Origin of the sequence: Streptomyces triculaminicus (genome assembly GCF_017349075.1) — a bacterium.
Classification (GTDB): domain Bacteria; phylum Actinomycetota; class Actinomycetes; order Streptomycetales; family Streptomycetaceae; genus Streptomyces; species Streptomyces triculaminicus.
Genome location: NZ_JAFMOF010000003.1, coordinates 570998 through 801683 on the forward strand (window position 1 = coordinate 570998; position 230686 = coordinate 801683).

182 protein-coding genes, 6 tRNA genes, 3 rRNA genes, 10 pseudogenes and 1 riboswitch (1 of these 202 only partly in view) are annotated in these 230686 nt (G+C 71.9%); of the genes and pseudogenes, 144 read left to right on the plus strand and 57 right to left on the minus strand.

All coding sequences use genetic code 11. The annotated features are described in order from the left end of the window. Together J1792_RS21190 and J1792_RS21195 are read left to right on the plus strand one after the other, a co-directional pair. Nucleotides 1–1073, plus strand: a pseudogene (locus J1792_RS21190) (cytochrome P450) (it extends 165 nt beyond the left edge of the window). 20 nt (nucleotides 1074–1093) lie between these two features. Further along, nucleotides 1094–1288, plus strand: a complete 195-nt coding sequence (locus tag J1792_RS21195; RefSeq protein ID WP_086573759.1) for a ferredoxin — start codon at nucleotides 1094–1096, stop codon at nucleotides 1286–1288. Nucleotides 1289–1316: 28 nt separating this feature from the next. On the opposite strand, the gene J1792_RS21200 is transcribed toward J1792_RS21195, so the two are convergent. Continuing rightward, nucleotides 1317–2564: a PucR family transcriptional regulator gene (locus J1792_RS21200; protein ID WP_207247991.1), complete on the minus strand. Its 1248-nt coding sequence runs from the start codon at nucleotides 2562–2564 to the stop codon at nucleotides 1317–1319. A 180-nt stretch (nucleotides 2565–2744) separates the two neighbouring features. Here J1792_RS21200 and J1792_RS21205 point away from each other — a divergent pair, with 180 nt between their 5' ends. The 3 genes from J1792_RS21205 to J1792_RS21215 all read left to right on the plus strand — a co-directional run bounded on the left by J1792_RS21205 (nucleotide 2745) and on the right by J1792_RS21215 (nucleotide 5914). Beyond that, a complete protein-coding gene (locus tag J1792_RS21205; protein WP_086573755.1) occupies nucleotides 2745–3671 on the plus strand; it encodes a proline dehydrogenase family protein in 927 nt (308 codons plus the stop codon). A 51-nt stretch (nucleotides 3672–3722) separates the two neighbouring features. Next, nucleotides 3723–5354: an L-glutamate gamma-semialdehyde dehydrogenase gene (gene pruA / locus J1792_RS21210; protein ID WP_207247992.1), complete on the plus strand. Its 1632-nt coding sequence runs from the start codon at nucleotides 3723–3725 to the stop codon at nucleotides 5352–5354. A 416-nt stretch (nucleotides 5355–5770) separates the two neighbouring features. After that, on the plus strand, nucleotides 5771–5914 hold the full coding sequence (locus J1792_RS21215) for a hypothetical protein (protein WP_086573763.1): 144 nt from the start codon (nucleotides 5771–5773) through the stop codon (nucleotides 5912–5914). On the opposite strand, the gene J1792_RS21220 is transcribed toward J1792_RS21215, so the two are convergent. After that, entirely contained in the window at nucleotides 5908–7611 is a 1704-nt protein-coding gene (locus tag J1792_RS21220; RefSeq protein WP_207247993.1) for a purple acid phosphatase family protein, read from the minus strand. The two genes, J1792_RS21215 and J1792_RS21220, sit on opposite strands and share 7 nt — an antisense overlap. 129 nt (nucleotides 7612–7740) lie before the next feature. Here J1792_RS21220 and J1792_RS21225 point away from each other — a divergent pair, with 129 nt between their 5' ends. The 4 genes from J1792_RS21225 to cimA all read left to right on the plus strand — a co-directional run bounded on the left by J1792_RS21225 (nucleotide 7741) and on the right by cimA (nucleotide 13695). Next, the gene (locus tag J1792_RS21225; protein ID WP_086573749.1) at nucleotides 7741–8796 is read left to right on the plus strand and encodes a 3-isopropylmalate dehydrogenase; all 1056 of its coding nucleotides are present in this window, start codon (nucleotides 7741–7743) and stop codon (nucleotides 8794–8796) included. A 248-nt stretch (nucleotides 8797–9044) separates the two neighbouring features. After that, nucleotides 9045–10133 (plus strand): branched-chain amino acid aminotransferase, encoded by a 1089-nt coding sequence (locus J1792_RS21230; protein ID WP_086573747.1) that lies wholly within the window; start codon nucleotides 9045–9047, stop codon nucleotides 10131–10133. 249 nt (nucleotides 10134–10382) lie between these two features. Next, nucleotides 10383–11735, plus strand: coding sequence for an MFS transporter (locus tag J1792_RS21235; protein ID WP_086573744.1), 1353 nt, complete (start codon nucleotides 10383–10385; stop codon nucleotides 11733–11735). Nucleotides 11736–12015: 280 nt separating this feature from the next. Further along, nucleotides 12016–13695 carry a citramalate synthase gene (gene cimA / locus J1792_RS21240; protein ID WP_242646327.1) on the plus strand — a complete coding sequence of 560 codons (1680 nt, stop codon included), beginning with the start codon at nucleotides 12016–12018 and terminating at the stop codon, nucleotides 13693–13695. 140 nt (nucleotides 13696–13835) lie between these two features. Here cimA and J1792_RS21245 read toward each other — a convergent pair whose 3' ends face one another. Next, nucleotides 13836–14474: a TetR/AcrR family transcriptional regulator gene (locus tag J1792_RS21245; RefSeq protein ID WP_086574667.1), complete on the minus strand. Its 639-nt coding sequence runs from the start codon at nucleotides 14472–14474 to the stop codon at nucleotides 13836–13838. A gap of 82 nt (nucleotides 14475–14556) precedes the next feature. Here J1792_RS21245 and J1792_RS21250 point away from each other — a divergent pair, with 82 nt between their 5' ends. Continuing rightward, nucleotides 14557–16131: an FAD-dependent monooxygenase gene (locus J1792_RS21250; RefSeq protein ID WP_242646328.1), complete on the plus strand. Its 1575-nt coding sequence runs from the start codon at nucleotides 14557–14559 to the stop codon at nucleotides 16129–16131. An 11-nt stretch (nucleotides 16132–16142) separates the two neighbouring features. Here J1792_RS21250 and J1792_RS21255 read toward each other — a convergent pair whose 3' ends face one another. After that, on the minus strand, nucleotides 16143–16766 hold the full coding sequence (locus J1792_RS21255; protein WP_086574665.1) for a YceI family protein: 624 nt from the start codon (nucleotides 16764–16766) through the stop codon (nucleotides 16143–16145). Nucleotides 16767–16938: 172 nt separating this feature from the next. Between J1792_RS21255 and J1792_RS21260 the strand changes: the two genes are divergently transcribed. The 3 genes from J1792_RS21260 (at nucleotide 16939) to J1792_RS21270 (ending at nucleotide 21367) form a co-directional block, all read left to right on the plus strand. After that, a complete protein-coding gene (locus J1792_RS21260) occupies nucleotides 16939–19323 on the plus strand; it encodes a polysaccharide lyase family 8 super-sandwich domain-containing protein (RefSeq protein ID WP_307843056.1) in 2385 nt (794 codons plus the stop codon). Nucleotides 19324–19551: 228 nt separating this feature from the next. Continuing rightward, nucleotides 19552–21135: an acyl-CoA carboxylase subunit beta gene (locus J1792_RS21265; protein ID WP_207247994.1), complete on the plus strand. Its 1584-nt coding sequence runs from the start codon at nucleotides 19552–19554 to the stop codon at nucleotides 21133–21135. Nucleotides 21136–21169: 34 nt separating this feature from the next. Further along, complete coding sequence (locus J1792_RS21270; protein WP_207247995.1) at nucleotides 21170–21367, plus strand: acyl-CoA carboxylase subunit epsilon; 198 nt, start codon at nucleotides 21170–21172, stop codon at nucleotides 21365–21367. 161 nt (nucleotides 21368–21528) lie between these two features. Here J1792_RS21270 and J1792_RS21275 read toward each other — a convergent pair whose 3' ends face one another. The 8 genes from J1792_RS21275 to J1792_RS21310 all read right to left on the minus strand — a co-directional run bounded on the left by J1792_RS21275 (nucleotide 21529) and on the right by J1792_RS21310 (nucleotide 31704). Beyond that, nucleotides 21529–22110 (minus strand): GTP-binding protein, encoded by a 582-nt coding sequence (locus J1792_RS21275; RefSeq protein WP_130880090.1) that lies wholly within the window; start codon nucleotides 22108–22110, stop codon nucleotides 21529–21531. Beyond that, nucleotides 22091–22624, minus strand: coding sequence for a DUF742 domain-containing protein (locus tag J1792_RS21280; protein WP_207247996.1), 534 nt, complete (start codon nucleotides 22622–22624; stop codon nucleotides 22091–22093). Before J1792_RS21280 ends, J1792_RS21275 begins: the two co-directional genes overlap by 20 nt. Before the next feature lie 84 nt (nucleotides 22625–22708). Further along, complete coding sequence (locus tag J1792_RS21285; RefSeq protein WP_181143878.1) at nucleotides 22709–23122, minus strand: roadblock/LC7 domain-containing protein; 414 nt, start codon at nucleotides 23120–23122, stop codon at nucleotides 22709–22711. Between the two features lie 9 nt (nucleotides 23123–23131). Further along, a complete protein-coding gene (locus J1792_RS21290; RefSeq protein ID WP_207247997.1) occupies nucleotides 23132–26278 on the minus strand; it encodes a sensor histidine kinase in 3147 nt (1048 codons plus the stop codon). A 327-nt stretch (nucleotides 26279–26605) separates the two neighbouring features. Next, nucleotides 26606–27196 (minus strand): GTP-binding protein, encoded by a 591-nt coding sequence (locus J1792_RS21295; protein WP_207247998.1) that lies wholly within the window; start codon nucleotides 27194–27196, stop codon nucleotides 26606–26608. Beyond that, nucleotides 27177–27584 carry a DUF742 domain-containing protein gene (locus tag J1792_RS21300; protein ID WP_207247999.1) on the minus strand — a complete coding sequence of 136 codons (408 nt, stop codon included), beginning with the start codon at nucleotides 27582–27584 and terminating at the stop codon, nucleotides 27177–27179. Before J1792_RS21300 ends, J1792_RS21295 begins: the two co-directional genes overlap by 20 nt. A gap of 103 nt (nucleotides 27585–27687) precedes the next feature. Continuing rightward, a complete protein-coding gene (locus J1792_RS21305) occupies nucleotides 27688–28101 on the minus strand; it encodes a roadblock/LC7 domain-containing protein (protein ID WP_207248166.1) in 414 nt (137 codons plus the stop codon). A gap of 9 nt (nucleotides 28102–28110) precedes the next feature. Next, nucleotides 28111–31704 carry a sensor histidine kinase gene (locus J1792_RS21310; RefSeq protein ID WP_207248000.1) on the minus strand — a complete coding sequence of 1198 codons (3594 nt, stop codon included), beginning with the start codon at nucleotides 31702–31704 and terminating at the stop codon, nucleotides 28111–28113. A 508-nt stretch (nucleotides 31705–32212) separates the two neighbouring features. Here J1792_RS21310 and J1792_RS21315 point away from each other — a divergent pair. From J1792_RS21315 to J1792_RS21360, 10 genes are all read left to right on the plus strand, one after another. Then, on the plus strand, nucleotides 32213–32407 hold the full coding sequence (locus J1792_RS21315; RefSeq protein WP_086571984.1) for a hypothetical protein: 195 nt from the start codon (nucleotides 32213–32215) through the stop codon (nucleotides 32405–32407). Between the two features lie 88 nt (nucleotides 32408–32495). Next, nucleotides 32496–33278, plus strand: coding sequence for a fumarylacetoacetate hydrolase family protein (locus tag J1792_RS21320; protein ID WP_086571982.1), 783 nt, complete (start codon nucleotides 32496–32498; stop codon nucleotides 33276–33278). Further along, nucleotides 33271–34746, plus strand: a complete 1476-nt coding sequence (gene gltX, locus J1792_RS21325) for a glutamate--tRNA ligase (RefSeq protein ID WP_086571980.1) — start codon at nucleotides 33271–33273, stop codon at nucleotides 34744–34746. Before J1792_RS21320 ends, gltX begins: the two co-directional genes overlap by 8 nt. A gap of 213 nt (nucleotides 34747–34959) precedes the next feature. Next, nucleotides 34960–35031: transfer RNA gene (locus J1792_RS21330), tRNA-Gln, on the plus strand. Between the two features lie 81 nt (nucleotides 35032–35112). Beyond that, nucleotides 35113–35185, plus strand: a tRNA-Glu gene (locus J1792_RS21335). 39 nt (nucleotides 35186–35224) lie between these two features. Further along, nucleotides 35225–35297 (plus strand) — tRNA-Glu (locus J1792_RS21340). A gap of 17 nt (nucleotides 35298–35314) precedes the next feature. Continuing rightward, nucleotides 35315–35386: transfer RNA gene (locus tag J1792_RS21345), tRNA-Gln, on the plus strand. A gap of 42 nt (nucleotides 35387–35428) precedes the next feature. Continuing rightward, a tRNA-Glu gene (locus J1792_RS21350) sits at nucleotides 35429–35501 on the plus strand. Between the two features lie 88 nt (nucleotides 35502–35589). Next, nucleotides 35590–36492, plus strand: coding sequence for an MEDS domain-containing protein (locus J1792_RS21355; RefSeq protein ID WP_179198976.1), 903 nt, complete (start codon nucleotides 35590–35592; stop codon nucleotides 36490–36492). Further along, on the plus strand, nucleotides 36482–37456 hold the full coding sequence (locus tag J1792_RS21360) for an anti-sigma factor RsbA family regulatory protein (RefSeq protein ID WP_086571977.1): 975 nt from the start codon (nucleotides 36482–36484) through the stop codon (nucleotides 37454–37456). The genes J1792_RS21355 and J1792_RS21360 overlap by 11 nt, the downstream gene beginning before the upstream one ends. A gap of 9 nt (nucleotides 37457–37465) precedes the next feature. Here the strand turns inward: J1792_RS21360 and ndgR are convergent, their stop codons facing one another. Then, on the minus strand, nucleotides 37466–38194 hold the full coding sequence (ndgR, locus tag J1792_RS21365) for an IclR family transcriptional regulator NdgR (RefSeq protein ID WP_086571975.1): 729 nt from the start codon (nucleotides 38192–38194) through the stop codon (nucleotides 37466–37468). Between the two features lie 125 nt (nucleotides 38195–38319). On the opposite strand from ndgR, the gene leuC reads away from it, so the two are divergent. From leuC to J1792_RS21385, 4 genes are all read left to right on the plus strand, one after another. Continuing rightward, on the plus strand, nucleotides 38320–39753 hold the full coding sequence (leuC, locus tag J1792_RS21370) for a 3-isopropylmalate dehydratase large subunit (RefSeq protein ID WP_086571973.1): 1434 nt from the start codon (nucleotides 38320–38322) through the stop codon (nucleotides 39751–39753). 3 nt (nucleotides 39754–39756) lie between these two features. Beyond that, nucleotides 39757–40350, plus strand: a complete 594-nt coding sequence (leuD, locus tag J1792_RS21375; protein ID WP_086571971.1) for a 3-isopropylmalate dehydratase small subunit — start codon at nucleotides 39757–39759, stop codon at nucleotides 40348–40350. A 180-nt stretch (nucleotides 40351–40530) separates the two neighbouring features. Next, nucleotides 40531–40776, plus strand: coding sequence for an SCO5555 family protein (locus J1792_RS21380; protein WP_086571969.1), 246 nt, complete (start codon nucleotides 40531–40533; stop codon nucleotides 40774–40776). Between the two features lie 124 nt (nucleotides 40777–40900). Further along, the gene (locus J1792_RS21385; protein ID WP_086571967.1) at nucleotides 40901–41605 is read left to right on the plus strand and encodes an HU family DNA-binding protein; all 705 of its coding nucleotides are present in this window, start codon (nucleotides 40901–40903) and stop codon (nucleotides 41603–41605) included. A gap of 87 nt (nucleotides 41606–41692) precedes the next feature. Here J1792_RS21385 and J1792_RS21390 read toward each other — a convergent pair whose 3' ends face one another. After that, a complete protein-coding gene (locus J1792_RS21390) occupies nucleotides 41693–41908 on the minus strand; it encodes a hypothetical protein (RefSeq protein WP_086571965.1) in 216 nt (71 codons plus the stop codon). Between the two features lie 10 nt (nucleotides 41909–41918). Continuing rightward, nucleotides 41919–42569, minus strand: a complete 651-nt coding sequence (gene cofC / locus J1792_RS21395) for a 2-phospho-L-lactate guanylyltransferase (RefSeq protein ID WP_307843057.1) — start codon at nucleotides 42567–42569, stop codon at nucleotides 41919–41921. Between the two features lie 173 nt (nucleotides 42570–42742). Here cofC and J1792_RS21400 point away from each other — a divergent pair, with 173 nt between their 5' ends. The 3 genes from J1792_RS21400 to J1792_RS21410 are packed head-to-tail and all read left to right on the plus strand — an operon-like array spanning nucleotide 42743 to nucleotide 45700. Further along, nucleotides 42743–43519 (plus strand): lysophospholipid acyltransferase family protein, encoded by a 777-nt coding sequence (locus tag J1792_RS21400; protein WP_086571961.1) that lies wholly within the window; start codon nucleotides 42743–42745, stop codon nucleotides 43517–43519. Next, nucleotides 43516–44517, plus strand: coding sequence for an NAD(P)H-dependent glycerol-3-phosphate dehydrogenase (locus tag J1792_RS21405; protein WP_086571959.1), 1002 nt, complete (start codon nucleotides 43516–43518; stop codon nucleotides 44515–44517). The genes J1792_RS21400 and J1792_RS21405 overlap by 4 nt, the downstream gene beginning before the upstream one ends. 34 nt (nucleotides 44518–44551) lie before the next feature. Next, the gene (locus tag J1792_RS21410) at nucleotides 44552–45700 is read left to right on the plus strand and encodes a D-alanine--D-alanine ligase family protein (protein WP_086571957.1); all 1149 of its coding nucleotides are present in this window, start codon (nucleotides 44552–44554) and stop codon (nucleotides 45698–45700) included. Between the two features lie 67 nt (nucleotides 45701–45767). Here the strand turns inward: J1792_RS21410 and J1792_RS21415 are convergent, their stop codons facing one another. Then, on the minus strand, nucleotides 45768–46274 hold the full coding sequence (locus tag J1792_RS21415) for a DUF3515 domain-containing protein (protein ID WP_086571955.1): 507 nt from the start codon (nucleotides 46272–46274) through the stop codon (nucleotides 45768–45770). A gap of 20 nt (nucleotides 46275–46294) precedes the next feature. Further along, nucleotides 46295–46528 carry an Lrp/AsnC family transcriptional regulator gene (locus J1792_RS21420; protein WP_086571953.1) on the minus strand — a complete coding sequence of 78 codons (234 nt, stop codon included), beginning with the start codon at nucleotides 46526–46528 and terminating at the stop codon, nucleotides 46295–46297. A 146-nt stretch (nucleotides 46529–46674) separates the two neighbouring features. On the opposite strand from J1792_RS21420, the gene J1792_RS21425 reads away from it, so the two are divergent. Further along, nucleotides 46675–47646, plus strand: a complete 972-nt coding sequence (locus J1792_RS21425) for a thiamine-phosphate kinase (protein WP_207248002.1) — start codon at nucleotides 46675–46677, stop codon at nucleotides 47644–47646. A gap of 53 nt (nucleotides 47647–47699) precedes the next feature. After that, nucleotides 47700–48491 carry a bifunctional hydroxymethylpyrimidine kinase/phosphomethylpyrimidine kinase gene (thiD, locus tag J1792_RS21430; protein ID WP_086571948.1) on the plus strand — a complete coding sequence of 264 codons (792 nt, stop codon included), beginning with the start codon at nucleotides 47700–47702 and terminating at the stop codon, nucleotides 48489–48491. Nucleotides 48492–48611: 120 nt separating this feature from the next. Here thiD and rpmB read toward each other — a convergent pair whose 3' ends face one another. After that, nucleotides 48612–48797, minus strand: coding sequence for a 50S ribosomal protein L28 (gene rpmB, locus J1792_RS21435; RefSeq protein WP_003957616.1), 186 nt, complete (start codon nucleotides 48795–48797; stop codon nucleotides 48612–48614). A 238-nt stretch (nucleotides 48798–49035) separates the two neighbouring features. Here rpmB and J1792_RS21440 point away from each other — a divergent pair, with 238 nt between their 5' ends. From J1792_RS21440 to mutM, 9 genes are all read left to right on the plus strand, one after another. Further along, nucleotides 49036–50700 carry a DAK2 domain-containing protein gene (locus J1792_RS21440; RefSeq protein ID WP_086571946.1) on the plus strand — a complete coding sequence of 555 codons (1665 nt, stop codon included), beginning with the start codon at nucleotides 49036–49038 and terminating at the stop codon, nucleotides 50698–50700. Nucleotides 50701–50735: 35 nt separating this feature from the next. Continuing rightward, nucleotides 50736–52943 (plus strand): ATP-dependent DNA helicase RecG, encoded by a 2208-nt coding sequence (gene recG, locus J1792_RS21445; RefSeq protein WP_207248003.1) that lies wholly within the window; start codon nucleotides 50736–50738, stop codon nucleotides 52941–52943. Between the two features lie 100 nt (nucleotides 52944–53043). Next, a complete protein-coding gene (gene rsmD, locus J1792_RS21450) occupies nucleotides 53044–53622 on the plus strand; it encodes a 16S rRNA (guanine(966)-N(2))-methyltransferase RsmD (protein WP_086571942.1) in 579 nt (192 codons plus the stop codon). A 47-nt stretch (nucleotides 53623–53669) separates the two neighbouring features. Next, complete coding sequence (gene coaD / locus J1792_RS21455; protein WP_179198977.1) at nucleotides 53670–54149, plus strand: pantetheine-phosphate adenylyltransferase; 480 nt, start codon at nucleotides 53670–53672, stop codon at nucleotides 54147–54149. 97 nt (nucleotides 54150–54246) lie between these two features. After that, entirely contained in the window at nucleotides 54247–55296 is a 1050-nt protein-coding gene (locus tag J1792_RS21460) for an ATP synthase subunit B family protein (RefSeq protein ID WP_207248167.1), read from the plus strand. A 215-nt stretch (nucleotides 55297–55511) separates the two neighbouring features. Then, the gene (locus J1792_RS21465) at nucleotides 55512–56108 is read left to right on the plus strand and encodes a YceD family protein (RefSeq protein WP_179199158.1); all 597 of its coding nucleotides are present in this window, start codon (nucleotides 55512–55514) and stop codon (nucleotides 56106–56108) included. 2 nt (nucleotides 56109–56110) lie between these two features. Then, a complete protein-coding gene (rpmF, locus tag J1792_RS21470) occupies nucleotides 56111–56284 on the plus strand; it encodes a 50S ribosomal protein L32 (RefSeq protein WP_086575354.1) in 174 nt (57 codons plus the stop codon). A 19-nt stretch (nucleotides 56285–56303) separates the two neighbouring features. Beyond that, a complete protein-coding gene (gene rnc, locus J1792_RS21475) occupies nucleotides 56304–57113 on the plus strand; it encodes a ribonuclease III (RefSeq protein ID WP_207248004.1) in 810 nt (269 codons plus the stop codon). Nucleotides 57114–57193: 80 nt separating this feature from the next. After that, nucleotides 57194–58081, plus strand: a complete 888-nt coding sequence (mutM, locus tag J1792_RS21480; RefSeq protein WP_207248005.1) for a bifunctional DNA-formamidopyrimidine glycosylase/DNA-(apurinic or apyrimidinic site) lyase — start codon at nucleotides 57194–57196, stop codon at nucleotides 58079–58081. Between the two features lie 39 nt (nucleotides 58082–58120). Here mutM and J1792_RS21485 read toward each other — a convergent pair whose 3' ends face one another. Next, entirely contained in the window at nucleotides 58121–58513 is a 393-nt protein-coding gene (locus J1792_RS21485) for a winged helix-turn-helix transcriptional regulator (RefSeq protein WP_207248006.1), read from the minus strand. A 109-nt stretch (nucleotides 58514–58622) separates the two neighbouring features. On the opposite strand from J1792_RS21485, the gene J1792_RS21490 reads away from it, so the two are divergent. Beyond that, a complete protein-coding gene (locus tag J1792_RS21490; RefSeq protein WP_207248007.1) occupies nucleotides 58623–59207 on the plus strand; it encodes a flavodoxin family protein in 585 nt (194 codons plus the stop codon). Between the two features lie 67 nt (nucleotides 59208–59274). On the opposite strand, the gene J1792_RS21495 is transcribed toward J1792_RS21490, so the two are convergent. Beyond that, the gene (locus J1792_RS21495) at nucleotides 59275–60507 is read right to left on the minus strand and encodes a CAP domain-containing protein (protein ID WP_242646332.1); all 1233 of its coding nucleotides are present in this window, start codon (nucleotides 60505–60507) and stop codon (nucleotides 59275–59277) included. A gap of 133 nt (nucleotides 60508–60640) precedes the next feature. Between J1792_RS21495 and J1792_RS21500 the strand changes: the two genes are divergently transcribed. The 4 genes and pseudogenes from J1792_RS21500 (at nucleotide 60641) to J1792_RS21515 (ending at nucleotide 66951) form a co-directional block, all read left to right on the plus strand. Then, complete coding sequence (locus J1792_RS21500) at nucleotides 60641–60922, plus strand: acylphosphatase (RefSeq protein WP_086574566.1); 282 nt, start codon at nucleotides 60641–60643, stop codon at nucleotides 60920–60922. Nucleotides 60923–61326: 404 nt separating this feature from the next. After that, nucleotides 61327–61530: a hypothetical protein gene (locus J1792_RS21505; protein WP_086574568.1), complete on the plus strand. Its 204-nt coding sequence runs from the start codon at nucleotides 61327–61329 to the stop codon at nucleotides 61528–61530. Between the two features lie 244 nt (nucleotides 61531–61774). After that, nucleotides 61775–65342, plus strand: a pseudogene (gene smc, locus J1792_RS21510) (chromosome segregation protein SMC). Between the two features lie 190 nt (nucleotides 65343–65532). Then, nucleotides 65533–66951, plus strand: a complete 1419-nt coding sequence (locus J1792_RS21515) for a sugar porter family MFS transporter (RefSeq protein ID WP_086568613.1) — start codon at nucleotides 65533–65535, stop codon at nucleotides 66949–66951. 459 nt (nucleotides 66952–67410) lie between these two features. Here J1792_RS21515 and J1792_RS21520 read toward each other — a convergent pair whose 3' ends face one another. Then, a complete protein-coding gene (locus J1792_RS21520) occupies nucleotides 67411–68886 on the minus strand; it encodes a purine-cytosine permease family protein (protein ID WP_242646333.1) in 1476 nt (491 codons plus the stop codon). A gap of 220 nt (nucleotides 68887–69106) precedes the next feature. On the opposite strand from J1792_RS21520, the gene ftsY reads away from it, so the two are divergent. After that, complete coding sequence (ftsY, locus tag J1792_RS21525; protein ID WP_207248008.1) at nucleotides 69107–70354, plus strand: signal recognition particle-docking protein FtsY; 1248 nt, start codon at nucleotides 69107–69109, stop codon at nucleotides 70352–70354. 90 nt (nucleotides 70355–70444) lie between these two features. Here the strand turns inward: ftsY and J1792_RS21530 are convergent. Then, nucleotides 70445–71112, minus strand: a pseudogene (locus tag J1792_RS21530) (bifunctional DNA primase/polymerase). A 427-nt stretch (nucleotides 71113–71539) separates the two neighbouring features. On the opposite strand from J1792_RS21530, the gene nsdA reads away from it, so the two are divergent. From nsdA to ffh, 5 genes are all read left to right on the plus strand, one after another. Then, entirely contained in the window at nucleotides 71540–73066 is a 1527-nt protein-coding gene (gene nsdA, locus J1792_RS21535) for a transcriptional repressor NsdA (protein WP_086566036.1), read from the plus strand. A 283-nt stretch (nucleotides 73067–73349) separates the two neighbouring features. Beyond that, entirely contained in the window at nucleotides 73350–74624 is a 1275-nt protein-coding gene (locus tag J1792_RS21540) for an ammonium transporter (RefSeq protein WP_086566035.1), read from the plus strand. After that, entirely contained in the window at nucleotides 74621–74959 is a 339-nt protein-coding gene (locus tag J1792_RS21545; protein WP_086566034.1) for a P-II family nitrogen regulator, read from the plus strand. Before J1792_RS21540 ends, J1792_RS21545 begins: the two co-directional genes overlap by 4 nt. 17 nt (nucleotides 74960–74976) lie before the next feature. Further along, a complete protein-coding gene (locus J1792_RS21550; RefSeq protein WP_086566033.1) occupies nucleotides 74977–77370 on the plus strand; it encodes a [protein-PII] uridylyltransferase in 2394 nt (797 codons plus the stop codon). Nucleotides 77371–77601: 231 nt separating this feature from the next. Continuing rightward, a complete protein-coding gene (gene ffh / locus J1792_RS21555) occupies nucleotides 77602–79149 on the plus strand; it encodes a signal recognition particle protein (protein ID WP_086566032.1) in 1548 nt (515 codons plus the stop codon). Nucleotides 79150–79252: 103 nt separating this feature from the next. On the opposite strand, the gene J1792_RS21560 is transcribed toward ffh, so the two are convergent. Then, the gene (locus J1792_RS21560) at nucleotides 79253–80080 is read right to left on the minus strand and encodes a methyltransferase domain-containing protein (protein ID WP_086566031.1); all 828 of its coding nucleotides are present in this window, start codon (nucleotides 80078–80080) and stop codon (nucleotides 79253–79255) included. Between the two features lie 336 nt (nucleotides 80081–80416). Between J1792_RS21560 and proS the strand changes: the two genes are divergently transcribed. From proS to J1792_RS21650, 18 genes and pseudogenes are all read left to right on the plus strand, one after another. After that, the gene (proS, locus tag J1792_RS21565; protein ID WP_086566030.1) at nucleotides 80417–81832 is read left to right on the plus strand and encodes a proline--tRNA ligase; all 1416 of its coding nucleotides are present in this window, start codon (nucleotides 80417–80419) and stop codon (nucleotides 81830–81832) included. A gap of 245 nt (nucleotides 81833–82077) precedes the next feature. Further along, a complete protein-coding gene (locus J1792_RS21570) occupies nucleotides 82078–82668 on the plus strand; it encodes a hypothetical protein (RefSeq protein ID WP_086566029.1) in 591 nt (196 codons plus the stop codon). Between the two features lie 302 nt (nucleotides 82669–82970). Next, a complete protein-coding gene (gene rpsP / locus J1792_RS21575; RefSeq protein WP_086566028.1) occupies nucleotides 82971–83402 on the plus strand; it encodes a 30S ribosomal protein S16 in 432 nt (143 codons plus the stop codon). A gap of 2 nt (nucleotides 83403–83404) precedes the next feature. Next, on the plus strand, nucleotides 83405–83644 hold the full coding sequence (locus tag J1792_RS21580) for an RNA-binding protein (protein ID WP_086566027.1): 240 nt from the start codon (nucleotides 83405–83407) through the stop codon (nucleotides 83642–83644). 106 nt (nucleotides 83645–83750) lie between these two features. Next, nucleotides 83751–84347: a ribosome maturation factor RimM gene (gene rimM / locus J1792_RS21585; protein WP_086566026.1), complete on the plus strand. Its 597-nt coding sequence runs from the start codon at nucleotides 83751–83753 to the stop codon at nucleotides 84345–84347. After that, complete coding sequence (gene trmD / locus J1792_RS21590; protein ID WP_086566025.1) at nucleotides 84347–85156, plus strand: tRNA (guanosine(37)-N1)-methyltransferase TrmD; 810 nt, start codon at nucleotides 84347–84349, stop codon at nucleotides 85154–85156. The genes rimM and trmD overlap by 1 nt, the downstream gene beginning before the upstream one ends. Nucleotides 85157–85286: 130 nt before the next feature. Then, nucleotides 85287–85637: a 50S ribosomal protein L19 gene (gene rplS / locus J1792_RS21595; RefSeq protein WP_086566024.1), complete on the plus strand. Its 351-nt coding sequence runs from the start codon at nucleotides 85287–85289 to the stop codon at nucleotides 85635–85637. Nucleotides 85638–85681: 44 nt separating this feature from the next. After that, complete coding sequence (gene lepB / locus J1792_RS21600) at nucleotides 85682–86518, plus strand: signal peptidase I (RefSeq protein ID WP_086566023.1); 837 nt, start codon at nucleotides 85682–85684, stop codon at nucleotides 86516–86518. Continuing rightward, nucleotides 86511–87736, plus strand: a pseudogene (lepB, locus tag J1792_RS21605) (signal peptidase I). Before lepB (J1792_RS21600) ends, lepB (J1792_RS21605) begins: the two are co-directional and overlap by 8 nt. Further along, nucleotides 87627–88754, plus strand: a complete 1128-nt coding sequence (lepB, locus tag J1792_RS21610) for a signal peptidase I (protein WP_207248009.1) — start codon at nucleotides 87627–87629, stop codon at nucleotides 88752–88754. The pseudogene lepB (J1792_RS21605) and the gene lepB (J1792_RS21610) overlap by 110 nt, the downstream one beginning before the upstream one ends. A 108-nt stretch (nucleotides 88755–88862) precedes the next feature. Then, on the plus strand, nucleotides 88863–89606 hold the full coding sequence (gene lepB / locus J1792_RS21615; RefSeq protein WP_207248010.1) for a signal peptidase I: 744 nt from the start codon (nucleotides 88863–88865) through the stop codon (nucleotides 89604–89606). Then, the gene (locus J1792_RS21620) at nucleotides 89599–90111 is read left to right on the plus strand and encodes an NUDIX hydrolase (protein WP_086566021.1); all 513 of its coding nucleotides are present in this window, start codon (nucleotides 89599–89601) and stop codon (nucleotides 90109–90111) included. Before lepB (J1792_RS21615) ends, J1792_RS21620 begins: the two co-directional genes overlap by 8 nt. Nucleotides 90112–90150: 39 nt before the next feature. Then, on the plus strand, nucleotides 90151–90459 hold the full coding sequence (locus J1792_RS21625; RefSeq protein WP_071965846.1) for a DUF2469 domain-containing protein: 309 nt from the start codon (nucleotides 90151–90153) through the stop codon (nucleotides 90457–90459). A gap of 132 nt (nucleotides 90460–90591) precedes the next feature. Further along, nucleotides 90592–90954 carry a YraN family protein gene (locus J1792_RS21630; RefSeq protein WP_086566020.1) on the plus strand — a complete coding sequence of 121 codons (363 nt, stop codon included), beginning with the start codon at nucleotides 90592–90594 and terminating at the stop codon, nucleotides 90952–90954. Then, a complete protein-coding gene (locus tag J1792_RS21635; protein WP_086566019.1) occupies nucleotides 90954–92567 on the plus strand; it encodes a YifB family Mg chelatase-like AAA ATPase in 1614 nt (537 codons plus the stop codon). The genes J1792_RS21630 and J1792_RS21635 overlap by 1 nt, the downstream gene beginning before the upstream one ends. Next, complete coding sequence (gene dprA, locus J1792_RS21640) at nucleotides 92564–93745, plus strand: DNA-processing protein DprA (protein WP_086566018.1); 1182 nt, start codon at nucleotides 92564–92566, stop codon at nucleotides 93743–93745. Before J1792_RS21635 ends, dprA begins: the two co-directional genes overlap by 4 nt. Before the next feature lie 233 nt (nucleotides 93746–93978). Continuing rightward, the gene (gene whiG / locus J1792_RS21645; RefSeq protein WP_086566017.1) at nucleotides 93979–94815 is read left to right on the plus strand and encodes an RNA polymerase sigma factor WhiG; all 837 of its coding nucleotides are present in this window, start codon (nucleotides 93979–93981) and stop codon (nucleotides 94813–94815) included. A gap of 98 nt (nucleotides 94816–94913) precedes the next feature. After that, on the plus strand, nucleotides 94914–95471 hold the full coding sequence (locus J1792_RS21650; protein ID WP_086566016.1) for a TetR/AcrR family transcriptional regulator: 558 nt from the start codon (nucleotides 94914–94916) through the stop codon (nucleotides 95469–95471). Between the two features lie 231 nt (nucleotides 95472–95702). On the opposite strand, the pseudogene J1792_RS21655 reads toward J1792_RS21650, so the two are convergent. Further along, a pseudogene (locus tag J1792_RS21655) lies at nucleotides 95703–96218 on the minus strand (peptidoglycan DD-metalloendopeptidase family protein); the annotation flags it as partial. Between the two features lie 238 nt (nucleotides 96219–96456). On the opposite strand from J1792_RS21655, the gene rpsB reads away from it, so the two are divergent. The 9 genes and pseudogenes from rpsB to J1792_RS21700 all read left to right on the plus strand — a co-directional run bounded on the left by rpsB (nucleotide 96457) and on the right by J1792_RS21700 (nucleotide 106432). Beyond that, on the plus strand, nucleotides 96457–97338 hold the full coding sequence (gene rpsB, locus J1792_RS21660; protein ID WP_086566015.1) for a 30S ribosomal protein S2: 882 nt from the start codon (nucleotides 96457–96459) through the stop codon (nucleotides 97336–97338). A gap of 174 nt (nucleotides 97339–97512) precedes the next feature. Continuing rightward, nucleotides 97513–98349 (plus strand): translation elongation factor Ts, encoded by an 837-nt coding sequence (tsf, locus tag J1792_RS21665; RefSeq protein ID WP_086566014.1) that lies wholly within the window; start codon nucleotides 97513–97515, stop codon nucleotides 98347–98349. Between the two features lie 159 nt (nucleotides 98350–98508). Then, complete coding sequence (gene pyrH, locus J1792_RS21670) at nucleotides 98509–99288, plus strand: UMP kinase (RefSeq protein WP_086566013.1); 780 nt, start codon at nucleotides 98509–98511, stop codon at nucleotides 99286–99288. 166 nt (nucleotides 99289–99454) lie between these two features. Further along, the gene (gene frr, locus J1792_RS21675) at nucleotides 99455–100012 is read left to right on the plus strand and encodes a ribosome recycling factor (protein WP_086566041.1); all 558 of its coding nucleotides are present in this window, start codon (nucleotides 99455–99457) and stop codon (nucleotides 100010–100012) included. Then, nucleotides 100012–101124, plus strand: coding sequence for a phosphatidate cytidylyltransferase (locus tag J1792_RS21680; protein WP_086566012.1), 1113 nt, complete (start codon nucleotides 100012–100014; stop codon nucleotides 101122–101124). The genes frr and J1792_RS21680 overlap by 1 nt, the downstream gene beginning before the upstream one ends. A 244-nt stretch (nucleotides 101125–101368) precedes the next feature. Beyond that, on the plus strand, nucleotides 101369–102478 hold the full coding sequence (gene rlmN, locus J1792_RS21685) for a dual-specificity RNA methyltransferase RlmN (protein ID WP_086566011.1): 1110 nt from the start codon (nucleotides 101369–101371) through the stop codon (nucleotides 102476–102478). Nucleotides 102479–102524: 46 nt separating this feature from the next. Beyond that, a riboswitch (TPP riboswitch) is annotated at nucleotides 102525–102630 on the plus strand. Beyond that, nucleotides 102626–103714 (plus strand): thiamine ABC transporter substrate-binding protein, encoded by a 1089-nt coding sequence (locus J1792_RS21690; RefSeq protein WP_207248011.1) that lies wholly within the window; start codon nucleotides 102626–102628, stop codon nucleotides 103712–103714. (Overlaps the previous riboswitch by 5 nt.) After that, complete coding sequence (locus J1792_RS21695; RefSeq protein WP_372446147.1) at nucleotides 103690–105393, plus strand: ABC transporter permease; 1704 nt, start codon at nucleotides 103690–103692, stop codon at nucleotides 105391–105393. Before J1792_RS21690 ends, J1792_RS21695 begins: the two co-directional genes overlap by 25 nt. Next, nucleotides 105394–106432, plus strand: a pseudogene (locus tag J1792_RS21700) (ABC transporter ATP-binding protein). A gap of 88 nt (nucleotides 106433–106520) precedes the next feature. On the opposite strand, the gene J1792_RS21705 reads toward J1792_RS21700, so the two are convergent. From J1792_RS21705 to J1792_RS21725, 5 genes are all read right to left on the minus strand, one after another. Then, nucleotides 106521–107444 (minus strand): DMT family transporter, encoded by a 924-nt coding sequence (locus J1792_RS21705; RefSeq protein ID WP_207248012.1) that lies wholly within the window; start codon nucleotides 107442–107444, stop codon nucleotides 106521–106523. 127 nt (nucleotides 107445–107571) lie between these two features. After that, nucleotides 107572–108783, minus strand: a complete 1212-nt coding sequence (locus J1792_RS21710) for a hypothetical protein (RefSeq protein WP_086568445.1) — start codon at nucleotides 108781–108783, stop codon at nucleotides 107572–107574. Further along, the gene (locus tag J1792_RS21715; protein ID WP_086568443.1) at nucleotides 108765–109502 is read right to left on the minus strand and encodes an ABC transporter ATP-binding protein; all 738 of its coding nucleotides are present in this window, start codon (nucleotides 109500–109502) and stop codon (nucleotides 108765–108767) included. Before J1792_RS21715 ends, J1792_RS21710 begins: the two co-directional genes overlap by 19 nt. 301 nt (nucleotides 109503–109803) lie before the next feature. Next, nucleotides 109804–111183, minus strand: coding sequence for an aspartate aminotransferase family protein (locus tag J1792_RS21720; RefSeq protein WP_086568441.1), 1380 nt, complete (start codon nucleotides 111181–111183; stop codon nucleotides 109804–109806). After that, complete coding sequence (locus tag J1792_RS21725) at nucleotides 111168–111671, minus strand: Lrp/AsnC family transcriptional regulator (protein WP_086568439.1); 504 nt, start codon at nucleotides 111669–111671, stop codon at nucleotides 111168–111170. Before J1792_RS21725 ends, J1792_RS21720 begins: the two co-directional genes overlap by 16 nt. A 167-nt stretch (nucleotides 111672–111838) precedes the next feature. Here J1792_RS21725 and J1792_RS21730 point away from each other — a divergent pair, with 167 nt between their 5' ends. Then, nucleotides 111839–113290 carry a gamma-aminobutyraldehyde dehydrogenase gene (locus tag J1792_RS21730; protein ID WP_086568438.1) on the plus strand — a complete coding sequence of 484 codons (1452 nt, stop codon included), beginning with the start codon at nucleotides 111839–111841 and terminating at the stop codon, nucleotides 113288–113290. Nucleotides 113291–113445: 155 nt separating this feature from the next. Beyond that, nucleotides 113446–114633: a polyamine ABC transporter substrate-binding protein gene (locus J1792_RS21735; RefSeq protein WP_086568453.1), complete on the plus strand. Its 1188-nt coding sequence runs from the start codon at nucleotides 113446–113448 to the stop codon at nucleotides 114631–114633. 45 nt (nucleotides 114634–114678) lie between these two features. Here J1792_RS21735 and J1792_RS21740 read toward each other — a convergent pair whose 3' ends face one another. After that, a complete protein-coding gene (locus J1792_RS21740) occupies nucleotides 114679–115398 on the minus strand; it encodes a glycerophosphodiester phosphodiesterase (protein WP_086568452.1) in 720 nt (239 codons plus the stop codon). A 27-nt stretch (nucleotides 115399–115425) separates the two neighbouring features. After that, nucleotides 115426–116448, minus strand: a complete 1023-nt coding sequence (locus tag J1792_RS21745; RefSeq protein WP_086568450.1) for an adenosine deaminase — start codon at nucleotides 116446–116448, stop codon at nucleotides 115426–115428. A gap of 109 nt (nucleotides 116449–116557) precedes the next feature. Between J1792_RS21745 and J1792_RS21750 the strand changes: the two genes are divergently transcribed. Further along, nucleotides 116558–117364, plus strand: coding sequence for a DUF4190 domain-containing protein (locus J1792_RS21750; RefSeq protein WP_207248013.1), 807 nt, complete (start codon nucleotides 116558–116560; stop codon nucleotides 117362–117364). Here the strand turns inward: J1792_RS21750 and ybiA are convergent. Next, nucleotides 117310–117969 carry a riboflavin biosynthesis intermediates N-glycosidase gene (ybiA, locus tag J1792_RS21755; RefSeq protein WP_207248014.1) on the minus strand — a complete coding sequence of 220 codons (660 nt, stop codon included), beginning with the start codon at nucleotides 117967–117969 and terminating at the stop codon, nucleotides 117310–117312. The two genes, J1792_RS21750 and ybiA, sit on opposite strands and share 55 nt — an antisense overlap. Before the next feature lie 347 nt (nucleotides 117970–118316). Here ybiA and J1792_RS21760 point away from each other — a divergent pair, with 347 nt between their 5' ends. Genes J1792_RS21760 through J1792_RS21775 form a run of 4 tightly spaced genes read left to right on the plus strand, consistent with a single transcriptional unit; the run spans nucleotide 118317 to nucleotide 122650 of the window. Then, on the plus strand, nucleotides 118317–119483 hold the full coding sequence (locus J1792_RS21760) for an ABC transporter ATP-binding protein (protein WP_207248015.1): 1167 nt from the start codon (nucleotides 118317–118319) through the stop codon (nucleotides 119481–119483). Continuing rightward, the gene (locus J1792_RS21765; protein ID WP_207248016.1) at nucleotides 119480–120397 is read left to right on the plus strand and encodes an ABC transporter permease; all 918 of its coding nucleotides are present in this window, start codon (nucleotides 119480–119482) and stop codon (nucleotides 120395–120397) included. The genes J1792_RS21760 and J1792_RS21765 overlap by 4 nt, the downstream gene beginning before the upstream one ends. After that, on the plus strand, nucleotides 120397–121203 hold the full coding sequence (locus tag J1792_RS21770; RefSeq protein ID WP_086568432.1) for an ABC transporter permease: 807 nt from the start codon (nucleotides 120397–120399) through the stop codon (nucleotides 121201–121203). Before J1792_RS21765 ends, J1792_RS21770 begins: the two co-directional genes overlap by 1 nt. Next, on the plus strand, nucleotides 121118–122650 hold the full coding sequence (locus tag J1792_RS21775) for an NAD(P)/FAD-dependent oxidoreductase (RefSeq protein ID WP_207248017.1): 1533 nt from the start codon (nucleotides 121118–121120) through the stop codon (nucleotides 122648–122650). The genes J1792_RS21770 and J1792_RS21775 overlap by 86 nt, the downstream gene beginning before the upstream one ends. Here J1792_RS21775 and J1792_RS21780 read toward each other — a convergent pair. Together J1792_RS21780 and gabT are read right to left on the minus strand one after the other, a co-directional pair. Further along, complete coding sequence (locus J1792_RS21780) at nucleotides 122616–123455, minus strand: phosphatase PAP2 family protein (RefSeq protein WP_207248018.1); 840 nt, start codon at nucleotides 123453–123455, stop codon at nucleotides 122616–122618. The two genes, J1792_RS21775 and J1792_RS21780, sit on opposite strands and share 35 nt — an antisense overlap. Before the next feature lie 84 nt (nucleotides 123456–123539). Beyond that, nucleotides 123540–124892, minus strand: a complete 1353-nt coding sequence (gene gabT / locus J1792_RS21785) for a 4-aminobutyrate--2-oxoglutarate transaminase (protein ID WP_207248019.1) — start codon at nucleotides 124890–124892, stop codon at nucleotides 123540–123542. Nucleotides 124893–125335: 443 nt separating this feature from the next. Between gabT and J1792_RS21790 the strand changes: the two genes are divergently transcribed. The 10 genes from J1792_RS21790 (at nucleotide 125336) to J1792_RS21835 (ending at nucleotide 140453) form a co-directional block, all read left to right on the plus strand. Then, nucleotides 125336–127660 carry an ATP/GTP-binding protein gene (locus J1792_RS21790; protein ID WP_207248020.1) on the plus strand — a complete coding sequence of 775 codons (2325 nt, stop codon included), beginning with the start codon at nucleotides 125336–125338 and terminating at the stop codon, nucleotides 127658–127660. A 100-nt stretch (nucleotides 127661–127760) separates the two neighbouring features. After that, on the plus strand, nucleotides 127761–129353 hold the full coding sequence (locus J1792_RS21795; RefSeq protein WP_207248021.1) for a PucR family transcriptional regulator: 1593 nt from the start codon (nucleotides 127761–127763) through the stop codon (nucleotides 129351–129353). A gap of 148 nt (nucleotides 129354–129501) precedes the next feature. Next, nucleotides 129502–130947 carry an aldehyde dehydrogenase family protein gene (locus J1792_RS21800; protein ID WP_086572922.1) on the plus strand — a complete coding sequence of 482 codons (1446 nt, stop codon included), beginning with the start codon at nucleotides 129502–129504 and terminating at the stop codon, nucleotides 130945–130947. A 215-nt stretch (nucleotides 130948–131162) separates the two neighbouring features. Beyond that, the gene (locus tag J1792_RS21805; RefSeq protein ID WP_086572920.1) at nucleotides 131163–133097 is read left to right on the plus strand and encodes an acyl-CoA dehydrogenase family protein; all 1935 of its coding nucleotides are present in this window, start codon (nucleotides 131163–131165) and stop codon (nucleotides 133095–133097) included. A 64-nt stretch (nucleotides 133098–133161) separates the two neighbouring features. After that, the gene (gene dxr / locus J1792_RS21810; RefSeq protein ID WP_207248022.1) at nucleotides 133162–134436 is read left to right on the plus strand and encodes a 1-deoxy-D-xylulose-5-phosphate reductoisomerase; all 1275 of its coding nucleotides are present in this window, start codon (nucleotides 133162–133164) and stop codon (nucleotides 134434–134436) included. Further along, complete coding sequence (locus tag J1792_RS21815; protein ID WP_086570272.1) at nucleotides 134433–135734, plus strand: M50 family metallopeptidase; 1302 nt, start codon at nucleotides 134433–134435, stop codon at nucleotides 135732–135734. Before dxr ends, J1792_RS21815 begins: the two co-directional genes overlap by 4 nt. 164 nt (nucleotides 135735–135898) lie before the next feature. After that, nucleotides 135899–137056 carry a flavodoxin-dependent (E)-4-hydroxy-3-methylbut-2-enyl-diphosphate synthase gene (ispG, locus tag J1792_RS21820; protein ID WP_086570274.1) on the plus strand — a complete coding sequence of 386 codons (1158 nt, stop codon included), beginning with the start codon at nucleotides 135899–135901 and terminating at the stop codon, nucleotides 137054–137056. A gap of 147 nt (nucleotides 137057–137203) precedes the next feature. Next, nucleotides 137204–138049, plus strand: a complete 846-nt coding sequence (locus J1792_RS21825) for a GNAT family N-acetyltransferase (protein WP_086570275.1) — start codon at nucleotides 137204–137206, stop codon at nucleotides 138047–138049. A gap of 38 nt (nucleotides 138050–138087) precedes the next feature. Next, nucleotides 138088–138621, plus strand: a complete 534-nt coding sequence (locus J1792_RS21830; RefSeq protein WP_086570277.1) for a GNAT family N-acetyltransferase — start codon at nucleotides 138088–138090, stop codon at nucleotides 138619–138621. Nucleotides 138622–138758: 137 nt separating this feature from the next. Then, nucleotides 138759–140453, plus strand: a complete 1695-nt coding sequence (locus tag J1792_RS21835) for a proline--tRNA ligase (protein WP_086570279.1) — start codon at nucleotides 138759–138761, stop codon at nucleotides 140451–140453. Between the two features lie 30 nt (nucleotides 140454–140483). Here J1792_RS21835 and J1792_RS21840 read toward each other — a convergent pair whose 3' ends face one another. From J1792_RS21840 to J1792_RS21850, 3 genes and pseudogenes are all read right to left on the minus strand, one after another. Then, nucleotides 140484–141422, minus strand: coding sequence for an aminoglycoside phosphotransferase family protein (locus J1792_RS21840; protein WP_086570281.1), 939 nt, complete (start codon nucleotides 141420–141422; stop codon nucleotides 140484–140486). 47 nt (nucleotides 141423–141469) lie between these two features. Further along, complete coding sequence (locus J1792_RS21845; protein ID WP_086570283.1) at nucleotides 141470–141916, minus strand: ferritin-like domain-containing protein; 447 nt, start codon at nucleotides 141914–141916, stop codon at nucleotides 141470–141472. After that, nucleotides 141913–142474 (minus strand): annotated as a pseudogene (locus tag J1792_RS21850) (hypothetical protein). Before J1792_RS21850 ends, J1792_RS21845 begins: the two are co-directional and overlap by 4 nt. A 170-nt stretch (nucleotides 142475–142644) precedes the next feature. Here J1792_RS21850 and rimP point away from each other — a divergent pair. From rimP to J1792_RS21900, 10 genes and pseudogenes are all read left to right on the plus strand, one after another. Further along, entirely contained in the window at nucleotides 142645–143172 is a 528-nt protein-coding gene (rimP, locus tag J1792_RS21855) for a ribosome maturation factor RimP (RefSeq protein ID WP_207248023.1), read from the plus strand. Between the two features lie 2 nt (nucleotides 143173–143174). Further along, a complete protein-coding gene (nusA, locus tag J1792_RS21860; RefSeq protein ID WP_086570288.1) occupies nucleotides 143175–144161 on the plus strand; it encodes a transcription termination factor NusA in 987 nt (328 codons plus the stop codon). Nucleotides 144162–144363: 202 nt separating this feature from the next. Next, entirely contained in the window at nucleotides 144364–144645 is a 282-nt protein-coding gene (locus J1792_RS21865; RefSeq protein ID WP_086570290.1) for a YlxR family protein, read from the plus strand. 152 nt (nucleotides 144646–144797) lie between these two features. After that, a pseudogene (gene infB, locus J1792_RS21870) lies at nucleotides 144798–147846 on the plus strand (translation initiation factor IF-2). 153 nt (nucleotides 147847–147999) lie between these two features. Beyond that, nucleotides 148000–148296, plus strand: coding sequence for a DUF503 domain-containing protein (locus tag J1792_RS21875; RefSeq protein WP_086568734.1), 297 nt, complete (start codon nucleotides 148000–148002; stop codon nucleotides 148294–148296). A 54-nt stretch (nucleotides 148297–148350) separates the two neighbouring features. Then, a complete protein-coding gene (gene rbfA, locus J1792_RS21880; protein ID WP_086568736.1) occupies nucleotides 148351–148806 on the plus strand; it encodes a 30S ribosome-binding factor RbfA in 456 nt (151 codons plus the stop codon). Continuing rightward, nucleotides 148803–149705 (plus strand): tRNA pseudouridine(55) synthase TruB, encoded by a 903-nt coding sequence (gene truB, locus J1792_RS21885; RefSeq protein WP_086568738.1) that lies wholly within the window; start codon nucleotides 148803–148805, stop codon nucleotides 149703–149705. Before rbfA ends, truB begins: the two co-directional genes overlap by 4 nt. 251 nt (nucleotides 149706–149956) lie before the next feature. Beyond that, nucleotides 149957–153247, plus strand: coding sequence for a trypsin-like peptidase domain-containing protein (locus tag J1792_RS21890; protein WP_207248024.1), 3291 nt, complete (start codon nucleotides 149957–149959; stop codon nucleotides 153245–153247). Beyond that, nucleotides 153220–154437, plus strand: a pseudogene (locus tag J1792_RS21895) (serine protease); the annotation flags it as partial. The gene J1792_RS21890 and the pseudogene J1792_RS21895, both read left to right, overlap by 28 nt. A gap of 185 nt (nucleotides 154438–154622) precedes the next feature. Beyond that, nucleotides 154623–155588 carry a bifunctional riboflavin kinase/FAD synthetase gene (locus J1792_RS21900; protein WP_086574273.1) on the plus strand — a complete coding sequence of 322 codons (966 nt, stop codon included), beginning with the start codon at nucleotides 154623–154625 and terminating at the stop codon, nucleotides 155586–155588. 76 nt (nucleotides 155589–155664) lie between these two features. Here the strand turns inward: J1792_RS21900 and J1792_RS35115 are convergent, their stop codons facing one another. From J1792_RS35115 to eccE, 3 genes are all read right to left on the minus strand, one after another. After that, nucleotides 155665–158661 carry an SCO5717 family growth-regulating ATPase gene (locus tag J1792_RS35115; protein WP_307843058.1) on the minus strand — a complete coding sequence of 999 codons (2997 nt, stop codon included), beginning with the start codon at nucleotides 158659–158661 and terminating at the stop codon, nucleotides 155665–155667. A 195-nt stretch (nucleotides 158662–158856) separates the two neighbouring features. Further along, on the minus strand, nucleotides 158857–159591 hold the full coding sequence (locus tag J1792_RS21910; protein WP_086573713.1) for a hypothetical protein: 735 nt from the start codon (nucleotides 159589–159591) through the stop codon (nucleotides 158857–158859). Then, nucleotides 159591–160877, minus strand: coding sequence for a type VII secretion protein EccE (gene eccE / locus J1792_RS21915; protein ID WP_207248026.1), 1287 nt, complete (start codon nucleotides 160875–160877; stop codon nucleotides 159591–159593). Before eccE ends, J1792_RS21910 begins: the two co-directional genes overlap by 1 nt. Nucleotides 160878–161091: 214 nt before the next feature. On the opposite strand from eccE, the gene eccB reads away from it, so the two are divergent. The 4 genes from eccB to J1792_RS21935 all read left to right on the plus strand — a co-directional run bounded on the left by eccB (nucleotide 161092) and on the right by J1792_RS21935 (nucleotide 167053). Beyond that, nucleotides 161092–162660, plus strand: coding sequence for a type VII secretion protein EccB (gene eccB, locus J1792_RS21920; protein WP_086573717.1), 1569 nt, complete (start codon nucleotides 161092–161094; stop codon nucleotides 162658–162660). A gap of 12 nt (nucleotides 162661–162672) precedes the next feature. Further along, on the plus strand, nucleotides 162673–163920 hold the full coding sequence (mycP, locus tag J1792_RS21925) for a type VII secretion-associated serine protease mycosin (RefSeq protein ID WP_086573719.1): 1248 nt from the start codon (nucleotides 162673–162675) through the stop codon (nucleotides 163918–163920). Nucleotides 163921–164186: 266 nt separating this feature from the next. Next, nucleotides 164187–165527: an outer membrane protein assembly factor BamB family protein gene (locus J1792_RS21930; RefSeq protein ID WP_207248027.1), complete on the plus strand. Its 1341-nt coding sequence runs from the start codon at nucleotides 164187–164189 to the stop codon at nucleotides 165525–165527. A 56-nt stretch (nucleotides 165528–165583) separates the two neighbouring features. Then, nucleotides 165584–167053 (plus strand): outer membrane protein assembly factor BamB family protein, encoded by a 1470-nt coding sequence (locus J1792_RS21935; protein ID WP_207248028.1) that lies wholly within the window; start codon nucleotides 165584–165586, stop codon nucleotides 167051–167053. Nucleotides 167054–167113: 60 nt separating this feature from the next. On the opposite strand, the gene J1792_RS21940 is transcribed toward J1792_RS21935, so the two are convergent. Continuing rightward, nucleotides 167114–167314: a DUF397 domain-containing protein gene (locus J1792_RS21940; RefSeq protein WP_086573610.1), complete on the minus strand. Its 201-nt coding sequence runs from the start codon at nucleotides 167312–167314 to the stop codon at nucleotides 167114–167116. 228 nt (nucleotides 167315–167542) lie between these two features. Between J1792_RS21940 and J1792_RS21945 the strand changes: the two genes are divergently transcribed. Both J1792_RS21945 and J1792_RS21950 read left to right on the plus strand, forming a co-directional pair. Next, entirely contained in the window at nucleotides 167543–167947 is a 405-nt protein-coding gene (locus J1792_RS21945; protein ID WP_086573588.1) for a WXG100 family type VII secretion target, read from the plus strand. Nucleotides 167948–168004: 57 nt separating this feature from the next. Further along, nucleotides 168005–168313 carry a WXG100 family type VII secretion target gene (locus J1792_RS21950; protein ID WP_086573590.1) on the plus strand — a complete coding sequence of 103 codons (309 nt, stop codon included), beginning with the start codon at nucleotides 168005–168007 and terminating at the stop codon, nucleotides 168311–168313. 104 nt (nucleotides 168314–168417) lie between these two features. Here the strand turns inward: J1792_RS21950 and eccCa are convergent, their stop codons facing one another. Next, nucleotides 168418–172371 (minus strand): type VII secretion protein EccCa, encoded by a 3954-nt coding sequence (eccCa, locus tag J1792_RS21955; protein ID WP_207248029.1) that lies wholly within the window; start codon nucleotides 172369–172371, stop codon nucleotides 168418–168420. Between the two features lie 196 nt (nucleotides 172372–172567). Between eccCa and eccD the strand changes: the two genes are divergently transcribed. From eccD to J1792_RS21985, 6 genes are all read left to right on the plus strand, one after another. After that, a complete protein-coding gene (gene eccD, locus J1792_RS21960) occupies nucleotides 172568–174004 on the plus strand; it encodes a type VII secretion integral membrane protein EccD (protein ID WP_086573593.1) in 1437 nt (478 codons plus the stop codon). A gap of 230 nt (nucleotides 174005–174234) precedes the next feature. Further along, entirely contained in the window at nucleotides 174235–174522 is a 288-nt protein-coding gene (gene rpsO / locus J1792_RS21965) for a 30S ribosomal protein S15 (protein ID WP_086573595.1), read from the plus strand. Nucleotides 174523–174834: 312 nt separating this feature from the next. Further along, nucleotides 174835–177054 (plus strand): polyribonucleotide nucleotidyltransferase, encoded by a 2220-nt coding sequence (locus tag J1792_RS21970; protein WP_086573597.1) that lies wholly within the window; start codon nucleotides 174835–174837, stop codon nucleotides 177052–177054. Next, nucleotides 177051–178430 carry a M16 family metallopeptidase gene (locus J1792_RS21975; protein ID WP_086573598.1) on the plus strand — a complete coding sequence of 460 codons (1380 nt, stop codon included), beginning with the start codon at nucleotides 177051–177053 and terminating at the stop codon, nucleotides 178428–178430. The genes J1792_RS21970 and J1792_RS21975 overlap by 4 nt, the downstream gene beginning before the upstream one ends. A gap of 36 nt (nucleotides 178431–178466) precedes the next feature. Further along, on the plus strand, nucleotides 178467–179219 hold the full coding sequence (dapB, locus tag J1792_RS21980) for a 4-hydroxy-tetrahydrodipicolinate reductase (protein ID WP_086573600.1): 753 nt from the start codon (nucleotides 178467–178469) through the stop codon (nucleotides 179217–179219). Nucleotides 179220–179224: 5 nt separating this feature from the next. Beyond that, nucleotides 179225–179686 carry a hypothetical protein gene (locus J1792_RS21985; RefSeq protein ID WP_086573601.1) on the plus strand — a complete coding sequence of 154 codons (462 nt, stop codon included), beginning with the start codon at nucleotides 179225–179227 and terminating at the stop codon, nucleotides 179684–179686. Between the two features lie 4 nt (nucleotides 179687–179690). On the opposite strand, the gene J1792_RS21990 is transcribed toward J1792_RS21985, so the two are convergent. Next, entirely contained in the window at nucleotides 179691–180278 is a 588-nt protein-coding gene (locus tag J1792_RS21990; RefSeq protein WP_086573602.1) for an SCO5741 family PH domain-containing membrane protein, read from the minus strand. An 81-nt stretch (nucleotides 180279–180359) separates the two neighbouring features. After that, nucleotides 180360–180602 carry a hypothetical protein gene (locus J1792_RS21995; RefSeq protein ID WP_086573603.1) on the minus strand — a complete coding sequence of 81 codons (243 nt, stop codon included), beginning with the start codon at nucleotides 180600–180602 and terminating at the stop codon, nucleotides 180360–180362. A gap of 228 nt (nucleotides 180603–180830) precedes the next feature. On the opposite strand from J1792_RS21995, the gene thyX reads away from it, so the two are divergent. The 8 genes from thyX to J1792_RS22035 all read left to right on the plus strand — a co-directional run bounded on the left by thyX (nucleotide 180831) and on the right by J1792_RS22035 (nucleotide 191085). Then, a complete protein-coding gene (gene thyX, locus J1792_RS22000) occupies nucleotides 180831–181580 on the plus strand; it encodes an FAD-dependent thymidylate synthase (protein WP_086573605.1) in 750 nt (249 codons plus the stop codon). Nucleotides 181581–181778: 198 nt separating this feature from the next. Continuing rightward, nucleotides 181779–182678, plus strand: coding sequence for a 4-hydroxy-tetrahydrodipicolinate synthase (gene dapA / locus J1792_RS22005; protein WP_086573607.1), 900 nt, complete (start codon nucleotides 181779–181781; stop codon nucleotides 182676–182678). Between the two features lie 135 nt (nucleotides 182679–182813). Continuing rightward, nucleotides 182814–184499, plus strand: a complete 1686-nt coding sequence (locus tag J1792_RS22010; protein ID WP_086573608.1) for a ribonuclease J — start codon at nucleotides 182814–182816, stop codon at nucleotides 184497–184499. A gap of 526 nt (nucleotides 184500–185025) precedes the next feature. Next, nucleotides 185026–186549, plus strand: a 16S ribosomal RNA gene (locus J1792_RS22015). A gap of 276 nt (nucleotides 186550–186825) precedes the next feature. Next, nucleotides 186826–189948 (plus strand): 23S ribosomal RNA (locus tag J1792_RS22020). Nucleotides 189949–190023: 75 nt separating this feature from the next. Beyond that, nucleotides 190024–190140: ribosomal RNA gene (rrf, locus tag J1792_RS22025) — 5S ribosomal RNA — on the plus strand. Together the 16S, 23S and 5S rRNA genes form the textbook arrangement of a ribosomal RNA operon. Before the next feature lie 117 nt (nucleotides 190141–190257). Next, complete coding sequence (locus J1792_RS22030) at nucleotides 190258–190962, plus strand: DegT/DnrJ/EryC1/StrS family aminotransferase (protein WP_086568137.1); 705 nt, start codon at nucleotides 190258–190260, stop codon at nucleotides 190960–190962. A 47-nt stretch (nucleotides 190963–191009) separates the two neighbouring features. Further along, nucleotides 191010–191085 (plus strand) — tRNA-Thr (locus J1792_RS22035). A gap of 45 nt (nucleotides 191086–191130) precedes the next feature. Here J1792_RS22035 and J1792_RS22040 read toward each other — a convergent pair. Next, nucleotides 191131–193788, minus strand: a complete 2658-nt coding sequence (locus J1792_RS22040; protein ID WP_086568135.1) for a SpoIIE family protein phosphatase — start codon at nucleotides 193786–193788, stop codon at nucleotides 191131–191133. 213 nt (nucleotides 193789–194001) lie between these two features. On the opposite strand from J1792_RS22040, the gene J1792_RS22045 reads away from it, so the two are divergent. The 11 genes and pseudogenes from J1792_RS22045 to J1792_RS22095 all read left to right on the plus strand — a co-directional run bounded on the left by J1792_RS22045 (nucleotide 194002) and on the right by J1792_RS22095 (nucleotide 208813). Further along, nucleotides 194002–199485: a HAMP domain-containing protein gene (locus J1792_RS22045; RefSeq protein WP_086568134.1), complete on the plus strand. Its 5484-nt coding sequence runs from the start codon at nucleotides 194002–194004 to the stop codon at nucleotides 199483–199485. Nucleotides 199486–199759: 274 nt separating this feature from the next. Next, nucleotides 199760–200446: a response regulator gene (locus tag J1792_RS22050; protein WP_086568132.1), complete on the plus strand. Its 687-nt coding sequence runs from the start codon at nucleotides 199760–199762 to the stop codon at nucleotides 200444–200446. 122 nt (nucleotides 200447–200568) lie between these two features. Further along, a pseudogene (locus J1792_RS22055) lies at nucleotides 200569–203294 on the plus strand (DNA translocase FtsK). Nucleotides 203295–203492: 198 nt separating this feature from the next. Next, the gene (locus J1792_RS22060) at nucleotides 203493–204356 is read left to right on the plus strand and encodes a helix-turn-helix domain-containing protein (RefSeq protein WP_372446148.1); all 864 of its coding nucleotides are present in this window, start codon (nucleotides 203493–203495) and stop codon (nucleotides 204354–204356) included. 114 nt (nucleotides 204357–204470) lie between these two features. Beyond that, on the plus strand, nucleotides 204471–205982 hold the full coding sequence (rimO, locus tag J1792_RS22065) for a 30S ribosomal protein S12 methylthiotransferase RimO (protein ID WP_086566434.1): 1512 nt from the start codon (nucleotides 204471–204473) through the stop codon (nucleotides 205980–205982). Then, the gene (gene pgsA / locus J1792_RS22070; protein WP_086566432.1) at nucleotides 205979–206605 is read left to right on the plus strand and encodes a CDP-diacylglycerol--glycerol-3-phosphate 3-phosphatidyltransferase; all 627 of its coding nucleotides are present in this window, start codon (nucleotides 205979–205981) and stop codon (nucleotides 206603–206605) included. Before rimO ends, pgsA begins: the two co-directional genes overlap by 4 nt. Then, complete coding sequence (locus J1792_RS22075; protein WP_372446150.1) at nucleotides 206602–207126, plus strand: CinA family protein; 525 nt, start codon at nucleotides 206602–206604, stop codon at nucleotides 207124–207126. Before pgsA ends, J1792_RS22075 begins: the two co-directional genes overlap by 4 nt. Before the next feature lie 109 nt (nucleotides 207127–207235). Continuing rightward, nucleotides 207236–207619, plus strand: a complete 384-nt coding sequence (locus J1792_RS22080; protein ID WP_086566431.1) for a helix-turn-helix domain-containing protein — start codon at nucleotides 207236–207238, stop codon at nucleotides 207617–207619. Nucleotides 207620–207860: 241 nt separating this feature from the next. Beyond that, entirely contained in the window at nucleotides 207861–208331 is a 471-nt protein-coding gene (locus J1792_RS22085; RefSeq protein WP_086566429.1) for a Dps family protein, read from the plus strand. 11 nt (nucleotides 208332–208342) lie between these two features. Then, complete coding sequence (locus J1792_RS22090) at nucleotides 208343–208555, plus strand: hypothetical protein (RefSeq protein ID WP_086566427.1); 213 nt, start codon at nucleotides 208343–208345, stop codon at nucleotides 208553–208555. A 21-nt stretch (nucleotides 208556–208576) separates the two neighbouring features. Then, nucleotides 208577–208813 carry a hypothetical protein gene (locus J1792_RS22095; protein WP_242646338.1) on the plus strand — a complete coding sequence of 79 codons (237 nt, stop codon included), beginning with the start codon at nucleotides 208577–208579 and terminating at the stop codon, nucleotides 208811–208813. A gap of 78 nt (nucleotides 208814–208891) precedes the next feature. On the opposite strand, the gene J1792_RS22100 is transcribed toward J1792_RS22095, so the two are convergent. The 3 genes from J1792_RS22100 to J1792_RS22110 are packed head-to-tail and all read right to left on the minus strand — an operon-like array spanning nucleotide 208892 to nucleotide 215471. After that, entirely contained in the window at nucleotides 208892–209695 is an 804-nt protein-coding gene (locus J1792_RS22100) for a DNA-formamidopyrimidine glycosylase family protein (protein ID WP_086566426.1), read from the minus strand. 42 nt (nucleotides 209696–209737) lie between these two features. Continuing rightward, nucleotides 209738–214495: an ATP-dependent helicase gene (locus J1792_RS22105; protein ID WP_207248030.1), complete on the minus strand. Its 4758-nt coding sequence runs from the start codon at nucleotides 214493–214495 to the stop codon at nucleotides 209738–209740. A gap of 55 nt (nucleotides 214496–214550) precedes the next feature. After that, the gene (locus tag J1792_RS22110) at nucleotides 214551–215471 is read right to left on the minus strand and encodes a hypothetical protein (protein ID WP_086566423.1); all 921 of its coding nucleotides are present in this window, start codon (nucleotides 215469–215471) and stop codon (nucleotides 214551–214553) included. 81 nt (nucleotides 215472–215552) lie between these two features. Here J1792_RS22110 and J1792_RS22115 point away from each other — a divergent pair, with 81 nt between their 5' ends. The 4 genes from J1792_RS22115 (at nucleotide 215553) to recX (ending at nucleotide 218958) form a co-directional block, all read left to right on the plus strand. Further along, complete coding sequence (locus J1792_RS22115; protein ID WP_086566421.1) at nucleotides 215553–215747, plus strand: DUF3046 domain-containing protein; 195 nt, start codon at nucleotides 215553–215555, stop codon at nucleotides 215745–215747. An 88-nt stretch (nucleotides 215748–215835) separates the two neighbouring features. Then, complete coding sequence (locus J1792_RS22120; RefSeq protein WP_307843059.1) at nucleotides 215836–217029, plus strand: AI-2E family transporter; 1194 nt, start codon at nucleotides 215836–215838, stop codon at nucleotides 217027–217029. A 196-nt stretch (nucleotides 217030–217225) separates the two neighbouring features. After that, nucleotides 217226–218347: a recombinase RecA gene (gene recA, locus J1792_RS22125; RefSeq protein WP_086566418.1), complete on the plus strand. Its 1122-nt coding sequence runs from the start codon at nucleotides 217226–217228 to the stop codon at nucleotides 218345–218347. Between the two features lie 2 nt (nucleotides 218348–218349). After that, nucleotides 218350–218958: a recombination regulator RecX gene (recX, locus tag J1792_RS22130; protein WP_086566417.1), complete on the plus strand. Its 609-nt coding sequence runs from the start codon at nucleotides 218350–218352 to the stop codon at nucleotides 218956–218958. 64 nt (nucleotides 218959–219022) lie between these two features. Here the strand turns inward: recX and J1792_RS22135 are convergent, their stop codons facing one another. From J1792_RS22135 to J1792_RS22165, 8 genes are all read right to left on the minus strand, one after another. Then, on the minus strand, nucleotides 219023–219409 hold the full coding sequence (locus tag J1792_RS22135) for a rhodanese-like domain-containing protein (RefSeq protein ID WP_086566415.1): 387 nt from the start codon (nucleotides 219407–219409) through the stop codon (nucleotides 219023–219025). Beyond that, the gene (locus tag J1792_RS22140; protein WP_086566413.1) at nucleotides 219406–219945 is read right to left on the minus strand and encodes a cupin domain-containing protein; all 540 of its coding nucleotides are present in this window, start codon (nucleotides 219943–219945) and stop codon (nucleotides 219406–219408) included. The genes J1792_RS22135 and J1792_RS22140 overlap by 4 nt, the downstream gene beginning before the upstream one ends. Before the next feature lie 84 nt (nucleotides 219946–220029). After that, nucleotides 220030–220116: a putative leader peptide gene (locus tag J1792_RS35855; protein ID WP_362259970.1), complete on the minus strand. Its 87-nt coding sequence runs from the start codon at nucleotides 220114–220116 to the stop codon at nucleotides 220030–220032. Between the two features lie 32 nt (nucleotides 220117–220148). Beyond that, nucleotides 220149–221933 (minus strand): FAD-dependent oxidoreductase, encoded by a 1785-nt coding sequence (locus tag J1792_RS22145; protein ID WP_207248031.1) that lies wholly within the window; start codon nucleotides 221931–221933, stop codon nucleotides 220149–220151. A gap of 262 nt (nucleotides 221934–222195) precedes the next feature. After that, nucleotides 222196–223065 carry an amino acid ABC transporter permease gene (locus J1792_RS22150; RefSeq protein ID WP_086566410.1) on the minus strand — a complete coding sequence of 290 codons (870 nt, stop codon included), beginning with the start codon at nucleotides 223063–223065 and terminating at the stop codon, nucleotides 222196–222198. Beyond that, on the minus strand, nucleotides 223062–223712 hold the full coding sequence (locus tag J1792_RS22155) for an amino acid ABC transporter permease (RefSeq protein ID WP_086566408.1): 651 nt from the start codon (nucleotides 223710–223712) through the stop codon (nucleotides 223062–223064). Before J1792_RS22155 ends, J1792_RS22150 begins: the two co-directional genes overlap by 4 nt. A 49-nt stretch (nucleotides 223713–223761) precedes the next feature. Next, on the minus strand, nucleotides 223762–224682 hold the full coding sequence (locus tag J1792_RS22160) for a glutamate ABC transporter substrate-binding protein (RefSeq protein ID WP_086566407.1): 921 nt from the start codon (nucleotides 224680–224682) through the stop codon (nucleotides 223762–223764). A 152-nt stretch (nucleotides 224683–224834) separates the two neighbouring features. Further along, the gene (locus J1792_RS22165) at nucleotides 224835–225611 is read right to left on the minus strand and encodes an amino acid ABC transporter ATP-binding protein (protein WP_086566405.1); all 777 of its coding nucleotides are present in this window, start codon (nucleotides 225609–225611) and stop codon (nucleotides 224835–224837) included. A 257-nt stretch (nucleotides 225612–225868) separates the two neighbouring features. Between J1792_RS22165 and J1792_RS22170 the strand changes: the two genes are divergently transcribed. Both J1792_RS22170 and J1792_RS22175 read left to right on the plus strand, forming a co-directional pair. Beyond that, nucleotides 225869–226567 carry a response regulator transcription factor gene (locus J1792_RS22170; RefSeq protein ID WP_086566403.1) on the plus strand — a complete coding sequence of 233 codons (699 nt, stop codon included), beginning with the start codon at nucleotides 225869–225871 and terminating at the stop codon, nucleotides 226565–226567. A gap of 13 nt (nucleotides 226568–226580) precedes the next feature. Then, nucleotides 226581–227990, plus strand: a complete 1410-nt coding sequence (locus J1792_RS22175; RefSeq protein WP_086566401.1) for a sensor histidine kinase — start codon at nucleotides 226581–226583, stop codon at nucleotides 227988–227990. A 30-nt stretch (nucleotides 227991–228020) separates the two neighbouring features. On the opposite strand, the gene J1792_RS22180 is transcribed toward J1792_RS22175, so the two are convergent. Further along, nucleotides 228021–229022: a TAXI family TRAP transporter solute-binding subunit gene (locus J1792_RS22180; RefSeq protein WP_086566399.1), complete on the minus strand. Its 1002-nt coding sequence runs from the start codon at nucleotides 229020–229022 to the stop codon at nucleotides 228021–228023. A 78-nt stretch (nucleotides 229023–229100) separates the two neighbouring features. Between J1792_RS22180 and miaB the strand changes: the two genes are divergently transcribed. After that, a complete protein-coding gene (gene miaB / locus J1792_RS22185; protein ID WP_086566398.1) occupies nucleotides 229101–230627 on the plus strand; it encodes a tRNA (N6-isopentenyl adenosine(37)-C2)-methylthiotransferase MiaB in 1527 nt (508 codons plus the stop codon). Nucleotides 230628–230686 lie beyond the last annotated feature (59 nt).

Consider the following 230686-nt stretch of genomic DNA (forward strand, 5'->3'; position numbering starts at 1 on the left):
CCGAGGCCCGCGCGCTGCTGGCCGACCCCCGGCTGTCGTCCGACCGGAAGAATCCTTCCTTCCCCGTCCTTCTGCCGCGCGCCGAGGCCCAGGCCGAGCTCGAGTTCCCCCTCATCGGCGTCGACGACCCCGAGCACGCCCGGCAGCGCCGCATGCTCATCCCACAGTTCGGCCTCAAGCGCATCACCGCCATGCGCCCGGCGATCCAGGCCGTCGTCGACGGCCTCATCGACGCCATGCTCGAACAAGGGTCCGGCGCCGACCTCGTCGCCGCCTTCGCCCTCCCCGTGCCGTCGATGGTCATCTGCCGGCTGCTGGGGGTCCCCTACGCGGACCACGACTTCTTCGAAGGCCGCTCCCGCGCGCTGCTCACCGCCCCGACCGCCGAAGAGCTCCGGGCGCCGAGGGAAGAGCTGACCGACTACCTCCACCGGCTCGTCGACGCCAAGGAGCACGGCAGGGCCGCCGCCGACGGCGGACTGCTCGACGAGCTCATCACCGAACGACTCGCCGAAGGCCGGCTCGACCGCGACGAACTCGTCCAGATGGCCCTCATACTTCTTGTCGCCGGCCACGAGACCACCGCCAACATGATCTCCCTCGGTACCTACACCCTTCTCGAACACCCCGACCAGCTCGCCGCCTTGCGCGCCGACCCCGCCCTGATGGCGGGCGCCGTCGAGGAACTGTTGCGCTTCCTGTCCATCGCCGACGGCATGGTGCGCGTCGCCCTCGAGGACATCGAGCTCGCCGGCCACACCATCCGCGCGGGCGACGGCGTCCTCCTGCCCACCTCCGTCATCAACCGCGACGCCGCCGTCTACGACCACCCCGACGCCCTCGACGTCCGGCGCGTCGCCCGCCACCACGTGGCCTTCGGCTACGGAGTCCACCAGTGTCTGGGCCAGAACCTGGCCCGCGCGGAAATGGAGATCGCCCTCACCACCCTCATCACCCGCATCCCGACGCTCCGCCCGGCCCTGGCACCCGACGAGCTGGTCGTGGGCCCCGGCGGCGTCGTCAAACCCGGCAGCACCCTGCAAGGTCTCTACGCCCTCCCGGTCACCTGGTGACCGAAGAACGGAGCACGATCATGCGCGTCACCATCGATTCCGACATCTGCATCGGATCCGGCATGTGCGCCCTCACCGCACCCTCGGTCTTCGACCAGGACGACGACGGCTACGGCAGCGTCCGTCCCGGCAGGGAGGACGGCGCGGGCGATCCGCTGACGAAGGAGGCGGCGCGCGGCTGTCCCGTCCAGGCGATCACGATCGCCGAGGACTGACCGGCACCGCCCCACCGGCGGCGGCGCCCTACGGCCGGGAGCGCAGGCGCGCTGCCTTGAGCGTCATGTGGAGCAGCAGACGGTCCTCGCCGTCGTCCAGGTCGAGCCCGGTGAGCTGCTCCACCCGGCCCAGCCGGTAGTAGAGCGTCTGCCGGTGGACGCCGAGCGCCGCCGCCGTGCGGCTCGCCTGGCCCGCGCAGTCGAGGTAGACCTCCGCCGTCCGGGCCAGCTCGGTGTGGGCCGGCTCCAGGAGCGGCAGCACGGCCTCGTCGGCCGCGTGCTCGGCCGGCAGGCCGGTCAGCACCCGGTACGGGCCGATCGCGGCCCACTGGGCCACCGGCCCCAGTTTCCGGTCCGCGACCGCCGCCCGAGCGGCGGCCAGGCCCTCCGCCCAGGCGTCCGGCAGCTCGGCCAGCCCCCGCCGGGGCGTGCCGATCCCGGCCGCGGCGGTCCCGGCCGCGGCGTCGGCCCGCCCCGCGCGGGGCGAGCGCAGCAGCCGGTCGGCGGCCGCCTGCGCCGGGGCGGGCGAGCTGGTGGCCCGCAGCCGGACGAGGGCGGCCAGCGCCGCCGACCCGCCGGGGAGCACGCCGGGCACCGCGCACATCGCGGCGACCCCCGACTGGGCGGCCAGCGCCGAGCCCGTAGCGTCCGGGCCCGCCTGGTCGTCCCCGTCGCCGTCCGCGGCCGCGCGCCACGGCGCGACGGCGACCACGGCCAGCGGCCCGTCGGCCGCGCTCCCCAGGGCCTCCCGCAGGGCGCCGCGCGCCGTCTCGCGCCCGGCCGGCCGGGCCGTCAGCAGGTCCCGCAGCAGCTCGCCCAGCTCCGCCCCGGCCCGGGCCTCGGCCGCCAGCAGGGCGCCGATGCGCGCGGCGCTCTCCATGGCCTGGGCGAGCCGGGGATCGGCGAACGGCATCTTCAGGTCCAGCCCCGCCAGGTGCCCGTCGTCCAGCAGCCACACATAGCCGTGCACCACGCCCCGGTGCCGTACGGGCAGGCAGATGCGGCCCTTGAACACCCCCGCCGCCGGGTCCGGCGGGATCCGCAGCGGCGCCTGCGCCCGCGCGATGCCGAACGCCTCGAACCACGCCCGTACCGCCGCCGTCGACCGGCGCTGCAGGATCGAGCGCGTCCGGACGGGGTCCATCATCATCTCGAGGTCGTCGTCGCCGCCGTGGGCGCCGAACGCGATCAGCCCGAAGTCCCGGTCCTCCAGGGTCGCGGGAGCGCCGAGGGCCGCCGAGATCTCGTCCACCAGCTGTTGGTACTCGCCACGCATGCCGCTCCGCACTCCCTTCGGTATTCACCGGCCTTCATTGTCATACATTTGTCTGAGATCCCGGCCACCGATGCGTGACAGCTGTCGATGGCCCGCGAGGTGGCGTGAACTCTACGTTTCACGATGAGTTACTTATGCCGTCTCCCCAGGTGGGAGCGGCCGTCATCGTGGAGGTGCCCCGTGCTGGGTCCCGTGATCCTCGCTGCGTCGCGCAGTGACCGGATGCGTCGTTTCGTGTCGGCCGCCCCGGGCACCAAACAGGTCGTCGACCGCTTCATCGCGGGCGAGACCGTCGATGAGGTCGTCCCGATCGTCGAGGACGCCACGGCCAAGGGCCTCGAGGTGACCCTGGACGTCGTGGGCGAGGACATCACGACGGTCGAGCAGTCCCACGCCGCCCGCGACGCCTACCTCGAGCTGATCGGTCGGCTCAAGGAGCTGGGCCTGGGCGAGCGGGCCGAGATGTCGGTCAAGCTCTCCATGTTCGGCCAGGCGCTGGAGGGCGGCCACGAGCTGGCGCTCGCCAACGTCCGTCCCGTCGTCGAGGCCGCCGCCGCCATCGGCACCACGGTCACCCTGGACGCCGAGGACCACACCACCCTCGACTCGATGTTCGCCATCCACGAGGAGCTGCGGAAGGACTTCCCGCAGACCGGCTGCGTCATCCAGGCCTACCTCTTCCGCACCGAGGACGACGCCCGCCGCCTCGCCGCCGCCGGCAGCCGGGTGCGTATCGTGAAGGGTGCGTACAAGGAGCCCGCCTCCGTCGCGTACCAGGACAAGGCCGAGATCGACAAGGCGTTCGTCCGGATCGTCAAGATCCTCATGGGCGGCCTGGGCTATCCGATGATCGGATCGCACGACCCGCGTCTGATCGCGATCACCCAGGACCTGGCCCGGCAGGCAGGGCGCAAACTGGACGAGTACGAGTTCCAGATGCTGTACGGCATCCGCAGCGACGAGCACGTCCGTTTGTCGGCCGAGGGCCACCGGATGCGCGTCTACACGGCGTACGGCACCGACTGGTACGGCTACTTCATGCGCCGCCTGGCCGAGAAGCCCGCGAACCTGCTGTTCTTCGCCCGCTCCATCCTCACCAAGGGCTGAGCCCCCCTCTCCCGACCACCCTCGAAAAGCCCCGAAGGAGACACGGAACCCATGGACGCCGTGACCCAGGTCCCCGCGCCGGTCAACGAGCCGGTGCACAGCTACGCCCCCGGCTCCCCCGAGCGCGCCCGTCTCGAGGCCAAGCTCAAGGAGCTGGCGGCGAACCCGATCGACCTGCCGATGACGATCAACGGCGAGAAGCGGATGGGCGGTGGCGAGCCGTTCAAGGTCGTCCAGCCGCACAACCACGCCGCCGTCCTCGGCACGTTCAACAACGCCACGCAGCAGGACGCCCAGGACGCGATCGACGCGGCCCTCGCCGCCGCCCCGGCGTGGCGCGCGATGTCCTTCGACGACCGCGCCGCGATCATCCTGCGCGCCGCCGAGCTGCTGGCCGGCCCCTGGCGCGAGACGCTGGCCGCCTCCACCATGCTGGGCCAGTCCAAGACCGCCCAGCAGGCCGAGATCGACACGCCCTGCGAGCTCGTCGACTTCTGGCGCTTCAACGTGCACTTCGCGCGCCAGATCCTGGCCGAGCAGCCGGTCGCCAACTCCGCCGGTGTGTGGAACCGCAGCGACCACCGCCCGCTCGAGGGCTTCGTCTACGCGATCACGCCCTTCAACTTCACCGCCATCGCCGGCAACCTGCCGACCGCCCCCGCCCTCATGGGCAACGTGGTCGTCTGGAAGCCGTCCCCCACCCAGACCCACTCCGCCGTGCTGCTCATGCAGCTGCTGGAGGAGGCGGGCCTGCCCAAGGGCGTCATCAACCTGGTGACCGGCGACGGCATCGCCGTCTCGGACGCGGCCCTGAACCACCCCGAGCTGGCCGGCATCCACTTCACCGGCTCGACCAAGACCTTCCAGTACCTGTGGAAGACGGTCGGCAACAACATCGAGAAGTACAGGTCCTACCCGCGCCTGGTCGGCGAGACCGGCGGCAAGGACTTCGTGGTGGCCCACCCGAGCGCCGACCCGGCGATCCTGAAGACCGCGCTGACCCGCGGTTCCTTCGAGTTCCAGGGCCAGAAGTGCTCGGCCTCCTCCCGCGCCTACGTCCCCCGCTCCATCTGGGAGAACGGCTTCAAGGAGGAGTTCGCGGCCGAGGTCGACGGCATCACCATGGGTGACGTCACCGACCTGTCGCACTTCATCGGCGCCGTCATCGACGACCGCTCGTTCGCCAAGAACAAGGCGGCCATCGACCGCGCCAAGGCCGACCCGACCTGCACCATCGTCGCGGGCGGCAGCTACGACGACTCGGTCGGCTACTTCGTGCGCCCGACCGTCATCGAGTGCACCGACCCGGAGAACGAGGTCTTCACGACCGAGTACTTCGGCCCGATCCTGGCCGTCCACGTCTACGAGGACGCCGACTTCGACGCGATGCTGGCCCAGATGGAGTCCGTCTCGGCGTACGCCCTGACCGGCTCGATCATCGCCCAGGACCGCTACGCGGCGGCCGACGCGATGGAGAAGCTCCGCTTCGCCGCGGGCAACTTCTACATCAACGACAAGTCGACCGGCGCCGTCGTCGGCCAGCAGCCCTTCGGTGGCGGCCGCGCCTCGGGCACCAACGACAAGGCGGGTGCCGCGAGCAACCTGCAGCGCTGGGTGTCGACCCGGTCGATCAAGGAGACCCTGGTCCCGCCGACCGAGTACACCTACCCCCACATGGGCTGATCAGCCCTCAGGTGAACCCCGCCCCCGACCGGCCCCTCAGCCGGCCGGGGGCGGCGTCGTTCCTGCGGGCCGCCCCCGGTCCGGCGGGACGATGCCGGCGTGGGCCCGGAGGCGGCCCGATGGCAGGTTTGTCGCGTTCCTGCCATGAGCGGATTCACCCGGTCGTCTCAGATAGTAGGAAGTCCGAGTAATCCTGCAGACATTCACGGCGCCCCTGTCCTAGCGTGGACGTCAGCCGAACCCTCCGCTCCATCGAGCGACGCGGTCGCGGCCCGTGCGACGAGCGCAGGTGACCCCTGCGGCACCGGCCCCCGCCCCTTTCCTCCGGCTGTTCGACCGACCCTCCCGGGACACCACAGGACCTCCATCGCACCCGCGCGCCCGCGCGCACTTCACCACGAGGAGACGTGACCGCCATGGCCGACACCGCCGTCCGCAGGATCCGCCGCGCCGCCCGTACGTCCGCCGGCGCCGAGGGCAAGGCCGACCGGGCGAACGCCGCCGCCGCGCTCCAGCGTGCCCTCGACCGTCGCGACAACGGCGGCGTGACCGGTCACTGACCCGCGGTCCCGCCGGTCCGCGGCCCGGCGGCACCATGCTCCGGCCCGGCCTCCCCGCCGGTGGTCGTTCCGGCCCCCCTGCCGGTGGGCGTTCCGGGCTCCGGCCCGGGATCCGCGCGCCGCCCGGAGCGGACGACCGTGAAGTGGTCGATGCGCGCCCCGCTCTCCGCCAGCGCCGTCACCCGCAGCCGGGGGCGGCGCCCCGGCTCGGCCTCGACGGCCAGGAACGAGTAGCCGGTGTAGCGCACCCGCGACCACTCCACCCGCTCCGGGCTCTTGACGCGCCCCTTGGCCCAGAAATAGCTGGGCACGCTCTCGACGCTCCTGACGTGCCCCTCGTAGCTGTCGGCGGCGGGGAAGTCGTACAGCGTCTTCCCCGCGCCGCCCGCGGTGACGTACACGATGCCGTCGCGGGCGGGGTCCACGCTCTCGCCGATGGGCACCTCCTTGCCCACGCGCGTTCCCTTTATCGCGTCGGTGCGCTCGTAGACGTGGTTGTGGCCGTTGATGACGAGGTCCACCTGGTGCTTCTCGAACAGCGGCAGCCACGCGGCGCGCACCCCGCCGTCCGAGGCGTGGCCGCGCGTGGTGGAGAAGGCGCAGTGGTGGAAGAAGACCACCAGGAAGTCGATGTCCGGCAGCTCGCGCAGCTCCCGCAGCCGGCGGTCGAGCCAGGCGGTCTGCCGGCCACGGCTGTAGCCGGCGTTGGCGGCGATCTCGTACGAGACGTCATTGGCGTCCAGCGCGACGACGCCGACGTTGCCGTAGGCGAAGGAGTAGACGCCCGGCGCGTGCCGCGGGTCGAAGCCGTTGTCCGGCAGCGCCCAGCGGGCGCTCTGCCCGCCGTAGCCGTTGGGGGAGTACCACGCCTCCATGTCGTGGTTGCCGGTGGTCACCATCCAGGGCACCCGGGCCGCCACCGACTCGGTCTGGGCCAGAAACTGGTCCCACACCCGGGCGTCGTAGACGTCCGTGGGCTTGCCCGCGCCGCTGTCGTCGGCGTAGCAGATGTCGCCGGCGTGGAGGTGGAAGGCCGGGTTCTGGCCCAGGATCAGCTGGTCGTTGGCGAGGGCGTGGTAGCTCACGCCCTGGTCGCCGAAGGCGGTGAACACGAACGGCTCGGGGCGCGAGGGGGCCGTGGTGAAGGTGCCGAGGGCGGCGAAGTGCCGGGGGTCGGCGGGGTCGTGGCCGTCGTGGCCGACGCCGTAGTAGTAGGTCTGGCCGGGCCGGAGGTCGTCCAGGGCCACGTGCAGATAGACCTGGTCGACGGCCGGCAGCTTCTTCGTCAGGGCCGGGGTGTGCAGGTCGCGCACCTCGGCGGGGATCCGTTCGCCGAGCTCCCAGGGCCGCACCCCCACGCGCACATGCGGGCGCCGGACCGCGAACGGCACCTGCCAGGAGATCCGCATCTGGGTGCGCGGGTCGGCGCCGAAGGCCAGATGGCGGCCGAAGGGCGCGACGAGCGAGCCGTCGACCCTCGCCGTGGCGGGGGCGGTGACCAGGGTGGGGGACGGCGTCCGGGCGTACGCGGCCGTACCGGCGCCCAGCAGGCCGGTGCCCGTGACGGCGCCCGCCGTGGCCGCGCCGGCGCGCAGCATTCCGCGCCGGGTGAGCCTGGTGCGCAGATACTCGTGCTGTTCCGCCATCGACATCCGGCTCGCCAGCCGGTCGGGGATTCCTACCCGTGGTGTGTCCATGCCGGGAAGGTCCCAGGAAACCCCGCCGGGGACACCCGCTTCGGCCGAACGTGGCCTGTCCGGATGGCATCGTGTCCGCGATATGGACGGTACGTGTCATCCATCGGGACGAGGGAGTACGGTCCCGGTATGTCTCGCAGCATTCGCCTCGCAGTGATCCCCGGTGACGGCATCGGCCCCGAAGTCGTGGCCCAGGGCCTCAAGGTCCTCGGCTCCGTGCTCCCTTCGGACGTCAAGCTCGAGACCAGGGAGTACGACCTCGGAGCCCGCCGCTGGCACGCCACCGGCGAGACCCTCACGGGCGTCGAGCTCGACTCCCTCAAGCAGCACGACGCGATCCTCCTCGGCGCGGTCGGCGACCCCTCCGTGCCGTCCGGCGTGCTCGAGCGCGGGCTGCTGCTCAAGCTGCGGTTCGCCTTCGACCACTACGTCAACCTGCGCCCCGCGAAGCTGTTCCCCAATACGGCTACCCCGCTCGCCGGCCGGCCCGACATCGACTTCGTCGTCATCCGCGAGGGCACCGAGGGCCCCTACGTCGGCAACGGCGGCACGATGCGCACCGGCACCCCCCACGAGGTCGCCACCGAGGTCAGCGTCAACACCGCCCTCGGCGTGGAGCGCGTGGTCCGCGACGCCTACGAGCGCGCCCGTTCCCGCCCCCGCCGCAAGCTGACGCTCGTTCACAAGAACAACGTCCTCGTCCACGCCGGCCACCTGTGGAAGAACATCTTCGACCGGGTGGGCCAGGAGTACCCCGAGGTCACCACCGACTACCTGCACGTCGACGCCGCGACGATCTTCTTCGTCACCGACCCCGGCCGCTTCGACGTGATCGTCACCGACAACCTCTTCGGCGACATCCTCACCGACCTCGCCGCGGCCGTCACCGGCGGCATCGGTCTCGCCGCCTCGGGCAACATCAACCCCGACGGCACCTTCCCCTCGATGTTCGAGCCGGTCCACGGCTCCGCGCCCGACATCGCCGGCACCGGGAAGGCCGACCCGACGGCCACCGTGCTGTCCGTGGCGCTCCTGCTGCGCCACCTCGGCTTCGAGGCCGAGGCGGCCCGCGTCGAGACGGCCGTGGCCGAGGACGTCACCGCGCGGGACGGCTCGTTCCGCACGACGGACCAGATCGGCGACGCGCTCGTATCGCGCGTACTCGCCGGCTCCGTAACCGGCTGATCCGTCCGCCCGCACGTCTCCCGACGCCACCCGTGGAAGAGCGGCACCCGCCGCCCTCCACGGGTGTGCCGTCGCGCGGACCGGATGCCACCATCGATTCCCGGCCGCGCATACACATTTTCCGTCGGGCCCCTCACGAGCGATAATCGAACGTGGGGCCGCGATATGAGGCGAAGCTCGGACGTCCTCGTACATACGGGACGGAGTGAGCGCGGTCCGCCACACACCAAGGTGAAGGACACGCATTCATGACGACGCCCACGATCGAGCTCAAGCCCTCCTCGCACCCGCTGTCCGCCGCGGAGCGGGAGAAGATCCTGGCCAGCCCCGGCTTCGGCCGCCACTTCACCGATCACATGGTGACCATCAAGTGGACCGAGGGCCGCGGCTGGCACGACGCCCAGCTCGTTCCGTACGCGCCGCTGTCGATCGACCCGGCGAACATGACGCTCCACTACGCCCAGGAGATCTTCGAGGGGCTCAAGGCCTACCGCCGCCCCGACGGCTCCGTCGCCACCTTTCGGCCCGAGGCCAACGCCCGGCGCTTCCAGTCGTCCGCGCGTCGGCTGGCCATGCCGGAGCTGCCGGAGGAGCTGTTCATCGAGGCCTGTGACGTCCTCGTCCGCCAGGACGAGGCCTGGGTGCCCGCGCACGGCGGCGAGGAGTCCCTCTACCTGCGCCCCTTCATGATCGCGACCGAGGTCGGCCTGGGCGTGCGGCCCGCCAACGAGTACCTCTTCATCGTGATCGCCTCCCCGGCGGGCGCCTACTTCCCCGGTGGCGTCAAGCCCGTCTCCGTCTGGCTCTCCGAGAACTACGTCCGCGCCGTCCCCGGCGGCATGGGCTTCGCCAAGACCGGCGGCAACTACGCGGCCTCGCTGCTCGCCCAGGCCGAGGCGGCCGAGAAGGGCTGCGACCAGGTGGTCTGGCTCGACGCGCTCGAGCGCAAGTGGGTCGAGGAGATGGGCGGCATGAACCTGTACTTCGTGTACGGGGACAAGATCGTCACGCCCGAGCTGACCGGCTCGCTGCTGGCCGGCGTCACCCGTGACTCGCTGCTCACGATCGCCAAGGACCTCGGCTACACCTCCGAGGAGGGCCGGATCTCCACCGAGCAGTGGAAGCGCGACACCGAGAACGGCACCCTCACCGAGGTCTTCGCCTGCGGCACGGCCGCGGTGATCACCCCGGTCGGCTCGGTGAAGTCCGCGGGCGCCGAGTGGACCCAGGCCGACGGGCAGCCCGGCGAGGTGACCCTGAAGCTCCGCAAGGCGCTGCTGGACGTCCAGACCGGTGCGGCCGAGGACGCCCACGGCTGGATGCACCCGCTGGGCTAGCGGACGGACGCCATGACAGCCGCTCATGAACGGCCGCGGTGAGCGGCCGTCATGAGCGGCTCTCATGTGGGGTGGGCCACGACGGGCGGCGTGCTGGTCGCGTGCTGGTCGTGCGCTTGCCGCGTGCTCGCCGCGTGCTGTCGTGCGCATGGGGTGCGTTTGTCGTGAACACAACGCACGCAAGTACGCGGGATCGTTGCCGCCCGCACCCTTGTCCGAAACCCGGCCGTTCCGCCACCGTGATCGACCATGGGACAGGGACAGGCACAGGGGCAGCAGTCACAGCATTGGAAGAAGATCTGGGTCGGCTCGGCCGGCAACATGGTCGAGTGGTTCGACTGGTTCGTCTACGCCAGCTTCGCCACGTACTTCGCGGGATCCTTCTTCCCCGAGGGCAATGACACCGCCAAGCTCATGAACACCGCCGGCATCTTCGCCGTCGGCTTCTTCATGCGGCCCGTCGGCGGCTGGCTGCTGGGCCGCGTCGGCGACCGGCGCGGCCGCAAGGCGGCGCTGACGCTGACCGTCAGCCTGATGTCCGCCTCCGCGGTGCTGATCGCCGTCGCCCCCACATACGCGGTCGCGGGCTACGGCGGCGTCGCCGTCCTGCTCGTCGCCCGGCTGCTGCAGGGGCTGTCGGTGGGCGGCGAGTACGCGGCCAGCGCCACGTACCTCACCGAGGCCTCCGCGCCGGGCCGCCGCGGCTTCGCCTCCAGCTTCCAGTACGTGTCGATGACCGCGGGCCAGATCCTGGGCCTGGGCATCCAGATCATCCTGCAGCGCACCCTCACCAGCGGTGAGCTGCACAGCTGGGGCTGGCGCATCCCGTTCGTCGTGGGCGCCCTGGGCGCGGCCGTCATCTTCTACCTGCGGCGCAACATGCTCGAGACCGATGCCTACGAGGAGGAGGCGGGCGAGGAGAGCGACGCCCAGGCCTCGGAGCGCGGGACGATCCGGGCGCTGCTGCGGCACAAGCGCGAGGCGTTCCTGGTGATCGCGCTGACCATGGGCGGCACGGTGGCGTACTACACGTACACCACCTACCTGACGAAGTACCTGTCGAACTCCGCGGGCCTGCCCAAGCAGACGGCGACGCTCGTCAGCTTCTGCGCGCTGATCGTCTTCGCCTGCCTGCAGCCGCTGGCCGGCGCGCTGTCGGACCGGATCGGACGCCGCCCGCTGCTGATCACCTTCGCCGTCGGCTCGACCTTCCTCACCGTGCCGATCATGACGATGCTCCGGCAGGCGGGGTCGTTCTGGCCCGCCCTGGGGCTGTCGCTGCTGGCGCTGGTGGTGGTCACCGGCTACACGTCGATCAACGCCTGTGTGAAGGCGGAGCTGTTCCCGACGGGCGTACGGTCCCTCGGCGTGGCCCTGCCGTACGCGATCGCCAACGCGCTGTTCGGCGGGACGGCGGAGTACGTGGCCCTGTGGTTCAAGAAGTCCGGTCTCGAGTCGGGCTTCTACTGGTACGTGGCCGGCTGCGCGGCGGTGTCGCTGGTCGTCTACCTCACCATGCGCGAGACGCGTGACATCGACCTGAAGCGGGTGGGAGGCACGCCCGACGGGCGTCTGGACGCGGACAAAGTGCCCGCATCCTGAGACTCGCCCTCATCGGGGGCCGGACCTGTGCCAGCATGCCGTCATGCTCCCGTTCGCCACGATTATTGGCAGCAGGCGCGCCGGTCCGCAGTGACCGCTTCGCACCACCCCGTACGAAGCGGACACCGTCGTCCCAGACCCGCGCGCAGACCTCTCGCACCCGCGAGAGGTTTTTGCGTTTCCGGACCACCCGCACCGGAGGCGCAGGGCGAGGGATCATAGGGGGACGGTGGAACCGGTCATTCCGGTAGACCGACATCCTCACAGGAGTCAGAGCAGCATGACGGACGCAACCGACGGACGCGACGAGCGCCTCGATCACGGACGCGACAACGGCCGCGACAACGGTCTCGACGCCGGTCTCGATGCCGACCTCGACGACGCTTTCCATGTCTTCGACACCACGCTGCGCGACGGAGCCCAGCGCGAGGGCATCAACCTCACCGTCGCGGACAAGCTGACCATCGCCCGCCACCTGGACGACTTCGGCGTCGGCTTCATCGAGGGCGGCTGGCCCGGCGCCAACCCCCGGGACACCGAGTTCTTCCGGCGCGCCCGCGAAGAGATCGACTTCCGGCACGCGCGGCTCGTGGCGTTCGGCGCCACCCGCAAGGCGGGCGTGCGCGTCGAGGACGACGCGCAGGTGGCCGGGCTGCTCGACTCGCAGGCCCCCGTCGTCACCCTGGTGGCCAAGTCCCACGACCGGCACGTCGAACTCGCCCTGCGCACCACGCTCGAGGAGAACCTCGCGATGGTGCGCGACACGGTCGCCTACCTGCGTGGGAAGGGCCGCCGCGTCTTCGTCGACTGCGAGCACTTCTTCGACGGCTACCGCGCCAACCCCGGCTACGCCACCGAGGTCGTCCGCACCGCCCACGAGGCCGGCGCCGACGTCGTCGTGCTGTGCGACACCAACGGCGGCATGCTGCCCGCCCAGGTCGAGGCGGTCGTCCGCACGGTGCTCGACAACACCGGCGCCCGCCTCGGCATCCACGCCCAGGACGACACCGGCTGCGCCGTGGCCAACACCCTCGCCGCCGTGGACGCGGGCGCCACGCACGTGCAGTGCACCGCCAACGGCTACGGCGAGCGGGTCGGCAACTCCAACCTCTTCCCGGTCGTGGCCGCCCTGGAGATCAAGTACGGACGCCGGGTGCTGCCCGCGGGCAAGCTCGCCGAGATGACCCGGATCTCGCACGCCATCGCCGAGGTCGTCAACCTCACGCCCGCCACCCATCAGCCGTACGTGGGGGTTTCCGCCTTCGCCCACAAGGCGGGGCTGCACGCCTCCGCCATCAAGGTGGACCCGGACCTCTACCAGCACATCGACCCGGAGCGGGTCGGCAACACCATGCGGATGCTCGTCTCCGACATGGCCGGCCGGGCCTCCGTCGAGCTCAAGGGCAAGGAACTCGGCATCGACCTGGGCGGCGACCGCGAGCTGATCGGCCGCGTCGTCGAGCGGGTCAAGGAACGCGAGCTGGCCGGCTACACCTACGAGGCCGCCGACGCCTCCTTCGAGCTGCTGCTCCGCGCCGAGGTCGAGGGCAGGGCGCGCCGCTACTACCGCGTGGAGTCCTGGCGCGCCATCGTCGAGGACCGCCCCGACGGCACCCACGCCAACGAGGCGACGGTAAAACTGTGGGCCAAGGGCGAGCGCATCGTCGCCACCGCGGAAGGCAACGGCCCCGTCAACGCACTCGACCGCGCCCTGCGCGTCGCCCTGGAGCGCATCTACCCCCAGCTCGCCCCCCTGAAGCTGACGGACTACAAGGTCCGCATCCTCGAAGGCAGCCTGGGCACCGGCTCCACCACCCGGGTCCTGGTCTCCACCAGCGACGAAAACGGCGAATGGTCGACGGTGGGCGTAGCCGAGAACGTCATCGCGGCATCGTGGCAGGCACTGGACGACGCGTACGCGTACGGCTTGCGGCGCGCGGGGGTCGAGCCGCAGGAGTGACCGACGGGTTGTGGGCAGTTGTTCCGCAAGGGCGGAACGGGGTGGGCACAACACGACCCACCGGCCCGCACCACGAGGGGTCCGGGGCGAAGCCCCGGTTACGGGAAAGGGGCGGGGTGGGAAACAAACCCCGCCCCCACCTACCGGTCGAACTCCGCCCCCAGCCCAGCTCCCAACAGGTCATACGCCCGATCCGCATCCGCATGCGCCTCGGGCAACGCCTCGCCGACCCCCCGCCCATCCGCCAGCTTCCGCCAGTTCTCCCGCGCCAGCCGCTGATGCACGGTGATGATCTGCGCCGCCGCCAGCCCGGCCGTCAGCGCGTCGCTTCCGCTCGCCTCGACCAGCGCCCCGGCCAGCAGCTCCTCGTCGCGGCCGGAGTAGCGGACGAGGCGCGCGAGGAGGCTGGGGGTCGTGTAGACCATGTCGTTGAAGGCGCGCACCGTGGGGTTGTCGTTGAGGCCCGTGATCGGGTCGTGGGCCTCGAGGCGCTCGTGGAAGTGCGCGCGGAGCGCGCCCAGCGGGGACTGGCCGGCCGTCCTGCCGCTCACGACGCGTGCGGCCTCGCCCTGGTGGTCCGCGATGCGGTGCAGGACCAGGTCCTCCTTGGCCGGGAAGTAGCGGAACAGCGTCGGCTTGGACACCTCGACGGCCGCCGCGACGTCCGCGACGGAGACCTGGTCGAAGCCGCGCTTGAGGAACAGCTCGACGGCGGTGTCCGACAGCGCCTGGCGCGTGCGCTGCTTCTTGCGTTCCCGTAGCCCTGGCTCGTCACTCACACCTTCACTCTAGCAGGTGACGTTACTCGGAATCTTTTGTTACTCGGTTGCATTTTCGGGCGGGCGGGTCTTTCATGGGTGCATGACTTCCATCGACGCAATGACCGACATGTCGCCCCATGAGCCGATCGACGAACTGACCGGCGTACGCGCCGACGCATCCGCCGACGCACGGACCGACGTGCTGGTCGTGGGCGCGGGGCCCACCGGACTCACCCTCGCCTGCACGCTCGCCCGGGCCGGAGCGGCCGTGCGGATCATCGACAAGTCTCCGGCTTTCCACCGCACTTCGCGGGGCAAGGGGCTCAACCAGCGCAGCCGCGAGCTCTTCCACGACCTCGGGGTGGAGGAGCGGGCGGCGGCCTTCGGCGTCGAGCGCATCGCCCTGCGCAAGTACCGCGGCGGCGTCGCGGTCGCGGACTCCGTCCCGTTCGCGGACCGGGTGGCCACGCCCGACGTCCCCTACGCCGGCGGGCTGCTCATTCCCCAGTGGCGCACCGAGCAGGTCCTGCGCGACCGGCTCGCCGAATACGGCGTCGAGGTCGAACTGGGCTGTGAGCTCCCGGGATTCACCCAGGACGGGGACGGGGTCGTCGCGACGCTCGCCGACGGGCGGCGCGTCACGGCCGCGTATCTGGCGGGCTGTGACGGCGGCCGCAGCCCGGTGCGCAAGGCGCTGGGCGTGGGCTTCGAGGGGGAGACCGATGCCGAGGAGTGCATGGTGATCGGCGACGTCCGGGCCGACGGGCTCGACCCCGCCTACTGGCACCAGTGGTTCGACGAGAACGCGGCGATCATGCTCTGCCCGTTCAAGGGCACCTCGCACTGGCAGTTGCAGGGCGCGCCCGAGCGCGACGCCGAGGGGCGGCCCCTGCCGCCGTCGCTGGAGAGCTTCCAGCGGCTCTTCGACCAGTGCGCGCGGATGCCCGGAGTGCGGCTGTCCGACCCCACGTGGTTCTCCACCTACCGCATCAACGTCCGCATGGCCGACCGCTTTCGCGTCGGGCGGGTCTTCCTCGCCGGCGACGCCGCGCACGTCCACTCGATAGCCGGCGGCCTGGGCATGAACACCGGCATCCAGGACGCCTTCAACCTGGGCTGGAAGCTGGCGCTCGTGGTGCGCGGGCTGGCCGGGGCCGGGCTGCTGGACACCTACGAGGAGGAGCGGCTGCCGGTCGCCGCGTGGACGCTCGACGTCACGAACGAGCGGCTGCGCGCGGTGCTCGAGGGGGTGCGGGAGGCCGGTGTGGGAACGGAGGTCGGGCTCACGGACGACGTCACCACGCTGGGGGTCGGCTACGGCTGGGGCGGCCTGGCGTGGGGCGGTCCGAAGGCGGGGGAGAGGGCGCCCGACGCGCCCTGCCGGGACGCCGCGACAGGCGAGGACATACGGCTCTTCGACGTCTTCGCCGGCCCGGAGTTCACTCTGCTCGGCGTCGGCCCGGACAGCGCCGAGGCCCTGGCGGAGGCGGAGGAGAAGTGCGCGGGCCTGCTGACCACGCGCCTCGTCGACGACCACGAGGGCCATGTGCGACGCGGGTACGACATGGACGGTGACGGGCTCGTGCTCGTACGGCCCGACAACCATGTCGCGCTGAGCGCGGGTGTGGACCGAGGCGCGGAGGTCGTCGACCGTCTGCTGCGCCTCGGCCGCTGACACCGCATGGATCAGGCCTGGGGGGCGGTCTTGACGGCGGAGATGTCGAAGGTGAGCTTCACCTTGTCGCTGACCATCACGCCACCGGCCTCCAGGGCCGCGTTCCAGGTGAGTCCCCAGTCGGAGCGCAGGATCTCCGTGCCGCCCTCGAAGCCGACGCGCTCGTTGCCGTAGACGTCGGTGGCCGAGCCGTTGAACTCGAGGTCGATGCTCAGCGGCCGGGTGACGTCCTTGATGGTGAGATCGCCGGTCAGGCGGTAGCGGTCGCCGCCCAGCTGCTCGGCGGAGGTGGAGCGGAACGACATCAGGGGGAAGGCTGCGGCGTCGAAGAAGTCGTCGCCCCGCAGGTGGGCGTCGCGGTCCTTGATGCCGGTGTCGACGCTGTCGATCGTGACGTCGATGGTGGCGGTGGAGCGGTGGGGGGCGGAGCCGTCGAGGCGGAGCGCGCCCTTGTAGTCGGTGAAGGAGCCCTTGACGTTGGTGACCATCGCGTGGCGCACGGTGAAGCCGATGCTGCTGTGAGCCGGGTCGATGGCGTAGTCGCCGGTCAGGGCGGCCAGTGCGGGGTCCACGTCGAGGACGGCGGCGGGGGCGGAGGTCTCGACGGTGTTCTGCTTGCGGGAGAAGAAGCCCATGACATGCTCCAGGTCGGGTTGTAGTTCAACTTTCAACGAGATTGAGCATAGGGCCATCTCGTTCAACTTTCAACATGTTCGGTGGCGGGACTTCCCGGCGCCGGGATTTTCGGCCGGATCTCCCCGTCGGAGGTCATTGCCACCCCCGGGGCCGCGTGCCAGCGTGTGCGCCGTGCCGTCGCCCTTCCCCTCCGGTACCACCCGCCGCGGCTTCCTCGCCGCCTCCGTCGTGAGCGCGCTCGGCCTCACCCCCTCGCCCGCCCGGGCGGACGGCGGGGACGACGAGTTCGCGGTGCTCCGCCGCCGCTGGCGCGACCTCGTGCTCGGCAGTGGCTTCGACCCGGCCGCCGAGCCCTACGCCACCGCCCTGCGCCGCACCGGCGAGCTCGCCCGTGCCCACCGCGCGGGCATGCGCCCCGCCCCCGCCTCGCTCTGGCCCGACGCCCCCTTCGACCCACCAGCCGGCATCACCCAGAGCTACGCCCGCCTGTTCACCATGGCCCAGGCCCACGCCCAGCCCGGCACCGGCCTCACCGGCGACCCGGGCCTCGCCGCCGACGTCCTCGCCGGGCTCGACCACCTCCACGAGCGCGTCTACCACCCCGGCACCACCCGCTACGGCAACTGGTGGGAGTGGCAGATCGGCAGCCCCCGCCTGCTCCTGGACACCCTCGCCCTCCTCCACGACGCCGCCGGCCCGGAGCGGCGCGCCCGCTGCCTCGCCGCCGTCGACCACTTCGTTCCCGACTCCCTGCTCGGCGCCTACACGGGCACGAGCACCGGCGCCAACCGCGTCGACCTGTGCCGGGTCGTCGCCCTGCGCGGCGTGCTCGGCGCGGCCCCCGCCAAGATCGCCCTCGCCCGGGACGCCCTCTCACCCGTCTTCCCCCACGTCACCCGGGGCGACGGCCTCTACGCCGACGGCTCCTTCGTCCAGCACACGACGGTCGCCTACACCGGTACGTACGGCTGTGTGCTGCTCGACGGCCTCGGCCGGCTCTTCGCGCTGCTGCGGGGGTCGAGCTGGGAGGTCACCGACCCGCTCCGGCGGATCGTCCACGACAGCGTCGAGCGGGCCTACGCACCGCTGATCCACAACGGCCTGGTCATGGACAGCGTCTCCGGCCGTGCCGTCAGCCGGGGCGTGCAGGGCGACGACCCGCAGTCGCTCCCGCAGAGCGACCACCAGCGCGGCCACGCCCTGATCGCCGCCATCGCCCTGCTAGCGGCCGGCGCGACCCCGGCCGAGCGGGACCGCTGGCACGCGATGATCAAAGGGTGGGCCGCCCGGGACGCCGGCGGCCCGGCGCACACCGATCCCCGGTTCCCGGTCGCCGACCTGGCCCGCCTCGCCGCGGTCCAGGCCGCCCCCGTCCCCCCGGCGCCCGAGCCCGTGGGCCACCGCCTGTTCCCGGCCATGGACCGGGCCGTCCACCGGCGCCCCGGGTGGGCCGCGAACATCGCCATGGCCTCCGACCGCATCACCTACTACGAGAACGGCAACGGCGAGAACCCGCGCGGCTGGCACACCGGCGCCGGAATGCTCTACTGGTGGCCCGCCCACGGCGACGGCCAGTACAGCGACGCCTTCTGGCCCACCGTCGACCCCCACCGCCTGCCCGGCACCACCGTCTCGGCGCTCCCGCTCGCCGACAACGAGGGCGGCGGCTGGGGCGCCCCCCGGCCGGCGGTGCGCTGGGTGGGCGGAGCGACGGACGGCGCGTACGCGGCCGTCGGGCAGCACCTCAAGGGGCTCGGCTCCACGCTCGAGGCGCGCAAGTCGTGGTTCTGTGCGGCCGACGCGATCGTCTGCCTCGGCGCGGGCATCACGGCGCGGGACGGGCAGGAGGTGGAGACGATCGTCGACAACCGCGCCCTCGGCGCCGACGCCACGGCCCCGCTCACGGTCGACGGAGAGCCGCAGCCGGCCGATGACGGCCGGCAGCGGTCCTGGGAGAGCGCCCGCTGGGCGCACCTGGCCGGGCACGGCGGCTATGTCTTCCCCGGAGGCGCCGCACTGGAAGCCCTGCGCGAGGCCCGCACCGGATCCTGGCGGGACATCAACGCCGGCGGCTCGCCCACCCCCCTCACCCGCCACTACCTCACCCTCTGGCACCCCCACGGCACCGACCCCGACGACGCCTCCTACGCCTACGTCCTGATGCCCGGCGCCACCCGGCGGGCCGTCGCCGCCCGCGCCGCCGAGACGGACTGGCTCGCCGTCCTGGCCAACACCCGCGACCGCCAGGCCGTCCACATCCCCTCGCTCGGCCTGACCGCCGCCAACTTCTGGCAGCCCGGCACCGCCGGCCCCCTCACCGTCACCGCGCCCGCCTCCGTGCTCGTACGCCGCCACGGCCGCACGGCCACCCTCCACCTCGCCGAACCCCCGCGCACCGGCGCCCCCCTCGAGCTCACCTGGCACCACCCCGTGCGGCGCGTCACCGCCCACGATGCCTCGGTGCAGGTGCTCGCCACCGGCCCCCGGCTGCGGCTGGGCGTCGCACCGGGCACCGCCTGCGCCACACACGCCTGCGCCGTGGAGCTGGGGGAGTAGGCCGCGAGAGCCGCCCGATCACCCGGACGGCGGTACCTGGTCAAGCCATATATAAGCCGCCTTGGACGGTCCGGATTTGTGGAGTGCCCACAGCGTGGGACGGCCGGTCGAACGCGGGGAACTGATAAGGGTGCAGTGCGCTTCTGTCTCGCCTGCCCACGAAATCGCGCAGTACGTTGTGTGGAACCGACATGATGTTCCGGGACTCCCGCCGCGTACCGTCTTTCCATGAGCAATCTCGAAGGTGCGCCCGTAGAGGCGAGTGACGTCCGTGGGCGCGTCGCCGAGCTGCATGCCATTCGCGAGCAGGTTCGGCGTGGTCCGAGTGAGCGGGCTACCGAGGCCCAGAAGGCCAAGGGGAAGCTGACCGCCCGCGAGCGCATAGATCTGCTGCTGGATGAGGGCTCCTTCAACGAGGTGGAGCCCCTCCGCCGGCACCGGGCGAGCGGGTTCGGCCTGGAGGCCAAGCGCCCCTACACGGACGGTGTGATCACCGGCTGGGGCACGGTGCACGGACGGACGGTGTTCGTCTACGCCCACGACTTCCGTATCTTCGGCGGCGCGCTGGGCGAGGCCCACGCCACGAAGATCCACAAGATCATGGACATGGCCATCGCGGCCGGCGCACCCCTGGTGTCGCTGAACGACGGCGCCGGCGCCCGTATCCAGGAAGGCGTCTCGGCGCTCGCCGGGTACGGCGGGATCTTCCAGCGCAACACCAAGGCCTCGGGCGTCATCCCGCAGATCAGCGTGATGCTCGGCCCCTGCGCCGGCGGTGCCGCGTACAGCCCGGCCCTGACGGACTTCGTGTTCATGGTCCGTGAGACGTCGCAGATGTTCATCACCGGCCCGGACGTGGTGCGCGCCGTCACCGGCGAGGAGATCACCCAGAACGGCCTCGGCGGCGCGGATGTGCACGCCGAGACCTCCGGTGTGGCCCACTTCGCCTACGACGACGAGGAGACGTGCCTGGAGGAGGTCCGCTACCTCCTGTCGCTGCTGCCGCAGAACAACCGGGAGAACCCTCCGCGCGTGGCGTCGGAGGACCCGGCCGACCGCGTCGGCGAGGCCCTGCTCGACCTGGTCCCGGCCGACGGCAACCGCCCGTACGACATGCGCAAGGTCATCGAGGAGCTCGTCGACGACGGCGACTACCTCGAGATCCACGAGCGCTGGGCCACCAACATCATCTGTGCCCTGTCCCGCCTCGACGGGCAGGTCGTCGGCATCGTGGCGAACCAGCCGCAGTCCCTCGCCGGCGTCCTGGACATCGAGGCCTCGGAGAAGGCCGCGCGCTTCATCCAGATGTGCGACGCCTTCAATATTCCGATCATCACTCTTCTGGACGTGCCCGGCTTCCTGCCGGGCGTCGATCAGGAGCACGGCGGAATCATCCGCCACGGCGCGAAACTGCTCTACGCCTACTGCAACGCGACCGTGCCGCGGATCTCGGTGATCCTGCGCAAGGCCTACGGCGGCGCCTACATCGTCATGGACTCCCAGTCCATCGGCGCCGACCTGACCTACGCCTGGCCCACCAACGAGATCGCGGTCATGGGCGCCGAGGGCGCCGCCAACGTGATCTTCCGCAAGCAGATCGCCGAGGCGGACGACCCCGACGCCATGCGCGCCCGCATGGTCAAGGAGTACAAGTCCGAGCTCATGCACCCGTACTACGCGGCCGAGCGCGGCCTGGTCGACGACGTGATCGACCCCGTCGAGACCCGGTCGGTGCTGATCCGGTCGCTGGCGATGCTCGCCACCAAGCACGCCGACCTGCCGTCCCGCAAGCACGGCAACCCGCCTCAGTAACGCACGCCCAGTACTTCACCCATCGGAGATACGCATGAACGACACGCTCGTACGCGTCGAGAAGGGCCTCGCGGACGCCGAGGAACTGGCAGCCGTGACCGCCGTACTCCTCGCCCGTGCCGCCGGCCGCGAGAACGCCGCCGAGGCCCCCCGCCCGCGTCGCACCACGGCCGGCTGGCGCCGACTGGAGCGCAGCTCCGGCTTCCGCGCACCGCACAGCTGGCAGGGCTGATCACCTCCCGGCCGACCGGGTCCACCGGGTCCACGTAAAGCCGTACATGAGGAAGGGCCCCGAGCGAAACGCTCGGGGCCCTTCCTCGTGCGCGCCACCGCGCGGGAACGCGAAGAGGTCCCCGCACTCCCGAGGAGTGCGGGGACCTCTTCGCATCCGTGCTAGCGCAGGCGCGCCATGAGGGCGTGCTCGACGAGCGTGATGAGGGCGCTCTTCGCCTCGTTGCGGTGGCGGGCGTCCGTCGTGATGATCGGCGCGTCGGGGCCGATCTGGAGGGCCTCGCGGACCTCCTCCGGGTTGTAGGGCTGGTGCCCGTCGAAGCCGTTGAGGGCGATGACGAAGGGCAGACCGCTGTTCTCGAAGTAGTCGACCGCGGGGAAGCAGTCGGCGAGACGGCGGGTGTCGACGAGGACGACGGCGCCGATGGCGCCGCGGACCAGGTCGTCCCACATGAACCAGAAACGGTCCTGACCCGGCGTACCGAAGAGGTACAGGATCAGGTCCTGGTCCAGGGTGATACGGCCGAAGTCCATGGCCACGGTCGTCGTGGTCTTGTCCGGCGCGTGGGTGAGGTCGTCGATGCCCGCCGAGGCGGAGGTCATGACGGCTTCGGTGCGCAGCGGGTTGATCTCCGAGACCGCGCCGACGAACGTGGTCTTGCCCACGCCGAAGCCACCCGCGACGACGATCTTCGCGGAGGTGGTGGAGCGGGCTGCCTCGCCGCTAGAGGTTCCGAAGTCCACTGAGCACCCTTTCGAGCAGTGTCACGTCAGGCTGGCCGCCGGCGGACGCATCGCCGCCGGGCTGATGAATGGCGACGAGTCCGGCCTCCGCCAGGTCGGCTACGAGGATCCGGGCGACGCCGAGCGGAATGGAAAGGAGCGCCGAGATCTCGGCGACCGATTTGATCTCGGTGCACAGGTGGCAGATGCGCTGGTGTTCCGGCAACTGCCCTTGAAGCTGGGACGGCTGGGCCGTGGTGTGCACCAGTGCCTCGATGGCGAGCTGGTACCGCGGCCTGGTCCGGCCGCCGGTCATCGCGTAAGGGCGGACCAGCGGGTTGTTCCTGGCGCCGCCGCCGGAAGGGGCGGCCGCACGCCGGTGTTGCTGAGGCTGGGCGGGCACATGCGGAGGTCGCTGCTCCGGCATGGACCCGTAGCCCGGTGAGGATGGTGAGGAGGGGAAGTTGTAGCGGTTCAACGGCTGTTGAGCCTGCTGATCATTGCCATACGGGTAACCGCCTGGGGGCGTTGCCACGTCTCCTCCTCCAACTTGCCTGTCTACTGCTGGCCGCGCCACCGCACCCTATGGCGCGGTGGCGCGAAACGCACTGTCTCTTTGCTAGTTGAGAAGGCTCCCCTGCAGTTCCGCCCGCAGGTCGGGCGTCAGGACATTGCCGGCGCGGTCCACGAGAAGGGCCATCTCGTAGCCCACGAGGCCGATGTCGCACTCGGGGTGCGCCAGTACGGCCAGCGAGGAACCGTCCGAGATGGACATGATGAAGAGGAAGCCGCGCTCCATCTCCACCACGGTCTGGTTGACCGTGCCGCCCTCGAAGATGCGGGAGGCACCGGCGGTCAGTGAGGTCAGGCCGGAGGCGACCGCCGCCAGCTGGTCGGCGCGGTCCCGCGGAAAGCCTTCGGACATCGCCAGAAGGAGTCCGTCGGCGGAGACCACGACGGTGTGGGACACCCCTGGGGTGTTGTCCACGAAACTGGTGATCAACCAGTTCAGGTTTTGCGCCGCCTGGCTCATCGGGCTCAACTAACGCTCCTGATCGTAGGTGCCGCCGGGGCCGAAGCCCTGGTCGTGTTGCTCATGCTGGTCGTGCGCGGAAGACTCCGGGAAGTCGCCCCCCGCGTTGCGCCCCTGCTGGATGCCGCGGCGCAGGTTGGCGAGCCTGCCACGGACGTCCTCCGGTGCGCGGGAGATCTGCGGGCCCCCCTGGGGGGTCTGCTCCGCCTTGCCCTCGACCAGATTGGCCTTGGGAACCCGGCGGGGGAGACCGGAGGAGGTCACGCCGCCGGCCTTCGGCTCCCGGAGCTGTCCGGCACGCTGCCAGCGCTCGTCGTTCGCCGACCGCCATCCGGAGTCGTCACCCTCCTGAGGCTGCTGTGGGACCTCCTGCTGGGACTGCTCCCGTTCTCCGCCGTCCCTCGTGGCCTCCTCGCCCGTCTCGGGTTGCTGCCACCGCGTGTTGTCGCGGCGCGGCAGACCGGACCCGGTCAGCGAGGGGGATCCGCTCGAGGCGGGGCCCGGACGGTCGAACTCTACGCGCTCGGGCTGGGCTGTGTCAGCGGACGGCTGGGATTCCGATTCCGCTCCGTAACCCTGTCCGTACGCTTGCTGGTACGGACCTGGTTCGGGCCACTCACCTTGGTGGGCGGGCGCGTTGTAGTCGCCGTAGGTCTGCGAGTCGTCAACGGCCGGGTCCGCGTAGGCGGGTTCCGCGTAGCCGTTCTCCGCTTCCGCGTAGCCGTTCTCCGCGTAGCCGCTCTCCGCGTACTGTCCCTCACCGTACGCGTAGCCGCCGTCGGCCGGAGCCGCGCCGGTCTGCGCCTGCGGGGGTATGTGCTCCTGCGGCTGTGCGTGCGGCTGCTCGAACTGCTGCGGGGCCACCTCGTCGCGGAACAGCGGGCGGTTGTCGGAGGACAGCGACGCCCGGCGCTCCTCGCGCATCAGCGACCGGCCGACCGGGTCCATCGTGGCGCCGGAGCCGGGGGCGTCGGGGCGCGCGTCGTAGCGGGAGTCGTCGAAGCCGAGCTCGGCCGCGGTACGGGCCTGGGCCACCGGCTGCTGCTGGACCTGCTGCTGGCCGTGCTGGCCCGGGACCATCTGGGAGACCGTGAAGTCGTCCTGGGCGAGGTCCTCGGCGCCACCGCCGTGCGTGATCACGTCCGGGAGCATCACCAGCGAGGTGGTGCCCGCCTGCTCGCCCGAGGGGCGCAGCTGGACGCGGATGCCGTGCCGGGTCGCCAGCCGGCCGACCACGAACAGACCCATGCGCTGGGAGATCGCGGCGTCCACGGTCGGCGGGTTGGCCAGCTTGTGGTTGATGTCCGCGAAGTCCTCGGCGGTCAGGCCGATGCCCTTGTCGTGGATCTCGACCATGACGCGGCCGTCGGGCAGTCGCGTCGCGGTGACGCGCACCTTGGTGTGCGGGGAGGAGAACGAGGTGGCGTTCTCCAGCAGCTCGGCGAGCAGGTGCACGAGGTCGGTCACGGCCAGGCCGTGGATCTCGGCCTCCGGGAGCCCGCTCAGCTCGATGCGCTCGTACGCCTCCACCTCGGAGGTGGCGGCACGGAGCACGTCCACCAGCGGGATCGGCTGGTCCCAGCGGCGGCCCGGCTCCTCGCCCGCGAGGATGAGGAGGTTCTCACCGTTGCGGCGCATGCGGGTGGCCAGGTGGTCCAGGCGGAAGAGGTTCTCCAGCTGGTCCGGGTCGGCCTCGTTGTTCTCGAGGTCCGTGATCAGGTTCAGCTGGCCCTCGATCAGCGCCTGGTTGCGCCGGGAGAGGTTGGTGAAGATCGCGTTGACGTTGCCCCGGAGCAGTGCCTGCTCGGAGGCGAGTCGCACGGCCTCGCGGTGCACCTGGTCGAAGGCGCGGGCGACCTCGCCGATCTCGTCCTTGGTGTCGATCGGGATGGGCTGGACACGGGTGTCCACACGGCCCGGGTCGGTCCGCGACAGCTGGGCGACCAGCGTCGGCAGGCGCTGCTCGGCCACGTCGAAGGCGGCGGTGCGCAGGCGGCTCATGTTGCGGCTCATCGAGGTGGCCATCTTGCCCGCCACGAGGAACGCGATCAGGAGCGCCAGGATCATGATCGAGGAGTTGACGATCGCCTCGCGCTGGGCGTCCGAGGCGATGGAGTCGGCCTCGTCCACCGCCTGGTCGGCCAGGCGCTCCTCGATGGTCCGGTAGGCACCGAACTTCGCCGTGGAGGCGGCCAGCCAGGAGTCGGCGGTGATGCCCTTGGCCTTGAGCTGGGGGGCGGTGGCGCCGGACATGATGGCGAGGGCCATCTTGTCCGTGTCCTCGATCTGCGCGTCGGCGGCGAAGGCGTTGTTGAGGCGCTTGATGTCGTCCTCGGTACCACCGGCCTCGTACTCGCCGCGGGCGACGTACTCGAGGAAGTTGTACGAGGAGAAGGCCGTCAGCAGCGTCTCGCGGTTCTTGGCCGTGCCCGGGTCGATGAGCAGGTGGGTACCGATGGAACGCTGCAGCGACTCGGCGGCCTTCGCCAGGGAGGCGGCGTAGACCATGCGGCCGTAGGCGGTGACGTTGCCGGTGCCCAGGCCCAGCTCGTTGGTGAAGGCCATGAGGGGACGCTGGATGGCGCCGTAGCCGTCCTCCGTCTTGGCCCCGTCCAGGACGGGCGTGTACGCGGCCTGGCGCAGCTTGGTCAGCGCGGGCTCGGCGTCGCGCACCAGCTTCAGGCGGCGCTTGAGGCCTGGGGTGTCGGGCATCTCCTTGACGCGCTTGTCGAACTCGGCGCGGGCGGCGTCGGTGGCCTCCCGGGCCTTCTTCACGTTCGCGTCGTCGCGGTTGCCCTCGAGCAACGGCTTGGCCGACAGGTCGCGCTCGTCGATGACGGCGTGCGCGTAGCCGGTCGCGGCCTGCACCAGACGCGCGGTGTCGGCCGCGTCCTGGGCCTCGAGCCAGGTGTCGACGGACTGCTTGACGTTCAGGCCGCCGAACACGAGGGCGATGATCACGGGGATCATCAGGATCGCGTTCAGTCGCAGGCGCACACGCCAGTTGCGGGGCGAGAATCTGCCGCCACGGCCCGTCTCGGGGGCCGCGGGGGGCTCGGGCATGTCGGAAGGCGGCACCGCTGTGCGCGACGGCGGGGTGAAGTTGCCCCGCGCGTCTCGCGCCTGCTGCGCGGCGCCCGTCTTTCTTCGCCTCACTCGACCAACAACCTCTCGGCGTCTGCACCTGTGCTGTGCCGTTTATCCGTGTGAGCCATGACGACTCAGTCCGGGAATTCCAGCACGCCGGGCAGGTGCATTCCAAACAACGGACAGAGCCCCTGAAGGCCGCGATTTGCCTGACATAAAACGGGCATTAAGGCCGAGCCACGCCAAATGGCAGGGTGGTTGATCGCAGAACGAAGTCGGCCGGACGCGCCCAGTGGTCGCGTCCGGCCAATTCTCTGTCGAAACGTTATGAACGTCGAAGGACGTCGTGGTCAATGCCACAACTTACACACCGTCACGACATTCGGTCGAACAACACTATTTCAGCCGCGCCATGAGCGCGTGTTCGACGAGCGTGATGAGGGCGCTCTTCGTTTCGTTGCGGTGACGCGCGTCGGTCGTGATGATCGGCGCGTCGGGGCCGATCTGGAGGGCCTCGCGGACCTCTTCGGGGGTGTAGGGCTGGTGCCCGTCGAAGCCGTTGAGGGCGATGACGAAGGGCAGACCGCTGTTCTCGAAGTAGTCGACCGCGGGGAAGCAGTCGGCGAGACGGCGGGTGTCGACGAGGACGACGGCGCCGATGGCGCCGCGGACCAGGTCGTCCCACATGAACCAGAAACGGTCCTGACCCGGCGTACCGAACAGGTAGAGGATCAGGTCGTCATCAAGGGTGATACGGCCGAAATCCATCGCCACGGTCGTCGTGGTCTTGCCCTGAACATGGCTCAGGTCGTCGATGCCCGCCGAGGCGGACGTCATCACGGCCTCGGTGCGCAGCGGACTGATCTCCGAGACCGCACCGACGAACGTGGTCTTGCCGACGCCGAAGCCGCCGGCCACCACGATCTTCGCGGAAGTGGTCGAGCGGCCAGAACCGGCCGCGCTCCCGCTAGAGCTTCCGAAGTCCACTGAGCACCCTTTCGAGCAGTGTCACATCCGGCGTGCCACCGGCCTCGGTGCCGCCGCCCGGCTGGTGGATCGCCACCATGCCGGCCTCCGCCAGGTCCGCCACCAGGATCCGTGCCACACCCAGCGGCATGTTCAGCAGCGCGGAGACCTCCGCGACCGACTTGACCTCGGTGCACAGGTGGCAGATCCGCTGGTGCTCCGGAAGCAGCCCCCCGAGGTGGGCCGGGTCGGCCGTCGAGCTGACCAGCGCCTCGATGGCGAGCTGGTAGCGCGGCCGGGTGCGACCCCCCGTCATGGCATAGGGGCGGACCAGCGGCTGGTCGCCTTCATCCCCGTACGGCGCGTGATGAGAAGCGCCGTACGGGCCGGGCGAGGCGGGCGGGGTCATGAATCCTCCGGACGGGACAGCAGGAAGGCAATAATGCCGTCGAGCGGGGGCCGGTGGGGGGGTTTCGGCCGTACGGTCGGACGGGATATGCGGTGTGTGTCGGTCAGTTCAGCAGGCTGCCCTGGAGCTCGGCGCGCAGGTCGGGCGTCAGGACGTTGCCGGCGCGGTCCACGAGAAGGGCCATCTCGTAGCCCACGAGGCCGATGTCGCACTCGGGGTGCGCCAGTACGGCCAGGGACGAGCCGTCCGAGACGGACATGATGAAGAGGAACCCCCGCTCCATCTCCACCACGGTCTGGGTGACCGTGCCGCCCTCGAAGATGCGGGACGCGCCGGCCGTCAGCGACGTCAGGCCGGAGGCCACCGCCGCCAGCTGGTCGGCACGGTCCCGCGGGAACCCTTCGGACATCGCCAGAAGAAGTCCGTCGGCGGACACCACCACCGTGTGCGACACCCCCGGGGTGTTGTCCACGAAGTTGGTGATCAACCAGTTCAGATTTTGCGCCGCCTGGCTCATCGGACTCAACTAACGCTCCTGCTGGTGAGTGGGGCCAACGTTGTGACTGCCGGTGGCCGGGCCGCTGCCGGCCTGACGTCCCTGCTGGATGCCCCGGCGGAGATTGGTCAGTCGGCCGCGTACGTCGTCGGGCGCACGCGAGACCGCCGGACCGGTCGGAAGGGACTGGGTCTGCGTCGTCTCGGCGGTTCCCTCGACGAGGTTGGCGCGCGGCACGCGCTTCGGCAGCCCGGACGAGGTGGTTCCACCCGCGGCCGGCTCACGGACCTGCTCGGCCCGGCGCCAGCGCTCGTCATTGGGGGAGCCCGGCCACGCGTCCTGCGACGGGCTCCGGTCGGTACCGGAGGGCTGCGGGCCGCCGGTCAGCGGACCACCGCCCTGCGGGCCGGCCTGCGGGCCGTTCTGCGGCGCCGGCGCGGGCGTACGGCCCGTGGCGCGGCGCGGCATCGGGCGCGCGGAGTCGGCGGGCTGCTGCGGCACGCCGGCCTGCGGCTCGTCGCGGAACCAGTGCGACTCCAGCTCCGAGAACAGCGGCGTGCCGGCGCCCTCGCCACCGGGGGCGGGGCGGTCCGTGCGGCCGCCGGCGGCGGGGCCGCCGGGCAGCTCGAACCGGTTGTTCGCGGGAGCGTTGTCCCGCGCGCCGCCGGCGTCGGGCTGCGCGAAGCGGCCCGTGGCCTCGTTCTGCGGACCGCCGTGGGTGGCGGGCCGGTCGTACTGGCCGGTCGTGTTCTGGCGCTGCTCGTTCTGCGCGGGGCGGGCGAACTGGCCGGTGGCCGAGGGGCCGCCGGGCAGCTCGAAGGAGCCGGTCCGCGCGTTCGGCGCCTCGCCCGCGGCGGGCACCGGCGGGAACTGCGCGGTGTCACCGGCGCCGGGCCGCGGGAAGCTGCCCGTGGCCGCCGACGGCTGCTCGGTCGCGGGGACCGGCGGGAACTGCGCCGTGTCGCCGGGGCCGCCGCTGAGCTGCGCGCCGCCGGCGGGCTGGCCGCCCTTCTTCCGCTTGTGCTTGTTCCCCGGGGCCGCGGGGCGGCCGCCGGACGTGTCCGTCTCGTCGTGGCCGCGCGGGGCGTCCTGACCGGAGCGGGCGGAGCCGCCGTCGGGCATCGGCCAGTCGTCGGCCGGGGCGCCCGGGCCCTTGCGGCCGGCGTTGCCGGCCGGGGCCTGCGCGTTGCCCCAGGCCGGAGCCTGGCGGCCGGCGTCACCGGCGGCGGGGGCGGAGCCGCCCCCGTTACGGGCCGGCAGCTGCGGGCGCCCGCCGGCACCGGCCGGCGGCGGCACCGCGGCGGGGCCGGAGTTGCCGCGCACGGGAAGGCCGGGGCCGCCCTTGTCGCGCGGGGAGGTGTCGAAGAGGCTGCCCGCGGCGGCACCGCCGCTGGGGCCGGGACCCTGGGCGGGCCGGCCGGGCAGGCCGCCGCCCGGGGCGCTGCCGCGCGGCACGATCGCCGGGCGACGCTGCTGCTGACCGGGGCCGGCCGCGGGGGCTCCCTGACCGCCGGGGGCGCCGGCACCGGCACCCGCGCCCGCGGCACCACCCGGGGCCGGCTTCTTGTGGCCCTGGGCGACGTCGACGGGAAGCATGACGAGCGCGGTCGTGCCGCCCGAGTCGGACGGACGGAGCTGGATGCGGATGCCGTGTCGCAGGGACAGACGGCCGACCACGAACAGACCCATGCGTCGGGAGACCGACACGTCCACGGTGGGCGGGCTGGCGAGCCGCTCGTTGATCGCCGCGAGGTCCTCGGGCGAGAGGCCGATGCCGGTGTCGTGGATCTCGACCAGCACGCGCCCGTCGGGCAGCGCGTGACCGGTGACCTTGACCTTGGTCTGCGGCGAGGAGAAGGAAGTCGCGTTCTCGAGCAGCTCGGCGAGGAGGTGCACGAGGTCGTTGACGACGCGGCCGGCGACCTCGGTCGGCGGCACGCCGCTGAGCTCGATGCGCTCGTACTGCTCCACCTCGGACGCGGCGGCACGCAGGACGTCGACGAGCGGCACGGGACGGGTCCACCGTCGGCCGGGCTCCTCACCCGCGAGGACGAGGAGGTTCTCACCGTTACGGCGCATACGGGTCGCGAGGTGGTCCAGGCGGAACAGCGAGGACAGCTGGTCCGGGTCGGCCTCGCGGCTCTCGAGCTCGGAGATGAGCGAGAGCTGACGCTGGATGAGGCCCTGGCTGCGGCGCGAGAGGTTGGTGAACATCGCGTTGACGTTGCCTCGCAGAAGGGCCTGCTCGGCGGCGAGACGGACCGCTTCCTGGTGCACCTCGTCGAACGCCGCGGCCACCTTTCCGATCTCGTCCCGGCTGTGCACACCGACGGACTCCACGGACGTGTCCACGTCCTGCGGGTCGGTCTCGGACAGCTGCTTGACGAGCTCGGGCAGACGTTCCTGGGCGACCTTCTGGGCGGTGTCCTGCAGTCGCCGCAGCGACCGCACCATGGACCGGGCCACGACGAAGGCGCCGGCGAGCGAGATGCCGAGGACGAGGATGATCAGGACACCGTTGAGGATCGCGTCCTGGTTGGCCTCGTCGCGCAGCTCCGCGGCCTTCTGCTCCATCTGGTTGAGCAGGGTCGTCTCGATCTTCACCATCTCGGTGATCTTGACGGTGTCCTGGTCGTACCAGTCCTTGTAGCTGGTCTTCTCGTCCTTGAACGAGTTGGTGTTGCCGAAGGCGCGGGTGGCGAAGGTGTTCGCGGCCGTGATGTCCGTGATGCCGCCGTTGAGCGACTTCAGGAGCTCGGCGGAGTCGCCGGAGCGGATGGCCGTGAAGCGGATGAGGGCCTGTTCCTCGCTGGACAGCGCGCTCTGGCCGTACTGCAGGTCGTTCGCGCTCAGGTGCGCGCCCTTGACCGGGGCGAGGCCGGCGCTGAGGACGGCTCGCTGGATGGAGGCGTACTCCTTGGCGGCGGAGAACGTCGCCAGGGCGCGCGTCGCGGTGATCATGTCGCTGTTGCTGGTGGCCTGGGCCATGTCCTGGGACAGGGACAGCAGCGAGGTGATCAGGGTGTTGTAGTTGCCTACGGTCTTCGCGATGTACTCGGAGTCCTTGTAGGCGCTCTCGCGGACCTTCTGGATCTTCTTGAGTTCGCGCGAGATGTCGACAAGGGTGGACTGCACACCGACCATCGTCGGGTCGTCCGGGCGTGCCTTCTTCGTGGTCTCGGTGAAGGCCTCGATGTTGCGGTCGGTGCGCTGGCGCGAGGAGACGACCGCGTCGTCCTTGGAGTTGCGGTCGCGGATCAGCGGGCCGGCGGACTTGTCGCGCTCCTCCTGAAGGGCGTTGGCCAGCGCGGTGGCCTTGCCCGTCATGTCGGTGAGGAGCTTCATGTGGTCGAGCTGGTCGACATTCTCGAGCGAGGTCTCGATACGCAGGGCACCCAGCGTCGTCGCCGCGACGACGGGCAGGGCGAGCAGGGAGACCAGGCGGGTACTAATGCGCCAGTTGCGCAGGGCTATTCGTGAGCCCGTGCTGTTGGCACTCTTTCCCTTCGGTCGTTCGGTGGGCTCGCCACCGTTCGGTGCGTCGACGGGCGTGCCGCGGTCGGTTGCACCGCGCGGCTCCGGCTCCGCCGCAGCGCTGCCATCCCTCTTGAAACGTCCCTGCACTAGCGTCGCAACCTCTGGACCAGGCGTCCCGCCGGATGAGCGGAGGGACGGTGTCGAGTCGTGGGGGGACCGCGGTGCCCCCCAGGCGGTCCCCGGAATTCCAGCACAGTGCCGGATCTCCCAACAAGGCCGGTGCCTGCGGTGAGAAAAAGGGTGACGCTGGGTAAGGGGGACTGTGACGGACCGTAGAAGAACCCGCCCTTTATGCCGGATTTAACGCCATGAGTCGCATGGCTCACCAGGGGACTTCTAGGGTGTCCCAGTCGCCATGATCAGGAGCGGAACGTGTGATTCAGCCCTGCAATGTCCCGTTTCGTGGACCCCCGAGCACTGCCCGTTATATCGCATTTTTCTGTTCAGTCGTGAGGAAACTCACAGGAGGCCCAGGACTTGTGCGGCGCGCGTCTGGGGATAGGGGCGCCTTAGCCTGGTCCTTTGCACCGGCCCGGAACAGGCCCCGAAAAGCGCCCGAGAACAGCGCCACCACCGACTACGCGAGGCACCTCCAGTGAAGACGACCATGCCGTCCCGCAAGACCGCCAACCCGCGCCGCACCACGCTCGCGCACCTGAAGGACGCCACCGCCCTCCTCGGCGCGTCCGTCGAGCGCCCGGAGCACGCGGTCGAGCTGCCGGGGGCCACCGCCAACCCGCGCCGCACGGTTCTGATGGTCGCGCCGCAGACCCAGCTGCCCCAGGACTAAACGCGGGAGCGCACGGGCCGCGCACGCCCCCCGCGATAGCCTGAGGTGGTCAGACTCCGGCCAATCAGACAAGGGGCGCGAGCTACCCGTGCGCATCGCAAGGTTCTCCATCGACGGAAACGTCGCCTTCGGCGTCGTAGAGGGGGACGCCTCGACCGAGGGCGGTCCCGTCCTCGACATCATCAAGGGGCACCCCTTCGCGGAATTCGAGCGCTCGGGGCAGAAGATCCCACTGAGCAAGGTGCGGCTGCTGCCGCCCGTCCTGCCCAACAAGGTCGTCGCCGTCGCCCGCAACTACGCCGAGCACGCCGCGGAACTGGGCAACGAGCTCCCCGAGGGGCCCGTCACCTTCTTCAAGCCCTCCACCGCCGTCATCGGCCCGGGCGACCCCATCGCCTACCCCTCCTTCTCCGAAGAGGTCCACCACGAGGCGGAGCTCGCCGTCGTCATCGGCCGCATGTGCCGCGAGGTCCCGCGCGAGCGCGTCAAGGACGTCATCCTCGGCTACACCTGCGCCAACGACGTCACCGCGCGCGACGTCCAGCGCCGCGAGAAGCAGTGGGCCCGCGCCAAGGGCTTCGACACCTCCTGCCCCCTCGGCCCCTGGGTCGAGACCGAGCTCGACCCCTCCGACCTCGGCATCATGTGCACCGTGAACGGCGAGCAGCGCCAGCTGGGCCGCACGGCCGAGATGGTGCACTCCATCGAGGACCTGATCGTCAACATCACCGAGGCGATGACGCTGCTCCCCGGCGACGTCGTCCTCACCGGCACCCCGGCCGGAGTCGGACCGCTCAACGTCGGCGACGAGGTCGCCGTCACCATCGAAGGTATCGGCACTCTCACCAACAAGGTGATCAAGCGTGGCTAACGCGAACGTCCGCGTACGTTTCTGTCCCTCGCCGACCGGCAACCCCCATGTGGGCCTGGTCCGCACCGCCCTGTTCAACTGGGCGTTCGCCCGCCATCACGGCGGCACCCTGGTCTTCCGCATCGAGGACACCGACGCGGCGCGCGACTCGGAGGAGTCGTACCAGCAGCTGCTGGACGCCATGCGCTGGCTGGGCCTGGACTGGGACGAGGGCCCCGAGGTGGGCGGCCCCCACGCGCCGTACCGGCAGTCGCAGCGCATGGACCTCTACAAGGACGTCGCGAAGAAGCTGCTCGAGGCCGGGCACGCCTACTACTGCTACTGCACCACCGAGGAGCTCGACGAGCGCCGCGACGCCGCCCGCGCGGCCGGCCGGCCCTCCGGCTACGACGGCACGTGCCGCGAGGTCGGCGAGGAGCAGAAGGCGGAGTACGAGCGACAGGGCCGCGAGCCCATCGTCCGCTTCCGGATGCCCGACGAGCCGATCACCTTCACCGACCTGGTGCGCGGCGAGATGACCTTCACCCCGGAGAACGTTCCGGACTACGGCATCGTGCGGGCCAACGGCGCCCCCCTCTACACGCTCGTCAACCCCGTCGACGACGCGCTGATGGAGATCACGCACGTGCTGCGCGGCGAGGACCTGCTCTCCTCCACCCCGCGCCAGATCGCCCTCTACCGCGCTCTCGCGGAGATCGGCGTCGGCAACGGCACCACCCCGGACTTCGGCCACCTGCCGTATGTGATGGGCGAGGGCAACAAGAAGCTCTCCAAGCGCGACCCGCAGTCCTCCCTGAACCTCTACCGGGAGCGCGGCTTCCTGCGCGAGGGCCTGCTGAACTACCTCTCGCTGCTCGGCTGGTCCCTCTCGGCCGACCAGGACCTCTTCACGATGGAGGAGATGGTCGCCGCGTTCGACGTCAAGGACGTCAACGCCAACCCGGCCCGCTTCGACCTCAAGAAGTGCGAGGCGATCAACGCCGACCACATCCGCCGGCTCGACCCGAAGGCGTTCATCGAGGCCTGCACCCCCTGGCTGCGCGCGCCGCACGCCAACTGGGCGGAGGAGAAGTTCGACCAGGCCGCGTGGGAGGCGATCGCCCCGCACGCCCAGACCCGGCTCACGGTGCTCTCCGACATCACCGCGAACGTCGACTTCCTCTTCCTGGACGAGCCCGTCGAGGACGAGGCGTCCTGGGCCAAGGCCATGAAGGAGGGCTCGGACGCCCTGCTGCGCACGGCCCGCGCCAAGCTGGCGGAGGCCGACTGGAACGCCGACGCGCTCAAGGCCGCCGTCGTCGCCGCGGGCGAGGAGCACGGCCTGAAGCTGGGCAAGGCCCAGGCGCCCGTCCGCGTGGCCGTCACCGGCCGTACGGTCGGCCTGCCGCTCTTCGAGTCCCTGGAGATCCTCGGCCGCGAGCGCACCCTGGCGCGCGTCGACGCCGCCCTGGCGAAGCTCGGCGCCTGACGCCCGCGCACGTCCCGCCGTACGGGGCCCGGCAGCCTTCCCAAGGCCGCCGGGCCCCGGTGCGCACGGCCGCCCGGAGACCAGGCGGGTTATCGATTTTGGACCCCAGTCCACCTTCGGGTAATGTTCTTCCTGCGCCGCCCGAGAGGGCCGAGAGGCCGGAGCGGAAGGCGCAAGCCGAGACAAGACCCCTTCCGGGGGGTCGAGTTACGGTGGGGTATGGTGTAATTGGCAGCACGAGGGTTTCTGGTTCCCTTAGTCTAGGTTCGAGTCCTGGTACCCCAGCAAGAGAAATTCTTAGCGGAAATTCTCTCGCAAAACTACTGATAAAGTAGACACCGCGCGAAAGCGCAAAGCGAAGTGCAAGCCCCCGTTGTGTAGCGGCCTAGCACGCCGCCCTCTCAAGGCGGTAGCGCCGGTTCGAATCCGGTCGGGGGTACTGATTCCTCAGAGGGTGACCTCGAAGGGGATCGCTAGGGCCCCCGTTGTGTAGCGGCCTAGCACGCCGCCCTCTCAAGGCGGTAGCGCCGGTTCGAATCCGGTCGGGGGTACTGGTTAATAACCACCATGGGGTATGGTGTAATTGGCAGCACGAGGGTTTCTGGTTCCCTTAGTCTAGGTTCGAGTCCTGGTACCCCAGCGCAGATTGCTTTTTGAGTCTGCTGAGCAAAACCAAAAGCAGGCCCCCGTTGTGTAGCGGCCTAGCACGCCGCCCTCTCAAGGCGGTAGCGCCGGTTCGAATCCGGTCGGGGGTACAAAAAAGAAAGAATGCCTTTCGCTTCGGCGGAGGGCATTTTTTCATGCGTCCTTCCCCCTTCTCCCGGGCGGCGGGATAATCCCCGCATGGTCCAACCCCACGGCGTGCGCCGCCGGGTCCACGTCGGAGAGCTGCAACCCGGCGACCACGCGTGCCTGCTCTTCGAGTCGGACGAGGAGCGGGCCTCGATCCTGCGGGACTTCGTGCTCGGGGGACTGGATGCGCAGGACAAGATCCTCTACCTCAGCGGCGAGGACGACCCGCCCGGCCCCGGCGCCTTACTGGACGAATGCCGGCTCGACGGCACCCTCACCGCGCTGGACGGCCGCGTCGAGGTCGTACGCCTGGCCGAATTCCGCTCCGGTCACGGCCAGTTGGAGGCCGCCGCCCTGCTGCGCCGGCTGCGCGGCGCCGCCCGCCGCTCGCGCGAGGAGGGCTATCGCGCGCTGCGCGTCGCGGGAGAGCCGTGCGCCGCCCTGCACGGCGGGCACGGCCTGCCCGACGTTCCCCGGCTGCTGCGCTACGAGGCACTCCTCGCCGAGGAGTTCAGCTCCGGCGAGACGCTCGCCGTCTGCCAGTACGACATCCGCCGCTGCGACCCGGCCGCGCTGGACGCGTTCGAATCGGCGCACGCCCGCAGCGTGGTGGCCGACCCGCTGGTGCGGACGGCGGACCTGGTCGTCGCCCGCACGTACCGCCCGCAGGGGCTGCGCATCGAGGGAGTGGTCGACGCGGGCTCCCACCGCCGGCTGCGGGACGCGCTGGGATCGGTCGCGGCGGTGCGCGGCGAGGTGTGCCTGGAGATGTCCGGGGTGGAGTTCCTCGACCTCGGCGGGCTCCGGCTGCTGATGACCTTCGCCCGCGCCCGCGCCGCCCGCCACCGCACCGTGGAGCTGAGCGGGCTGCCACGGCATCTGCTGCAGGTCATCACCGTCGTCGGCTGGGACCGGACACCCGGGCTCCGGCTGGGGGCCGTGCATGCCTGCTGAGCACGGGGCGGAGGGCGGCTTCGTCCACCACGCCTGCCTGTACGGGAGCGACGCGGAGTTCCTGGCGATGGCGGTGCCCTTCGTGCGCGAGGGCCTGGCGGCCGGCGAGCCCGTCCTGGCCGCGACGACGCCCGCCAACATCGAGCTGCTGCGGGACGCGCTGGGGGAGCGGGCCCACGCGCTGGACACCGCCGAGACCGCCTACTTCGGCCGCCGGCCCGTCGAGCGCGTCTCCGCGTTCCTGCGCTACCACGACCGCCGCGCCCGCCCCGGGCTGCGGATGCGGATGATCGCCGAGCCGGTGTGGTGCGGCAAGAGCGCCCGCCAGGTCGCGGAGTGGAAGCGCATGGAGTCCGGGCTCAACGTGCTGCTGGCCGGGCTGCCGCTGTGGATGATCTGCCCGTACGACACCAGGACGGCGCCCCGGGACGTGGCCGGGGCGGCCTGCGCCACGCATCCCGCCCGACTGGACGGGCAGCGGCTGATCCCCTGCGCGACCTACGCCGATCCCGGGGCGTACGCGGCGGCGATGCCGCCGCCCCGCTCCCCGGCGCCCCCCGGGGCGGCCCGCACGGGCCCCACGGACCGGCTCCGCGCGGTGCGCGGCTTCGCCCGGGAGCGGGCCGCGGCGGCCGGCCTGAGCGGCGAGCGGCTGGCCCTGGCCGTCCTGGCCGTGACCGAGGCGGCGGGCTATCTGCTGGCGGGGGAGGGCGCCCGGCTCGCCCTGCGGGCCTGGCCGGAGCCGGGGGAGGTGGCGTACGAGCTGCTGCGCACCCAGCCGGCGGCCGCGGCCGAGGCCGTTCCCGCCTTCGCGGGCTTCCGCCCGCCGGGCCGGGCCGCGGCCCCCGAGGACGGCCTGTGGCTGGCCCGCACCCTCAGCGAGGCCCTGGACGTCCGCACACAGGGCCCGCTGACGCGCCTGACGCTGCGCGTCGCGGGCCCCGGTGACGCCGAGCGGTGGTGAGGAGGTCCCTCAGCCGTTGCGCCGCAGCGCCTCCGTGAGGCGGAGGGCGGCGTCCAGCACCGCCTGGGCGTGCATGCGCCCGGGGTGGCGGGTGAGGCGCTCGATGGGGCCGGAGACCGAGACGGCGGCCACCACACGGTTGGAGGGACCGCGCACGGGCGCCGAGACCGAGGCCACGCCCGGCTCCCGCTCGCCGATCGACTGGGCCCAGCCCCGCCGCCGCACGCCCGAGAGCGCCGTCGCCGTGAAGCGCGCCCCCTGCAGGCCGCGGTGCAGCCGCTCCGGCTCCTCCCAGGCCATGAGCACCTGGGCCGCCGAGCCGGCCTTCATCGGCAGCGTGGAGCCCACCGGCACGGTGTCCCGCAGGCCCGACAGCCGCTCCGCGGCCGCCACGCAGATCCGCATGTCGCCCTGCCGGCGGTAGAGCTGCGCGCTCTCGCCCGTCACGTCCCGTAGGTGGGTGAGCACGGGGCCCGCCGTGGCCAGCAGCCGGTCCTCCCCGGCCGCGGCCGCGAGCTCGCTCAGCCGGGGCCCGAGTATGAACCGGCCCTGCATGTCGCGCGCCACCATCCGGTGGTGCTCCAGCGCCACCGCGAGCCGGTGCGCCGTGGGGCGCGCCAGGCCCGTCGCCGCGACCAGCCCGGCGAGGGTCGCCGGGCCGGACTCCAGAGCGCTCAGTACCAGAGCCGCCTTGTCGAGAACGCCCACACCGCTTGAGGCGCCACCAGAGTTGTCCATGCAACGATACTCCCGTCTCAAAGTATGAAACGCAAGTTCAAATTTTCCCGAGACGCTGCAACCTGGAACGCACAGCACCATCCGGCACGAGTTGCCCGGCAGAGCCGCCGGCGAAAGGGACAGCGATGGGACGGACACTCGCGGAGAAGGTCTGGGACGACCACGTCGTCACGCGCGCCGAAGGCGAGCCCGACCTCCTCTTCATCGACCTGCACCTGCTCCACGAGGTCACCAGCCCGCAGGCCTTCGACGGCCTGCGCAAGGCCGGCCGTACGGTCCGCCGCACGGACCTGACCATCGCCACCGAGGACCACAACACCCCCACCCTCGACATCGACAAGCCCATCGCGGACCCGGTCTCCCGCACCCAGCTGGAGACCCTGCGCCGCAACTGCGCCGAGTTCGACGTCCGCCTGCACCCGCTGGGCGACGTCGAGCAGGGCGTCGTCCACGTGGTGGGACCGCAGCTGGGCCTCACCCAGCCCGGCACGACCGTCGTCTGCGGCGACAGCCACACCTCCACCCACGGCGCGTTCGGCGCGCTGGCGTTCGGCATCGGCACCAGCCAGGTCGAGCACGTCCTGGCCACCCAGACGCTGCCGCTGTCGCCGTTCAAGACGATGGCGATCACCGTCGAGGGCGAGCTGCCGGAGGGCGTCACCGCCAAGGACCTGATCCTCGCGATCATCGCCAGGATCGGCACCGGCGGCGGCCAGGGCTACGTCATCGAGTACCGCGGCTCCGCCATCGAGAACCTGTCGATGGAAGCCCGGATGACCGTGTGCAACATGTCCATCGAGGCGGGCGCCCGGGCCGGCATGATCGCCCCCGACGAGACCACCTTCGCCTACCTCAAGGACCGCCCCCACGCGCCCGCCGGCGCCGACTGGGACGCGGCCGTGGAGTACTGGCGCACCCTGCGCACCGACGACGACGCCGTCTTCGACCGCGAGGTGGTCATCGACGCCACCGAGCTCTCCCCGTTCGTCACCTGGGGCACCAACCCGGGCCAGGGCGCGCCCCTGTCCTCGGCCGTGCCCGACCCGGCCTCCTACGAGGACGCCTCCGAGCGCCTCGCCGCCGAAAAGGCCCTGGAATACATGGGGTTGACGGCGGGTCAGGCGCTGCGGGACATCCGCGTGGACACCGTCTTCGTGGGCTCGTGCACCAATGGCCGGATCGAGGACCTGCGGGCCGCCGCGTCCGTCATCGAGGGCCGCGGCGTCGCCGACGGCGTCCGGATGCTGGTCGTCCCCGGCTCCGTACGGGTGGCGCTGCAGGCCGTCGAGGAGGGGCTGGACAAGGTGTTCACCGCGGCCGGCGCCGAGTGGCGGCACGCCGGCTGCTCGATGTGTCTGGGCATGAACCCCGACCAACTCGCGCCCGGCGAGCGGTCCGCGTCGACCTCCAACCGCAACTTCGAGGGCAGGCAGGGCAAGGGCGGCCGTACCCACCTGGTCTCCCCGCAGGTCGCCGCCGCCACCGCCGTCCTGGGACACCTGGCCTCCCCGGCCGACCTGACCGACGCCACCGCGCACCGCACCCCCCTGGAGGTCTGAGCCATGGAAGCCTTCACCACGCACACCGGCCGGGCCGTCCCGCTGCGCCGGAGCAACGTCGACACCGACCAGATCATCCCGGCGCACTGGCTGAAGAAGGTGACCCGCGACGGCTTCGAGGACGGGCTCTTCGAGGCCTGGCGCAAGGACCCGGAGTTCGTGCTGAACCGTCCCGAGCGCGCCGGCGCCTCGGTCCTGGTGGCCGGCCCCGACTTCGGCACCGGCTCCTCCCGGGAGCACGCGGTCTGGGCGCTGCAGAACTACGGCTTCAAGGCCGTCGTCTCGTCCCGGTTCGCCGACATCTTCCGTGGCAACTCGCTCAAGAACGGGCTGCTGACGGTCGTCCTGCCGCAGGAGACCGTGGAGGCGCTGTGGGAGCTGACCGAGAACGACCCCTCGGTCGAGGTGACGGTCGATCTCGTGGCCCGGGAGGTACGGGCCGAGGGGGTAACGGCCGGATTCGACCTTGACGAGAACGCCCGCTGGCGTCTGCTGGAGGGGCTGGACGACATCGGTCTGACCCTCCGGCACGAGGCGGACATCGCCGCCTACGAGTCCCGCAGGCCCTCTTTCAAGCCCTCCACGGCCCTGATCTGAGGGTCGATTCCGGCTCGTTTGGCCCAGTGTCACACGGGTCGTAACGGCTTACCGAGGCCCCGGATTTTCGCTGCTCACCCAGGGTTTGGCATGATGCGCCCCCTGTCTTCGGACAGGGGGCGCGTTGCTTTGTTGAGGGCCCGTGAAGCGACAACTCGCCTCAGATGGCACAATCGGTGCATGGAACGCGACAGCCAACTCGAGCTTTACCGGCTCGTCGCCGACCAACTGAAGGAAGCGCACACGAAAGTGCGCACACTGCAAGTCCCGGAGGGCGTACGGATGGCGCTGTCCCGGCAGCTGCTGGCCATCACGGCCTCGGCGAAGCACGATCTCTCAGGTGCGGCAAGGCGCCTGGACCGGCTGATGAACGACCTCGACGAGGGCCGTTTCCCCCAAGAGCCCGACACCGACGGAACTCCGTGATGGGTCGAGTTCGTTGCGGCACAAGGGTGATTAGACCGTTTCGTGTTTGATTTGCGGTATATATCTGCCTAACGTGCGAAAAAGCTGGAGCACATTCCAGCCAATGTCATCCGAAGGGGAAGACGTGAACAAGGCGCAGCTCGTTGAAGCGATTGCCGACAAGCTCGGCGGCCGTCAGCAGGCCGCGGACGCCGTCGATGCTGTTCTCGACGCGATGGTCCGTGCGGTTGTCGCCGGTGACCGGGTCTCCGTGACCGGTTTCGGCTCGTTCGAGAAGGTCGACCGTCCTGCCCGTTACGCCCGTAACCCGCAGACGGGTGAGCGGGTCCGGGTCAAGAAGACCTCGGTGCCGCGCTTCCGTGCGGGTCAGGGCTTCAAGGACCTGGTGGCCGGTACGAAGAAGCTGCCGAAGGGCGGCGAGGTCTCCGTCAAGAAGGCGCCCAAGGGCAGCCTTTCGGGCGGCAAGGTGACCGCCAAGGCCGCGGCCAAGAAGGCCACCGCCAAGAAGGCCACCGCCGCGAAGAAGACCACCGCCGCCAAGAAGGCGACCGCGGTCAAGGCGACGCCGGCGAAGAAGACCGCCGCCGTCGCGAAGAAGGCGACCACGGCCAAGAAGGCCACCACCGCCAAGAAGGCGGCTCCCGCCACCAAGGCGGCCGCGGCCAAGAAGACCACCGCCGCGAAGAAGACGACCGCCGTCGCGAAGAAGGCGGCCCCGGCCAAGAAGGCGGCCGCCGCGAAGAAGACCGCGCCCGCCAAGAAGGCCACCACGCGCACCACCACCGCGCGCAAGACCACCGCCAAGAAGACCACCGCCAAGAAGAAGTAAGGCGGCAACCACGGCGTCACGCGCCGGGCCGGGCTCCCTCCGGGGAGCCCGGCCCGCGGTGCGTCAGGGCCCGTACGGGCCGGGCGCTCAGAACGTCTGCAGCGTCACCAGGGTCACACGGCGGTCCGCCACCGGGCCCGCGTCGCCCTCCGCGAACTCGATCCGCACCCGCTGCCCCGGCCGCAGCAGCCGCAGGCCCCCGGCGTCGAACGCCGCCGTGTCGAAGGGCACGGGCGTGCCGTCGTCCAGGAGAACGCTCCCGGAGCGGGTCGAAGGGTCGAAGGTGTACGCGGTGGCCTGCATGGTCAGCAGCCTAGTCCGCCGCCCGGGCGGCCAGCGGCACGCCGCCGGTGACGGCCGCGGTGCGGGGCCCCACGCCCAGCGCCAGGGCCGCCCGTAAATCCTCTGCCGTGTCCACGTCCCGGCGCACGGAATCCACGCCCGTCAGGGTTATCTCATGCGCTCCCGAGGCATGATGACGGGCACGCGAACGCCCCTCGAACGCCGGAGCCAATTCCATTCCGGGCGCCGCCGAGAGCAGCGTCGTACCGATTCCCGCGGCATCCGCGAGAAATGCGCGCGGGAATTCCGTGGCGAAATCGAGCACCCGCCCGAGTTCCGGTGTGCGCAGCGCCGGGAGATCCGCGTTCAGCGTCGCCACCGCCGCGTCCGGACGGTGGGCGCGCACCGCCCGCGCCCCGTGCTCCAGCGCCGCGTTGAGCCCCCCGCCCCCCGGCGGCTCGGGCAGTACCCGGGCGCCCAGCGCGGCCAGCTCCGCCCCGGCCAGCGGGTCGCGGGTGACGACCGCCACATCCCGCACCGACCGGCACTCCAGCGCCGCAGCCACCGTGTCCAGGGCGAAGGCCAGCGCGAGCGCCGGGCCGGGCAGCCGCCCGGGGTCCGCCCGCAGCCGGCTCTTGGCCATGGCCAGCGGCTTCAGCGGCACCACCAGCGTCCAGACCACATCCGCCCCCTCTCTTCGCTTCGGCCCCATTGTCACCCGCTGCCGCCGCCATGACCGGAACGCGGGGTTACGGTGTTCTCGACAGACCGGGTACCTGGGGCGACACTTGTCCGGCCCCCGGGTGAGCAGCACGACCCGCAGCAGCTTCCAGGTCCCAACAGAAGGGTGTCCGAGTGTCCCGCCGCAGAATCGGCTTCTGGTACCGCTTTACGGCGGTGTTGGCGAAACCGCCGCTCGTGGTTCTGTTCAAGCGGGACTGGCAGGGAATGGAGCACATTCCGGCCGACGGCGGATTCATCACCGCGGTCAACCACAACTCCTATCTGGACCCCTTGTCGTACGCCCACTTCCAGTACAACACCGGGCGCGTCCCCCGCTTCCTGGCCAAGGCCGGCCTCTTCAAGGGCAGCTTCGTCGGCACCATCCTGCGCGGCACCGGGCAGATTCCCGTCTACCGCGAATCCGCCGACGCCGCCGCGGCCTTCCGGGCCGCCGTGGACGCCATCAACAAGGGCGAGTGCGTGGCCTTCTACCCCGAGGGCACCCTCACCCGCGATCCGGACATGTGGCCCATGGAGGGCAAGACCGGCGCCGCCCGCGTCGCGCTGCTCACCAAGGCGCCCGTCATCCCGGTCGCCCAGTGGGGCGCCAACGAGGCGATGCCGCCGTACGCCAAGGAGAACAAGCTCCGGCTGTTCCCCCGCAAGACCCTCAAGGTGCTCGCGGGCCCGCCCGTCGACCTCTCCGCCTACTACGGCAAGGAACCCACCGCCGAGGTCCTGCGCGAGGTCACCGACGTCATCATGCGGGCGATCACCGAGCTCCTCGCCGAACTCCGCGGCGAGCCCGCCCCCGCCGAGCCGTACAACCACAAGAAGGCCCGCACCGCCGCCCGCCGGCAGCAGACGGCCACCGGCACAGCGGCTTCGGCCGAGGAGGACAGCAAGTGACGCGCGTCGCCGTCTACGGCACCGGATCCTGGGGCACCGCCTTCGCGATGGTCCTCGCCGACGCCGGCTGCGAGGTGACCATGTGGGGCCGCCGCGCCGCCCTCGTGGACGCCGTCAACACCGGCCGCACCAACCCCGACTACCTCCCCGGCGTCGAGCTCCCCGCGGCCGTACGGGCCACCACCGACCCCGCCGAGGCGGCCGACGGCGCGGCGTTCACCGTCCTCGCCGTCCCCTCGCAGACCGTGCGCGGCAACCTCACCGAGTGGGCGCCCCTGCTGCCGGCCGACACCGTCCTCGTGTCCCTGATGAAGGGCATCGAACTGGGCACCGCCAAGCGGATGAGCGAGGTGATCGAGGAGGTCGCCAAGGTCTCCCCGGACCGTGTCGCCGTCCTCACCGGCCCCAACCTGGCCAAGGAGATCGCGGCCCGGCAGCCCGCCGCCGCCGTCGTGGCCTGCCGCGACGAGTCCGTCGCCAAGCGCCTGCAGGCCGCCTGCCACACCCCCTACTTCCGCCCCTACACCAACACCGACGTCGTCGGCTGCGAACTGGGCGGCGCCGTCAAGAACGTCATCGCCCTGGCCGTGGGCATCGCCGACGGCATGGGGCTCGGCGACAACGCCAAGGCCTCCCTCATCACCCGCGGCCTGGCCGAGACGACGCGCCTGGGCCTGGCCATGGGGGCCGACGCCCACACCTTCGCCGGCCTCGCGGGCATGGGCGACCTCGTCGCCACCTGCTCCTCGCCGCTGTCCCGCAACCACACCTTCGGCGCCAACCTCGGCCGGGGCATGACCCTCGCCGAGACCATCGCGGTCACCAAGCAGACCGCCGAGGGCGTCAAGTCCTGTGAGTCCGTGCTCGATCTGGCCGGTCGTCATGATGTCGACATGCCGATCACGGAGACGGTCGTGGACATCGTGCACGAGGGCAAGCCGCCCCTGGTGGCCCTCAAGGAGCTCATGGCGCGCAGCGCCAAGCCCGAGCGGCACTGACGCACCCGCCGTCAGCAGGTACTCTCGACGCGATATGAGCAGCGAGACCTCCACCCAGAGCCCTGACCGGAAGCCGCGTGTCGCGGTCGTCTTCGGCGGCCGCAGTTCCGAACACGCCATCTCCGTGGTCACCGCGGGCGCCGTCCTGCGCGCCATCGACCGCACCAAGTACGAGGTGCTGCCGATCGGTATCACCACCGACGGCCGTTGGGTCCTGACCGCCGACGACCCCGATCGGATGGCCATCGCCGGGCGCGAGCTGCCCGCCGTCGAGGACCTCACCGAGTCGGCCGACGGCGGCGTCCTGCTGCCCGTCACCCCCGCCAGCCGCGAGGTCGTCTACACCGAGCCGGGCGCCGTGCCCAAGGCGCTGGGCGAGGTCGACGTCGTCTTCCCCGTGCTGCACGGCCCCTACGGCGAGGACGGCACCCTCCAGGGCCTGCTGGAGCTGGCCGGCATTCCCTACGTCGGCGCGGGCGTCCTCGCCTCCGCCGTCGGCCAGGACAAGGAGTACATGAAGCGGGTCTTCCTCTCCTTCGGGCTGCCCGTCGGCCCGTACGAGGTGATCCGCCCGCGCGAGTGGCAGGCCGACCCGGCCGCCGCCCGCAAGAAGATCGTGGACTTCGCCGGCGAGCACGGCTGGCCGCTCTTCGTGAAGCCCGCCCGGGCCGGCTCCTCCATGGGCATCACCAAGGTCGACGACATCTCGGGCCTGGACGAGGCCATCGCCGAGGCGCAGCGCCACGACCCGAAGATCCTGGTCGAATCGTTGCTGCGCGGCCGTGAGATCGAGTGCGGCGTGCTCGAGTTCGAGGACGGCCCGCGCGCCAGCGTGCCCGCCGAGATCCCGCCGGTCAGCGCGCACGACTTCTACGACTTCGAGGCCAAGTACATCGACTCGGCCTCCGGCATCGTGCCCGCCCCGCTGAGCGAGGACGAGACCCGCCGGGTCCAGGAGCTGGCCGTGGCGGCCTTCGAGGCCGCCTCCTGCGAGGGCCTGGTCCGCGCGGACTTCTTCCTCACCGAGGACGGCGAGTTCGTGATCAACGAGATCAACACCATGCCCGGTTTCACGCCCATCTCCATGTACCCGCGCATGTGGCAGGAGACCGGTGTGGAGTACCCCGAGCTGGTCGACCGCCTCGTGCAGGCCGCCCTGCGCCGCCCCACGGGCCTGCGCTAGCACCGCGACCCGGACCGGGCCCGCGAACACGGGCCCGGGTCCGGACCCTGCGACCAGGGGCCGGGGGTCAGGGCAGGACGCCCACCGGGATCGTCTTGCGGACGGCGTCGGCGAGATCGGTCAGCGCGCTGATGTCGCCGGCCTCGCCCACCACCTGCTTCGGCAGCGTCACCTCGACCCACGCCTGCCGCAGCGTCGTGGTGCAGCGGACGCTTCCGTCCGGCTGCCGCTCGGGCAGCCAGCCGACGCCGTCGATCTCCACCGAATCGGCCGTGGGGTTGTAGTGTTCGGTGCCAGGCGTAAGGATCTTGGGACGCCCCACCCCGCAGCGCAGCGAGATCGCCGGGTCACCCCACACGGCGGTGAGGTCGGAGACCGGATCGGCGGCACGCCGCTTTCGCCCGTCCACGGTTTCGGGCAACTCCTTGTGCAGCGCCCGGCAGAGTTCGGCCTGCCGCGCCGGCGGCGTGGGCACCGCCGGGCTCGCCTTGCCGTCCGGGGCCGAGCAGGCCACGGACGCGCACAGCAGGGCGAGAGCGGGCAGGCCGAGGGGCCGGCGAAGCGAAGTCTTCACCGGCCGAGCATACGGGGGAGCTAGATATGGACGACCGGGCAGGTCAGGGTGCGGGTGATGCCATCGACCTTCTGGACCTTGGCGACCACCATCCGGCCGAGTTCGTCCACGGTGTCCGCCTGGGCGCGCACGATCACGTCGTACGGCCCGGTGACGTCCTCGGCCTGAATCACTCCCTCGATCTTTCCGATGACTTCGGCCACGGTCGACGCCTTGCCGACCTCGGTCTGGATCAGGATGTACGCCTGTACCACGGAACCTCCAGGGCGGCTACGAGGATCATGTGGGGAGAAGAGACGCCACGGTACCGCGTCGTCGCACGGTGCGGGGAGACCCGCGCGGCCTGCGCGGCGCGGAACACGTCACGAACAGGGCAACCGACACTCCGAGGAGGAGCTCAGTGAAAGGCACCGTGGGCGAGTTGGGGGAGTTCGGGCTCATCAGAGAGCTGACCTCCCGTCTCACCACCACCCCGGCGGTCCGTCTCGGGCCGGGTGACGACGCCGCGGTGGTCGCCGCGCCCGACCGGCGGGTCGTGGCCAGTACGGACGTGCTCCTGGAGGGCCGGCACTTCCGCCGCGACTGGTCCACCGCCTACGACGTGGGCCGCAAGGCCGCGGCCCAGAACCTCGCCGACATCGCCGCCATGGGCGCCGTCCCCACGGCCGTCCTGCTCGCCCTCGTCGTCCCCGCCGAGCTCCCCGCCACCTGGCCGACCGAGCTGATGGACGGCATCCGCGACGAGTGCCAGGTCGCCGGCGCGGCCGTGGTCGGCGGGGACGTGGTCCGCGGCGAGACGATCACCGTGGCCATCACGGCCCTCGGCGACCTGCGCAACCACGAACCGGTCACCCGCTCCGGGGCCCGGGCCGGCGACGTCGTCGCCGTCACCGGCTGGCTGGGCTGGTCCGCGGCCGGCCTCGCCGTGCTCTCCCGGGGCTTCCGCTCGCCGCGCGCCTTCGTCGAGGCCCACCGCCGGCCCGAACCGCCGTACCACGCGGGTCCGGCCGCCGCCGCGCTCGGCGCCACCGCCATGACCGACGTCAGCGACGGCCTCATCGCCGACCTCGGGCACATCGCCGAGGCCAGCAAGGTCCGTATCGACCTGCGCACGGCCGCCATCGACGTGCCCACGCAGATGTACGACATCGGCCAGGCCGTCGGCGTCGACCCCCTGCAGTGGGTGCTCACCGGGGGAGAGGACCACGCCATCGTCGCCACGTTCCCGTCGGACGTGAAGCTGCCCGCCCGCTGGAAGATCATCGGCGAGGTGGTCAACCCCTCCGCGCTGCCCCAGGTCACCGTCGACGGCGCACCCTGGGACAAGGCGGGCGGCTGGGACCACTTCGGGGACCTCGACCCCGATGAGTAGCGCCCGGGCCCCTCGCCCACGGCGGGAGGATCACGGCGGGTAGATTCGGCGCCATGCCGATACCCCCACGCGTGCTGACCGTCGCCGGCTCCGACTCCGGCGGCGGTGCGGGCGTCCAGGCCGACCTGAAGACGATGCTCGCCCTCGGCACCCACGGCATGAGCGTGATCACCGCCGTCACCGCCCAGAACTCCCTGGGCGTCCAAGGCGCCTGGGAACTGCCCGCGGAGGCGGTCCGGGCGCAGTTCCGCAGCGTCGTCGACGACATCGGCGTCCAGGCCGTCAAGACCGGCATGCTGGCCTCGGCCGAGCTGGTGGAGACCGTGGCCGGCCTCCTCGCCGGCGTACGGGCCCCGGTGGTCGTCGACCCGGTCGGCGTCTCCAAGCACGGCGACGCCCTGCTGGCCGCCTCCGCCCTCGAGGCGGTCCGTACGCGCCTGCTGCCCGCCGCCACGGTCGCCACCCCCAACCTGGACGAGGTCGCCTGGCTGACGGGGGTGAGGGTGACCCGCGAGGCCGATCTACGGGCGGCCGCCGAGGCGGTCCTCTCCTACGGCCCCCGCTGGGCGCTCATCAAGGGCGGCCACCTCGACGGGGACGCGGTCGACCTGCTCACCGACGGCACCGACGAGCACTGGCTGCGCGCGCCGCGCCACGACAACCGCCACACCCACGGCACGGGCTGCACCCTGGCCTCCGCCATCGCCGCGGGCCTGGCCAAGGGGGCGTCGGTGCCGGACGCCGTCGCGGCCGCCAAGGAGTACGTGACCGGCGCGATCGCGGCGGGCTTCGCGCTCGGGGGCGGCATCGGGCCGGTGGACCACGGATGGGCCTTCCGCCGCTGACCCGTGACCGGACCGTGGCCGAGCCGTAAGGGCCGGAACCCTTTTCGGGCATGCAAAAAGCCGGCCACCTGAAGGTGACCGGCTTTCAAGGTACGGCGAGGCTGCCGCGCTACTAGCTAGTTAGCGCGAGACCTTGCCGGCCTTGATGCACGAGGTGCAGACATTGAGGCGCTTCGGCGTCCGACCGACCACGGCACGCACACGCTGGATGTTCGGGTTCCAGCGACGGGACGTACGGCGGTGCGAGTGCGAAATGTTGTTGCCGAAGCCCGGCCCCTTGCCGCAGACGTCGCAGTTGGCAGCCACGGGTCACTCCAAAGACTTCAGATGCACTTACGGGAAATCCCGGCGTGCCGGGTCGTAGGTGACTGGCTTGCCAGGGGGATGGCCTGATTCGCATCAGGCAACCGGAGCAGCATACAACGACCGCTCCTGGACAACGAAACTACCATGACCGGCCCGGACCCCGCCCCGGGACGCCCTCCGGAACCCGGCGCGGGACTACTCTGCTCCAGCATCGCCCACAGCCCCGAGGAGGACCCACGTGCCGCAACCGCTGGACGCCGATGCGGTACGGACCTGGTGCGCGCTGGCGCTCGACGCGCTGGGCCGGGCCCGCGAGGAGATCGACGCGATCAACGTCTATCCCGTGGCGGACGGCGACACCGGCACCAACCTCTACCTGACCGTCGAGTCCGCCGCCCGCGCCGTCGACGCGGTCTTCGACGGCCACGCCACCACCGGCCCGGGCTCCCGCCCCGGCCTCGCCGAGGCCGTCCGGGCCATGGCCCACGGCGCGCTCATAGGCGCCCGCGGCAACTCCGGCACCATCCTCGCCCAGCTGCTGCGCGGCATGGCCGAGGTCCTCGCGGCGGCGGGTGACGAAGAGCACCGCGAAGCCGGCGCCGCGCTCCTGGGACGGGCTCTCCGCCGCGCCGTGGAGTCCGCGTACGAGGGCGTGGCCCGGCCCGTCGAGGGCACCGTCCTGACCGTCGCCGCGGCTGCCGCCGACGCCGCCTCGGCCGTCGCCGGTGACGCCGCCGCCGTCGCCCGCGCCGCCCACGAGCGGGCCCGCACGGCCCTGCAGGACACCCCCGGGCAGCTGGAGGTCCTGGGCAGGGCCGGCGTGGTCGACGCGGGGGGCAAGGGCCTGGTGGAGGTCCTGGGGGCGCTCGTCGCCGCCCTGTCCGGCGCGACCACCGGCCGCGAGGCGGCCGCCGCCGGGCCGCCTGCCACGCGCGCGTGGCAGGCCGAAGGCTGCCCCGCCGACCTCGGCGACACCCCGTCGGCCGGCGGCGGGCCCGCCTTCGAGGTGATCTACCTGCTGGACGCCGACGACGACGCCGTCGCCCGCCTGCGCACCCGGCTCGACGCGCTGGGCGAGTCGCTCGTGGTGGTCGGCGGCGACGGCCTGTGGAACGTCCACGTGCACGTCGACGACGCCGGAGCCGCCGTCGAGGCGGGCATCGACGCCGGACGCCCGCACCGCGTCCGCATCACCCACTTCGGCGGCGCCCGCGAGGAGCGCACCCGCGTGCCCGAGCCGGCGCAGCGGGCCGTCGTCGCGGTCGTCCCCGGCGAGGGACTGGCCACCCTGTGCGCCGAGGCCGGGGCGACGGTCGTCGCCGTACGACCGGGAGAGCAGCCGGCCTGCGGGGAGCTCGTCGAGGCGATCCGGCGGGCGCACGCGCGCGAGGTCGTCCTGCTGCCCAACGACGCCGACCTGCGGCACACCGCCGCCGCGGCCGCCGAGCAGGCCCGCGCCGAGGGCGTGCGTGTCGCCCTGATCCCCACCCGGTCCCCGGTCCAGGGCATCGCCGCCCTCGCCGTCCACGAGAACGCCCGGCGCTTCGACGAGGACGTCGTCGCCATGACCTCCGCCGCCGGCGCCACCCGCTACGCCGAGCTGACCGTCGCCGAACGGCAGTCCTGGACCATGGCGGGCGTCTGCCAGGCCGGGGACGTGCTCGGCCTCATCGACGGCGACGTGGCCGTCATCGGGACCGACCTGGCCGCCACCGCCCGGACCGTGCTGGACCGCATGCTGGCCGCGGGCGGCGAGATGGTCACCCTGGTCCTCGGCGAGGGCGTCCCCGACGCCGTCGCCGACGGCCTGCGCCGGCACGTGCGCCGCGGTCACCTCGCCGTGGACACGGTGGTCTACCACGGCGGACAGCGGTCCGCGCCGCTGCTCATCGGCATCGAATAGGCCGCGTTGTCAGCGGCGTGGTGTGCAATGGACCCGTGCCCGCGCTCCAGGAACCTCTGAAGAAGACGCTCGGCGGCAACACCGCGAAGGTGCTGGCCGAGCACCTCGACCTGCACACGGTCGGCGACCTGCTGCACCACTACCCGCGCCGCTACGCCGAGCGCGGCGAGCTGACCCGCCTCGCGGACCTGCCGCTGGACGAACACGTCACCGTCGTCGCCCAGGTCTCCGACGCCCGTGTGCACAAGTTCAACAACGGCAGGGGCCAGCGCCTGGAGGTGACGCTCACCGACGGCAGCGGCCGGCTCCAGCTGGTCTTCTTCGGCCGGTCGATCTACCACCACCAGAAGGAGCTCGTGCCCGGCCGCCGCGGCATGTTCGCGGGCAAGGTCGGCACCTTCCGCACCACCCGGCAGCTGTCCCACCCCGCGTACGAGATGCTGGGCAAGGACAGCGGCGCGGACGCCGTCGAGGCCTGGGCCAACCAGCTGATCCCGCTCTACCCCGCCTGCTCCCAGATGGAGTCCTGGAAGATCTCCAACTGCCTCGACGTCGTGCTGGCCTCCATGGAGGCCGCCGGCTGGGCCGAGGTGGTGGACCCGCTGCCGGGCGCGCTGCGCGAGGGCCGCGGCCTGCTGCCGCTGCCCGAGGCGTTCCGCAAGGTCCACCGGCCGCGCACCAAGGCGGACATCGAGGACGCCCGGCAGCGGCTGAAGTGGGACGAGGCGTTCGTCCTGCAGGTCGCCCTCGCCCGCCGCCGGCACGCCGACTCCCAGCTGCCGGCCGTGCCGCGCAAGCCCGCCGCCGACGGCCTGCTGGACGCCTTCGACGCCCGGCTGCCCTTCACCCTCACCGACGGCCAGCGGAAGGTCTCCGCCGAGATCTTCGACGACCTGGCCACCGAACACCCCATGCACCGCCTGCTGCAGGGCGAGGTGGGCTCCGGCAAGACCATGGTCGCCCTGCGCGCCATGCTCGGCGTCGTGGACGCCGGCGGCCAGGCCGCGATGCTCGCCCCCACCGAGGTGCTCGCCCAGCAGCACCACCGGTCGATCACCGAGATGATGGGCGACCTCGCCGAGGGCGGCATGCTCGGCGGCGCCGACCTGGGCACCAAGGTGGTGCTGCTCACCGGCTCCATGGGCGCGGCGGCCCGCCGGCAGGCGCTGCTGGACCTCGTCACGGGCGAGGCGGGCATCGTCGTCGGCACCCACGCGCTCATCGAGGACAAGGTGCGGTTCCACGATCTGGGCCTGGTCGTCGTCGACGAACAGCACCGCTTCGGCGTCGAGCAGCGCGGCGCCCTGCGCTCGAAGGGCAAGCAGCCGCCCCACCTGCTGGTGATGACGGCGACGCCGATCCCGCGCACGGTCGCGATGACCGTCTTCGGCGACCTCGAGACGTCCGTGCTGGACCAGCTGCCCGCCGGCCGCTCGCCCATCGCCACCCATGTGGTGCCCGCCAGGGACAAGCCGCACTTCCTCGCCCGCACCTGGGAGCGGGTCCGCGAGGAGGTCGAGGGCGGCCACCAGGCGTACGTGGTCTGCCCGCGCATCGGCGACGAGGAGGACGCCCCCAAGGCCCGGAAGAAGTCCGCCGCGCAGGAGGCGGAGGGCGAGGGCGAGCGGCGGCCGCCGCTGGCCGTCGTGGACGTCGCCGGGCAGCTCGCCGCCGGCCCGCTGGCCGGGCTGCGGGTCGAGGTGCTGCACGGGCGGATGCAGCCCGAGGCCAAGGACGACGTCATGCGCCGCTTCGCGGCCGGCGAGGTGGACGTTCTCGTCGCCACGACCGTCATCGAGGTGGGCGTGAACGTGCCCAACTCCACCGTGATGGTGATCATGGACGCCGACCGGTTCGGCGTCTCCCAGCTGCACCAGCTGCGCGGCCGGGTGGGCCGTGGCTCGGCCCCGGGGCTGTGTCTGCTGGTCACCGAGGCGTTCGAGGCGTCGCCCGCGCGGGCCCGCCTGGGCGCGGTCGCCGCGACCCTCGACGGCTTCGAGCTCTCCCGCATCGACCTCGAGCAGCGCCGCGAGGGCGACGTGCTGGGCCAGGCGCAGTCCGGCGTGCGCTCCAGCCTGCGCATGCTCGCCGTCATCGACGACGAGGACGTCATCGTGGCGGCCCGCGAGGAGGCCACGGCGGTCGTCGCCGCCGACCCCGAGCTGGAGCGGCTGCCCGACCTGCGCACCGCGCTGGACGCGCTGCTGGACAAGGAGCGGGAGGAGTTCCTGGACAAGGGCTGAAGGCCCGCCCGCGGGGACGGCGCGCCGCCGACGTCATACGCTTTCCGGGGGGCGGCCCCGCCGCTCCCGTCCCACCACACCGCGAAGGACTCCGAGACCCATGACCCGCGTGATCGCCGGCACCGCCGGCGGACGCCGCCTGGCCGTTCCGCCCGGCACCGGCACCCGCCCCACCTCCGACCGGGCGCGCGAGGGCCTGTTCTCCACCTGGGAGTCCTTCCTGGGCACGCTGCAGGGCGCCCGCGTCCTGGACCTCTACGGCGGCTCGGGCGCGGTCGGCCTGGAGGCGCTCTCCCGCGGCGCCGGGCATGTGCTGCTGGTGGAGGCCGACGCCCGCGCGGTGCGGGTCATCCGCGACAACGTGCGCGCGGTGGGCCTCCCGGGCGCGGAGGTGCGTACGGGCAAGGCGGAGCAGGTCATCACCGGGGCGCCGCCGGCCGGCCCCTACGACGTGGTCTTCCTCGACCCGCCCTACGTCGTCGGGGACGACGCTCTCCGCGAGATCCTGCTCACACTGCGCACCCGGGGCTGGCTCGCCGACGAGGCGTTGGTCACCGTGGAGCGGAGCACCCGCGGCGGCGAATTCGGCTGGCCGGAGGGCTTCGACGCACTGAGGGCCCGTCGTTACGGCGAGGGCACGCTTTGGTACGGTCGCGCCGCCTCGGCGTGCACCGCCTGATCGGGATGGGGCACGTCATGAATGGACCGGAGAGCGAGGAACCACCGTTGCGCCGCGCCGTCTGTCCGGGGTCGTTCGACCCCGTCACCAATGGACACCTCGACATCATCGCCCGCGCGTCCCGGCTGTACGACGTCGTGCACGTCGCGGTGATGATCAATCAGTCGAAGCAGGGCCTGTTCACCGTCGAGGAGCGGATAGAGCTGCTGCGGCAGGTCACCGCCGAGTACGGCAACGTGGAGGTCGAGTCCTTCCACGGCCTGCTCGTCGACTTCTGCAAGCAGCGCGACATCCCGGCGATCGTCAAGGGCCTGCGGGCGGTCAGCGACTTCGACTACGAGCTGCAGATGGCCCAGATGAACAACGGCCTCTCGGGCGTGGAGACGCTGTTCGTGCCCACCAACCCCACCTACAGCTTCCTGTCCTCGAGCCTGGTCAAGGAGGTCGCGGCCTGGGGCGGCGACGTCTCCCACCTGGTGCCGCCGCTGGTGCTCGAGGCGCTCGACGAGAGGCTCGAGAAGCGGTAGTCGACTGACGGATCGTCAGTTGCTGCCGGGCGCGGCCCGCCGGCCCTACAGTCGTCCCGTTCGTGCCGTCGGCCCCGAGAGAGTGGCGAGCGTCACTGTGGACGTCCAGAAGAAGCTCGACGAGATCGTCACGACCGTCGCCGCTGCCCGCGCCCTGCCCATGTCGGCCTCCTGCGTCCTCAACCGCGCCGAGCTGCTCGCCCGGCTGGAGGAGCTGAGGGCCGCCCTGCCCGGCTCCCTGGCCCAGGCGGAGGAGGTCATCGGCGGCCGGGAGCGGATGGTCGCCGACGCCCGGGCCGAGGCCGAGCGGATCCTGGGGGCCGCCCGGGCCCAGCGCGGCTCGCTGATCTCCGACACGGAGGTCGCCCGCGAGGCCCGGGAGGAGGCCGGGCGCATCCTCGAGGCCGCCCGCCGCGAGGCCGCCGCGATCCGCGCGGGGGCCGACGACTACGTCGACGGCAAGCTCGCCAACTTCGAGGTCGTCCTCACCAAGACCATCGCCTCCGTCGACCGCGGCCGCGAGAAACTGCTCGGCCTGACGCCCGCCGACCCGGCATCCGGCCGCCACGCGGACCACGCGGACGACGCCCCCGAACGCGCCGCCGACCCCGCACGCCGCCGGCGCGACGCCGACGCGTACGTGGACGCCAAGCTCGGGGCCGTCTCGGCCGTCCTGGCGAGCACGCTGGAGGCGGCCGGCCGCGGCCGGGAGAAGCTGCTCGCCGGCCGTCCCGTGGACGAGCTGGCGGCGCACATGGCCGCCCAGGAACGTCTGCCCGGCGGGCGCCCCGCCGACGACGCCGACTTCCTCGCGGGCCTCGCCGCCCCCCAGGAGCCCGCCGGGCCCCCTCAGGAGGACCGGGCCGCCGGCTGGGGCGACCACGCGGCGCCGGCCGGGGAGTACGACGGGCAGGACGGGCAGGACCCCTACGGCGCGCCCCAGCCGTACCCGCCGCAGCTGGACCCCTATGCGGTGCCCGGCGGCTATCCCCAGCAGCCCGACCCGTACGCCTGGCCCGCCCAGGACCCCGCGCAGCACCGGCGGTACCCGGAGCGGCCGCAGGCGGCCGCGCTCGACGAGACGAGCCTCTTCGACACCGGCGTGATCGACCTCGACCGGCTCCGGCAGTACGACCAGGGGCGCTGAACGTCGGCGTTTTCCGTCGTCGTCTCGTCGTTCCGCCCGGCCACGGGGGGTGCGGATTGGGACCACGGCGGCCCGTCCAGTATCCTGGCTCTTCGGTCGCGTGTACGTCCGCGATCCAGGCTGCCCGCCGTGCTCCTCGAGCACGCCGGGTGCCGTCACCGCAGCGTAGAAAGCAGGAAGCCCTGAACGCCCGCCTTGATCCCCGTAACCCTCTCGTGTTCGACACACGCGAGCTGGGCCGGCGACCCGGCGCGCTGAAGCGGGTCTCCCGTTCCGTCCCGGCCCCTGCGGACCTCGGTATCGAGGTCATCGGCGTGCCCGAGAACGCCGCGGTGGAGCTTGACCTCCGCCTCGAGTCGGTCATGGAAGGGGTGCTTGTCACAGGCACCGCCCGTGCGCCGCTCACCGGGGAGTGCGTAAGGTGTCTGGAGCCGCTGGAGCATGAGCTCGACGCGGACTTCCAGGAGATGTACTCCTACCCCGACGCCGACGCCCGGGGCCGCATCGCGGCCGCGGACGACGACGCCGAGGACGACGAGGAGGAGCTGCTCTTCCTCGAGGACGACATGTTCGACCTCGAACCCGTGCTGCGGGACGCGGTGGTGCTCTCACTGCCGCTGCAGCCGGTGTGCCAGGAAGACTGCCCGGGCCTGTGCTCCGACTGCGGAGCGCGGCTGGCGGACGACCCGGACCACCACCACGACGCCGTCGACATCCGTTGGGCGGCACTGCAGGGACTCGCCGGTTCCGACCAGGACGGCGAGAAGGACAACGCACCCCGTTCCGACGGGGATGACTCACAGGAGAAGTAGCCGTGGCTGTTCCGAAGCGGAAGATGTCGCGCAGCAACACGCGCCACCGCCGGTCGCAGTGGAAGGCTGCGGTCACCCCCCTGGTGGCGTGCGAGCGCTGCCACGAGCCGAAGCAGCAGCACATCGCGTGCCCGAGCTGCGGCACCTACAACAAGCGCCAGGTCCTCGCGGTCTGATCGGCGGGTGACAGGCTTCATGTCAGACGCCAGTACGCCGTCCCGCAACCGCGGGCAAGAACCGGCGGCGACGGACACGGCCTCGTCTCACACGCTTCTGGAAGGGCGGCTCGGGTACAAACTCGAGACCGCCCTTCTGGTGCGTGCACTGACGCACCGGTCCTTCGCGTACGAGAACGGCGGCCTGCCCACCAACGAGCGGCTGGAGTTCCTCGGGGACTCCGTGCTCGGCCTGGTGGTCACCGACACGCTCTACCGCATCCACCCCGACCTGCCCGAGGGCCAGCTCGCCAAGCTGCGCGCCGCGGTGGTCAACTCCCGTGCGCTGGCCGAGGTCGGCCGGGGCCTGGACCTGGGTGCCTTCATCCGGCTCGGCCGGGGCGAAGAGGGGACGGGCGGCCGCGACAAGGCGTCCATCCTCGCGGACACCCTGGAAGCCGTCATCGGCGCGGTCTACCTCGACCAGGGCCTGGAGGCGGCGGGGGAGCTGGTGCACCGGCTCTTCGACCCGCTGATCGAGAAGTCCTCCAACCTCGGCGCGGGCCTGGACTGGAAGACCAGCCTCCAGGAGCTGACCGCCACCGAGGGCCTCGGCGTTCCGGAATACCTGGTCTCCGAGACCGGTCCGGACCACGAGAAGACCTTCACGGCTGCTGCCCGCGTCGGTGGTGTCGCGTACGGCACCGGCACCGGCCGCAGCAAGAAGGAAGCGGAGCAGCAGGCGGCCGAGTCCGCCTGGCGCTCCATCAACAGCGCCGCGGAGGCGCGCGCGGCGGCCGCGAAGGCGGACGCCGAGGGCGCCGGCAACGCGCAGGGCGCGTCCCACTGACGCTCCCGTTCATCCACGTCTTCCGGGCGGTCCCGCACAGCGGGCCCGCCCGGACGTCGTAGCCAACCCGGAGGAGTGCGGTGCCCGAGCTGCCCGAGGTCGAGGTCGTCCGCAGCGGCCTGGAGCGCTGGATCCGCGACCGCACGGTCGCCGAGGTCGAGGTGCTGCACCCCAGGGCCGTCCGGCGACACCTCGCCGGCCCCGGCGACTTCGCCGCACAGCTCGTCGGCCACCGGCTGGGCGCGGCCCGGCGCCGCGGCAAGTACCTGTGGCTGCCCGTCGAGCCCCTCGGCGCCGGCACCGCCCCGGACCGCGCGGTCCTCGCCCACCTGGGCATGAGCGGCCAGCTGCTCGTCCAGCCCCAGGGTTCCCCCGACGAGAAGCACCTGCGCGTCCGTGTGCGCTTCGCCGACGCCCAGGCCACCGAGCTGCGCTTCGTGGACCAGCGCACCTTCGGCGGCCTCTCGCTGCACGAGACGGTGCCCGGCGACCCCGACGGACTCCCGGACGTCATCGCCCACATCGCCCGCGACCCGCTCGACGCGGCCTTCGACGACGACGCCTTCCACACCGCGCTGCGCCGCCGCCGCACGACGATCAAGCGCGCCCTGCTCGACCAGTCGCTGATCAGCGGCGTCGGCAACATCTACGCCGACGAGGCGCTGTGGCGCACGCGGCTGCACTACGACCGCCCGACCGCGGGCCTGACCCGGCCGCGCACCGCCGAGTTGCTCACCCACATCCGCGAGGTCATGAACGAGGCGCTCGCGGCCGGCGGCACGAGCTTCGACAGTCTCTACGTCAACGTGAACGGCGAGTCGGGCTACTTCGACCGTTCCCTGGACGCCTACGGGCGCGAGGACGAGCCGTGCCGCCGCTGCGGCACGCCCATCCGGCGACGTCCCTGGATGAACCGCTCCAGCTATTTCTGCCCGCGCTGCCAGCGCGTTCCGCGCACCGGCGCGTAGTTGCGGCGCGGTTCGGCGCGGTTCCGTGCAGGGGAGGGCTTACGCGCGCTCCGCGTCGTACCGCTCCCGCGCCTCCAGCACCTGTGGCATCCGGCCCTCCACGAGGTGGATCAGGTCCATCAGCCGCTCGGTGATCTCCTGGCCCAGGGGGGTCAGCCGGTAGTCGACGCGCGGGGGGTTGGTCGGCTGGGCCTCGCGGTGCACGAGCCCGTCGCGCTCCAGCGCGTGGAGGGTCTGGGACAGCATCTTCTCGCTGACGCCTTCGACGCGACGGCGCAGCGCGTTGAAGCGCAGCGTGTCCTCGGCCAGGGCGCCGAGGGTCAGGCTTCCCCACCGGCCGGTGATGTGCCCGAGCGTTTCGCGGGACGGACAGCTCCGCGCGAAGACGTCGAAGGGCAGTTGGTCCTGCGGGGTACCTTCGGTCGTCGTCATGCGAACACCATACTCCCGCACAGCGCTAACCGAAGGCTTGCGGTTTCCAAAAGTTAGTGCTTTCCTTTCGTCACCCAGCCAGCGCAACGCCTTTCCAGGGAGCCCCACCGTGACCACGCCCGTCGTGTCCATCGCCTACCACTCCGGCTTCGGCCACACCGCCGTCCTCGCCGAGGCCGTCCGTGCCGGTGCCGCCGACACCGGCGCCACCGTCCACCTGATCAACGTCGCCGAGATCACCGACGAGCAGTGGGAGCTGCTCGACGCCTCCGACGCGATCGTCTTCGGCTCGCCGACCTACATGGGCACGGCCTCCGGCGCCTTCCACGTCTTCGCCGAGGCGACGTCCAAGCGCTGGTTCACCCGCGCCTGGCAGGACAAGCTGGCGGCCGGCTTCACCAACTCCGGCTCCAAGAGCGGCGACAAGCTGCACACCCTGCAGTTCTTCTCGGTCCTCGCCGCCCAGCACGGCATGCACTGGGTCGGCCTCGGTCTGGTCCCCGGCTGGCACAGCTCCACCGGCTCCGAGAACGACCTCAACCGCCTCGGCTTCTACCTGGGCGCCGGCGCCCAGACCAACAGCGACGAGGGCCCCGAGGGTGTGCACAAGGCCGACATAGCCACCGCCGAGCAGCTCGGCCGTCGCGTCGCCGAGCAGACCCGTGTCTACGTCGCCGGTCGCGCCGCGCTCTGACCTCACGCCACCGCGCGCCGCGTGCCCGGCCCGGGGGTCACACCCCGGGCCGGGCACGCGTGCGTGGTCAGTAGCCGAAGTCCTGGGTCCAGTAGGGACCGCTGCCGCCATGGTGCACGCCGACGCCCAGGCTCCGATAGTCGCAGTTGAGGATGTTGGCGCGGTGACCGCTGCTGCGCATCCACGCGTCCATCACCGTGCGCGCGTCCGGGTGGCCGCGCGCGATGTTCTCTCCGCCCAGGTTCTTGATGCCGCGCCGGGCGGCCCGGTCCCAGGGGGTGCGGCCGTCCGGGTCGGTGTGGTCGAAGAAGCCCCGCCGGGCCATGTCGTCGCTGAAGGACTGGGCGAGCCGGTTCAGCTGGGAGCTGGCCCGCAGCGGACGGCAGCCCGCCTTCGCCCGTTCCGCGTTGACCAGGGCCAGCACCAGATGCGCGGTGGAGGAGCGGGTGTCGGCGAGCGTGCCGACGGTGGACGCCGTGTGCTCGCCGTCCACGACCGCCGTACGCCGCCGCTCGGCGGTCGTACGGGCCGCGGTGACCCGCTCGCGGACCGTGGTGACGGCGGCCGGGGCGGGCCGCTGCTCGGGGGACGCCGCGGACGGCGGTGCGGACAGCGCCGAGGCCGGTGGGCGCTCGGCACCCCGGGATGCGCGGAGGTCCGCCTCCTGGGCGCCCGTGGCGCCCGTGGTGCCCATGGTGCCTGCGGCGCCTGCAGGGTCCTGCCGCTCGTCCGCTTGCCGCTCGTCCGCCCGCGTCCGGCTCACCGCCTGCTCCGCCCGGCCGGCGCCGGCCCGTTGCCGGCCCCGATCGTCACCGCGCGCCCGGTCGGTCCGGGGCGCGGCCGGGGGCCGGGAGTCCTGCGCGGGGGCCTCGACCGGGCCGTCGGCCCGGACCTGTCCGCTGGTGCCGGCGCCGGGGGAGGAGGCGTCGCCGCCCGTGAGCCCACCGCCGGGCAGCAGTCCGGAGACCATGGCGACCGCGCCCATCGCCACGGCGGCCGAGGCGCCGAGCAGTCCCGCCCGCCGCGCGGGCGGAGCCGCCTTGATCACCTTGCCGGGCGCGCCCGCCGTCCGGCCCGCTCCGGCCGTACCGCCGCGCCGTCTGCCGCGGCGTGGACCGCGGTGCCGTCCGGGGCCGGCGGGGCCGGTGCGGACGATGGGGATGGGCTGGGTGACCGCCTCGGCCGGATCCTCGGGCTCGTACGCGTCGGCCGACTCGCCCGTCAGGGGAGCCCGGGCTTTCCGGGCGTTCGCCACCTCCTCATCGGCGGTCGCGCGGGCAGAGCGTCGATGGCGACCCATCCGCTGCCTTCCTCACGTGTTCGGCGTCAAAGTGCGTCACTCGTCCGGGGGAGTCCTTATTCGGCGGCGACTGTACGGCACCGGGAACCGGGTCGAAGTGCTGCTTATGTAATTGGCCGGTTAACGTGCAGACATGAACGAGAATGTCCGTCTCACGGCGTGGGTCCGTGGGCATGTGCAGGGTGTCGGCTTTCGTTGGTTCACCCGGGCCAACGCACTGCGGATCGGCGACCTGATCGGCTTCGCCTCCAACCTCTCCGACGGCCGGGTGCAGGTGGTCGCCGAGGGGCCCCGCTCGAACTGCGAACAGTTGCTCGAGTGGCTGCGTGACGGCGACACGCCCGGCCGCGTGGACGGCGTCACCGAGATCTGGGACGTGCCCAGAGGTGGTTACGACGGCTTCGAGACCCGTTGACAGGATGACGCGAAAATCGGATTCGCGCTCGGTTTCGCAGGGGCGTGAGGGGGGCGATCATCGGATTCATATGACATTGGCATATGCGGACCACGGAAATTGCCTGATGGTTGCCAACTCGGCCGCAGCGTGCAAGGCTGCCTCTCAACGGATGATCTCTACGCCCCTCGGGCTCCGGGTGCGGAATGCGGCGCGGATATCCCTCGCGCACACCCCCGGGACGCCCGCCGATACGGGGTGTGATCGTGTTGACCGTCAATCCATTTGGTGAGACGCTGGAAGCCCCGCGCACCTTAGCTGTTTGGCATTGAAAGACCGCAGTAGTGATGGCAGACACCGCGGGTGCGAATCCCTCACGACCCACACCGCTTCGGTCGGTCACTCAGTGTGGAGGACCATCCATCATGGCAAAGGCGCTTCTCGGTTACGTCGGCGGCTCCGACCCCCGAGTCCTCTCCGAGATGCGACGGCTTCAGCAGCGTGTCCAGGACCTCGAATCCGAGCTCATTCGGATGCAGGCCGAGAACGACGCGCTGACTGCCGCCGCTCATGGCGACTCGCTGCTCGACAGCATCGACGTATCCCACGCGGAGCCTGCGCTTGCCTGACCCGTGCCCTGCCCCGGGGGCCGGTCGGGCTGCACTGTCAGCCGCTTGAGAGTTGCAAGGGACGCTTCGGCGTCCCTTCGTCGTTTCCCGGCTGGTCACGACGTCTTCTCCCCGTCCTCTCCCAAGTGATCTGCCCGGCCTCTTCACAGGTGAAACCAGCGGGTGAAGCCCGGGAAAAGAGGCGGCGCGCCCACGGCTCCCGCACGCCGGGAGGGTGCACCGGCGCGCGGTAAAGTCCTTCCGCGTGCACCTCAAGAGCCTGACCCTGCGCGGGTTCAAATCCTTCGCTTCCGCCACCACCCTGCGCTTCGAGCCCGGCATCACCTGTGTCGTGGGCCCCAACGGCTCCGGAAAGTCCAATGTCGTCGACGCGCTTTCCTGGGTCATGGGAGAGCAGGGCGCCAAGTCCCTGCGCGGCGGCAAGATGGAGGACGTCATCTTCGCCGGGACGACCGGCCGCCCCCCGCTGGGCCGCGCCGAGGTCTCCCTCACCATCGACAACTCCGACGGTGCCCTGCCCATCGACTACGCCGAGGTCACCATCACGCGGATCATGTTCCGCAACGGCGGCAGCGAATACCAGCTCAACGGCGACACCTGCCGCCTCCTCGACATCCAGGAACTCCTCTCCGACTCCGGCATCGGCCGCGAGATGCACGTCATCGTCGGACAGGGCCAGCTCGACTCCGTCCTGCACGCCGACCCCATGGGCCGCCGCGCCTTCATCGAGGAGGCCGCCGGCGTCCTCAAGCACCGCAAGCGCAAGGAGAAGGCGCTGCGGAAGCTCGACGCGATGAAGGCCAACCTCGCCCGCGTCCAGGACCTCACCGACGAACTGCGCCGCCAGCTCAAGCCGCTCGGCCGCCAGGCCGCCGTCGCCCGCCGGGCCGCCGTCATCCAGGCCGACCTGCGCGACGCCCGGCTGCGCCTGCTCGCCGACGACCTGGTCACCCTGCGCGAGGCCCTGCGCGCGGAGATCGCCGACGAGGCCGCCCTCAAGACCCGCAAGGAGGCCGCCGAGACGGAGCTGCACGCGGCCGCCCAGCGGGAGGCGGCCCTCGAGGAGCAGGTGCGCGAACTGACGCCGCGCCTGGCCGCGGCCCAGCAGACCTGGTACGAACTCTCCCGCCTCGCCGAACGCGTGCGCGGCACCATCTCCCTCGCCGACGCCCGCGTCACCAGCGCCACCGCCGCCCCCGCCGAGGAGCGCCGCGGCCGCGACCCCGAGGACCTCGAACGCGAGGCCGCCCGCGTCCGCGAGCAGGAGGCCGAACTCGACGCCGCCCTCGAGGCCGCGAGCCGCGCCCTGGAGGACACCGCCGAACACCGCGCCGGCCTCGAACGCCGCCTGGCCGAGGAGGAACGCCGCCTGCGCGACGCCGCCCGCGCCATCGCCGACCGCCGCGAACAGCTCGCCCGCCTGCACGGTCAGGTCACCGCCGCCCGCGGCCGCGCCGCCTCGGCCGAGGCCGAGATCGGCCGCCTGGCCGCCGCCCGCGACGAGGCCCGCGAACGGGCCGCCGCCGCACAGGAGGAGTACGAACGGCACCAGGCCGAGGCCGACGGCGCCGATGCGGACGACGCCGAACTCGCCGCCCGCCACGACCGCGCCAAGGCGGACCTCGCCGCCGCCGACAGCGCCCTCAACGCCGCCCGCGAGGCGGCCACCGAGGCCGAACGCCGCCGCGCCGCGATCACCGCCCGCCGCGACGCCCTCGCCCTGGGCCTGCGGCGCAAGGACGGCACGGGCGCGCTGCTGGCGGCGAAGGAACGATTGGGCGGGCTGCTCGGCCCGGCCGCCGGACTCCTGTCGGTCACCCCCGGCCACGAACTCCCCGTCGCCACCGCCCTCGGCGCCGCGGCCGACGCCGTCGCCGTGACCGGACCCGCCGCCGCGGCCGAGGCCCTGCGCCTGCTGAAGAAGGAGGACGCCGGCCGAGCCGTGCTCCTGCTGAGCGGAGCCCCCTGCGACGCCGCCGCCCCGGCCGCGCCCGCCCCCACCTCGCCGCGGCCGACCTCGTCCGCGCCCCCTGGACCTGCTGCCCGCCGTGCGCAGACTCCTGCGCGACATCGTCGTCGTCGACACCCTCGAGGACGCCGAACACCTCGTCACCACCCACCCCGGCCTGATCGCCGTCACCGCCGAGGGCGACCTGCTCGGCGCTCACATCGCCCAGGGCGGCTCCGGCGGCGCACCCAGCCTCATCGAGACCCAGGCCGCCGTCGACGAGGCCACCGCGGAGCTCACCGAGCTCGACGCCCGCTGCGCCGAGCTGACCGCGGCACGCGAGGAGGCCCAGGAACAGCGCGCCCGCCACGCCGCGCTCGTGGAGGAGCTGGCCGCCCGGCGCAGCGCCGCCGACCGGGAGAAGTCACAGGCCGCACAGGCCCTGGGACGCCTCGCCGGGCAGGCCCGCGCCGCCGCCGGCGAGGCCGAGCGGACGACGGCCGCCGCCGAGCGGGCGCAGGAGGCGCTCCGGCGCGCCACCGAGGAGGCCGAGGAACTCGCCGAGCGCCTGGCCGCGGCCCAGGAGCGGGCCCTGGGCGACGAGGACGGCACCGACGAACCCGACACCTCCGTACGGGACCGCCTCGCCGCCGACGGCGCGAACGCCCGGCAGACCGAGATGGAGGCGCGCCTGCAGGTCCGTACCCACGAGGAGCGCATGAAGGCCCTCGCCGGGCGGGCCGACGGCCTCGACCGCGCGGCCCGCGCCGAGCGCGAGGCACGGGCCCGCGCGGAGCAGCGGCAGGCGCGGCTGCGCCACGAGGCCCAGGTCGCCTCGGCGGTGGCGGCCGGCGCCCGGCAGCTGCTGGCGCACGTCGAGCTCTCGCTCGTACGGGCCGACGAGGAGCGCCGGGCGGCGGAGGCCGCGAAGGCCGAGCGCGAACGCGAGCTGACCGTGGGCCGCGACCGGGCGCGCGAGCTGAAGTCGGAGCTGGACAAGCTCACCGACTCGGTCCACCGGGGCGAGGTGCTGGGCGCGGAGAAGCGGCTGCGCATCGAGCAGCTGGAGGCGAAGGCACTGGAGGAGCTGGGCGTGGAGCCCACGGCCCTGGCCGCGGAGTACGGCCCCGACCAGCCCGTACCCCCCTCGCCGCCGGCCGAGGGCGAGGAGCTCCCCGACGACCCGGACCACCCCCGCAACCAGCCCGTCCCCTACGTCCGCGGCGAGCAGGAGAAGCGCCTGAGGGCGGCCGAACGGGCCTATCAGCAGCTGGGCAAGGTCAATCCCCTCGCCCTCGAGGAGTTCGCGGCGCTGGAGGAGCGCCACCAGTTCCTCTCCGAGCAGCTCGAGGACCTCAAGAAGACCCGCGCGGACCTCCTGCAGGTGGTGAAGGACGTCGACCGGCGGGTGGAGGAGGTCTTCACGGCGGCGTACCACGACACGGCCCGGGAGTTCGAGGGCGTCTTCTCCCGGCTCTTCCCCGGCGGCGAGGGCCGTCTGGTCCTCACCGACCCGGACGACATGCTGGCCACCGGCGTGGACGTGGAGGCCAGGCCCCCCGGCAAGAAGGTCAAGCGGCTGTCCCTGCTGTCGGGCGGCGAGCGCTCCCTGACCGCGGTCGCCCTGCTCGTGGCGATCTTCAAGGCCCGCCCGAGCCCGTTCTACGTCATGGACGAGGTCGAGGCGGCGCTGGACGACACCAACCTCCAGCGCCTGATCAGGATCATGAAGGAGCTCCAGGAGAGCTCCCAGCTGATCGTGATCACGCACCAGAAACGCACGATGGAGGTGGCCGACGCGCTCTACGGAGTGTCGATGCAGGGCGACGGAGTGTCGAAGGTGATCAGCCAACGCCTCCGTTAGCTTCAACTATTGAACTCAACACCTGGAAAACTCTGGGGAAACATCTTGGTCACAACCTATTGACTTAGAAAATTGAAGACATAGGGTCTCCCACGTTGCTTACGCCTTCAAGTGGTGGTCACTTCGATCTTGTGCGCCACTGGAAAGGCCCCCCCACCCCGGCAACGTGGCCGGGTTCCAGGAGTACACGTTGACCAGCACCGCGCCGGCGCAGGCGTCCGAGGGCCGCAAGGCCCAACCGGACCACCTCGGCCACGTCATCTTCATCACCGCGGCCGCGGCCATGGGTGGTTTCCTCTTCGGCTACGACAGCTCCGTGATCAACGGCGCTGTCGAGGGCATCCGGGGGAAGTACGACATCGGTTCGGCCGCCCTCGCCCAGGTCATCGCCATCGCCCTGATCGGCTGCGCCATCGGTGCCGCCACCGCGGGCCGGGTCGCCGACCGCATCGGCCGCATCCGCGTCATGCAGATCTCGGCGACGCTGTTCACCATCAGCGCCGTCGGCTCGGCCCTGCCCTTCGCCCTGTGGGACCTCGCCTTCTGGCGCGTCCTCGGCGGCATCGCCATCGGCATGGCCTCCGTCATCGGCCCGGCCTACATCGCCGAGGTCTCCCCGCCGGCCTACCGCGGCCGCCTCGGCGCGTTCCAGCAGGCCGCGATCGTCATCGGCATCGCCGTCTCGCAGCTGGTCAACTGGGGCATCCTCAACGTCGCCGACGGCGACCAGCGCGGCAAGCTCATGGGCATCGAGGCCTGGCAGCTCATGCTCGGCGTCATGGTCGTCCCGGCCGTCCTCTACGGCCTGCTCTCCTTCGCCATCCCCGAGTCCCCCCGCTTCCTGATCTCGGTCGGCAAGACCGACAAGGCCAAGAAGGTCCTGGCCGACGTCGAGGGTCACACCGTCGACCTCGACAAGCGCGTCGCCGAGATCGAGCACGCCATGAAGAGCGAGCAGAAGTCCACCTTCAAGGACCTGCTCGGCGGCCGCTTCGGCTTCCTGCCGATCGTCTGGGTCGGCATCGGCCTCTCGGTCTTCCAGCAGTTCGTCGGCATCAACGTCGCGTTCTACTACTCCTCGACGCTGTGGCAGTCGGTGGGCGTGAACCCGGAGAGCTCGTTCTTCTACAGCTTCACGACGTCGATCATCAACATCGTCGGCACCGTGATCGCGATGGTCCTCGTCGACCGCATCGGCCGCAAGCCGCTCGCCCTCATCGGCTCCGTCGGCATGGCGCTCTCCCTCGCCCTCGAGGCCTGGGCCTTCGCCTCCAAGACGGCGGACGGCACCCTGCCCACCACCCAGGGAACCGTGGCCCTGATCGCGGCCCACGCCTTCGTCCTCTTCTTCGCCCTCTCCTGGGGCGTCGTGGTCTGGGTCTTCCTGGGCGAGATGTTCCCCAACCGCATCCGCGCCGCCGCGCTCGGCGTGGCCGCGTCCGCCCAGTGGCTCGCGAACTGGGCCATCACGGCCAGCTTCCCGAGCCTGGCGGACTGGAACCTCTCCGGTGCGTACGTGATCTACGCGATCTTCGCCGTGCTCTCGATTCCCTTCGTACTCAAGTACGTCAAGGAGACGAAGGGCAAGGCGTTGGAGGAGATGGGCTAACCCCCCCCCCGCCGCCCCTCTCCTCGAAAGGGCGTTGCCCCGGCAAGATGCCGGGGCAACGCCCTTTTCTTGTACCCCGGCCCGGAACCGGGGCACCGGAAGGGGGTGGGTGCGGCCCGGTGGGCCCGTTTGTGCCCACCCGTTCCGCCCAGCGGAACGATTGCCCACAAACGGGCGGGGCGATTGCCCACAAACAGGCAGGCGGGGCGACCGCCCCCACCGCCCGCAGCCAAAGGTCCGGCCGGAGGGGCCGGGGTGGGGGGCCGGGCCCTGAGAGGGACGTAGGGGTTATTTGCGGCCCAAGTGCGGGGTGACCAACTCCGTAGACGGCTCCGGGCCGTAAATAATCCAGCCCCGTAAGGGCCCGGCCCCTCCCGCCCCGGCCCCGCCCCCCACGCACAACGCAAAGAGGGCCCCCATCCAGGGGGCCCTCAAGCAACCAGCGTCAGCGGTCAGCGCCTACGCGGCAACCTTCTCGCGCTCCGCACCAGCGGCCTCCGCCACCGCCACATCCTCCCGCGGCACCGGCAGCACCGCCATCAGCACCGCCGAGATCACGATCGTCGCCGCCCATCCCAGCCCGTACCTGCCGACGAACGTCGAGGCGAACGGCCCGGTGAACCAGTCGCACTTCGTGAAGCAGACGCCCGCAATCAGCGCCACGGCCCAGGCCGTCATCGCCTGCCAGCAGAAGCCGCCCACGTACCAGTACCGGCTCGTACGACCCGTGTCCATCAGCGCCTCCGCGTCATAGCGCACGGCGCGCACCCGGCGCCGCGCCATGTCGACCGCGTACACGCCGATCCAGGCCGAGAAGGAGACGGCCAGCAGGATCAGGAAGGTGATGAAGGAGCTGAGGAAGCTCTTGGCGACCAGCATCAGCATCAGACCGCCGATGAGCGAGATCGCCGCGTTGATGCTGACGGCCATCGCGCGCGGCAGCTTCACGCCCATGGTCTGGGCGGTGAAGCCGGCCGAGTACATCGAGAGGCTGTTGATCAGCAGCATGCCGACGATCGCGGTGGCCAGGTACGGCACGGCCAGCCACGTCGGGAGGATGTCACCGAGGAAGGACACGGGGTCCGGGGCGTCGGCGAGCTTGGGCGTGGAGACGGCCATCACGGCGCCCATGAGCACCATCGGCACCATGACCAGACCCGCACCGGACACCGTGACGCCGACGATCTTCTTGCCCGACGCGGCGTGCGGCAGGTACCGCGTGAAGTCCGGCCCGGTGGGCACCCAGCTGATGCCGCCGGCGGCGATGGTCCCGATGCCGGCGATCACCATGGCGGTCGTGCCCGCGGGCTTGGAGAAGACGTCGTCCCACGAGATGTTCATGATCAGGTAGCCGAGGACCAGCACGCTGAAGAGGCCGAACAGGTACGTCGACCAGGTGTTGCAGACGTTGAGCGCCTTGCGCCCCATGCCGCTGACCAGGAACGTGCAGGCCACGAAGACGAACAGGGTGACGACGATCAGCACCGTGTTGCTCTTCACGCCGAAGAGCAGGTCGAGAACGGTGAGCACGGCGTACGCGCCGGTGACCGCGTTGATCGTCTCCCAGCCGAAGCGGGCGACCCACAGGATCGCGCCCGGGAAGAGGTTTCCGCGCACGCCGAACGTGGCCCGCGAGAGCATCGCGCCGGGCGCGCCGCCCCACTTGCCGGACACGGACAGCACGCCGACCAGGCCGAACGAGACGAGCGCGGCGCACGCCGCGACGATCAGGACCTGCCAGAAGTTCAGGGCGTTGAAGACGACCAGCGCCGCACCCATCGTGAGCAGCAGCACACTGATGTTGGCGGCGACCCAGGTCGGGAAGAGCTCCCGGACCCGGCCGTGCCGCTCGTGGTCGGGTACGGGCTCGATGCCGCGGGTCTCGATGGCGCTCTCGGCGCTGGACACGTTGGCGCCGTCGGCAGCGTTGTCCATGGTGGGGGCCATAGCGGGGGCTCCGTGCGGGGTGTGACAGGGCGGGGCCTGGGCAGAAAGGGACGTTGGGACTCTACGCGCGTCACGCGAGCCCACGCCATCGTACTTTGATCTAACTTTGTGCAGTTAGGGTCATTCGTCCTTGTGGAAAACCACAAGGACGCCACACGCCGAGGCGCCGCAGCGCCCGCACCCGCCGGTGTCCGATACTGGGTGCGTTATGGACATCGTCATCCTTGCTGTACTCATCGCTGTGGTCGCGCTCGGCGCGATCAGCGGGCTCGTGGTCAGCAGCCGCAAGAAGAAGCAGCTGCCGCCCGCTCCTCCGAGCAGCCCGTCCGTCACCGCGCCGCCCGCCGAGCCGCACGTCGGCGAGGAGGCCGAACCCTCCACCGCGCAGCCGCGCCGCACCATCGAAGAGGTCGAGCTCCCCACGGCCCCCGCCCCGGCGGAGGAGAGCGCACCGGTCGTCGAGCCGGAGACCGCGGTCGAGGCCGCGGTACCGGCCGCACCCGAGATCGAGATTCCCGAGCCCACGGCCGGCCGCCTCGTGCGCCTGCGCGCCCGGCTGTCCCGCTCGCAGAACTCCCTCGGCAAGGGTCTGCTGACCCTGCTCTCCCGTGAGCACCTCGACGAGGACACCTGGGAGGAGATCGAGGACACCCTGCTCGTCGCCGACGTCGGCGTCACCCCCACCCAGGAGCTGGTGGAGCGGCTGCGCGAGCGCGTGAAGGTGCTCGGCACCCGCACCCCCGAGGAACTGCGCACCCTGCTCCGCGAGGAGCTGCTCACCCTCATCGGCACCGAGGCCGACCGCTCCGTCCACACCGAGCCCGGTGTGGGCGTGAACGGCGAGGAGAAGCCCGGCGTCGTGATGGTCGTCGGCGTCAACGGCGTCGGCAAGACCACCACCACCGGCAAGCTCGCACGCGTGCTCGTCGCCGACGGCAAGTCCGTCGTGCTCGGCGCGGCGGACACCTTCCGTGCCGCCGCCGCCGACCAGCTGCAGACGTGGGGCGAGCGCGTCGGCGCCCGCACCGTCCGCGGCCCGGAGGCCGGCGACCCGGCGTCGATCGCCTTCGACGCGGTCAAGGAGGGCATCGCCGAGAACGCGGACGTCGTCCTCGTCGACACCGCCGGCCGGCTGCACACCAAGACCGGGCTCATGGACGAGCTCGGCAAGGTCAAGCGCGTCCTGGAGAAGCACGGCTCGGTCGACGAGGTGCTGCTCGTCCTCGACGCCACCACCGGTCAGAACGGCCTGGTGCAGGCGCGCGTCTTCGCCGAGGTCGTGGACATCACCGGCATCGTGCTGACCAAGCTGGACGGCACCGCCAAGGGCGGCATCGTCGTCGCCGTCCAGCGCGAGCTGGGCGTACCGGTGAAGCTGGTCGGCCTGGGCGAGGGCGCGGACGACCTGGCGCCGTTCGAGCCGGAGGCGTTCGTGGACGCCCTGATCGGCGACTAGACCCGCGAGCCACGCGACAGACGGAACGGAAGGGGCCCCGAGACGCGAGAGCGTCTCGGGGCCCCTTCCGTTCCGTCACATCCCGTTCCGTCACACCCCGCCCGACCGATGGCAGACGTACGCCAGCGTCCCCAGCAGCAGGCGGGCCTCCGGCGGCCGTCCCGCCGTGTCGAGCGTGGGCGGCAGCAGCCATCGCATCGGCCCCAGCCCGGCGTGGTCGGACGGCGGGGCGGTGATGTGATCGCCGAGCCCCAGCCCCCGCAGGTCCAGGCGGGCGTCGTCCCACCCCATGCGGTAGAGGAGCTGGGGGAGTTCGGCGGCGGCGCCCGGGGCGACGAAGAACAGCGCGCGGCCGTGCGGCGCGAGGGCGACCGGGCCCAGCGGCACTCCCATGCGCTCCAGCCGCGCCAGCGCGTGCCGGCCCGCCGCCTCGGCGACCTCCAGGACGTCGAAGGACCGCCCCACGGGCAGCAGCACGGCCGCGCCCGGCATGTCGGCCCAGGCGGTCGCGGCCTCGTCCAGCGTGGCGCCGGCCGGGACCGAGGGGGCGAAGGAGAGGGGATGGGCGCCGGGGAGGGGCAGTCGGCGGCGTCGCACGAGCAGGTCACGTGACCGCCGCGGGTGGCCCGGGCCCCGGGGACGACGTCCCACCCCCACAGACCCGTGTACTCCGCGACCGTCATCACGGATTCCGACGCGCGGCCTCGGCGCCGAGAGCTCGAGCGCCGGTCCCGGATGCCGCCGATTGTGAAGCCCATGCCCCCTCCAACGGGTCGTGCTCGCGGATGGTTACGTGTCGGAGTGTCTCGGACACGCACGGTCGCGGACCTCTGCTCTGTGACGGCGTGACGGTGTGCGGGGGGTGGTGCGGAGTGGGCCGCACGCCGTGGCGCACAACAGTCCACCTCTTTACGGGTTTTGCTGCCGATGTCCGGTGTCAAGTCAATCGCGATGCGGGAGGAAGGGGTTCATACGTTGGGGTGGCGAATGGTGGCGTTTACTGGACTGCCCTCGCGTGAGCGGTGATCGTAGGATTACTTTCGGTACATGAAACCCGCCGGACAAGCGGCCCCGACGAGCGGCAGGCTGTTGGGGGTTCACGCGCGGCCGCCCCGGGCGGCGCGGCGGACGCGATGGATTGCGGACGCGGTGGATGCGGCAGTGGATGCAGCGGTAGATGCAGATATGCAGAATTTCTCGGATGGGGGCGTTCCCGTGGGCGGCAATGTCAGCGGTACCGGCGGTGCCGACAAGGCCGACAAGGCCGAGAAGCGCCCCAACGAGCAGCTGAATTCGTGGTTCCTGCGCAGCGGCTGGTCGAAGGGCGAGCTGGCCCGGCAAGTGAACCGAAGGGCGCGCCAGTTGGGCGCTCACCACATCAGCACGGACACCTCGAGGGTGCGCCGCTGGCTGGACGGCGAGCAGCCGCGCGAGCCCATTCCGAAGATCCTCTCCGAGCTGTTCTCCGAACGCTTCGGCTGCGTCGTCGGCGTCGAGGACATCGGGCTGCGGGCCGCGCACCAGTCGCCGTCCGTGTCGGGCGTGGACCTGCCCTGGGCGGGCCCCCAGACCGTCGAGCTGCTCAGCGAGTTCTCCCGCAGCGACCTGATGCTGGCGCGGCGGGGCTTCCTCGGGACCTCGCTGGCGCTCTCCGCGGGGCCCGCCCTCATCGAGCCCATGCAGCGCTGGCTGGTGCCCGGCAGCGCCGGCCGGGAGGGCGGCGGCGCCGACCGCGACCGGGCGCGCAGGTCCCGGCTCTCGGCCCCGGAGCTGGAGCTCCTGGAGTCCACGACGGTGATGTTCCGTCAGTGGGACGCCCAGTGCGGCGGCGGGCTGCGCCGCAAGGCCGTCGTCGGCCAGCTCCACGAGGTCACCGACCTGCTCCAGGAGCCCCAGCCCGCCGAGACCGCCCAGCGTCTGTTCACCGTCGCCGCCGAGCTGGCCCAGCTGGCCGGGTGGATGAGCTACGACATCGGGCTCCACCCCACGGCCCAGAAGTACTTCGTGCTCGCCCTGCACGCCGCGAAGGAGGCCGGGGACCGCCCCCTGGGTTCGTACATCCTCTCCAGCATGAGCCGCCAGATGATCCACCTCGGGCGGCCCGACGACGCCCTCGAGCTGATCCACCTCGGGCAGTACGGCTCCCGGGAGACGGCCACCCCCCGGACGCAGGCCATGTTGTATGCGATGGAGGGCCGCGCCTACGCCAACATGGGCCAGCCCGCCAAGGTCAAGCGCGCCGTGAGCATGGCCGAGGACTGCTTCTCCGACTGCGGGGGCGGCGACGGCGACCCCGACTGGATCCGGTTCTTCTCGGAGGCCGAGCTCAACGCCGAGAACGCCCACTCCTACCGCGACCTCGCCTACGTCGCCGGGCGCAGCCCGACCTACGCCTCGCTGGCACGGCCCAAGATGGAGCGGGCCGTCGAGCTGTTCGCGCAGGACAGCGAGCACCAGCGCTCGTACGCCCTCAACCTCATCGGCATGGCCACCGTGCACCTCATGGAACGCGAGCCCGAGGAGTCGACGGTCCTCGCCGGCAAGGCGCTCAGGATCGCCAAGCAGGTCCGCTCGGAGCGGGTGAACAACCGCCTGCGCAAGACCGTCGACAACGCCGCGCGCGAATTCGGCGACGTCGCCGAGGTGGTCGACCTGACCGACCAGCTAGCCGTCCATCTGCCGGAACCGGCCGAGGCCGCCCAGGCGGTCTGAGCCCGCCCGGCCCCCTTTACCCGGCCGCGGCGACCTCCCGTACACCCGACTCGGCTCCCCCATCGCCAGGTCACCCCGGGCAGGTCGTCGCGGCCGGCCCACACTCCGGGCCGGATGTCCGCCCGTTCACCCCGGCGTAACACCCCCACACCCATCGTCACGCACGCGAAACAACCGGTGGCGCCCACCGAAACGGCGCTGCGCGAGCCTCGAGGCGACACCGGCCCATGGGAAGCACCAGCCCATACGGGGGCAGGGCCGCCGCCGCGAGGAGACATCGACATTGAATGGCGCAGATACCGCGTTCGTATTGATCAGTGCCGCGCTCGTGATGCTGATGACACCGGCCCTGGCCTTCTTCTACGGGGGCATGGTGCGGGTCAAGAGCGCGCTCAACATGCTGATGATGTCGTTCATCTCGCTCGGCATCGTCACCGTCCTATGGGTGCTGTTCGGCTACTCCCTCGCGTTCGGCGATGACATCGGGGCCGGACTGCTGGGCGACCTCGGCCACATCGGCCTCAAGGGCATCGCCCCCGACACCCTCACCGGCGGCAAGGAAGGCATCCCGGTCCTCGCCTTCGCCCTCTTCCAGCTGATGTTCGCCGTGATCACCCCGGCCCTGATGAGCGGCGCCCTCGCGGACCGTGTGAAGTTCAGCGCCTGGGCCCTGTTCATCACCCTGTGGGTGACGGCCGTCTACTTCCCCGTCGCGCACTGGGTCTGGCACGCCGACGGCTGGCTCTTCAAGCTCAAGGTGATCGACTTCGCCGGCGGCACCGCCGTGCACATCAACGCGGGCATCGGCGCCCTGGCCGCCGTCCTCGTCGTCGGCAAGCGCGTCGGCTTCGCCAAGGACCCCATGCGCCCCCACAGCCTCCCCCTGGTGATGCTCGGCGCGGGACTGCTGTGGTTCGGCTGGTTCGGCTTCAACGCCGGCTCGGCCCTCTCCGCCAACGGCACCGCCGCCAACATGGCCATGAACACCCAGGTCGCCACCGGCGCCGCCATGCTCGGCTGGCTCGCCTACGAGCGCATCCGGCACGGCGCGTTCACCACCCTCGGCGCCGCCTCCGGCGCCGTCGCCGGACTGGTCGCCATCACCCCCTCCGGCGCCGCCGTCAACGCCTTCGGCGCGATCCTCATCGGCCTCGTCGCCGGAGCCGTCTGCTCCTGGGCCGTCGGCCTCAAGTTCAAGCTCGGCTTCGACGACTCCCTCGACGTCGTCGGCGTCCACCTCGTCGGCGGCGTCATCGGCACCCTGCTGGTCGGCCTCCTCGCCACCGACGGCGTCGGCGGCCTCACCCAGCTCGGCCGGCAGGCCGCCGGAGCCTTCTCCGTGATGGCCTACTCCTTCGTCGTCTCCTGGCTCCTGGCCAAACTCGTCGACAAGCTGATGGGCTTCCGGGCCGACGAGGAGGACGAGATCAGCGGCGTCGACCAGGCCTACCACGCCGAATCCGCCTACGACCTCAGCGCGGTGGGCGGCGCCCCCGCCTCCCGGGCCGGCTCGCCCGCGCCCGCAGCGCAGCACCCGACCAGGAAAGTGGACGCATGAAGCTCATCACCGCCGTCATCAAGACCCACCAGCTCGACGCGGTCAAGGACGCGCTGCAGACCTTCGGCGTCCACGGCCTGACCGTCACCGAGGCCAGGGGCTACGGACGCCAGCGCGGCCACACCGAGGTCTACCGGGGCGCCGAGTACACCGTCGACTTCGTGCCCAAGGCCCGCATAGAGGTCCTCGCCGAGGACGTCGACGCCGAGGACATCGTCGACGTGATCGTGAAGGCCGCCCGCACCGGAAAGATCGGCGACGGCAAGGTCTGGGTCGTCGACGCCGGCACCGTCGTCCGCGTCCGCACCGGCGAGCGCGGCCCGGACGCGCTCTGAACGACAGGGAGCCCCACGTGACGCCCCACCGTCAGGCCGCCGAGGAACCCACCGGCTACGCGGCGGCCCGGCTGCGGCTCCTGCACGAGGAGCCGCCGCCCGGCCCGGCCCTGCGGGCCGGGCTCGCCCGCCTCACCGACCGCTGGCTGGCCTCGCTCCTGGGCGGCGGCACCCAGGGCGTCGCGCTCGTCGCCGTCGGCGGCTACGGGCGCGGCGAGCTCTCCCCGCGCAGCGACCTCGACGTGCTCCTCCTGCACGACGGCACCGCCGGAGCCACCGGCATCGCCGCCGTAGCCGACCGCGTCTGGTACCCCGTATGGGACATGGGCCTGGCCCTCGACCACTCCGTACGCACCCCCGCCGAGGCCCGCAGGACCGCGGCTGGCGACCTCAAGGTCCACCTCGGCCTCCTCGACGCCCGCCACCTCGCCGGCGACCCCGAGCTCACCGCCCGGCTGCGCACCACCGCCTACGAGGACTGGCGCGCCCAGGCCCCCGCCCGCCTGCCCGAACTGCGCGAGCTGTGCGAGGAACGCGCCAGACGCCAGGGCGAACTGCGCTTCCTCCTCGAACCCGACCTCAAGGAGGCCCGCGGCGGGCTCCGCGACGCCACCGCCCTGCGGGCCGTCGCCGCCTCCTGGCTCGCCGACGCGCCCCGCGAAGGACTCGAGGCGGCCCGCACCCTGCTCCTCGACACCCGCGACGCCCTCCACCTGGCCACCGGCCGCGCCACCGACCGGCTCGCCCTCCAGGAACAGGACCAGGTCGCGGCCGGCCTCGGCCTCCCCGACGCCGACGCCCTCCTGCGCGGCGTCTACGAAGCCGCCCACACCGTCGCCTACGCCGGCGAGGTCACCTGGCGCGAGGTGGGCCGGGTGCTGAAGTCCCGCTCCGGCCGGCCCCGGCTGCGCCGCATCCTCGGCGGGCGGGGCGGCCGCGGCGGCTTCGTCGAACCCGAGCGCGTCCCGCTCGCCGAGGGCGTCGTCGAGCAGGACGGCGAGGTCGTGCTCGCCCGCACCGCGCGCCCCGACCGCGACCCCGTGCTCCCCCTGCGCGCCGCGGCCGCCGCCGCGCAGGCCGGACTGCCGCTGTCCCGGCACGCCGTGCGGCGCATGACGGTCGCGGGGCCCCTGCCCGTGCCGTGGCCGGCCGAGGCCCGTGAGCAGCTCGTCACCCTCCTCGGCGCCGGCGAGCCCACCGTGGCCGTCTGGGAGGCCCTCGAGGCGGAGGGGATCGTCTCCCGGCTCCTGCCCGAGTGGGAGCACGTGCGCTGCCGCCCCCAGCGCAACCCCGTCCACCGCTGGACCGTCGACCGCCACCTCGTCGAGACGGCCGTCCAGGCCTCCGCCCTCACCCGGCGCGTCGGCCGCCCCGACCTGCTGCTCGTCGCCGCCCTCCTGCACGACATGGGCAAGGGGTACCCCGGCGACCACTCCGAGGCCGGCGCGGCCCTCGTCCCCGACATCGCCGCCCGCCTCGGCTTCGACGCCGAGGACACCGCCGTCCTCACCACGCTCGTACGCCACCACCTGCTGCTCGCCGAGACCGCCACCCGCCGCGACCTCGACGACCCCGCCACGGTCCGTACGGTCACGGACGCCGTCTCGCGTACCGGCACGCTGGAACTGCTGCACGCCCTGACCGAGGCCGACGCCCGTGCCACCGGCCCGGCGGCCTGGAGCGACTGGCGGGCCACGCTGGTCGCCGACCTGGTCCGGCGCGCCGCCGCCGCGCTCGCCGGCGAACCGGTCGCCGACCGCCCGGAGCCGGCGCCGACGGACGAGGAGGAACGGCTGGCGAAGGAGGCCCTGCGCACGGCCGGACCGGTGGTGGTCCTCGGTGCGCCGAGCGACGGTCTCGTCGCGGACACCGTGCGGCTGACCGTCGCCGTCCCCGACCGGCCCGGCATCCTGCCCGCCACGGCCGGCGTCCTGGCCCTGCACCGCCTCACGGTCCGCGCGGCGGACCTGCGGGCCGTCTCCGGCGCCCTCCTGCTGAACTGGCGCGTGGCCGCCGAGTACGGCTCCCTCCCGGACGCCGCCCGCCTGCGCGGCGACCTCGTACGGGCCCTGGACGGCTCCCTGCGCGTGGAGGACCGCCTCGCGGAGCGGGAGGCCGCCTACGGCAAGCGCCGCCGGGGCGTGCCCCACGCCCCGCCCCGCGTCACCGTCGCGACCGGCGGCTCGCACGCCGCCACGGTCCTGGAGGTCCGCGCCCAGGACGCCCCCGGCCTGCTCCACCGCATCGGGCGGGCGCTGGAGGACGCCGGGGTGTGGGTGCGGAGTGCCCACGTGAGCACGCTGGGGGCAAGCGTGGTGGACGCGTTCTATGTGACGGGAGTGGAGGGGGCGCCGCTGGCGGAGGGGGAGGCGGCGGTGTTGGCGACGGCGTTGGAGAAAGCTCTGCGGTGAGGGGTGACCCTGTCGGGTAGTGGAGCGTTGAACGGGAGTGTGCTCTCCGCTGGTGCGGAGGTGAGCCGCAGGTCAAGGCCAGGGCGCTCGGCGCCGAGGTCCGCTCCCCGCGCAGGCGGAGGTTCCGCCCGTGCCGGTCGAATCCGACCGGCACGGGCCGTTCGGTCTCTGGGCCGGATACTCTTGAGGGCGATTGACCCTGCCCCCTGATGTTGAGGACCGACGAGCGCCGTGTTCGACACTCTCTCCGACCGCTTGGCGAATACCTTCAAGTCCCTCCGGGGCAAAGGAAGGCTCACCGAGGCGGACATCGACGCCACGGCGCGTGAGATCCGGATCGCCCTGCTTGAGGCCGACGTGGCCCTGCCGGTCGTGCGGTCTTTCATCCGGCAGGTCAAGGAGAGGGCCCTCGGCTCCGAGGTCTCCCAGGCGCTGAACCCCGCCCAGCAGGTCATCAAGATCGTCAACGACGAGCTGGTCACGATCCTCGGCGGCGAGACCCGCCGGCTGCGGTTCGCCAAGACCGGCCCGACCGTGATCATGCTCGCCGGTCTGCAGGGTGCCGGTAAGACCACGCTCGCCGGAAAGCTCGGCAGCTGGCTGCAGAAGCAGGGCCACGCGCCCCTGCTCGTCGCCTGTGACCTGCAGCGTCCCAACGCCGTCAACCAGCTCGGCGTCGTCGCCGAGCGCGCCGGTGTGGCGATCTTCGCGCCGGAGCCGGGCAACGGCGTCGGCGACCCGGTGCAGGTGGCGAAGGACTCCGTCGAGTTCGCCCGGTCCAAGCAGCACGACGTCGTCATCGTCGACACCGCCGGCCGCCTCGGCATCGACGCCGAGCTGATGCAGCAGGCCGCGGACATCCGTGACGCGGTGCAGCCGCAGGAGATCCTCTTCGTCCTCGACGCCATGATCGGCCAGGACGCGGTCAACACCGCCGAGGCCTTCCGCGACGGCGTCGGCTTCGACGGCGTGGTGCTCTCCAAGCTCGACGGCGACGCCCGCGGTGGTGCCGCGCTGTCGGTCGCGCATGTGACCGGCAAGCAGATCATGTTCGCCTCGAACGGCGAGAAGCTGGACGACTTCGACGCCTTCCACCCGGACCGCATGGCGTCCCGCATCCTCGGTATGGGCGACATGCTCAGCCTCATCGAGAAGGCCGAGCAGACGTTCAGCCAGGACGAGGCCGAGAAGATGGCGGCCAAGCTGGCGAAGGGCCCCAAGGAGTTCACGCTCGACGACTTCCTGTCCCAGATGGAACAGGTTCGCAAGATGGGCTCGATCAGCAAGCTGCTCGGCATGCTCCCGGGCATGGGCCAGATCAAGGAGCAGATCAACAACCTCGACGAGCGCGACGTCGACCGCACCGCCGCGATCATCAAGTCGATGACCCCGGCCGAGCGCCAGGACCCGACGATCATCAACGGTTCGCGCCGGGCCCGTATCGCCAAGGGTTCGGGCGTGGACGTCAGCGCCGTCAAGAACCTGGTCGAGCGTTTCTTCGACGCCCGCAAGATGATGTCGCGCATGGCGCAGGGCGGCGGCATGCCGGGAATGCCGGGCCTGCCGGGCATGGGCGGCGGTGCGGCCCGTAAGAAGAAGCAGCAGAAGCAGTCCAAGGGCAAGCGTCAGTCCGGTAACCCGATGAAGCGCAAGGCCGAGGAGCAGGCCGCCGCCGCGCGGCGCGAGGCGGCGCAGGCGGACAATCCGCTGGGCCTGCCGGCCGGCGAGAGCGCGCAGAACTTCGAACTCCCCGACGAGTTCAAGAAGTTCATGGGCTGATCCGCGACAGCGGTCGACAAGCGGTCACGGCCGCGGTCATGGCCGTAGGAAAGCCCCCTGGCGGATGCCGGGGGGCTTTTCGCGTATCGCGGCGGCCGCCCGGCTAGACCCTGGCTATCAGGTAGCGGAACACGTTGGGCATCCACACCGTGCCGTCGCGCCGCAGATGCGGATGGAGCGCCTCGATGAGTTCCTTGGTGACCTGTTCCTCGTCCGTGGCCCGTACCGCCGCGTCGAAGGCGCCGGTGGACAGCAGGCCGCGGACGGCGCTGGCCATGTCGGCGTAGCCGTACGGGCAGGAGACGCGGCCCGAGCCGTCGGGGGTGAGGCCGGCCCGGAGGGCGAGGTTCTCCAGGTCGTCGCGCCCGCTGGGGCGCCAGCGGGCGGGTGCGCACATGGGGTCGGCCAGGCGGGCGGCGACGCGCAGCGCGCCGGAGGCGGCGCAGCGTTCCTGCGGGCCCCAGCCGGCCAGGACGACGGGGGCGCCCTGGACGGCCTTGTCGGCGGCGAGGGAGAGGGCGTCGGCGAGGGCCTGGGCGTCGCCGGCGGCGGTCAGGAGCGGCTCGAAGGCGGTGATGAGGGTGAACGGGCCGTCCGTGGGGTCCTGGACGGCTTCGGGGCCGCCGAGGTGGAGCCGGGCGCCGTCCTCGGGGGCGCCGTCGGGCAGGAGTCGTTCGCGGGCGAGCTCGAGCCGGCGGCCGTCGTGGTCGACGCCGCAGACGGTGGCGCCGCGGGCGGCGGCCATGAGCAGGGAGAGTCCGGAGCCGCAGCCCAGGCCCAGGAGCCGGGTCTCGGGGCCGACCTCGAGGCGTTCGTAGACCGCTTCGTAGAGCGGTACCAGCATCCGTTCCTGGATTTCCGCCCAGTCGCGGGCCCGTGACGCGGGCGAGGTCGGGGACGGCCGGTGCCGCCGTACGAGCGTAGGTGTCATCGAATGCGCCCCAATCCGCCGGGTGACGTGTCCTTGTGCCCTGGTCCGTCGTTCCGCCCCCATGAGTGCCGCTGTCCGTGCGAGTGCCGCTGTCCGTGCGTTGTGGTGAAGAACCCCCCGATGCCAGAGAACTCCGCTTCCGCCGTCGAGTCCAGGGGGTGGCGCGAGAACGTTCCCGTATGCCCACGATGGCATGTGCCGGGGCTCGTCGCACGAAATGGCGGGGTGGCCGGATACGGAAACGGAAGGCGAACACGGGCACGGTGCGGCCGGGAAGGAGGGGTGGCCGGCGGACGGATTCACACTCGGCGTGGTGAGCCCCGTACCATTCGCAGCATGGCAAAGGCTCCCATTCTCACCCCCCAGGCGGAAGACTTCCCGCGCTGGTACCAGGACTTGATCAACAAGGCCGAGCTGGCCGACAACGGCCCGGTGCGCGGCACCATGGTCATCCGCCCGTACGGGTACGGGCTCTGGGAGCGCATGCAGCAGGAGATGGACGCCCGGATCAAGGACGCGGGCGCCTCCAACGCGTACTTCCCGATGTTCATCCCGCAGTCGTACCTGACGCGTGAGGCCGAGCACGTCGAGGGCTTCGCGCCCGAGCTCGCGGTCGTCACGCACGGCGGCGGCAAGGAGCTCGAGGAGCCGGTCGTGGTCCGGCCCACGTCCGAGACGATCATCAACGAGTACTTCTCCAAGTGGGTGCAGAGCTACCGCGACCTGCCCCTGCTGATCAACCAGTGGGCGAACGTGGTGCGTTGGGAGATGCGTCCGCGCGTCTTCCTGCGGACGAGCGAGTTCCTGTGGCAGGAGGGGCACACCGCCCACGCCACGTACGAGGACGCCCGCGACTACGCGGCCCGGATCCACCGTGACGTCTACTACGACTTCATGGTCAACGTCCTGGGCATCGACGTCGTCCTCGGCCGCAAGACGCCCAAGGAGCGTTTCGCGGGCGCGATCAACACCCTCACCCTCGAGGGCATGATGGGCGACGGCAAGGCGCTGCAGCTGGGCACCAGCCATGAGCTGGGCCAGAACTTCGCCAAGGCGTTCAACACCTCCTACCTGTCCAAGGGCGGGCAGCAGGAGCTGGTCTGGCAGACCTCGTGGGGCGTGTCGACCCGCATGGTCGGCGGTCTGATCATGTCGCACGGCGACGACAGCGGTCTGCGCGTGCCGCCGCGGCTGGCGTCGGTCCAGGCCGTGGTCCTGGCGATCAAGGGTGACGAGGCCGTGCTGGCCAAGGTCCGCGAGATCGGCGACGTGCTCAAGGCCGCGGGCGTGCGGGTGCAGGTCGACGACCGCACCGACACCCCCTTCGGCCGCCGGGCCGTGGACTGGGAGCTCAAGGGCGTTCCGGTCCGCATCGAGATCGGCCCGCGCGACCTGGAGAACGGCACGGCCATGCTGGCCCGCCGCATTCCGGGCGGCAAGGAGCCGGTGCGCATCGAGGAGCTGGCCGCGCTGCTGCCGAAGGTCCTGGAGGAGGACCAGGAGCTGCTGCTGCGCCAGTCGCGCGAGCGCCGTGAGTCCCGCACGACGGACGTGAAGACCATCGAGGAGGCGGCCGAGGTCGCTGTCGCCGGTGGCTGGGCCCGCATTCCGTGGGCGACGCTGGGCGCGGAGGGCGAGGCCAAGCTGGCCGAGCAGGCCGTGACGGTGCGCTGCCTGGTGGCGGAGGACGGCTCGGTGCCGGACTCCGACGACGCCCCGGGCGCCGTGGCGATCGTCGCCCGCGCCTACTGATCCACCTCGTCCTCGGGCGCGCGCTTCCCAGCGCGCGCCCGAGGCGTTTGCGCCGGGTCGTGTTCCTTACTGATGAGTCAGTACGTCCCACCTTGCGAACTGGTGCACGGCTCATCCGCCTTCTCCGTAGTTCTGCGCACCCGCCCTCCTCAGGGCGTATGAGGCGGGAAACTGACTGGTACGTGCAAATTATTTGGGATGGCCCGGTATCGGAACACCGGGCCGTCCCGGCTCGTTGTCACGACGTGAGCACGACACCACCTGTTCTCGCCGCAGAGCTGGCGCAGGCGTGGGCCGACATTCAGCGGTTCCACCCCGAGCTGCCGGATCTAGCCGCGCCCGAATCGTTGATCGGGGAGTCGTCGTCCGCCTGTGGCGCCGAGCTCTCCTTCGAAAGGCTGCTGCACGAGGCAGTGCACGGCATCGCGGCCGCCCGCGGTGTCCGCGACACCTCTCGTGCCGGCCGCTACCACAACCGCCGGTTCCTGGCGATCGCCGAGGAGCTGGGGCTCGATCACAGCGATGAGCCGCATCCCAGCAGCGGCTTCTCCCTGGTCGTGCTCAACCCCGAGGCGCGCAAGCGCTACCGCTCCACCATCGACAGACTCCAGCGCGCGCTCAAGGCGCACACGGTCGCCACGGCCGCCGACACCTCGCGCACCTTCCGGGGCCCGGCCGCGCGCCACGGCTCCTCCGGCGGCGGGGTGCGGGTGAAGGCGGTCTGCCAGTGCGGGCGCAACGTCCGGGTCGTCCCGTCCGTGCTCGCCCAGGCGCCGATCATGTGCGGCGGCTGCGGCCAGCCGTTCCGCATTCCCGAGGCGGTCTCGGTCGGCTGACGCCGGTGGTTCGCGTCGGCCGGCCGAGTCGGTGACGTCCCGGGGTGCGGCCCGGGCCTGTCCGCGCCGGCAGGTGTCGCGGCCGGCGGGTTCGTGGTCGGCGGATTCGTGGTCGGTTCGGGGTCGCAGGTTCCCGGTCGGCAGGTACGCGAGGGTGTGGCACAATGGGTCGCTGTACTCGACAGTCGCATAGGACCCCTCTCTCCTCCGGCTGACGCGTCCATCGGGCACCCCGAGTACCGCAAACCCCACGTGGCATCTCGTTGTGCCCAACCACGTCAAGACCAGGAGACACCACTCCAGTGGCAGTCAAGATCAAGCTGAAGCGTCTGGGCAAGATCCGTTCGCCTCACTACCGCATCGTCGTCGCCGACTCCCGTACCCGCCGTGACGGCCGGGCCATCGAGGAGATCGGTCTGTACCACCCGGTGCAGAACCCCTCGCGCATCGAGGTCAACAGCGAGCGCGCCCAGTACTGGCTGAGCGTCGGCGCCCAGCCGACCGAGCCCGTCATGGCCATCCTCAAGGTCACCGGCGACTGGCAGAAGTTCAAGGGCCTGCCGGCCCCGGCCCCGATGCTCGTGGCCGAGCCGAAGAAGGACGTCAGCGGCCTCTTCGAGTCCGCCGTGAGCGCCGCCGACGCGTCGAAGGGTGAGGCCATCACCCCCAAGGCGAAGAAGTCGGAGAAGAAGGACGAGGCCGAGGCCGAGTCCGCTGAGTCGACCGAGGCCTGAGCGTGCTCGAGGAGGCCCTCGAGCACCTCGTAAAGGGCATCGTCGACAACCCCGACGAAGTGCAGGTCGCCTCGCGCAACCTGCGTCGCGGGCGCGTGCTGGAGGTCCGGGTTCACCCCGATGACCTCGGCAAGGTGATCGGCCGCAACGGCCGCACCGCGCGCGCACTGCGCACCGTCGTGGGCGCCATCGGCGGCCGTGGCATCCGCGTCGACCTGGTCGACGTGGATGACATCCGCTGAGCAGCGATAGAGCACTGGCACGGGCCGGGAAGGAATCTCCTTCCCGGCCCGTTGTCGCGTTCGCACGACCGCGTGCATCGAAGAACATGCGAGAAGGATTGAGACTGTGCAGCTCGTAGTTGGCAGGATCGGCCGCGCCCACGGCATCAAGGGCGAGGTCACCGTTGAGGTGCGTACGGACGAGCCCGAGCTGCGGCTCGGTCCGGGCGCCGTGCTGGCCACGGACCCCGCGGGCGTGGGGCCGCTGACCATCGAGACCGGCCGGGTGCACAGCGGCCGGCTGCTGCTGCGCTTCGCGGGCGTCGGCGACCGCACCGCCGCCGAGGCGCTGCGCAACACCCTGCTGATCGCCGAGGTGGACCCGGAGGAGACTCCCGAGGACCCCGAGGAGTTCTACGACCACCAGCTGATGGACCTCGACGTCGTCACCGTCGACGGAACGGCCGTCGGCCGGATCACGGAGATCTCCCACCTGCCGTCGCAGGACCTGTTCATCGTCGAGCGGCCCGACGGCAGCGAGGTGATGATCCCCTTCGTCTCCGAGATCGTCACGAAGATCGACCTCGACGGCCAGGTGGCCGTCATCGACCCGCCGCGCGGGCTGATCGACGCCGACGAGGCCGAGGTCGCGAGCTCCCGCGACGCCCAGCAGGGCGAGGCTCAGCAGGGCGAGGGCGACAAGAGCGCGGAGGGCGACGCCTGATGCGCCTCGACGTCGTCACGATCTTCCCCGAGTACCTCGAGCCGCTGAACGTCTCCCTGGTCGGCAAGGCCCGGGCCCGCGGACAGCTGGACGTCCGCATCCACGACCTGCGCGACTGGACGCACGACAAGCACAACACCGTCGACGACACCCCGTACGGCGGCGGACCTGGCATGGTCATGAAGCCGGAGCCGTGGGGCGAGGCCCTCGACGCGGTCGTCGAGTCGGGCGAGGGGCTGCCCACGATCGTGGTGCCCACCCCGAGCGGGCGCCCCTTCACCCAGGAGCTCGCCGTCGAGCTCTCCGAGAAGCCGTGGCTGGTCTTCACCCCCGCCCGCTACGAGGGCATCGACCGGCGCGTCATCGAGGAGTACGCCGAGCGGTGCGACGTCCGCGAGGTGTCCATCGGCGACTACGTGCTCGCCGGCGGCGAGGCCCCGGTGCTGGTCATGGTCGAGGCCATCGCCCGGCTGCTGCCCGGAGTCCTCGGCAACGCCGAGTCGCACCGCGACGACTCGTTCGCCCCCGGAGCCATGGCCGACCTGCTCGAGGGCCCCGTCTACACCAAGCCGCCGGAGTGGCGCGGCCGGGGCATTCCGGACGTCCTGCTCAGCGGCCACCACGGCAAGATCGCCCGCTGGCGCCGGGACGAGGCGTTCCGGCGGACGACCGGCAACCGGCCGGACCTGATCGAGCGCGCCGACCCGGCGGCGTTCGACAAGAAGGACCGCGAGATGCTCTCGATCCTGGGCTGGGCCCCGGGCGAACACGGCCGATTTGGGCGAGTGGCCGAGGACGTGGAAGAATAAGCCGTTGCCTTGCGTCCGGCGCACGCCCCTGCCACAGGGGGAACGACGTCCGCCCGGTGTTTCGGCAGCACCCCATCCTTCAGCACGATTCCGCTGATGACCTGTGGCATCAGCGAGGAAGCAGACATTTATGTCCACCCTGCTTTCCGGCGTCGACGCCGCTTCCCTGCGCACCGACCTCCCGGCCTTCCGCCCCGGCGACACCGTGAACGTCCACGTTCGCGTCATCGAGGGCAACCGCTCCCGCATCCAGCAGTTCAAGGGTGTCGTCATCCGCCGCCAGGGCGCGGGCGTCAGCGAGACCTTCACGGTCCGCAAGGTCTCCTTCTCCGTCGGCGTCGAGCGCACCTTCCCGGTGCACAGCCCGATCTTCGAGAAGGTCGAGCTCATCACCCGCGGTGACGTCCGTCGCGCCAAGCTGTACTACCTCCGTGAGCTCCGCGGCAAGGCCGCGAAGATCAAGGAGAAGCGCGACAAGTAAGCTTTCCGCCGGCGTCCCGGCCGGGCCGGATAGGCTCTCGGCCGATGGACACCGACGAACAGCTCGCACAGCTTCCGGAGCGCGACCGCTCTTCCGGCCCCGTACAGGGCCGGGGGCAGGGGTCGCGCTCCGCGCGTTTTCCGGCCGTCGCGCGCTCCTGGGACCGCGCCCGGCGGTGGCTGACCGACGGCGGGCCGCTGCGCCGGGCCGGGCTGCTGCTGTTCACCTGCATGATCTTCCTGCTTCTGGTCAGCAGCTATGTCGTGCAGCCCTTCGTGATTCCCAGCGGATCGATGAGGAACACCCTCGCGGTCGGCGACCGGGTTCTGGTCAACAAGCTCGCCTACCGCTTCGGGGACGAGCCCCGGCGCGGCGACGTGATCGTCTTCGACGGCACCGACTCCTTCACCCAGGGCGCGCCCGAGGAGAACGCGGTGCGCGCGCTGGTGCGCGAGGGCGCGTCGTCCGTGGGGCTCATGAGGTCCGCGCGGAGCGACTACATCAAGCGGGTGGTGGGCGTCGGCGGCGACCGGGTCCGGTGCTGCGACCGCGCCGGCCGGCTCGAGGTCAACGGCCATCCGGTGCTCGAGGAATACCTCTACCCGGGCGACTCGCCTTCGCAGGTGCCGTTCGACATCGTGGTGCCGGAGGGCAAGCTATGGGTCATGGGTGACCATCGCAGTGACTCCCGTGATTCACGTGACCATTTGGGCGAGCCCGGTGGCGGCACCGTTCCGGTGGGCCGCGTCCTGGGGCGGGCCGACTGGATCGGCTGGCCGATGGGCCGTATGACCTCGCTGAAACGGGCCGGTGCCTTCGCGGACGTACCCGATCCGGGTGCGGGCGGCGCGGCGGGCCACGGCGGCGGCCCGCATGGGTAGCCGCGGGCGCCCCAGCGGGCGTACGGCCCTGGCCGGGCGGGCGGCCCCGGACGGGCGCATGCGTACGGGTGAGCGTACGACGGGCGCGGGCGGCTACGCGGGGCCGGTGGAAGCGGAGGCGGAAGCTGGTGCTCCGGCGGGGTCCGGCGCCGCGCCGCCGGTGACCGGCGGCCGCGCCGAGCGGCGGAAGGCCGCCCAGCGGCTGAAGCGCCGGCGGCGCAGGTCCGTGATCAAGGAGGTGCCCGTCCTCATAGGTGTGGCGCTGCTGATCGCCCTGGTCCTCAAGACGTTTCTCGTACAGGCGTTCGTGATTCCGTCCGGCTCGATGGAGCAGACCATCCGGATCGGCGACCGGGTGCTCGTCGACAAGCTGACGCCGTGGTTCGGCACCCGGCCGGAGCGCGGGGACGTGGTGGTCTTCAAGGACCCGGGCGGCTGGCTGGACGGGGACCAGACGTACTCCGGCGGGCCGGACCCGGTGGGGATCAAGCAGGCGAAGCAGGCCCTGACGTTCATCGGGCTGCTGCCGTCCGCCGACGAGCGGGATCTGATCAAGCGCGTGATCGGGGTCGGCGGCGACACGGTCAAGTGCTGCGACAAGGACGGCAAGGTCACGGTCAACGGAAAGCCGCTCGAGGAGCCGTACGTCCATCCCGGCGACGCGCCCTCGAAGCTGACGTTCGAGGTGAAGGTGCCGCCGGGCCGGCTTTTCGTCATGGGCGACCACCGCTCCGATTCGGCCGATTCCCGCTACCACCTGAGCGAGCCGGGACGCGGCACGGTCGGCGAGGACCTGGTGGTGGGCCGTGCGGCGGTCATCGCCTGGCCGTTCGGGCACTGGCGACGGCTGTAGCCGACGGTCGCTTGCACCTCCCGTATCTCCCGCACCTCCCGCAGCGCCTCGCGCGGCACCTCACGAAGGGGCGAATCGGGTGAATTCGACGCGCCGGGCAGGGGTGCGTACGGGGACGAACCGGTGCATAGCGTGTCCTCACGGATCGCGATGGATTGACCCGACTCCCGACCCCTGTGGAACTTCCGCTCGTTAGGGGAGTGGTGGGCCTGCGTCACAAATGCGGCAGGCGGCGGTGTGGAGTGAGGAGTGGATGTGGGGGACTTGGCGGTCGGCGCGCGGTCCGGTCACGGCGAGCCCGAGAGGCGGCCCGGGGACGAGGGACACCCGGGGGAGACGCCCCGGAACCCCGGCGGCCGGCCTGAGCCGCGGGCCGAGGCCGGCCCCCCGGCCGGCGACGACCCGGGAGTCCGCCCCCCGGCGGACCCCGGAAACCCGGACGAGGCGCCGCGCACGGACGCCGGCCGGAGTGACGGCCGGCAGCCGCCCGGCCCCGGAGCGGATCCGGAGCCGGCCCGGCGCGAGCCCTCGAGGTCGCGCTCCTTCTGGAAGGAGCTGCCGCTCCTCATCGGCATCGCCCTGCTGCTCGCGCTGGTGATCAAGACGTTCCTGGTGCAGGCCTTCTCGATCCCCTCCGATTCGATGCAGAACACCCTCCAGCGCGGCGACCGGGTGCTGGTGGACAAGCTGACGCCGTGGTTCGGGTCGAAACCCGAGCGGGGCGAGGTCGTGGTCTTCCACGATCCCGGCGGCTGGCTCGGCGAGACCCCCGCCGCGAACAACGGACCGATCGGCGGCGGCATCCAGAAGGTGCTCAGCTTCGTCGGTCTGATGCCCTCGGCCGAGGAGAAGGACCTGATCAAGCGGGTCATCGCCACCGGCGGGGACACCGTGGAGTGCAAGGGCGACAACCAGCCGGTGGTCGTCAACGGCAAGCCGCTGGACGAGCCGTACATCTACCCCGGCAACACTCCCTGCAGCGACAAGCCGTTCGGCCCGGTCAAGGTGCCCGAGGGCCGGATCTGGGTGATGGGCGACCACCGCCAGGACTCCCTCGACTCGCGCTGGCACATGGAGGGCGACAAGTTCCAGGGCACGGTCCCGGAGGACGACGTCGTCGGCCGCGCGGTCGCCGTCGCCTGGCCGCTGAACCGGCTCGACTTCCTGTCGGTGCCCAAGACCTTCGACCAGCCGGGGCTGAACGCGGCGGGTGCCGCCGTGCCGCCGGCGCTCGGGCTGGTGGGTGCGCTGCCGGTGGTGCTGTGGCGCCGGCGCCGGATCGCGCGCGCCGCCGAGGCCGGTGAGACCGTGCGCGCGGCCGCGGCCGGTGAGCGGGTCGTTCGGGCCGGTACGCGGGGCATTCGGGCCGGCCGGAGGGGCTGACTGGCGGCCGTACCCCCGGGTAGTGTGCGATTCCGTGCCCCAGGGCATGCGGAATCCGATCTTCCACGAGGCGTCGGCCCCGTGGTCCTGACGCGGGGGCGCGACGCGATGAGCACAGCGGGATGTGACGGGGACGGCCAGAGCCGCACGGGCAGAGCGCTGTCCGGGCTGGCCGTGGCCCTCGGACTGGCCCTCTTCATAGGCGGCTTCGCCTGGGCCGCCGTGCAGTACCGGCCGTACACCGTCCCCACCGACTCGATGGCCCCCACGATCTCCGTCGGCGACCGGGTCCTCGCCCAGCGCGTGCACGGCGACGCCGTGCGCCGCGGGGACGTCGTCGTCTTCCAGGACAAGGTCTGGGGCAACATGCCCATGATCAAGCGGGTCGTGGGCACCGGCGGGGACCGGATCGAGTGCTGCGACCGGCAGGGCCGCCTGATGATCAACGGCAAGCCGCTGGAGGAGCCCTATCTGGCCCCGGCGGACGGCCCGGCCTCGCCCACCCCCTTCACCGCCACCGTGCCGGAGGGCCGGCTCTTCCTCCTCGGCGACCACCGCACCGACTCGGTGGACTCCCGCACCCACCTGGCCGACGGCGGCCAAAGCGCGGTCCCGCGCGACGCCGTCCGGGCGCGGGTGGACGCCACGGCCTGGCCGATGGCCGGCTGGGGCATGATCGACCGGCCCGGCGCCTTCGGCGACCTGCCCGGCGGCACCTCCCGTCCCGGGCCGCTGCCCCTGATGGTCACGTGCGTGATCGCGGGCGCCGTGCTCATCCTGGGAGGTGCGGCGTACGGACCGCTGGCCCGGCGGTCGGCGGGCCGCGGGAAGGTGGCGGTGCCCCATGGCTGAACCGGCCGGGGAGGGCACGGCCCCGCGCCGGGCGGCGCGGGTGATCCTGCTCGACCCCGACGACCGGGTGCTGCTCATCCATGGCTTCGAGCCCGACGACCCCTCGGTGACCTGGTGGTTCACCCCGGGCGGCGGCCTCGAGGGCGACGAGAGCTGGGAGGAGGCGGCCCATCGGGAGGTGGCCGAGGAGACCGGGATCACAGAGATCGAACTGGGCCCGGTGCTGTGGCTGCGGACGTGCTCCTTCCCCTTCGCCGGACGGCGCTGGGACCAGGACGAGCGCTACTTCCTGGCCCGCACCCGGCAGCGGGAACCCGCCCTGCGCACCGGCGGGCACACGGAGCTGGAACGCCGCAGTACCAGCGGGCTGCGGTGGTGGACCTGCGAGGAACTCCTCGCGGCCCATGAGACGGTGTATCCGAACAGGCTCGCCGAGCTGCTGCGTACGCTGCTCGACGAGGGGCCCCCTAGTACGCCCGTGCTCCTGGAGACTGAGCGCGCCTGACGCACAATGGGGGGACGCACGGCTGAAGGGGAACATGCCATGAGCGCCGAGGACCTCGAGAAGTACGAGACCGAGATGGAGCTGAAGCTCTACCGGGAGTACCGCGACGTCGTCGGTCTGTTCAAATACGTGATCGAAACCGAGCGGCGCTTCTACCTCACCAACGACTACGAGATGCAGGTGCACTCCGTCCAGGGCGAGGTCTTCTTCGAGGTCTCGATGGCGGACGCGTGGGTGTGGGACATGTACCGCCCGGCCCGCTTCGTGAAGCAGGTGCGGGTGCTCACGTTCAAGGACGTGAACATCGAGGAGCTCAACAAGAGCGATCTCGACCTTCCGGGGACGTGAGGCGGGGGCCGGGCCTCGTGGGTGCCTGAACTGCTCGTTCGGGTGGCGGGGTTTTCCACAACCGGTCGGTTATCCACCAAGATCCAACAGGGGGCGGCGGGGGCTTCATAGTCGGCACCGGAGGTGGTGCCGATGAACGCCCGAGGGGGACTCGGAAGGTACGGGGAGGACCTGGCCGCGCGTCGGCTGGCCGAGGCCGGGATGACGCTGCTGGCCCGCAACTGGCGGTGCCGGGACGGCGAGATCGACATCGTGGCCGCGGACGGCGACACCCTGGTCATCTGCGAGGTGAAGGCCCGGCGCGAGGGCCTTTTCGAACATCCCATGGCCGCGGTCCGGGCGGGCAAGGCCGGCCGGCTGCGCCTGCTCGCCGGCCGCTGGCTGGAGCGGCACGGCGGCGCGCCGCCGGCGGGCGGGGTGCGCATCGACCTGGTGGGCGTGGTCGTCCCCGGGCGGGGCGCCCCCGTGGTGGAGCACGTCAGGGGGGTGGCGTGATGGGCTTCGCCCGTACGTGCTCGGTGGCGCTGGTGGGTGTCGAGGGCGTGGTCGTCGAGGTCCAGGCGGACCTTGAGCCGGGAGTCGCGGCGTTCACCCTGGTGGGGCTGCCGGACAAGAGCCTGAGCGAGAGCCGTGACCGGGTCCGGGCGGCGCTGGTGAACTCGGGCGCCGAGTGGCCGCAGAAGAAGCTGACCGTGGGCCTGAGCCCGGCCTCCGTGCCCAAGGGCGGCAGCGGCTTCGACCTGGCCGTGGCCTGCGCGGTGCTGGGCGCGGCGGAGCGCCTCGACCCCCGCGCGATCGCCGATCTGGTGATGATCGGCGAGCTGGGCCTGGACGGCCGGGTCCGCCCGGTGCGCGGGGTGCTCCCCGCGGTCCTCGCCGCCGCCGACGCCGGGTACCGCCAGGTCGTGGTGCCCGAGCGCACGGCGGCGGAGGCGGCGCTGGTGCCGGGGGTCTCGGTCCTGGGGGTGCGCAGCCTGCGGCAGCTGATCGCGGTGCTGACGGACGAGCCGGTGCCCGAGGAGGACGAGGTCCCGCCGGTGGAGGGCCGGCCCGATCCGATGCTGGCGGGGCTGGCCCTGCCGGGCACGGCCCCACCGGCCGGGGACCGGTACGGCGAGCGGCTTCCCGACCTGGCCGAGGTCGCCGGGCAGGCCAGGGCCCGCCGCGCGCTGGAGGTGGCGGCCGCCGGGCGGCACCACCTCTACTTCCTGGGCCCGCCGGGGGCCGGCAAGACGCTCCTGGCCGAGCGGCTGCCGGGGCTGCTGCCGCCTCTCACGCCCCAGGAGTCCCTGGAGGTAACGGCGGTTCATTCGGTGGCCGGAGTCCTGCCCGCCGGGCAACCCCTGATCGACCGCGCGCCCTACTGCGCGCCCCACCACTCGGCGTCCATGCCTTCGCTCGTCGGTGGCGGATCGGGGCTGCCCCGGCCGGGAGCGGTCTCGCTGGCGCATCGAGGGGTGCTGTTCATGGACGAGGCTCCCGAGTTCTCCGGACGGGTGCTGGACGCTCTGCGCCAGCCGCTGGAGTCGGGGCATGTGGTGGTGGCCCGCTCGGGCGGGATGATGCGGCTGCCCGCCGCCTTCCTGCTGGTGCTCGCCGCGAACCCCTGCCCCTGTGGCCGGCACGGCATGACCGGCGAGGGCTGCCAGTGCCCGCCGCAGGCGGTCAGGCGCTACCTGAGCCGGCTGTCCGGGCCGCTGATGGACCGGGTGGACCTGAGAGTGCGCGTCGAGCCGGTCTCCCGTTCGGAACTGACCGGCGCCGGCGCGGCGGCCGAGAACAGCGCCGTCGTCGCGGCCCGGGTGCGCGAGGCCCGGGAGCGGGCCGCCGCCCGGTACGCGGGCACGCCCTGGCACACCAACAGCGAGGTCCCCGGGCACGAGCTGCGCACCCGCTGGAGAGCCGAGCCCGAGGCGCTGGCGGAGGCCGAAGGGGACATGGAGCGGGGGCTGCTGACGGCCCGGGGGCTGGACCGGGTGCTGCGCGTGGCGTGGACGGTGGCGGACCTCGCCGGGCGCGACCGGCCCGGTGCCGAGGACGTCGTCCACGCGCTGGAGCTGCGCACGGGCGTGCTGCGCGGCGTGGTCGGCGCCGGAGGCCGGCCGTGAGCGCGCCCGGCCCGGAGGAGAGGCTCGCGCGGGCCGCGCTGACCGGGCTGACCGAGCCCGGGGACGAGCGCGTGGGGCGGTGGCTGCGGCAGATGGGGCCGGTGGCGCTGGTGCGGGGGCTGACCGGGGCCGGGCCGCCGCCGGCCGGGGCCCGGGCGGACCGGATCGCCGGGTGCCGGGCGCGGGCCGCGACGCTCGACCCGGGCGCCGACCTGGCGGCCGTGGAGCGGATAGGCGGCCGCTTCCTGTGCCCGGGCGACGCCGAGTGGCCGGGGCAGCTTGACGACCTGGGGGACGCCCGGCCCATCGGGCTGTGGGTGCGCGGCAGCCCCAGCCTCCGGCTGTGGGCGCTGCGGTCCGTCGCCGTGGTGGGCGCCCGCGCCTGCACCGACTACGGCTCCTACGTGGCCGCCCTGCTCGGCTCGGGGCTGGCGGAGCGCGGCTGGGTGGTGGTCTCGGGTGCCGCGTACGGGGTCGACGGGGCGGCGCACCGCGGGGCGCTCGCCGTGGGCGGGGCGACGGTGGCGGTGCTGGCCTCCGGGGTGGACGTGCCCTATCCGCGCGGGCACACCGAGTTGATCGACCGGATCACGGAACAGGGGCTGGTGCTGGCGGAATTGCCGCCGGGCGGGCATCCCACGCGCAGCCGCTTCGTGCTCCGCAACCGCGTCATCGCGGCATTGACGCGGGGGACGGTGGTCGTGGAGGCCGAGTACCGCAGCGGGTCGCTGGTCACGGCGCGCCGGGCGCGGCAGCTGGGGCGGCAGACGATGGGGGTGCCCGGCCCGGTCACGTCCGGCCTCTCGGCGGGGGTGCACGAACTGCTGCGCGAGGGGGCCTGTGTGGTGACCGACGCCGACGAGATCGCCGAGCTCGTGGGCGGCATCGGCGAGCTGGCTCCCGAGCGGCGCGGCCCGGTGGTGCCCCGGGATCTGCTGGAGCCGGTGGCGCTGCGGGCGCTGGAGGCCGTCCCCGGACGTGACGGCGGGGACGCCGCGATCGTCGCACGAAACGCCGGGATGGGCCGCGAGCGGACGCTCGCCAGCCTGTACGAACTTCAGGCGCTGGGATTCGTGGAACGGCGGGGCGATCTCTGGCGGCTGGCTGACGCGGCGTCAACATCCGGCACCACCAAGCCCCCCGGACGGCGCCCCCCTGTGCGGCGAGGCGGTGCTTGACCTGGGGTGATCGGGTGAAAGGGTTAAGGCGGTGACCGCGGCGGCCGATACGGCGGGCTCCGCGGGGCCGCCGGGCGCCCCGGCGGCCGTCACTCGGAGCACGGCGGGACACGGCCGCGTCCATCAAAGGAGTCTCCTCGCTCACCGCAGTGCTCCGGTCACGCTACGCTCACGGGATTCCATCCATTCGTACCAACCGGTCCACGTCACAGCAGAACGGCTCAGAACGACGAATGCCCCAGCACACCTCCGGGTCCGACCATGCGGCGGCACCACCCGCAGCGCGCGGCGCCGTGCGCCCTCCCGCACCCACGACGCTCGACGAGCTGTGGCGGTCGTACAAGGCCTCGGGCGACGACCGGCTGCGGGAACAACTGATCCTTCATTACTCACCCCTGGTGAAGTACGTGGCCGGGCGGGTCAGCGTCGGCCTGCCGCCCAATGTCGAGCAGGCCGACTTCGTCTCCTCCGGGATCTTCGGCCTCATCGACGCCATCGAGAAGTTCGACCCGTCCCGCTCCATCAAGTTCGAGACCTACGCCATCACCCGCATCCGGGGCGCCATGATCGACGAGCTGCGGGCCCTGGACTGGATCCCCCGCTCGGTCCGGCAGAAGGCGCGCGCCGTCGAGCGTGCGTACGCCACCCTGGAGGCCGCGCTGCGCCGCACCCCCTCCGAGGCCGAGGTGGCCGCGGAGATGGAGATCTCGCTCGAGGAACTGCACGCGGTCTTCAGCCAGTTGTCGCTGGCCAACGTGGTGGCGCTGGAGGAGCTGCTGTACTCCGGCGGCGAGGGCGGCGACCGGCTGAGCCTGATGGACACCCTCGAGGACACCGCGGCCGACGACCCCGTCGAGGTCGCCGAGGACCACGAGCTGCGCCGGCTTCTCGCCCGCGCGATCAACACCCTGCCCGACCGGGAGAAGACCGTCGTCACCCTCTACTACTACGAGGGCCTCACCCTCGCCGAGATCGGTCACGTCCTCGGCGTCACGGAAAGCAGGGTGAGCCAGATCCACACCAAGTCGGTCCTCCAGCTGAGGGCCAAACTGGCGGACGTCGGCCGCTGAGCCGCGCGCGGTTCCCTTCGTCGAATCGTCCCTCCACCGTCGTCCCCGGCGGGCCCGGTCCGTAAAGTGGGTCCGTGCCCAGGATTCGAGCGGCCTCAGTGGCCGAGCACCGGACGATGCAGCGCGACGCCCTCTTGGACGCCGCCCGCTCATTGCTGTCCGAAGGCGGTACGGAGGCGCTGACCTTCCCCGCCCTCGCCGAGCGCACGGGACTCGCGCGGTCCTCGGTCTACGAGTACTTCCGCTCGCGCGCGGCCGTCGTCGAAGAACTGTGCGCCGTGGACTTCCCCGTCTGGGCGGCGGAGGTCGAGGCCGCGATGGAGGGGTCGGACACCCCCGAGGGCAAGATCGAGGCGTATGTACGGCAGCAGCTGGCGCTCGTCGGCGACCGCCGGCACCGCGCCGTCGTCGCCATCTCCGCCGGAGAGCTCGACCCGGGCGCCCGCGAGAAGATCCGCGCCGCCCACGGCGGGCTGATCGCCATGGTCGTCGAGGCTCTGATGACCCTCGGCCACGAGCAGCCCCGGCTGACCGCCATGCTGCTGCAGGGCGTGGTCGACGCCGCCGTCCGCCGCATCGAGCTCGGCGCCGCCGAGGAGCCGGACCGGATCACCGAGGCCGCCGTCGCCATGGCCCTGCGCGGCGTCCAGGGCTGACCCCGGCGGGCCGGGCGGCCCGGACCCGAGCGGACCGGACACCGGCGGACCAGCCCCGAGCGGCCCAGGCCCCGGTGGCCCCGACCCCGGCGGGCCGGCCCCCAGCGGGCCGGTGAGCGGCAGGAGCCGGGACGGCCCGCCTCGCAGCATCCACCGCGGCAGCAGGCTGAGCGGGTCCAGGTAGGCCTCCCCGCGCCGCAGTCCCCAGTGGAGGCAGCCGCCCGGGCAGTGGAACGGGCCCGTCTCCAGTGCCCCCACCACCTCGCCGGCCGCCACCCGCGCCCCCTCGCGCACCGAGGCCCGCACCGGCTCGTACGTCGTGCGCAGCGGCGGGCTGCCCGTCCCGGCCAGCTCGACCACCAGCACCCCGCGCCCGGCCACCGTGCCCGCGAAGGAGACGGTCCCCGCCGCCGCGGCCCGTACCGGCCGGTACGCCGCCGCCCGTAGGTCCACGCCCCGGTGGCCGGCCGCCCAGGGTGCCGGGGGCGGCTCCCAGGCGCGCAGGACCGGCGGCCGCCGCGCGCCCGCCGCCCCGGCCACCGGCCACGCACGGTCACCGTCCGGACCCCTCGGGCCGGGGCCGGCAACCGCGGGGGCGGACGTACACCAATGGATGAGGACCGCGAGGGCGCAGAGCGCGAGCGCCCGCACGGCCGAGCCCAGTCGTCGCATGGCGCAACGGTGACGGAGTTCGCCGGGCCGTGGGGATCTTGGCGGTGATCTGTGGACTACTCGCCGGTTGTGCATAACGCCGTCACCCGGCGGTTCTCCGGTCCCGTACACTTCTCTTGGCGATCCGGGTCACCGGGTCGACTTCGCACGCCCCGCCACTGGCGCGTCAGACCCACTCGGGCAGCCCGGTGGCCGTGTCTCTCGGTCCGTGTACGGCTTCTCGCAAGGGATCCGTCCACGGCAGGCGCGTCGGGGCGTCAGGAGCGGCGGCCGCCCGGCCGTCGTGGAACCGAGTATTTCAAGGAGCGCGGCCATGGCCGTCGTCACGATGCGGGAGCTGCTGGAGAGCGGCGTCCACTTCGGTCACCAGACCCGTCGTTGGAACCCGAAGATGAAGCGTTTCATCTTCACGGAGCGCAACGGCATCTACATCATCGACCTGCTCCAGTCGCTGTCGTACATCGACCGCGCCTACGAGTTCGTCAAGGAGACCGTCGCGCACGGCGGCTCCATCATGTTCGTCGGTACGAAGAAGCAGGCCCAGGAGGCCATCGCCGAGCAGGCGACGCGCGTCGGCATGCCCTACGTCAACCAGCGCTGGCTGGGCGGCATGCTCACCAACTTCTCGACCGTCTACAAGCGCCTGCAGCGCCTGAAGGAGCTCGAGCTCATCGACTTCGAGGATGTGGCCGCCTCCGGCCTCACCAAGAAGGAGCTCCTGGTCCTCTCCCGCGAGAAGGCCAAGCTCGAGAAGACCCTCGGCGGTATCCGCGAGATGCAGAAGGTGCCCAGCGCCGTCTGGATCGTGGACACCAAGAAGGAGCACATCGCCGTCGGTGAGGCGCGCAAGCTGCGCATCCCGGTCGTCGCGATCCTCGACACCAACTGCGACCCCGACGAGGTCGACTACAAGATCCCGGGCAACGACGACGCCATCCGCTCCGTCACCCTGCTCACCCGCGTGATCGCCGACGCCGTCGCCGAGGGCCTCATCGCCCGCTCCGGTGCCGCCACCGGTGACGCGAAGGCCGACAAGGCCGCCGGCGAGCCGCTGGCCGAGTGGGAGCGCGACCTGCTCGAGGGCGAGAAGAAGGCCGACGAGAAGCCGGCCGAGGCCGCTGCCGAGGCTGCTGTCGAGGCTCCGGCCGAGGCCGAGGCCGAGGCCGAGAAGCCGGCGGACGCCGAGCAGGCCTGACGCCCTGCCGTACCGGACGGCGGGGGCCCTCGCTCCCGCCGTCGCCTGGTGGATCCACTGTCGGACCCCGTCAGCGGGACGGGGACCGGCAGCTGTGGTGACCTCAAGACGGACCAGCCTTGCCGATGACGCCGAAAGCCGCGGCAAGGCGTAGTGCAGAAGAAGGATTGAAGGATGGCGAACTTCACCGCCGCTGACGTCAAGAAGCTCCGCGAGCTCACCGGCGCCGGCATGATGGACTGCAAGAAGGCGCTCGACGAGGCCGAGGGCAACCTCGAGAAGGCCGTCGAGATCGTCCGCGTCAAGGGCCTGAAGGGCGTGGCCAAGCGCGAGAGCCGCACCACCGAGAACGGCGCCGTCGTCTCCGTCATCGCCGACGACAACACCTCCGGTGTCATCGTCGAGCTGAAGTGCGAGACCGACTTCGTCGCCAAGGGTGAGAAGTTCATCGCCGTCGCCGAGGCCCTGGCCGCCCACATCGCCAAGAGCGCTCCGGCCGACGTCGAGGCCCTGATGGCCTCCGAGATCGAGGCCGGCAAGACCGTCCAGGCGTTCGTGGACGAGGCCAACGCCACCCTCGGTGAGAAGATCGTCGTGGACCGCTTCGCGCAGTTCGCCGACGGCCAGGTCTTCGCCTACATGCACCGCACCGCCGCGGACCTGCCCCCGCAGGTCGGCGTGCTGGTCGAGCTGGACAAGGCCAACGCCGAGGTCGCCAAGGACGTCGCGCAGCACATCGCCGCCTTCGCGCCGAAGTTCCTCAACCGTGACGCCATCCCGGCCGACGTCGTGGAGAACGAGCGTCGCGTGGCCGAGGCCACCGCTCGCGAGGAGGGCAAGCCCGAGGCCGCCCTGCCGAAGATCGTCGAGGGTCGCGTCACCGGCTTCTTCAAGGAGCAGGTCCTGCTGGACCAGCCCTTCGCCAAGGACAACAAGAAGACCGTCCAGAAGGTTCTGGACGAGGCCGGTGTCACGCTGAAGCGCTTCGCCCGCATCCGCGTCGGCGCCTGAGCCGTCGGCAGCAGCGAATGACCCGCGACCCGCTAGGGTCGTACGCAGCCGACCGTCCACCGGCCGGCCGCTGATGTGACGAGGAGGCCATTGCCGCAGAGGGAACCGAAAGGATCCATCCGGCAATGGCCTTCTTCGTATGTGCACGAGGAGAACGCAATGAACCAGGGCGCGGACGCCAAGCAGGCCACCCACGACACCAGCGCCGAGTCCGGCAAGCGGCGTCGGTTCCTGCTGAAACTGTCAGGTGAGGCCTTCGCCGGCGGCGGCGGGCTCGGTGTCGACCCCGATGTCGTGCACGCCATCGCCCGTGAGATCGCGGCCGTGGTCCGCGAGGGCTACGAGATCGCCGTCGTCATCGGCGGCGGCAACTTCTTCCGCGGCGCCGAGCTGCAGCAGCGCGGCATGGACCGCGCGCGCTCGGACTACATGGGCATGCTCGGCACCGTGATGAACAGCCTCGCCCTCCAGGACTTCCTGTCCAAGGAAGGCGTCGAGACGCGGGTGCAGACCGGCATCACCATGGGCCAGGTCGCCGAGCCGTTCATTCCGCTGCGCGCCGTGCGCCACCTGGAGAAGGGCCGCGTCGTGATCTTCGGCGCGGGCATGGGCATGCCCTACTTCTCCACCGACACCACCGCCGCCCAGCGCGCCCTGGAGATCCACGCCGAGGCGATCCTCATGGGCAAGAACGGCGTCGACGGGGTCTACGACTCCGACCCGAAGAAGAACCCCGACGCGGTGAAGTTCGACGCCCTGGAGTACGGCGAGGTGCTCGCCCGCGGCCTGAAGGTCGCCGACGCCACCGCCATCAGCCTGTGCATGGACAACAAGGTGCCGATCCTGGTCTTCGAGCTGCTCGCCGAGGGCAACATTGCTCGCGCCGTCAAGGGTGAGAAGATCGGCACGCTCGTGAGCGACCAGGGCACGCGGGACTGAGAGCCCGTACGCCGTCCGCGTCTCACCGAAAGACGACGGACGGCAACTCCGTGCCATGGGAAGACCTCGGCACGGGGATGGACAACTGCCTGCCGGTCGGACACCGTGCAGGAGAAGACGCGCGCAGGGGCGAGGCTCTGCTTACTGATAACACCAGGAGCAAGTGGTGATCGAAGAGATCCTCCTCGAGGCCGAGGAGAAGATGGAGAAGGCCGTTGTGGTCGCCAAGGAGGACTTCGCGGCGATCCGCACCGGGCGTGCGCACCCGGCGATGTTCAACAAGATCGTTGCGGACTACTACGGCGCGCTGACGCCCATCAACCAGCTGGCGTCGTTCTCGGTGCCCGAGCCGCGCATGGCCGTGGTGACCCCGTTCGACAAGAGCGCGCTGCGCAACATCGAGCAGGCCATCCGCGACTCCGACCTCGGCGTCAACCCGAGCAACGACGGCAACATCATCCGGGTGACGTTCCCGGAGCTGACCGAGCAGCGTCGCAGGGACTACGTCAAGGTCGCCAAGACCAAGGCCGAGGACGCCAAGGTCTCGATCCGCTCCGTCCGCCGCAAGGCCAAGGACCTCCTCGACAAGCTCGTCAAGGACAAGGAGTCCGGCGAGGACGAGGTGCGCCGCGCGGAGAAGGAGCTCGACGACACCACCGCGAAGTACGTCGCGCAGGTGGACGAGCTGCTCAAGCACAAGGAAGCCGAGCTGCTCGAGGTCTGATGAACGACGCATCCTGGGGAGCCCCGCCACGCGCCGGACACTGGGGGTCCACCGATCAGGTACCCGCCCCCGGCTACCGCCGGGAGGCGCCCCCATCGGCGGGTCCTGTGCACGAGGCGGGTGCCGCGGCGCAGACTCGGCCCATGCCCATTGTGCCCGGAGCAGGCGGACACCAGGACGACGGAGCCGACCGTGAGCAGGGGGCCGCCCACATCGGCGGCCCTCTCTTCCGCGATGAACAGGAGCCCGACATCCGGCCGCAGGAGCCTTCCAGCCCCCAGGGGCCCAAGGCGAAGAAGAGCGCGGGCCGGGATCTGCGTGCCGCGATAGGGGTCGGTGTCGGCCTCGGCGCGGTGATCCTCGCCTCCCTGTTCATCTACAAGCCCGTCTTCCTCGGCGTGATCGTCGTCGCCGTGGTGGTCGGGCTGTGGGAGCTGACCTCCCGGCTGGCCGAGCGCAAGGCCATCAGGGCTCCCCTGGTGCCGCTGGCGATCGGTGGCGCCGCGATGATCGTCGCGGGCTATGTGGGCGGCGCCGAGGGCGCGTGGGTGGCCATGGCCTTCACCGCGCTCGCCGTGCTCGTATGGCGCATGACGGAGCCGCCGGACGACTACCTCAAGGACGTCACGGCGGGCATCTTCGCGGCGTTCTACGTGCCGTTCCTGGCCACGTTCGTGGCCCTGATGCTGGCGGCGGGCGACGGCGCCTGGCGGGTGCTGACGTTCCTGATCCTGACGGTCGTCAGCGACACGGGTGCGTACGCGGTGGGCTGGCGCTTCGGCAGGCACAAGCTCGCCCCGCGCATCAGCCCCGGCAAGACCCGCGAGGGCCTGGTCGGCGCGGTGGCGTTCGCGATGGTGGCGGGCGCGCTGTGCATGCAGTTCCTGATCGACGACGGAGTGTGGTGGCAGGGCCTGCTGCTGGGCTTCGCGGTCGCGATCAGCGCCACGCTGGGCGACCTCGGCGAGTCGATGATCAAGCGGGACCTGGGCATCAAGGACATGGGCGCCCTGCTGCCCGGCCATGGCGGGATCATGGACCGGCTGGACTCCCTGCTGCCGACCGCTCCGGTGGTGTGGCTGCTGATGGTGGCGTTCGTCGGCTCCGCCTAGACCGATCCGCCTAGACCGATCCGCCTGGATCGATCCGCCTGGGTCGATCCGGATTCGATCTTGATCGAATCGACCTGGATTCGTGCCAGGTACCCTGGAAGGGCTCGTCGTGCGCGGCGGGCCCTTTTCCGGCCCCGCGTCCGCGGGGGTGCCCCTGTGAGATCTCCGGGTTCCGGCATGTCATGCCGCTGGCTCCGCGACAGCGGAGATCATCCGCCATCGTCGCAATGAGGAGTTCCTGCTCATGGCCCCCGCGCCTGGAGAACTGACGTTCGTCGCCCCCCGCGGGGCCAAGCTGCCCCCGCGCCACCTCGCCGACCTCAGCCCGGCCGAGCGCCGCGAGGCCGTCGCCGCGATCGGCGAGAAGCCGTTCCGCGCCAAGCAGCTGTCCCAGCACTACTTCGCCCGCTACGCCCATGATCCGGCCCAGTGGACGGACATCCCGGCCGCCGCCCGGGAGAAGCTCGCGGGCGAGCTGCTGCCGGACCTGATGAGCGTGGTGCGGCACATCTCGTGCGACGACGACACCACCCGCAAGACCCTGTGGCGCCTGCACGACGGCAAGCTCGTCGAGTCCGTGCTCATGCGCTACCCCGACCGGGTCACCATGTGCATCAGCTCCCAGGCCGGCTGCGGCATGAACTGCCCGTTCTGCGCCACCGGCCAGGCGGGCCTGGACCGCAACCTGTCCACCGCCGAGATCGTCCACCAGATCGTGGACGGCATGCGCGCCCTGCGTGACGGCGAGGTGCCGGGCGGCCCCGCCCGCCTGTCCAACATCGTCTTCATGGGCATGGGCGAGCCGCTGGCGAACTACAAGCGCGTCGTCGGCGCCATCCGCCGGCTCACCGACCCCGAGCCGGACGGCCTGGGGCTCTCCCAGCGCGGCATCACCGTCTCCACCGTCGGCCTGGTCCCGGCGATGCACCGCTTCGCCGACGAGGGCTTCAAGTGCCGCCTGGCGGTCTCGCTGCACGCCCCCGACGACGAGCTGCGCGACACCCTCGTGCCCGTCAACACCCGCTGGAAGGTCCGCGAGGTCCTCGACGCCGCGTGGGAGTACGCCGAGAAGTCCGGCCGCCGGATCTCCATCGAGTACGCCCTGATCCGGGACATCAACGACCAGGCGTGGCGCGGTGACCTGCTCGGCCGGCTCCTCAAGGGCAAGCGGGTGCACGTCAACCTCATCCCGCTCAACCCCACCCCGGGCTCCAAGTGGACAGCCTCCCGTCCGGAGGACGAGCGCGCCTTCGTCGAGGCGATCGCCGCGCACGGCGTGCCCGTGACCGTGCGGGACACCCGTGGCCAGGAGATCGACGGGGCGTGCGGACAGCTGGCCGCGACCGAGCGCTGATACTGTCCCCCTGCACCACTCGCACAAGCGACCATTCGCACAAATGAACATCCGACAGGGGAGCGCAACGAGCGCTGAGAGTGCGGCACGGCCCGCAGACCCTCGGACCTGATCCGGTTAGTACCGGCGTAGGGAGTCAGCACCACCATGAACACCCATCTCCGGCGTGCCGTCGGCGCGGCCGCCGCGGCCGCGCTCGGCCTGCCCGTCCTCGCGGCCTGCGGGGGCTCCGACGAGGGCTCGGGGGAGTCGAAGAGCAAGACCGTCACCCTGGTCTCGCACGACTCCTTCGCGGCCTCCGACGCCGTGCTCGAGGAGTTCACCAAGCAAACCGGCTACAAGGTCAAGGTCCTCAAGAGCGGGGACGCCGGCCGGGCCGTCAACCAGGCGATCCTCTCCAAGAGCCACCCGCAGGGCGACGTCTTCTTCGGCGTCGACAACACCCTGCTCTCGCGCGCCCTCGACAAGGGCATCTTCGCCCCCTACGAGGCCAAGGGCCTGGACCGCGTCCCCAAGAGCCTGCAGGCCGACGCGGCCGAGCACCGCGTCACGCCCGTCGACACCGGCGACATCTGCGTCAACTACGACCGCGCCTACTTCGCGGACCACAAGCTGGACCCGCCGCAGTCCTTCGACGACCTGGTCAAGCCGGAGTACAAGGACCTCCTGGTCACCGAGAACTCCGCGACCTCCTCTCCCGGCCTCGCCTTCCAGCTCGCCACCGTCGCCAAGTACGGCGACGACGGCTGGAAGGACTACTGGAAGAAGCTCAAGGACAACGGCGTCGAGGTCGTCGACGGCTGGGAGCAGGCCTACAACGACCGCTTCTCCGGATCCGCCGCCGGAAAGAAGGCCAAGGGCGACAAGCCCCTCGTCGTCTCCTACGCCTCCAGCCCGCCCGCCGAGGTGCTCGGCGTGAAGCCGGCGCCCAAGGAGGGCCCGACCGGCGTGTCCACCGGCACCTGCTTCCGGCAGATCGAGTTCGCCGGCCTGCTCAAGGGCGCGAAGAACACCGACGGTGGCAAGGCCCTCCTGGACTTCCTGCTGAGCAAGAGGTTCCAGGAGGACATGCCGCTGCAGATGTTCGTCAAGCCCGCCACCGACGACGCCAAGCTGCCCGAGGTCTTCACCACGTACGGCGCGCGGATCGACAAGCCCGAGACGCTCGCCCCGGAGAAGATCGCCCAGAACCGCGACCAGTGGGTCAAGGAATGGTCCTCGCTCGTCCTGAGGTAGCCCCCCGCGACGCCGCCGCCCCCCAGGGCGGCGGCCCCCGGCGCACGGCGACGCGGCTCGGCCTGATGGCCCTGCCGCTCGCCTTCTTCGGCGTCTTCTTCGCCTACCCCGTCGCCTCGATCGTCGGCCGTGGCCTCAAGGACGACGGGCAGTGGCAGTTCGCCCGCGTCGGCGAGGTGATCACCGACCCGCGCATCGGCCACGTCCTGTGGTTCACCACCTGGCAGGCCGCCGCCTCCACCGGGCTGACGCTTCTCCTCGCGCTGCCCGGCGCGTACGTCCTCGCCCGCTTCGACTTCCCCGGCAAGCGCCTGCTGCGGGCCGTGGTCACCGTGCCCTTCGTCCTGCCCACCGTGGTGGTGGGCTCGGCCTTCCTGGCCCTGCTGGGCCACGGCGGACTGCTGGACGAGCTGTGGGGCGTACGCCTGGACACCACGGTCTGGGCGATCCTCCTCGCGCACGTCTTCTTCAACTACGCCGTGGTCGTCCGCACCGTCGGCGGCCTGTGGGCGCAGCTCGACCCGCGCCAGGAGGAGGCGGCACGCGTCCTGGGCGCCGGACGGTTCGCGGCCTGGCGGCGGGTGACCCTGCCCGCGCTGGTCCCGGCGATCGCGGCCGCCGCCCTGATGGTCTTCCTGTTCACCTTCACCTCCTTCGGCGTCATCCAGATCCTCGGCGGCCCCCGCTACGCCACCCTCGAGGTGGAGATCTACCAGCAGACCGCGCAGCTGCTCGACCTGCCCACGGCCGCCGTCCTGACCCTGGTGCAGTTCGCGGCGGTGGCCGCGCTGCTGGGCGTGCACGCCCGGACCGTGCGCCGGCGCGAGGCGACGCTGCACCTGGTCGACGCCGCCGGCACCGCCCGCCGGCCGCGCGGCGCCGCCGAGTGGACGCTGCTGGGCTCGGTCCTGGCCGTCGTCGCGCTGCTCGTGGTCGTCCCCCTGCTGGTGCTGGTCCTGCGCTCCTTCGACGGACCGGACGGCTACGGCCTGACCTACTACCGCGCCCTGGCCTCCGCCGGGGAGAACGGCGGGACGTTCGTCGTCGCCCCGCTCGAGGCGATCGGCAACTCCCTGGCCTACGGGCTGGCCGCCACCACCATCGCCGTCGTCGTGGGCGGCCTCGCCGCGGCGGCCCTCACCCGGCGCGAGGGACGGCTCGTACGCGGCTTCGACGCGCTGCTGATGCTGCCGCTGGGCACCTCGGCGGTGACCGTCGGCTTCGGCTTCCTGATCAGCCTGGACGAGCCCCCGCTGGACCTGCGCACCTCCTGGATCCTGGTGCCGCTGGCGCAGGCGCTGGTCGGCGTGCCCTTCGTCGTCCGCACCATGCTGCCGGTGCTGCGCGCCGTGGACGCCCGGCTGCGCGAGGCGGCGGCGGTGCTCGGCGCCTCCCCGCTGCGGGCCTGGCGCGAGGTGGACCTGCCCCTGGTGGGGCGGGCGCTGGCGGTGGCCGCGGGCTTCGCCTTCGCGGTCTCGCTGGGCGAGTTCGGGGCGACCGTCTTCATCGCCCGCCCCGACAGCCCCACCCTCCCGGTCGCCGTGGCCCGGCTGCTGGGCCGCCCCGGCGAGATGAACTACGGGCAGGCGATGGCCCTCAGCACCATCCTGATGCTGGTGTGCGCCGTGGCGCTGCTGGTGCTGGAGCGGGTGCGCACCGACCGCACGGGAGAGTTCTAGATGCTTCGGCTCGAAGAGGTGACCGTCCGCTTCGGCGAGCGCGCGGCGCTGGACGCGGTGGACCTCGAGGTCGCCGAACACGAGATCGTGTGCGTGCTCGGGCCCAGCGGCAGCGGCAAGTCCACCCTGCTGCGGGTGGTCGCCGGGCTGCTGCGGGCCGACGCCGGCCGCGTGCTCCTCGCCGGGCGGGACCAGGCCCAGGTGCCCACGCACCGGCGCGGAGTCGGCCTGATGTTCCAGGACCACCAGCTCTTCCCGCAGCGGGACGTCGGCGGCAACGTCGCCTTCGGCCTGCGCATGCGCGGCACCGCGCGCGCCGAGACCGAGCGCCGGGTCGGCGAGCTGCTGGACCTGGTGGGCCTGCCGGGGGCGGAGAAGAGGCTCGTGGGCGCGCTGTCGGGCGGCGAGCAGCAGCGCGTGGCCCTGGCCCGGGCCCTGGCGCCCGAGCCGCGACTGCTCATGCTCGACGAGCCGCTGGGCCAGCTCGACCGGAGCCTGCGCGAGCGCCTGGTCGTCGAGCTGCGGGCGCTGTTCGGCCGGCTGGGGACGACGGTCCTGGCGGTCACCCACGACCAGGGCGAGGCCTTCGCGCTCGCCGACCGGGTGGTCGTGATGCGCGACGGGCGCGTCGCCCAGGCGGGCACCCCGCTGGAGGTGTGGCAGCGGCCGGCGTCGGAGTTCGTGGCGCGCTTCCTGGGGTTCGAGAACGTGGTCCCCGCGACGGTGCGGGGCACGTCCGCGGAGACGGTGTGGGGGCGGCTGCCGGTGCCGGCGGGGGCGCGGCAGGGAGAGGGCTGCCTGCTCGTCCGGCCCGCCGGGGTGCGGTTGGTGCCGGCGGGGGAGGGGCTGCCTTGTACGGTCGCGGGCCGGACGTTCCGGGGGATCACGTCGTGGTGCGGTTGCGGCCGGAGGGCGGCGCCGCGCCGGAGCTGGAGGCTGCGTGTGCGCTGCGGGGGCTCCTGAGGTGGGTGATCGGGTGGGTGCCGGGTTCTCGGTGGACGAGGTCGTGGTTCTTCCCCCACCCCGCCCCTTCCCGTAACCGGGACTCCGCCCCGGACCCCGTGTCCTCAGACAAACGCCGGACGGGCTGACTTTCGTCAGCCCGTCCGGCGTTTGAAGTGAAAGCGTCAGCTGATGGCTGTGGGTTCCGGTTCCGGCGTCTGGGCCGGGGTGGCCGCGTGGGCGTCCGGTTCGCCGAACCATGCCACCGCTACCGCGCCCGCCACGGCCAGCAGGAAGCCGAGGACGGCCATCCACGCGAAGCCCTCGCGGGAGGTGTCGCCGAGCCAGAGGACGCCGATGATGCCGGGCAGGACGGTCTCGCCGACCACCAGGGCGGCCGTGGCGCCGTTGACCGAGCCGATCTGCAGCGCGACGGTGTGGAGGTACATGCCGACGCCGCCGGCTATCAGGATGGCGTAGAGGGCGGGGTCCGCGATCAGGGCGCCCAGGTCGAACGGGTCGATGCCGTCGAGGATGCGCACGCCCACGCCGATGGCACCGAAGCCGAGGCCGGAGAGCAGGCCGGCGAGGATCGCGGCGCGCGAGCCGAGGAAGTGGACGGCGATCCAGCCGCCGCCCATCAGCACCACGGAGATGATCAGCAGCCACCAGTGGGTGGACCGGGCGGCGTCGCCGTTGCCCTCGTGGCCGGCGGCGGTCGCCAGCAGCACCAGGGCCGAGCAGACCACGCCGATCGACAGCCACTCCTTACGGTTCAGCCGTATGCCCAGCAGTTTGATGCTCAGCAGGGCGGTGACGATGAGGTTGGCGCTGATGACGGTCTGGGAGAGGAAGAGCGGCAGCATCCGGGCGGCGAGCGCACCGAGCGCGAAGCCCACGAAGTCCAGGACCGTGCCGACCATGAACTCCCAGGTCACCGCCGCCTTCGCGGTGGACGACAGGCTCGGGCCGCCGTGCTGGGTGGTGCCCGTGCCGGGGGCCGCCGCGGCCTCCCTGCGGGCCGATTTGCGCGACCCGACGGCTTGCAGGACCGAACCTGTGCCGTAACACGCCGAGGCCGCGACAGCCGTGACAAGGCCGATGATCACCGATAGCTCCGTTCGCCTGAATGCCCGTCGTGCTTTTGAAGCAGACGTATGAAGCAGACGTACTTTTCGGCGTCGAAGTTGCCTTGAGTCAAGAATTGGTCAAGAGCCGCTGCTCCCGCTCGTTACGTCAGCGCATCAAAGGTAGCGCGGTCAGCTCGGCGATCACCCAGGTCAGCGGAGCGAGCACGGCCAGCAGCACCAGGCTGCGCACGGCCGCGGCGCCGCGCAGCAGCGAGGCGGGAACGCCGAGGCGGTGCAGGGCCGAGGCGGTGTCGGAGCGCAGCTGCCGGGCGTCCAGGGCGGCCGTGATCGCCGTCGCCGTCACGCAGGCCATCACCACCGCCGCGCCCAGCCCGGTCAGCGGCCCGAACGGCCGCGGCCCCGAGCGCTCCCAGGCCGCGCCGTACAGCTCGACGGCGGCCAGCGCTCCGGAGGCGACCGCGCACAGCACCCCGAGCGGGCGGCCGATCCGCGTCGCCGCGTCCTGCAGCATCCGCCCGGCCAGCAGGCGCGTCGCCCCGGGCCGCCCGGAGGACAGCAGCACCCCGCACCAGTGGGTGAGCCCGGGGCCGGCCAGGACGAGGCCCAGGGAGGCGAGGAGCCAGCCGCCGAGGAGGCCGGGGGAGGCGCCGCCCTCCTGGCCGGGCAGGGCCAGCAGCGAGTTCGGGGCGGGGGCCGGGCCGTGCCCGACGTAGGCCTCGAGCGCGAGGCCGCAGGCGATGATCGCCACACCCCAGGGCAGCCCCGCGTAGGAGGGCCGAGGAGCCCGCGCCGTGGTGGGCGCCGCCTCGCCGTCGGCGGTGGCCTCCGGCGCGCCTCCGGCGCGCTCCTTGCGCGGGCGCAGTGCGATGGCGCACGCGCCCGCCGACAGCGCCGGGAGCAGCCCCAGCAGCGTCAGCGCGGCTCCCCAGGGCAGGGCCGCCCGCCCGTCCAGGAGCCCGGACGCGGCGCCGCTCAGCGGGGTGAGGCCGAGGTTTCCGCGCAGCTCGAGGTAGACCAGCAGGGCGGCGGCGCTGCCCAGCGTGCAGGCGATGGCCGTGGACGTGGCGGCGAGGACCGACAGGCGCACCGGGCCGAGGCCGATGGCGTCGAGGCCGTCGCGGGGCCGGGTGGCGGGGTCGTTGCGGGCGACGGCGAGCGCGAACTGCACGACGGCGGCGAGCGGCGCGGCGCACCACAGCAGGCGCACGAGCGACTCCTGCGTGGCCTTCGGGTGCGCCACCGCGTATCCGAGGCTGCACAGCAACAGGAAGCCGACCCCGGCCGCGGCGAGGGCCACCAGCAGCCGCCGCAGCAGGACGAGCGGGTGCGCGCCGCGCGCTAGGCGGAGACTGAGCACGCGGCCCTGCCCTCCCCCTCGGACGCGTCGGGAGCCGGGATGGCGCCGCCCCGGCGGCCGTCGACGAGCGTGACCGTACGGTCGGCGAGGGCGGTGCTCTCCTCGTCGAGGGTGGCCAGGACGACGGTGATCTGGTGCGAGCGGGCGGCCGTGGTGAGGGTGCGCAGCACCTGGGCGCGGTCGGCCTGGTGCAGCGGCGCGGTCGGCTCGTCGGCGAAGACGACGGTGGGGTCGGCGGCCAGGGCGCGGGCGATGGCGACGCGTTGGCGCTGGGCCTGGGTCAGCGCGCCGGGCCGTTTGCGGGCGCAGTCGCCGACGTCCAGGCGTTCGAGCCATTCGGTGGCGGTCCGCTTGGCCTCGCGGTGGATGGTGCCGCGGACCAGCAGCGGCAGGGCGGCGTTCTCCCAGCCCGTCAGCTCCGGGACCAGGTGAGGCCGGGAGTCGATCCAGCCGAACCGTTCCCGCCGCAGGCGCTCGCGCGCGCCGCGGGAGAGGGTGTGCACGGGGGCGCTGTTGAACCACACCTCGCCGGGGTCCGCCAGGAGCTGGCCCGAGAGGCATTTGAGGAGAGTGGTCTTCCCGGACCCGCGGGGCCCGGTCACGGCGAGGATCTCGCCCTCGCGGACACCGATGGACACACCGGTCAGGGCCGGTGAACCGCTGTAGGAGTAGTGCAGGCCGCGTGCCCAGAGCACGTCGTTGTCCGGCGGGGCCACCATATCGAGCACCTCGGGTCGCTGAGAGGGTTCGTTCCCCTGTCCGGGTGAACGAACCGGAGGCCATTGGGTCACTGGCACCGTACGGAACCGGGATCCTAGCCCCCGTCCAGGCTCGGCGCTGGAGCGCCCCACTTTCCTCCCATCGGGCTCATATTCCGAGGTTTCGAGCCCGCATTTCCGGGATTCGGGGAACGTGCCGTGGCCCACGGCGCGCGGGGGAGCGGTGCGCGCACGTGGGCCACGGCGTGAGGACGGGCCGCGAGATGGCTGGGGGGTGCCCGTCGGGTGGTGGTGAGAGGGGTCAGATCCTGGTCCAGGCCTCCGTGAGGACCCCGCGCACGATCTGCTCGATCTCGTCGAACGTCGACTGGTCGGAGATCAGCGGCGGCGACAGCTGGATGACCGGGTCGCCGCGGTCGTCGGCCCGGCAGTACAGCCCGTTCTCGAACAGCTTCTTGGACACGAAGCCGTAGAGCAGCCGCTCGCACTCCTCCGGCGTGAACGACTCCTTGGTTGCCTTGTCCTTCACCAGCTCGATGCCGTAGAAGAAGCCGTTGCCGCGCACGTCGCCGACGATCGGCAGGTCGTGCAGCTTCGCCAGGGTGGCGTGGAAGGCGGACTCGTTGTCCAGCACGTGCTGGTTGAGGCCCTCGCGCTCGAAGATGTCGAGGTTGGCGAGCGCGACGGCGGCCGAGACGGGGTGCCCGCCGAAGGTGTAGCCGTGCAGGAAGGTGTTGTTCCCCTTGAAGAACGGCTCGGCGATGCGGTCGGAGATCACGGCCGCGCCGATGGGGGAGTAGCCCGAGGTCATGCCCTTGGCGCAGGTGATGATGTCCGGGACGTAGCCGAACTTGTCGCAGGCGAACATCGTGCCGAGGCGGCCGAAGGCGCAGATGACCTCGTCCGAGACGAGCAGCACGTCGTACGTGTCGCAGATCTCGCGCACCCGCTGGAAGTAGCCGGGCGGCGGCGGGAAGCAGCCGCCGGCGTTCTGGACGGGCTCGAGGAAGACGGCGGCGACGGTGTCGGGGCCCTCGAAGAGGATCTGCTGCTCGATCTGGTCGGCGGCCCAGCGGCCGAAGGCCTCCGGGTCGTCGCCGTGGACGGGCGCGCGGTAGATGTTGGTGTTGGGCACCTTGTGCGCGCCGGGGACCAGCGGCTCGAAGGGGGCCTTGAGGGCCGGCAGACCGGTGATGGCCAGGGCGCCCTGGGGGGTGCCGTGGTAGGCGACGGCCCGCGATATGACCTTGTACTTGCCGTGGTTGCCGGTGAGCTTGTGGTACTGCTTCGCCAGCTTCCAGGCGGTCTCGACGGCCTCGCCGCCGCCGGTGGTGAAGAAGACCTTGTTCAGGTCGCCCGGGGCGTAGTGGGCCAGCCGCTCGGCGAGCTCGACGGCCTTGGGGTGGGCGTAGCTCCACACCGGGAAGAAGGCCAGCTCCTGCGCCTGCTTGTTGGCCGCCTCGGCGAGCTCCGCACGGCCGTGGCCGGCCTGGACCACGAACAGCCCGGCGAGGCCGTCGAGGTAGCGCTTGCCCCGGTCGTCGAAGATGTAGGTGCCCTCGCCGCGCACGATGGTGGGCACGGGGGCGTTCTCGTACGAGGACATGCGGGTGAAGTGCATCCACAGGTGGTCGTACGCGGTTCGGGAGAGGTCCTTGCTCACGGCTATCGGGTTCCCCAGGTGTAGGTCTGCTTGCGGAGCTTGAGGTAGACGAAGCTCTCCGTCGAGCGCACGCCCGGCAGGGTGCGGATGCGCTTGTTGATCGTTTCGAGGAGATGGTCGTCGTCCTCGCAGACGATCTCGATCAGGAGATCGAAGGAGCCCGCGGTGACGACCACGTACTCCACCTCGTCCATCGCGGTCAGGGCGTCGGCGACGGGGTCGAGGTCGCCCTCGACGTTGACGCCGACCATCGCCTGCCGCCGGAAGCCCACGGTGAGCGGGTCGGTGACGGCGACGATCTGCATGACGCCCTGGTCGAGCAGCTTCTGCACGCGCTGCCGGACCGCCGCCTCGGACAGTCCGACGGCCTTGCCGATCGCCGCATAGGGGCGGCGTCCGTCCTCCTGGAGCTGCTCGATGATCGCCAGGGAGACGGCATCGATCGGCTGCGCGCTGTTCACGCTCTTGGGATCTGCGCTACGAGTGGCCACGAGGCCACTGTGCATGAGGACTCGGCGGTGTGGCAAGCATTGAGCGATGAAATTCGTTGTGGATCAGCTGCGAAATAACTGATTCCGTTGTTCATGGGGATCGGGTATGTCGAAAGCGCGGCCTCAAAGATTAGGCTGGGCGTCTCAGACAATGGACGTCCGAACAGAAGGGGTGGCACAACGTGACCACCGAGCTGCGCCGCCTGCGTAACTACATCGCCGGGGAGTTCCGGGACGCCGCCGACGGGCGGACCACCGAGGTCGTCAATCCGGCCACTGGCGAGGCGTACGCGACCGCCCCGCTGTCCGGAGCCGCCGACGTCGACGCGGCCATGGCCGCCGCCGAGGCCGCCTTCCCGGCCTGGCGCGACCTGGTGCCCGCCGAGCGCCAGAAGGTGCTCCTCAAGATCGCCGACGCCTTCGAGGCGCGCGCCGAGGAGCTGGTCGCCGCCGAGTCGGAGAACACCGGCAAGCCGCTGGCCCTCACCAGCAGCGAAGAGGTCCCGCCGATGGTGGACCAGATCCGCTTCTTCGCGGGTGCCGCCCGGATGCTCGAGGGCCGCTCCGCCGGCGAGTACATGGAGGGCATGACCTCCATCATCCGGCGCGAGCCCGTCGGCGTCTGCGCCCAGGTCGCCCCCTGGAACTACCCGATGATGATGGCCGTGTGGAAGTTCGCCCCGGCGCTCGCCGCGGGCAACACCGTCGTCCTCAAGCCCTCCGACACCACCCCCGCCTCCACGGTCCTCATCGCCGAGATCGTCGGCGGCGTGCTCGAGGAGCTGGGCCACCCCAAGGGCGTCTTCAACGTCGTCTGCGGCGACCGCGACACCGGCCGCCTGATGGTCGAGCACTCCGTGCCCGCGATGGCCTCCATCACCGGCTCCGTACGGGCCGGCATGTCGGTCGCCGAGTCCGCCTCCAAGGACCTCAAGCGCGTCCACCTGGAGCTCGGCGGCAAGGCGCCCGTCGTCGTCTTCGAGGACGCCGACATCGCCAAGGCCGTCGAGGAGATCGCGGTCGCCGGCTACTTCAACGCCGGCCAGGACTGTACGGCCGCCACCCGCGTCCTGGTCCACGAGTCCGTCCACGACGACTTCGTCACCGCCCTCGCCAAGGCCGCGGCCGACACCAAGACCGGACAGCCGGACGACGAGGACGTGCTCTACGGCCCGCTGAACAACGCCAACCAGCTCCAGCAGGTGACCGGCTTCATCGAGCGGCTCCCCGCCCACGCCAAGGTCGAGGCCGGCGGCCACCGCGTCGGCGAGAAGGGCTACTTCTACGCCCCGACCGTCGTCTCCGGGCTGAAGCAGGACGACGAGATCGTCCAGCACGAGGTCTTCGGCCCCGTCATCACCGTCCAGTCCTTCACGGACGAGGAGCAGGCCGTCGCCTACGCCAACGGCGTCGAGTACGCCCTGGCCTCCTCGGTGTGGACCAAGGACCACGGCCGCGCCATGCGGATGTCCAAGGCGCTCGACTTCGGCTGCGTGTGGATCAACACCCACATCCCGCTCGTCGCCGAGATGCCCCACGGCGGCTTCAAGAAGTCCGGCTACGGCAAGGACCTCTCGGCCTACGGCTTCGAGGACTACACCCGCATCAAGCACGTGATGACCTCGCTGGGCTGAGCACGTGATGACCTCGCCGGGCTGATCCCGGCGCCCTCGCGCACGCGTGTACGTTCCGTACGCGCGTGCGCGTATCATCGACGCCCGGCCGAACGGCCGGTACCGCCGTGGCCCGTACCGCCGTGCCCGTACCGCCCTGCCCCGCCGTCGCCGGAATGCGAGTAAAGCCCGTGAAGCCCCTCTCCCGCCGAACCGTGCTGCGCGCGCTGGGCGCCGGCGCCGGGGCCTCGGCCCTCGCCGGCTGCGGGGTGCCGGCCGCCTACGTCGCGCCGGGCGACCGGGCCGCGTCCGACCTCTCCGAGCGCGACAAGCGGCTCGTCTTCGCCAACTGGCCGCTCTACATCGACGCGGACGAGGACGACCCGGAGAAGCGGCCGACGCTCGACGAGTTCGAGAAGACCAGCGGCGTCTCGGTGAAGTACACCGAGGAGATCAACGACAACGACGAGTTCTTCGGCAAGATCAGCCCGGCGCTGATGAACCACAAGGAGACCGGCCGGGACATCGTCGTGGTCAGCGACTGGATGGCCTCGCGCTACGTCCGGCTCGGCTGGGTCCAGGAGATGGACCGCGCCGCCCAGCCCCATGTGGCCCGCAACCTCGACCCGCTGCTGCGCAAGCCGCACTTCGACCCCGGCCGGCTGCACACCGTCCCCTGGCAGTCCGGCATCACCGGCATCGCCTACAACCGCAGGAAGCTCGGCCGCGAGATCCGGCGCACCTCCGAGCTGTGGCACGACGACCTGCGCGGCCGCGTCACCCTGCTGTCCGGCATGGACGAGGCGTTCTCCCTGCTCATGCAGGGCAACGGCGCCGACGTCACCCGCTGGACCGCCGACGACTTCCACCGCATGACCGACCAGCTGCGCCGCCTCGTCGCCAAGCGGCACATCCGCCGCTTCACCGGCAACGACTACCTCAAGGACCTCTCCTCCGGCGACGTCCTGGCCTGCCAGGCCTACTCCGGCGACATCATCCAGCTGCAGGCCGACAACCCGGACATCGAGTTCGTCGTCCCCGAGGAGGGCGCCGAGCTGTGGGCGGAGAGCCTGATGATCCCCAACCTCGCCCGCCACAAGCGCAGCGCCGAGCGGCTGATCGACTACTACTACCGGCCCGACGTCGCCGCGCGCCTGGCGGCGGCGGTCAACTACGTCTGCCCGGTGCCGGCCGCCCGTGACGTCCTGGCCTCGTCCAAGGACAAGGAGCTCGCCGAGCTGGCCGCGAACCCGCTGGTCTTCCCCAGCGAGGACATGCGCCGGCGGCTGGCCACCGCCCGCGACATGACCGCCAAGGAGCGCCCCGGCTTCGCCAAGGAGTGGAACGAGATCGTCGGTCTGTGAGCCGGGCCGTGAGCCGGGCTGCGACCCGGCTGTGACCCGTCCGGCTCAGGCCGGCGCGTGCAGCAGGGACCGCAGCGTGCCGATGCGGTTGGTGGTGATCGAGTCGACGCCCGCGCCCAGCAGCCGCCGCATGGTGCGGCGGGTGTCGGCGGTCCAGGCGGAGACCAGCAGCCCGGCGGCGTGGTCGCGGGCGACCAGCTCCGGGGTGACGAGCCCGAAGCGGTAGTTGAGCCAGCGCGGGCGCACCTCGGCGAGCAGCGCCGGGCGGGGCGGCGCGAGCGTCGTCCAGGTCAGCGCGATCTCCGCGTCCCGGTCGGCGCGGCGCACGGCGAGCATGGACGCCGGGCCGCCACAGTAGTACACGTGCCCGGCCGCCCCGCCCGCGTGCACCTCGGCGACGGTGGCCGCCGCGGCGGACGGGTCGGGCAGGTCGACGAACAGCCGTCCCGAGGAGGCCGACAGGGCCCCGGCGACCCCGGAGAGGGTCTCCGCGAGCGTCGGCACCCGGCCGCCCGTCAGGTCCCGCAGCTGCGGGACCGTCAGCGCGGCCAGGGCCCGTTCGTGACGCCACAGCCGCTCGAGCGTCGCGTCGTGCAGCAGCACGGGCACGCCGTCGCGGGTCAGCCGGACGTCGATCTCCACCGCCCCGGCACCCGCCTGGAGCGCCGAGTGGATCGAGGGCAGGGTGTTCTCGCGGTGCACATAGGGGTCGCCGCGGTGGGCGACGGCGGTGACGGCGGCGAACGCGGTGTCCGTGGGGGCCATGGGCACCATTGTGGCGGGGGAGTCCGGTCAGCCGCGCCAGGCGGCGGTGTACGCGTCGATCTCGGCGGTCAGCGCGGCCTTGCCCGCCGCGTCCATGAACGACGCCTCCACCGCGTTCCTGGCGAGCGCGGCCACGCCGTGCGCGTCCAGCTCCAGCAGGCGGGCGGCCACCGCGTACTCGGTGTTGAGGTCCGTACCGAACATGGGCGGGTCGTCGCTGTTGATCGTCACCAGCACGCCCGCCGCGACCATCTCCTTGATGGGGTGCCGCTCCAGATCGGTGACGGCCCGGGTGGCGAGGTTGGAGGTGGGGCAGACCTCGAGCGGGATGCGGTGCTCGGCCAGGTGGGCCAGCAGCTTGGGGTCCTGCGTGGCGCTGGTGCCGTGACCGATGCGCTCGGCGCGCAGATGGGTCAGGGCGTCCCAGATCGTCTGCGGGCCGGTGGTCTCGCCCGCGTGCGGGACGCTGCGCAGCCCGGCGGCGATCGCCCGGTCGAAGTAGGGCTTGAACTGCGGCCGGGGCACCCCGATCTCGGGGCCGCCGAGGCCGAAGGAGACCAGGCCCTCCGGCTTCAGGTCGCAGGCGATGCGGGTGGTCTCCTCGGCGGCCTCGAGACCGGCCTCGCCCGGGATGTCGAAGCACCAGCGCAGCGTTACGCCCAGCTCCGACTCCGCCGCCTTGCGGGCGTCCTCGATGGCCTCGACGAAGGCGGCGTCCGGGATGCCGCGCTTGGTGGAGCTGAAGGGGGTGACGGTCAGCTCGGCGTAGCGGATGTTCTGGCGGGCCATGTCACGGGCGACCTCGTAGGTCAGCAGCCGGACGTCCTCGGCGTCGCGGATCAGGTCGACGACGGAGAGGTAGACCTCGATGAAGTGGGCGAAGTCGCGGAAGGTGAAGAAGTCGGCGAGCGCCTCGGGGTCGGTGGGCACCGGCGAGTCCGGGTGCCGGGCGGCCAGTTCGGCGACGATGCGCGGGGAGGCGGAGCCCACGTGGTGCACATGCAGCTCCGCCTTGGGGAGCCCTGCGATGAACGAGTCGAGTACGGACATGCGGGCCTCCATGGCTGCTGGGTGGCTGGTGCACCGATCATCGTATGCGCGGGGGGTATCGGCTCCGTGCTCAGGCCTTAGCATGACGGAGTACCGACTGGGGAGGGCCATGTCCGAGAAGGACAACGCGCAGCCGGAGCCGCAGCACATCGATCCCTGGGCGCCGCCGGAGCGACGGGCACCACACGAGGTGCCCGCGCACCCCGCCATGGCCGTGCCGCCGGGGCCGGGCGTCCCGGGATACTCCGGCCCCGCCGGACCGCCGTTCCCGCCCGCGGGCGCCGCGGGCCCCGGGGTGCCGCAGCAGGGTGGAGTGCCGCCGGTGCCCCCGGCCCCGACGGGCCCGGGCACCCCGAGCGACTACCGCGCACCGTACGCCCCGGCCGCCGCCTACCCGCAGCCCTTTCCGCAGCAGCCGCAGTACCCCTACCCGCCGCCCGGCCCCTACGGCCAGGCCCCCTACGGTCAGCCGCTCCACGGGCAGACCGGCTACGCCGTGGGCGCCCCCGGCTATCCGGGCGGCCCCGTACCGGGCTACGGGCAGGACTGGCCGGGCCCCGCGGCGGCGCCCAACAACGGGCTCGGACTCGCCGCGATGGTCCTCGGCATCCTCGGCGTGGTCTTCGCGGTCAGCATGGTGCTCGGAGTCGTCTTCGGCGTGCTCGCGGTCGTCTTCGGCGTGATCGGGCGGGGCAAGGCCAAGCGCGGGGAGGCGAACAACGCCGGCCAGGCCCTGGCGGGCATCATCCTGGGTGGAGTGGCGCTCGTGCTGTCCGCGCTGATGATCGCGCTCGTCATCGTCACCCCGGTCGACACCGGCGGGCGCGACGACGAGCCCGACGCCAACTCCACCTACGACGTCTACCTCGCCGAGCCGGCCGCGCCCGCTCCCTGGCCGGTTTCCGCCAGGCGCTGACGGGCCTCCATCAGCGCGAAGCCCAGCAGGTTCAGCCCGCGCCAGCGGGCCGGGTCCTGGGCGGCTTCGTCGTCGGCGGCCAGCCCGATGCCCCATATCCGGTCCAGGGGGCTGGCCTCCACCAGCACCCTGTCGCCCGTGCCGAGCAGGTAGGCGCACAGCTCGGGGTCCTGGGCGAACTTGTGCACGCTGCCCTCGACCACCAGGTCGAAGCGGTGCCGGCGCCAGAGCTCGTCGTCGAAGCCGCGCACGGAACGCCCGGCGTCCTTGGCCTGCTTGGGGTGCGTGGCGGCGATCGCGCGGGCCTCCGCCTCGGCGTCGCCGAAGAGCCGCGCCTTGCCCGCCATCATCCAGTGCTCGGCCGTGGCGTAGACGGTCCCGTCGACCGAGAACGGCGACGGCCACCACTGGCTGAAGCAGCTCGCTCCGACGCCGCCGCCGCCGCGGGGCGGTTGGTGGCCCCAGAAGTACACGTACTTCAGCCGCTCGCCGCGGGCCGCGGCGGCCGTCAGCTCCGCCACCGAGCGCGGCCCGTCCGCCGGGCCGGCGGACCGCGCCTGCGCCGTCGCCGCGGCCTTCGTCTCCGTCGTCTCCGTGGTGTCCATGAGATCTCCTCCCCCGGGATGCAACTGACCGCCATTGTGCGCCAGGCCACTGACAGCACCCCCGGCGCCCCCGCACCGCCGGCCCTCGGCCCTGGCGCCCCCGAGCACCGATTCCGTCGCCCAGTCAAAAAGTGGCGACGGAATCCCTTGTTGCGAGCCGACGGCTCTGCCAGGATCGGCAACCATTCCGGTTGGAGCAACACCCGGCCTGGCCCCGCGCGCGCACGCGCGCGGTGGGCGAAGGAGTGTGCGCGATGGGACGACGGCACGGCCCGTACCGCAGCACGCGTGGCCGTATGTCACTGTTATCTGCTCTCATCTCCCCCGAGCCCCCTGGATCCAGACCCATGACGGCAACCGCCACGACCCGCGGCAGCGGCACCGACGTCCGCCTGACCGGCATCAGCAAGACCTACGGCGCCTTCACCGCCGTGCACCCGCTCGACCTCTCCGTGCCCGCGGGGTCCTTCTTCGCCCTGCTCGGCGCCTCCGGCTGCGGCAAGACCACCACCCTGCGCATGATCGCCGGTCTCGAGGAACCCACCACCGGCACCGTCGAGCTCGCCGGCAAGAACGTCACCGCCCTGCCCCCGTACAAGCGGCCCGTCAACACCGTCTTCCAGAGCTACGCGCTCTTCCCGCACCTCGACATCTACGAGAACGTCGCCTTCGGCCTGCGCCGCCGGGGCGTGAAGTCCGTCAAGAAGCAGGTCGAGGAGATGCTCGAGCTCGTCCAGCTCGGCGACCTCGCCCGCCGCCGGCCCCAGCAGCTCTCCGGCGGCCAGCAGCAGCGCGTCGCCGTCGCCCGCGCGCTCATCAACCACCCCGACGTGCTGCTCCTCGACGAGCCGCTCGGCGCCCTCGACCTCAAGCTGCGCCGCCAGATGCAGCTCGAGCTCAAGCGCATCCAGACCGAGGTCGGCATCACCTTCATCCACGTCACCCACGACCAGGAGGAGGCCATGACCATGGCCGACACGGTCGCGGTCATGAACGCCGGCCGGGTCGAGCAGCTCGGCGCCCCCGCCGACCTCTACGAGACCCCCCGCACCACCTTCGTCGCCAACTTCCTCGGCACCTCCAACCTCATCACCGCCGACGTCCTGGGCACCGCGGGTGACGCCATCCTTCTGCGCGCCGGTGATACCAAACTCGGCCTTCCGGCGACACGATGTACAGCCCCCGCCCGGACGGGCGAGAAACTCCTGATCGGCATACGCCCGGAGAAGATCACCCTCACCCACGCCGACGACGCCGGCACCATCGCCGACGGCCGCAACCGCGTGACCGGCCGCATCGCCCAGTCCAGCTTCACCGGCGTCTCCACCCAGTACCTCGTCGACAGCTCCGTGGCCACCGGTCTGTCCGTCTACGAGCAGAACATCGAGCGCGACACCCGCCTGGTCCCCGGTGCCGAGGTCGTCCTGCACTGGAACCCGGGCCACAGCTTCGGCCTGGACGCCGCGCAGAACGTCGAGGCGGGCACGGACGTGGAAGCCGAGGGCGCCGGATGAGCACCTTCACCGCCACCGACCAGCCTCCCGCACCCACGGCCCCGGCCGCCCGCCGCAAGCGGCGCGTCCCCTACTGGCTCCTGCTCCCCGGCATCCTCTGGCTGCTGGTCTTCTTCGCCGCTCCGCTCGTCTACCAGGCGTCCACGTCCGTACAGACCGGCTCGCTCGAGGACGGCTTCCGCGTCACCTGGCACTTCGCCACCTACTGGGACGCGCTGAGCGAGTACTACCCGCAGTTCCTGCGCTCGGTCGCCTACGGCGCGACCGCCACCGCCCTGTGCCTCGTCCTGGGCTATCCGCTCGCCTATCTCATCGCGTTCCGGGCCGGCCGCTGGTGCAACCTCCTGATGGTCCTGGTCATCGCGCCGTTCTTCACCAGCTTCCTCATCCGCACCCTCGCGTGGAAGACGATCCTGTCCGACGGCGGACCCGTCGTCTCCACCCTCGGCTCGCTGCACATCCTCGGCCTCACCGACGCCCTGGGCGTCACCGAGGGCCACCGGGTGCTCGCCACCCCGCTCTCCGTCGTCTGCGGACTGACCTACAACTTCCTGCCGTTCATGATCCTGCCGCTCTACACGTCGCTCGAACGCATCGACGGGCGGCTGCACGAAGCCGCCCGCGACCTCTACGCGCGGCCGCTGACCGTCTTCCGCAAGGTGACCTTCCCGCTGTCCATGCCGGGCGTCGTGGCCGGCACGCTGCTGACCTTCATCCCCGCCACCGGCGACTACATCAACGCCGAGCTGCTCGGATCCACCGACCAGAAGATGATCGGCAACGTCATCCAGTCCCAGTTCCTGCGCGTCCTGGACTACCCGACCGCCGCCGCCCTGTCCTTCATCCTGATGGCCGCCATCCTCGTCATGGTCACCGTCTACATCCGCAAGTCCGGGACGGAGGACGTGGTCTGATGAACCCCCTGACCCGCGCCGCGCGCGTGCTGCGCCGCAACCTCGTGGTGATCGCCGGGCTGGGCACCCTCGGCTTTCTGCTGCTGCCCAACGTCATCGTGACGGTCTTCTCGTTCAACAAGCCCAACGGCCGCTTCAACTACGAGTGGCAGCGCTTCTCCACCGACGCCTGGACCGACCCGTGCGGCGTCGCCGACCTGTGCGGCTCCCTCTCGCTCAGCCTGCGCATCGCCCTGTGGGCCACCGTCGGCTCGACCGTCCTGGGCACGATGATCGCCTTCGCGCTCGCCCGCTACCGCTTCCGGGCCCGCTCCTCGGTCAGCACGCTGATCTTCCTGCCGATGGCCATGCCCGAGGTCGTCATGGCCGCCTCGCTGGCCACGCTCTTCCTCAACACGGGCGTCTCCTTCGGCTTCTGGACCATCCTCATCGCCCACATCACGTTCTGCCTCAGCTTCGTGGTGACCGCCGTCAAGGCGCGCGTGATGAGCATGGACCCCCGCCTCGAACAGGCCGCCCAGGACCTCTACGCCACCCCGCTGCAGACCTTCCGCAAGGTGACCCTGCCCATCGCGGCCCCCGGCATCGCCGCCGGCGCGCTGCTGTCCTTCGCGCTGTCCTTCGACGACTTCATCATCACCAACTTCAACTCGGGATCGACCGTGACCTTCCCCATGTACGTCTGGGGATCCGCGCAGCGGGGCACGCCCGTGCAGATCAATGTCATCGGAACGGCGATGTTCGCCATCGCCGTGCTGTGCGTCCTCGTCGCCCAACTGGCCGGGAGACGCCGAAAAAGGAGCTGAGAACCATGGCCGCCAGTGGCTTACAGCGCTCTTCGGCGGGACACGCCGCACCCCCGCCGTCCAAGCACTCTCCGACGCCGTCCCCCGCCCCTTCTGGCTCGACGACCCCGCCCGGCCCGAGGCGCTCCCGGCCCTCGTCGGCGACGAGTACTGCGACCTGCTCGTCGTCGGCGGCGGCTACTCCGGCCTCTGGACGGCCCTGCGCGCCAAGGAGCGCGACCCCGGCCGGGACGTGGTCCTCATCGAGGGCCAGGAGACTGGCTGGGCCGCCTCCGGCCGCAACGGCGGCTTCTGCGCCGCCTCCCTGACCCACGGCTGGGCCAACGGCCACACCCGCTGGCCCGCCGAGCTCACCGCCCTCGAGGAGCTCGGCCACCGCAACCTCGACGGCATCGAGGCCACCCTCGCCCGGTACGGCATCGACTGCGACTTCGAGCGCACCGGCGAGATCGACGTCGCCACCGCCCCCCACCAGGTCAACGAGCTCAAGGAGGCCGCCGAGGAGGCCCAGGCCCTCGGCGTCGGCGGCCACGTGTTCCTCGACCGCGACGCCGTGCGCGCCGAGGTCGACTCCCCGACCTTCCTCGCGGGCCTGTGGAACCGCACCGGCGTGGCCATGCTGCACCCCGCCAAGCTCGCCTGGGGCCTCAGGCGCGCCTGCCTCGAGGCGGGCGTCCGCGTCTACGAGCACACGCCCGGCACCGAACTCTCCTCGCGCCGCGCCGGGGTGGCCGTCCGCACCCCCTACGGCCGGGTCTTCGCCCGGCACGTCGCGCTCGGCACCAACGCCTTCCCCTCGCTGGTCAAGCGGCTGCGCCCGTACGTCGCGCCCGTCTACGACTACGCCCTGATGACCGAGCCGCTCACCGAGGAGCAGCGGGCCGCCGTCGGCTGGCGGCGCCGGCAGGGGCTGAGCGACAGCGCCAACCACTTCCACTACTTCCGGCTGACCGCCGACCACCGCGTCCTGTGGGGCGGCTACGACATCGTCTACCGCTACGGCGGCGGTGTGCGGGCCGAGTACGACCACCACCCGGCCACCTACCGGCGGCTCGCCGGGCACTTCTTCCGTTGCTTCCCCCAGCTCGAGGGCGTGCGGTTCACCCATACGTGGGGCGGCGCCATCGACACCTGCTCGCGCTTCTCGGCCTTCTTCGGCACCGCGCACGGCGGCCGCGTGGCCTACGCGCTGGGCTTCACCGGGCTCGGCGTGGGGGCGACCCGCTTCGGCGCGGACGTCATGCTCGACCTGCTCGACGGCGAGCGCACCGAGCGCACGGAGCTGGAGATGGTCCGCAGCAGGCCGCTGCCGTTCCCGCCCGAGCCGGTGCGGTCGGTGGGCATCGGCATCACCCAGTGGGCCATGACCCGCGCGGACGCCAACGGCGGCCGCCGGAACCTGTGGCTGAGGGTCATGGACAAGGCCGGCCTGGGCTTCGACAGCTGACCCGGAAGCGGGCCGCCGCGCACAGCAGCGGGACCGACAGGCACCAGGCCCCGGCCACGTCCAGCGGCCAGTGGTAGCCGCGCAGCACCAGCCCGGCGCCGACGGCGGCGTTGAGCAGCGCGCAGGCGCCCAGCCACCACCGGGAACGGGTGAGCAGCAGCACCGCGGCTCCGTAGGCGACGGCCGCCGTGGCCGCGTGGCCCGAGGGGAAGAACCCGTCATGCGCCCCCGGCGTCATGGCGGGTGGCCCCGGCCGGGCGATCCACGTCTTGAGCGGGACGACGAGCGCGGGTACGGCCGCCATCGCGAGGGCGGCGGCCAGCGGCGGCGCCCACCGCCGGTGGCGTACCGCCGCGACGGCGATCGCCGCGCCGAGGACCGGCAGGGCCACGGTCGTGTTCCCGAGGTCGGCGAGGAGTTCGGCGAGGGCCCGGGGAGCGGTGCCCACGGCCGCGCGGCCCAGGCGTTCGTCGAGGCCGCGCAGCGGCCCGTGGGCGGCGACCTGCCAGGCGACGAGGGCGAACAGCGCGGTGCACAGCGCCGGAAGGGCGATCGCCGCGCGAAACCCGGGAAATCCGGTGGACGGGGTCGGCGGCCCCGGAACAGGGGGGGAGGTTCCGAGGCCGCCGTGCCGGCCGGTGTGCCGCGCGCCCCGGGGGGTCTGGGGCGGGCGGCCGTCCGATCGGTGAGGATTTCCGGAGCCAGTGGCTCCGGTGGTGTGCGCGAAGGCACGGCCGGTCCGGCACTGGGGAAGTACCGGCGCGGCGTCACCCGCAGTCCCCTGCGGGCGGGGTGTTGCGTTCATTCGAGGAAACCGTACGGCAGGTAAGACGACTCCGATAGTCGGATCACCCGTCCGCCACCCGCCCCGCACAGGTTCTTCACTCTGTTACAGCTTCGCGAAGCCCGCCTCGATGATGTCCAGGCCCTCGTTCAGCAGGTCCTCGCCGATGACCAGCGGCGGCAGGAAGCGCAGCACGTTGCCGTAGGTGCCGCAGGTGAGCACCAGCACGCCCTCGGCGTGGCAGGCCTTGGCGAGCTTGCCGGCGGCCTCCGGGTTCGGCTCCTTGCCGGCCAGGTCCTTCACCAGCTCGATGGCGATCATGGCGCCGCGGCCGCGGATGTCGCCGATGATGTCGAACTTCTCCTGCATGGCGGCGAGGCGGCCCTTCATGACCTCCTCGATGCGCTTGGCCTTGGCGTTGAGGTCCAGCTCGCGCATGGTCTCGATGGCGCCCAGGGCACCGGCGCAGGCCACCGGGTTACCGCCGTAGGTGCCGCCCAGGCCACCCGGGTGGGCGGCGTCCATGATCTCCGCGCGACCGGTGACGGCGGCGAGCGGCAGACCGCCGGCGATGCCCTTGGCGGTGGTGATCAGGTCCGGGACGATGCCCTCGTCCTCGCAGGCGAACCACTGGCCGGTGCGGCAGAAGCCGGACTGGATCTCGTCGGCGACGAAGACGATGCCGTTGTCGTTGGCGAACTTCACGATCGCCGGGAGGAAGCCCTTGGCCGGCTCGATGAAGCCGCCCTCGCCGAGGACCGGCTCGATGATGATCGCGGCGACGTTCTCGGCGCCGACCTGCTTGGTGATCTGGTCGATGGCCTGGGCGGCGGCCTCGGGGCCGCAGTTCTCCGGGCCGGTCGGCCAGCGGTAGCCGTACGCCACCGGCACGCGGTAGACCTCGGGCGCGAACGGGCCGAAGCCGTGCTTGTACGGCATGTTCTTGGCCGTCAGCGCCATCGTCAGGTTGGTGCGGCCGTGGTAGCCGTGGTCGAAGACGACGACGGCCTGGCGCTTGGTGTACGCACGGGCGATCTTGACGGCGTTCTCGACGGCCTCGGCGCCCGAGTTGAACAGCGCGGACTTCTTGGCGTGGTCGCCCGGGGTCAGCTCGGCGAGCTGCTCACAGACCTCCACGTAGCCCTCGTAGGGGGTCACCATGAAACAGGTGTGGGTGAAGTCGGCGAGCTGCGCGGACGCGCGGCGCACCACGGCCTCGGCGCTGGCGCCGACCGAGGTCACCGCGATGCCCGAGCCGAAGTCGATCAGGGAGTTGCCGTCGACGTCCTCGATGACACCGCCGCCCGCGCGCGTGGTGAACACCGGCAGCACGGAGCCCACGCCGCCGGCGACCACGTTGAGGCGGCGGGCCTGGAGCTCGAGCGACTTGGGGCCGGGGATCGCAGTGACGACGCGGCGCTCCTGGGGGAGGGCGGCGCCTCCGGACAGTTCGGTCATGAGGGGCTCCAGGGGGAAGGACTCGGTCTTTACTCGGGCTTTTAGTCGCAGGCTAGGGGCGGGGAGGGGGCTCGGGCATGCTCCGTTAGGGAGCAGTGCGGCGGGCGCGTTGTCCGCGGCGGACATGGCGGGGCCCCGCCCGCCCCACGAGGTGATCATGCTCATGGTCCGGGCGTGGCGGCGCCGAGGACGCTGAACTCCCCGCGCGTCGCCACTAGATTGGGCCGCGACGTCACACGTGTGCGCGCAGGACCGGCCGGTGGGGGCAAGAGGGCAGCGATGGCAACCGAGGACACGTACGGAGCATCCGACACGCGCGGACACGCCGGGCCGCCCCGGCCGGGCCCGCACGGCGCCCCGCCCATGCCGGCGCGCCCGCCGGGGCCCGTCCCGGCGCCCCCGCCCCGCGAGGCCGCCCCGACGGGCCCCGGGACTCGCCGTTCGTGACCTGGCTGCGGGCCCCGCGCCCGGTCGTCGAGCCGGGCGTCTGGGCCTACGAGCACCGGCCCAGGCCCCCCGAGGAGCCGGGCCGGGTCCCCGGCCGGCAGCTGATCAGCGGGGCGCTGATCGCCTTCCTGTGCGGATGGCTGTTCTGGTCGCTGCTGTGGAACGGCTACCTCGGGCCGTACTGGACCTGGCCGCTGCGGGCCGTGATCCCCGAGTCCTGGGACGCGAACACCAAGGAGTGGTACGAGGCGTCCTACGTCTACTACGCCCTGGTCTTCGGCGCGCTGGCCGCCCTCTTCGGCCGGATCGGCCGCTGGCCCGAGCTCGGGCGCCGGTACGCCGTCCCCGCCGGCCGCCGGGCCGCCGCGCTCGTCCGGCAGGGGCTCGGGCGCCGCTTCCCCGCGCTCCTCGAGCCGCCGCGGCCCGAGCGCATCCCCGAAGGCACCCTGCGCGCCCGCGCCGCCCTGTCCCTCGCCGCCGCGGTCCTGTTGTGGGCCCTGTGCTGGAACGGCGCCCTCGGCACGGCGTGGCTGTGGCCGCTGGAGCGGTTCGGCGAGCCGTCGTGGACGGTCGCCGACTGGTCGTACGCCGCGTACACCTACTACGTCCTCTTCACGGGCGCGCTGCTCCTCCTCGCGGCCCGCGCCGGCCACTGGTCTGAACTCCGGCGCCGCCGAAACCTCGCGCGGGAGGGCGGCCCGGTGCGCGAGACGGCGGTCGCGCAACCCACCGCCACCGCGCCGCGCGACCTCGCCGAGTGGCCCGCGCTGCGCGCGGCCGGCGCGCACGCCGCCGCCGAGCGCCTGGCGGCCGACGCCCAGGCCGGGCTGATGAACGACGTCGACCACGCCCGCATCGAGCGCGCCTGGGAGTCCGTACAGGCCCGGCACGACCGGCTGACCGCCTTCACCGACACCGTGCTGCGCCATGGCGCGGCCGCGTGCGCCCACCCCTCGGGGGCGCGCGACCTGCCCGTACGCGCCGCCCGGCACGACCTCGTCACCCGCCAGGTCCGCATCGGCACCGCCGCCGACGACGAACGCAACCCCTACGCGCACCGGGGCGCCGGCTCCGCCCTCGAACCCGCGCTGCTGGGCACCTCCCTGCTGGCCGTCGGCCCCTCCGGATGCGGCAAGACGAGCCGGCTGGTGCGGCCCGTCCTGGAGTCGCTGTGCCTGCAGGCGCTCGCCGGGCGGGCGGCGGTCGTGGCCGTGGGCGCGGCCGGCGCCGGGCTCGCGCCGGACGAGGCGTTCGACGTCGTGGTCGGCATCGGCCGCCCCGACTCCGCCTACGACCTGGACCTCTACGGCGGCACCGACGACCCCGACGAGGCGGCCGCCATCCTCGCCGAGGGGCTCGTCGGCGACCTCACCGCCGCCCTTCCCGGCGGCGACAGCCGGCGCGCCGCCACCACCCTGGCCCAGCTCCTCGGCCCGTTCCGCGCGGCCAACGACCGCTTCCCCTCCGTCCCCGAGCTGCGCGAACTCCTCGACGGCTCCTCCGCCGCGCTCGGCGCGCTGCGCGCCGCGCTGGCCGAGGGCGGCCACGACGGGCTGGTCCGCGAGATCGACGCCCGCGAGCGGCAGGCGCTGCGCCCCGGCGACGCCGGGCCCGTGCTCGCCGACCGGCTCGCGCTCCTCGACCGCCCCGCGTTCGCGCGCTTCTTCAGCACCACCGACCCCGGGCGCACCTTCTCGCTCCGGGCCCTCGAGCACCCGCTGCGGGTGCGCATCGACCTGCCCGAGCGCGGGCACGCCGAGGCGTCGAGGCTGCTGGCCCGGCTGGTGCTGGCCCAGTTCACGGAGTGCGCCGCGGGCCGCGCGGACCGGTCGCTGTTCGCCTGCCTGGTGCTGGACGACGCCACCCACACCGTCACGGCGGAGGCCGTCCGCGGGCTCGGCAGGCTGCGCTCGGCCAACGCCGGCGCGGTGCTGACGCTGCGCACGCTCGACGACGTCCCCGAGGCGCTGCGCAGCACACTGCTGGGCTCCGTCGGCTGCCGGATGGCGTTCTCCGGGGTGACGACGTGGGACGGCGCGCGGTTCGCGGAGGTGTGGGGCAAGGAGTGGGTGCAGACCCGCGACGTCACCGACCGGCAGGTGATCGCCCACGAGCCGCTGACGCGCGCCCTGCACGTGCTGCGCCACGTGGTGACGGGCCGCGCGGTCACCGCGCAGTCGGTCACGGTCCGCACGGTGGAGCGCGAGCGCTGGTCCGCCTCCGAGCTGGCCCACAAGGTGCCCGCCGGGCACGCGGTGCTGTCGGTGAGCTCGGTGCGGGGCGGGAGCGCGCCGCCGGTGCTGGTGGACCTGGAGGGGTGAGGCGCTCGCGTTCCCGCGCAATGCTCCACTGAGGCAGAATCGGTCACAGCCGTTCATACGGGACGGCACCGTCACCGCACATGCCCCGTCCGAAGGTGCCATGCCCCTCACGCTCGCCTCGCTGGTCAACCACTCCGCGCTCAAGCTCACCGTGCTCGCGGGAGAGGACCGGCTGGACACCCCCGTCCGCTGGGCGCACGTCAGCGAGCTCGCCGACCCCGTGCCGTGGATGGACGGCGGGGAGCTGCTGCTGATCACGGCCATGAAGATCGACGCCGCCGACGGCGAGGCGATGCGCCGCTACGTACGGCGGCTGGTGCGCGCCGGAGTGGTCGGGCTCGGCTTCGCGGTGGGCGTGAACTACGAGCAGGTGCCGGACGCCCTGATCGGGGCCGCCGCGGACGAGGGGCTGCCGCTGCTGGAGGTGCCGCGCCGCACGCCGTTCCTCGCCATCACCAAGGCCGTCTCGGCGGCGATCGCCGCCGACCAGTACCGCGCGGTGACGGCCGGCTTCGAGGCCCAGCGCGAGCTCACGCGGGCGGCCCTCGCCCCCGAGGGCCCCGCCGCGCTGCTCGCCCGGCTCGCCGCGCACCTCGGTGGATGGGCGGCGCTCTATGACGCCTCCGGCGCGGTCGTGGCGGCGGCGCCCGATTGGGCCGCACGGCGCGCGGGCCGCCTGAGCGCCGACGTCGAGCGCCTGCGCTCCCGGCCCGCGCCCGCCAGCGCCGTCGTCGGCGCCGAGGACGACGAGGAGGGCGGCGACCGCGTGGAGCTGCAGTCCCTCGGCTCCGGCCGGCGCACCCGCGGCGTCCTCGCCGTCGGCACCGACGAGCCGCTGGGCACCGCCGAGCGCTACGCCGTGCACTCCGCGATCGCCCTGCTCACGCTCACCACCGAGCGCTCCCGCGCGCTGCAGGACGCCGAACAGCGGCTGGGCGCGGCGGTGCTGGGGATGCTGCTGGCGGGCGAGCCGGAGCACGCCCGGGCGGTGGCGGGCGAGCTGTACGGAGGCCTGCTGGAGGGCCCCTTCCGGATACTCGTCGCGGTGGCGGCCGAGACCGACCCCCACGGCGAGCTGAGCGCCCTCGCCGACGCGGCCGAGACCGCGGCGAGCCGGGCGGCGGAGCCGGTGCTGGTCGTCCCCGAGAGCGGGCGGGTCGTCGTCCTCGCCGTGGACGGCGGCGCGGCCGTCACGGCCTGCACCGACCGGGCCCGTGAGGCGGAGGCCCGGCGCGCCTCCGGCGGGGAGCGCGGCGGACCCGCGCCGATGTCCGTCGGCCTCTCCGCCCCCACCACGGCCGAGGCCGCCGGCGCCGCCTTCCACCAGGCCGAACAGGCCCTGTCCGTGGCCCGCCGGCGCGGCCGCGTCCTGGTCGGCCACGAGGAGGTCGCCGCCGGGTCCGTTCTTCCGCTGCTGGCCGACGACGCCGTACGGGCCTTCGCCGACGGCATGCTGCGGGCGCTGTACGAGCACGACGCGACCGGCCGGGGCGACCTCGTCGCCTCCCTGCGGGCGTGGCTCGCCCGCCACGGCCAGTGGGACGCGGCCGCCGCCGACCTGGGCGTGCACCGGCACACCCTGCGCTACCGCATGCGGCGCGTCGAGGAGATCCTGGGCCGCTCGCTCGACGATCCCGACGCCCGGATGGAGCTGTGGCTGGCTCTGAAGGCCACCTCCGGCCCCTCCGCGTAGGAATCGGCCACGGAGGAACCGGCGGCGAAGACCTGCCAATGCGGCGCGCCCCCGCCACCGCGTGCTCCATTGCGGACAAGCGACCGCGGAGCGCGGCCGACCTACGGTGGGGGAGCCGAAATCGTCTGCACCCCCCGGAGGGAATCTCGTGACTGCTCCCCACGCGTTCTGGCTGGCCGGCCGCGAGGCCACCGGCGAGGAGACCTTCGACGTCACGAACTCCTGGGACGGTCGTCTCGTGGGCACCGTGAGCGTGCCCACCGAGGCGCAGGTCGAGGAGGCCGTCGCGGCCGCCCACGCCGTGCGCGAGGAGTTCGCGGCGACGCCCGCCCACGTGCGCACCGCCGCCCTCGACCACGTCGCCAAGCGGCTCGCCGAGCGCACCGAGGAGATCGCCCAGCTGATCTCCGCCGAGAACGGCAAGCCCATCAAGTGGGCCCGCGGCGAGGTCGGCCGTGCCGTCTCCGTCTTCCGCTGGGCCGCCGAGGAGGCCCGCCGCTTCAACGCCGGCGACGCCCAGCGCCTGGACACCGACCCCGGTTCCACCGGCCGCCTCGCGCTGACCCGCCGCGTCCCGCGCGGCACGGTCCTGGGCATCGCCCCCTTCAACTTCCCGCTCAACCTGAGCGCCCACAAGGTCGCTCCGGCCATCGCGGTCGGCGCGCCGATCATCCTCAAGCCCGCCCCGGCGACCCCGATCTCCTCCCTGATCCTGGGTGAGATCCTCGCCGAGACCGACCTGCCGGCCGGTTCCTGGAGCGTGCTGCCGGTGCCCAACGACCGGATGCCCGCCCTCGTCCAGGACGAGCGGCTGCCGGTCATCTCCTTCACCGGCTCCGGCCCGGTCGGCTGGTCGATCCTCGACTCCGCGCCGCGCAAGCACGTCACCCTCGAGCTCGGTGGCAACGGCGCGGCCGTCGTCCTCGCCGACTGGTCCTCCGAGGCCGACCTGGACTGGGCGGCGCAGCGCATCGCCACCTTCTCCAACTACCAGGGCGGCCAGTCCTGCATCTCGGTGCAGCGCGTCATCGCCGACGCGTCGGTCTACGACCGCCTGCTGCCGAAGGTCGTCGCGGCCGTCGAGGCCCAGGTCACGGGCGACCCGTCCGACGCCTCCACCGACGTCGGCCCGCTGGTCAGCGAGGACGCCGCGAAGCGCGTCGAGACCTGGGTCGACGAGGCCGTCGCGGCCGGCGCGAAGCTGCTCGCCGGCGGCAAGCGCGAGGGCGCGACCTACGCCCCGACCGTGCTGGCCGAGGTCCCGGCCGGCGTGACGATCGCCTGCGAGGAGGTCTTCGGCCCGGTCCTGACGATCACCAAGGCCGAGGACGAGGACGCCGCTTTCGCGGCCGTCAACGACTCCCCGTACGGCCTGCAGGCCGGCGTCTTCACCCACGACCTGCAGACCGCCTTCCGTGCCCACCGCGCCCTCGAGGTCGGCGGCGTGGTCATCGGCGACGTCCCCTCCTACCGCGCGGACCAGATGCCCTACGGCGGCGCCAAGCAGTCCGGTGTGGGCCGCGAGGGCGTGCGCTACGCGATGGACGACTACACCTACGAGCGCGTGCTGGTCCTGACCGGCCTGGCCCTGTAGGCAACGCCCCGCGACCTGCCGTGTGCGCCCCGGGACACCCGTCCCGGGGCGCACACGTCTTTCAGCGCCGTCGCCCGCCCGGCCGTCCGCCGGGGGCCGGAAGCTTGCCGGGGGTCTGGTAGAGCACGTACGGATCGGGTAGGTACATACGGATGAGTAGCACCGGTCGGTAGTCGACCGGGACAACTGCCCCGACTCAGACGGTGAGGTGCCCGATGACCGCACCATCCGTACGACCGGTCTCCGAGCGCGAAGCCCGCCAGGTCGCCGAGGCGGCCCGCGAGCAGGACTGGAAGAAGCCCAGCTTCGCCAAGGAGCTCTTCCTCGGCCGGTTCCGCCTGGACCTGATCCATCCGCACCCGAGCCCCGCCGCCGAGGACGTCCGGCGCGGGGAGGAGTTCCTCTCCAAGCTCCGCGACTTCTGCGAGACGCGGATCGACAGCGCCCGCATCGAGCGCGAGGCGAGGATCCCGGACGAGACGGTCGAGGGGCTCAAGGAGCTCGGCGCCCTCGGCATGAAGATCGACGTCAAGTACGGCGGCCTCGGCCTCACGCAGGTCTACTACAACAGGGCGCTCGCGCTCGTGGGCTCCGCCAGCCCCGTCGTCGGCGCGCTGCTGTCCGCCCACCAGTCCATCGGCGTGCCCCAGCCGCTGAAGCTCTTCGGCACTCAGGAGCAGAAGGAGAAGTTCCTGCCGCGCTGCGCGCGCACGGACATCACCGCCTTCCTGCTCACCGAGCCCGACGTCGGCTCCGACCCGGCCCGGCTGGCCACCGTCGCCGTGCCCGACGGCGACGACTACGTCCTGGACGGCGTGAAGCTCTGGACCACCAACGGCGTCGTCGCCGACCTGCTCGTGGTCATGGCACGGGTGCCCAGGAGCGAGGGACACAAGGGCGGCATCACCGCCTTCGTCGTCGAGGCCGCCGCCGAGGGCGTCACCGTGGAGAACCGCAACGCCTTCATGGGCCTGCGCGGCATCGAGAACGGCGTCACCCGCTTCCACCAGGTCCGCGTCCCCGCCGCCCACCGCATCGGGCCCGAGGGCGCCGGCCTGAAGATCGCGCTGACCACCCTCAACACCGGCCGGCTCTCCATCCCCGCCATGTGCGTCTCCGGCGGCAAGTGGGCGCTGAAGATCGCCCGCGAGTGGTCCACCGCGCGCGAGCAGTGGGGCAAGCCCATCGCCCGGCACGAGGCCGTCGGCGCGAAGATCTCCTTCATCGCCGCGACCACCTTCGCCCTGGAGGCCGTCCTCGAGCTCTCCGGCCAGATGGCCGACGAGGACCGCAACGACATCCGCATCGAGGCCGCGCTCGCCAAGCTCTACGCCAGCGAGATGGCCTGGCTGATGACGGACGAGCTGGTCCAGATCCGCGGCGGCCGGGGCTACGAGACCGCGGCCTCGCTGGCCGCCCGGGGCGAGCGCGCGGTCCCCGCCGAGCAGATGCTGCGCGACACGCGCATCAACCGCATCTTCGAGGGCTCCACCGAGATCATGCACCTGCTCATCGCCCGCGAGGCCGTCGACGCCCACCTCTCGGTGGCCGGCGACCTCATCGACCCGGACAAGTCCCTGGGCGACAAGGCCCGCGCCGGCGCCCGCGCGGGCGGCTTCTACGCCCGCTGGCTGCCCAAGCTCATGACGGGCCCCGGGCAGCTGCCGCGGACGTACGCGGAGTTCCACCCGGCCGGTCATCCCGACCTCTCCGGGCACCTGCGCTACGTCGAGCGCTCCTCCCGCAAGCTCGCCCGTTCCACCTTCTACGCCATGTCCCGGTGGCAGGGCCGCATGGAGACCAAGCAGGGCTTCCTCGGCCGCATCGTCGACATCGGCGCCGAGCTCTTCGCCATGAGCGCGGCCTGTGTGCGCGCCGAGCACCTGCGGAGCCTCGGCGACCACGGCGGCGAGGCCTACCGGCTCGCCGACGCCTTCTGCCGGCAGTCCCGCATCCGGGTGGAGGAGCTCTTCGGGCGGCTGTGGACGAACACCGACGAGATCGACCGCAAGGTCGTCTCCGGCGTGATGTCGGGTGCGTACACATGGCTGGAGAGCGGGATCGTCGACCCCAGCGGCGACGGCCCCTGGATCGCGGACGCCACCCCCGGCCCCTCCAAGGCCGAGAACGTCCACCGGCCCGTGCGCTGACTCCGTCGCGGCACCGCCGGGACGCCCTGTCGGGCCGGACCGGCGGTGCCGCCACAATAGGAGGATGACGGACCTCCTCGCTGACCCCCACCTGCGCTACTCCGCCGACACCCATGCCGGCGGCGGCCCGCGCGAGATCGTGATCCTCGGCTCGACCGGCTCGATCGGCACCCAGGCCATCGATCTGGTGCTGCGCAACCCCGAGCGCTTCACGGTGACCGCCCTGTCCGCCGCCGGCGGCCGGGTGGACCTCCTCGCCGAGCAGGCGCACAGACTCCGGGTCCGCACCGTCGCCGTGGCCCGCGAGGACAAGGCGGCCGAGCTGCGCGAGGCGCTGGCCGCGCGGTACGGCGCCGAGCCGCTGCCGGAGATCCTCGCGGGGCCCGACGCGGCCACCGAGGTGGCCCGCAGCGAGTGCCACACGGTCCTCAACGGCATCACGGGCTCCATCGGCCTCGCGCCCACCCTCGCCGCGCTCGAGGCAGGCCGGACCCTGGCCCTGGCCAACAAGGAGTCGCTGATCGTCGGCGGCCCGCTGGTCAAGGCGGTCGCCAAGCCGGGCCAGATCATCCCGGTGGACTCCGAGCACGCGGCGCTCTTCCAGGCACTGCTGGGCGGCACCCGCGCCGAGGTCCGCAAGCTGGTCGTCACGGCCTCCGGCGGCCCCTTCCGCGGCCGTACGAAGGCCGAGCTGGCCTCGGTCACCCCCCAGGACGCCCTGGCCCACCCCACCTGGTCCATGGGCCCGGTCATCACGATCAACTCGGCGACGCTGGTCAACAAGGGGCTCGAGGTCATCGAGGCCCACCTGCTCTACGACATCCCCTTCGAGCGCATCGAGGTCGTCGTCCACCCCCAGTCGTACGTCCACTCGATGGTGGAGTTCACCGACGGCTCCACGCTCGCCCAGGCCACCCCGCCGGACATGCGCGGCCCCATCGCCATCGGCCTCGGCTGGCCCGAGCGGGTGCCCGACGCCGCCCCCGCCTTCGACTGGTCCCAGGCCTCCACGTGGGAGTTCTTCCCGCTCGACGAGGAGGCCTTCCCCTCGGTCGCGCTGGCCCGTCACGTCGGCTCCCTCGGCGGCACGGCGCCCGCCGTCTTCAACGCCGCCAATGAGGAGTGCGTCGACGCGTTCCTGAGCGGAAAGCTGCCGTTCAATGGGATCGTGGACACCGTCGCCGAGGTGGTCGCGGAACACGGCACCCCCGCCGCGGGAACCCTCCTGACCGTCTCGGACGTCCTGCAAGCGGAGACCTGGGCCCGCGCCCGGGCCCGCGAACTGGCGGCCCGTACGGGCGCCCGTACGGCGAAAGCGACCACGGAGGCCCGCGCATGACGACACTGATGACCATCCTCGGGATAGTCGTCTTCGTGGTGGGCCTGCTCTTCTCGATCGCCTGGCACGAGCTGGGCCACCTCTCGACCGCGAAGCTCTTCGGCATCCGGGTGCCGCAGTACATGGTCGGCTTCGGGCCGACGATCTTCTCGCGGCACAGGGGCGAGACCGAGTACGGCATCAAGGCCGTCCCGCTCGGCGGCTACATCCGCATGATCGGCATGTTCCCGCCCGGCGAGGACGGCCGCGTCAGCGCCCGTTCCACCTCCCCGTGGCGCGGCATGATCGAGGACGCCCGCTCGGCGGCCTACGAGGAGCTGCAGCCCGGCGACGAGACCCGGATGTTCTACACGCGCAAGCCCTGGAAGCGCGTGATCGTGATGTTCGCCGGACCGTTCATGAACCTGGTCCTGGCCGTCGCGGTGTTCCTCGGCGTGATGATGTCGTTCGGGATCAACACGCAGACCACGACGGTCTCGGCCGTCTCCGACTGCGTGGTGTCCGCCAGCGCCCCCACGGACAAGTGCCCCTCCGGCGCCAAGGACTCGCCGGCCAAGGCGGCCGGCCTGCAGCCCAAGGACCGGATCGTGGCGTTCAACGGCCACCGGGCCACCGACTGGAGCACGCTCCAGAAGGAGATCCGGAAGACCACCGGCCCGGCCACGATCACCGTGGTCCGCGACGGGCGGGAGAAGACGCTCGGCGCGAACCTCATCTCCAACCAGGTCCAGAAGTACGACGGCAAGGGCGCCCCCCTCAAGGGCCAGTACGTCACCGCGGGCTTCCTCGGCTTCACGCCCGCCACCGGCGTCGTCCAGCAGTCCTTCGGACAGTCCGTCGACCGTATGGGCGACATGGTGCAGTCCGGTGTGGAGTCGCTGATCGCCCTGCCCGGCAAGATCCCCGACCTGTGGAACGCGGCCTTCGACGGCGCCGAGCGCAAGGCCGACTCGCCCATGGGCGTCGTCGGCGCGGCCCGCGTGGGCGGCGAGGTCTTCAACCTCGACATCCCGCCGTCGCAGCAGATCGCGACCATGCTCTTCCTGGTCGCGGGCTTCAACCTCTCGCTGTTCCTGTTCAACATGCTGCCGCTGCTGCCGCTGGACGGCGGGCACATCGCCGGGGCGCTGTGGGAGTCGGTCCGCCGGGCCTTCGCCAAGGTCTTCCGGCGCCCCGACCCGGGCCCCTTCGACGTCGCCAAGCTCATGCCGGTGGCGTACGTGGTGGCGGGCATCTTCGTCTGCTTCACGCTGCTGGTGCTGATCGCGGACGTGGTGAACCCGGTCCGGCTGACCTGACGGGCATCCGATTGTGACGGCCGGGCGCGCTATGTGCCCGGCCGTCCGTGTTTGGGTGGTGTTCGGGTCGTGATGTGCCCCGGGGGGACGGCTTGCCGTAACCTCGGATGCCGGAGCCCGCCGATCTCGGGACCATGATTTAAGACCTTGGGGTTGCTCGCCTGATGACTGCGATTTCGCTGGGAATGCCTTCCGTCCCGACCAAGCTCGCCGACCGCAGGGTCAGCCGCAAGATCCAGGTCGGATCCGTGGCCGTCGGCGGCGACGCCCCGGTGTCGGTGCAGTCCATGACCACGACACGCACCTCGGACATCGGCGCCACGCTGCAGCAGATCGCCGAGCTCACGGCCTCCGGCTGCCAGATCGTGCGCGTCGCCTGCCCGACCCAGGACGACGCCGACGCGCTGCCGGTCATCGCCCGCAAGTCCCAGATCCCCGTCATCGCGGACATCCACTTCCAGCCGAAGTACGTCTTCGCCGCCATCGACGCCGGCTGCGCCGCCGTCCGGGTCAACCCGGGCAACATCAAGCAGTTCGACGACAAGGTCAAGGAGATCGCCAAGGCGGCCTCCGACGCCGGCACCCCGATCCGTATCGGCGTGAACGCCGGCTCGCTGGACCGCCGCCTGCTGCAGAAGTACGGCAAGGCCACCCCCGAGGCGCTGGTGGAGTCGGCGCTGTGGGAGGCATCCCTCTTCGAGGAGCACGGCTTCCGTGACATCAAGATCTCGGTCAAGCACAACGACCCGGTCGTGATGGTCAACGCCTACCGTCAGCTGGCCGCCCAGTGCGACTACCCGCTGCACCTGGGCGTCACCGAGGCGGGCCCGGCCTTCCAGGGCACCATCAAGTCCGCCGTCGCCTTCGGCGCGCTGCTCTCCGAGGGCATCGGCGACACCATCCGCGTCTCCCTGTCGGCCCCGCCGGCCGAGGAGATCAAGGTCGGCATCCAGATCCTGGAGTCCCTCAACCTCCGCCAGCGCCGCCTGGAGATCGTCTCCTGCCCGTCCTGCGGCCGCGCCCAGGTCGACGTCTACAAGCTGGCCGAGGAGGTCACGGCCGGCCTGGAGGGCATGGAGGTTCCGCTGCGCGTCGCCGTCATGGGCTGTGTCGTCAACGGCCCCGGCGAGGCCCGCGAGGCCGACCTGGGCGTCGCCTCCGGCAACGGCAAGGGCCAGATCTTCGTCAAGGGCGAGGTCATCAAGACCGTCCCCGAGTCGAAGATCGTCGAGACCCTCATCGAAGAGGCCATGAAGATCGCCGAGCAGATGGAGAAGGACGGCGTCGCCTCCGGCGAGCCCACCATCAGCGTTGCCGGCTGACACCCCCCGCACCACCGCTGCCCCGCCCCCAGACGGCGGGGCAGCGTCGTTTCCGCCCACCGGGAGGTGCCCGCGCGGGGCGGGAGGTACAGTGCCAGGACCTGCCCCCCATGGCCTTCCACCCGCGACCGTGAGGCATGCGCACACGTGCTGACGACGACCACCACCAAGGTCCTGGAGCCCGGCGACCTCGACGTCGCCCTCGCCGTCCTCGACCGCGACCCCGTGGCCAACGCCTTCGTCGCCGCACGCGTCCAGGTCGCGGGCCTCGACCCGTGGCGGCTCGGCGGGGAGATGTGGGGCTGGTACGCGGGCGGTCGCCTGGAGTCGCTCTGCTACGCGGGCGCCAACCTCGTCCCCATCTGCGCCGGCCCCGAGGCCGTACGGGCCTTCGCCGACCGCGCCCGCCGCTCCGGCCGCCGCTGCTCCTCCATCGTGGGGCCCTCCGAGGCCACCGCCGAGCTGTGGTCCCTCCTCGAGCCCCACTGGGGCCCGGCCCGCGAGGTGCGCCCCCACCAGCCCCTGATGGTCACCCGCGGCATGCCCGCCGACGTCGCCCCCGACCCGTTCGTGCGCCGCGTCCGCAAGGACGAGATGGACCTGATCATGCCCGCGTGCGTGGCCATGTTCACCGAGGAGGTCGGCGTCTCGCCGCTCGCCGGCGACGGCGGGCTGCTCTACCAGGCCCGCGTCGCCGAGCTCGTCGGCTCCGGGCGCTCGTTCGCCCGTCTCGAGAACGGCCGCGTCGTCTTCAAGGCCGAGATCGGCGCCGCCACGGCCCGCGCCTGCCAGATCCAGGGCGTGTGGGTCGCCCCCGAGCACCGGGGGCGCGGCCTGTCCGTGACCGGCATGGCGGCCGTGCTGCGGCACGCCCTGGAGGAGGTCTCCCCGGTCGTGAGCCTCTACGTCAACGACTACAACACCGCCGCCCGGGCCGCCTACCGCCGGGTGGGTTTCGAGGAGGTCGGCGCGTTCATGAGCGTGCTGTTCTGAGGCGACCACCGGTGGTACGGGCGGGTAGCCTCCCCGGCATGAATGACATCGCGGTCGGACCGCTCGACCTCGCCGCACGGGTGGACGAGGCACTGGCCGTCCAGGCGGTCGCCTTCGGCCTCACCCCGGAGGAGGTCGGCGTGCGGCGCCACATCGTCCTGAGGCACCTGCAGTGCCCCGGTGCGCGTTCCCTGGGCGCCACCACCCCCGAGGGGCGGCTGGTGGGCTTCGTCTACGGGATGCCGAACGACCGCACGCACTGGTGGTCCACGGTCGTCGAACCGTATCTGCGCGCCAACGGCAACGACGCCTGGCTGGACGACTCCTTCGTCATCACCGAGCTGCACGTCCACCCCGCCTTCCAGAACCGGCGGATCGGGCGGACCCTCATCACCGACATCACGGCCACGGCGAGCGAACCCCGCTCCATCCTGTCCGCCATCGACAAGGAGAGCCCCGCCCGGGCGCTCTACCGCAAGCTGGGCTACCGCGACCTCGCCCGCAACGTGGTCTTCCCGAGCGCCGCACGGCCGTACGCGGTGATGGGCGCGCCGCTGCCGCTGCAGACCTGACAAATGACTTGGGGGCGCCGCCGGGCGCCGCATACGCTCCTCGCGACCGCGCGCACGCGCGCGCCGGCCCCCCGACGCGCCCCCGTGTCCACGCGCCCGTTGCTCGTCCGTACGTCCGCACGCCCGCAGGAGAGACCATGGCCCACGTCCAGCGCATGTCCACGAGCATGATCAAGACACTGCGCGACGATCCGGCCGACGCGGAGACCGCCAGCCACAAGCTGCTGGTCCGCGCCGGCTACGTCCGCCGCTCCTCGGCGGGTGTCTGGACCTGGCTGCCGCTGGGCAAGAAGGTGCTCGACAACGTCTCGCGGGTGGTGCGCGAGGAGATGGACGCCATCGGCGGCCAGGAGGTCCTGCTGCCCGCGCTGCTGCCCAAGGAGCCGTACGAGACGAGCGGGCGCTGGGAGGAGTACGGCGAGCTGCTGTTCCGGCTGCGCGACCGCAAGGGCGCGGACTATCTGCTCGGCCCCACCCACGAGGAGATCTTCACGCTGACGGTGAAGGACCAGTGCACGTCCTACAAGGACCTGCCGGTGATCCTCTATCAGATCCAGACCAAGTACCGGGACGAGGCGCGGCCGCGCTCGGGCGTGCTGCGCGGGCGCGAGTTCCAGATGAAGGACTCGTACTCCTTCGACACCACCGACGAGGGCCTCGCCGAGTCCTACCGACTGCACCGCGCCGCCTACACCCGCGTCTTCGAGCGCCTGGGCCTGGACTACCGGATCGTCTCCGCCGTCTCGGGCGCGATGGGCGGCTCGGCGTCCGAGGAGTTCCTCGCCCCGGCCGCGGCCGGCGAGGACACCTTCGTCGACTGCCCGAAGTGCGACTACGCCGCCAACACCGAGGCGGTGACGACGGTGGTGGCCCCCGCCGACCCGTCGGGGCACGGCCCGGTGGAGGAGCTGGACACCCCGGACACCCCCACCATCGAGAGCCTCGCCGCGTACCTGGACGTGCCGGCCTCGGCGACGCTGAAGAACCTGCTCGTCAAGGTCGACGGCGAGGTCTGGGCCGTCGGCGTCCCCGGCGACCGCGAGGTCGACCTGGCCAAGCTGGGGGAGCATCTGGCGCCCGCCGTGGTGGAGTTGGTGACGGCCGAGGACTTCGTGGGACGGCCGGAGCTCGTACGGGGCTACGTCGGCCCGCAGGGCCTCGGCCTGCCCTACCTCGCCGACCCGCGCGTGGCAGCGGGCACGTCCTGGATCACCGGCGCCAACAAGCCCGGCACGCACGCCCGCAACGTGGTCTGCGGGCGGGACTTCACGGTCGACCGCTACCTCGACGTCGTCGTGGTCGAGCCGGGCGACCCGTGCCCCCGCTGCGGAGCCGGACTGGAGATCGGCCGGGCGATCGAGATCGGCCACATCTTCCAGCTCGGCCGCAAGTACGCCGACGCCTTCGGCCTCGACGTCCTCGGCCCCCAGGGCAAGCCGGTCCGCGTCACGATGGGCTCCTACGGCATCGGCGTCTCGCGCGCCGTCGCCGCGCTGGCCGAGCAGACCCACGACGGCGCCGGGCTGTGCTGGCCGCGCGAGGTCGCGCCGGCGGACGTCCACGTCGTGGCGGCGGGGAAGGCCGTCCAGACGCAGCTCGCCGCCGAGCTGTCCGAGCGGCTGGCCGAGGCGGGGGTGCGGGTGCTGCTGGACGACCGGGCGGGGGTGTCGCCCGGGGTGAAGTTCACCGACGCGGAGCTGATCGGCGTGCCGACGATCCTGGTCGTGGGCCGCGGGGCGGCGGACGGCGTGGTCGAGGTGAAGGACCGGCGCACGGGGGAGAAGGAAGAGGTCCCCGTGGCCGAGGTCGTCGCCCGCCTGGCGGCCCGCTGACCGGGGGTACGGCCGGGTCGCCGTGAGCCGTCACAGCAACCCGGCGAACTCCAGCAGCAGTTCGCCCTGACCCCGCGCCCCCAGCGAGAGCTGGTGCGCCCCCTCCCGCGCCGTGCGGAAGAGCGTCCAGTCGCGCAGGCGGCCGGGGTCGACGTCCAGCGACTCGGCGAGCTTGGCCACCCGCCGCCGCGCCGCGGCCGCGGCGCCCGGGGAGGCGAGCAGGGTGTCGAGGCGGTCGCGGACCAGCCACGCCAGGTCGTAGGCCCGCTCGCCCACCAGCGGGCGCGGGGCGACGGCCAGCCACGGCGAGCGGTCAGCGGCCAGCACGTTGCCCTGGTGGTACTCCCCGTGCAGCAGCATCGCCCCTTCGCCGGCGGGCGGTTCGGCCACCAGGGCGTCGCGCACCTCGAGCGCCTCGTCGAGCACGGCCCGTACGTCCGCCGCCCACGGCTGCTCGCGCTGCGCGCGCAACGTCTCGGCCAGGGCGGCCGTGTGGCCGGCCACGTCCGGGAAGGCGTGCTCCTCGGGCGGGGCCACCCACAGGCGCTGCAGGGTGGCGGCCGCCTCCAGCTGGGCCTTGGCCTCGGCCAGCGAGCGCAGGCTGACGTCGGCGTGCAGCCGCTCCAGCAGCAGCGCGCCCGCCTCCGGGGCGACGTCCAGGGCCCGTACGGCCGACCGGCCGTCCCAGTGGGCGAGCGCGGCGTGTTCGAGGGCGGCCGAGCCGTCGGGCAGGCAGAGCTTGAGGGCGACGGGCGTGCCGTCGGAGCGCCGGGCGAGCACGACCATGCTGGTGCGGCCGCCGGGCGCCTGCACCCGTTCGGGCGTCAGATCCCAGCGCGCCAGGCACTCCCGGGCGAGGTCCGGCAGCGCGGCGAGCCAAAGGTGCGCGGCGTCGCCGTGGACGGGGTCCTCGCTCAGGGTCCGAACCAGCCGCTGGGGCGGTTCGAGGCTGTCGTGCGCTGTGGCCATCCCTGAGCAGTCCCTTTCCTCGGTCACCGGTGCGGCGCTCCCGCCGGTCAGGCCCGCTCGGCGAGCCCAGGGAAGGCTACGCTGCCGCCACGCCAGCGTGCCGCCCGCACCGCCGCCTCGCGCAGCCCCGCCGCCGCCTCGCCGCGCAGCGAGCCGGTGGAGGCCCGGACGAGATCGGCGTAGACGGCCGTGAGCCGGCTCTCCAGCTCCGCCGCCAGCCGCACCGCCGACGCCCCGTCGGTCACGGGGAAGGGCAGCGCGTACGCGGCCGCGGCCGCCTCCGGCTCGGCGCCGAGCGCGCGCACCGCGCGGTTCATCACGTCCCGGCGCGCCCGGTGGACGTCGTACGCCTCGCGCGCCTGCGCCGCGTGTTCCTCCTCGACGCGCCCGCCGACGACGCCGTAGCCGTACACGGCGGCGTGCTCCGCCGCGAGCGCGGCCTGGGCGGCCGGCACCGCCGCCCTGTCGGCGTCGGAGCGCTGGGACGTCGTCATGAGCCGCCTCCGGTGAGCAGATAGGCGTGGGCCGCGCCGGCCGCGGCCACGGAGGCCAGCAGCCGGGCGAGTTCGGGCGGGGCGGAGCCGAGGTCGGCGGTGCGGGCGTCGGCGGCGCGGCGCTCGGCGTCGGCGAGCTCGCCCAGCGCGGCCCGCTCGTCGCCGGGCACCTCCGGCCGTTCGGCCGGGGAGAGGCGGAGGGCGAGGCGGACGGGGTGGTGGACGGCGTGGCGGACCGGGCGGCGGCGGGGGAGCGAACGCCTTGGCGTGGCGCGCGACTTCGGCCCGCAGCGGGCGCAGCCGTTCCTCGAGCGGGGCGTGCGCGGCGATCGTCGCGTCGTACCGTTCCAGCAGTCCCGCCGCGTCCCGCCCGGCGCGGGACCGCAGTCGCTCGGCGGCCGAGGAGCGCTCGTCGGCCGCCGCGTCGCCGCTGCCGCCGTCCGAACATCCGGCGAGCAGTGCGGCGGCGCCCCCGGCCATGAGGGCCGCAGCGCCTCCGGTCAGTACCCTGCGTCTGCGCGGGCCGCCGGCGCCTCGCGTCGTCGTTGTGAGCGGCACGTTCCTCTTTCCCCGTCGTCCGGGCATGATCACCACGCGCGAGCGTACCGGCGTGTGACCGCCTCGGCGCGGACCGGGCACCGAATCGTCAGTCGGCTGCCGGAACAGATAGGCTTTGACCTGACACGCGACCTTCCCACAACAGCACACGCGGCCGAGGAGTCACCCGGATGAGCACCACCCAGAGCGAGCGGCTGCGCGAGCTGCTGGCCCCTCTCGTGAGCGCGCGGGAGCTGGACCTGGAAGAGGTCGAGGTGACGCCGGCCGGCAAGCGGCGTGTGCTGCGCATCGTGGTCGACTCCGACGAGGGCGTGCAGCTGGACACCTGTGCGGACCTGAGCCGCGACATCTCCGCCGCGCTCGACGAGACGGACGTCATGGGCGGCGCGCCCTACGTCCTCGAGGTCACCTCTCCGGGCGCGGACCGCCCCCTGACCCAGCACCGGCACTACGTCCGGGCCACCGGCCGCCTGATCAAGGCGCAGCTGGCCGAGGGCGGGGAGCTCGTCGCGCGGATCGTCTCCGTGGACGACGAGGGTCTCGACCTGGAGGTGCCGGGCGTCAAGGGCCGTAAGCCAACCGCCCGCAGGCTGACCTTCGGCGAGATCGCCAAGGCGCGCGTGGAAATCGAGTTCAATCGCAAGGCGGCGGAAAAGTCCGCCGACGACATTCAAGACGAGTTTCAAGAGGAGGCGTAGCCGTGGACATCGACATGAGCGCCCTGCGGGGTCTGGTGCGGGAAAAGGAGATCTCCTTCGACCTGCTGGTCGAGGCGATCGAGTCGGCCCTCCTCATCGCGTACCACCGCACCGAGGGAAGCCGCCGCCGGGCCCGCGTGGAGCTGGACCGGTCGACCGGGCATGTGACGGTCTGGGCCAAGGAGGACCCGCAGGACCTCGCCGAGGGCGAGGAGGCCCGCGAGTTCGACGACACCCCGTCCGGTTTCGGCCGGATCGCCGCGACCACCGCGAAGCAGGTCATCCTCCAGCGTCTGCGCGACGCCGAGGACGAGATCACTTTCGGTGAGTTCGCCGGGCGCGAGGGCGACGTCGTCGCGGGCATCGTGCAGCAGGGCAAGGACCCCAAGAACGTCCTGGTCGACATCGGCAAGATGGAAGCCATCCTGCCGGTCCAGGAGCAGGTGCCCGGCGAGGAGTACAAGCACGGCACGCGTCTGCGCACGTACGTCGTACGGGTGGCGAAGGGTGTGCGCGGCCCGTCCGTGACGCTCTCGCGCACCCACCCCAACCTGGTGAAGAAGCTCTTCGCCATGGAGGTCCCGGAGATCGCGGACGGCTCGGTGGAGATCGCCGCCATCGCCCGTGAGGCCGGTCACCGCACCAAGATCGCGGTGCGTTCGACCCGCTCCGGCCTGAACGCCAAGGGCGCCTGCATCGGCCCGATGGGCGGCCGGGTCCGCGCGGTCATGGCCGAGCTGCACGGCGAGAAGATCGACATCGTCGACTGGTCGGACGACCCGGCGGAGCTCGTGGCGCACGCGCTGTCCCCCGCACGGGTGAGCAGGGTGGAGGTCGTGGACCTCGCCGCCCGCTCGGCCCGGGTGACCGTGCCGGACTACCAGCTCTCCCTCGCCATCGGCAAGGAGGGGCAGAACGCCCGGCTCGCGGCGCGGCTGACCGGATGGCGGATCGACATCCGTCCGGACACCGAGCAGCAGGGCGAGTAAAGGCGCACGGAAGCGGCAGGGGGCGCGCGACAAGCGGCCTCGAGCGGCCTCGATTGGTCCGTAAAACGACCCTCGAAGACCGTGCCGCCCCGGGTGGGACCTGTTCGGGGCCCTTGTTCCTGGCCGATCTTGGCCGAAATGCATACGCGCACGATCAGTGCCCCGAAGGGGTGAGGTCGGCGCGGGGAGGTAGACTTAACCAGTGTCTGGCCGGACGCATGCCCGCGCATGCCCTGAGCGCACCTGTGTGGGGTGCCGGGAGCGAGCGGCCAAGGGCGAACTGCTGCGGACCGTGGTGATCGAGGGCGAGTGCGTCCCCGATCCTCGCGGTACGCTGCCCGGCCGGGGTGCTTCCGTGCATCCCACACTGGTCTGCCTCGATCTGGCGGTGCGCCGCCGGGCGTTTCCCCGGGCCTTCAAGGTCCCGGGACCGCTCGACACGGCGCGACTGCGCCAGTACGTCGAACAGACCGAGCAGCAGTAGATCGGCCCCGCGATCATGCGGGGATGACCCACGTCAGGTACCTCGCGAGTTGGAAGTAGGTCGAGATTGCGATGAGCACTCGATGAGTACGCGATGAGTACGCCCATGAAGTAGCGACGGTCCGGCGGACACCCGGACCTAGAAGGAGCGAAGTGGCTAAGGTCCGGGTATACGAACTCGCCAAGGAGTTCGGAGTGGAGAGCAAGGTCGTCATGGCCAAGCTCCAAGAACTTGGTGAATTCGTCCGTTCGGCGTCCTCGACCATCGAGGCGCCGGTCGTCCGTAAGTTGACTGACGCATTGCAGGGACCCGGCGGCAACGCCGGCAAGTCCGCTGCGAAGCCCGCGGCGCCGCGTAAGGCAGCGCCGAAGCCGGGTGCCCCCACTCCGGGTGCCCCCGTCCCGCTGCCCCGGCCCCCAAGCCGGCTGCGGAGACCCCACCACCCCCAAGCCGGCCGGCGCCGCGCCGACCCCTGGTCCGCGCCCCGGCCCGAAGCCCGCTCCGGCGGCTCCGGCCAAGCCGGCCCCCGTCACCCCGGTGCCCGCCGCGGAGTTCTCCGCGCCGGCCCCGGCCGCCCCCTCCCAGGACCGCCCCGCGCCGCGTCCCGGTGGTGCCCCCGGTCCGCGCCCCGGCGCGCGTCCCGGCCCCGCCGGTCAGCGTGACGGCGGCCGTCCCGAGCGCGCCCCGCGCCCGGGTGGTCAGGGTGAGCGTGCCCCGCGTCCCGGTGGCGCCCGTCCGGCCGGTCCCCGTCCGGGCAACAACCCCTTCACGTCCGGTGGCTCCACCGGCATGGCCCGTCCGCAGGCCCCCCGTCCGGGTGGCGCCCCGCGTCCGGGTGCCGGCGGTCCCGGTGCTCCCCGTCCGCAGGGCGGTCCCGGCGGCGCCCCGCGTCCGCAGGGTCAGGGCGGTGCCCGTCCGACGCCCGGCGGCATGCCCCGTCCGCAGGCTCCCGGTGGCGCTCCGCGTCCCGGCGGTGCCCCGGCCGGTAACCGTCCGAACCCCGGCATGATGCCGCAGCGTCCCGCTGCCGGCCCGCGTCCGGGCCCCGGCGGCGGCGGTCGCGGTCCCGGCGGCGGCGCAGGTCGTCCCGGCGGCGGTGCCGGTCGTCCCGGCTTCGCCGGTCGTCCGGCCGGTCCCGGTGGCGGCGGTCGTCCCGGTGGCGGCGGCGGCTTCGCCGGTCGTCCCGGTGGCGGTGGCGCTCCCGGTGGCGGCGGCGGCTTCGGCGGTCGTCCCGGATTCGGCGGTCGCCCCGGCGGCCCCGGTGCCCGTGGTGGCACGCAGGGTGCCTTCGGCCGTCCCGGCGGTCCGGCCCGTCGTGGCCGTAAGTCGAAGCGGCAGAGGCGCCAGGAGTACGAGGCCATGCAGGCCCCGTCCGTCGGCGGCGTGATGCTGCCCCGTGGTGGCGGCGAGAGCATTCGTCTGTCCCGCGGTGCCTCCCTCACCGACTTCGCGGAGAAGATCGGCGCCAACCCGGCGTCGCTCGTCGCCGTGATGATGAACCTCGGCGAGATGGTCACGGCCACCCAGTCGGTGTCCGACGAGACGCTGACGCTCCTCGGCGACGAGATGAACTACCGGGTTCAGATCGTCAGCCCCGAGGAGGAGGACCGCGAGCTCCTCGAGTCGTTCTCCATCGAGTTCGGTGAGGACGAGGGCGGCGAGGAGATGCTCGTCTCCCGTCCGCCGGTCGTGACCGTCATGGGTCACGTCGACCACGGTAAGACCCGACTGCTGGACGCGATCCGCAAGACGAACGTCGTTGCGGGCGAGGCCGGCGGTATCACGCAGCACATCGGTGCGTACCAGGTCGCCACCGAGGTCAACGGCGAAGAGCGCGCGATCACCTTCATCGACACCCCGGGTCACGAGGCGTTCACCGCCATGCGTGCCCGTGGTGCGAAGTCCACCGACATCGCGATCCTCGTGGTGGCGGCGAACGACGGTGTGATGCCGCAGACGATCGAGGCGCTGAACCACGCCAAGGCGGCCGACGTGCCGATCGTGGTCGCGGTCAACAAGATCGACGTCGAGGGTGCCGACCCGACCAAGGTGCGCGGTCAGCTCACCGAGTTCGGTCTGGTGGCCGAGGAGTACGGCGGCGACACCATGTTCGTCGACATCTCCGCCAAGCAGGGCCTGCACATCGACAGCCTGCTGGAGGCCGTGGTCCTCACCGCGGACGCCTCGCTCGACCTGCGCGCCAACGCGGAGCAGGACGCGCAGGGTATTGCGATCGAGGCCCACCTCGACCGTGGCCGCGGCGCCGTGGCCACCGTGCTCGTCCAGCGCGGTACCCTCCGCGTCGGCGACACGATGGTCGCCGGTGACGCCTACGGCCGTGTCCGCGCGATGCTCGACGACAAGGGCCAGAACGTGGAAGAGGCGGGTCCGTCGACCCCGGTCCTCGTCCTCGGTCTGACCAACGTCCCGGGCGCCGGCGACAACTTCCTCGTCGTCGACGAGGACCGTACGGCTCGCCAGATCGCCGAGAAGCGCGCTGCGCGTGAGCGCAACGCCGCCTTCGCCAAGCGCACCCGCCGGGTGTCCCTCGAGGACCTCGACAAGGTGCTCAAGGCCGGCCTGGTGCAGGACCTCAACATCATCATCAAGGGCGACGCGTCCGGTTCGGTGGAGGCTCTCGAGTCCTCGCTGCTCCAGCTCGACGTCGGTGAAGAGGTCGACATCCGCATCCTGCACCGCGGTGTGGGTGCGGTCACCGAGTCGGACATCAACCTGGCGACCGGCTCCGACGCCATCGTCATCGGCTTCAACGTCCGCGCCGAGGGCCGTGCCACGCAGATGGCCGAGCGCGAGGGCGTCGACGTCCGGTACTACTCGGTCATCTACCAGGCGATCGAGGAGATCGAGGCGGCCCTCAAGGGCATGCTGAAGCCGGAGTACGAAGAGGTCGAGCTCGGTACGGCGGAGATCCGCGAGATCTTCCGCTCGTCCAAGCTGGGCAACATCGCGGGTGTTCTCATCCGCTCCGGCGAGGTCAAGCGCAACACCAAGGCGCGCCTCATCCGCGACGGCAAGGTCATCGCGGAGGAGCTCAACATCGTCGGTCTGCGTCGTTTCAAGGACGACGTCACCGAGATCCGCGAAGGCTTCGAGGGCGGTATCAACCTCGGAAACTTCAACGACATCAAGATCGACGACGTCATCGCGACGTACGAGATGCGCGAGAAGCCGCGCGGCTGAATCGCGTAGCTCCACTCCGGGGCCGGTCGGCGGATCATATTTCCGTCGATCGGCCCCGGCCGTTGCGTGTACGGTTCGAAGAGGTCGTACATCAGGTACCGCCAGGTACCGGCACATCACTCACGCCTCCCGGGTGGGCCTCACCCGTAACGCATGTATGCAGGGACACTGTCCTTCGACCTTCTTCTCGGCGACGTACGGTCGCTGAAGGAGAAGCGCTCCATCGTCCGCCCGATCGTCGCCGAGCTGCACCGCAAGTACGCGGTGAGCGTGGCGGAGGTCGGCGACCAGGACCTCTACCGCCGGGCCGTCATCGGCGTGGCGGCGGTCTCCGGGGACGCGGGGCACCTCACAGACCTACTGGACCGCTGCGAGCGCTGGGTCGCCGCACGTCCTGAAGTGGAGCTGCTGTCGGTACGACGGCGGTTCCACGGCGACCATGACGACTGAGCGGTCGGCTGGCGCCGAGAGCACAATGCTGGAAGACGAGAAGGAGACGGACCAGTGGCCGACAACGCGCGGGCGAAGAGGCTGGCGGACCTCATCCGCGAGGTGATCGCTCAGAAGCTGCAGCGCGGAATCAAGGACCCGCGGCTCGGCTCGCATGTAACCATCACGGACACCCGGGTCACCGGCGACCTGCGGGAGGCCACGGTCTTCTACACGGTCTACGGCGACGACGAGGAGCGCGCCAGCGCGGCCGCCGGGCTGGAGAGCGCCAAGGGCATCCTGCGCTCCGAGGTCGGCCGTGCCGCGGGCACCAAGTTCACGCCGACACTGACGTTCGTGGCGGACGCCCTGCCGGACAACGCCCGGGCCATCGAGGACCTCCTCGACCGGGCGCGCGCCTCGGACGCCCAGGTGCGCCAGGCCTCCTCGGGCGCCCGGTACGCCGGCGAGGCCGACCCGTACCGCAAGCCCGGCGAGGACGGGGACGACAAGGACGCTGCCGCCGAATGAAGCAGAAGTACAGCGGTCCGGACGGCCTGATCATCGTCGACAAGCCGGCCGGCTTCACCTCGCACGACGTCGTCGCCAAGATGCGGGGCATCGCCCGCACCCGGCGCGTCGGCCACGCGGGGACGCTCGACCCGATGGCGACCGGCGTGCTCGTCCTCGGCGTCGAGCGCGCCACCAAGCTCCTCGGTCACCTCGCGCTGACCGAGAAGGAGTACGTGGCGACCATCCGCCTCGGGCAGAACACGGTCACGGACGACGCGGAGGGGGAGATCACCTCCTCCGCCGACGCCTCCGGCGTCACGCGCGAGGCCATCGACGCCGGCGTCGCCAAGCTGACCGGCGCCATCATGCAGGTGCCGTCCAAGGTCAGCGCGATCAAGATCGACGGTGTGCGCTCGTACAAGCGGGCGCGCGAGGGCGAGGACTTCGAGATCCCCGCCCGGCCGGTGACGATCTCGTCCTTCACCGTGCACGCCGTGCACCCCGCCGAGGCGGCGGACGGCACCCCGGTGCAGGACCTGCTGGTCTCCGTCGTCTGCACCTCCGGCACCTACGTCCGGGCCATCGCCCGCGACCTGGGCGCCGACACGGGCGTCGGCGGCCACCTGACCGCGCTGCGGCGCACCCGGGTCGGTCCGTACGGCATCGGTGACGCCCGCACGCTCGACCAGCTCCAGGAGGAGCTGACCGTGATGCCCGTCGCCGAGGCGGCCTCCGCCGCCTTCCAGCGCTGGGACGTGAACGCCGAGCAGGCCCGCCTGCTGGCCAACGGCGTCCGGATCAAGGTGCCGATGTTCGGCACCACCGGGCCCCTCGCGGTCTTCGGCCCCGACGGCCGCTTCCTCGTGCTGGTGGAGAACCAGGGCGGCAAGGCCAAGAGCCTGGCCGTCTTCGTCTAGCGACGCCGCGGCGGCCGCCCTCGGGCGGCCCCGCACACCGTGGGGCGGGGATCGCGCGACGCGCGCTCCCCGCCCCACGGTCCCCCTCCCACTGGTCTCTATCCATCCGGGACGGATGATTCACCCCAACGGGCAGGCGCTCGGAGTGAACCAGGGGGGTGGAAGGGGGCGCGTTCAGGATGTGATCTGGTTTCGCCGATCATCCGCTGCCTACCGTCGTGTGGACGAACACGGCGGGAGGTTCGACTCGGATGAACGGTCGGCGGACCGATGCCGAAGAGTCGCTGGTACGCATCCGCGACCTCGCCGGTCGCGCGCGAGGTACGGGATTCCTCGCCGACGACCGCGGCACTTTGATCACCAGCCATGAGGCGGTCGACGGCCTCGCCCGCCTGGTGCTGCACGCCCACGGCGAGCTGACCTGCGTCGTCTCCGCGGAGGACGTCACGCCCCTGCCCGAGTTCGACCTCGCCCTGGTGCGTACGGAGGGCCTGTGCGTGCCCCCGCTGCCGGTCGCGGCGGCCGAGCGGGTCGAGGGCGGCAAGGACGTACGGCTGCGCGCCGGGCGCTGGCACAACGCCCGGATCATCGGCGACGTCCCCGTCACCTACACCGCCACCGACCGCTTCCACCTGCTCGGGGCGGCGCTGGAGCTGTCGCTGTCCGAGCGCGCCGGGCTGCGCCTCGGCGAGGAGGCCACCGGCGGACCCGTTTTCGACGCCGTCGGCGGGGCCGTCATCGCCGTCCTCGGTACCGCGCTGCAGGCCGACCGCCGGGCCGCCGGCTTCGCCATCCCGCTGCGCGCGGCCGCCGCGGCCGACCCGGACGGGCCGCTGGCCCAGCTGCTGCACCGCAACGACGCCAGCGTCCCGGCCTTCGGAGCCGACCTCAACCTCGCCGGGGCGCTGCAGCTGACCGCCACCGCCCTGGGCTCGGTCGTCACCCCGCGCGTCTGGCGCGACCCCGTGGAGCGCCCGGAGACCGAGCGCGAGTTCGGTCGCTTCCTCGACTTCGTCGACCTCCTCGACCTCGCGGAGGCCGGCCCGGGCAGCCGGGGCTACGTCCTCGGGCTGGTCGGCGACCCCGGCACCGGCCGCACCACGGAGCTCGGCGCGCTGGCCGGGCGCCGGGCGCGCGGCGCCGAGCCCGCCCCCACGCTCTGGCTGCGCGGCGCCGACCTGCGCGTGGGCGACGAGAGCGTGCGGGACGCCCTCGCGCGCGCCCTCACCGCCGCCGGGCGGATCGTCACCGCCTCGGCGGGCGCCACGGGCACCGTCGGCGACACCTCGGCCGCCACCCCGGAGGCCGTCGCCGAGCTGGCCCGCCGCATGGGCCGCCCCTTGCTCGTCCTCCTCGACGGGCCCGAGGAGATGCCGCCCGTCCTCGCCCACGCCCTGCCCGCCTGGACGGCCGCCACCGCCAAGTGGCTCGAGGCCAACGCCGTCCGCCTGATCGTGGCCTGCCGGCCCGAGCACTGGGAGACCGCCGGCGCGCTCTTCCCCCCGCACGCCCTCCACGGCCCCCGCGACCTGCCGTCCGCGCCGGGCCCGCGCGCCCTGCCGCCCTGCACGCGGCTGGCCGCGCTGACCCCCGGCCAGGCCGCCGAGGCACGCGCCTCCTACGGCATCCCCCCGGACGCCATCGACCCCGCCGACGCGGGCCACCCACTGGCCCTCCGGCTCCTCGCCGAGGTCCGGGCCGCGCTCCCGGACGGCACGGAGGGCGCCGGCGGCGACGGCGAGGCCGCCCCCGACCGCTGGGGCGTCTTCGCCGCCCACCTCGACCTGGTCTGCCTGCGCATCGCCGTCCGGCTCGCCGCCGCCCGCAGGCCGCCGCTGCGCGGCGCCGCGGTCCGTAGGCTGGCCGCCCGGGTGGCCGGACAGGTCCACGAGGCCGCCCGGCGCTGCCTCGGGCCGGGGCAGGGCGAGCTCGAGCGGGAGGCGTTCGAGGAGCTGTTCCCCTGGCGCACGGGCTGGGCGTCCGCCGTCCTGACCGAAGGCCTGCTCGTACCGGCCGGCTCCGGCTACCGCTTCGCCCACGAGGAGTTCGCCGACTGGCTGCAGGGCACCCACCTCGACCTCGACGCCGCGCTGCACGCGCTGGTCCACCGCTGGTACGAACCGGAGGGCCCGCCCGCCGAGGCCGCCGTCCGCCTGCCCTCGCGGGCCGGCGGCGGCCCCATGCCCGTGCCCGGAGGCCACGTACCGCCCCCGCCCGGCTCCGCCGGTGCCGCGCGGGCCGGCGCGTCCCGCCGCCGCAAGCGCGGCGCCCCGGCGGAGCCGCCCCGGCCCCTGCCCGTGCCACGGCACCGCATCGGGCCCGTGCTGCAGGCGATGCTCCTGCTGGCCCGCCGATCGGGGCCGAACGAGCTCTCCCGCCGCCTGAGCGCCCTCGTCCACGCCGTCGAGACGCTCGCCCAGCGGGCGGCGGAGGCCGAGGCCAAGGAGGAGGGCGCGGGCCGGCCGCTCGGTGACCCCTCCTGGTGGGCCGCCCACCTGCTCGGCGAGACGCTGCTGCGGGTTTCCGACGCCACGCCCTACCTGGGCGTGCTGCGCCTGCTCGCCGAGCGCGTCACCGCCCGCTCGGTCGCCGTCGGCGGCTTCGACGGCGAGGCGGCCCCCGCGCTGGGCGGTCTCGCCGAGTTCGGCCCGTGGTTCTGGCGCCGCGTCCCGCTCGTCCTCGCCGACCGGCTCGAGCTCCTGCGCATCCTCCTCCCGGCCGACGGCCCCGCCCCGGGAGCGGCGGCGGCCGAGGACGCCCTCGGCGCGCCGGGTGCGGAGGACGCCGCGCTGCCGGCGGGCGCGGGGCGCGGGGCGGTCCCGGGCCGGGCGGTCGGCGGGGCGGAGGGCGCGGCGGGTGCGGTCGGTACGGGCCGTGCTGCCGAGGGCCCGGCGATCGCTGTCGGTGGTGCGGGTGGGGTGACGGACGAGGCCGGGGTGGCCGACTCCGGGGCGGACGGTGACGTCGGCGGCTGGGTCGACGTCGAGTGGGAGCTCGGCGGGGGCGTCGGCGCCGGTGTGGACGCCCTGGTCGGCGAGCGACACGACACCGCGCCGGACGCCGCCGGGGACCGGGGCGAGGGGACGGAGGAGGACGACGCCCCGGCACGCACGCGTGGCGATTGGGAGACCGACGCGGACGCCTACGCGGACGGGAGGCCCACCGACGAGGCCGGGGCGGGGGCGCGCGTACCGGGTCAGGCGCGGCATGAGGCCGAGGCTGAGGACGGCGCCCCCGGGCCGCGGACGACCCCGTCGGCTCCGCCCAGGGCGCCCGCGAGCCCGTGGTCGGCCGGGTGCCCGGCCGTCGGCGTGGCGGCGGAAAGCCGCGCGCCGGAGCGGCCCGGGCGGCGGCCCGGCCCACGGTTTCCGGCCGCCGGCCGGAGAGCGGGCAGGCGCACGATTCCACCCCTTCCCGGGGCGGCCCCCTCCCGCACGTACCCGGCCAGACGCGCGGCGGCGCCACGGCCCGTACCCCCGCCCCGGCGGGGACGGGGGAGCCGCTGGGTCCCTTGGGCCAGCCCCAGGCGGACCGCTTCCTGACCGCCGTCGCGACCCTGCTGGCGGACAACCCCTGCGTCGCGCAGCCCCTGCTCTGCCGCTGGTTCGGCGACGAGCGGCCGTTGCAGACGGCTCCCGACGGCGCCCTGGTGCGGCCCACGGTGGCCACCGCCGCCCAGGCGCTGCTGCACACCCACCGCAGGCGGGCCATCGACGACCTCGCCGAGGCGCTCGTGCAGGCCGGTCACCCCCGGGCCGACGAACTGCTCGCCGCCCTCGCCGAGGACGAGCCGTCCGCGCTCTGCCGGGCCGTGGACCGGTGGGCGCACGACGAACGTGTCGAGCGCCACGTCGCCGCCGCCGCGTACGGACTGCGGACCGCGCCCCACGTCACCACGGACGCCGACCGCGAGCTGCTGCGCTTCTCCGCGCTCGCCCTGCTGGCCCGCCCCGCCGAGGGCGCCCTGCACGGCACCGCGCTCGCCCTGCTCGTCCGCGATCCCGGCACCCGCGCCCGGCACCTGCCGCAGGCCGTCGGGCGGTTCGCGGCCGGCGACCCCCACCTGCCGCCCGAGGTCCTCGCCCCGGCCCTGACCACCCACCCCGAGCCGGTGCTGGCCGCCTTCCGCGCCCGGCTCTACGAACCGGGCGACCGGCCCGCCGCCGTGCTGCGCACGCTCGCCGAGGTCGCCGCCCCGGCCCTCGCCCGCCGGGTCGCCGACCTCGTACGGGAGCACGTCGAGCACCGCCCGGAGGGCGCGGAGAACGCCGCCGCCTTCGTCGACCGCCGCCTGGAGGACGGCCCCGCCGCCCGTTCCGTGATCTTCCCGCTGGTGGTGGACCTGCTGCGGACCCGGCCCGCCCACGTCCGCCGCGCCCTCGCGCCCGTCCTCGCCGACCCCGGCACCCCGGTTTCCCGGCCCCTGCGCCAGGAGTTGCTCGAGGTGCTGATGGAGCGGGAGGAGTACGGGCCGTCCGAGCGGGACGCCACCGTCCTCGACGCGCTGCTGAGAGCGGTGGCGGCGGGCGCCGCCGAGCGCACCGAGGCCCGCACCCGCGACCTCGTCCACCGCACCGGCCTGCTGATGGCCCGCACGCCCGAGGGGGCCGCGTGCTTCGACCGGCGGCTGACGCAGCTGGCCCGGGAGGTGCCGGTCTTCGGCGATCAAGTACGCGGATGGCTGAAATCGGCGCCCGCGCAGTGGGCCGTGGTCGTGGGCCCGAGCGCCCGCATCCGGCTGACGGCGGGGCGTGAGAAGGGGGTGGGAGGGGTCAGGGGGCGCATCGGATCCCACGCACCCAGCGGACGTGACCGGCACCGCACCGGCCGATGCGGGACGCCGCCAACCGGCATGGCACTCTTAGTCCTGCGTCATCAGACAGACAAAGGTTCGGGTTCGGGCGAGGAGCGGGCACAGTGCAGCGCTGGCGTGGCTTGGAGGACATCCCCCAGGACTGGGGGCGCAGCGTCGTCACCATCGGCTCGTACGACGGCGTGCACCGCGGGCATCAACTGATCATCGGCCGGGCCGTGGACCGGGCGCGCGAGCTCGGCGTCCCCTCGGTCGTGGTGACCTTCGACCCGCACCCCAGCGAGGTCGTCCGCCCCGGCAGCCATCCGCCGCTGCTGGCGCCGCACCACCGGCGCGCGGAGCTGATCGCGGAGCTCGGCGTGGACGCGGTGCTGATCCTGCCGTTCACGGCGGAGTTCTCGAAGCTGTCGCCGGCCGACTTCGTGGTGAAGGTGCTGGTCGACAAGCTGCACGCCAAGCTCGTCGTCGAGGGCCCCAACTTCCGCTTCGGCCACCGCGCGGCGGGCGACGTCGGCTTCCTCGAGGAGCTCGGCGCCACCTACGACTTCGGCGTCGAGGTCATCGACCTCTTCGTCTCCGGTGAGGCGGGCGGCGGACTGCCGTTCTCCTCCACCCTGGCCCGGCGCCTGGTCGCCGAGGGCGACGTCGCGGGCGCGATGGAGATCCTCGGCCGCCCGCACCGCGTCGAGGGCGTCGTCGTGCGCGGCGCGCAGCGCGGCCGCGAGCTGGGCTTCCCGACGGCCAACGTGGAGACGCTGCCGCACACCGCGATCCCCGCGGACGGCGTCTACGCGGGATGGCTGACCGCCGGCGGCGAGTCGATGCCCGCCGCGATCTCGGTCGGCACGAACGTGCAGTTCGACGCCACCGAGCGGACCGTGGAGGCCTACGCCATCGACCGCGTCGGCCTCGAGCTGTACGGGCTGCACGCGGGCGTGGACTTCCTCTCCTACCTGCGCGGCATGGAGAAGTTCGAGTCCATCGAGGCACTCCTGGAGTGCATGGCGGACGACGTGAAGCGGGCGCGCGACATGGTCGCGGCGCACGAGGCGGCGGTCGTCGCGGGCTGACCGCGACACCTGCCCGCCTCGTGACGCGGAAGGGCCCCGGGCGCTGTGCGCCCGGGGCCCTTCGCGTCGCCTCCGGCTACTGCTGAGGCGGCTGCGGCTGGGACCAGCCGCCCTGGTCGGGATACGGCTGGCCCTGGTCGGGATACGGCTGGCCCTGGTCGGGGTACGGCTGGCCCTGGTCGGGGTACGGCTGGGGGTGCTGCGGATACGCGCCCGGCTGCGCCATGGGCTGCTGCTGGTGGCCCGGGGCGTAGGGGTAGGGCGCCGCTTCCGGCGCGTACCCGGCGGGCGCCTGATGGGCCTGCTGAACCTGCTGGGGCGCGGGTGCTCCGTACAGGCCCTGTTGCTGCTGGGCCCGGGTGAAGTCCTCGGCCACCATGGCCGACAGGTGGAAGTACGCCTCGCGGGTCTTGGGCCGCATCATCTCGAGGTCGACCTCCGCGCCCGTCGCCAGGTGCTCGTCGAACGGCACGACGACCACGCCGCGGCAGCGGGTCTCGAAGTGCGACACGATGTCCTCGACCTTGATCAGCTTGCCGGTCTCCCGGACGCCCGAGATCACCGTGATGCTGCGCGACACCAGCTCGCCGTAGCCGTGCGCCGCCAGCCAGTCCAGGGTGGTGCTGGCGCTGCTGGCGCCGTCGACGGACGGCGTCGAGATGATGATCAGCTGGTCGGCGAGGTCGAGCACCCCGCGCATCGCGCTGTAGAGGAGGCCGGTGCCCGAGTCGGTGAGGATGATCGGGTACTGCCTGCCCAGCACGTCTATGGCGCGCCGGTAGTCCTCGTCGTTGAAGGTGGTGGAGACGGCCGGGTCCACGTCGTTGGCGATGATCTCCAGTCCGGAGGGCGCCTGCGAGGTGTAACGGCGGATGTCCATGTAGCTGTTGAGGTGCGGGATCGCCTGCACCAGGTCGCGGATCGTCGCGCCGGTCTCGCGGCGCACGCGACGGCCGAGCGTACCGGCGTCGGGGTTGGCGTCGATCGCGAGGATCTTGTCCTGGCGCTCGCTGGCGAGCGTCGCACCGAGCGCGGTGGTGGTCGTCGTCTTGCCGACGCCGCCCTTGAGGCTGATGACCGCGATCCGGTAGCACGAGAGCACGGGCGTACGGATCAGCTCGAGCTTGCGCTGACGCTCCGCCTCCTCCTTCTTGCCGCCGAACTTGAAGCGGTTGCTGGGCTGCTTGCGCGGCTTGGGCTTGCCCTTGAGCAGCCGCTCGGAGGACAGCTCCACCGCCGCCGTGAACCCGAGCGGCGCCCCGTGCACGGACCGCTGCCGCTGCTCGGGCGTTATGGTCGGCCAGCCCCCGGCACGGGGGTCGACGGGCGCCCCGGGCACGCCGCCGTCGTCGGCCACCGGCTGCGCGGGGTAGCCCTGTTCCCCCGCCCACGGCTGGGGCTGGCTCGGCCCCCGGTCCAGGGCCTCCCGCACCTCCTGCGGTACGCCGTCGGCCTGCGGCTGCGGCATGCCGGGGTACGGCTGGGCCTGGGCCTGCGGCTGGAGGGGGGACGGCGGCGCGTACGGGCCGGGCGCGGGCTGACCCGGCGCCGGCTGACCGTGCACGACGGCCGGGGGCAGCGCACCCGGCGGCTGGGCGGCGGGGTAGCCGTAGCCGCCCGGCGGGGCGACCGGGACGGGGGCGTGGACGGCCGGGGCGGCCGCCGCGTCGGGACGCGGATAGCCGTAGCCGTCCTGAGGAGTTGGGGCCGGGGCCGCAGCGGCAGGGGCGGCCGTGAGGGGCGCCGGTGCCGGAACGGCCGTCAGGTCCGGCCGCGGATAGCCGTAGCCGTCCTGCGGCGCGGGCGCGGGCGCGGTGGGCGCGGGGTAGGCGTAACCCGCGGTGGGCGCGGGCGCGTTGAGCGCCGGGGCCGGGGCCGGGGCCGGGGCCGGGGCCGGGGCCGGGGCCGGGGCCGGGGTGGCGGGGGTCGGGTAGCCGTGGGCGGGGGCGCGGGTGCGTCGGCGACCGGAGCAATGGGCGGGACCGGCGCCGGCGCCGGTGCGGGTGCCTGGGCCGGAGTGGCGTACGGGCCGGGGCGTTGACGTCCAGCGCCGGTGCGTCGGCAGGCGGGACGGCCGGGGTCGCCGGGGTCGCAGGAGCCGCGGGTGCGGCCTGCGGCGCGGACGCGTCGACGGCCGGCGCCTCCGGGGACGCCTGAACAGCCGGGAGAGCCGGGGCCTCGGGAGCCGGCGGAGCCGTCGGCGTGACGGGCGCCTCCTGGGGCGTGAACGTCTCGGCGACGGGGCGGCCGGTACGGCCGGAGCCACCGGCGACTCGGGGGCCTCCTGGACGACCGGCACGGTCGCGACCGCCGGGGCCTCGGGGGCTTCCGGGGTCGCTGGAACCGCCTGGGCCGGGACCTCAAGGGCCTCCGGCGTTTCCTGCGGCGCTACGGGCGTCTCGGCGACCGGCGTGGCCGGCGTGGCCGGGAAGTCCGGTGCGGCCGGGGAGCGGGCGGCGTGCTCGGGCCGGGGTAGCCGTACCCGCCGGTCGGGGCGGGGACGGCCGCCGCTTCCGGGCCGGGGTAGCCGTAACCGCCCTGCGGTGCGGGGTGGTCGTGGCCCTCCGGAGCGGTAGGCGCGGCGGCGGGCGCCGCCTCCGGGGTGTCCGTCGCGTCGGGGTGCGGGTGGGGAGCTCGTAGGCGGCGGGCTGCGGGGCGCTCGGGGGCGCGGGCGGCATCGCGGGCGGGAAGTCGGGCGGCAGCGGCGGCAGCGCCCCTGGGGCACCGGCGGCGGGGTCCACGCCCCCACGGGCGCCTGCGGCGCGGCCGGTTCGGCGGCCGGTTCCGCGACCGGCTCGGGGGACGGCTCCACGGCGGAGAACGCCATGGTGGCGAGGTCGACGGGGCTCGGAGCCGGAACCTCGTCCGCCGGAGCCGGAACAGCCTCCTCGAGCGGGGCCGGGGCCGGCGCCGGAGCCGGGTCGGTGGCCGGGGTCGTGGTCTGCGTGTACCACGCGGGCGGCGTGTAATCGATGGTGAACTCACCCGTGTGTTCGGGTTCGTGCTCGGTGTCGGGCCGGTCCTCGCCGGCTGTCTTCCCGGCCGCGCGGATCTCGTCCCGATCGCTGCTCACAATGCCTCCTGCTGGTGTGGTCCGGCGCCCATGGATGTCATCCGGCGGGGCCGACCGTTCCTGTCGCCCCGAACGCCCGTTCTCGTCGGCTGTCACGCGACAGGCCCGGCGTCGGTTCTCCAGTGCGTACGTTCATACAGACTAATCGTCATCCGCATCACGGCGTCAGGCCCGCCCCACCCCGCTCGCGGCGTGTCACTCCATGCGTCGTGCGGCGCCCAGGAGGCCCGTCTCCGGCTCGGTCGGACGCGTGGTCACATAGGTGCGGGCGGAAGGCGTGCACCACAGCGTGACCCCGTCCGGAAGGGCGGACAGCGCTTCGACGTCGTCGGCGGGAAGGTTCATCGTGCGGCCCACCAGCAGGGCCTCTTCGGGGGCGACGCGCTGCACTCCCACGAGGTCCGCCCGCTCCATGAGGCGCGGAGTGGTGGGGCCGAGGTAGGGCAGGAGGGTCAGGACGGACTGCCAGGGGGCCGCGCCGACCCGGCCGCGCGGCGGCCGTGCCCCGCAGTCGCGGACGAGGAGCACGGGGCTGTGTGCCGACGGCCCCTGGGGCGGGACGCGGCCGACGTCGTGGAGCGTGACGCACTGCCGGCCGCTGTTGGCCGACTGCGCGAGCGTGCTCCACAGTTGCCGACGCCCGGTCTCGACGGCGACCCGCGCGCCCGTGCCGACCGCGCGCAGGGCGAGGACCTGTGCCGTCCACGCGCCGCCCACCAGCACGACGTCGAACGCGGAGGGGCGGGCGAGGCCCAGCACGGCGGGTGCGCCCTGCGCGTCGGAGCCGATGACCACGCCGTCGTCGCCGACGGGCAGGGCCAGCGCGTCGAACTGCTCGGGCGACAGCTCGTGCCGCCCGCGCCGGGGGCCGAGCAGGCCGAAGCCCAACCGCGGCCGGGGCGTGGCGTTCACAGGTGTGCCGGCGTTCATCAGCGGGTGCCTCCCAGCGGCAGTGTGGCGAGCACGCCGGGCACCTGCTCCTGGTCCAGCCGCACGATCCCCGCTCGTACGGCCTTGGCGGTGCGTTCCAATTCCCGCCCGGTATCGTGGAGTTCGTCCGCACTGCGGGCGCATATGCGGATGTGTCCCGACACGGTCGGCGCGTGCCGGCGGTGCACCGTCCGGCCCCGCCCGAGGGTGAGGCTCAGCGTGGTGGAGAGCGCGGGCAGCGAGGTCAGCAGCGCGGCGAACTGCGGCAGGGGAGCCGCGCCCCCGCCCAGCCGGGGCCAGCGGCTCACCCAGTACGTCGTGTGCCAGCGGTCGTCGCAGCGCCAGGCCCGGGGGCTCTCGGCGGTCCGCCGGGCGGGCACGGGCGCGAGGGCCGCCCGGTCCGTGGCCGCCGGATTGAGGTCGGCCGCCGCCGCCAGGGCGGCCGTCAGACCGTCCTCGGTCAGGGGCGTCGCGGCGAATCCGGCCCCCCGCAGCCGGCTCGCCAGCTGGTCGACCGCCCGCAGCAGGCATCGCCGCGCCCCTTCGGTGCCGCCGCCGCGCGCCTCGACGGCCGCGGGGCACAGCTCGGGGTCGAATTTCAGCGCCACCCAGGTCTGGCGTACGGCGGGGGAGCCCGTGAGGGCCTGCAGGGGTGCGTAGTTCGCGACCGGCAGCGCTCCGGCGGGCAGATCCGGGGCGGGGGAGGGCAGCGTCGTCTGCACCACCTGCGCCGATTCCAGCCGGATGTCGTCGATGTCCAGGGCGTCCCGCAGCAGTCCCAGCGGCAGCGCGCCCGCCACCCGGTCCGCGCGCAGCGGCCGGTCCACGGCCTCGACCCGCAACACCGCCGTCAGGAACGTGCCGTCGCCGACCAGCCCGAGCGTCCGGTCGTTGCGCACGGCGAAGGAGGCGGTGCGCAGCGCCGGTTCGCACTCCATCAGCGGCGCGAGCCGGGGGTCCGTGCCCGCGGCCGGCGGCCAGGCCGCGGCCCGGCCGCCGCGCCGCCGCAGGGCGACGGCCGACGCCAGCCACTCCGTGACCGGCCGGCGTCCCCGGCGAACCAGCGCGAGCAGCACCAGGACCAGGGCGAGCGCCATCGCGGGGGCCAGCAGGGCCCGCGCGGCCGCCCAGGCGGTGACCACCACGGCGGCCGCCACCTCGACCAGCACGAGCTGTCGCAGCCGCACCGGGCCCTGCGAGCCGTGTCCGGGGGCCGGGCGCGGGGTGACCGCGTCGGCGCCGGACTCCGGGCCGGCGGCGGCCCGTACGCGCGTGGTGGCGGCCATGGCCGTCGATCCCCCCTGTCCCGTAATGAATCCCCGGAAATCGGCCGCAGCCTCCGTCGCCACCGGGCCCGGTGGCGTCCCCCGGCGGCAGGTGCCGATCACCTACGGGCATAGTAGAGGCTCGGTATGACACCGCATCCGATCGGGCGGCGGCCGCGGCCGTGGTCAAGGCGCCAGTGAAGTCGCAGGGAAAACGGGGGAGAAACGACTCGACATGGCATCTCGGCGGGATGAACTCAACGCCTATACTTTCGCGAAGAAACGGACAGTTGCCGCCTTTCTGCAGCCTTCGCTCAGCGGCTCGGAGGAAGGCGCGCCGCGCCCGCTGCGCACGGTCCTGCCCGGCATCGTCGTCGGGGCCCTGCTCGTCGCGGGCTTCGGTGCGTGGGGCGTGTTCAAGCCGGTGGCCCCCAAGGGCTGGGACGACGTCGGCGCCCATGTGATCGTCGGCAGCGACTCCACCACCCGCTATGTCGTGCTCGTGACGGAGGGCAAGAAACAGCTGCACCCCGTCCTCAATCTCGCCTCCGCCAGGCTCCTCATCTCCCCGGGCAGGTCCGGGGTGATCAAGGTCCGGGAATCCGAGCTCGACAACGGACACATTCCGCGCGGCCCCACGCTCGGCATTCCGTACGCACCGGACCGAATGCCCTCCGCCGCCCAGGCGGGGAATGAGAAACAGTGGGCAGTCTGCCAACAACCCGGCGGCGGCGGTAAAACCACTCAAAAGGCGGTTTTCCTTTTCTCCGACGGCGATCCCAAGGCCAAGCGACTGGACGGCACCCAACGGCTGCGCGGCGGACAGGCGCTGTACGTCCAGGGACCGGACGACGCCCGCTACCTCGTCGACCCCGGCGGCACCCGCTACCTCATCGGCGGACCCGAGTGGAAGAACGCGGACGAGGCCGACCACAACCTCCTGCTGCGCGCCCTCTTCCACGACGGCGCCCAGCCGCAGCGCGTCACCAAGGAATGGCTCGGAACCCTCCGCGAGGGCACGCCCGTCACCTTCCCCGAGACCGGCGGCACCATCGGCGATCCGGCCGGCGTGCCCACGCTCGGCAAGGCCAACCGCGTCGGCATGATCCTGCAGGCCCCGACCGGCACCTCCACCCAGCACTACGTCGTCCTGCCCGGAAAGGTGGCCCGCGTCTCGGAGTTCGTCGCCAAGCTCCTCCTCAGCAGCCGCGCCCTCAGCCCGCTGGGCCAGGCCGGCACGCCCCAGCGGGTGAGCGCCGCCGACTTCACCCCGGACGCCCAGGAGTTCTACGGCGACCGGCACTGGCCCACCCAGGTGCCGCGCCAGGCCAACGCCGGCGGCGACGCCAAGGGCACCGTCTGCAGCCTCTTCGCCGGCCTCGACGCGGGCGGCACCCCGAAGCTGGGCGTGTGGGCGGGCAAGGAGTACCCCGCCACCATCCCCGACGGCGCCACCAGCGCGTACGTCACCCCCGGCTCCGGCCTGCTCTATCGCCAGGTCACCGGGCGCCAGACGAACAGCGGCGCGATCTTCCTCGTCACCGACACCGGGCTGCGCTACGCCGTGCAGTCCAACAGCGACAGCGCCACGGCCAAGTCGAAGATCGGCGAGGAACGGACGGCGGCGGAGCCCGGCTCCCCGGAGAACGGCGCGGCCCCCGGGGTCAGCGAGGCGGACCAGGCCCGTATCCTGCTCGGCTACCAGAACGTCACGCCGGTCGCCGTCCCCGCGAACTGGTCCCAGTTCCTGCCGACCGGGCCCCGGCTGGACGCCAACAGCGCCCGGCAGCCCCAGGGTTCGTAGGGAGGGCACCGCATGCGCCTCACCCGCCGGGCCGCCCTCGCCGCCACCACGGCGCTCACGGCCGCCCTCCTCGCACCGGCCGCCGCGGCCACGCCCGCCTCCGCCCCCGGCGGCTCCACGGCGACGGTCCTGAACGGCAGCGGGGAGTGCGACTACCCCGCCAAGCCCATCAAGGGCACCCCCTGGGCGCTCCAGCGCGTCCTCCTCGACCAGCTCTGGCAGGACACCAAGGGCAGGGACGCCGACGGCCGCCCGGTCCGCGTCGCCGTCATCGACACCGGCGTGGACGTGAAGAACCCGCAACTGACCGGCGCCGTCGACGTCAAGAGCGGCACCGACCTGCTCTCGGGCCCCAAGGACCCCGCCCGGGGCCCGACCGTCGACCTCGTCGGCCACGGCACCAAGGTCGCCGGCATCATCGCCGCCCGGCCCTCCCCGGCCAGTGGATTCGTCGGCATCGCCCCGGAGTCGGTCATCATCCCGATCCGGCAGAACGACGAGAAGGGCACCGGCACCACACGGACCCTGGCCGTGGGCATCAAACAGGCCGTCGACGCCGGCGCCCGCGTCATCAACATCTCGCAGGACACCACGATGCCGTTGAACCCGGACTCCGACCTCGAGCTCGCGGTCGGGTACGCCCTCGACCACGACGTCGTGGTCGTCGCCTCGGCCGGCAACGACGGCGCCGACGGCCTGCCCAAGCCCACCTACCCGGCCGCCTACAAGGGCGTCCTGGCCGTCGGCGCGTCCGACCGCAACAACGAACGTGCCCCCTTCTCCCAGTCCGGCGACTTCATCGGCGTCGCCGCGCCCGGCGTCGACATGGTCTCCACCGTTCCCGGCGGCGGCCAGTGCGTCGACCGCGGCACCAGCTTCGCCGCCCCCTACGTCGCCGGAGTCGCCGCCCTCATCCGCGCCAAGCACCCCGACTGGAAGCAGCACCAGGTCGTCGCCCAGATCGAGCAGACCGCCGAGCGTGTCACCAACGGCCGCGACCGCCACGTGGGCTGGGGCGTGGTCGACCCCGCCCGCGCGCTCACCGAGGACGACCACCCCGTCGACCACGTCACCACGCCCCAAGGCCCGGCGCACGCCGTCGCCGCCCCCCAGCCCGTGGCTCTCCCCTTCGGGGAGAGCGAGCGGGAGCGACAGGTACGCCTGGCCACGTACGCCCTGGGCGGCACGGCCGCCCTGGTGGCCATGATCACCGGATCGGCCGTGGTCGTACGAGACCGTAACCGCCGCCGCCTGCCCTGAGGCGGCATTCGCACCAAGGAACCCATGACTCAGCCACCCTCCCTCCCCCACGCGGCGACGACCCGCGGACGCCCCAGGCCGACGACCCGCGGACGCCCCAGGTCTGGGACACCCGCATCGAGGACCGCGCGCCGTCGCAGCCGGAGCCGCAGCCAGAGCCGCAGCCGTCGCCGCCCGCGGCCCCGGCGCCCCACGGCGGCCGGTCCTTCGCGGACGCCGCGACGGCCCCGCCCGGCTTCGGCCCCGCGCCGCAGCCGTTCGGGCCGGTGTCCGCCACGCCGGACGCCGCCGCCGGCGGCCCGGCGGGAGGAGGTTCCACCAAGCGCCGCAAGGCCCTGGCCATCGGGCTCGGGCTGGCGCTGGTGGCCGGCGCGGGCACGGGCGGCTGGCTGCTGTGGGGGCGGGGAGGAAACGATTCCGCACCCAAGAAGAAGACGACCGCCGGGCCCATCGACGCCAAGCTCGACTGGATGGCGCCGGTGCCGGACAAGGACAAGAAGAACGCGGACGACTTCCCTCCGCCCTGGTTCACCAAGGACACCATCGTCCTGGCCACGCGGTACGCGGTGACGGCCTACTCCCGGGAGAGCGGCAAGCAGAGCTGGACCCTCCCGGTCAGCGGGCGCGTCTGCAGCACCTCCACCGGGTCGGACGGGGGAGTGGCGGCGGTCGTCTGGGGCAAGGGCGAGTACGACTGCGACAAGCTCATGGCCGTCGACATCGAGAACGGGCGGCAGCTGTGGTCGCAGGACGTGGTCGACTCCAGGGGACGCACACAGGGCCGGGACCTGGCGAACATCTCCGTCGACCACGGCAAGGTCACGCTGGTGGACGTCGTGGGCGATCCGTACGTCTACGCCGCCCGCACCGGAAAGCAGAGCAAGGCCTCCGACTACGGCTGCCAGCAGCAGGGTTCGGTGGTCAAGGGGTCCGGGCAGCTCACGCTCGCCCAGTGCGAGCTCATCACCGGGCGGCAGTTCATCCTGAACGTGGACCCCAAGAGCGGCCAGGAGAAGTGGACCTGGAAGGTCCTCAACGGCATCGCCGTGCAGAACGTCATCTCCGTCAGCCCCGCGGTGCTGGTGGTCGGCAGGGAGAACGACACCAGCGCCTCGGACATCGTCACCCTGGACGGCAAGGGCCGCATGGGCCCCCTGATATCCGTCTCCGCGGGCCCCTACGACCTCGACGCCTGCAGGCCGCGGCATCTGGACTCCTGCCGCAGGGTGGTCACCGACGACAGGACGCTCTACCTCGCCACGAAGACCGACAAGGACAGCCTCAACTCCATCGCCGCCATCGACCTGGCCACGGGCAAGCCGCGGTGGACCGCTCCGCTCGGCGGCACCCGGACCAACCGTCCGCTCGCCATGCACGAGGGCCGTCTGCTCGTCTACCAGGAGGCCACCGAGGAAGAGGGCGGAAAGCTGCTCTCCGTCGACCCGGCGACCGGCGACTCCAGGGTCTTCATGAACCTTCCGCAGGAATCGGCCGAACGGGAGCGCACCCTCGCCCACATGGGCTCCGCCTACTTCCGTGACGGGCGCTTCTACATCGTCTCGGACATCGGCATGACCGACAGCATGATGATCATGGCCTTCCACTGACCGGGCCCCGCCGCCGGCCACCGAACGAGAACGCAGAGAACGCAGGAGTCCAGTCAGTGTCGCAACCACCGCCCCACGGCTACCCGCCCCAGCCGGGCGACCGGTCCCAGCAGCCATCGGCGCCGCTGCCCCCGCTCGCTCCGCCCACGCTGCCGTCGCCCGTGATATCCGCCCCCGACCCCGCACCGGCCCCCGCCCGCCGGCCCGTGTGGCGGAAGCCCGCCGTCCTCGGCCTGGTGCTCGCCCTGGTGCTCGGCGCCGGCGGCTGGGCGCTGTGGTCCTTCCTGGGCGACGGCGGACGGGGCCACAAGAAGCCGGCCGCCGCCGCGAAGGACGCCGCCGGAACGGTCGCCTGGAAGGCCGGGGCGCGCACCAAGCCGGACGACAAGGGGATGAAGGAGGCGCCGGGCACCTGGTTCACCTCCTCACTCGTCGTCAAGGCCGAACCGGACATGGTCACGGCCTACGACGTCAGGACCGGCGAGAAGAAATGGTCCTTCATCCTCGCCGGCTCGCTCTGCGCCGCCTCCCGGGAGTCCGAGGACAACGTCGCCGTCGTCGCGGTCCGGATCGGCGGCACGTGCGCGCGCATGCTGGCCGTCGACCTGAGGGACGGCCACCGGATCTGGGACGAGCTCATCGTCGACGACACGGACGCCGCCGCAGCGCTCATCCCCGAGAAGTGGAAGAACGCGCGCCTCGAGATCGCGCTCCACGCCGGCCACGTCTACGCGATCTGGGGCACCGGCGGACAGACGCGCCGCCTGAAGGACGGCAAGCGGGTCGAGGACGAGAAGTGGGACGCCTGCGAGATGGTCGACACCGCGGGCGGTGACCTGCTGATCGCCATCACCTACTGCGGCGACAAGGGCACCACGATCCGGTCGCTCGATCCCGAGAAGCTCGACAAGCCCCGGTGGAGCAGGAAGATCGAGGAGAAGCAGGACGGCATCCTGTCCGTCGTCTCCACCGGCCCTCTGGTCATCACGCAGAGCCCGGGCAAGGCCGGCCCGGACGCCCGCTACGACTTCGTCGTCCTCGACCCGGCGAACGGAAACGACAGGATGCGCGTCCCCTATAACAGCTACTGGCGACTGGGCTTCTGCTTCCTCCCCACCTCCGGCTGCACCGGGGCCGTCGTCGACAAGAACGGCCTCTACGTCGCGGGCAAGGGCGTGACCATGGCCTACGACCTGGCCACCGGCAAGGAACGCTGGACGTACAAGGCCGACGCCGGCCGCGTCACCCTCCCCGTGTCCGTGCGCGACGGCGAGGTCGCCGCCTACACGCCCGCGACCGCCGAGCGCCGCGGCCGGGTCACCTATGTGTCCGCCGCGAGCGGGAAGGCCCTGCGCACGGTCGAGCACTCCGACCGGGAGGCGGACCGTAAGAACGAGGCGATGATGGCGAAGGTCCAGGGCTACCCGCGCCTGCGCAACGACCGTCTGCTGCTCATCGACGACGGCGAGTACGAGGACGCGGGCAGCGGCATGATCTTCGCGATCAACGCACCGTCGGCGGACTGACGCCCGCGGAAGGGGCCGGGGACCAGCGCGTCCCCGGCCCCTTCCACGTCAGGGCACCCGTCAGGGCACCTCGATGTCGAACTCCCCGTCCCGCACGCCCAGGACGAACGCCCGCCACTCGCTCTCGGTGTACCGCAGCACGGTGTCCGGGTCCGCGGACGACCGCATCGCGACCGCCCCGCCCTCGAGATAGGCGATCTCCACCCGCTCCTCGGAGGTGTCGTCCGGCGCGCTGAGCCACTCGGCGCCCGAGATGTCCATGGCGTACAGCGCCGCCGTCTCTTCTTCTGTAGCCACTGTCCGGGCTCCTCTTTCCGACTCTTTGCGGTCCGCGAGCCGACTCTTTCCGGTCCGCGGGAGACCGACGCTAGCAACGGCCGCGGCCGCCGGGACAGGCTTTCGGCCGTTCCCTCGCGGTCAGTTGGGGCGCGTGCCGGGAGTGACTAGAGTTGCGGTTTACGCATACTCATGGGGGAAGGGGCAAGGACCATGTCCGGACAGTCCATCAATTACGAGACGTTCGCCAAGTTCGAGAACACCATCGGGGAGGTGACCGGCCACCTCTCCAAGAACCTGCAGAACCTGGCCAACCTGCTCGAGACCGTCCGGGCCGGCTGGCAGGGCGAGGGCGCCAACGCCTTCGTCACCGCGCAGCGCGCGCTCAACGACGACCACGACGCGCTGCGCCGCCTGATCGACGGCATCCACCAGGCCGCGATCGCCACCCGGCGCGCGACGAGCGCCAACGACCACGACGTGCTCGCGAGCTTCAAGGGGATCGACGTCAACGGCGCGGCCGCCGGCGGCCACCTGGGCGGCATGAGCCAGGCCAACGGCGGCACCAGCGATGTGAGCGCCGGCCTCACCAGCAAGATCGACAGCTACTCCCTGTAGGGAGCGGGCTCTCGAACCAGGCCGTTCACAGACCTATCGATTCCCAAGGAGCAACACATGTCCGGCAACGACGTCGACCTGAAGGTCAGCTACGCCCACGTCAGCGAACTGGCCACGGCCATCGACCAGGCCGCTGGCGTGGTGCAGAAGAACCTCGACGACATCTGGGCCGCCGTGCGGACCGTCTCGGGCAGCTGGACCGGTGAGGCCCGCGAGATGTTCAACGCGGCCGACACGCAGTTCCACGCGCGGGGCAACCACATCCACGAGACGCTGGCGAAGATCGCGGAGACCATCCGGACCGGCAGCTCGCACTACGCCGAGACCGACCGCAAGGCCTCCCGCCTGTTCGACGTCAGCTACTGAGACGTCGACCAGCGAGCCGTACGGCTACCGAGTCGTACAGCGCTCACTGATCCATAGGGCCGCAGGCCCATGCGGTGAGCCCGCGCCCCGGGGGAGGGGCGGGCTCACTGCTCCGGCACCCAGCCCAGCTGCACCAGCGGCGTCCCCCGCTTGCGGGAGACGAAGAAGCCCCGGCCCGGCGGCATCGGGCGCGGCCGGACGCCGCCGAGGACCTCGCCCTCGCCGGGGTCGCCGGACAGGACGACGCCCTGGGCGCCGAGCTCCTTCACGCGCTGCATGAAGGACTCGAACATCGACCGGGACGCCCCCGCCGAGCTGCGCGCGATGATGAAGCGGATGCCGACGTCCCGTGCGAAGGGCAGGTTCTCCGTCAGGACCGACAGCGGATTGCCGCTGCCGGTGGCCACGAGCTCGTAGTCGTCGACGATGACGAAGAACCGCGGGCCGTTCCACCAGCTGCGCTCGCGCAGCTGCCGGGGCGTGATGCCGGGCTGCGGGGCGCGGCGGTCCATCAGCCCCTTGAGCGCGCCCGCGTGGACGGTCAGCGCCGAGGCGATCGGCGCGTACTCCAGGAGATGCGTCTCGGGGACGACGTCCAGCAGCGCCCGCCGGTAGTCACCGACCACGATCTTCGCCTCGTCCGGGCCGTACCGCTCCGAGATCCGCTGGGCCAGCAGGCGCAGCAGGGCCGTCTTGCCGGACTCGCTCTCGCCGAAGACGAGGAAGAACGGGTCGGTCTCGAAGTCGACGAACACCGGCTCGAGGCCGGCCTCGTCGAGGCCGATGGCCACGCCCAGCTCGGGGTGCTCGCCGCCCTTGGGCAGCTCGTCGGCGGGCAGCAGGCGCGGCAGGAGCCGCACCGGCGGGGCCGTCGGCCCCGGCCAGGACCGCGCGACGCTCTCCACCAGGGCGGCCGTCGCCTCCGTCATCGTCGCGGGGTCGCTGCCGGCGTCGATGCGCGGCTGGCCGCCCATGAAGTGCAGCTTCTCGGGGAGCTGGCCGCGGCCCGGGACGCCGGCGGGGACGTTGGCCGCGACCTTGCGGTCGAACTCGGAGTCCATGGTGTCGCCCAGCCGGAGCTCGAGGCGGTTGAGCAGCTGGTCCTTGAGCGCCGCCCGGACCTCCATGTTGCGGGAGGCGGTCACCACCACGTGCACGCCGTAGCCCAGGCCCCGGCTCGCGATGTCGGCGACGACGCCCTCGAGCATGTCGTACTCCTGGCGGAAGCCGCCCCAGCCGTCGATGACCAGGAAGACGTCGCCCCAGCGCTGGTCGGCGAAGTGGCCGGCGGCCCGCTGCCGCCGGTAGGTGCTCATCGAGTCGATGCCCTGGGCCCGGAAGTACTCCTCGCGGCGGGCCAGGATGCCCGCCACCTCGGCGACCGTGCGGCGCACCCGCTCCGGGTCGAGCCGGGAGGCGACGCCGCCGACGTGCGGCAGCCCGGCGACGGCGCTCATGCCGCCGCCGCCGAAGTCGAGCCCGTAGAACTGCACCTCCGCCGGGGTGTGGGTGAGGGCGAAGGCGGTGATCAGGGTGCGCATCAGCGTCGACTTGCCCGACTGGGGGCCGCCGACGACGAGCATGTGGCCGGCCGCGCCGGAGAAGTCGCGGAGGAGCACGTCGCGCCGCTGCTCGAAGGGCTTGTCGATCAGACCCAGGGGCACCACGAGCCGGCCGAGGTGCGGATGGCCGGCCGCCGTCAGGCCGCGCCCGGGCACCTCCTCCAGCCTCGGCAGCAGCTGGTCCAGGGACGGCGCCCGGTCCAGCGGCGGCAGCCACACCTGGTGGGCCGGCGGTCCCTGGCCCTCGATCCGGCGCACCACGACGTCCAGGACGGTGTCCGCCGTCGCGTCGTCCCCGCCCGGGACCGGCGTCGGGGCCGGCGCGGGCTCGGGGGCGGTGTACGTGACGGGGACGGGCGCCGCCGTGAAGAGCACGGGCCGGCGTTCGGCCGGCAGTCCCGCGCCGTCGGGGCCCGTGGACGCGCCCGCCCGGTACGGGCCGGAGACGTACGCCGCCTTGAACCGGGTCATCTCGTCCGTACCGAACTTCAGGTACCCCGAGCCCGGCACCGTCGGCAGGTGGTAGGCGTCGGGCACGCCCAGGGCCGTGCGCGACTCGGCCGCCGAGAACGTGCGCAGGCCGATGCGGTACGACAGATAGGTCTCCAGGCCGCGCAGCCGGCCCTCCTCCAGGCGCTGCGAGGCCAGCAGCAGATGGACGCCCAGGGAGCGGCCGATGCGGCCGATCTGGATGAACATGTCGATGAAGTCGGGCTTGGCCGTCAACAGCTCGCTGAACTCGTCGATCACCAGGACGAGTGAAGCCAGCGGCTCCAGCGCGGCGCCCGCGGCCCGCGCCCGCTCGTAGTCGTGGAGGTTGGCGTAGTTGCCCGCCGACTTCAGCAGCTCCTGGCGGCGCTGCAGCTCGCCGGTGATGGAGTCGCGCATGCGGTCGACCAGCGTCAGGTCGTCGGCCAGGTTGGTGATGACGGCCGCGACGTGCGGCAGCCCCGACATCCCGGCGAACGTCGCGCCGCCCTTGAAGTCCGCGAGGACGAAGTTCAGCGTCTCCGAGGAGTGCGTCACCGCCAGCCCCAGCACCAGCGTGCGCAGCAGCTCGGACTTGCCCGAACCCGTCGCGCCGACGCACAGGCCGTGCGGGCCCATGCCGTCCTGGGCCGCCTCCTTGAGGTCGAGCATGACGGGGGAGCCGTCCTCGCCCACGCCGATCGGCACCCGCAGCCGCTCGGCGGCGTTCCGCGGCCGCCAGCTGCGCGAGACGTCCACCGCGGCGGCGTCGCCGAGCCCCAGCAGGTCGGTGAAGTCCCAGTCGGCCAGCAGCGGTTCGTCCTCGTCGTCGCCGCCCAGGCGCAGCGGCGCGAGCTGCCGCGCCAGCGCCTCCGCGGCCTCGGGCGACAGGGTGTCCGGCACCCCGTCGTACGTCGCGACCTGCGAGCGCAGCCGCAGCCTGCCCGGCCGCACCGTGATCGCCAGGCCGCCCCGCAGCTCGTCCAGCTCGCCGGGCACCACCTCCACGACCGTCACTCCCTGCAGGCCCTCCGGCGCGGCGAAGGCCGAGTCCGGCGGCACCGTCGCGCCCTCCAGCAGCAGCACCACGTGCGGCTGGTCGTGCGGAGGCCGGGTCTCACGGCTGAAGCGCGGACGGCCGTCCAGGTGCGGCCCCAGCAGCTCCTCCAGCTCGGTGAGGTCGTCACCGATCAGCCGCCGCGTCCCGGCCCCGTCGGCGGTGCCCGGCAGCTGCACATGGGGCAGCCACTTCGTCCACTCCCAGCGCGGTGCCGAGCCGCGCCCGGCGACCACCGCGACGATGAGGTCCTCCGGCGAGTGGAGCGTGGCGAGCTGGGCGACGAGCGCCCGCGCGGCGCCGTGCACCGTCTCCGCCTCGCCCGAGAGCGTCACGTGGTAGAAGGCGCGCAGCGACACCGCCACCGGCAGGCCGTCGAGCGAGCCGTGCACGGCCAGGAAGCGCTGCATGGCGCCCGCCGTCAGCGGCTCCAGCTCGTCCATGGGCGCCGTCTCCGGCGCTACCAGCGGGGTGGCGAGCTGCTGTGCGCCGAGCCCGATCCGGGCCTGCGCGAAGTCGTCGTCGGTCGCCCGCCGCTCCCAGACGCGGCTGCCCTCGGCCACCACCGACCACAGCTGGTCGGGCGCCGGGTGCAGGTAGTACTGCGCGTCGCGCTGGCCGCGGGCCGTGCGCTGGACGGTCCGCCGGGTCTGGGCGAGGTACCTCAGGTAGTCGCGGCGCATGTCGGCCAGCTGCCCCTGCGAGCCCTGCCGGTGGCGGACGACCATGGCGACCGTCATGCCGAGCGTCGAGATCATCATCAGGACGCCCATGATCTTCATCATGGGGTTGGCGCCCGGCATGAAGAAGTAGACCATCGACGACGCCATGCCCAGGGTGGGCAGCAGCTGCATCAGGATGCCGTCCTGACGGCCGCGCGGCAGCTCGGGAGGCGCCTCCAGCCGTAGTTCCTCGCCCGGCACCTCGGGCGGGAGCACCCGCGGCTGGCGTTTGACGACCACCTGGCTCACGAAACGGCTCAACCCCTCTGCGCGACGGGGCAGTTCCCTTCCGGTGCCCCAGCGGCCCCGGCCTCCCCTCGCGAGACGGTGATCCTATCGGCGTACGAACGTTCGCCCCGGGTAGGGTGACGAGCCGCCGCAACGCGACGGTGTGACCGCGCGGATGAGTGGTCGACAGCAAACACAGCATCAGGGGGCAATCAGGGTGAGTACGTCCGCCACGACCGGCTTCTGCAGGGTGACCGTCGTCGCGCCGGACCGCCGCGTCGACGTGGCCCTGCCCGACGACCTGCCCGTCGCCGACGTCCACCCCGAGGTCCTCAGGCTCACCGGCGGGACGCAGCCGGCGGGCACCCCCACCGGCTACCACCTGGTGCGCCGCGACGGCACCGTCCTCGACGGCGCCCGCACCCTCGCCGCCCAGCACGTTCTCGACGGCGAGATCCTCTCGCTGCGCCCCTTCGCCGAATCGCTGCCGCCGGCGGTCCACGACGACGTCTCCGACGCCGTCGCCACCGCGGTCCTGCGCGACCGCGCGCTGTGGGACGCCCGGCTGCTGCACGGCTTCGGCCTGACCGCCGGCGCCCTGCTGCTGGTCCTCATGGGCTGCCTGCTGTGGTTCGCCGACCCCGTGCGCCACGACATGCACGGCACGCCCGGCGTCGCCGCCGGCGCGGTCGCCGTCCTCCTGACCGCCTTCGCGGGCGTGCGCGCCCGCGTCTATGACGACCGGATCTCCGCCGTGGCACTCGGACTGGCCGCCGTGCCGCACCTGCTGATCGCCGGGGCGGGGGTGGTCGCGCCGGCGCCCGGCGAGGGCGCGGGCCGGCTGCAGTTCCTGCTCGGCTGCTCGGCCGTCCTGCTCGCCGCCGTCGTCCTGGTGGCCCTCATGCCCTCCGGCGACGCCCCCTTCGTGGCGGTCGTCGTGGCCTCCGCCACCGGCATCCTGGCCACCTTCGGCACCATCCTCGCCGCGGCCCGGCCCACCGCGGCCGCCGCCGTCTGCGCGGTCGCCGGAATCGGCGCCCTCGCCTTCCTGCCCGCCCTCTCCGCCCGCGTGGCCCGGCTGCCCGTCGGCTACGCCGCGCCCCGCGCCGCCACCGACGACGACCTCGACACACCCGGCGAGGGCGAGCCGGCCGAGCCCGTGGACGCCGAGCGCGTCGCCGCCCAGGCCCGCCGCGGCCACGAGCTGCTGCTCGGCCTGGTCGCCGGCTGCGCGGCCGTCGTCACCGGCGCCACCGCCGTCCTCGCCTTCTCGGCCGACCCCTGGGCCCAGGGCCTGGCCCTGGCCACCGCCCTCGCCGCCCTGCTGCGCGCCCGGCTCTTCCGCTACACCGCCCAGGTCGCGGCCCTCCTCGGCGCCGGCCTGGCGGGGCTCGCGCTGCTGGTCCTGGGCCTGGCCCTGCACCCGCCGGCCGGCGCCGCCTCCGACATCCGCACGCTGTGGCTCACCGCGGCCGTCATCGCCGTGGCCGCCCCGCTCACCGGCGTCGCCCTGATCGTCCCCCGCAAGGGGCTGTCACCCTTTTGGGGGAGACTGTCCGACGTCGCCGAGAGCACCCTCCTGCTCGCGCTGGTGCCCCTGTGCCTCGCCGTGCTCGACGTGTACTCGACAGCGCGCGGGCTGGCCGGCGGCTGAGCCCGGACCGGGCCGCCCGGCGCGCCATCCCCGGCCCGCGACCGGCGGCGGGCCCGCCCACCAGGGCTGGTACTGTGTGCTGTGGCCGTTTGTGTACGCGCCTCCGGACCGCCCCGAAGGGCTTCTGGGGACAGCGCCCAGCGGACCCCGCCTCCCGAGTAACGGAAGCTCCCCTGAGAAAGAGACCAGGGGCACTCGGTGGCCGAAACGAGACTCAGAAGGAGTACCGCGTGTCGCTCGACGCCGCTACGAAGAAGCAGATCATGTCCGAGTTCGCCACCAAGGAGGGCGACACCGGCTCCCCCGAGGTCCAGGTCGCGCTGCTCACCCGCCGCATCTCGGACCTGACCGAGCACCTCAAGCAGCACAAGCACGACCACCACTCCCGCCGTGGTCTGCTGCTCCTGGTCGGTCAGCGTCGCCGCCTGCTGCAGTACCTGGCCAAGAAGGACATCACGCGCTTCCGCGCCCTGGTCGAGCGCCTCGGCATCCGCCGCGGTGCCGCCGGCGCCAAGTAAGACGCATGAAGGGAGCGGTTCCCACACCCGGGAGCCGCTCCCTTCGCGTATGCCGCGGCACGCGGAACGATCCCGCACCGCGTCCGATGGGAAGCCGGGACGAGCAGAAGCTTTGTAGTCTGGTCCCACAACGGCATACAGAACGAGACACCTGACGAGGAGGAGCGCCGGGCTCTTCGCCGGTCCTCGGTAGTGGCCCCCGGAACAGGGAATTCCGGGTGCTTCGATCGAAGACCGGCCCGCACGGAGCAAGCGGCGCCCTCCGCCAGTCCCCGCCACACGGGCGAGGACGTAGACGAGGAGATATCCCTGGTGGAGAACGAGACCCACTACGCCGAGGCCGTCATCGACAACGGCGCCTTCGGCACCCGCACCATCCGCTTCGAGACGGGCCGCCTGGCCAAGCAGGCCGCCGGCTCCGCCGTGGCGTACCTGGACGACGACACCATGGTGCTGTCGGCCACCACCGCTTCCAAGAAGCCCAAGGACCAGCTCGACTTCTTCCCCCTGACGGTGGACGTCGAGGAGCGGATGTACGCGGCCGGCAAGATCCCCGGCTCCTTCTTCCGCCGTGAGGGCCGGCCCTCCGAGGACGCCGTCCTCACCTGCCGCCTGATCGACCGGCCGCTGCGCCCCTCCTTCAAGAAGGGCCTGCGCAACGAGATCCAGATCGTCGAGACGGTCATGGCGCTCAACCCCGACCACCTGTACGACGTGGTCGCGATCAACGCCGCCTCCTGCTCCACGCAGCTCGCGGGCCTGCCCTTCTCCGGTCCGATCGGCGCCACCCGCGTCGCTCTGATCAAGGGCCAGTGGGTGGCGTTCCCGACCCACACCGAGCTCGAGGACGCCGTCTTCGACATGGTCGTGGCCGGTCGCGTCCTGCCGGACGGCGACGTCGCGATCATGATGGTCGAGGCCGAGGCCACCGAGAAGACCATCCAGCTCGTCAAGGACGGCGCCGACGCCCCCACCGAGGAGGTCGTCGCCGCCGGTCTCGAGGCCGCCAAGCCCTTCATCAAGGTGCTGTGCCGCGCCCAGTCCGAGCTCGCCGCCAAGGCCGCCAAGCCCGAGGGCGAGTTCCCGGTCTTCCTGGACTACCAGGACGACGTCCTGGAGGCCCTGACCGCCGCCGTCCGCACCGAGCTCGCCCAGGCGCTGACCATCGCCGGCAAGCAGGAGCGCGAGACCGAGATCGACCGAGTCAAGGAGATCGCCGCCGAGAAGCTGCTCCCGCAGTTCGAGGGCCGCGAGAAGGAGATCTCCGCCGCGTACCGCTCGCTGACCAAGTCCCTGGTCCGTGAGCGCGTGATCAAGGAGCGCAAGCGCATCGACGGCCGTGGGGTGACGGACATCCGTACCCTCGCCGCCGAGGTCGAGGCCATCCCGCGCGTGCACGGCTCGGCGCTGTTCGAGCGTGGCGAGACCCAGATCCTGGGCGTCACCACCCTCAACATGCTCCGCATGGAGCAGCAGCTGGACACCCTCTCCCCGGTGACCCGCAAGCGCTACATGCACAACTACAACTTCCCGCCGTACTCCGTCGGTGAGACCGGCCGCGTCGGTTCGCCGAAGCGCCGCGAGATCGGCCACGGCGCGCTCGCCGAGCGCGCGATCGTGCCGGTCCTGCCGACCCGCGAGGAGTTCCCCTACGCGATCCGTCAGGTGTCCGAGGCCCTCGGCTCCAACGGCTCCACCTCCATGGGCTCGGTCTGCGCCTCCACCATGTCGCTGCTGAACGCCGGTGTGCCGCTGAAGGCCCCCGTCGCCGGTATCGCCATGGGCCTGATCTCCCAGGAGATCGACGGCAAGACGCACTACGTCGCCCTCACCGACATCCTCGGTGCGGAGGACGCGTTCGGCGACATGGACTTCAAGGTCGCCGGTACGAAGGAGTTCGTCACCGCCCTTCAGCTGGACACCAAGCTGGACGGCATCCCGGCCTCCGTCCTGGCCGCGGCCCTCAAGCAGGCCCGCGACGCCCGTCTCCACATCCTCGACGTGATGATGGAGGCCATCGACACCCCCGACGAGATGTCCCCGAACGCCCCGCGGATCATCACCGTCAAGATCCCGGTGGACAAGATCGGTGAGGTCATCGGCCCCAAGGGCAAGATGATCAACCAGATCCAGGAGGACACCGGCGCCGAGATCACGATCGAGGACGACGGCACCATCTACATCGGTGCCGCCGACGGCCCGGCCGCCGAGGCCGCCCGCGCCACGATCAACGGCATCGCCAACCCGACCATGCCGGAGGTCGGCGAGCGCTACCTGGGTACGGTCGTCAAGACCACCACCTTCGGTGCCTTCGTCTCCCTCATGCCGGGCAAGGACGGCCTGCTGCACATCTCGCAGATCCGCAAGCTCGCCGGTGGCAAGCGCGTGGAGAACGTCGAGGACGTGCTCGGCGTCGGCGCCAAGGTCCAGGTCGAGATCGCCGAGATCGACCAGCGCGGCAAGCTCTCCCTGATCCCCGTGATCGAGGGCGAGGGCGCCGAGGGCGAGAGCAAGGACGAGTCCGACAAGTGACGTCCCGTAGTACACGGATGACGGCCCGCACCTCCTCGGAGGGGCGGGCCGTCGCCCGTACCCAAACGCTTCTCAAGGGCGAGAACGGCATCGGCACCGTCCGCAGGACCACCCTCCCCGGCGGCCTGCGCATCGTCACCGAGACCCTGCCGTCCGTGCGCTCCGCGACCTTCGGCATCTGGGCCAACGTCGGCTCCCGCGACGAGACCCCGACGCTCAACGGCGCCACCCACTACCTGGAGCACCTGCTCTTCAAGGGCACGGCCAAGCGCAGCGCGCTCGACATCTCGGCCGCCCTGGACGCGGTCGGCGGCGAGATGAACGCCTTCACGGCCAAGGAGTACACGTGCTACTACGCGCGCGTGCTCGACACCGACCTGCCGCTGGCCATCGACGTGGTCTGCGACATGCTCACCGGCTCGCTCATCGAGGCCTCCGACGTCGACGCCGAGCGCGGCGTGATCCTCGAAGAGATCGCGATGACCGAGGACGACCCCGGCGACTGCGTGCACGACCTCTTCGCGCACACCATGCTGGGCGACACCCCGCTCGGCCGCCCGGTCCTGGGCACGGTCGACACGATCAACGCCCTCACCCGCGACCAGATCGCCCGCTTCTACCGGAAGCACTACGACCCGACCCACCTGGTCGTGGCCGCCGCGGGCAACGTCGACCACGCGAAGGTCGTCCGCCAGGTGCGCGCCGCCTTCGAGAAGGCCGGCGCCCTCGGTCGCGTCGACGCCACGCCCGTCGCCCCGCGCTCCGGCGCCAAGGCGATCCGTGCCGCCGGCCGCGTCGAGGTGCTCGGCCGCAAGACCGAGCAGGCGCACGTCGTCCTCGGCATGCCGGGCCTGGCCCGTACCGACGAGCGCCGCTGGGCGCTCGGCGTGCTCAACACCGCCCTGGGCGGCGGCATGAGCTCGCGGCTGTTCCAGGAGGTCCGGGAGAAGCGCGGACTGGCCTACTCCGTCTACTCCTACACCTCCGGCTTCGCCGACTGCGGCCTCTTCGGCGTCTACGCCGGCTGCCGCCCCAGCCAGGTCCACGACGTGCTGCGGATCTGCCGCGACGAGCTGGACCGGGTGGCCACCGAGGGGCTGTCGGACGAGGAGATCGGCCGCGCCATCGGCCAGCTCTCCGGTTCCACCGTCCTCGGCCTGGAGGACACCGGCGCGCTGATGAACCGCATCGGCAAGAGCGAGCTGTGCTGGGGCGACCAGATGTCGGTCGACGACATGCTGGCGCGCATCGCGACCGTGACCCCGGACGAGATCCGCGAGGTGGCCCGCGATGTACTGGGACAGCGTCCTTCGCTGTCCGTCATCGGCCCGCTGAAGGACAAGCAGGCCGCACGCCTGCACGAGGCCGTTTCGTAAACCGCTGAGCAGATGGTCGACAAGGAAGCAGGGACGATGAGCAAGCTGCGCGTCGCCGTCATCGGCGCCAAGGGCCGGATCGGCTCCGAGGCCGTACGGGCCGTGGAGGCCGCCGACGACATGGAGCTGGTGGCCGCACTGGGCCGGGGCGACAGCCTCGAGGCCCTCACCGAGGCGGGTGCCCAGGTCGCGGTCGAGCTGACGCACCCGGACTCGGTGATGGACAACCTCGAGTTCTGCGTCCGCAACGGCATCCACGGTGTCGTCGGTACGACCGGCTGGACCGAGGACCGCCTGGCGCGGCTGGACTCCTGGCTGGAGGCCTCGCCCTCCACCGGTGTGCTCATCGCCCCGAACTTCTCCATCGGCGCCGTCCTGACCATGGCCTTCGCCCAGCAGGCGGCCCGGTTCTTCGAGTCCGTCGAGGTCGTCGAGCTGCACCACCCCAACAAGGCCGACGCCCCCTCCGGCACGGCCACCCGCACCGCGCAGCTGATCGCCGCCGCGCGGCGCGAGGCGGGCTGCGCCCCGCAGCCCGACGCCACCACCACGGCCCTGGAGGGCGCCCGGGGCGCGGACGTCGACGGGGTGCCCGTGCACTCCGTACGGCTGCGCGGCCTGCTCGCCCACCAGGAGGTGCTGCTCGGCGACACCGGCGAGACGCTCACCATCCGCCACGACTCTCTGCACCACAGCTGCTTCATGCCGGGCATCCTGCTCGGCGCGCGCCGCGTGGCGACCACCCCGGGCCTGACCTTCGGCCTGGAACACTTCCTGGATCTGGGCTGATCACTGTGCGCGCGAAGATCGTCTATTTCGCCCTGGCCGCCGTCCTGGCCGTCTACTTCGTCCTGGTCGGCAGCCGAGGCATCATGCTCATCGAGCAGGGCACCGTCATCACCGTCGCCTTCGGGCTGGCGGTGCTGGTGCTGCCGTTCATCGGGGCCTGGTTCCTGTACCAGACCACCAAGTTCGCGCGCGACGCCAACCGGCTGGCGCGGGAGCTGGAGGCCGAGGGCGGGCTGCCCGTCGACGAGCTCGAACGGACCCCCGGCGGCCGCATCGACCGCGACTCGGCGGACGCGGTCTTCGCCAAGCGGCGTAGCGAGACGGAGCGGGCGCCGGGCGACTGGCGCTCGTGGTTCCGGCTGGCCGTCGCGTACCACGACGCCCGCGACACCCCTCGCGCACGCAAGGCGATGCAGCGGGCGATCGCCCTGCACGACGGGAAGGCGGTCCGGGCGGACGCGGTGTAGCGCGTCAGGCCCGGGCGGCCATGGCCTTGAGCTCGGCCACCCACTCCTCGGTGGCGTCGGCCGCCGCGGCGAAGGCCTGCGGGCGGCCGAGGAAGTCGGCACCGTGATCGGTGACCAGGACGGGCAGCGGCCGGCCGTCGGCGCGGTGGACCACCAGCGCCTGCCCCTGGACCGTGCCGAGCACGCCCAGCCGGCGGACGGGCTGCTGGATGATCCGTACGGGGCCGACGGCGGACCACGGCAGCGAGGTGCCGGACAGCAGCCGGACCTGGCGCAGCCCCCGCTCGTCCACCCAGACGCCCGCGCGGACCGACCGCCACGCGAGGGCGATGAGCAGCGCGGCGACGACGAGGCAGATCCCCGCGCCGGGCAGCGATCCGGCGACGCCGATGACCACGGCGGCGACGAGTACCTGCGACGCGAGCAGAAGCAGCAGCGCCGCGCCACCCACCCGCAGCGGACCCGGGCGGTAGGGACGCCGCCGGCGCCGCCGGTCCTCGTACAGATCGGTGTACGGGTCCGGGGCCGGGTCTTGTGGGGTCGGGGGCGCGGCGGTCACCGTCGCATCGGCTGTCAGAAAGGGCAGGGGCACGACGGTTCGTTCCTCACTCACACACATGCACGCTCGAATGGCTGTGCGGGGTGAGGGTACCTGCTGGTAAGGGGCCGTGGATCAGCGGCCCGCGTTGGCTTCGGACTGCTGGGCGCGGTGGGTGTCGTGCGGGTTCGTCGAGAGGGCCGGCATACCGAACAGCAGAGCTCCGACGAGCCCCGCCGTGACGGTCAGCCCCACGAGGATCCGCCCCGCGAGCTGCGAGCGGTTGACGCGTTCTCGGGGCGGCGGAGTGACGTTGCTGCGGTAACGCTCGGCCTCGGCGACGAAGGCGAACGGTACGGGCTCTCGCCGGCGGAACATGAAGGGCTCTCCTAGGAACCTTGAGGTCGGCTGTCATACAGAAAGACGTTCGAACTCCCTGCCGGGTGCCCGTTTTCCGTAACTTCTGTGAAAAATATCAACTGGCGCTCGACCGCTTCCCGTGGTGGGGGGGGCGCGGCCGGTCCCGGGCCCGGCGACGCCTCGGTGTCAGTGGTGGCCCTTAGGCTTGGCGACGGCCAAGCACAGCAATCTGGAAGGACCCCGCCGGTGACCGACACCCCCACCGTGGACGCCAAGGACGCGAAGCCGACGTTTCGCAGCGACGTGACCGTCGAGCTGGTCAAGCACAGCGCGGCCGACTCCGACGTGCTGTGGGCGGCCCGCGTCTCCACCGCCGGCGAGCAGTCCCTGGAGGAGATCACCAAGGACCCCGAGCGGTCCAAGGGGCTCATCAACTACCTGATGCGCGACCGCCACGGCAGCCCCTTCGAGCACAACTCGATGACCTTCTTCATCAGCGCCCCGATCTTCGTCTTCCGCGAGTTCATGCGGCACCGCGTCGGCTGGTCCTACAACGAGGAATCCGGTCGCTACCGGGAGCTCGAGCCCGTCTTCTACGTGCCGGGGGAGTCCCGCAAGCTGGTCCAGGAGGGCCGCCCGGGCAAGTACGTCTTCGTCGAGGGCACCGAGGAGCAGCACGAGCTCACCGGCCGTGCGATGGAGGACAGCTACCGCCGGTCCTACGAGGCCTACCAGGAGATGCTGGCCGCGGGCGTCGCCCGTGAGGTCGCCCGCTCGGTCCTTCCCGTCGGCCTGTTCTCCTCGATGTACGCCACCTGCAACGCCCGCTCGCTGATGCACTTCCTGGGCCTGCGCACCCAGCACGAGCTGGCGGCCGTTCCCTCCTTCCCGCAGCGGGAGATCGAGATGGTCGGCGAGAAGATGGAGGCGGAGTGGGCCAAGCTCATGCCGCTCACCTACGCGGCCTTCAACAAGAACGGTCGCGTCGCGCCCTGACCGGGCGCGCACCGGCCCCGTGACACGCTGCTACCGGAGCAGTGAGCACGGTGTCCGGATTGCGGCATTTCAACACCTTCATCTAGGCTGAAAATACGGACCCGGCACTGCTTGAACCCCCGAGCAGGCAGTGCCGGGATCCCTTTTCGCACTCCCCGAGGGAGCACCTCACGGTGAGCAACGAGTAGCGTGGCCCTCATGGCTCCGACCTCCACACCGCAGACGCCCTTCGGGCGGGTCCTGACCGCCATGGTCACGCCCTTCACCGCCGACGGCGCCCTCGACCTCGACGGCGCGCAGCGCCTCGCCGCACACCTGGTCGACGCAGGCAACGACGGCCTCGTCGTCAACGGCACCACCGGTGAGTCCCCCACCACCAGCGATGCGGAGAAAGCCCAGCTCGTACGAGCCGTCGTGGAGGCGGTCGGCGACCGCGCCCACGTCGTCGCCGGAGCCGGCACCAACGACACCCGTCACAGCATCGAGCTCGCCCGCGCCGCCGAGCAGGCCGGCGCCCACGGCCTCCTCGTCGTGACCCCGTACTACAACAAGCCCCCGCAGGAGGGTCTGCGCCGGCACTTCACCGCCGTCGCCGACGCCACCGGCCTGGACGTCATGCTCTACGACATCCCCGGCCGCAGCGGCGTGCAGATCGAGACCGAGACCATGGTCCGGCTCGCCGAGCACCCGCGCATCGTCGCCACCAAGGACGCCAAGGGCGACCTGGCCGCCGCGAGCTGGGCCATGGCCCGCTCGGGGCTCGCCTGGTACTCCGGCGACGACATGCTCAACCTCCCGCTGCTGTCCGTGGGCGCGGCGGGCTTCGTCTCCGTCGTCGGCCACGTCGTCGCCCCCGAGCTGCGCGCGCTCGTGGAGGCCTACCGCTCCGGCGACATCGACAAGGCTGCCGAGATCCACCGGCGGCTGCTGCCGGTCTACACAGGCATGTTCCGCACCCAGGGCGTCATGACCACCAAGGCCGCCCTCGCCCTCCAGGGCCTGCCGGCCGGCCCGCTGCGACTGCCGCTCATCGGACTCACGGACGAGCAGACCGAGCAGCTCAAGAGCGATCTCGCCGCCGGCGGGGTACAGCTCTGACACCCAGACTTCACAACCGCATACCGGTCAACTGAATACCGACCCAACTGAATACCGACGACAACTGCAAGTGCACGAATGTCACGCGCGCCATGTGTCCACGGGGCATGTGGCGTGCGTGGTGAGGAGAGTCTTTTGAGCCACCCGCACCCCGAACTCGGTTCGCCGCCGAAGCTCCCGAAGGGCGGCCTGCGCGTCACCCCGCTCGGCGGCCTCGGCGAGATCGGCCGCAACATGACGGTCTTCGAGTACGACGGCCGCCTGCTGATCGTCGACTGCGGAGTGCTCTTCCCCGAGGAGGAGCAGCCCGGAGTCGATCTGATCCTGCCGGACTTCACGTCCATCCGTGACCGGCTCGACGACATCGACGGCATCGTGCTCACGCACGGTCACGAGGACCACATCGGAGGTGTCCCCTACCTCCTCCGCGAGAAGGCGGACATCCCGCTGATCGGCTCCAAGCTGACCCTCGCCCTGATCGAGGCGAAGCTCCAGGAGCACCGCATCCGCCCCTACACCCTCGAGGTCGTCGAGGGCGACCGCGAGCGCCTGGGCCCCTTCGACTGCGAGTTCATCGCGGTCAACCACTCCATCCCGGACGCCCTGGCCGTCGCCATCCGCACCCCGGCCGGCATGGCCGTGCACACCGGCGACTTCAAGATGGACCAGCTCCCGCTGGACCGTCGCCTGACCGACCTGCCCGCCTTCGCCAAGCTCGGCGAGGAGGGCATCGACCTGCTGCTCGTGGACTCCACGAACGCCGAGGTCCCCGGCTTCGTGCCGCCGGAGCGCGACATCTCCGGCGTCCTGCGCCAGGTCTTCGCGGGCGCCCAGAAGCGCATCATCGTGGCGAGCTTCGCCAGCCACGTCCACCGCATCCAGCAGATCCTCGACGCCGCGCACGAGTACGGCCGCCGGGTCGCCTTCGTCGGCCGCTCGATGGTCCGCAACATGGGCATCGCCCGCGACCTGGGCTACCTGCGGGTGCCGGCCGGCCTCGTCGTGGACGTCAAGACCCTCGACGACCTGCCGGACGACGAGGTCGTGCTCGTCTGCACCGGCTCCCAGGGCGAGCCGATGGCCGCGCTGTCGCGCATGGCCAACCGCGACCACCAGATCCGGATCGTCCAGGGCGACACCGTCATCCTGGCCTCGTCCCTGATCCCGGGCAACGAGAACGCGGTCTACCGCGTCATCAACGGCCTGACCCGGTGGGGCGCCAACGTCGTGCACAAGGGCAACGCCCGCGTCCACGTCTCCGGCCACGCCTCGGCGGGCGAGCTGCTGTACTTCTACAACATCTGCAAGCCGAAGAACCTGATGCCGGTCCACGGCGAATGGCGCCACCTGCGCGCCAACGCCGAGCTCGGCGCCCTGACCGGCATCCCCAAGGACCACATCGTCATCGCCGAGGACGGCGTCGTCGTGGACCTGGTCGACGGCAAGGCGAAGATCGTCGGCAAGGTGCAGGCGGGCTATGTGTACGTGGACGGCCTCTCGGTCGGCGACGTCACCGAGGCCTCCCTCAAGGACCGCCGCATCCTCGGCGACGAGGGCATCATCTCCGTCTTCGTGGTCGTCGACAGCACCACGGGCAAGGTCGTCAGCGGCCCGCAGATCCAGGCGCGCGGCTCGGGCATCGAGGACGCGGCGTTCAACGCCGTCGCCCCGAAGATCGAGGAAGCCATCGCCAAGGCCGCCGCCGACGGCGTCGCCGAGCCGCACCAGCTCCAGCAGCTGGTGCGCCGCACGGTGGGCAAGTGGGTCTCCGACAGCTACCGCCGCCGTCCGATGATCCTCCCGGTCGTGGTTGAGGTCTGACGTCACGTCAGCCCTACGGGACGGCCGCCCCGGCTCGATTTGCATCCGGGTGCGGCCGTCCAGTACGTTTACGTCTCCACCGCAGCGGGAACGCCGAGCGCCTAGTGCGCCAGGCGGATCTGGAAAGCGGATGGAAATCCGACTCAGAGAAAATCTGATAAAGTCGGAAACCCCCGCCAACGGGGACCGGAAATGAAATCCGAACCACTGCTTCGAATGTGAAGCGGTAAGGAACGGAAAACGGATCTGGTAAGGTTGGAAACAACGAAGGGAAGCGCCCGGAGGAAAGCCCGAGAGGGTGAGTACAAAGGAAGCGTCCGTTCCTTGAGAACTCAACAGCGTGCCAAAAGTCAACGCCAGATATGTTGACACCCCGTCCATCTCGATGGATGAGGTTCCTTTAAAAGTCCTACCGGATCCTTTGCGGATCGGGTGGGCACACACAGCGAGGACGCTGTGAACGACCGGGCCTATTCCGCCTGGTTGTTCCGCTCAACGCGAGTGTGAACCGGATTACCGGTAAACATTCACGGAGAGTTTGATCCTGGCTCAGGACGAACGCTGGCGGCGTGCTTAACACATGCAAGTCGAACGATGAAGCCCTTCGGGGTGGATTAGTGGCGAACGGGTGAGTAACACGTGGGCAATCTGCCCTGCACTCTGGGACAAGCCCTGGAAACGGGGTCTAATACCGGATACGACCTTCGAGCGCATGCTTGAAGGTGGAAAGCTCCGGCGGTGCAGGATGAGCCCGCGGCCTATCAGCTTGTTGGTGGGGTAATGGCCTACCAAGGCGACGACGGGTAGCCGGCCTGAGAGGGCGACCGGCCACACTGGGACTGAGACACGGCCCAGACTCCTACGGGAGGCAGCAGTGGGGAATATTGCACAATGGGCGAAAGCCTGATGCAGCGACGCCGCGTGAGGGATGACGGCCTTCGGGTTGTAAACCTCTTTCAGCAGGGAAGAAGCGAGAGTGACGGTACCTGCAGAAGAAGCGCCGGCTAACTACGTGCCAGCAGCCGCGGTAATACGTAGGGCGCAAGCGTTGTCCGGAATTATTGGGCGTAAAGAGCTCGTAGGCGGCTTGTCACGTCGGATGTGAAAGCCCGGGGCTTAACCCCGGGTCTGCATTCGATACGGGCAGGCTAGAGTTCGGTAGGGGAGATCGGAATTCCTGGTGTAGCGGTGAAATGCGCAGATATCAGGAGGAACACCGGTGGCGAAGGCGGATCTCTGGGCCGATACTGACGCTGAGGAGCGAAAGCGTGGGGAGCGAACAGGATTAGATACCCTGGTAGTCCACGCCGTAAACGTTGGGAACTAGGTGTGGGCGACATTCCACGTCGTCCGTGCCGCAGCTAACGCATTAAGTTCCCCGCCTGGGGAGTACGGCCGCAAGGCTAAAACTCAAAGGAATTGACGGGGGCCCGCACAAGCAGCGGAGCATGTGGCTTAATTCGACGCAACGCGAAGAACCTTACCAAGGCTTGACATACACCGGAAACGGCCAGAGATGGTCGCCCCCTTGTGGTCGGTGTACAGGTGGTGCATGGCTGTCGTCAGCTCGTGTCGTGAGATGTTGGGTTAAGTCCCGCAACGAGCGCAACCCTTGTCCTGTGTTGCCAGCATGCCCTTCGGGGTGATGGGGACTCACAGGAGACTGCCGGGGTCAACTCGGAGGAAGGTGGGGACGACGTCAAGTCATCATGCCCCTTATGTCTTGGGCTGCACACGTGCTACAATGGCCGGTACAATGAGCTGCGATACCGCGAGGTGGAGCGAATCTCAAAAAGCCGGTCTCAGTTCGGATTGGGGTCTGCAACTCGACCCCATGAAGTTGGAGTTGCTAGTAATCGCAGATCAGCATTGCTGCGGTGAATACGTTCCCGGGCCTTGTACACACCGCCCGTCACGTCACGAAAGTCGGTAACACCCGAAGCCGGTGGCCCAACCCTTGTGGAGGGAGCCGTCGAAGGTGGGACTGGCGATTGGGACGAAGTCGTAACAAGGTAGCCGTACCGGAAGGTGCGGCTGGATCACCTCCTTTCTAAGGAGCACATAGCCGACTGCGAGCGAATGACTCGCACGGTTGCTCATGGGTGGAACGTTGACTATTCGGCACAGTTCTTGAGGGATCACTAGTACTGCTTCGGCGTGGAACGTGAATCTTGAAAGACTGGGCCGGGCACGCTGTTGGGTATCTGAGGGTACGGACTTCGGTCTGAACCTTCGCGATGCCGGCCCCGGTAAAGCTTTGCTTCGGCAGAGTGTGACGGGTGGCTGGTCGTTGCTTGAGAACTGCACAGTGGACGCGAGCATCTGTGGCCAAGTTTTTAAGGGCGCACGGTGGATGCCTTGGCACCAGGAACCGATGAAGGACGTGGGAGGCCGCGATAGGCCCCGGGGAGCTGTCAACCGAGCTTTGATCCGGGGGTGTCCGAATGGGGAAACCCGGCAGTCGTCATGGGCTGTCACCCGCTGCTGAACACATAGGCAGTGTGGAGGGAACGCGGGGAAGTGAAACATCTCAGTACCCGCAGGAAGAGAAAACAACCGTGATTCCGGGAGTAGTGGCGAGCGAAACTGGATGAGGCCAAACCGTATGTGTGTGATACCCGGCAGGGGTTGCGCATGCGGGGTTGTGGGATCTCTTTTTCATGGTCTGCCGGCCATGAGACGAGTCAGAAACCGTTGGTGTAGGCGAAGGACATGCGAAAGGTCCGGCGTAGAGGGTAAGACCCCCGTAGCTGAAACATCAACGGCTCGTTTAAGAGACACCCAAGTAGCACGGGGCCCGAGAAATCCCGTGTGAATCTGGCGGGACCACCCGCTAAGCCTAAATATTCCCTGGTGACCGATAGCGGATAGTACCGTGAGGGAATGGTGAAAAGTACCGCGGGAGCGGAGTGAAATAGTACCTGAAACCGTGTGCCTACAAGCCGTGGGAGCGTCGCGCATCAAGCTTGCTTGGTGCGTCGTGACTGCGTGCCTTTTGAAGAATGAGCCTGCGAGTTTGCGGTGTGTTGCGAGGTTAACCCGTGTGGGGAAGCCGTAGCGAAAGCGAGTCCGAATAGGGCGATTGAGTAGCGCGCCCAAGACCCGAAGCGGAGTGATCTAGCCATGGGCAGGTTGAAGCGGAGGTAAGACTTCGTGGAGGACCGAACCCACCAGGGTTGAAAACCTGGGGGATGACCTGTGGTTAGGGGTGAAAGGCCAATCAAACTCCGTGATAGCTGGTTCTCCCCGAAATGCATTTAGGTGCAGCGTCGTGTGTTTCTTGCCGGAGGTAGAGCACTGGATAGGCGATGGGCCCTACCGGGTTACTGACCTTAGCCAAACTCCGAATGCCGGTAAGTGAGAGCGCGGCAGTGAGACTGTGGGGGATAAGCTCCATGGTCGAGAGGGAAACAGCCCAGAGCATCGACTAAGGCCCCTAAGCGTACGCTAAGTGGGAAAGGATGTGGAGTCGCAGAGACAACCAGGAGGTTGGCTTAGAAGCAGCCACCCTTGAAAGAGTGCGTAATAGCTCACTGGTCAAGTGATTCCGCGCCGACAATGTAGCGGGGCTCAAGCGTACCGCCGAAGTCGTGTCATTCACACAATAACCCCAACGGGTGTGTGGATGGGTAGGGGAGCGTCGTGTGCCGGGTGAAGCAGCCGCGGAAGCGAGTTGTGGACGGTTCACGAGTGAGAATGCAGGCATGAGTAGCGATACACACGTGAGAAACGTGTGCGCCGATTGACTAAGGGTTCCTGGGTCAAGCTGATCTGCCCAGGGTAAGTCGGGACCTAAGGCGAGGCCGACAGGCGTAGTCGATGGACAACCGGTTGATATTCCGGTACCCGCTTTGAAACGCCCAATATCGAATCAGGCGATGCTAAGTCCGTGAAGCCGTCCTGGATCCTTCGGGTGAAGGGGAGTGGTGGAGCCGACGAACCAGACTTGTAGTAGGTAAGCGATGGGGTGACGCAGGAAGGTAGTCCAGCCCGGGCGGTGGTAGTCCCGGGGTAAGGGTGTAGGCCGTGTGATAGGCAAATCCGTCACACATTAAGGCTGAGACCTGATGCCGAGCCGATTGTGGTGAAGTGGATGATCCTATGCTGTCGAGAAAAGCCTCTAGCGAGTTTCATGGCGGCCCGTACCCTAAACCGACTCAGGTGGTCAGGTAGAGAATACCGAGGCGTTCGGGTGAACTATGGTTAAGGAACTCGGCAAAATGCCCCCGTAACTTCGGGAGAAGGGGGGCCATGTCCGGTGATGAGTCTTGCACTCTGAGCTGGGTGTGGCCGCAGAGACCAGCGAGAAGCGACTGTTTACTAAAAACACAGGTCCGTGCGAAGCCGTAAGGCGATGTATACGGACTGACGCCTGCCCGGTGCTGGAACGTTAAGGGGACCGGTTAGCTCTGTTTCGACAGGGCGAAGCTGAGAACTTAAGCGCCAGTAAACGGCGGTGGTAACTATAACCATCCTAAGGTAGCGAAATTCCTTGTCGGGTAAGTTCCGACCTGCACGAATGGCGTAACGACTTCTCGACTGTCTCAACCATAGGCCCGGTGAAATTGCACTACGAGTAAAGATGCTCGTTTCGCGCAGCAGGACGGAAAGACCCCGGGACCTTTACTATAGCTTGATATTGGTGTTCGGTTCGGCTTGTGTAGGATAGGTGGGAGACTGTGAAGTCATGGCGCCAGCCATGGTGGAGTCGTCGTTGAAATACCACTCTGGTCGTGCTGGATGTCTAACCTCGGTCCGTGATCCGGATCAGGGACAGTGTCTGGTGGGTAGTTTAACTGGGGCGGTTGCCTCCTAAAGAGTAACGGAGGCGCCCAAAGGTTCCCTCAGCCTGGTTGGCAATCAGGTGTTGAGTGTAAGTGCACAAGGGAGCTTGACTGTGAGACCGACGGGTCGAGCAGGGACGAAAGTCGGGACTAGTGATCCGGCGGTGGCTTGTGGAAGCGCCGTCGCTCAACGGATAAAAGGTACCCCGGGGATAACAGGCTGATCTTCCCCAAGAGTCCATATCGACGGGATGGTTTGGCACCTCGATGTCGGCTCGTCGCATCCTGGGGCTGGAGTCGGTCCCAAGGGTTGGGCTGTTCGCCCATTAAAGCGGTACGCGAGCTGGGTTTAGAACGTCGTGAGACAGTTCGGTCCCTATCCGCTGCGCGCGCAGGAGTCTTGAGAAGGGCTGTCCCTAGTACGAGAGGACCGGGACGGACGAACCTCTGGTGTGCCAGTTGTCCTGCCAAGGGCATGGCTGGTTGGCTACGTTCGGGAGGGATAACCGCTGAAAGCATCTAAGCGGGAAGCCTGCTTCGAGATGAGGACTCCCACCCACTTGATGGGGTAAGGCTCCCAGTAGACGACTGGGTTGATAGGCCAGGTGTGGAAGACCGGTAACGGTTGGAGCTGACTGGTACTAATAGGCCGAGGGCTTGTCCTCAGTTGCTCGCGTCCACTGTGTTAGTTCTGAAGTAACGAACTCGCCTTGCTGGCTGGAGTTCTAACTTTATAGTGTTTCGGTGGTCATAGCGTTAGGGAAACGCCCGGTTACATTCCGAACCCGGAAGCTAAGCCTTTCAGCGCCGATGGTACTGCAGGGGGGACCCTGTGGGAGAGTAGGACGCCGCCGAACTAATATTAAAAAAGCTCTGATGTGTGGACTTCGGTTCACACATCAGAGCTTTTTTGTTTTCACGATGAACTATGCGGGGTCATGCGGCGTTAACGTCGCGCGGGCACCATCCGCGGCATGGGGACTGAAGAGCGGCTGGCAGCCGCAGGGGTAGGGCCCGGAGATGACGTCGTCGTGCCGTCGTACGCGCCTGCCGCGGTCGCGGAGGCGGTGCGCGCACTCGGGGCGCAGCCCGTCTTCGCCGACATCGATCCGGCCGGCTACTGCCTCGACCCCGCCTCGGCGGCCGGCGCCATGACGCCTCGTACCGCCGCCGTCGTGGCCGTACACCTCTTCGGTCACCCTGCCGACCTGACGGCCCTACGGCTCGTCGCCGCCGCCCACGGCGCGCTTCTCCTCGAGCACACGGACACCGCGGACCTCACGGCTCTCACCCGTACGGAGGCGGAGACGTCCCGGCGTCGGGCCAACGCCGCGTACCTCACCTCTCGTCTGACCGGCGTCCTCACGCCCGTCGTCGCCCCGGGGGTCGTGCATCGCTTCGACTCCTACGTCGTGCGCGTCCCCGGCAACGGCCGGCCGGACCGGGATGCCTTCGCGCGTGCTCTTCGCGCTCGTGGTGTGCGGTGCCGTGTGCCCGTACGGACGCCCGTGCACCGTATGCCGCCGTTCCGCCGGGAGTTGTGGCTGCCGGAGACCGAGCGGGCCGCCGGCGAATGCCTCGAGCTGCCCGTGGCCGCGGAGCTGACGCGGCGGGACCTGCAGCGCCTGGTCTCGGCGTGCAATGCCCTGGGCGGTCTGGTTCCGCTTGCCGCGGCCTAGTGGTCAAAAGCCCGTGCGAGCATCGGGTATGCTTTATCTCGTTGCCGGCCCCAATAGCTCAGTCGGCAGAGCGTCTCCATGGTAAGGAGAAGGTCAACGGTTCGATTCCGTTTTGGGGCTCCATAACAAGAAGGCCCCCGCCGTTCGGCGGGGGCCTTCTTGCTGTCGTCACTCCTGCGGCTCGGGGACGCGCATCGCGAGGATGGCCATGTCGTCCGAGGCCGGTTCGGCGGCGAAACGTTCGACCGCGCGCAGGATCCGGGCGGCCACGGCGCCCGCCGTGAGGCCCGTACACGTCGTCAGGACGTCCGTCAGGCCGTCGTCGCCCAGCATGCGGGTTCCCTCGCGGCGCTCGGTGACGCCGTCCGTGACGCAGAGCAGGACGTCGCCGGGGTCCAGGGTGACCGTCTGCTCGTACAGCTCGAGGTCCTCCATGACGCCCAGCAGCGGTTGCGGATCGGCGGCGGGCTCGACCGTGCCGTCCTGGCGCAGGCGCAGCGGGAGCGGGTGGCCGGCGCAGACCACCTTCAGGAGGGCGCTGCCGTCGGGCTGGGGCCACAGCTCGCCGTAGAGGAGCGTGAGGAAGCGGCTGCGGGCGCCCTCGTCGAGGATGGCCGCGTTCAGCCGCTGCAGCACCGCGGGGCCTCCGAAGCCCTCGCGGGCCAGCAGGCGCAGGGCGTGGCGGGCCAGGCCGGTGACGGCGGCGGCCTCAGGTCCCGTGCCGCAGACGTCGCCGATCGCGAAGCCGTACGCGCCGTCGCGGATGGGGAAGATGTCGTAGAAGTCGCCGCCGACCTCGTTGCCCTCGCCCGCCGCGCGGTAGATGACCTCGACCTCCACGCCGGGGACGTCCGGCAGTTCGGGCGGGAGGAGGCTGCGCTGGAGGCTCTGGCTGATGGCGGTGCGCTCGCTGTAGAGCCGGGCGTTGTCCAGCGCGAGCGCGGCCCGGCGGGAGAGGTCCTCGGCGAGTTCCAGGATCTCCTGGCGGAAGTGGTCGTCGGTGGGCTTGCCGAGCGTGAGCATGCCGATGACGCGGTTGCGGGCGACGAGCGGCAGGACGACCGTCTCGCCGCCGACCGCGGCCGCCGTGGCGAGCGAGGTGCCCGGGGCGGGCATGTTGCCCGTGGTGTCGGCGAGGCCGAGGCTGCGCAGAGAGGTGCGCAGGGCGGCGGAATGGGCGGCCTCGGTGGGGGCGGTCCAGACGCGGGCGCCGGGGGTGGGGACCGGTTCGGGCGGGGCGACCTTGACCAGCAGGGCCTTGAGGCCGTCGATGCGGTCCTCGTCCTCGTGCAGGACGTAGGAGAGCTCCGGCTCCGAGGACTGGTCGGCGATGGTGTAGACGGCGCACCAGGCGGCGAGGGTGGGGACGGTCATCTGGGCCATGAGGGCCAGCGTCTGGTCCCGGTCGAGGGTGCCGGCGAGCAGGTCGGAGGCCTCGACGAGGAAGGAGAGCGAGCCGCGGCGGAGGCGTTCCAGCTCGCCGAGGCGGGCGGATTCGACGGCCAGGGCGATGCGGTCGGCGGCGAACTGCAGGCGCAGGGCTTCTTCGTTGCCGTAGCGCCGGGGCGACTCGGCGGCGACGCCGAGCGAGCCGGTGAGGCGGCCCTCGACCTTGAGGGGAACGGTGACGACCGAGCGCATGCCGGTGTCGTTGAGGAGGGGCACGGCGCCGGGGACGGCGGCGAGGTCGTCGTGGACGGCCGGCATCCGGGCGGAGCCGTAGCGTCCGGTGCCGGCTTCGACGGGGACCCGGGCGAAGCGCTGGCGGGTGGAGGGCAGACCGGTGGAGGCGCGGACCTCCAGCTCCGTCTCGTCGTCGGTGGCGAGCAGGAGATAGGCGGAGTCGCCGTCGAGCATGTCGCGCGCTCGTTCGACGGTGCGCTGGAGCAGTCCGTCGAGGTCGTCGGGGGCGGGGGAGCCGATGAAGACCTCGAAGGGGTCGGCGGAGGTGCCGCGCTCGCCGGTGCCCGAATCGCCGGCGGGGGAGCGGGGCGGGCTCTGCAGGACGGCGCGCTCCTCGTCCCGTACGAGCAGGCAGACGGTCGAGGGGGCGCCGGCGGTGTCGCGGACGCGCAGGTGGGAGGCGTAGACGGGGAGGACGCGGCCGTCGGCGCCCCTTATGCCGTAGGAGCCTTCCCAGCGGGAGAGGCGCAGGGCCTCGGCGATGCCGGTGGAGGTGCCGGGGGTGTGGGGCCAGGCGGCGAGGTCGGTCAGCGGCTTGCCGAGGATCTGGTCGGGTGGGAAGCCGAAGAGCTCGTGGGCGTCCTCGTTCCAGGCGGTGATGGCGCCCGTGCGGTCGATCTGGACGACGGCGACGCGGACGCGGGTGTCGGCGATCGGGAGCGCCTCGGCGGGGAGCGCGGGGCCGGCGGAACGGGTGCCGGCCGGGCGGTCGGGCAGGTCGAGGCGGAACCACACGGTCTTCGCGGTGGCGGTGTACTCGACGCCCCAGCGGGAGGCGATGGCCGCGCACAGGAGCAGGCCGCGGCCGCCCTCGCGGTCCAGGCTACCGAACTGGCGTCCGGGTTCCTGCAGCGGAACTTCGCGTTCGGGGTAACGGTCCGCAACCTCCACGCGCACACCGGTGTTCATACGTACGCAGAGCACGTCCGCATGAGTGCCTGCGTGGACGACGGCATTGGTGACGAGTTCGCTGGTCAGGACGACGGCGTCGTCGATGATGTCGGGGAAGCCCCAGCCCTGGAGGGTGTCCCGGACGAAGGCCCGGGCGGCGGCGACCGAGCGTCCGACCGGCTCGAAGGTGGCGGCTGCCCGCGCGGTGATCACAGGTCTCCTCGTGTACGTCTCGGCGATCTGCTCACCCATGTGCAGCGCCCCTCCATTGCCCTGGCCGGATGCCAGGTTACTTACCTCCGCCGGGTGCGCGGATGGCGGTGCACAGGGATTCCACCTTGCGGGGTGCGGGCGGACCGTGTGCGATGCTGCCGACTGTTATGGCCTGGTAGGGCCGGGGTGAAACACTGGGAAAGCTCGAAGCGGAAGCCCGGCGAGAATGATCGACCCAGCGGGAGGGACACGGTGGAGTCTGGCGCAGCGGCGCGGGGCGCAAGCACGCGCGCGAAGGGCGGACGGTCCCGGCCCAATGGAACCACGGAGGTGGACGCCGCAGCGCTGAACCGGTTGCTGTCGGCGCTCGAGGCGATGCGGGACGGGAACTTCCGCAAGCGTCTGACGGTCTCCGGTGACGGTGTGATGGCCGAGATCGCCGCCGTGTTCAACGAGGTGGCGGACCGCAATCTGCAGCTGACCGGTGAGCTGGCCCGGGTGCGGCGGGTGGTCGGTCGTGAGGGAAAACTCACCGAGCGCCTGGAGGTCGGGGCCTGCGAGGGCGCCTGGGCGGCGGCGATCGACGCCTCGAACGCCCTGGTCGACGATCTGGTGCGGCCGGTGTCCGAGGTGGGCCGGGTGCTGTCGGCGGTGGCCGAGGGCGACCTGGAGCAGCGGATGGACCTGCGCTCCCAGGGCGCGGACGGCGCGGCGCATCCGCTGCGGGGCGAGTTCCTGAAGGTCGGGCGTACGGTCAACGGCCTGGTGGACCAGCTCTCGGCGTTCACCGACGAGGTGACCCGGGTGGCCAGCGAGGTGGGTACCGAGGGCAAGCTCGGCGGCCAGGCCCGGGTACGCGGAATGTCCGGTTCGTGGAAGGACCTCACGGACTCCGTCAACACGATGGCGTCCCGGCTGACCGCCCAGGTGCGTGACATCGCGCTGGTGACGACCGCGGTCGCCAAGGGCGATCTCTCCCGCAAGGTCACGGTCCATGTGGCCGGAGAGATGCTGGAGCTGAAGAACACCGTCAACACGATGGTCGACCAGCTGTCCTCCTTCGCCTCCGAGGTCACGCGCGTGGCCCGGGAGGTGGGCACGGAGGGCGAGCTGGGCGGCCAGGCGCAGGTGCCCGGGGTCGCCGGGGTCTGGAAGGACCTCACCGACTCGGTGAACCTCATGGCGGGCAACCTCACCGCCCAGGTGCGCGGCATCGCGCAGGTGACGACGGCCGTCGCGAACGGCGACCTGTCGCAGAAGGTCACGGTGACGGCGCGTGGCGAGGTCGCGCAGCTGGCCGAGACGATCAACCAGATGACGGAGACGCTGCGCACGTTCGCCGACGAGGTCACCCGGGTGGCCAACGAGGTGGGTGCCGAGGGCCGGCTGGGCGGTCAGGCGGCGGTGCCGGGTGCGGCGGGTACGTGGAAGGACCTCACCGACTCGGTGAACACCGCCTTCCGTAACCTCACCGGCCAGGTGCGGGACATCGCGCAGGTGACCACGGCGGTGGCCAACGGCGATCTGGGCCAGAAGGTGACCGTCGACGTCTCCGGCGAGATGCTGGAGCTGAAGAACACCGTGAACGGCATGGTGGACCAGCTCCAGTCCTTCGGCGCCGAAGTGACGCGTGTGGCGCGGGAGATCGGTGTCGAGGGCGAGCTCGGCGGTCAGGCGGCGGTGCCGGGTGCGGCGGGTACGTGGAAGGACCTCACCGACTCGGTGAACACCGCCTTCCGCAACCTCACCGGCCAGGTCCGCAACATCGCCCAGGTGACGACGGCCGTCGCGAACGGCGACCTGTCGCAGAAGGTCACCGTCGACGTCTCCGGCGAGATGCTGCAGTTGAAGAACACCGTCAACACGATGGTGGACCAGCTCTCGTCCTTCGCCGACCAGGTCACCAGGATGGCGCGGGACGTGGGCACGGAGGGCCGGCTCGGCGGCCAGGCCCGCGTGGACGGCGTCAGCGGCACCTGGAAGGAGCTGACCGACTCCGTCAACTTCATGGCGGGCAACCTCACTTCCCAGGTGCGGCAGATCGCTCAGGTGACCACGGCGGTGGCGCGTGGTGATCTGTCGCAGAAGATCGACGTGGATGCCCGGGGCGAGATCCTGGAGCTGAAGAACACCATCAACACGATGGTCGACCAGCTCTCCGCCTTCGCCGAGCAGGTCACGCGGGTGGCCCGCGAGGTCGGCACCGACGGCCGGCTCGGCGGGCAGGCGCAGGTCCCGGGCGTGGCGGGCGTATGGCGTGACCTGACGGACTCGGTCAACGGCATGGCGGGCAACCTGACAGCCCAGGTCCGCAACATCGCCCAGGTCGCCACGGCGGTGGCGCGTGGTGATCTGTCGCAGAAGATCGACGTGGATGCCCGGGGCGAGATCCTGGAGCTGAAGAACACCATCAACACGATGGTCGACCAGCTGTCGTCCTTCGCCGACCAGGTCACGCGGGTGGCCCGGGAGGTGGGCACCGAGGGCATCCTGGGCGGCCAGGCGGAGGTCCAGGGGGTGTCCGGCACCTGGAAGGACCTCACGCAGTCGGTCAACTTCATGGCCAACAACCTGACATCGCAGGTCCGCAACATCGCCGAGGTCACCACCGCGGTCGCCAAGGGCGACCTGTCGAAGAAGATCACCGTCGACGCCAAGGGCGAGATCCTCGAGCTCGTCACCACCGTGAACACGATGGTCGACCAGCTGTCGGACTTCGCCGAGCAGGTCACCCGCGTCGCCCGCGAGGTGGGCACCGAGGGCCAGCTCGGCGGCCAGGCGCGGGTGCGCGACGTCACCGGCATCTGGAAGGACCTCAGCGACAACGTCAACCTGATGGCCAACAACCTGACCAGCCAGGTGCGGAACATCTCGCAGGTCGCCGGCGCGGTCGCCAACGGCGACCTCACCAAGAAGGTCACCGTCGAGGCGCGCGGCGAGGTCGCCCAGCTCGCCGACACCGTCAACACGATGGTCACCACCCTGTCGTCCTTCGCCGACGAGGTCACGCGCGTGGCCCGCGAGGTGGGCACCGACGGCATCCTCGGCGGCCAGGCGCGGGTGCCCGGCGTGAGCGGCACCTGGAAGGACCTCACCGAGTCGGTGAACTCGATGGCGTCCAACCTGACCGGCCAGGTCCGCAACATCGCCATGGTGACCACCGCCATCGCGCAGGGCGACCTCACCAAGAAGATCGACATCGACGCGCGGGGGGAGATCCTCCAGCTGAAGACGACCATCAACACGATGGTCGACCAGCTGTCCTCCTTCGCCGACCAGGTCACCCGCGTCGCCCGCGAGGTGGGCACCGAGGGCCAGCTCGGCGGCCAGGCCCGGGTGCGCGACGTCGACGGCACCTGGCGCGACCTGACGGAGTCGGTCAACGAGATGGCGGGCAACCTCACCCGCCAGGTGCGGGCCATCGCCGAGGTCGCCACGGCCGTGACCCGCGGCGACCTCAACCTCAAGATCGACGTCGACGCGGCCGGCGAGATCCTGGAACTCCAGGACAACATCAACACGATGATCGCCAACCTCCGCGAGACCACGCTGGCCAACAAGGAGCAGGACTGGCTCAAGGGCAACCTCGCCCGGATCTCGGGCCTCATGCAGGGCCGCCGCGACCTGCAGGACGTGGCGGGGCTCATCATGAGCGAGCTCACCCCCGTCGTCTCCGCGCAGCACGGCGCGTTCTTCCTGGCGATGCCCACGGACCCGCAGGAGGCCGAGCGGGACGAGGACGCCTACGAGCTGCGCATGCTCGGCTCGTACGGCTACTCGATGGGCGCCATGCCCACCTCCTTCCGGCCGGGCGAGTCGCTCATCGGAACGGCGGCCAAGGAGAAGCGGACGATCCTGGTGGAGAACGTCCCGCCGGGCTATCTGAAGATCGCCTCCGGGCTGGGCGAGGCCCCGCCGGCCCATGTGATCGTGCTGCCGGTGCTGTTCGAGGGCCAGGTGCTGGGCGTGATCGAGCTGGCGTCCTTCCAGCCGTTCGCCCAGATCCAGAAGGACTTCCTGAGCCAGATCGCCGAGATGATCGGCACCAGCGTCAACACCATCAGCGTGAACACCAAGACCGAGGTGCTGCTCAAGCAGTCGCAGGAGCTGACCGAGCAGCTGCGCGAGCGGTCGGCCGAGCTGGAGAACCGGCAGAAGGCCCTGGAGATCTCCAACGCCGAGCTGGAGGAGAAGTCCGAGCGGCTGGCCCGGCAGAACCGCGACATCGAGGTCAAGAACACCGAGATCGAGGAGGCCCGGCAGGTGCTGGAGGAGCGCGCCGAGCAGCTCGCGGTCTCCATGCGCTACAAGTCCGAGTTCCTGGCCAACATGTCGCACGAGCTGCGCACCCCGCTCAACTCGCTGCTGATCCTGGCCAAGCTGCTCGCCGACAACGCCGAGGGCAACCTCTCCCCGAAGCAGGTCGAGTTCGCCGACACCATCCACGGCGCGGGCTCGGACCTGCTGCAGCTGATCAACGACATCCTGGACCTGTCCAAGGTCGAGGCGGGCAAGATGGACGTCAGCCCGAGCAGGATCGCGCTGGTCCAGCTCGTGGACTATGTGGAGGCGACGTTCCGGCCGCTGACGGCGGAGAAGGGCCTGGACTTCTCGGTACGGGTCTCGCCGGAGCTTCCGGCCACGCTTCACACCGACGAGCAGCGGCTGCTGCAGGTGCTGCGCAACCTGCTCTCGAACGCGGTGAAGTTCACCGACACGGGCGCCGTCGAGCTGGTCATCCGCCCGGCCGGCGCGGACGTGCCGGACAGCATCCGGGAGCAGCTGCTGGAGGCCGGTTCGCTGCGCGACGCGGACGGCGAGATGATCGCCTTCTCCGTCACCGACACCGGCATCGGCATCGCGGCCAGCAAGATGCGGGTCATCTTCGAGGCGTTCAAGCAGGCCGACGGCACCACCAGCCGCAAGTACGGCGGCACGGGCCTGGGGCTGTCCATCAGCCGGGAGATCGCGCGGCTGCTGGGCGGTGAGATCGACGCGGCCAGCGAGCCGGGCCGGGGCTCGACGTTCACGCTCTACCTGCCGCTCAACCCCGGCGAGCTGCCGCCGCACGCGTACCCGCAGCCGGAGTCCGGCGGTGCCGTCGCCGGCCTGGGGGCGGCGCCGGGCGGGGGCGAGCTGGAGAGCTCGCCCGCGCGGCAGGCCGCGGGGCTCGTCCTGCGCCGCCGCCGGGCCGCGCAGGCGGCCGGGCAGGCCCAGGCGCTGTCCGCGGCCGCCCACGGCGAGAGCCCGGTCCCGGGCGCGCGGACGTCCCGTACGGCTCCCGCGCCGCACGAGCCGTGGCTGACCGGCGCGTACACCGGCATGGGCCAGCCCGCGGAGACCGGTTTCGGCGGCACGTTCCACGGCGAGAAGGTGCTGATCGTCGACGACGACATCCGCAACGTCTTCGCCCTCACCAGCGTGCTGGAACAGCACGGGCTGTCGGTGCTCTACGCGGAGAACGGCCGCGAGGGGATCGAGGTGCTGGAGCAGCACGACGACGTCGTGGTGGTCCTGATGGACATCATGATGCCGGAGATGGACGGCTATGCCACGACGGCCGCGATCCGCAGGATGCCGCAGTTCGCGGGGCTGCCCATCATCGCGCTGACGGCGAAGGCGATGAAGGGGGACCGGGAGAAGAGCATCGATGCCGGTGCATCCGACTATGTCACGAAACCGGTCGATACAGACCATCTTCTGACGGTGATGGAGCAGTGGATGCGCGCAGAGTGACGGAATCTTGTTCACCGTTTGACGATCTGCTGACGGAGTGTGGCCGAGGACGTGTGGGGCGGCGGCATTCGGGGAACCTTCTGGTCTCCCACCACGTTTCTGCTACGTGCACAGTGACATCGCGGTGACAGGGTGTGGTGACGGCCGGGGTGCGGCTACCATGACCGGCACAAGGACGGGCGGCGCAAGGGAGTCGTCCCCTGGGGCGGCGCCCGGTACTTCCCCCGGCTCATCGAGCTGGGGAGACCCCAAGCCGGGACGAGGAGGACGGGGCATGGTGCAGAAGGCCAAGATCCTCCTGGTCGATGACCGGCCGGAAAATCTGCTGGCGCTGGAGGCCATCCTCTCGGCGCTCGATCAGACACTGGTGCGGGCATCGTCAGGGGAGGAAGCGCTCAAGGCGCTGCTGACGGACGACTTCGCGGTGATCCTGCTGGACGTTCAGATGCCCGGCATGGACGGCTTCGAGACCGCCGCGCACATCAAGCGGCGGGAGCGGACCCGGGACATCCCGATCATCTTCCTCACCGCCATCAACCACGGGCCCCACCACACCTTCCGCGGCTACGCCGCCGGCGCGGTGGACTACATCTCCAAGCCCTTCGACCCGTGGGTGCTGCGCGCCAAGGTCTCGGTCTTCGTCGAGCTGTACATGAAGAACTGCCAGCTGCGCGAGCAGGCCTCCCTGCTGCGCCTGCAGCTGGAGAGCGGCCAGTCCGGCCGTGCCGGGGCGATAGAACCGCAGGAGCCTGCCGGCCTGCTCGCGGAGCTCTCCGCGCGGCTCGCCGCCGTCGAGGAACAGGCCGAGGCGCTCTCCAAACAGCTGGACGAGTCCGCCGACGCCGCCGCGGTCGCCACCGCCGCCCATCTGGAGCGCAAGCTCACCGGGCTGCGGCGGGCCCTGGACGCCCTGGAGCCCGGCACCGGCAGCGGCGCGAGCCCGCTCCCCGCGCCGAACTGATGACGCCTCGCCACCCTGCTCCTTGACGCCGCGTCACCCTTGTCGCCGCAGCACCACGACACGAACGGGTGAACGCCCGGCCGCACGTGTACCGCGCGACCGACACCGGTAATCTCGGCACCATGGCCTCACGTACGTCCGGCAAGGGTTCCCAGAGCACCGCGGGCAACTCCAAGCAGCGCGCCGGACGTCCCGGGGGCGCCGCCAAGAAGGCGCCCGCCAAGGCGCCCGCGAAGAAGGCGCCTGCCAAGCCCGCGGGCCGTCCGCCCGCGCGCAAGGCGCCCGCCAGGAAGCCCGCCGCCAAGGCGGCGCCCAAGCGGCCCGGCGGCGCCCGCCGCGCCGGGGCCGGGCTGGCGCACGGCGCCGGCGCGCTGTTCCGCGGTGTCGGCCGCGGCGCCAAGGGACTGGACCCGGCCCACCGCAAGGACGGGCTCGCCCTGCTGCTGCTCGGCGCGGCGCTCGTCGTCGCCGCCGGCACCTGGTCGACCCTCGACGGCCCCGTGGGCGACCTCATAAGACTGCTCGTCACCGGCGCGTTCGGCCGCCTCGACCTGGTCGTGCCCGTACTCCTCGGCATCATCGCCGTCCGCCTCTTCCGCCATCCCGAGCGGCCCGAGGCCAACGGACGGATCGTCATCGGCCTGTCCGCGCTGGTCATCGGCGTCCTCGGGCAGGTCCACGTGGCCTGCGGGTCGCCCGGGCGCGACGACGGCTCACAGGCCCTGCAGGACGCCGGCGGCCTGATCGGCTGGGCCGCCTCCAAGCCCCTGCTCTACGCGGTCGGCGAGGTCCTGGCCGTACCCCTGCTGGCCCTGCTCACGATCTTCGGGCTGCTGGTGGTCACCGCGACGCCCGTCAACGCCATCCCGCGGCGGCTGCGACAGCTCGGCATGCGCCTGGGCGTCATCGAACCCGGGCCGGGCGAGTACGACGCGCGGGCCGAGGAGGCCTACGCCGAGTACGACGACGAGTGGCGCGACGCCGCGCCCGCCCGCCGCCCCCGCCGCGCGCCCGCCGCCGGCCCCGAGGCCGCCGAGGCGCAGGAGCTCGGCAAGCGCCGCACTCCGCGTCGCACGCCCGTCGCGCCCCCGGCGGGCCGCAGCCCGACGCGGTGGACCTCGCGGCCGCTGCCGCGGCGGCGCTGGACGGAGCCGTCCTGCACGGCGTCCAGCCCTCGCCGCTGGTGGCCGACCTCAGCAGCGGGCTCTCGCCGGACGGGGGCCGGGCCGGCGCCCCCGCGCCCGCCCGTGGCGCCGGACGCGCGGGGCGGGCCGCCCCCGAGCAGACCCCCACCGCCGTGCCCGACCTCACCAAGCCCGCGCCCGAACCCGCCGGCGGGCTGCCCGCGCGGGCCGAGCAGCTCCAGCTCGCCGGGGACATCACCTACTCCCTGCCCTCGCTCGACCTCCTGGAGCGCGGCGGCCCGGGCAAGTCCCGCAGCGCCGCCAACGACGCCATAGTGGCCGCGCTGACCAACGTCTTCGCGGAGTTCAAGGTCGACGCGGCCGTCACCGGCTTCACCCGGGGCCCGACGGTCACGCGCTACGAGGTCGAGCTGGGCCCGGCCGTCAAGGTCGAGCGGATCACCGCGCTCACCAAGAACATCGCCTACGCCGTCGCCAGCCCCGACGTACGGATCATCAGCCCCATCCCCGGCAAGTCGGCCGTCGGCATCGAGATCCCCAACACCGACCGGGAGATGGTCAACCTCGGCGACGTGCTGCGCCTGGCGGCCGCGGCCGAGGACGACCACCCCATGCTCGTCGCGCTCGGCAAGAACGTCGAGGGCGGCTACGAGATGGCCAACCTGGCGAAGATGCCGCACATCCTGGTGGCCGGCGCCACCGGCTCCGGCAAGTCGTCCTGCATCAACTGCCTGATCACCTCGCTGATGGTGCGCGCCACCCCCGAGGACGTACGGATGGTGCTCGTCGACCCCAAGCGCGTCGAGCTGACCGCCTACGAGGGCATCCCGCACCTGATCACGCCGATCATCACCAACCCCAAGCGCGCCGCCGAGGCCCTGCAGTGGGTCGTGCGCGAGATGGACCTGCGCTACGACGACCTGGCCGCCTACGGCTTCCGGCACATCGACGACTTCAACGCGGCCGTGCGCGCCGGAAAGGTCAAGCCGCCGGAGGGCAGCGGGCGGGAGCTGACGCCGTACCCCTATCTGCTGGTCATCGTCGACGAGCTGGCGGACCTGATGATGGTGGCCCCGCGCGACGTCGAGGACTCGATCGTCCGCATCACCCAGCTGGCGCGCGCCGCCGGCATCCACCTGGTGCTCGCCACCCAGCGGCCGTCCGTCGACGTCGTCACCGGTCTGATCAAGGCGAACGTCCCCTCCCGGCTCGCCTTCGCCACCTCCTCGCTCGCCGACAGCCGGGTCATCCTCGACCAGCCGGGCGCCGAGAAGCTGATCGGCAAGGGCGACGGGCTCTTCCTGCCCATGGGGGCCAACAAGCCGGTCCGTATGCAGGGCGCGTTCGTGACCGAGGCCGAGGTCGCCGCCGTGGTCCAGCACTGCAAGGACCAGATGACGCCCGTCTTCCGCGACGACGTCACCGTGGGCACGGCGAAGAAGAAGGAGATCGACGAGGACATCGGCGACGACCTCGATCTGCTGTGCCAGGCCGCCGAGCTGGTCGTCTCCACGCAGTTCGGCTCGACCTCGATGTTGCAGCGGAAATTGCGTGTGGGATTCGCCAAGGCGGGCAGACTGATGGATCTGATGGAGTCACGCGGCATCGTGGGGCCCAGCGAGGGCTCCAAGGCGCGTGATGTGCTCGTCAAACCGGACGACCTGGACGGGGTCCTGGCGGTCATCCGCGGGGACGTCTCCTAGCCGTCGCAAAAGATCCCTGACCAACCGTTGCTCTCGAGCATGAGCGGAGTTGAGCGAGGGGGAGGGGCGATGTGCCACCAGCGTTACGCCAGAGCATTCTGATGGCCTACAAAGTCCGGCTTCCCGCTTGCCCGACCGTTTTGTATCCCCCCTAGACTGAATCTCCAGCAGGTGGCTGCACGCTCGAAAGGCGCCCACGTGTCCCTCGGCAACTCTCCAGAAGAGGATGACCGGCCCTCCGTCGAGGACGACCGGACCCCCGTAGAGGATGACCGGCCCTCCGTCGGACGATCCCTCCAGCAAGCTCGTGTCAACGCCGGACTGACCGTGGACGAGGTCAGTTCGAATACTCGTGTACGCGTTCCGATCATCCATGCGATCGAGCAGGACGACTTCACCCGCTGTGGCGGGCGCGTCTACGCCCGAGGACACATCCGCACCCTGGCGCGGGCCGCCGGCGTCGACCCCGCCCCGCTCGTCGCGCAGTACGACGCCGAGCACGGCGGGCGCCCCGCACCCACCCCCGCGGCGCCGCTCTTCGACGCCGAGCGCATCCGCCCCGAGCCCCGGCGGCCCAACTGGACGGCCGCCATGGTGGCCGCCATCGTCGCCGTCGTCGGTTTCGTGGGATTCACGCTCTTCAACGGCGGAGCGGAGAGCGGCCCGGTCTCGGCCGACCCGGCCTCGAGCAAGCCGTCCGCGGCGCCCAGCCACAAGAAGGGCTCGGGGAAGGTCTCCGACCCCAAGGTCGCCGACCCCAAGGCCGAGGCGTCCGCCAGCGCCATCGCCGGCGTCCCGGCCAACAAGGTCACCGTCAAGCTGACCGCCGAGAACGGACAGACCTGGATGTCGGCCAAGGACCACAACGGCAAGCTGCTGGAGGAGGGCGTGCTCAAGCGCGGCGCGTCCAAGACCTTCACCGACAGCAAGCGGATCGACCTGGTGCTGGGCAACGCCGGGGCCGTACAGCTGTTCGTGAACGGCAAAGAGGTCAAGAACCTCGGCGACGACGGCCAGGTCCAGCGGCTGAGCTACACCCGGGGCGACCCCTCGGCGGGCTGACCGGGGCCCGGGCGGACGACGCCGGGCGCGGAGGGCCGGTGGGTGACCAGGCTCTCCGCGCCCGTCGGCCACTCGGCAGCGGATGCGGCGCCGGGACAAAGTAGGCTGAGCCCTATGCCCGAACGCCGTACCGTCGCTCTTGTCACACTTGGCTGCGCCCGTAACGAGGTGGACTCGGAGGAGCTGGCAGGCCGCTTGGCGGCGGATGGCTGGGACCTCGTCGAGGACGCCGCCGACGCCGATGTGGCCGTCGTCAACACCTGTGGCTTCGTCGAAGCCGCCAAAAAGGACTCCGTCGACGCCCTGCTCGAGGCCAACGATCTCAAGGATCATGGCCGTACCCAGGCCGTCGTGGCCGTCGGCTGCATGGCCGAGCGCTACGGCAAGGAGCTCGCCGAGGCGCTCCCCGAGGCCGACGGCGTGCTCGGCTTCGACGACTACGCCAACATCTCCGACCGCCTCCAGACCATCCTCTCCGGTGGCGTCCACGCCTCCCACACCCCGCGCGACCGGCGCAAGCTGCTGCCGATCAGCCCCTCCGAGCGGCAGGGCGCGGGCGAGGCCGGAAAGATCGCCCTGCCCGGTCACGCGCAGGCCGAGGCCCTGCCCCCGGCCGAGGAGGCCCCGGCCGACCTGCCGGAAGGCGTCGCTCCGGCCTCCGGGCCCCGGGCGCCGCTGCGTCGCAGGCTCGAGTCCAGCCCCGTCGCCTCCGTGAAGCTCGCCTCCGGCTGCGACCGGCGCTGCTCGTTCTGCGCCATCCCCTCCTTCCGCGGCTCCTTCATCTCCCGCCGCCCCTCCGACGTGCTGGGCGAGACGCGCTGGCTCGCCGAGCAGGGCGTGAAGGAGATCATGCTGGTCTCCGAGAACAACACCTCGTACGGCAAGGACCTCGGCGACATCCGCCTGCTGGAGACGCTGCTGCCGGAGCTGGCGGCGGTCGACGGCCTGGAGCGCATCCGCGTCAGCTACCTGCAGCCCGCCGAGATGCGGCCCGGCCTCATCGACGTGCTGACCTCCACGGACAAGGTCGCGCCCTACTTCGACCTGTCCTTCCAGCACTCCGCGCCCGGCGTGCTGCGCGCGATGCGGCGCTTCGGCGACACCGACCGGTTCCTGGAGCTCCTCGAGACGATCCGCGGCAAGGCGCCCCAGGCGGGCGCCCGGTCCAACTTCATCGTCGGCTTCCCCGGCGAGACCGAGGAAGACCTCGCGGAGCTGGAGCGTTTTCTGGTAGGGGCGCGTCTGGACGCCATCGGCGTCTTCGGCTACTCCGACGAGGACGGCACCGAGGCCGCCACCTACGATGGCAAGCTCGCCCCCGAGGTCGTCGCCGAGCGGCTGGCGCACATCTCGCGACTGGCCGAGGAGCTCACCGCGCAGCGCGCGGAGGAGCGCGTCGGTGAGACGATCGAAGTACTCGTCGACCGTGTGGACGACGAGGACGGCGTCATCGGCCGCGCGGCCCACCAGGCGCCCGAGACCGACGGCCAGGTGCTGCTCACCATGGACGACGAGCCGGCGCCCGGCCGGATGGTCGTGGCCAAGGTGGTGGCGAGCGAGGGCGTGGACCTCATCGCCGAGCCGCTCGGGATCGAGGGCGGGTGTACCGAGGAGGCGGGCAGATGAGCGGACTCCCGGCCTCCGCCGCAGGAGGTCCGGCACCCACGACGGGCGTGCGGCCGGCCGGGTTGTGGAACATCGCCAACATCCTGACCATGATCCGGCTGCTGCTCGTGCCCGGGTTCGTCCTGCTGATGATGCACGACGGCGGTAACGACCCGGCCTGGCGCTCCTTCGCCTGGGCGGCCTTCGCCATCGCGATGATCACCGATCTGTTCGACGGTCATCTGGCACGCACCTACAACCTGGTCACCGACTTCGGCAAGATCGCCGACCCGATCGCCGACAAGGCGATCATGGGCGCGGCGCTGATCTGCCTGTCCGTCCTGGGCGACCTGCCCTGGTGGGTCACGGGCGTGATCCTGCTCCGCGAGATCGGCATCACGATGATGCGGTTCTGGGTCATCCGGCACGGTGTCATTCCGGCCAGCCGGGGCGGCAAGATGAAGACGCTCGCGCAGGGCGTGGGCGTGGGCATGTACATCCTCATGCTCACCGGGCCGCTGGCCACCCTGCGCTTCTGGGTGATGGCGGTCGCCGTCGCGTTGACCGTCGTGAGCGGTCTCGACTACGTCAAGCAGGCCCTGGTCCTGCGCCGGGCCGGGCGCTCCGGGAAGCCGGCGCGGTGAGCTCGGCGGTGGGCGGCGCCGCCGCGGACGTCCTGGGGGCACTGCTGTCGCGCGGACAGACGGTGGCCGCTGCGGAGTCGCTCACGGGCGGCCTGGTCGCCGCCGAGCTGACCGCCGCACCGGGCGCCTCCCGCACGGTGCGCGGCTCGGTCACCGCGTACGCCACCGACGTCAAGCACGATGTGCTGGGCGTGGACGGGGCGCTGCTGGCCGAGCGCGGAGCCGTGGACGGCGACGTGGCCCGCCGGATGGCCGAGGGCGTGCGGACGCTGCTGGGCGCCGACTGGGGGGTCTCGACGACCGGGGTCGCCGGCCCGGATTCCCAGGACGGCAAGGACGTCGGCACCGTGTTCGTCGCGGTCGCCGGGCCCGGCGGAGCGGGTGCCGTACGACGGTTGTCGCTGGACGGCGGGCGCGCGGAGATCCGCGCCGGGAGCGTACGGGCGGTCCTCGCGCTGCTTATGCGCGAACTCACGGGGAACGCGAGGGCAAAGGATACGGAACACAACGGGGGGAATTGATGTTTGCAGCCCTGAGTGAACACGACATAGCTCCCCGCACGGCCGCACCCCGAGGCGGTACGGTGGGGCGTGAAGGAACCGGATTCGCGGTCCAAGGAGGGAGCCACCGATGATTCTGCTCCGTCGCCTGCTGGGTGACGTGCTGCGTCGGCAGCGCCAACGCCAGGGCCGCACTCTGCGCGAGGTCTCCTCGTCCGCCCGGGTCTCGCTCGGATATCTCTCCGAGGTCGAGCGCGGTCAGAAAGAGGCGTCCTCCGAGCTTCTCTCCGCAATCTGCGACGCTCTGGACGTACGGATGTCCGAGGTCATGCGCGAGGTGAGTGACGAGCTGTCGCTCGCCGAGCTGGCGCAGTCGGCGGCGGCGAGCGAGCCGGTACCCGCGCCGATGCGGCCGATGTTCAATTCGGTGTCCGTGACGTCCGTGACGGGCGTTCCGGGGGAGCGCGTGACCATCAAGGCCCCCGCGGAGGCCGTGGACGTGGTCGCGGCCTGATCCGGGCCGACAAAGCCTGGACGGCATCTGTTTCACGTGCGAGACCCCGGCCGGATCCTCCGGCCGGGGTCTTCGCGTACCCCCGGTCCTCGTGTATCCCGTCTCTGCTTGTGTCCGGGTCTTCGTGTGCGGCGGTTCCGTGACCCGTGGCCGGTTCGGCTTCCTCCGGCTGATTCGGTTTGCCTGTGCCATGGTGGGAAATGCGGGCCATAGTGACGCAACGGGGCGAAGGAGGAAGCGGATGTCTGTTGTGAAGAGCCCTCTGTCCGAGCAGGACCGCAAGATCGTCGGCGATGCCCTGCAGGGCGCGCTCGTCGACCTCGTCGATCTCTCACTCGTGGCCAAGCAGGTCCACTGGAACGTCGTCGGCCCGCGCTTCCGCTCGGTGCACCTGCAGCTCGACGACGTCGTCGCGAGCGCGCGGACCCACGGGGACACCGTCGCCGAGCGGGCCTCGGCGCTCGGCATCACCCCGGACGGGCGAGCCGAGACGGTCGCCAAGACCAGCGGCATCGACCCCGTCGGAGGCGGCTGGATCAAGGACACCGACGCCGTACGGACCCTGGTGGACGCGCTCGGCGCCGTGATCACGCGCATGCGCGACCGCGTCGAGGCGACGGCCGAACCCGACCCGGTCACCCAGGACATCCTCATCGGCCTCACCGGCGATCTCGAGAAACACCACTGGATGTTCCAGGCCGAGAACGCCTGAGCGGAGCGCCCATGTGCGAGCACCCGGTGATCCGCTTCACGGATGAGCTGACGCTGGTCTCGGACCTCGACCAGGAGGCGGCGGGCGTCTTCGTACGGGCCGTCTACCAGGAGGGCGTGCGGGAGGGCGAGCAACGCGTGGTCGTCGAGCTGCACCGGCGCGACCGTGAGATCGACGCGCTGGAGCGGGAGCTGGCCCGGCTGCGCGGCGAGCCGGCCGACTGAGCCCCGGCCGAGGAGGCGCGCATGGTCCGGCGGAACGCCCGGGGCCACCGGAAGCCCCCGGGGCCCGGCGTCAGGGTGCTCGCGTTCGTGGCGGGCGGCCTGTGGTGCTGGGCCGTCTTCCGGCTGCTGCTGCAACCGGGCCGGACCGGGCTCGCGGAGGGGCTGATCGCGACCGGCGGATGGGGGCTGAGCCTGCTGCCGGTGCACTGCGCTCCCCGCCGGGAACGCCGCCGGGGCGCGCGCCCCGGGAAACCGTGAACGGACACGGGCGTGCGGTCCGGGCGGCCCGGTCGTACGGGCCGGGATCACCCGGCCGGACCAGCAGAGCCGGACCGGTCAGCCGGCGGGCGGCGCGGGGCCCGTCTGGCAGTGGGGGCACCAGTAGGTGGAGCGCTCCTGGCCGGCCGGGCCCTGTCCGGCGGCGAGGACCGGCGTGCCGCAGCGGCGGCAGGGACGCTCGGCCCGGCCGTACACCCACAGGCGGCGATCGGGGCGGACGTCGGCCGTGGTGATCCGGGCGGTGCGCCCCTTGTTGGCCTCGAGCAGCTTCCTGGCGAGCGCGACCAGGCGGGCAGGGTCGGGGAGGGTGCCCACCGGCAGCCAGGGGGTGACGCGCAGCAGGAAGCACAGCTCGGACTTGTAGACATTGCCGATGCCGGCGAGGTTGCGCTGGTCGAGGACGGCCTCGCCGACGGTCCGGCCGGGGTCGGCGAGCAGGCGGCGGACGGCCTCCTCGGCGTCCCAGTCCGGGCCCAGCAGGTCCGGGCCCAGATGGCCCACGACGGTGGACTCGTCGGTGGTGCGCAGCAGGTCCAGGGCCAGCAGGCGATAGCCGACGGCGGTGTGGCCGGAGTTGGCGAGGACGGCCCGGATCTGGTGGTACGGGCCGCCGCGCGGGCGCTCACCGGAGGCGTGGATCCGCCAGGAGCCGTCCATGCCCAGGTGGGAGTGGAGGGTGAGACCCCCCTCGACGCGGGTGAGCAGGTGCTTGCCGCGCGGGACGACCTCGGTCACGGCGCGGCCGGTGAGGTCGGCGGTGGCGAGCCTGGGCACGCGCAGGTCGCAGCGGAGCAGCGGCTCGCCGGCCAGGGCGTGGTGCAGGTCCCGCGCGGTGCGCCAGACGGTGTCTCCTTCGGGCATGGGACGTCTCCTTCGGGCCTGAGCCCATGATGTCCCCCTCGCTCAGCCGGCGCGCAGTCGCAGCCCCCGCGGTGTGGCGTGGAAGCCGGCCGACTCCAGCAGGGCGCCCAGCGGGGACGTCAGGGCGGCCGTGCCGTTGACGCGCTCGACCGTGACGGTGCCCAGGGCGCCCGCGCGGGCCGCCTCGGCCAGCGCGGCGGCCGCCTCCCGCAGACCGGGGTCCTCCGCGCTCGCCGCGCCGTCGCCCTCCTGCTGGGGCCAGGCCAGGAGGGACTTGCCGCCGCGCTCCACGTAGAGCGCCAGCGCGCCGTCCAGGAGGACGACCAGCGAACCCGCCTTGCGCCCCGGTTTGTGGCTCGCGCCGGAGGGCGGCTCGGGCCACGGCAGGGCCGCGCCGTAGGCGTTGGCCGGATCGGCGGCGGCCAGCACGACCGCCCGGCTGCGGGTGGGCCGGTCGGAGGGCGGCCGGACGTCCCAGGGCGCCTCGGGGGCGCCGCCGGAGCGCTCGCGGGCCGTGCCGGCGGCCCGCAGCCGGTCGATGGCGCCGTCCATCGCGAACTGGGCGGCACCCAGGCCCTCGACGACGTAGCCGCGGCGGGCCTGGCCGCTCTCCTCGAAGGCCGCCAGGACGCGGTAGGCGGCGGAGAAGCCGCCCTCCACGCCCTCGGCGGCCACCGCGCCCCGGGTCACCACGCCGTGCCGGTCCAGGAGCGTACGGGCCAGGGCGTGCGCCCGGTGCGTGGCGTCCGGCTCGCGTTCGGGGAGCAGCGACCACCGTCCCGCGACCGTCGGGGGGCCGCCGCGGGACGCGGTGGGCCTGCCGGCCGGAGCGGGGGCGGTCGTACGGCCGAGGAGGGCGCCGTAGCGGCCGCGCGGGACCGCGCGCTTGGCGCGGTGGGCCGTGGAGCCGGCCGTACGGCCGGAGCCGAGGAGGGAACGCAGCGGCGCGAGGGTGTCGTTGGTGAGGCGGCCGGTCCAGGCGAGGTCCCAGACGGCCTCGGCGATCCGGGCGTCCGTGCCGGCCGCGTCGCCGAAGTCCGGGGCGGCCGCGCTGACCCGGTCGGCGATCTGACGGAAGAACAGGCCGTAGCCGCCGGACAGGGCCTCCAGGACCGCCTGGTGCACCGGCGACAGCTCCAGCGGGTGCGGTGCGGGAAGCAGCAGGGGGGCCGCGTCGGCGAGCAGCAGGGAGACCCAGCCGTCCTTGCCGGCGAGCGCGCCCGCACCGGCCCAGACGATCTCGCCGGCCGCCGTGAGCTCGTCGAGCATGGCCGGGGAGTAGTCCCTCACCCGGGCGGGCAGGACGAGCTTCTCCAGGGCGGAGGCCGGCACCGGCGCGCCCTGCAACTGCTCGACGGCGCGCACCAGTCCGTCGACGCCGCGCAGACCGTGCGAACCGATGTGCTGCCACTGGGGGAGGAACGCGGCGAGCGTGGTGGGCGGCACGGGCTCGAGCTCATGCCGCAGGGCGGCCAGCGAGCGGCGGCGCAGCCTGCGCAGGACGGCCGCGTCGCACCACTCCTGGCCGATGCCGGAGGGGTGGAACTCGCCCTGGACGATCCGGCCGGCCGCCGCCAGGCGGTGCAGCGCCCCGTCGGTGACGGCCGTGCCGAGGCCGAAGCGGCCGGCCGCCTGCGTCGAGGTGAACGGGCCGTGGGTGCGGGCGAAGCGGGCCAGGAGGTCGCCGAGGGGGTCCTTGACGGGCTCGGTGAAGGCCTCGGGCACGCCCACGGGCAGCGCCGTGCCCAGGGCGTCGCGGAGCCGGCCGGCGTCCTCGATCGCGGCCCAGTGCTCCCGGCCGGCGATCCGCACGCGCAGGGCGCGGCGGGCGTCCGACAAGTCCTCGGCCCACCGCGGCTCGGCGCCGCGCTCGGTCAGCTCGGCGTCGGTGAGGGGGCCGAGGAGGCGCAGCAGGTCGGCCACGCTCTCGCGGTCCTTGGCGCGGCGGTCCTCGGTCAGCCACTGCAGCTCCCGCTCCAGCTCGGCGAGTACCTCGGGGTCGAGCAGCTCGCGCAGCTCGGCCTGGCCGAGCAGCTCGGACAGCAGCCGGGAGTCCAGGGAGAGGGCGGCCGCCCGGCGCTCGGCGAGGGGGGAGTCGCCCTCGTAGAGGAACTGGGCGACGTAGCCGAAGAGCAGCGACCGGGCGAACGGCGAGGGCTCGGTGGTGGTCACCTCGACCAGCCGGACCCGGCGGGACTCGATGTCGCCCATCAGCTCGGTCAGGCCGGGGACGTCGAAGACGTCCTGGAGGCACTCGCGGACGGCTTCCAGGATGATCGGGAACGAGCCGAACTCGCTCGCCACCTGCAGCAGCTGGGAGGCGCGCTGGCGCTGCTGCCACAGCGGAGTGCGCTTGCCGGGGTTGCGGCGCGGCAGCAGCAGGGCGCGGGCGGCGCACTCGCGGAAGCGGGAGGCGAACAGGGCGGAGGAGCCGACCTGGTCGGTGACGATCCGCTCGACCTCGCCCTTGTCGAACGTGACGTCAGCGGCCCCCACGGGGGACTGCTCGCCGTCGTACTCGGCGCCCTGCCGGGCGGGGTCCGCGTCCAGCAGGTCCAGGCTCATCACGTCGGCGTCGGGCAGCCGCAGCACGATGCCGTCGTCGGCGTGCATCACCTGGGCGTCCATGCCGTAGCGCTCGGCGAGCCGGGCGCCGAGGGCCAGCGCCCAGGGGGCGTGGACCTGGGCGCCGAAGGGGGAGTGGACGACCACGCGCCAGTCGCCCAGCTCGTCGCGGAACCGTTCGACGACGATCGTCCGGTCGTCGGGCACATGCCCGCACGCGCCGCGCTGCTCGTCCAGATAGGACAGGACGTTGTCCGCCGCCCACCGGTCGAGGCCGGCGGCGGTGAGCCGCTCGCGGGCCGCGTCGGGCGCGAGGCCCCCGATCTCCCGCAGGAAGGCGCCCAGCGCGCGGCCCAGCTCGAGGGGGCGGCCCAGCTGGTCGCCCTTCCAGAACGGCAGCCGGCCGGGCGTGCCGGGGGCGGGCGTGACCAGAACGCGGTCGCGGGTGATGTCCTCGATCCGCCAGGACGTGGTGCCGAGGGTGAACACGTCGCCCACGCGCGACTCGTAGACCATCTCCTCGTCCAGCTCACCGACCCGGCCGCCGCCCTTCTTGGGGTCCGCGCCCGCCAGGAAGACCCCGAAGAGCCCGCGGTCGGGAATGGTGCCGCCGGAGGTGACGGCCAGGCGCTGCGCCCCCGGGCGGCCCGTGACCGTGCCGGCCACGCGGTCCCAGACCAGGCGGGGCCGCAACTCCGCGAAGGCGTCGGAGGGGTAGCGACCGGCGAGCATGTCGAGCACACCGGAGTAGGCGGACTCCGGCAGCGAGGCGAAGGGGGCCGCGCGCCGGACCAGGGCCAGCAGCTCCTCCACGTCCCAGGTGTCCATGGAGGTCATGGCGACGATCTGCTGGGCGAGCACGTCCAGAGGGTTGGAGGGCACGCGCAGCGATTCGATGGCCCCCTGCCGCATCCGCTCCGTCACCACGGCCGCCTGCACCAGGTCGCCGCGGTACTTGGGGAAGACCACGCCCGTGGAGACCGCGCCGACCTGATGGCCGGCGCGGCCGACGCGCTGCAGCCCGGAGGCGACCGAGGGCGGCGACTCCACCTGCACGACGAGGTCGACCGCGCCCATGTCGATGCCCAGCTCCAGGCTGGAGGTGGCTACGACGGCGGGCAGCCGGCCCGCCTTGAGGTCTTCCTCGACCAGGGCGCGCTGCTCCTTGGAGACCGAGCCGTGGTGGGCGCGGGCGAGGAGGGCGGGGGCGCCCTTGGCCGCCCCGGACTCGGCCATCAGCTCGGCGGGGGAGTGGTGCTCGGGCAGGGGCTCGCCGGTGGCGCGCTCGTAGGCGATCTCGTTGAGCCTGTTGCACAGGCGCTCCGCCAGGCGGCGGGAGTTGGCGAAGACGATCGTGGAGCGGTGGGCCTGTACGAGATCGGCGATGCGCTCCTCCACGTGCGGCCAGATCGACGGCTTCTCCTTGCCGTCGCCGCCCTCCTGCACGGGGGAGCCGCCCAGCTCGGCGAGGTCCTCCACCGGCACGACCACGGACAGGTCGAACTCCTTGCCGGACGGCGGCTGCACGATCTCCACCTTGCGGCGTGGCGAGAGATAGCGCGCCACCTCGTCCACCGGCCGTACGGTCGCGGACAGGCCGATGCGCCGGGCGGGGCGGCCCAGCAACTGGTCCAGGCGCTCCAGGGACAGCGCCAGATGGGCGCCGCGCTTGGTCCCGGCGACGGCGTGCACCTCGTCGAGGATGACCGTCTCCACGCCCGTGAGCGCGTCCCGGGCGGCGGAGGTGAGCATCAGGAACAGCGACTCGGGCGTGGTGATCAGGATGTCCGGCGGTCGCGTGACCAGCGCGCGGCGCTCGGGGGCGGGGGTGTCGCCCGAGCGGATGCCGACCCGGATGTCGGGCTCGGGCAGCCCCAGCCGCACCGACTCCTGGCGGATGCCCGTGAGCGGGCTGCGCAGGTTGCGCTCGACGTCGACGGCGAGGGCCTTGAGCGGGGAGACGTACAGCACCCGGCAGCGCTTCTCGCGCTCGGCGGGCGGCGGAGTGCTCGCCAGCCGGTCGAGGGAGGCGAGGAAGGCCGCCAGGGTCTTGCCCGAACCCGTCGGCGCGACGACCAGGACGTCCGAGCCCTCTCCGATCGCCCGCCAGGCCCCCGCCTGGGCGGCCGTGGGCGCGGTGAAGGCCCCTGCGAACCAGGCGCGGGTCGCGGGGGAGAACGCGCCGAGGGCCGCGGCCGGGTCGTCCGCCGGAACGTGCGCCGTGTCGTCTGCCATGCCCCCCATCGTGCACCGCACCACTGACAATGCCCGTCGGCGCAGGTCACGGGCGCTAGAGCGGGCGTCCGTACGCCCGTAGCGTCAGCAGCGCGTCGATGGTCACCATCGGCCGGCACTCCAGGAGCGTGCCCGGCGCCCAGGCCCGCCACAACACCGGCCAGCCGCCGTCCGGCTCCTGGGCGTCGGCGAGGAAGTCCAGCGACCGTGCCAGCTCGGCGTCGGTGAACCAGGAGCGGGCCAGTGAGGCCGGCGTCCGCGCGAAGTCGTGCGGGAAGTGATGCTCGCCCGGCGCGTACCCCTCCGGCACGGGGTGGTCGTCCGCGCGCTCGGGGTCCAGGACCGCCAGCCGCTGCTCGCGCACGGCCCGGCCGAGCCGCTCGGCCGCCGCCTCCGCCCGGGCCCGGTCGGGCGCCCCGTCGAGGAAGGCGAGCGCCGCCTTGACCTCGTACGGATGGGTCCGTGCCCCCTTGCCCAGGGCGTCGACGGCGGCCCAGCAGAAGTCGGTGGCCCGGAACAGCCACGCGTGCCAGACCTCGTTGCCGTGCAGCAGCCCCACCACGGGGCCGGTGGCGAGCAGGTCGCTCGGCGGGTCGTCCACCACCGGGATCCAGGGGGCCGCCGGATAGCCGCGCAGCGAGGGGTGCAGGGCGGGCAGCGCGCCGTCCGGGGTGGAGACCGCCGTCAGGTAGCGGCACACCCGCTCCACCCGCCGGTCCCTGCAGTGCCCGATCTCGTCCAGCACCCGCAGGGCGTGCGCGGTGTGCAGGGGCTGGCTCACCGGCCCGCGCAGATCGGGCTCCAGAGCGAACCCGAAGCCCCCGTCGTCGCCCTCGTACGCGGTCAGGGCCGCCTCGACGGCGTCGGGGCCGCCGCCCAGGAAGTGGAACGCGAATCTGCGCTGCTCCAGGACGCGGGCGGTGAGCCAGATGAAGTGTTCGGCACGGGCTACGGCGGATGCTCCGGATGGGGCCATGCACAAGACCGTAGGGCGGCCCGGTGCCCCCGGTCACCGGCTCGTGCACGGCTGCACTCTCAGGGGCGGGATACTTGGCCCATGCGGTTGACGGTCTTCTGGCAGCGAATGGCTGACTACTTCGGCGCGGCGTACGCCGACTCCTTCGCGCGCGATCACGTGATGTCCGAGCTCGGCGGCAGGACGGTGCACCAGGCGCTGGACGCCGGATGGAACGCCAAGGACGTCTGGCGCGCCGTGTGCAGGGCGCTGGAGATCCCCGAGGACAGGCGCTGACCCCTGCCCTGGTCCGCCCGGATGCCTCGAGGGTGCGTCCGGGTCGTGAAGCCGCAGTTCATTTCGTCCGATAGTCCACACTTGCCGCGTGGCAGCGACAGACGACAACGCCCCGGACGACCCCCGACCGCCCCGCTCCCGCGCCGACGACGCGCGCATGCCGCGCTGGCTGCCTCGGGCGGTCGTGGTGACCCTCGCGCTGTTCGCCTGCTTCCAGCTCGCCAGCTGGGCCTTCCACCAGCTCATCGGCCTCTTCGCCAACATCCTGATCGCGTTCTTCCTGGCGCTGGCCATAGAGCCGGCCGTCGACCGGATGTCCGCGCGCGGTGTGCGCCGCGGACTGGCCACGGGCCTGGTCTTCCTCGGGGTGACCGTCTTCGTCGTGGGCTTCTTCATGCTCCTGGGCTCGATGCTCGCCGGGCAGATCCAGACCATGGTGGAGAACTTCCCCTCCTACCTGGACTCGGTCATCCGGTGGATCAACCGGACCTTCCACACCCGTCTGTCGCGGCCGGAGATCCAGCAGAGCGTGCTGCACTCTGACTGGCTGCAGAAGTACGTGCGCAACAGCGCCGGCGGGGTGCTGGAGGTCTCCGCCACCGTCCTGGGCGGGCTCTTCCAGCTGCTGACCGTCCTGCTCTTCTCGTTCTACTTCGCGGCCGACGGACCCCGGCTGCGCCGCGCGCTGTGCTCGGTGCTGCCGCCGCAGCGGCAGGCCGAGGTCCTGCGCGCCTGGGAGCTCGCGCTCGCCAAGACCGGCGGCTACATCTACTCGCGCGCCCTGATGGCCCTGATCTCCGGCATTGCGCACTACGTCCTGCTGGAGGTGCTGGGAGTGCCCTACGCCCCGGCGCTCGCCGTGTGGGTGGGGCTGGTGTCGCAGTTCATCCCGACCATCGGCACCTATCTGGCCGGGGCGCTGCCGGTGCTGCTGGCCTTCACGGTCGACCCCTGGTACGCGGTGTGGGTGCTCGGCTTCGTCGTGGTCTACCAGCAGTTTGAGAACTACTTGCTGCAGCCGCGCATCACCGCCAGGACCGTGGACATCCACCCGGCCGTGGCCTTCGGCTCGGTGGTCGCGGGCGCCGCGCTGCTCGGTGCGGTGGGCGCGCTGATCGCCATTCCGGCGACGGCGACGCTGCAGGCGTTTCTCGGAACGTACGTCAAACGTTATGAGGTCACGGGGGCGGCGGCGGACGCGGACCGCGGGCGCCGGCGGGGGCGGCGGAGGGAGCGCCCCGCATGGCTGGAGCGGTTGCGCAGGGCGCTGCGCAGGCGCTGATCCGGGGCGTCGGCGGGCCGGAGTGGCGCGCTTGACAGCAAAATCGAACATCCATTCTCATGGGGTTCCCGGCCCGCGGAGACGCGAAATCCGCCGGGTTATCCACAGGCCGGGGCGACGCCCGGGCGCATTGTCAGTGGCAGGCGTTAGCGTCGTGGACGTGAAGCGATCGACTCAAGCAAACCGGGTGGAACCCATGGCAGGCACCGACCGCGAGAAGGCGCTGGACGCCGCGCTCGCACAGATTGAACGGCAATTCGGCAAGGGCGCCGTGATGCGCCTGGGCGACCGGGCGAACGAGCCGATCGAGGTCATCCCGACCGGCTCGACCGCTCTCGACGTCGCCCTCGGCGTCGGCGGGCTGCCTCGCGGCCGTGTGGTGGAGATCTACGGACCGGAGTCCTCCGGTAAGACCACCCTCACCCTGCACGCCGTGGCCAACGCCCAGAAGGCGGGCGGCACGGTCGCCTTCGTCGACGCCGAGCACGCCCTGGACCCCGAGTACGCCCGGGCCCTGGGCGTCGACACGGACAACCTCATCCTCTCCCAGCCGGACACCGGCGAGCAGGCGCTGGAGATCGTGGACATGCTGGTCCGCTCCGGTGCCCTCGACCTGATCGTCATCGACTCCGTCGCCGCCCTGGTGCCGCGCGCGGAGATCGAGGGTGAGATGGGCGACTCGCACGTGGGTCTGCAGGCCCGTCTGATGAGCCAGGCGCTGCGCAAGATCACCAGCGCGCTCAACCAGTCCAAGACCACCGCGATCTTCATCAACCAGCTCCGCGAGAAGATCGGCGTCATGTTCGGCTCCCCGGAGACGACGACCGGTGGCCGGGCCCTGAAGTTCTACGCCTCGGTGCGTCTGGACATCCGCCGCATCGAGACCCTCAAGGACGGCACGGAGGCGGTCGGCAACCGCACCCGCGTCAAGGTCGTCAAGAACAAGGTCGCGCCGCCCTTCAAGCAGGCGGAGTTCGACATCCTCTACGGCCAGGGCATCAGCCGCGAGGGCGGCCTGATCGACATGGGCGTCGAGCACGGCTTCATCCGCAAGGCCGGCGCCTGGTACACGTACGAGGGCGACCAGCTCGGCCAGGGCAAGGAGAACGCCCGCAACTTCCTCAAGGACAACCCCGACCTCGCCAACGAGATCGAGAAGAAGATCAAGGAGAAGCTGGGCGTGGGCGTCAGGCCCGAGACCCCGGCGGCCGAGCCCGGCGCGGACGCCGCGGCCACCGCGGGTGAGCCGGCCAAGTCCGTGCCCGCCCCGGCCGCCAAGTCCACCGGGAAGGCCGCCAAGGCCGCGACCAAGAGCTAGCGGTGACACAGCGAAGCGAGTGGCCCGAGCCACGCGAGCCTCGCGCGGACGCCCGTACGGGCGGTGGTGCCCCCTCTCCGTCGAGGGCCGGGGGCGGAGCACCACCGTCGCCGGAGGAGCAGGCGCGGGCGATCTGCCTGCGCCTGCTCACCGGATCGCCGCGCACTCGTAAGCAGCTCGCGGACGCGCTGGCCAAGCGCGGCATACCCCCCGAGACGGCGGAGGAGGTGCTGTCCCGGTTCGCGGACGTGGGCCTGATCGACGACGCCGCCTTCGCCGACGCCTGGGTGGAGTCCCGGCACCGCGGCCGGGGCCTGGCCCGCCGTGCCCTGGCCCGCGAGCTGCGCACCAAGGGCGTGGACTCCGCGCTGATCGACGAGGCCGTCGGCCAGTTGGACGCCGAGCAGGAGGAGCGCACGGCCCGCGAGCTGGTCGAGCGCAAGCTGCGCTCGACCCGCGGCCTGGACCGGGAGAAGCGGCTGCGCCGCCTCGCCGGGATGCTGGCCCGCAAGGGGTATTCCGAAGGCCTCGCCCTGCGCGTCGTGCGCCGGGCCCTGGAGGAGGAGGGCGACGACTCCGAGCTGCTCGACGCCTACCTGCCCTCGGACTGACGCCTGTCCCCGTTCCGGCCCGGGGGCCGGGAAGGGCGGGTCCGTCCGGAGCCCGGGAAGCGGCTCACGGCGCGGTGCGGTGCGCGACGGGCAGCCCCGCCGCCCGCCAGGCCTGGAAGCCGCCGGCCAGATCCGTGGCCCGGTGCAGCCCCAGGCTGCGCAGCGAGACGGCCGCCAGCGACGACGCGTAGCCCTCGTCGCAGACCACGACCACCCGCAGATCGTGACCGGTGGCCCGGTCCGAGCGGTGGTCGCAGAGCGGGTCGAGCCGCCATTCCAGTTCGTTGCGCTCCACCACGAGAGCGCCCGGGATCGTCCCGTCCCGCTCCCGCAGCGCCGCGTAGCGGATGTCGACCAGCAGGCCCCCGTCGGCCTGGACGGCTGCGGCCTCGGCGGGGCCGAGGCGGTCCAGTTCCTCGCGCGCGGCGGCCAGCAGTTCCTCGACCCTCATCGCCACTCCTCCGCCCACTCCACCTGCTCGAGCCTGAGCACCTGACCGGCGCGGCTGTACCGCCGCATCATCGGCAGCGGCGGGTAATAGGCGTGCACCGACACCGCGTGGGCGTCCGCGGAGGCATTGAACACCTGATGCACGTGGTGCGGGCCGAACGCCCGGCCCTTCCCGCCCTCGAGCTGCCGTTCGCGGTCGACGCCGTCCGCCAGCTCCAGCAGCGTCCAGCCCTCGGTGGGCAGCTGGGCGGCCAGCGACTGCTCGGTCAGCCGACCGGCCGCCGTCGCGAAGGCTCCGTGCGAGCCGCCGTGGTCGTGCCAGCCGGTGCCGGTGCCCGGCGGCCAGCCGATGAGCCAGGCCTCGCAGCCGCCCGGCCCCTCCAGCCGGATCCAGGTACGCCCCTCGGGATCGAGGGGCAGCGAGGCCACGAGAGGGGCGTCGGCCGCCGTCCGGCGGGCGAAGTCGAGGAGTTCGGCCTCGGTGGGCCGACCCGGCCGGGCGGAAACGGGCAGGGAGGCGCTGACAGGGAAAGACACAGGGAACCGTCCTGAGCGATCGCGAAGGAACGCGCATCGCCGACGCCTCTGGGAGGGCGCGGCCGCGCGAGGTGAGAAAGCGGATCAACAGGACGGACGACAGACACAGCCCGCGTAGCGGACCAGGTCCAGATGGACCCTCCGCCAGAAACGCGCGCCGTCTTCAGTCACGCTCCGGAGTCAACCATGGCGGTCCGGGTCGGTCAACGATTGGCCGTAGCCTCACTGGTGGCTTCGTCGGGCGCCCCCTCGCCCTCGCCCTGAGGCCGCCCCGCCTCCCTCGCGCCGCCGCGCGCCGCGTCGGCGCACGCGTACAGCTCCGCGGGCCGGACCCCCTCCAGCGCGGCCACCAGGTGACCGTCCGGCCGCACCACCAGGACCGTGTGCGCGGCCGCCCCCGGATACCCCTCGGCGACCAGCAGCTCCGCCCGCATCGGCAGCGCCGAGACGGCGGCCGCCAGCCCGGGCATCAGACCGGCGCCCAGCCAGTGCCGCCGCTCCCACACTCCGGTGCCCGGCGCCACGAGCACCACCAGCAGATCCCCGCCCAGCCGGTCCCGCAGCCATACGTCCGAGCCGTCCGGCGCGGTCACCGGCACATCGGCGACCGGCGCCCCCACGTCCGTACCCACCAGCACCGAGCTGGCCGGCGGGGCGGCGGGGAGCAGGGGCGTACGGGCGTACGCCGGAGGCCCGGCCTGCGTTCCGCGCCCCAGGTGGCCATCGGTCAGCAGCGCGTCATGACCGCGCACGACGCCCGGCACGACCGTGCGCCGTACCGCGCGCCATCCGCCCTCGTCGCGCACCGCGGGCAGCGCGCGGTCGGCGGCGCGCAGCCGCTCCGCCACCGCCCCCCGGCGCTCGGCCTGGTAGCTGTCGAGCAGCGCCTCCGAGGCGCCGTGGTGCCAGGCCAGCGCCAGCTTCCAGGCGAGGTTCTCGGCGTCCCGCAGCCCCTCGTCGAGACCCTGGGCGCCCAGCGCCCCCAGCAGGTGCGCGGCGTCCCCGGCCAGGAAGGCGCGCCCGCTGCGCCAGCGGCGCGCGAGGCGGTGGTGCACGGCGTGCACACCGGTGTCCAGCAGGTCGTACGCCGGTACCTCCCCGCACCACACCGACAGCGCGTCACGGACATGCTCGAGCAGCGCGTCGGGGGTGACCAGAGCGCCGTCCGGCGGCAGCAGCCAGTCCAGCCGCCATACGCCGTCCGGCAGCGGACGGGCCGTCACCTCGCGGCCGCGCGGCGGGGAGCGGTGCAGCACGGCCTCGCCCGGCCACGGCAGCTCGGTCCGGAGCGCGGCGACCGCGTGCCGCTCGACGGCCGTACGGCCCGGGAAGCGCGCGCCCAGCAGCTTGCGCACGACGGAGCGGGCGCCGTCGCAGCCGATCACATAACTGGCCCGCCAGACGGTGCCGTTGTCGCCCCGGGTGTGCACGGTGACACCGGAGGAGTCCTGCTTCAGGATGGTCAGCCGGCTGTCGTGCACGATCCGCACGTCGGCCTCCTTGGCCAGCGCGGCGCACAGCTCCCTCGTCAGCGCGTGCTGGGGCAGATGCAGCGGAGACGGTTCTGCTGCGCCTCCCGTGACGACCTCGTCCTCCGGCGCCCCCGCCGTCCCGTCCCCACCCGGAGCCTCGAGCATCTCGAGTTCCCCAGGGTCCTCGGAGTCCCCGGGCTCCTCAGGCCCACCGGACCCACCGGAGTTCACCACGTCACCAGGGGCCGCGAACGGCACCCGCGTCACCACCGACCGCCGGCGCATCGTGCGCCACGCCGACCAGCGGGCGCCCTCCGCCGTGGCGCACCCCAGCCGGTCCAGCAGCGCGGCGGTCTCCGGCCGCAGCACGGCGGTCCGGGCCAGGCGCCGGTCCTCCTGGCCCAGGGCCTCGGCGGGCGACTCGTCCAGCACCGTGACGGGCACCTCGTAGCGGGCCAGGGACAGGGCCAGCGTGAGCCCGACCGGCCCGGCCCCGACGACGATCACCGGGTCCACGGCACAGCTCCCCGAGCCCTGGTACGGACGGTGACCTGACCGTGTGTGTGGTGCGTACGGGACGTACGGGGACTGGCAGGGGGAAATCGGTGCGCGATCACAGAACGTATGCAACCCATTGCCGTTGCCTGCGTCAAGCGATCAGAGGCCTCGCCGCGGCGCGCCGGACGCGTGCGCCCCGCCGGCCCGGGTGGGCCGACGGGGCATCAGCTGCGCGTTCCGCGCCGGGAGCCGGCCCCCGGCGCGCCGGAGCCGCCCGGGGTCACCCGTGGACGCCGTCGCCCGTGAGCGCCGGGTCGTCGGCGGGCATCGCCGGCGGCGCGCCCTTGCGGGAGCGCTGTGTGCGCCGTTCGACCCAGGTGGCGAGGGACGACAGCGCCAGGCACAGCAGGATGTAGATCGAGCCGAAGACGATCACCATCGGGATGAAGGCGTAGACGCCGTTCACGGGCGGGGTCTGCTGCGCGAAGGCACGGCCGACGAACAGCAGCTCCTCGTACAGGATGATGAAGCCGAGCGAGGTGTCCTTGAGCGTCACCACCAGCTGGCTGATGATCGACGGCAGCATCGAGCGGACGGCCTGCGGGACGAGGACGCTCGCCATCACCTGCGTCTTGCGCAGCCCGATCGCGTAGGCGGCCTCGCTCTGGCCCTTGGGCACGGCGTTGATGCCGGACCGGAAGATCTCCGCCTGCACCGAGCCGTTGTAGAGCACCAGCCCGATGACCAGGGCCCACATCGGGTCCGCCGTGAACACCGCCGCGTACAGCAGGAAGATCATGATGAGCAGGGGCATCGCCCGGAAGAACTCCACGACCACCGTGGCCGCCCAGCGGACGGGCTTGTGGTCGGACAGCCGCGCGGTGGCTAGCAGCGCGCCCAGCGCCAGCGAGAGCGCCGCGGCGATCGCGAAGACCTTGAGCGTGGTCAGCAGGCCGTCGACGATGCGCTGCTGGGTCTCGGCGTACTCGTAGTCGTCCCACAGCCCGGCCTGGAACTGCCCGGTGTCGTCCAGCCGGTAGAGGACGAAGCCGATCAGGGCGACGAGGGCGACCGTGGCCAGAGCGCCGTAGAGGCGGTTGCGGGCCCGGGCCCTGGGGCCCGGGACGTCGTACAGGACGCTGCCGCTCATCGGGCCACCGCCAGCCGGTTCTCCAGCAGCCGGAAGATGCCGCTGATCGTGAATGTGATGATGATGTAGCAGATCGCGATCCACAGGAAGATCACGTAAATGTTGTAGCCCGACGCCGCGTTGAGCGTCTTCTGCACCGAGCCGAGCTCGGTGACGTTGAAGCCCGAGGCGATCGCCGTGTTCTTGGCGAGGGCGATCAGCAGGCTGCCGATGGGCGGGATCGCCGTCCGGGCGGCCTGCGGCAGCACGATCTGGCCGAGTGTCTGGCTGAAGGTCATCCCGATCGAGCGGGCGGCCTCCGCCTGGCCCACCGGCACCGTGTTGATGCCGGACCTGATGGCCTCGCATATGAAGGCCGAGGTGTAGCACCCCAGGGCCATCACCGCGAGCCAGAAGGAGTCCCAGCCCTTCAGGCCGAGCGCGGGCAGCCCCAGGGTGACCGCGAGGAAGAGCAGCACCAGCGGGGTGTTGCGCAGCAGCGTCACCCACGCGGTGCCGAATATGCGCAGCGCGGGCACCGGAGAGACGCGGAACGCCGCGACCAGGGTGCCCAGCACCAGGGCGAGCAGTGCGCTGAGCGCCGTCAGCTCGACGGTGCCGACGAAACCTTCGCGGAACATCGCGAAGTTGTCCGACAGAACGTTCACGTCACTTCTCCGGGTATCGCGTGGCGGTCATCCGGCACCGATCGCCGGGTCAGTAACGCTCGACGGCGGGCGGGTTGGGAGCGGCCGCTCCGGACTTGCCCAGGGTGGCGTCGTACGCCTTCTTCCAGTCGCCGTTCTTCACATGGGCCTCGAGCGCCTTGTTGACCGCCTCGCGCAGCGCCGCGTCGTCCTTCTTCAGGCCGACGCCGTACGGCTCCTTGGAGAAGGGGTTGCCGACGACCTTCAGCGCGCCCTTGTTCTCGGCCGCGTAGCCCTTGAGGATCGAGTCGTCCGTGGTGACCGCGTCGATGGAGCCGTTGACCAGGTCCTGCACGCAGAGCTGGTAGCCCTGCTGCGCCTTGGCCTCGGCGACGCCGTACTTCTCCTCCTTGATCCGCTTGAGCGGGGTGGAGCCGGTCGCCGAGCAGACCTTCTTGCCCTTGAGGTCGTCGGGGCCCTTGATGGAGCTGTCGGCCTTGACCAGCAGGTCCTGGCCGGCGATGTAGTAGGGGCCGCCGAAGCCGACCTGCTTCTTGCGCTCGTCGTTGATCGTGTACGTGCCGACGTACAGGTCCACGCCGCCGCTGGCGATCTGCGTCTCGCGCGCCTCGGAGGGGACGGTCACGAACTTGATGTGGCCCTCGTCGAAACCGAGGTCCGCCGCGATCATGCGGGCGATCTCGACGTCGAAGCCGGAACGCTTCTTGGTGCCGGGGTTCTCGTAGCCGAGGCCGGGCTGGTCCGCCTTGGTGCCGATCGTGATCGTCTTGCCCTTGACCTTCGCGAAGACGGAGGAGTCCTTGACGTCGGCCGAGGTGTTGACCTTGTACGTCAGCCCCGACGGAGCGGAGGCGCCGTCGGAGGACTTGTCTCCCTTGTCGTCGGGGCTGCCCGACTTGCCGCAGGCGGTCGCGGTCGCGGCGAGCGCCAGCACCACGGCGGCCGCTGCGGCGGTGTTGCGGAGCTTCATGAAGAACATCCTTTGCGTCTGCGGGGCGTTGGCGTCGGTTGCCGGTACGAAAACGGCGGGGGAGAGGTGTGAAGGGAACCCGCCCGTGAACGGTGCGCGGTTCGCGGCGACGGCCGGACGCGGCGGTGCGCCGGTGGGGGAGAAGCGACGGTTCAGTGATGCAGGATCTTCGACAGGAAGTCCTTGGCCCGGTCGCTGCGGGGGTTGCTGAAGAACTGGTCCGGCCGCGCCTCCTCGACGATGCGGCCGTCCGCCATGAAGACCACGCGGTTGGCGGCGGAGCGGGCGAAGCCCATCTCGTGGGTGACGACGATCATCGTCATGCCGTCCCGGGCGAGCTGCTGCATGACCTCCAGCACCTCGTTGATCATCTCCGGGTCCAGTGCCGACGTCGGCTCGTCGAAGAGCATCACCTTCGGGTCCATCGCCAGCGCCCGGGCGATCGCCACCCGCTGCTGCTGACCTCCGGACAACTGCGCCGGGTACTTGTCCGCCTGCGCGCCCACCCCGACCCGGTCGAGCAGCGTACGGGCCTTCTCCTCGGCCTCCTTGCGGTCCGTCCTGCGGACCTTGACCTGTCCCAGCGTCACGTTCTCCAGCACGGTCTTGTGCGCGAAGAGGTTGAACGACTGGAAGACCATGCCGACGTCCGAACGCAGCCGCGCCAGCTCCTTGCCCTCCTGGGGCAGCGGCTTGCCGTCGATGGTGATCGAGCCGGAGTCCGTGGTCTCCAGCCGGTTGATCGTGCGGCACAGCGTGGATTTGCCGGACCCCGACGGTCCGATGACGACCACGACCTCGCCACGCGCGATGGTCAGGTCGATGTCCTGGAGCACATGCAGCGCGCCGAAGTGCTTGTTGACCTTGCTCAGGACGACCAGTGCGTCCGCGGCGGGCGCCGCGTCCTTGGTCACCGATATCTCGCTCATCGGCGTTCCTCGCTCCGTCCTCCTCGGTTGGGGTGGACCCTAATGAGCGGTGACGACCAGCGTCATTACATCTGAGCTGAAATTGAGCATAACGATCCGGCCTCAAACGGACACCGAGCGTCAACAGGACACCGGGGGCGTACGGGCGTACCGGCTGCATAACAGAAGCCCCCATGGGGGCAGGAACCCCTTGACGCGGCGGCCGCCCATCGGCGTGGATGCGGTGTTGCCGCACCACTGCCGCCCGGAGGGGGCCCATGAGACTGCTGCTCGTGGAGGACGACGACCACGTCGCCGCCGCCCTGTCCGCCGTACTGGCCCGGCACGGCTTCGAGGTGACCCACGTACGCAGCGGTGAGGAGGCCCTGCAGGCGCTCCTGCCGAGCGGCGCCGTGCCCTTCGGCGTGGTCCTGCTCGACCTCGGGCTGCCCGACCAGGACGGGTTCGAGGTCTGCGGCAAGATCCGCAAGCGCACGGCCACGCCCGTGATCATGGTGACCGCCCGCTCCGACACCCGCTCGAAGATCCACGGGCTGAACCTCGGCGCCGACGACTACGTGGTCAAGCCGTACGACACCGGCGAGCTGCTCGCCCGCATCCACGCCGTCGCCCGGCGCACCCCGGCCGCCGAGGCCGGCAGGCCGGCCGAGCCCGGCGCCCCGGAGGCCCTGAGACTGGGCCCCCTGACCATCGAACTCCCCAACCGCCGCGTCTTCGTCGACGGCGCCACCGTCCCGCTGACCCGCAAGGAGTTCGACCTGCTGGCGCTGCTCGCCCAGCGTCCCGGAGTCGTCTTCCGCCGCGAGCAGATCATCAGCGAGGTCTGGCGCACCAGCTGGGAGGGGACCGGGCGCACCCTCGAGGTGCACGTCGCCTCGCTCCGCTCCAAGCTGCGGATGCCCGCCCTCATCGAGACGGTCCGGGGCGTCGGCTACAAGATCGTCGTTCCGGCGTAGGGCCCGGCGAGCCGTGCGCACCCGACTTCTGCCGCTGCTCATCGTCCTCATGGCGGGCGTGCTGCTGGCCCTCGGCTTCCCGCTCGCCGCCGGCCTGGCCGCCGTGCAGCAGCAGAGGGTGGTCATGGACCGCATCGACGACACCGCCCGCTTCGCCTCGCTCGCCCAGTACGTCCTGGCCGCCCCCTCTCCCGGGCCGGCCGAGGCCCTGGACGAACGACTCATCGCGCTCGACTCGGAGCTGGGCCGCTACGAGGAGCTGTACGGCATCCAGGCCGGGGTCTTCCACCGCACCGGAGCGCCCCTGGCCATCGCGCCCTCGGAGTGGGCCCTGCCGCTCGCGGGCGAGGTCCGCCAGGCCTTCCAGGAGGCGCTCGCGGGCCGCCGCAGCAGCGACCCGGGGCAGATCTGGCCCTGGCGGCACAACAAGCTCACCGTCGCCTCGCCCGTCATCCGCGACGGAGACGTCGTCGCGGTGGTCGTCACCCACTCGCCCACCGGGGAGCTGCGCTCGAGGATCCTGCACGACTGGCTGCTGCTCGGGGCCGGCGAGACGGCGGCGATGCTGGTGGCCGTGGCGGCCGCGTTCCGGCTCACCGGATGGGTGCTCAAGCCCGTACGCACCCTCGACGCCGCCGCCCACGGCATCGCCACCGGCCGCATGAACTCCCGGGTCGCGGCCGACAACGGCCCGCCGGAACTACGCCGCCTGGCCCGCTCGTTCAACGAGATGGCCGACAACGTCGAGGAGGTCCTGGAGCAGCAGCGCGCCTTCGTCGCCGACGCCTCCCACCAGCTGCGCAACCCCCTCTCGGCCCTGCTGCTGCGCATCGACCTGATGGCCCTGGACCTCCCCGACGGGCACGAGGAGATCCTCTCCGTGCGCGCCGAGGGCAAGCGGCTGGCCCGCGTCCTGGACGACCTGCTGGACCTGGCGCTGGCCGAGCACGCCGCGAGCGACACCCAGCTCACCGACATCGCCGAGATCGTCACCGACCGGGTGGGCGCCTGGTCCCCGGTCGCGAGCCGCGAACGGGTCGCCCTGGCCTACAGCGGCCCCTCCGCGGTGACCGGCTGGGCGGACCCGATCGCCCTCTCCAGCGCCCTGGACGCCGTCGTGGACAACGCCCTGAAGTTCACGCCCGCCGGGGCCCGGGTCGACGTCGGCGTCGCCGTGGCCGGCGACCGCGTCCAGATCACGGTCGCGGACCACGGACCGGGCCTCACCGAGGAGGAGCTCACCCGCATCGGCGACCGCTTCTGGCGCAGCGGCCGTCACCAGAACGTCTCCGGCTCCGGACTCGGCCTGTCCATATCCCGCGCCCTCCTGGCCGCAGGCGGCGCCACGCTCTCCTACGCGCCGAACGAGCCGAACGGGCTGCGCGCGACGATCGCGGTGCCTCGCCACGGCCAGGGCCACTGAAACCCTCCGGCCCGTGACGGGGAACACGTTTCACGGCTTGACCGAGACGTAATAGCGACGGGCCCCCTCGTGCAGCGCCAGCGGGTCCGTGAAGATCGCCGTGCGGAGGTCCACCTTCTGCGCGGCGTGCACCTTGGTGCCGATGCGGTCCCGGCTCCTTATGACCGTGCGCGTGATGTTCTCGGTGAGCTCGGGGTCGGTGTCGTCCGTCGTGACGAGCAGATTGGCCACCGCGATCGTCTTCACGGCGTCCGTCACGGCACCGAACTCCGGATAGGCGTCCGCGGGCATCATCGCCGCCCGGTAGAAGCGCGTCTGCCGCCCCTGCGCCAGCAGCGGCCCGATGAGGTCGCCGAGCTGCACCAGCCGCAGCGGCACCCGCTCGCCGAGGGCCTGGATCGCGTTGGTCGGCAGGCCGCCCGACCAGAAGAACGCGTCCAGCTCGCCCTTCTCCAGCAGCCCCGGCATCCGGTCGATGCCGACCCGCACCGGGGTGATGTCCCGGTCGAAGTCGAGACCGGCCGCCTTCAGCAGCCGCCGGGTGATCAGCTGGACCCCCGACGCGTCCGCGCCCACCCCCACCCGCATGCCTTTGAGGTTCCGCGTGGAGCGCACCGGGGAGTCCTTGCGCACCACGAGCTGCATGTAGTCGTCGTACAGCCGGGCGCAGGCCCGCAGCCGCTCCGCGCCCCGCTGCCGCTCGTCCATGTAGGTGCCCACCGCGTCGGCGGTGGCCAGGGTGAAATCGGCCTTGCCGCTCGTCAGCTGCCGCAGGTTGTCCACCGAGCCCTCGCTGGGCCTCAGCCGCACCTCCAGGGCCGGCAGGTCCCGCGCCAGGTCCTCCTTCAGCAGATCGCCGTACTTGGCGTAGACGCCGGTGGGTACGCCGGTCGCCACCGAGATCCGGCCGCTCGGCGTCGGGCTCGTGCCCGGCGGCAGCAGCCACCACATGAGCAGCGCGAGCACGGCGGCGGCCACCACGCCCGTCTGGACGGCGCGGCGCCTGCCCGGCAGTGCGAGTCGTGGGGCCATGCGCGGATACTGCCAGGCCGTCCCCCCGCGATCCAGGCTTCGGGAGGAGCTCCGCCGGGCACCGCCTACCCTTGTTCCATGACCAGCAGCGACCGGAGCCAGGTAGTGGACGTTAAGGGAACATACGAGGTACGCACTTACGGGTGCCAGATGAACGTCCACGACTCCGAGAGGCTCTCCGGCCTGCTGGAGGACGCGGGCTACGTCCGCGCCCCCGAGGGCACCGCCGAGGGCGACGCGGACGTCGTCGTCTTCAACACCTGCGCGGTGCGCGAGAACGCCGACAACAAGCTCTACGGCAACCTCGGCCGGCTCGCCCCCATGAAGACCAAGCGGCCCGGCATGCAGATCGCCGTCGGCGGCTGTCTCGCCCAGAAGGACCGCGACACCATCGTCAAGCGCGCCCCGTGGGTCGACGTCGTCTTCGGCACGCACAACATCGGCAAGCTGCCCGTGCTGCTCGAGCGCGCCCGCGTCCAGGAGGAGGCGCAGGTCGAGATCGCCGAGTCGCTCGAGGCGTTCCCCTCGACGCTGCCCACGCGCCGCGAGAGCGCGTACGCCGCCTGGGTCTCCATCTCCGTCGGCTGCAACAACACCTGCACGTTCTGCATCGTCCCCGCCCTGCGCGGCAAGGAGGAGGACCGCCGTCCCGGCGACATCCTCGCCGAGGTCGAGGCGCTCGTCGCCGAGGGCGTCAGCGAGATCACCCTGCTCGGCCAGAACGTCAACGCGTACGGTTCGGACCTCGGCGACCGCGAGGCGTTCTCCAAGCTGCTGCGCGCCTGCGGCGAGATCGAGGGCCTGGAGCGGGTCCGCTTCACCTCCCCGCACCCGCGCGACTTCACCGACGACGTCATCGCGGCCATGGCCGAGACGCCGAACGTGATGCACCAGCTGCACATGCCGCTGCAGTCCGGCTCGGACACCGTGCTGAAGGCGATGCGCCGCTCGTACCGCCAGGAGCGCTTCCTCGGCATCATCGAGAAGGTCCGCGCCGCCATGCCGGACGCCGCGATCTCCACCGACATCATCGTGGGCTTCCCCGGCGAGACCGAGGAGGACTTCGAGCAGACCATGCACGTCGTGCGCGAGGCCCGCTTCGCGAACGCCTTCACGTTCCAGTACTCCAAGCGCCCCGGCACCCCCGCGGCCACCATGGAGGGCCAGATCCCCAAGGAGGTCGTGCAGGCGCGCTACGAGCGCCTCGTCGCCCTCCAGGAGGAGATCTCCTGGGACGAGAACAAGAAGCAGGTCGGCCGCACCCTGGAGGTCATGGTCGCCGAGGGCGAGGGCCGCAAGGACGGCGCCACGCACCGCCTCTCCGGCCGCGCGCCCGACAACCGCCTCGTGCACTTCACCAAGCCCGACGAGCCGGTCCGCCCGGGCGACGTGGTGACCGTCGAGATCACCTACGCCGCCCCGCACCACCTGCTCGCCGAGGGCCCCGCCAAGGCCGTGCGCCGCACGCGCGCGGGCGACGCGTGGGAGAAGCGCACCGCCGCTGCCGCCGCCAAGCCGGCCGGCGTGATGCTGGGCATCCCGACCATCGGCGCGCCCGCGCCGATGCCGGCCCCCGCCACCCCGGGCTGCGGCGTCACCGGCTGATTCCGCGCGCCGCCCCGGGTCCGCGCCCACGGCGGGCCCGTGGTGGGGCGTATCGTTCC

Excerpts from the sequence above, each read along its gene's own strand:
- rsmD (WP_086571942.1), top strand. The coding sequence starts at position 53,044 with ATGACCCGCGTGATCGCCGGCACCGCCGGCGGACGCCGCCTGGCCGTT.
- J1792_RS21945 (WP_086573588.1), top strand. The coding sequence starts at position 167,543 with ATGTCCGGACAGTCCATCAATTACGAGACGTTCGCCAAGTTCGAGAAC.
- trmD (WP_086566025.1), top strand. The coding sequence starts at position 84,347 with ATGCGCCTCGACGTCGTCACGATCTTCCCCGAGTACCTCGAGCCGCTG.
- J1792_RS21840 (WP_086570281.1), bottom strand. The coding sequence starts at position 141,422 with ATGGCCACAGCGCACGACAGCCTCGAACCGCCCCAGCGGCTGGTTCGG.
- J1792_RS21300 (WP_207247999.1), bottom strand. The coding sequence starts at position 27,584 with ATGACCCCGCCCGCCTCGCCCGGCCCGTACGGCGCTTCTCATCACGCG.
- J1792_RS21680 (WP_086566012.1), top strand. The coding sequence starts at position 100,012 with ATGAACGACGCATCCTGGGGAGCCCCGCCACGCGCCGGACACTGGGGG.
- J1792_RS21560 (WP_086566031.1), bottom strand. The coding sequence starts at position 80,080 with ATGACACCTACGCTCGTACGGCGGCACCGGCCGTCCCCGACCTCGCCC.
- whiG (WP_086566017.1), top strand. The coding sequence starts at position 93,979 with ATGCCCCAGCACACCTCCGGGTCCGACCATGCGGCGGCACCACCCGCA.
- J1792_RS21225 (WP_086573749.1), top strand. The coding sequence starts at position 7,741 with ATGTCTCGCAGCATTCGCCTCGCAGTGATCCCCGGTGACGGCATCGGC.
- J1792_RS21745 (WP_086568450.1), bottom strand. The coding sequence starts at position 116,448 with ATGTCCGTACTCGACTCGTTCATCGCAGGGCTCCCCAAGGCGGAGCTG.
- ispG (WP_086570274.1), top strand. The coding sequence starts at position 135,899 with ATGACTGCGATTTCGCTGGGAATGCCTTCCGTCCCGACCAAGCTCGCC.
- J1792_RS22160 (WP_086566407.1), bottom strand. The coding sequence starts at position 224,682 with ATGAAGCTCCGCAACACCGCCGCAGCGGCCGCCGTGGTGCTGGCGCTC.
- J1792_RS21360 (WP_086571977.1), top strand. The coding sequence starts at position 36,482 with ATGCCTGCTGAGCACGGGGCGGAGGGCGGCTTCGTCCACCACGCCTGC.
- J1792_RS21410 (WP_086571957.1), top strand. The coding sequence starts at position 44,552 with ATGAGCAGCGAGACCTCCACCCAGAGCCCTGACCGGAAGCCGCGTGTC.
- J1792_RS21940 (WP_086573610.1), bottom strand. The coding sequence starts at position 167,314 with ATGGACATCTCGGGCGCCGAGTGGCTCAGCGCGCCGGACGACACCTCC.
- J1792_RS21220 (WP_207247993.1), bottom strand. The coding sequence starts at position 7,611 with ATGGACACACCACGGGTAGGAATCCCCGACCGGCTGGCGAGCCGGATG.
- J1792_RS21830 (WP_086570277.1), top strand. The coding sequence starts at position 138,088 with ATGAATGACATCGCGGTCGGACCGCTCGACCTCGCCGCACGGGTGGAC.
- J1792_RS21635 (WP_086566019.1), top strand. The coding sequence starts at position 90,954 with ATGGGCTTCGCCCGTACGTGCTCGGTGGCGCTGGTGGGTGTCGAGGGC.
- J1792_RS22165 (WP_086566405.1), bottom strand. The coding sequence starts at position 225,611 with ATGAGCGAGATATCGGTGACCAAGGACGCGGCGCCCGCCGCGGACGCA.
- J1792_RS21250 (WP_242646328.1), top strand. The coding sequence starts at position 14,557 with ATGACTTCCATCGACGCAATGACCGACATGTCGCCCCATGAGCCGATC.
- tsf (WP_086566014.1), top strand. The coding sequence starts at position 97,513 with ATGGCGAACTTCACCGCCGCTGACGTCAAGAAGCTCCGCGAGCTCACC.
- rplS (WP_086566024.1), top strand. The coding sequence starts at position 85,287 with ATGTCCACCCTGCTTTCCGGCGTCGACGCCGCTTCCCTGCGCACCGAC.
- leuC (WP_086571973.1), top strand. The coding sequence starts at position 38,320 with ATGGGACGGACACTCGCGGAGAAGGTCTGGGACGACCACGTCGTCACG.
- J1792_RS21780 (WP_207248018.1), bottom strand. The coding sequence starts at position 123,455 with ATGAACGCAACACCCCGCCCGCAGGGGACTGCGGGTGACGCCGCGCCG.
- J1792_RS21875 (WP_086568734.1), top strand. The coding sequence starts at position 148,000 with ATGTATGCAGGGACACTGTCCTTCGACCTTCTTCTCGGCGACGTACGG.
- J1792_RS21215 (WP_086573763.1), top strand. The coding sequence starts at position 5,771 with ATGGCCGACACCGCCGTCCGCAGGATCCGCCGCGCCGCCCGTACGTCC.
- J1792_RS22085 (WP_086566429.1), top strand. The coding sequence starts at position 207,861 with ATGTCTGTTGTGAAGAGCCCTCTGTCCGAGCAGGACCGCAAGATCGTC.
- J1792_RS22100 (WP_086566426.1), bottom strand. The coding sequence starts at position 209,695 with ATGCCCGAAGGAGACACCGTCTGGCGCACCGCGCGGGACCTGCACCAC.
- J1792_RS22105 (WP_207248030.1), bottom strand. The coding sequence starts at position 214,495 with ATGGCAGACGACACGGCGCACGTTCCGGCGGACGACCCGGCCGCGGCC.
- J1792_RS21195 (WP_086573759.1), top strand. The coding sequence starts at position 1,094 with ATGCGCGTCACCATCGATTCCGACATCTGCATCGGATCCGGCATGTGC.
- J1792_RS22150 (WP_086566410.1), bottom strand. The coding sequence starts at position 223,065 with ATGAGCGGCAGCGTCCTGTACGACGTCCCGGGCCCCAGGGCCCGGGCC.
- J1792_RS21835 (WP_086570279.1), top strand. The coding sequence starts at position 138,759 with ATGGCCCACGTCCAGCGCATGTCCACGAGCATGATCAAGACACTGCGC.
- J1792_RS21775 (WP_207248017.1), top strand. The coding sequence starts at position 121,118 with ATGTCATCGGAACGGCGATGTTCGCCATCGCCGTGCTGTGCGTCCTCG.
- J1792_RS22080 (WP_086566431.1), top strand. The coding sequence starts at position 207,236 with ATGATTCTGCTCCGTCGCCTGCTGGGTGACGTGCTGCGTCGGCAGCGC.
- J1792_RS21690 (WP_207248011.1), top strand. The coding sequence starts at position 102,626 with ATGAACACCCATCTCCGGCGTGCCGTCGGCGCGGCCGCCGCGGCCGCG.
- eccE (WP_207248026.1), bottom strand. The coding sequence starts at position 160,877 with ATGGCCGCCACCACGCGCGTACGGGCCGCCGCCGGCCCGGAGTCCGGC.
- ybiA (WP_207248014.1), bottom strand. The coding sequence starts at position 117,969 with ATGGACACCACGGAGACGACGGAGACGAAGGCCGCGGCGACGGCGCAG.
- lepB (WP_207248010.1), top strand. The coding sequence starts at position 88,863 with ATGAGCACAGCGGGATGTGACGGGGACGGCCAGAGCCGCACGGGCAGA.
- leuD (WP_086571971.1), top strand. The coding sequence starts at position 39,757 with ATGGAAGCCTTCACCACGCACACCGGCCGGGCCGTCCCGCTGCGCCGG.
- J1792_RS21890 (WP_207248024.1), top strand. The coding sequence starts at position 149,957 with ATGAACGGTCGGCGGACCGATGCCGAAGAGTCGCTGGTACGCATCCGC.
- J1792_RS21910 (WP_086573713.1), bottom strand. The coding sequence starts at position 159,591 with ATGAACGCCGGCACACCTGTGAACGCCACGCCCCGGCCGCGGTTGGGC.
- thiD (WP_086571948.1), top strand. The coding sequence starts at position 47,700 with ATGCCGATACCCCCACGCGTGCTGACCGTCGCCGGCTCCGACTCCGGC.
- J1792_RS21390 (WP_086571965.1), bottom strand. The coding sequence starts at position 41,908 with ATGCAGGCCACCGCGTACACCTTCGACCCTTCGACCCGCTCCGGGAGC.
- J1792_RS21255 (WP_086574665.1), bottom strand. The coding sequence starts at position 16,766 with ATGGGCTTCTTCTCCCGCAAGCAGAACACCGTCGAGACCTCCGCCCCC.
- J1792_RS21950 (WP_086573590.1), top strand. The coding sequence starts at position 168,005 with ATGTCCGGCAACGACGTCGACCTGAAGGTCAGCTACGCCCACGTCAGC.
- cimA (WP_242646327.1), top strand. The coding sequence starts at position 12,016 with ATGACGGACGCAACCGACGGACGCGACGAGCGCCTCGATCACGGACGC.
- J1792_RS21500 (WP_086574566.1), top strand. The coding sequence starts at position 60,641 with ATGAACGAGAATGTCCGTCTCACGGCGTGGGTCCGTGGGCATGTGCAG.
- J1792_RS21270 (WP_207247995.1), top strand. The coding sequence starts at position 21,170 with ATGAACGACACGCTCGTACGCGTCGAGAAGGGCCTCGCGGACGCCGAG.
- J1792_RS22135 (WP_086566415.1), bottom strand. The coding sequence starts at position 219,409 with ATGAGGGTCGAGGAACTGCTGGCCGCCGCGCGCGAGGAACTGGACCGC.
- J1792_RS22050 (WP_086568132.1), top strand. The coding sequence starts at position 199,760 with ATGGTGCAGAAGGCCAAGATCCTCCTGGTCGATGACCGGCCGGAAAAT.
- J1792_RS21765 (WP_207248016.1), top strand. The coding sequence starts at position 119,480 with ATGAGCACCTTCACCGCCACCGACCAGCCTCCCGCACCCACGGCCCCG.
- J1792_RS21995 (WP_086573603.1), bottom strand. The coding sequence starts at position 180,602 with ATGTTCCGCCGGCGAGAGCCCGTACCGTTCGCCTTCGTCGCCGAGGCC.
- J1792_RS22040 (WP_086568135.1), bottom strand. The coding sequence starts at position 193,788 with ATGGGTGAGCAGATCGCCGAGACGTACACGAGGAGACCTGTGATCACC.
- J1792_RS21495 (WP_242646332.1), bottom strand. The coding sequence starts at position 60,507 with ATGGGTCGCCATCGACGCTCTGCCCGCGCGACCGCCGATGAGGAGGTG.
- pruA (WP_207247992.1), top strand. The coding sequence starts at position 3,723 with ATGGACGCCGTGACCCAGGTCCCCGCGCCGGTCAACGAGCCGGTGCAC.
- J1792_RS22170 (WP_086566403.1), top strand. The coding sequence starts at position 225,869 with ATGAGACTGCTGCTCGTGGAGGACGACGACCACGTCGCCGCCGCCCTG.
- J1792_RS21845 (WP_086570283.1), bottom strand. The coding sequence starts at position 141,916 with ATGACGACGTCCCAGCGCTCCGACGCCGACAGGGCGGCGGTGCCGGCC.
- mycP (WP_086573719.1), top strand. The coding sequence starts at position 162,673 with ATGCGCCTCACCCGCCGGGCCGCCCTCGCCGCCACCACGGCGCTCACG.
- pgsA (WP_086566432.1), top strand. The coding sequence starts at position 205,979 with ATGAGCGGACTCCCGGCCTCCGCCGCAGGAGGTCCGGCACCCACGACG.
- truB (WP_086568738.1), top strand. The coding sequence starts at position 148,803 with ATGAAGCAGAAGTACAGCGGTCCGGACGGCCTGATCATCGTCGACAAG.
- J1792_RS21725 (WP_086568439.1), bottom strand. The coding sequence starts at position 111,671 with ATGCACAGTGGCCTCGTGGCCACTCGTAGCGCAGATCCCAAGAGCGTG.
- J1792_RS21545 (WP_086566034.1), top strand. The coding sequence starts at position 74,621 with ATGAAGCTCATCACCGCCGTCATCAAGACCCACCAGCTCGACGCGGTC.
- J1792_RS21630 (WP_086566020.1), top strand. The coding sequence starts at position 90,592 with ATGAACGCCCGAGGGGGACTCGGAAGGTACGGGGAGGACCTGGCCGCG.
- recA (WP_086566418.1), top strand. The coding sequence starts at position 217,226 with ATGGCAGGCACCGACCGCGAGAAGGCGCTGGACGCCGCGCTCGCACAG.
- J1792_RS22095 (WP_242646338.1), top strand. The coding sequence starts at position 208,577 with ATGGTCCGGCGGAACGCCCGGGGCCACCGGAAGCCCCCGGGGCCCGGC.
- J1792_RS21485 (WP_207248006.1), bottom strand. The coding sequence starts at position 58,513 with ATGACGACGACCGAAGGTACCCCGCAGGACCAACTGCCCTTCGACGTC.
- dapA (WP_086573607.1), top strand. The coding sequence starts at position 181,779 with ATGGCTCCGACCTCCACACCGCAGACGCCCTTCGGGCGGGTCCTGACC.
- rimO (WP_086566434.1), top strand. The coding sequence starts at position 204,471 with ATGCCCGAACGCCGTACCGTCGCTCTTGTCACACTTGGCTGCGCCCGT.
- J1792_RS21760 (WP_207248015.1), top strand. The coding sequence starts at position 118,317 with ATGACGGCAACCGCCACGACCCGCGGCAGCGGCACCGACGTCCGCCTG.
- J1792_RS21520 (WP_242646333.1), bottom strand. The coding sequence starts at position 68,886 with ATGGACAACGCTGCCGACGGCGCCAACGTGTCCAGCGCCGAGAGCGCC.
- J1792_RS21715 (WP_086568443.1), bottom strand. The coding sequence starts at position 109,502 with ATGGTGGCCCCGCCGGACAACGACGTGCTCTGGGCACGCGGCCTGCAC.
- J1792_RS21230 (WP_086573747.1), top strand. The coding sequence starts at position 9,045 with ATGACGACGCCCACGATCGAGCTCAAGCCCTCCTCGCACCCGCTGTCC.
- J1792_RS21235 (WP_086573744.1), top strand. The coding sequence starts at position 10,383 with ATGGGACAGGGACAGGCACAGGGGCAGCAGTCACAGCATTGGAAGAAG.
- J1792_RS21795 (WP_207248021.1), top strand. The coding sequence starts at position 127,761 with ATGCCCCTCACGCTCGCCTCGCTGGTCAACCACTCCGCGCTCAAGCTC.
- J1792_RS21805 (WP_086572920.1), top strand. The coding sequence starts at position 131,163 with ATGACCGCACCATCCGTACGACCGGTCTCCGAGCGCGAAGCCCGCCAG.
- J1792_RS21380 (WP_086571969.1), top strand. The coding sequence starts at position 40,531 with ATGGAACGCGACAGCCAACTCGAGCTTTACCGGCTCGTCGCCGACCAA.
- J1792_RS22090 (WP_086566427.1), top strand. The coding sequence starts at position 208,343 with ATGTGCGAGCACCCGGTGATCCGCTTCACGGATGAGCTGACGCTGGTC.
- rpsB (WP_086566015.1), top strand. The coding sequence starts at position 96,457 with ATGGCCGTCGTCACGATGCGGGAGCTGCTGGAGAGCGGCGTCCACTTC.
- J1792_RS21620 (WP_086566021.1), top strand. The coding sequence starts at position 89,599 with ATGGCTGAACCGGCCGGGGAGGGCACGGCCCCGCGCCGGGCGGCGCGG.
- gabT (WP_207248019.1), bottom strand. The coding sequence starts at position 124,892 with ATGACCGAACTGTCCGGAGGCGCCGCCCTCCCCCAGGAGCGCCGCGTC.
- J1792_RS21625 (WP_071965846.1), top strand. The coding sequence starts at position 90,151 with ATGAGCGCCGAGGACCTCGAGAAGTACGAGACCGAGATGGAGCTGAAG.
- J1792_RS21200 (WP_207247991.1), bottom strand. The coding sequence starts at position 2,564 with ATGCGTGGCGAGTACCAACAGCTGGTGGACGAGATCTCGGCGGCCCTC.
- J1792_RS22115 (WP_086566421.1), top strand. The coding sequence starts at position 215,553 with ATGCGGTTGACGGTCTTCTGGCAGCGAATGGCTGACTACTTCGGCGCG.
- J1792_RS21305 (WP_207248166.1), bottom strand. The coding sequence starts at position 28,101 with ATGAGCCAGGCGGCGCAAAATCTGAACTGGTTGATCACCAACTTCGTG.
- J1792_RS21285 (WP_181143878.1), bottom strand. The coding sequence starts at position 23,122 with ATGAGCCAGGCGGCGCAAAACCTGAACTGGTTGATCACCAGTTTCGTG.
- ftsY (WP_207248008.1), top strand. The coding sequence starts at position 69,107 with ATGGACATCGTCATCCTTGCTGTACTCATCGCTGTGGTCGCGCTCGGC.
- proS (WP_086566030.1), top strand. The coding sequence starts at position 80,417 with ATGGCAAAGGCTCCCATTCTCACCCCCCAGGCGGAAGACTTCCCGCGC.
- dapB (WP_086573600.1), top strand. The coding sequence starts at position 178,467 with ATGAGCAAGCTGCGCGTCGCCGTCATCGGCGCCAAGGGCCGGATCGGC.
- ndgR (WP_086571975.1), bottom strand. The coding sequence starts at position 38,194 with ATGGACAACTCTGGTGGCGCCTCAAGCGGTGTGGGCGTTCTCGACAAG.
- J1792_RS21750 (WP_207248013.1), top strand. The coding sequence starts at position 116,558 with ATGTCCGAGAAGGACAACGCGCAGCCGGAGCCGCAGCACATCGATCCC.
- J1792_RS21695 (WP_372446147.1), top strand. The coding sequence starts at position 103,690 with ATGGTCCTCGCTCGTCCTGAGGTAGCCCCCCGCGACGCCGCCGCCCCC.
- J1792_RS21355 (WP_179198976.1), top strand. The coding sequence starts at position 35,590 with ATGGTCCAACCCCACGGCGTGCGCCGCCGGGTCCACGTCGGAGAGCTG.
- lepB (WP_086566023.1), top strand. The coding sequence starts at position 85,682 with ATGGACACCGACGAACAGCTCGCACAGCTTCCGGAGCGCGACCGCTCT.
- J1792_RS21740 (WP_086568452.1), bottom strand. The coding sequence starts at position 115,398 with ATGGCCCCCACGGACACCGCGTTCGCCGCCGTCACCGCCGTCGCCCAC.
- J1792_RS22030 (WP_086568137.1), top strand. The coding sequence starts at position 190,258 with ATGGGGACTGAAGAGCGGCTGGCAGCCGCAGGGGTAGGGCCCGGAGAT.
- rlmN (WP_086566011.1), top strand. The coding sequence starts at position 101,369 with ATGGCCCCCGCGCCTGGAGAACTGACGTTCGTCGCCCCCCGCGGGGCC.
- dxr (WP_207248022.1), top strand. The coding sequence starts at position 133,162 with ATGACGGACCTCCTCGCTGACCCCCACCTGCGCTACTCCGCCGACACC.
- J1792_RS21770 (WP_086568432.1), top strand. The coding sequence starts at position 120,397 with ATGAACCCCCTGACCCGCGCCGCGCGCGTGCTGCGCCGCAACCTCGTG.
- rimP (WP_207248023.1), top strand. The coding sequence starts at position 142,645 with ATGAGCACCACCCAGAGCGAGCGGCTGCGCGAGCTGCTGGCCCCTCTC.
- J1792_RS22180 (WP_086566399.1), bottom strand. The coding sequence starts at position 229,022 with ATGGCCCCACGACTCGCACTGCCGGGCAGGCGCCGCGCCGTCCAGACG.
- J1792_RS21265 (WP_207247994.1), top strand. The coding sequence starts at position 19,552 with ATGAGCAATCTCGAAGGTGCGCCCGTAGAGGCGAGTGACGTCCGTGGG.
- J1792_RS22110 (WP_086566423.1), bottom strand. The coding sequence starts at position 215,471 with ATGGCCCCATCCGGAGCATCCGCCGTAGCCCGTGCCGAACACTTCATC.
- miaB (WP_086566398.1), top strand. The coding sequence starts at position 229,101 with ATGACCAGCAGCGACCGGAGCCAGGTAGTGGACGTTAAGGGAACATAC.
- nsdA (WP_086566036.1), top strand. The coding sequence starts at position 71,540 with ATGCAGAATTTCTCGGATGGGGGCGTTCCCGTGGGCGGCAATGTCAGC.
- J1792_RS21815 (WP_086570272.1), top strand. The coding sequence starts at position 134,433 with ATGACGACACTGATGACCATCCTCGGGATAGTCGTCTTCGTGGTGGGC.
- eccB (WP_086573717.1), top strand. The coding sequence starts at position 161,092 with ATGGCATCTCGGCGGGATGAACTCAACGCCTATACTTTCGCGAAGAAA.
- J1792_RS21735 (WP_086568453.1), top strand. The coding sequence starts at position 113,446 with ATGCGAGTAAAGCCCGTGAAGCCCCTCTCCCGCCGAACCGTGCTGCGC.
- J1792_RS21505 (WP_086574568.1), top strand. The coding sequence starts at position 61,327 with ATGGCAAAGGCGCTTCTCGGTTACGTCGGCGGCTCCGACCCCCGAGTC.
- pyrH (WP_086566013.1), top strand. The coding sequence starts at position 98,509 with ATGAACCAGGGCGCGGACGCCAAGCAGGCCACCCACGACACCAGCGCC.
- rnc (WP_207248004.1), top strand. The coding sequence starts at position 56,304 with ATGTCAGACGCCAGTACGCCGTCCCGCAACCGCGGGCAAGAACCGGCG.